Origin of the sequence: Microcystis sp. 49638_E5 (genome assembly GCF_021300285.1) — a bacterium.
Classification (GTDB): Bacteria; Cyanobacteriota; Cyanobacteriia; order Cyanobacteriales; family Microcystaceae; genus Microcystis; species Microcystis aeruginosa_C.
Window position 1 is genome coordinate 1 of sequence record NZ_JAJTDH010000010.1, and the last position, 223,722, is coordinate 223,722.

The 223,722-nt window shown below is 42.6% G+C and carries 223 protein-coding genes and 12 pseudogenes; 118 read left to right on the top strand and 117 right to left on the bottom strand.

The features are described 5' to 3' along the window. Positions 1 to 118 (top strand): annotated as a pseudogene (locus LW728_RS03625) (DUF2887 domain-containing protein); the annotation flags it as partial. Between the two features lie 58 nt (positions 119 to 176). On the opposite strand, the gene grrA reads toward LW728_RS03625, so the two are convergent. The 3 genes from grrA to LW728_RS03640 form a co-directional block, all read right to left on the bottom strand. Continuing rightward, positions 177 to 551, bottom strand: a complete 375-nt coding sequence (gene grrA, locus LW728_RS03630; protein WP_287668386.1) for a GrrA/OscA1 family cyclophane-containing rSAM-modified RiPP — start codon at positions 549 to 551, stop codon at positions 177 to 179. Positions 552 to 565: 14 nt separating this feature from the next. After that, complete coding sequence (gene grrP / locus LW728_RS03635) at positions 566 to 1,465, bottom strand: extracellular substrate binding-like orphan protein GrrP (RefSeq protein WP_002803813.1); 900 nt, start codon at positions 1,463 to 1,465, stop codon at positions 566 to 568. Between the two features lie 88 nt (positions 1,466 to 1,553). Then, positions 1,554 to 2,723, bottom strand: coding sequence for a PQQ-dependent sugar dehydrogenase (locus tag LW728_RS03640; protein WP_287765231.1), 1,170 nt, complete (start codon positions 2,721 to 2,723; stop codon positions 1,554 to 1,556). A 486-nt stretch (positions 2,724 to 3,209) separates the two neighbouring features. On the opposite strand from LW728_RS03640, the gene LW728_RS03645 reads away from it, so the two are divergent. Next, the gene (locus LW728_RS03645; RefSeq protein WP_287765233.1) at positions 3,210 to 3,950 is read left to right on the top strand and encodes a PEP-CTERM sorting domain-containing protein; all 741 of its coding nucleotides are present in this window, start codon (positions 3,210 to 3,212) and stop codon (positions 3,948 to 3,950) included. Between the two features lie 297 nt (positions 3,951 to 4,247). Here LW728_RS03645 and LW728_RS23335 read toward each other — a convergent pair. Together LW728_RS23335 and LW728_RS03655 are read right to left on the bottom strand one after the other, a co-directional pair. Next, positions 4,248 to 4,355: pseudogene (locus LW728_RS23335) on the bottom strand (DUF4277 domain-containing protein); the annotation flags it as partial. A 139-nt stretch (positions 4,356 to 4,494) separates the two neighbouring features. Further along, positions 4,495 to 4,687, bottom strand: a pseudogene (locus LW728_RS03655) (DUF4277 domain-containing protein); the annotation flags it as partial. Positions 4,688 to 4,849: 162 nt separating this feature from the next. Between LW728_RS03655 and LW728_RS03660 the strand changes: the two are divergent. Next, the gene (locus tag LW728_RS03660) at positions 4,850 to 5,659 is read left to right on the top strand and encodes a pentapeptide repeat-containing protein (RefSeq protein ID WP_002803802.1); all 810 of its coding nucleotides are present in this window, start codon (positions 4,850 to 4,852) and stop codon (positions 5,657 to 5,659) included. 19 nt (positions 5,660 to 5,678) lie between these two features. Continuing rightward, complete coding sequence (locus LW728_RS03665) at positions 5,679 to 5,804, top strand: hypothetical protein (RefSeq protein WP_256377587.1); 126 nt, start codon at positions 5,679 to 5,681, stop codon at positions 5,802 to 5,804. 1 nt (position 5,805) lies between these two features. Here LW728_RS03665 and LW728_RS03670 read toward each other — a convergent pair whose 3' ends face one another. The 5 genes from LW728_RS03670 to LW728_RS03690 all read right to left on the bottom strand — a co-directional run bounded on the left by LW728_RS03670 (position 5,806) and on the right by LW728_RS03690 (position 11,308). After that, complete coding sequence (locus LW728_RS03670) at positions 5,806 to 7,659, bottom strand: peptidoglycan D,D-transpeptidase FtsI family protein (protein WP_287765235.1); 1,854 nt, start codon at positions 7,657 to 7,659, stop codon at positions 5,806 to 5,808. 171 nt (positions 7,660 to 7,830) lie between these two features. Next, on the bottom strand, positions 7,831 to 8,352 hold the full coding sequence (locus LW728_RS03675; RefSeq protein ID WP_002803796.1) for a hypothetical protein: 522 nt from the start codon (positions 8,350 to 8,352) through the stop codon (positions 7,831 to 7,833). Between the two features lie 139 nt (positions 8,353 to 8,491). Then, positions 8,492 to 9,856 (bottom strand): GTP-binding protein, encoded by a 1,365-nt coding sequence (locus LW728_RS03680; RefSeq protein WP_287668374.1) that lies wholly within the window; start codon positions 9,854 to 9,856, stop codon positions 8,492 to 8,494. A 163-nt stretch (positions 9,857 to 10,019) separates the two neighbouring features. Next, positions 10,020 to 10,541 (bottom strand): 2-amino-4-hydroxy-6-hydroxymethyldihydropteridine diphosphokinase, encoded by a 522-nt coding sequence (gene folK / locus LW728_RS03685; protein WP_287765462.1) that lies wholly within the window; start codon positions 10,539 to 10,541, stop codon positions 10,020 to 10,022. Next, entirely contained in the window at positions 10,538 to 11,308 is a 771-nt protein-coding gene (locus LW728_RS03690; protein ID WP_502845969.1) for a sirohydrochlorin chelatase, read from the bottom strand. Before LW728_RS03690 ends, folK begins: the two co-directional genes overlap by 4 nt. A gap of 235 nt (positions 11,309 to 11,543) precedes the next feature. On the opposite strand from LW728_RS03690, the gene LW728_RS03695 reads away from it, so the two are divergent. The 3 genes from LW728_RS03695 (at position 11,544) to LW728_RS03705 (ending at position 12,630) form a co-directional block, all read left to right on the top strand. After that, complete coding sequence (locus tag LW728_RS03695; protein ID WP_287765237.1) at positions 11,544 to 11,843, top strand: type II toxin-antitoxin system HigB family toxin; 300 nt, start codon at positions 11,544 to 11,546, stop codon at positions 11,841 to 11,843. Beyond that, positions 11,830 to 12,225 (top strand): helix-turn-helix domain-containing protein, encoded by a 396-nt coding sequence (locus LW728_RS03700; RefSeq protein ID WP_353845701.1) that lies wholly within the window; start codon positions 11,830 to 11,832, stop codon positions 12,223 to 12,225. The genes LW728_RS03695 and LW728_RS03700 overlap by 14 nt, the downstream gene beginning before the upstream one ends. A gap of 138 nt (positions 12,226 to 12,363) precedes the next feature. After that, positions 12,364 to 12,630 (top strand): hypothetical protein, encoded by a 267-nt coding sequence (locus LW728_RS03705; RefSeq protein ID WP_002763196.1) that lies wholly within the window; start codon positions 12,364 to 12,366, stop codon positions 12,628 to 12,630. Here the strand turns inward: LW728_RS03705 and LW728_RS03710 are convergent. Further along, on the bottom strand, positions 12,627 to 14,291 hold the full coding sequence (locus tag LW728_RS03710) for a transglutaminase domain-containing protein (RefSeq protein WP_002803780.1): 1,665 nt from the start codon (positions 14,289 to 14,291) through the stop codon (positions 12,627 to 12,629). The two genes, LW728_RS03705 and LW728_RS03710, sit on opposite strands and share 4 nt — an antisense overlap. A 112-nt stretch (positions 14,292 to 14,403) precedes the next feature. Here LW728_RS03710 and cofG point away from each other — a divergent pair, with 112 nt between their 5' ends. Together cofG and LW728_RS03720 are read left to right on the top strand one after the other, a co-directional pair. Next, complete coding sequence (cofG, locus tag LW728_RS03715) at positions 14,404 to 15,291, top strand: 7,8-didemethyl-8-hydroxy-5-deazariboflavin synthase subunit CofG (RefSeq protein WP_287765243.1); 888 nt, start codon at positions 14,404 to 14,406, stop codon at positions 15,289 to 15,291. 384 nt (positions 15,292 to 15,675) lie between these two features. Beyond that, positions 15,676 to 16,989: a cytosine deaminase gene (locus tag LW728_RS03720; RefSeq protein WP_287765245.1), complete on the top strand. Its 1,314-nt coding sequence runs from the start codon at positions 15,676 to 15,678 to the stop codon at positions 16,987 to 16,989. On the opposite strand, the gene LW728_RS03725 is transcribed toward LW728_RS03720, so the two are convergent. Then, on the bottom strand, positions 16,966 to 17,307 hold the full coding sequence (locus LW728_RS03725; protein ID WP_287765247.1) for a DUF952 domain-containing protein: 342 nt from the start codon (positions 17,305 to 17,307) through the stop codon (positions 16,966 to 16,968). The two genes, LW728_RS03720 and LW728_RS03725, sit on opposite strands and share 24 nt — an antisense overlap. 235 nt (positions 17,308 to 17,542) lie before the next feature. On the opposite strand from LW728_RS03725, the gene LW728_RS03730 reads away from it, so the two are divergent. Continuing rightward, positions 17,543 to 18,538, top strand: coding sequence for an L-lactate dehydrogenase (locus LW728_RS03730; RefSeq protein ID WP_002773766.1), 996 nt, complete (start codon positions 17,543 to 17,545; stop codon positions 18,536 to 18,538). Between the two features lie 496 nt (positions 18,539 to 19,034). Further along, positions 19,035 to 19,817 (top strand): pentapeptide repeat-containing protein, encoded by a 783-nt coding sequence (locus LW728_RS03735; protein WP_008197125.1) that lies wholly within the window; start codon positions 19,035 to 19,037, stop codon positions 19,815 to 19,817. Positions 19,818 to 20,034: 217 nt separating this feature from the next. Here LW728_RS03735 and LW728_RS03740 read toward each other — a convergent pair whose 3' ends face one another. From LW728_RS03740 to LW728_RS03755, 4 genes are all read right to left on the bottom strand, one after another. Next, positions 20,035 to 20,247, bottom strand: a complete 213-nt coding sequence (locus LW728_RS03740) for a type II toxin-antitoxin system RelE/ParE family toxin (RefSeq protein ID WP_253845438.1) — start codon at positions 20,245 to 20,247, stop codon at positions 20,035 to 20,037. A 64-nt stretch (positions 20,248 to 20,311) separates the two neighbouring features. After that, positions 20,312 to 20,566 (bottom strand): hypothetical protein, encoded by a 255-nt coding sequence (locus LW728_RS03745; RefSeq protein ID WP_002755102.1) that lies wholly within the window; start codon positions 20,564 to 20,566, stop codon positions 20,312 to 20,314. Between the two features lie 157 nt (positions 20,567 to 20,723). Continuing rightward, on the bottom strand, positions 20,724 to 21,137 hold the full coding sequence (locus LW728_RS03750; protein WP_287765251.1) for a pepsin/retropepsin-like aspartic protease family protein: 414 nt from the start codon (positions 21,135 to 21,137) through the stop codon (positions 20,724 to 20,726). Next, entirely contained in the window at positions 21,130 to 21,351 is a 222-nt protein-coding gene (locus LW728_RS03755; protein ID WP_002755098.1) for a hypothetical protein, read from the bottom strand. The genes LW728_RS03750 and LW728_RS03755 overlap by 8 nt, the downstream gene beginning before the upstream one ends. 377 nt (positions 21,352 to 21,728) lie before the next feature. Between LW728_RS03755 and LW728_RS03760 the strand changes: the two genes are divergently transcribed. Together LW728_RS03760 and LW728_RS03765 are read left to right on the top strand one after the other, a co-directional pair. Then, complete coding sequence (locus LW728_RS03760; protein WP_002794978.1) at positions 21,729 to 22,022, top strand: DUF433 domain-containing protein; 294 nt, start codon at positions 21,729 to 21,731, stop codon at positions 22,020 to 22,022. A 20-nt stretch (positions 22,023 to 22,042) separates the two neighbouring features. Beyond that, complete coding sequence (locus LW728_RS03765) at positions 22,043 to 22,363, top strand: DUF5615 family PIN-like protein (protein ID WP_287765253.1); 321 nt, start codon at positions 22,043 to 22,045, stop codon at positions 22,361 to 22,363. A 262-nt stretch (positions 22,364 to 22,625) separates the two neighbouring features. Here the strand turns inward: LW728_RS03765 and LW728_RS03770 are convergent, their stop codons facing one another. The 4 genes and pseudogenes from LW728_RS03770 to LW728_RS03785 all read right to left on the bottom strand — a co-directional run bounded on the left by LW728_RS03770 (position 22,626) and on the right by LW728_RS03785 (position 27,814). Then, complete coding sequence (locus LW728_RS03770; protein ID WP_287765256.1) at positions 22,626 to 23,894, bottom strand: glycosyltransferase; 1,269 nt, start codon at positions 23,892 to 23,894, stop codon at positions 22,626 to 22,628. Next, a complete protein-coding gene (locus LW728_RS03775; RefSeq protein ID WP_287765259.1) occupies positions 23,894 to 25,636 on the bottom strand; it encodes an ABC transporter substrate-binding protein in 1,743 nt (580 codons plus the stop codon). Before LW728_RS03775 ends, LW728_RS03770 begins: the two co-directional genes overlap by 1 nt. 198 nt (positions 25,637 to 25,834) lie before the next feature. After that, on the bottom strand, positions 25,835 to 26,974 hold the full coding sequence (locus LW728_RS03780) for a citrate synthase (protein WP_287668350.1): 1,140 nt from the start codon (positions 26,972 to 26,974) through the stop codon (positions 25,835 to 25,837). A 289-nt stretch (positions 26,975 to 27,263) separates the two neighbouring features. Then, a pseudogene (locus tag LW728_RS03785) lies at positions 27,264 to 27,814 on the bottom strand (Uma2 family endonuclease). Positions 27,815 to 28,217: 403 nt separating this feature from the next. On the opposite strand from LW728_RS03785, the gene LW728_RS03790 reads away from it, so the two are divergent. Beyond that, positions 28,218 to 28,478, top strand: coding sequence for a hypothetical protein (locus LW728_RS03790; RefSeq protein WP_287765261.1), 261 nt, complete (start codon positions 28,218 to 28,220; stop codon positions 28,476 to 28,478). 227 nt (positions 28,479 to 28,705) lie between these two features. Beyond that, entirely contained in the window at positions 28,706 to 28,957 is a 252-nt protein-coding gene (locus tag LW728_RS03795; RefSeq protein WP_287765264.1) for a PEP-CTERM sorting domain-containing protein, read from the top strand. Positions 28,958 to 29,002: 45 nt separating this feature from the next. Here the strand turns inward: LW728_RS03795 and LW728_RS03800 are convergent, their stop codons facing one another. The 3 genes and pseudogenes from LW728_RS03800 to LW728_RS03810 form a co-directional block, all read right to left on the bottom strand. Further along, complete coding sequence (locus tag LW728_RS03800; RefSeq protein ID WP_002771490.1) at positions 29,003 to 29,419, bottom strand: type II toxin-antitoxin system VapC family toxin; 417 nt, start codon at positions 29,417 to 29,419, stop codon at positions 29,003 to 29,005. Further along, on the bottom strand, positions 29,416 to 29,853 hold the full coding sequence (locus LW728_RS03805; RefSeq protein WP_002771492.1) for a hypothetical protein: 438 nt from the start codon (positions 29,851 to 29,853) through the stop codon (positions 29,416 to 29,418). The genes LW728_RS03800 and LW728_RS03805 overlap by 4 nt, the downstream gene beginning before the upstream one ends. A gap of 65 nt (positions 29,854 to 29,918) precedes the next feature. Further along, positions 29,919 to 30,207 (bottom strand): annotated as a pseudogene (locus tag LW728_RS03810) (Uma2 family endonuclease); the annotation flags it as partial. A gap of 382 nt (positions 30,208 to 30,589) precedes the next feature. On the opposite strand from LW728_RS03810, the gene LW728_RS03815 reads away from it, so the two are divergent. Continuing rightward, positions 30,590 to 31,813 carry a DHH family phosphoesterase gene (locus tag LW728_RS03815; RefSeq protein ID WP_287765266.1) on the top strand — a complete coding sequence of 408 codons (1,224 nt, stop codon included), beginning with the start codon at positions 30,590 to 30,592 and terminating at the stop codon, positions 31,811 to 31,813. 52 nt (positions 31,814 to 31,865) lie between these two features. Next, the gene (gene sixA, locus LW728_RS03820; RefSeq protein WP_287726690.1) at positions 31,866 to 32,360 is read left to right on the top strand and encodes a phosphohistidine phosphatase SixA; all 495 of its coding nucleotides are present in this window, start codon (positions 31,866 to 31,868) and stop codon (positions 32,358 to 32,360) included. A 5-nt stretch (positions 32,361 to 32,365) separates the two neighbouring features. On the opposite strand, the pseudogene LW728_RS03825 reads toward sixA, so the two are convergent. From LW728_RS03825 to LW728_RS03840, 4 genes and pseudogenes are all read right to left on the bottom strand, one after another. Further along, positions 32,366 to 32,452 (bottom strand): annotated as a pseudogene (locus LW728_RS03825) (IS5/IS1182 family transposase); the annotation flags it as partial. 190 nt (positions 32,453 to 32,642) lie between these two features. Beyond that, a complete protein-coding gene (locus LW728_RS03830; protein WP_287726691.1) occupies positions 32,643 to 33,098 on the bottom strand; it encodes an N-6 DNA methylase in 456 nt (151 codons plus the stop codon). 4 nt (positions 33,099 to 33,102) lie between these two features. After that, positions 33,103 to 33,525: a type I restriction enzyme HsdR N-terminal domain-containing protein gene (locus LW728_RS03835; RefSeq protein WP_002803752.1), complete on the bottom strand. Its 423-nt coding sequence runs from the start codon at positions 33,523 to 33,525 to the stop codon at positions 33,103 to 33,105. Positions 33,526 to 33,755: 230 nt separating this feature from the next. Next, entirely contained in the window at positions 33,756 to 36,308 is a 2,553-nt protein-coding gene (locus LW728_RS03840; protein WP_287765270.1) for a M1 family metallopeptidase, read from the bottom strand. Between the two features lie 88 nt (positions 36,309 to 36,396). Here LW728_RS03840 and LW728_RS03845 point away from each other — a divergent pair, with 88 nt between their 5' ends. Together LW728_RS03845 and LW728_RS03850 are read left to right on the top strand one after the other, a co-directional pair. Then, complete coding sequence (locus LW728_RS03845) at positions 36,397 to 36,834, top strand: DUF4079 domain-containing protein (protein ID WP_002803749.1); 438 nt, start codon at positions 36,397 to 36,399, stop codon at positions 36,832 to 36,834. Positions 36,835 to 36,936: 102 nt separating this feature from the next. Further along, positions 36,937 to 38,040: a CobW family GTP-binding protein gene (locus LW728_RS03850; RefSeq protein ID WP_287670105.1), complete on the top strand. Its 1,104-nt coding sequence runs from the start codon at positions 36,937 to 36,939 to the stop codon at positions 38,038 to 38,040. Positions 38,041 to 38,310: 270 nt separating this feature from the next. Here LW728_RS03850 and LW728_RS03855 read toward each other — a convergent pair whose 3' ends face one another. Further along, on the bottom strand, positions 38,311 to 39,231 hold the full coding sequence (locus LW728_RS03855; protein WP_002803747.1) for a metal ABC transporter solute-binding protein, Zn/Mn family: 921 nt from the start codon (positions 39,229 to 39,231) through the stop codon (positions 38,311 to 38,313). Between the two features lie 134 nt (positions 39,232 to 39,365). On the opposite strand from LW728_RS03855, the gene thrS (LW728_RS03860) reads away from it, so the two are divergent. Beyond that, positions 39,366 to 41,165 carry a threonine--tRNA ligase gene (thrS, locus tag LW728_RS03860; RefSeq protein WP_287765273.1) on the top strand — a complete coding sequence of 600 codons (1,800 nt, stop codon included), beginning with the start codon at positions 39,366 to 39,368 and terminating at the stop codon, positions 41,163 to 41,165. Positions 41,166 to 41,426: 261 nt separating this feature from the next. Here the strand turns inward: thrS (LW728_RS03860) and LW728_RS03865 are convergent, their stop codons facing one another. After that, on the bottom strand, positions 41,427 to 41,723 hold the full coding sequence (locus LW728_RS03865; protein WP_002743720.1) for a DUF7219 family protein: 297 nt from the start codon (positions 41,721 to 41,723) through the stop codon (positions 41,427 to 41,429). 337 nt (positions 41,724 to 42,060) lie between these two features. Here LW728_RS03865 and purC point away from each other — a divergent pair, with 337 nt between their 5' ends. Both purC and coaE read left to right on the top strand, forming a co-directional pair. Then, the gene (purC, locus tag LW728_RS03870) at positions 42,061 to 42,786 is read left to right on the top strand and encodes a phosphoribosylaminoimidazolesuccinocarboxamide synthase (protein ID WP_287670111.1); all 726 of its coding nucleotides are present in this window, start codon (positions 42,061 to 42,063) and stop codon (positions 42,784 to 42,786) included. A 61-nt stretch (positions 42,787 to 42,847) separates the two neighbouring features. Then, complete coding sequence (coaE, locus tag LW728_RS03875; RefSeq protein WP_287765275.1) at positions 42,848 to 43,450, top strand: dephospho-CoA kinase; 603 nt, start codon at positions 42,848 to 42,850, stop codon at positions 43,448 to 43,450. Positions 43,451 to 43,746: 296 nt separating this feature from the next. Here coaE and LW728_RS03880 read toward each other — a convergent pair whose 3' ends face one another. Both LW728_RS03880 and LW728_RS03885 read right to left on the bottom strand, forming a co-directional pair. Next, a complete protein-coding gene (locus tag LW728_RS03880; protein ID WP_002804638.1) occupies positions 43,747 to 44,577 on the bottom strand; it encodes an energy-coupling factor transporter transmembrane component T family protein in 831 nt (276 codons plus the stop codon). Positions 44,578 to 44,813: 236 nt separating this feature from the next. Next, the gene (locus LW728_RS03885; protein WP_287765277.1) at positions 44,814 to 46,982 is read right to left on the bottom strand and encodes a lytic transglycosylase domain-containing protein; all 2,169 of its coding nucleotides are present in this window, start codon (positions 46,980 to 46,982) and stop codon (positions 44,814 to 44,816) included. A 261-nt stretch (positions 46,983 to 47,243) separates the two neighbouring features. Between LW728_RS03885 and cysC the strand changes: the two genes are divergently transcribed. Next, the gene (gene cysC / locus LW728_RS03890; RefSeq protein ID WP_104395846.1) at positions 47,244 to 47,789 is read left to right on the top strand and encodes an adenylyl-sulfate kinase; all 546 of its coding nucleotides are present in this window, start codon (positions 47,244 to 47,246) and stop codon (positions 47,787 to 47,789) included. Positions 47,790 to 48,224: 435 nt separating this feature from the next. Then, complete coding sequence (locus LW728_RS03895; protein ID WP_002803615.1) at positions 48,225 to 49,952, top strand: ABC transporter ATP-binding protein; 1,728 nt, start codon at positions 48,225 to 48,227, stop codon at positions 49,950 to 49,952. A 538-nt stretch (positions 49,953 to 50,490) separates the two neighbouring features. Here the strand turns inward: LW728_RS03895 and LW728_RS03900 are convergent. The 5 genes from LW728_RS03900 to LW728_RS03920 all read right to left on the bottom strand — a co-directional run bounded on the left by LW728_RS03900 (position 50,491) and on the right by LW728_RS03920 (position 57,872). Further along, positions 50,491 to 51,438 carry an NAD-dependent epimerase/dehydratase family protein gene (locus tag LW728_RS03900; RefSeq protein ID WP_002803614.1) on the bottom strand — a complete coding sequence of 316 codons (948 nt, stop codon included), beginning with the start codon at positions 51,436 to 51,438 and terminating at the stop codon, positions 50,491 to 50,493. A gap of 419 nt (positions 51,439 to 51,857) precedes the next feature. Next, positions 51,858 to 52,922, bottom strand: a complete 1,065-nt coding sequence (hemE, locus tag LW728_RS03905) for a uroporphyrinogen decarboxylase (protein WP_002803734.1) — start codon at positions 52,920 to 52,922, stop codon at positions 51,858 to 51,860. A 90-nt stretch (positions 52,923 to 53,012) separates the two neighbouring features. Continuing rightward, positions 53,013 to 55,232, bottom strand: coding sequence for a heavy metal translocating P-type ATPase (locus LW728_RS03910; protein WP_287765280.1), 2,220 nt, complete (start codon positions 55,230 to 55,232; stop codon positions 53,013 to 53,015). Positions 55,233 to 55,415: 183 nt separating this feature from the next. After that, positions 55,416 to 56,618: an S-layer homology domain-containing protein gene (locus LW728_RS03915; protein WP_287669091.1), complete on the bottom strand. Its 1,203-nt coding sequence runs from the start codon at positions 56,616 to 56,618 to the stop codon at positions 55,416 to 55,418. A 30-nt stretch (positions 56,619 to 56,648) separates the two neighbouring features. After that, entirely contained in the window at positions 56,649 to 57,872 is a 1,224-nt protein-coding gene (locus LW728_RS03920; protein WP_287765282.1) for an NAD(P)/FAD-dependent oxidoreductase, read from the bottom strand. A gap of 373 nt (positions 57,873 to 58,245) precedes the next feature. Between LW728_RS03920 and LW728_RS03925 the strand changes: the two genes are divergently transcribed. Continuing rightward, on the top strand, positions 58,246 to 59,433 hold the full coding sequence (locus LW728_RS03925) for a glycosyltransferase (RefSeq protein ID WP_287765283.1): 1,188 nt from the start codon (positions 58,246 to 58,248) through the stop codon (positions 59,431 to 59,433). Between the two features lie 364 nt (positions 59,434 to 59,797). Continuing rightward, positions 59,798 to 60,037, top strand: coding sequence for a hypothetical protein (locus LW728_RS03930; protein ID WP_287765285.1), 240 nt, complete (start codon positions 59,798 to 59,800; stop codon positions 60,035 to 60,037). Between the two features lie 4 nt (positions 60,038 to 60,041). Here the strand turns inward: LW728_RS03930 and LW728_RS03935 are convergent, their stop codons facing one another. The 3 genes from LW728_RS03935 to LW728_RS03945 form a co-directional block, all read right to left on the bottom strand. Continuing rightward, the gene (locus LW728_RS03935) at positions 60,042 to 60,470 is read right to left on the bottom strand and encodes a type II toxin-antitoxin system VapC family toxin (RefSeq protein ID WP_002788601.1); all 429 of its coding nucleotides are present in this window, start codon (positions 60,468 to 60,470) and stop codon (positions 60,042 to 60,044) included. 9 nt (positions 60,471 to 60,479) lie between these two features. Next, a complete protein-coding gene (locus tag LW728_RS03940) occupies positions 60,480 to 60,719 on the bottom strand; it encodes an antitoxin (protein WP_002793069.1) in 240 nt (79 codons plus the stop codon). Positions 60,720 to 61,007: 288 nt separating this feature from the next. Next, the gene (locus LW728_RS03945; protein ID WP_002803728.1) at positions 61,008 to 61,889 is read right to left on the bottom strand and encodes a tetratricopeptide repeat protein; all 882 of its coding nucleotides are present in this window, start codon (positions 61,887 to 61,889) and stop codon (positions 61,008 to 61,010) included. Positions 61,890 to 62,010: 121 nt separating this feature from the next. Between LW728_RS03945 and LW728_RS03950 the strand changes: the two genes are divergently transcribed. Further along, entirely contained in the window at positions 62,011 to 63,495 is a 1,485-nt protein-coding gene (locus LW728_RS03950; RefSeq protein WP_002803726.1) for an efflux RND transporter periplasmic adaptor subunit, read from the top strand. 160 nt (positions 63,496 to 63,655) lie between these two features. After that, on the top strand, positions 63,656 to 64,873 hold the full coding sequence (locus LW728_RS03955; protein ID WP_287670600.1) for an ABC transporter permease: 1,218 nt from the start codon (positions 63,656 to 63,658) through the stop codon (positions 64,871 to 64,873). A 182-nt stretch (positions 64,874 to 65,055) separates the two neighbouring features. Here the strand turns inward: LW728_RS03955 and LW728_RS03960 are convergent, their stop codons facing one another. Continuing rightward, the gene (locus tag LW728_RS03960; RefSeq protein ID WP_287765289.1) at positions 65,056 to 65,451 is read right to left on the bottom strand and encodes an NUDIX domain-containing protein; all 396 of its coding nucleotides are present in this window, start codon (positions 65,449 to 65,451) and stop codon (positions 65,056 to 65,058) included. 259 nt (positions 65,452 to 65,710) lie between these two features. Between LW728_RS03960 and LW728_RS03965 the strand changes: the two genes are divergently transcribed. Next, positions 65,711 to 66,640, top strand: a complete 930-nt coding sequence (locus LW728_RS03965; RefSeq protein WP_287765290.1) for an NAD(P)H-dependent glycerol-3-phosphate dehydrogenase — start codon at positions 65,711 to 65,713, stop codon at positions 66,638 to 66,640. Between the two features lie 304 nt (positions 66,641 to 66,944). On the opposite strand, the gene LW728_RS03970 is transcribed toward LW728_RS03965, so the two are convergent. From LW728_RS03970 to sir, 3 genes are all read right to left on the bottom strand, one after another. Beyond that, positions 66,945 to 68,198, bottom strand: a complete 1,254-nt coding sequence (locus LW728_RS03970) for an ATP-binding protein (protein ID WP_194015254.1) — start codon at positions 68,196 to 68,198, stop codon at positions 66,945 to 66,947. Between the two features lie 3 nt (positions 68,199 to 68,201). Next, complete coding sequence (locus tag LW728_RS03975; RefSeq protein WP_287765291.1) at positions 68,202 to 69,950, bottom strand: tetratricopeptide repeat protein; 1,749 nt, start codon at positions 69,948 to 69,950, stop codon at positions 68,202 to 68,204. A gap of 105 nt (positions 69,951 to 70,055) precedes the next feature. Then, positions 70,056 to 71,993: a sulfite reductase, ferredoxin dependent gene (sir, locus tag LW728_RS03980; RefSeq protein ID WP_287765293.1), complete on the bottom strand. Its 1,938-nt coding sequence runs from the start codon at positions 71,991 to 71,993 to the stop codon at positions 70,056 to 70,058. A 196-nt stretch (positions 71,994 to 72,189) separates the two neighbouring features. Between sir and LW728_RS03985 the strand changes: the two genes are divergently transcribed. Then, on the top strand, positions 72,190 to 74,589 hold the full coding sequence (locus LW728_RS03985) for an FHA domain-containing protein (protein WP_287765296.1): 2,400 nt from the start codon (positions 72,190 to 72,192) through the stop codon (positions 74,587 to 74,589). Between the two features lie 169 nt (positions 74,590 to 74,758). On the opposite strand, the gene msrA is transcribed toward LW728_RS03985, so the two are convergent. From msrA to sat, 4 genes are all read right to left on the bottom strand, one after another. After that, positions 74,759 to 75,421 carry a peptide-methionine (S)-S-oxide reductase MsrA gene (msrA, locus tag LW728_RS03990; RefSeq protein WP_287765298.1) on the bottom strand — a complete coding sequence of 221 codons (663 nt, stop codon included), beginning with the start codon at positions 75,419 to 75,421 and terminating at the stop codon, positions 74,759 to 74,761. A 128-nt stretch (positions 75,422 to 75,549) separates the two neighbouring features. Beyond that, the gene (locus LW728_RS03995; protein ID WP_287765301.1) at positions 75,550 to 77,214 is read right to left on the bottom strand and encodes a DUF6930 domain-containing protein; all 1,665 of its coding nucleotides are present in this window, start codon (positions 77,212 to 77,214) and stop codon (positions 75,550 to 75,552) included. 75 nt (positions 77,215 to 77,289) lie between these two features. Next, entirely contained in the window at positions 77,290 to 79,362 is a 2,073-nt protein-coding gene (locus LW728_RS04000) for a caspase family protein (RefSeq protein ID WP_287765303.1), read from the bottom strand. After that, a complete protein-coding gene (sat, locus tag LW728_RS04005) occupies positions 79,359 to 80,528 on the bottom strand; it encodes a sulfate adenylyltransferase (RefSeq protein WP_287765305.1) in 1,170 nt (389 codons plus the stop codon). The genes LW728_RS04000 and sat overlap by 4 nt, the downstream gene beginning before the upstream one ends. 131 nt (positions 80,529 to 80,659) lie before the next feature. Here sat and LW728_RS04010 point away from each other — a divergent pair, with 131 nt between their 5' ends. Beyond that, the gene (locus LW728_RS04010; RefSeq protein ID WP_271992776.1) at positions 80,660 to 81,364 is read left to right on the top strand and encodes an SDR family oxidoreductase; all 705 of its coding nucleotides are present in this window, start codon (positions 80,660 to 80,662) and stop codon (positions 81,362 to 81,364) included. A gap of 120 nt (positions 81,365 to 81,484) precedes the next feature. After that, positions 81,485 to 82,570, top strand: coding sequence for a 4-hydroxyphenylpyruvate dioxygenase (gene hppD, locus LW728_RS04015; RefSeq protein ID WP_287765310.1), 1,086 nt, complete (start codon positions 81,485 to 81,487; stop codon positions 82,568 to 82,570). A gap of 182 nt (positions 82,571 to 82,752) precedes the next feature. Here the strand turns inward: hppD and LW728_RS04020 are convergent, their stop codons facing one another. Both LW728_RS04020 and LW728_RS04025 read right to left on the bottom strand, forming a co-directional pair. Further along, the gene (locus tag LW728_RS04020) at positions 82,753 to 83,313 is read right to left on the bottom strand and encodes a retropepsin-like aspartic protease family protein (RefSeq protein WP_287765314.1); all 561 of its coding nucleotides are present in this window, start codon (positions 83,311 to 83,313) and stop codon (positions 82,753 to 82,755) included. Positions 83,314 to 83,396: 83 nt separating this feature from the next. Next, entirely contained in the window at positions 83,397 to 83,738 is a 342-nt protein-coding gene (locus LW728_RS04025) for a histidine triad nucleotide-binding protein (protein ID WP_193977509.1), read from the bottom strand. A gap of 181 nt (positions 83,739 to 83,919) precedes the next feature. Between LW728_RS04025 and LW728_RS04030 the strand changes: the two genes are divergently transcribed. Further along, positions 83,920 to 85,446 carry a YifB family Mg chelatase-like AAA ATPase gene (locus tag LW728_RS04030; RefSeq protein WP_002785022.1) on the top strand — a complete coding sequence of 509 codons (1,527 nt, stop codon included), beginning with the start codon at positions 83,920 to 83,922 and terminating at the stop codon, positions 85,444 to 85,446. Positions 85,447 to 85,674: 228 nt separating this feature from the next. Here the strand turns inward: LW728_RS04030 and LW728_RS04035 are convergent, their stop codons facing one another. Continuing rightward, positions 85,675 to 86,976, bottom strand: a complete 1,302-nt coding sequence (locus LW728_RS04035; RefSeq protein WP_287765317.1) for a hypothetical protein — start codon at positions 86,974 to 86,976, stop codon at positions 85,675 to 85,677. Positions 86,977 to 87,174: 198 nt separating this feature from the next. Here LW728_RS04035 and LW728_RS04040 point away from each other — a divergent pair, with 198 nt between their 5' ends. Then, positions 87,175 to 87,603 carry a Tery_1686 family protein gene (locus LW728_RS04040; protein ID WP_002743840.1) on the top strand — a complete coding sequence of 143 codons (429 nt, stop codon included), beginning with the start codon at positions 87,175 to 87,177 and terminating at the stop codon, positions 87,601 to 87,603. Between the two features lie 74 nt (positions 87,604 to 87,677). Here the strand turns inward: LW728_RS04040 and LW728_RS04045 are convergent, their stop codons facing one another. The 4 genes from LW728_RS04045 to LW728_RS04060 form a co-directional block, all read right to left on the bottom strand. Next, positions 87,678 to 88,244 (bottom strand): hypothetical protein, encoded by a 567-nt coding sequence (locus LW728_RS04045; protein ID WP_287765319.1) that lies wholly within the window; start codon positions 88,242 to 88,244, stop codon positions 87,678 to 87,680. Continuing rightward, positions 88,244 to 89,632 carry an AAA family ATPase gene (locus LW728_RS04050; protein WP_287765322.1) on the bottom strand — a complete coding sequence of 463 codons (1,389 nt, stop codon included), beginning with the start codon at positions 89,630 to 89,632 and terminating at the stop codon, positions 88,244 to 88,246. Before LW728_RS04050 ends, LW728_RS04045 begins: the two co-directional genes overlap by 1 nt. 104 nt (positions 89,633 to 89,736) lie before the next feature. Beyond that, positions 89,737 to 90,321: a pseudouridine synthase gene (locus tag LW728_RS04055; protein WP_286825306.1), complete on the bottom strand. Its 585-nt coding sequence runs from the start codon at positions 90,319 to 90,321 to the stop codon at positions 89,737 to 89,739. A gap of 152 nt (positions 90,322 to 90,473) precedes the next feature. Next, the gene (locus tag LW728_RS04060) at positions 90,474 to 91,262 is read right to left on the bottom strand and encodes an ABC transporter permease (RefSeq protein ID WP_104395812.1); all 789 of its coding nucleotides are present in this window, start codon (positions 91,260 to 91,262) and stop codon (positions 90,474 to 90,476) included. A 496-nt stretch (positions 91,263 to 91,758) separates the two neighbouring features. On the opposite strand from LW728_RS04060, the gene LW728_RS04065 reads away from it, so the two are divergent. Beyond that, a complete protein-coding gene (locus tag LW728_RS04065) occupies positions 91,759 to 93,732 on the top strand; it encodes a protein kinase domain-containing protein (RefSeq protein WP_287765324.1) in 1,974 nt (657 codons plus the stop codon). 175 nt (positions 93,733 to 93,907) lie between these two features. On the opposite strand, the gene LW728_RS04070 is transcribed toward LW728_RS04065, so the two are convergent. From LW728_RS04070 to LW728_RS04095, 6 genes are all read right to left on the bottom strand, one after another. Next, positions 93,908 to 94,306 carry a helix-turn-helix domain-containing protein gene (locus tag LW728_RS04070; protein ID WP_002797362.1) on the bottom strand — a complete coding sequence of 133 codons (399 nt, stop codon included), beginning with the start codon at positions 94,304 to 94,306 and terminating at the stop codon, positions 93,908 to 93,910. Further along, positions 94,290 to 94,589 (bottom strand): type II toxin-antitoxin system HigB family toxin, encoded by a 300-nt coding sequence (locus LW728_RS04075; RefSeq protein WP_002797368.1) that lies wholly within the window; start codon positions 94,587 to 94,589, stop codon positions 94,290 to 94,292. The genes LW728_RS04070 and LW728_RS04075 overlap by 17 nt, the downstream gene beginning before the upstream one ends. Positions 94,590 to 94,713: 124 nt before the next feature. After that, positions 94,714 to 95,088: a type II toxin-antitoxin system VapC family toxin gene (locus tag LW728_RS04080; protein WP_287671216.1), complete on the bottom strand. Its 375-nt coding sequence runs from the start codon at positions 95,086 to 95,088 to the stop codon at positions 94,714 to 94,716. Position 95,089: 1 nt separating this feature from the next. Continuing rightward, entirely contained in the window at positions 95,090 to 95,302 is a 213-nt protein-coding gene (locus LW728_RS04085; protein WP_287671218.1) for a hypothetical protein, read from the bottom strand. 118 nt (positions 95,303 to 95,420) lie between these two features. Continuing rightward, positions 95,421 to 95,774 (bottom strand): DUF5615 family PIN-like protein, encoded by a 354-nt coding sequence (locus LW728_RS04090; protein ID WP_287765326.1) that lies wholly within the window; start codon positions 95,772 to 95,774, stop codon positions 95,421 to 95,423. Next, entirely contained in the window at positions 95,771 to 96,007 is a 237-nt protein-coding gene (locus LW728_RS04095; protein WP_002758607.1) for a DUF433 domain-containing protein, read from the bottom strand. The genes LW728_RS04090 and LW728_RS04095 overlap by 4 nt, the downstream gene beginning before the upstream one ends. Positions 96,008 to 96,235: 228 nt before the next feature. Here LW728_RS04095 and LW728_RS23100 point away from each other — a divergent pair, with 228 nt between their 5' ends. Next, positions 96,236 to 96,376: a DUF2191 domain-containing protein gene (locus LW728_RS23100; RefSeq protein WP_071846437.1), complete on the top strand. Its 141-nt coding sequence runs from the start codon at positions 96,236 to 96,238 to the stop codon at positions 96,374 to 96,376. Between the two features lie 69 nt (positions 96,377 to 96,445). Here the strand turns inward: LW728_RS23100 and dxs are convergent, their stop codons facing one another. From dxs to LW728_RS04120, 5 genes are all read right to left on the bottom strand, one after another. Next, positions 96,446 to 98,356: a 1-deoxy-D-xylulose-5-phosphate synthase gene (dxs, locus tag LW728_RS04100; protein ID WP_287703904.1), complete on the bottom strand. Its 1,911-nt coding sequence runs from the start codon at positions 98,354 to 98,356 to the stop codon at positions 96,446 to 96,448. Between the two features lie 407 nt (positions 98,357 to 98,763). Then, on the bottom strand, positions 98,764 to 99,534 hold the full coding sequence (gene larB, locus LW728_RS04105; protein ID WP_002803694.1) for a nickel pincer cofactor biosynthesis protein LarB: 771 nt from the start codon (positions 99,532 to 99,534) through the stop codon (positions 98,764 to 98,766). A gap of 220 nt (positions 99,535 to 99,754) precedes the next feature. After that, complete coding sequence (locus LW728_RS04110; RefSeq protein ID WP_287671221.1) at positions 99,755 to 101,503, bottom strand: ribonuclease J; 1,749 nt, start codon at positions 101,501 to 101,503, stop codon at positions 99,755 to 99,757. 242 nt (positions 101,504 to 101,745) lie between these two features. Further along, positions 101,746 to 102,639, bottom strand: a complete 894-nt coding sequence (gene dapA / locus LW728_RS04115) for a 4-hydroxy-tetrahydrodipicolinate synthase (protein WP_002803691.1) — start codon at positions 102,637 to 102,639, stop codon at positions 101,746 to 101,748. A gap of 366 nt (positions 102,640 to 103,005) precedes the next feature. Beyond that, positions 103,006 to 104,043 carry an aspartate-semialdehyde dehydrogenase gene (locus tag LW728_RS04120; protein WP_287765330.1) on the bottom strand — a complete coding sequence of 346 codons (1,038 nt, stop codon included), beginning with the start codon at positions 104,041 to 104,043 and terminating at the stop codon, positions 103,006 to 103,008. A gap of 324 nt (positions 104,044 to 104,367) precedes the next feature. Here LW728_RS04120 and tig point away from each other — a divergent pair, with 324 nt between their 5' ends. The 6 genes and pseudogenes from tig to LW728_RS04150 all read left to right on the top strand — a co-directional run bounded on the left by tig (position 104,368) and on the right by LW728_RS04150 (position 109,266). Beyond that, a complete protein-coding gene (tig, locus tag LW728_RS04125) occupies positions 104,368 to 105,759 on the top strand; it encodes a trigger factor (protein ID WP_002803688.1) in 1,392 nt (463 codons plus the stop codon). Between the two features lie 256 nt (positions 105,760 to 106,015). After that, the gene (gene clpP, locus LW728_RS04130; RefSeq protein ID WP_002736918.1) at positions 106,016 to 106,717 is read left to right on the top strand and encodes an ATP-dependent Clp endopeptidase proteolytic subunit ClpP; all 702 of its coding nucleotides are present in this window, start codon (positions 106,016 to 106,018) and stop codon (positions 106,715 to 106,717) included. A gap of 10 nt (positions 106,718 to 106,727) precedes the next feature. Then, on the top strand, positions 106,728 to 108,062 hold the full coding sequence (gene clpX / locus LW728_RS04135; RefSeq protein WP_287765333.1) for an ATP-dependent protease ATP-binding subunit ClpX: 1,335 nt from the start codon (positions 106,728 to 106,730) through the stop codon (positions 108,060 to 108,062). Between the two features lie 21 nt (positions 108,063 to 108,083). Beyond that, a complete protein-coding gene (locus LW728_RS04140; protein ID WP_287765336.1) occupies positions 108,084 to 108,293 on the top strand; it encodes a hypothetical protein in 210 nt (69 codons plus the stop codon). Continuing rightward, positions 108,271 to 108,942, top strand: a pseudogene (locus LW728_RS04145) (alpha/beta fold hydrolase); the annotation flags it as partial. The gene LW728_RS04140 and the pseudogene LW728_RS04145, both read left to right, overlap by 23 nt. An 18-nt stretch (positions 108,943 to 108,960) precedes the next feature. Further along, a complete protein-coding gene (locus LW728_RS04150) occupies positions 108,961 to 109,266 on the top strand; it encodes a peptidylprolyl isomerase (RefSeq protein ID WP_287765339.1) in 306 nt (101 codons plus the stop codon). Between the two features lie 668 nt (positions 109,267 to 109,934). Here the strand turns inward: LW728_RS04150 and LW728_RS04155 are convergent. Both LW728_RS04155 and LW728_RS04160 read right to left on the bottom strand, forming a co-directional pair. Further along, entirely contained in the window at positions 109,935 to 111,038 is a 1,104-nt protein-coding gene (locus LW728_RS04155; protein WP_002802367.1) for a T3SS effector HopA1 family protein, read from the bottom strand. Positions 111,039 to 111,062: 24 nt separating this feature from the next. Continuing rightward, positions 111,063 to 112,232 (bottom strand): phosphotransferase, encoded by a 1,170-nt coding sequence (locus LW728_RS04160; protein ID WP_002802369.1) that lies wholly within the window; start codon positions 112,230 to 112,232, stop codon positions 111,063 to 111,065. 218 nt (positions 112,233 to 112,450) lie between these two features. Between LW728_RS04160 and LW728_RS04165 the strand changes: the two are divergent. Then, positions 112,451 to 112,717 (top strand): annotated as a pseudogene (locus tag LW728_RS04165) (alpha/beta fold hydrolase); the annotation flags it as partial. A gap of 264 nt (positions 112,718 to 112,981) precedes the next feature. On the opposite strand, the gene LW728_RS04170 reads toward LW728_RS04165, so the two are convergent. Next, the gene (locus tag LW728_RS04170) at positions 112,982 to 113,932 is read right to left on the bottom strand and encodes an undecaprenyl-diphosphate phosphatase (protein ID WP_043998160.1); all 951 of its coding nucleotides are present in this window, start codon (positions 113,930 to 113,932) and stop codon (positions 112,982 to 112,984) included. Positions 113,933 to 114,310: 378 nt separating this feature from the next. Here LW728_RS04170 and LW728_RS04175 point away from each other — a divergent pair, with 378 nt between their 5' ends. The 5 genes from LW728_RS04175 (at position 114,311) to dps (ending at position 116,998) form a co-directional block, all read left to right on the top strand. Then, entirely contained in the window at positions 114,311 to 115,042 is a 732-nt protein-coding gene (locus LW728_RS04175; RefSeq protein WP_194018055.1) for a glutathione peroxidase, read from the top strand. Positions 115,043 to 115,343: 301 nt separating this feature from the next. After that, a complete protein-coding gene (locus tag LW728_RS04180) occupies positions 115,344 to 115,676 on the top strand; it encodes an HNH endonuclease (protein ID WP_170915401.1) in 333 nt (110 codons plus the stop codon). 93 nt (positions 115,677 to 115,769) lie between these two features. After that, positions 115,770 to 115,976 (top strand): type II toxin-antitoxin system HicB family antitoxin, encoded by a 207-nt coding sequence (locus LW728_RS04185; protein ID WP_002739432.1) that lies wholly within the window; start codon positions 115,770 to 115,772, stop codon positions 115,974 to 115,976. 2 nt (positions 115,977 to 115,978) lie between these two features. Further along, complete coding sequence (locus LW728_RS04190) at positions 115,979 to 116,206, top strand: type II toxin-antitoxin system HicA family toxin (RefSeq protein ID WP_002739431.1); 228 nt, start codon at positions 115,979 to 115,981, stop codon at positions 116,204 to 116,206. A 258-nt stretch (positions 116,207 to 116,464) separates the two neighbouring features. Further along, positions 116,465 to 116,998: a DNA starvation/stationary phase protection protein Dps gene (gene dps, locus LW728_RS04195; protein WP_002802486.1), complete on the top strand. Its 534-nt coding sequence runs from the start codon at positions 116,465 to 116,467 to the stop codon at positions 116,996 to 116,998. Between the two features lie 42 nt (positions 116,999 to 117,040). Here the strand turns inward: dps and LW728_RS04200 are convergent, their stop codons facing one another. The 7 genes from LW728_RS04200 to LW728_RS04230 all read right to left on the bottom strand — a co-directional run bounded on the left by LW728_RS04200 (position 117,041) and on the right by LW728_RS04230 (position 122,159). After that, positions 117,041 to 118,324, bottom strand: a complete 1,284-nt coding sequence (locus LW728_RS04200; RefSeq protein ID WP_287668817.1) for a protein kinase domain-containing protein — start codon at positions 118,322 to 118,324, stop codon at positions 117,041 to 117,043. 845 nt (positions 118,325 to 119,169) lie between these two features. Next, complete coding sequence (locus LW728_RS04205; protein ID WP_287668814.1) at positions 119,170 to 119,307, bottom strand: hypothetical protein; 138 nt, start codon at positions 119,305 to 119,307, stop codon at positions 119,170 to 119,172. Positions 119,308 to 119,728: 421 nt separating this feature from the next. Beyond that, positions 119,729 to 120,010: a hypothetical protein gene (locus LW728_RS04210; protein ID WP_002802492.1), complete on the bottom strand. Its 282-nt coding sequence runs from the start codon at positions 120,008 to 120,010 to the stop codon at positions 119,729 to 119,731. A 34-nt stretch (positions 120,011 to 120,044) separates the two neighbouring features. Beyond that, positions 120,045 to 120,254 (bottom strand): DUF2283 domain-containing protein, encoded by a 210-nt coding sequence (locus tag LW728_RS04215; RefSeq protein WP_002802494.1) that lies wholly within the window; start codon positions 120,252 to 120,254, stop codon positions 120,045 to 120,047. Beyond that, positions 120,251 to 120,622, bottom strand: a complete 372-nt coding sequence (locus tag LW728_RS04220) for a DUF4258 domain-containing protein (RefSeq protein ID WP_002802495.1) — start codon at positions 120,620 to 120,622, stop codon at positions 120,251 to 120,253. The genes LW728_RS04215 and LW728_RS04220 overlap by 4 nt, the downstream gene beginning before the upstream one ends. Before the next feature lie 101 nt (positions 120,623 to 120,723). Beyond that, a complete protein-coding gene (locus tag LW728_RS04225) occupies positions 120,724 to 121,497 on the bottom strand; it encodes an ATP-binding protein (protein ID WP_287765343.1) in 774 nt (257 codons plus the stop codon). A gap of 149 nt (positions 121,498 to 121,646) precedes the next feature. Beyond that, positions 121,647 to 122,159, bottom strand: coding sequence for a hypothetical protein (locus tag LW728_RS04230; protein WP_002802497.1), 513 nt, complete (start codon positions 122,157 to 122,159; stop codon positions 121,647 to 121,649). A 22-nt stretch (positions 122,160 to 122,181) separates the two neighbouring features. On the opposite strand from LW728_RS04230, the pseudogene LW728_RS04235 reads away from it, so the two are divergent. Both LW728_RS04235 and LW728_RS04240 read left to right on the top strand, forming a co-directional pair. Continuing rightward, positions 122,182 to 122,407: pseudogene (locus tag LW728_RS04235) on the top strand (IS630 family transposase); the annotation flags it as partial. Between the two features lie 54 nt (positions 122,408 to 122,461). Further along, positions 122,462 to 122,605 carry a hypothetical protein gene (locus tag LW728_RS04240; protein WP_157404786.1) on the top strand — a complete coding sequence of 48 codons (144 nt, stop codon included), beginning with the start codon at positions 122,462 to 122,464 and terminating at the stop codon, positions 122,603 to 122,605. Here the strand turns inward: LW728_RS04240 and LW728_RS04245 are convergent. Further along, a complete protein-coding gene (locus tag LW728_RS04245) occupies positions 122,602 to 122,787 on the bottom strand; it encodes a hypothetical protein (RefSeq protein ID WP_002731861.1) in 186 nt (61 codons plus the stop codon). The two genes, LW728_RS04240 and LW728_RS04245, sit on opposite strands and share 4 nt — an antisense overlap. A 672-nt stretch (positions 122,788 to 123,459) precedes the next feature. Between LW728_RS04245 and LW728_RS04250 the strand changes: the two genes are divergently transcribed. The 10 genes from LW728_RS04250 (at position 123,460) to LW728_RS04295 (ending at position 131,993) form a co-directional block, all read left to right on the top strand. Next, positions 123,460 to 123,990 carry a DUF4242 domain-containing protein gene (locus LW728_RS04250; protein WP_287765346.1) on the top strand — a complete coding sequence of 177 codons (531 nt, stop codon included), beginning with the start codon at positions 123,460 to 123,462 and terminating at the stop codon, positions 123,988 to 123,990. A 12-nt stretch (positions 123,991 to 124,002) separates the two neighbouring features. Continuing rightward, on the top strand, positions 124,003 to 125,118 hold the full coding sequence (locus tag LW728_RS04255) for an acyl-CoA dehydrogenase family protein (RefSeq protein ID WP_287709703.1): 1,116 nt from the start codon (positions 124,003 to 124,005) through the stop codon (positions 125,116 to 125,118). Continuing rightward, positions 125,115 to 125,897 carry an ABC transporter ATP-binding protein gene (locus LW728_RS04260; protein WP_287709702.1) on the top strand — a complete coding sequence of 261 codons (783 nt, stop codon included), beginning with the start codon at positions 125,115 to 125,117 and terminating at the stop codon, positions 125,895 to 125,897. The genes LW728_RS04255 and LW728_RS04260 overlap by 4 nt, the downstream gene beginning before the upstream one ends. Positions 125,898 to 125,901: 4 nt before the next feature. Continuing rightward, entirely contained in the window at positions 125,902 to 127,110 is a 1,209-nt protein-coding gene (locus tag LW728_RS04265) for an ABC transporter substrate-binding protein (protein WP_287765350.1), read from the top strand. Between the two features lie 12 nt (positions 127,111 to 127,122). Further along, positions 127,123 to 127,893 carry an ABC transporter permease gene (locus LW728_RS04270; RefSeq protein WP_002802509.1) on the top strand — a complete coding sequence of 257 codons (771 nt, stop codon included), beginning with the start codon at positions 127,123 to 127,125 and terminating at the stop codon, positions 127,891 to 127,893. Between the two features lie 721 nt (positions 127,894 to 128,614). Next, on the top strand, positions 128,615 to 130,213 hold the full coding sequence (gene gpmI / locus LW728_RS04275) for a 2,3-bisphosphoglycerate-independent phosphoglycerate mutase (protein WP_287765353.1): 1,599 nt from the start codon (positions 128,615 to 128,617) through the stop codon (positions 130,211 to 130,213). 29 nt (positions 130,214 to 130,242) lie between these two features. Beyond that, on the top strand, positions 130,243 to 130,500 hold the full coding sequence (locus LW728_RS04280) for a hypothetical protein (protein ID WP_002736285.1): 258 nt from the start codon (positions 130,243 to 130,245) through the stop codon (positions 130,498 to 130,500). Further along, on the top strand, positions 130,484 to 130,771 hold the full coding sequence (locus LW728_RS04285) for a type II toxin-antitoxin system RelE/ParE family toxin (protein WP_002737927.1): 288 nt from the start codon (positions 130,484 to 130,486) through the stop codon (positions 130,769 to 130,771). The genes LW728_RS04280 and LW728_RS04285 overlap by 17 nt, the downstream gene beginning before the upstream one ends. 271 nt (positions 130,772 to 131,042) lie before the next feature. After that, entirely contained in the window at positions 131,043 to 131,276 is a 234-nt protein-coding gene (gene secG, locus LW728_RS04290; RefSeq protein ID WP_002736485.1) for a preprotein translocase subunit SecG, read from the top strand. Next, positions 131,277 to 131,993: a peptidase gene (locus LW728_RS04295; RefSeq protein WP_287765356.1), complete on the top strand. Its 717-nt coding sequence runs from the start codon at positions 131,277 to 131,279 to the stop codon at positions 131,991 to 131,993. A 261-nt stretch (positions 131,994 to 132,254) separates the two neighbouring features. On the opposite strand, the gene LW728_RS04300 is transcribed toward LW728_RS04295, so the two are convergent. The 3 genes from LW728_RS04300 to LW728_RS04310 all read right to left on the bottom strand — a co-directional run bounded on the left by LW728_RS04300 (position 132,255) and on the right by LW728_RS04310 (position 136,258). Then, complete coding sequence (locus LW728_RS04300) at positions 132,255 to 132,464, bottom strand: hypothetical protein (RefSeq protein ID WP_002761322.1); 210 nt, start codon at positions 132,462 to 132,464, stop codon at positions 132,255 to 132,257. A 300-nt stretch (positions 132,465 to 132,764) separates the two neighbouring features. Next, a complete protein-coding gene (locus tag LW728_RS04305; RefSeq protein WP_287765359.1) occupies positions 132,765 to 135,257 on the bottom strand; it encodes a S8 family peptidase in 2,493 nt (830 codons plus the stop codon). Between the two features lie 14 nt (positions 135,258 to 135,271). Next, positions 135,272 to 136,258, bottom strand: a complete 987-nt coding sequence (locus LW728_RS04310; RefSeq protein WP_110545949.1) for an AAA family ATPase — start codon at positions 136,256 to 136,258, stop codon at positions 135,272 to 135,274. Between the two features lie 370 nt (positions 136,259 to 136,628). Between LW728_RS04310 and LW728_RS04315 the strand changes: the two genes are divergently transcribed. From LW728_RS04315 to LW728_RS04365, 10 genes are all read left to right on the top strand, one after another. Continuing rightward, positions 136,629 to 138,680 (top strand): NAD(P)H-quinone oxidoreductase subunit 5, encoded by a 2,052-nt coding sequence (locus LW728_RS04315; protein ID WP_104397469.1) that lies wholly within the window; start codon positions 136,629 to 136,631, stop codon positions 138,678 to 138,680. Between the two features lie 342 nt (positions 138,681 to 139,022). Continuing rightward, positions 139,023 to 139,175: a BrnT family toxin gene (locus LW728_RS04320; protein ID WP_287765363.1), complete on the top strand. Its 153-nt coding sequence runs from the start codon at positions 139,023 to 139,025 to the stop codon at positions 139,173 to 139,175. Between the two features lie 155 nt (positions 139,176 to 139,330). Further along, positions 139,331 to 139,567, top strand: coding sequence for a hypothetical protein (locus tag LW728_RS04325; protein ID WP_287765366.1), 237 nt, complete (start codon positions 139,331 to 139,333; stop codon positions 139,565 to 139,567). A gap of 367 nt (positions 139,568 to 139,934) precedes the next feature. Continuing rightward, on the top strand, positions 139,935 to 140,066 hold the full coding sequence (locus LW728_RS04330; RefSeq protein WP_287765368.1) for a hypothetical protein: 132 nt from the start codon (positions 139,935 to 139,937) through the stop codon (positions 140,064 to 140,066). Further along, the gene (locus LW728_RS04335) at positions 140,063 to 140,287 is read left to right on the top strand and encodes a hypothetical protein (protein ID WP_287765369.1); all 225 of its coding nucleotides are present in this window, start codon (positions 140,063 to 140,065) and stop codon (positions 140,285 to 140,287) included. The genes LW728_RS04330 and LW728_RS04335 overlap by 4 nt, the downstream gene beginning before the upstream one ends. 282 nt (positions 140,288 to 140,569) lie before the next feature. Continuing rightward, positions 140,570 to 140,755 carry an anacyclamide/piricyclamide family prenylated cyclic peptide gene (locus LW728_RS04345; protein WP_149977550.1) on the top strand — a complete coding sequence of 62 codons (186 nt, stop codon included), beginning with the start codon at positions 140,570 to 140,572 and terminating at the stop codon, positions 140,753 to 140,755. 291 nt (positions 140,756 to 141,046) lie between these two features. Then, positions 141,047 to 141,286 (top strand): type II toxin-antitoxin system ParD family antitoxin, encoded by a 240-nt coding sequence (locus LW728_RS04350; RefSeq protein ID WP_287765372.1) that lies wholly within the window; start codon positions 141,047 to 141,049, stop codon positions 141,284 to 141,286. Then, positions 141,286 to 141,582, top strand: coding sequence for a type II toxin-antitoxin system RelE/ParE family toxin (locus LW728_RS04355; RefSeq protein WP_149978883.1), 297 nt, complete (start codon positions 141,286 to 141,288; stop codon positions 141,580 to 141,582). Before LW728_RS04350 ends, LW728_RS04355 begins: the two co-directional genes overlap by 1 nt. A gap of 203 nt (positions 141,583 to 141,785) precedes the next feature. After that, positions 141,786 to 141,932, top strand: coding sequence for an anacyclamide/piricyclamide family prenylated cyclic peptide (locus LW728_RS04360; protein ID WP_002802533.1), 147 nt, complete (start codon positions 141,786 to 141,788; stop codon positions 141,930 to 141,932). A 478-nt stretch (positions 141,933 to 142,410) separates the two neighbouring features. Continuing rightward, a complete protein-coding gene (locus LW728_RS04365) occupies positions 142,411 to 142,569 on the top strand; it encodes an anacyclamide/piricyclamide family prenylated cyclic peptide (protein WP_287765375.1) in 159 nt (52 codons plus the stop codon). A gap of 225 nt (positions 142,570 to 142,794) precedes the next feature. Here LW728_RS04365 and LW728_RS04370 read toward each other — a convergent pair whose 3' ends face one another. Further along, positions 142,795 to 143,199 (bottom strand): hypothetical protein, encoded by a 405-nt coding sequence (locus LW728_RS04370; protein WP_287765376.1) that lies wholly within the window; start codon positions 143,197 to 143,199, stop codon positions 142,795 to 142,797. Positions 143,200 to 143,361: 162 nt separating this feature from the next. Then, positions 143,362 to 143,622 carry a transposase gene (locus tag LW728_RS04375; protein WP_287765378.1) on the bottom strand — a complete coding sequence of 87 codons (261 nt, stop codon included), beginning with the start codon at positions 143,620 to 143,622 and terminating at the stop codon, positions 143,362 to 143,364. Positions 143,623 to 143,692: 70 nt separating this feature from the next. Here LW728_RS04375 and LW728_RS04380 point away from each other — a divergent pair. From LW728_RS04380 to LW728_RS04410, 7 genes and pseudogenes are all read left to right on the top strand, one after another. Then, positions 143,693 to 143,934 (top strand): annotated as a pseudogene (locus LW728_RS04380) (DUF29 family protein); the annotation flags it as partial. A gap of 8 nt (positions 143,935 to 143,942) precedes the next feature. Next, positions 143,943 to 144,611, top strand: coding sequence for a Uma2 family endonuclease (locus tag LW728_RS04385; protein ID WP_287765380.1), 669 nt, complete (start codon positions 143,943 to 143,945; stop codon positions 144,609 to 144,611). Between the two features lie 42 nt (positions 144,612 to 144,653). Continuing rightward, a pseudogene (locus LW728_RS04390) lies at positions 144,654 to 145,030 on the top strand (DUF29 domain-containing protein). Positions 145,031 to 145,065: 35 nt separating this feature from the next. Beyond that, entirely contained in the window at positions 145,066 to 145,635 is a 570-nt protein-coding gene (locus LW728_RS04395; RefSeq protein WP_287765382.1) for a Uma2 family endonuclease, read from the top strand. A 31-nt stretch (positions 145,636 to 145,666) separates the two neighbouring features. Then, positions 145,667 to 147,610: a S8 family peptidase gene (locus LW728_RS04400; RefSeq protein WP_287765384.1), complete on the top strand. Its 1,944-nt coding sequence runs from the start codon at positions 145,667 to 145,669 to the stop codon at positions 147,608 to 147,610. A gap of 80 nt (positions 147,611 to 147,690) precedes the next feature. Continuing rightward, positions 147,691 to 147,948: a cyanobactin biosynthesis system PatB/AcyB/McaB family protein gene (locus LW728_RS04405; RefSeq protein WP_002753002.1), complete on the top strand. Its 258-nt coding sequence runs from the start codon at positions 147,691 to 147,693 to the stop codon at positions 147,946 to 147,948. A 46-nt stretch (positions 147,949 to 147,994) separates the two neighbouring features. After that, complete coding sequence (locus LW728_RS04410; RefSeq protein WP_052278192.1) at positions 147,995 to 148,222, top strand: cyanobactin biosynthesis PatC/TenC/TruC family protein; 228 nt, start codon at positions 147,995 to 147,997, stop codon at positions 148,220 to 148,222. Positions 148,223 to 148,232: 10 nt separating this feature from the next. On the opposite strand, the gene LW728_RS04415 is transcribed toward LW728_RS04410, so the two are convergent. After that, positions 148,233 to 149,024 (bottom strand): Uma2 family endonuclease, encoded by a 792-nt coding sequence (locus tag LW728_RS04415; RefSeq protein ID WP_287667703.1) that lies wholly within the window; start codon positions 149,022 to 149,024, stop codon positions 148,233 to 148,235. A 68-nt stretch (positions 149,025 to 149,092) separates the two neighbouring features. Here LW728_RS04415 and LW728_RS23105 point away from each other — a divergent pair, with 68 nt between their 5' ends. The 5 genes from LW728_RS23105 (at position 149,093) to LW728_RS04445 (ending at position 155,011) form a co-directional block, all read left to right on the top strand. Next, positions 149,093 to 151,963, top strand: coding sequence for a PatA/PatG family cyanobactin maturation protease (locus LW728_RS23105; protein WP_353845700.1), 2,871 nt, complete (start codon positions 149,093 to 149,095; stop codon positions 151,961 to 151,963). A gap of 337 nt (positions 151,964 to 152,300) precedes the next feature. Continuing rightward, the gene (locus LW728_RS04430) at positions 152,301 to 153,326 is read left to right on the top strand and encodes an aldo/keto reductase (RefSeq protein WP_002802558.1); all 1,026 of its coding nucleotides are present in this window, start codon (positions 152,301 to 152,303) and stop codon (positions 153,324 to 153,326) included. Next, positions 153,323 to 153,730, top strand: a complete 408-nt coding sequence (locus LW728_RS04435; protein WP_287765385.1) for a gamma-glutamylcyclotransferase family protein — start codon at positions 153,323 to 153,325, stop codon at positions 153,728 to 153,730. Before LW728_RS04430 ends, LW728_RS04435 begins: the two co-directional genes overlap by 4 nt. A 59-nt stretch (positions 153,731 to 153,789) precedes the next feature. Further along, the gene (psb35, locus tag LW728_RS04440) at positions 153,790 to 153,990 is read left to right on the top strand and encodes a photosystem II assembly protein Psb35 (protein WP_002802560.1); all 201 of its coding nucleotides are present in this window, start codon (positions 153,790 to 153,792) and stop codon (positions 153,988 to 153,990) included. A gap of 238 nt (positions 153,991 to 154,228) precedes the next feature. Then, entirely contained in the window at positions 154,229 to 155,011 is a 783-nt protein-coding gene (locus tag LW728_RS04445) for an endonuclease/exonuclease/phosphatase family protein (protein WP_002802561.1), read from the top strand. 323 nt (positions 155,012 to 155,334) lie between these two features. On the opposite strand, the gene pyrR is transcribed toward LW728_RS04445, so the two are convergent. Then, positions 155,335 to 155,868, bottom strand: a complete 534-nt coding sequence (pyrR, locus tag LW728_RS04450) for a bifunctional pyr operon transcriptional regulator/uracil phosphoribosyltransferase PyrR (protein ID WP_002736112.1) — start codon at positions 155,866 to 155,868, stop codon at positions 155,335 to 155,337. A gap of 144 nt (positions 155,869 to 156,012) precedes the next feature. On the opposite strand from pyrR, the gene LW728_RS04455 reads away from it, so the two are divergent. Then, positions 156,013 to 157,410 carry an amidase gene (locus LW728_RS04455; RefSeq protein ID WP_287765472.1) on the top strand — a complete coding sequence of 466 codons (1,398 nt, stop codon included), beginning with the start codon at positions 156,013 to 156,015 and terminating at the stop codon, positions 157,408 to 157,410. Positions 157,411 to 157,744: 334 nt separating this feature from the next. Here LW728_RS04455 and LW728_RS04460 read toward each other — a convergent pair whose 3' ends face one another. The 3 genes from LW728_RS04460 to LW728_RS04470 form a co-directional block, all read right to left on the bottom strand. Then, entirely contained in the window at positions 157,745 to 159,619 is a 1,875-nt protein-coding gene (locus LW728_RS04460; RefSeq protein ID WP_287765389.1) for an ABC transporter ATP-binding protein, read from the bottom strand. A gap of 184 nt (positions 159,620 to 159,803) precedes the next feature. Next, positions 159,804 to 161,333: an ApeA N-terminal domain 1-containing protein gene (locus LW728_RS04465; RefSeq protein ID WP_287765390.1), complete on the bottom strand. Its 1,530-nt coding sequence runs from the start codon at positions 161,331 to 161,333 to the stop codon at positions 159,804 to 159,806. Positions 161,334 to 161,388: 55 nt separating this feature from the next. Continuing rightward, entirely contained in the window at positions 161,389 to 161,541 is a 153-nt protein-coding gene (locus LW728_RS04470; protein ID WP_287765392.1) for a hypothetical protein, read from the bottom strand. A 167-nt stretch (positions 161,542 to 161,708) separates the two neighbouring features. On the opposite strand from LW728_RS04470, the gene LW728_RS04475 reads away from it, so the two are divergent. The 4 genes from LW728_RS04475 to LW728_RS04490 all read left to right on the top strand — a co-directional run bounded on the left by LW728_RS04475 (position 161,709) and on the right by LW728_RS04490 (position 166,361). Continuing rightward, on the top strand, positions 161,709 to 162,344 hold the full coding sequence (locus tag LW728_RS04475; RefSeq protein ID WP_287667713.1) for a FeoA family protein: 636 nt from the start codon (positions 161,709 to 161,711) through the stop codon (positions 162,342 to 162,344). 41 nt (positions 162,345 to 162,385) lie between these two features. Next, the gene (gene feoB, locus LW728_RS04480) at positions 162,386 to 164,710 is read left to right on the top strand and encodes a Fe(2+) transporter permease subunit FeoB (protein ID WP_287765395.1); all 2,325 of its coding nucleotides are present in this window, start codon (positions 162,386 to 162,388) and stop codon (positions 164,708 to 164,710) included. Positions 164,711 to 164,819: 109 nt separating this feature from the next. After that, positions 164,820 to 165,059, top strand: a complete 240-nt coding sequence (locus LW728_RS04485; protein ID WP_002792905.1) for a FeoC-like transcriptional regulator — start codon at positions 164,820 to 164,822, stop codon at positions 165,057 to 165,059. A gap of 318 nt (positions 165,060 to 165,377) precedes the next feature. Continuing rightward, positions 165,378 to 166,361, top strand: a complete 984-nt coding sequence (locus LW728_RS04490) for a methyltransferase domain-containing protein (protein WP_287765396.1) — start codon at positions 165,378 to 165,380, stop codon at positions 166,359 to 166,361. A 122-nt stretch (positions 166,362 to 166,483) separates the two neighbouring features. On the opposite strand, the gene LW728_RS04495 is transcribed toward LW728_RS04490, so the two are convergent. The 5 genes from LW728_RS04495 to thrS (LW728_RS04515) all read right to left on the bottom strand — a co-directional run bounded on the left by LW728_RS04495 (position 166,484) and on the right by thrS (LW728_RS04515) (position 172,291). Next, entirely contained in the window at positions 166,484 to 167,182 is a 699-nt protein-coding gene (locus LW728_RS04495; RefSeq protein WP_002802574.1) for a metallophosphoesterase family protein, read from the bottom strand. Positions 167,183 to 167,203: 21 nt separating this feature from the next. Beyond that, positions 167,204 to 168,013, bottom strand: coding sequence for a metallophosphoesterase family protein (locus LW728_RS04500; protein ID WP_185237955.1), 810 nt, complete (start codon positions 168,011 to 168,013; stop codon positions 167,204 to 167,206). Then, positions 168,013 to 168,792 (bottom strand): hypothetical protein, encoded by a 780-nt coding sequence (locus tag LW728_RS04505; protein WP_287667726.1) that lies wholly within the window; start codon positions 168,790 to 168,792, stop codon positions 168,013 to 168,015. The genes LW728_RS04500 and LW728_RS04505 overlap by 1 nt, the downstream gene beginning before the upstream one ends. A 502-nt stretch (positions 168,793 to 169,294) precedes the next feature. After that, positions 169,295 to 170,320 (bottom strand): CobW family GTP-binding protein, encoded by a 1,026-nt coding sequence (locus tag LW728_RS04510; protein WP_287765398.1) that lies wholly within the window; start codon positions 170,318 to 170,320, stop codon positions 169,295 to 169,297. A 114-nt stretch (positions 170,321 to 170,434) separates the two neighbouring features. Beyond that, positions 170,435 to 172,291: a threonine--tRNA ligase gene (gene thrS, locus LW728_RS04515; protein WP_287765401.1), complete on the bottom strand. Its 1,857-nt coding sequence runs from the start codon at positions 172,289 to 172,291 to the stop codon at positions 170,435 to 170,437. Positions 172,292 to 172,446: 155 nt separating this feature from the next. Here thrS (LW728_RS04515) and LW728_RS04520 point away from each other — a divergent pair, with 155 nt between their 5' ends. Then, positions 172,447 to 172,614, top strand: a complete 168-nt coding sequence (locus LW728_RS04520; protein WP_002742240.1) for a hypothetical protein — start codon at positions 172,447 to 172,449, stop codon at positions 172,612 to 172,614. Positions 172,615 to 172,643: 29 nt separating this feature from the next. Here LW728_RS04520 and LW728_RS04525 read toward each other — a convergent pair whose 3' ends face one another. Next, positions 172,644 to 173,885: a helix-turn-helix domain-containing protein gene (locus LW728_RS04525; protein WP_287765404.1), complete on the bottom strand. Its 1,242-nt coding sequence runs from the start codon at positions 173,883 to 173,885 to the stop codon at positions 172,644 to 172,646. 63 nt (positions 173,886 to 173,948) lie between these two features. Between LW728_RS04525 and LW728_RS04530 the strand changes: the two genes are divergently transcribed. The 5 genes from LW728_RS04530 to LW728_RS04550 all read left to right on the top strand — a co-directional run bounded on the left by LW728_RS04530 (position 173,949) and on the right by LW728_RS04550 (position 176,932). Further along, a complete protein-coding gene (locus tag LW728_RS04530) occupies positions 173,949 to 174,542 on the top strand; it encodes a hypothetical protein (RefSeq protein WP_287765407.1) in 594 nt (197 codons plus the stop codon). Positions 174,543 to 174,621: 79 nt separating this feature from the next. Then, positions 174,622 to 175,221: a hypothetical protein gene (locus LW728_RS04535; protein WP_287765410.1), complete on the top strand. Its 600-nt coding sequence runs from the start codon at positions 174,622 to 174,624 to the stop codon at positions 175,219 to 175,221. Positions 175,222 to 175,655: 434 nt separating this feature from the next. Then, positions 175,656 to 175,802: a hypothetical protein gene (locus LW728_RS04540; protein WP_287765413.1), complete on the top strand. Its 147-nt coding sequence runs from the start codon at positions 175,656 to 175,658 to the stop codon at positions 175,800 to 175,802. A gap of 399 nt (positions 175,803 to 176,201) precedes the next feature. Then, on the top strand, positions 176,202 to 176,555 hold the full coding sequence (locus LW728_RS04545) for a papain fold toxin domain-containing protein (RefSeq protein ID WP_002742244.1): 354 nt from the start codon (positions 176,202 to 176,204) through the stop codon (positions 176,553 to 176,555). 2 nt (positions 176,556 to 176,557) lie between these two features. Beyond that, entirely contained in the window at positions 176,558 to 176,932 is a 375-nt protein-coding gene (locus LW728_RS04550; protein WP_002742245.1) for a hypothetical protein, read from the top strand. A gap of 287 nt (positions 176,933 to 177,219) precedes the next feature. Here LW728_RS04550 and LW728_RS04555 read toward each other — a convergent pair whose 3' ends face one another. From LW728_RS04555 to LW728_RS04580, 6 genes are all read right to left on the bottom strand, one after another. Continuing rightward, complete coding sequence (locus tag LW728_RS04555; RefSeq protein ID WP_002742247.1) at positions 177,220 to 177,564, bottom strand: hypothetical protein; 345 nt, start codon at positions 177,562 to 177,564, stop codon at positions 177,220 to 177,222. 90 nt (positions 177,565 to 177,654) lie between these two features. Continuing rightward, positions 177,655 to 178,014 (bottom strand): hypothetical protein, encoded by a 360-nt coding sequence (locus LW728_RS04560; protein ID WP_002742249.1) that lies wholly within the window; start codon positions 178,012 to 178,014, stop codon positions 177,655 to 177,657. A 19-nt stretch (positions 178,015 to 178,033) separates the two neighbouring features. Then, on the bottom strand, positions 178,034 to 178,777 hold the full coding sequence (locus tag LW728_RS04565; protein WP_287765420.1) for an alpha/beta hydrolase: 744 nt from the start codon (positions 178,775 to 178,777) through the stop codon (positions 178,034 to 178,036). A 348-nt stretch (positions 178,778 to 179,125) separates the two neighbouring features. After that, a complete protein-coding gene (gene fldA / locus LW728_RS04570) occupies positions 179,126 to 179,638 on the bottom strand; it encodes a flavodoxin FldA (protein ID WP_002735314.1) in 513 nt (170 codons plus the stop codon). Positions 179,639 to 179,904: 266 nt separating this feature from the next. Then, a complete protein-coding gene (locus LW728_RS04575) occupies positions 179,905 to 180,933 on the bottom strand; it encodes a chlorophyll a/b binding light-harvesting protein (protein ID WP_002787228.1) in 1,029 nt (342 codons plus the stop codon). A gap of 595 nt (positions 180,934 to 181,528) precedes the next feature. Further along, the gene (locus LW728_RS04580; RefSeq protein ID WP_287692827.1) at positions 181,529 to 182,095 is read right to left on the bottom strand and encodes a hypothetical protein; all 567 of its coding nucleotides are present in this window, start codon (positions 182,093 to 182,095) and stop codon (positions 181,529 to 181,531) included. Between the two features lie 58 nt (positions 182,096 to 182,153). Here LW728_RS04580 and rnc point away from each other — a divergent pair, with 58 nt between their 5' ends. After that, entirely contained in the window at positions 182,154 to 182,831 is a 678-nt protein-coding gene (rnc, locus tag LW728_RS04585; RefSeq protein WP_052278499.1) for a ribonuclease III, read from the top strand. A 19-nt stretch (positions 182,832 to 182,850) separates the two neighbouring features. Here rnc and LW728_RS04590 read toward each other — a convergent pair whose 3' ends face one another. Then, positions 182,851 to 183,630, bottom strand: coding sequence for a Crp/Fnr family transcriptional regulator (locus tag LW728_RS04590; protein ID WP_002802585.1), 780 nt, complete (start codon positions 183,628 to 183,630; stop codon positions 182,851 to 182,853). Between the two features lie 170 nt (positions 183,631 to 183,800). On the opposite strand from LW728_RS04590, the gene LW728_RS04595 reads away from it, so the two are divergent. From LW728_RS04595 to hisH, 6 genes are all read left to right on the top strand, one after another. Further along, the gene (locus LW728_RS04595; protein WP_287667742.1) at positions 183,801 to 184,844 is read left to right on the top strand and encodes a sulfate ABC transporter substrate-binding protein; all 1,044 of its coding nucleotides are present in this window, start codon (positions 183,801 to 183,803) and stop codon (positions 184,842 to 184,844) included. Between the two features lie 11 nt (positions 184,845 to 184,855). Then, positions 184,856 to 185,197, top strand: a complete 342-nt coding sequence (locus LW728_RS04600) for an NIL domain-containing protein (protein ID WP_002802587.1) — start codon at positions 184,856 to 184,858, stop codon at positions 185,195 to 185,197. 19 nt (positions 185,198 to 185,216) lie between these two features. Further along, positions 185,217 to 186,059, top strand: coding sequence for a sulfate ABC transporter permease subunit CysT (gene cysT / locus LW728_RS04605; protein ID WP_002797970.1), 843 nt, complete (start codon positions 185,217 to 185,219; stop codon positions 186,057 to 186,059). A gap of 40 nt (positions 186,060 to 186,099) precedes the next feature. After that, entirely contained in the window at positions 186,100 to 186,942 is an 843-nt protein-coding gene (gene cysW / locus LW728_RS04610) for a sulfate ABC transporter permease subunit CysW (RefSeq protein ID WP_002802588.1), read from the top strand. 81 nt (positions 186,943 to 187,023) lie between these two features. Then, complete coding sequence (locus LW728_RS04615; protein ID WP_287765424.1) at positions 187,024 to 188,064, top strand: sulfate/molybdate ABC transporter ATP-binding protein; 1,041 nt, start codon at positions 187,024 to 187,026, stop codon at positions 188,062 to 188,064. 286 nt (positions 188,065 to 188,350) lie between these two features. Then, positions 188,351 to 188,989: an imidazole glycerol phosphate synthase subunit HisH gene (gene hisH, locus LW728_RS04620; RefSeq protein WP_002802596.1), complete on the top strand. Its 639-nt coding sequence runs from the start codon at positions 188,351 to 188,353 to the stop codon at positions 188,987 to 188,989. On the opposite strand, the gene LW728_RS04625 is transcribed toward hisH, so the two are convergent. Together LW728_RS04625 and LW728_RS04630 are read right to left on the bottom strand one after the other, a co-directional pair. Beyond that, the gene (locus tag LW728_RS04625; RefSeq protein ID WP_287667751.1) at positions 188,978 to 189,730 is read right to left on the bottom strand and encodes an ABC transporter ATP-binding protein; all 753 of its coding nucleotides are present in this window, start codon (positions 189,728 to 189,730) and stop codon (positions 188,978 to 188,980) included. The two genes, hisH and LW728_RS04625, sit on opposite strands and share 12 nt — an antisense overlap. A 97-nt stretch (positions 189,731 to 189,827) precedes the next feature. Continuing rightward, positions 189,828 to 190,943, bottom strand: coding sequence for a branched-chain amino acid ABC transporter permease (locus LW728_RS04630; protein WP_002802601.1), 1,116 nt, complete (start codon positions 190,941 to 190,943; stop codon positions 189,828 to 189,830). A 293-nt stretch (positions 190,944 to 191,236) separates the two neighbouring features. On the opposite strand from LW728_RS04630, the gene LW728_RS04635 reads away from it, so the two are divergent. Continuing rightward, positions 191,237 to 191,893 carry a response regulator transcription factor gene (locus LW728_RS04635; protein WP_002802605.1) on the top strand — a complete coding sequence of 219 codons (657 nt, stop codon included), beginning with the start codon at positions 191,237 to 191,239 and terminating at the stop codon, positions 191,891 to 191,893. Positions 191,894 to 191,907: 14 nt separating this feature from the next. Here LW728_RS04635 and LW728_RS04640 read toward each other — a convergent pair whose 3' ends face one another. The 4 genes from LW728_RS04640 to LW728_RS04655 all read right to left on the bottom strand — a co-directional run bounded on the left by LW728_RS04640 (position 191,908) and on the right by LW728_RS04655 (position 195,330). Beyond that, entirely contained in the window at positions 191,908 to 192,426 is a 519-nt protein-coding gene (locus LW728_RS04640; RefSeq protein WP_287765474.1) for a low molecular weight protein-tyrosine-phosphatase, read from the bottom strand. A 2-nt stretch (positions 192,427 to 192,428) separates the two neighbouring features. Further along, positions 192,429 to 192,722: a hypothetical protein gene (locus LW728_RS04645; protein ID WP_002733401.1), complete on the bottom strand. Its 294-nt coding sequence runs from the start codon at positions 192,720 to 192,722 to the stop codon at positions 192,429 to 192,431. A gap of 130 nt (positions 192,723 to 192,852) precedes the next feature. Continuing rightward, positions 192,853 to 193,491: a DUF2834 domain-containing protein gene (locus LW728_RS04650; protein ID WP_287765427.1), complete on the bottom strand. Its 639-nt coding sequence runs from the start codon at positions 193,489 to 193,491 to the stop codon at positions 192,853 to 192,855. A 246-nt stretch (positions 193,492 to 193,737) separates the two neighbouring features. Continuing rightward, positions 193,738 to 195,330, bottom strand: a complete 1,593-nt coding sequence (locus LW728_RS04655; RefSeq protein ID WP_287667759.1) for a DUF445 domain-containing protein — start codon at positions 195,328 to 195,330, stop codon at positions 193,738 to 193,740. A 268-nt stretch (positions 195,331 to 195,598) separates the two neighbouring features. Here LW728_RS04655 and LW728_RS04660 point away from each other — a divergent pair, with 268 nt between their 5' ends. From LW728_RS04660 to LW728_RS04670, 3 genes are all read left to right on the top strand, one after another. Next, positions 195,599 to 195,895: a BrnT family toxin gene (locus LW728_RS04660; protein ID WP_002784536.1), complete on the top strand. Its 297-nt coding sequence runs from the start codon at positions 195,599 to 195,601 to the stop codon at positions 195,893 to 195,895. After that, positions 195,885 to 196,169 carry a hypothetical protein gene (locus tag LW728_RS04665; RefSeq protein ID WP_024968654.1) on the top strand — a complete coding sequence of 95 codons (285 nt, stop codon included), beginning with the start codon at positions 195,885 to 195,887 and terminating at the stop codon, positions 196,167 to 196,169. The genes LW728_RS04660 and LW728_RS04665 overlap by 11 nt, the downstream gene beginning before the upstream one ends. Before the next feature lie 150 nt (positions 196,170 to 196,319). Next, positions 196,320 to 199,205 carry a pentapeptide repeat-containing protein gene (locus tag LW728_RS04670; protein ID WP_287765429.1) on the top strand — a complete coding sequence of 962 codons (2,886 nt, stop codon included), beginning with the start codon at positions 196,320 to 196,322 and terminating at the stop codon, positions 199,203 to 199,205. Positions 199,206 to 199,377: 172 nt separating this feature from the next. Here LW728_RS04670 and uvrC read toward each other — a convergent pair whose 3' ends face one another. The 6 genes from uvrC to rfbC all read right to left on the bottom strand — a co-directional run bounded on the left by uvrC (position 199,378) and on the right by rfbC (position 205,742). Then, positions 199,378 to 201,255, bottom strand: coding sequence for an excinuclease ABC subunit UvrC (gene uvrC, locus LW728_RS04675; protein WP_287765431.1), 1,878 nt, complete (start codon positions 201,253 to 201,255; stop codon positions 199,378 to 199,380). Between the two features lie 266 nt (positions 201,256 to 201,521). Continuing rightward, the gene (locus LW728_RS04680; RefSeq protein ID WP_002734814.1) at positions 201,522 to 201,782 is read right to left on the bottom strand and encodes a hypothetical protein; all 261 of its coding nucleotides are present in this window, start codon (positions 201,780 to 201,782) and stop codon (positions 201,522 to 201,524) included. A 79-nt stretch (positions 201,783 to 201,861) separates the two neighbouring features. Further along, positions 201,862 to 202,947, bottom strand: coding sequence for a 3-isopropylmalate dehydrogenase (leuB, locus tag LW728_RS04685; RefSeq protein ID WP_002802618.1), 1,086 nt, complete (start codon positions 202,945 to 202,947; stop codon positions 201,862 to 201,864). A gap of 290 nt (positions 202,948 to 203,237) precedes the next feature. Then, complete coding sequence (locus LW728_RS04690) at positions 203,238 to 204,311, bottom strand: glucose-1-phosphate thymidylyltransferase (protein WP_287765434.1); 1,074 nt, start codon at positions 204,309 to 204,311, stop codon at positions 203,238 to 203,240. A 4-nt stretch (positions 204,312 to 204,315) separates the two neighbouring features. Further along, positions 204,316 to 205,191, bottom strand: a complete 876-nt coding sequence (rfbD, locus tag LW728_RS04695; protein ID WP_287765436.1) for a dTDP-4-dehydrorhamnose reductase — start codon at positions 205,189 to 205,191, stop codon at positions 204,316 to 204,318. A gap of 5 nt (positions 205,192 to 205,196) precedes the next feature. Then, entirely contained in the window at positions 205,197 to 205,742 is a 546-nt protein-coding gene (gene rfbC / locus LW728_RS04700) for a dTDP-4-dehydrorhamnose 3,5-epimerase (RefSeq protein WP_287765438.1), read from the bottom strand. 133 nt (positions 205,743 to 205,875) lie between these two features. Between rfbC and bioB the strand changes: the two genes are divergently transcribed. Genes bioB through lspA form a run of 3 tightly spaced genes read left to right on the top strand, consistent with a single transcriptional unit; the run spans position 205,876 to position 208,071 of the window. Beyond that, on the top strand, positions 205,876 to 206,970 hold the full coding sequence (bioB, locus tag LW728_RS04705) for a biotin synthase BioB (protein WP_002802627.1): 1,095 nt from the start codon (positions 205,876 to 205,878) through the stop codon (positions 206,968 to 206,970). After that, positions 206,942 to 207,592, top strand: a complete 651-nt coding sequence (locus LW728_RS04710) for a biotin transporter BioY (RefSeq protein WP_287765441.1) — start codon at positions 206,942 to 206,944, stop codon at positions 207,590 to 207,592. The genes bioB and LW728_RS04710 overlap by 29 nt, the downstream gene beginning before the upstream one ends. An 11-nt stretch (positions 207,593 to 207,603) precedes the next feature. Then, entirely contained in the window at positions 207,604 to 208,071 is a 468-nt protein-coding gene (gene lspA, locus LW728_RS04715) for a signal peptidase II (protein WP_043998000.1), read from the top strand. Positions 208,072 to 208,404: 333 nt separating this feature from the next. On the opposite strand, the gene LW728_RS04720 is transcribed toward lspA, so the two are convergent. Continuing rightward, a complete protein-coding gene (locus LW728_RS04720; protein WP_287765444.1) occupies positions 208,405 to 210,198 on the bottom strand; it encodes a fatty acyl-AMP ligase in 1,794 nt (597 codons plus the stop codon). Positions 210,199 to 210,529: 331 nt separating this feature from the next. Here LW728_RS04720 and LW728_RS04725 point away from each other — a divergent pair. The 6 genes and pseudogenes from LW728_RS04725 (at position 210,530) to LW728_RS04750 (ending at position 215,170) form a co-directional block, all read left to right on the top strand. Continuing rightward, positions 210,530 to 211,252: pseudogene (locus tag LW728_RS04725) on the top strand (Uma2 family endonuclease). Positions 211,253 to 211,276: 24 nt separating this feature from the next. Next, positions 211,277 to 211,810, top strand: a complete 534-nt coding sequence (gene purE / locus LW728_RS04730) for a 5-(carboxyamino)imidazole ribonucleotide mutase (RefSeq protein ID WP_002802634.1) — start codon at positions 211,277 to 211,279, stop codon at positions 211,808 to 211,810. Between the two features lie 42 nt (positions 211,811 to 211,852). Beyond that, positions 211,853 to 212,653 carry a tetratricopeptide repeat protein gene (locus LW728_RS04735; protein ID WP_287765446.1) on the top strand — a complete coding sequence of 267 codons (801 nt, stop codon included), beginning with the start codon at positions 211,853 to 211,855 and terminating at the stop codon, positions 212,651 to 212,653. 468 nt (positions 212,654 to 213,121) lie between these two features. Further along, positions 213,122 to 213,943, top strand: coding sequence for a phosphoadenosine phosphosulfate reductase (cysH, locus tag LW728_RS04740; RefSeq protein ID WP_287765449.1), 822 nt, complete (start codon positions 213,122 to 213,124; stop codon positions 213,941 to 213,943). Positions 213,944 to 214,000: 57 nt separating this feature from the next. Then, positions 214,001 to 214,867: an alpha/beta fold hydrolase gene (locus tag LW728_RS04745; protein ID WP_287765451.1), complete on the top strand. Its 867-nt coding sequence runs from the start codon at positions 214,001 to 214,003 to the stop codon at positions 214,865 to 214,867. Between the two features lie 99 nt (positions 214,868 to 214,966). Next, on the top strand, positions 214,967 to 215,170 hold the full coding sequence (locus tag LW728_RS04750) for a hypothetical protein (protein WP_149987003.1): 204 nt from the start codon (positions 214,967 to 214,969) through the stop codon (positions 215,168 to 215,170). Positions 215,171 to 215,321: 151 nt separating this feature from the next. On the opposite strand, the gene LW728_RS04755 is transcribed toward LW728_RS04750, so the two are convergent. Further along, positions 215,322 to 215,519 (bottom strand): hypothetical protein, encoded by a 198-nt coding sequence (locus LW728_RS04755; protein WP_036400102.1) that lies wholly within the window; start codon positions 215,517 to 215,519, stop codon positions 215,322 to 215,324. Positions 215,520 to 216,094: 575 nt separating this feature from the next. Here LW728_RS04755 and LW728_RS04760 point away from each other — a divergent pair. The 5 genes from LW728_RS04760 to LW728_RS04780 all read left to right on the top strand — a co-directional run bounded on the left by LW728_RS04760 (position 216,095) and on the right by LW728_RS04780 (position 217,794). Next, on the top strand, positions 216,095 to 216,301 hold the full coding sequence (locus tag LW728_RS04760) for a hypothetical protein (protein ID WP_012264701.1): 207 nt from the start codon (positions 216,095 to 216,097) through the stop codon (positions 216,299 to 216,301). 2 nt (positions 216,302 to 216,303) lie between these two features. Then, positions 216,304 to 216,531 (top strand): hypothetical protein, encoded by a 228-nt coding sequence (locus LW728_RS04765; RefSeq protein WP_287765455.1) that lies wholly within the window; start codon positions 216,304 to 216,306, stop codon positions 216,529 to 216,531. Positions 216,532 to 216,595: 64 nt separating this feature from the next. Next, entirely contained in the window at positions 216,596 to 216,892 is a 297-nt protein-coding gene (locus tag LW728_RS04770; protein ID WP_043995702.1) for a BrnT family toxin, read from the top strand. Then, positions 216,843 to 217,049: a hypothetical protein gene (locus tag LW728_RS04775; RefSeq protein WP_043998001.1), complete on the top strand. Its 207-nt coding sequence runs from the start codon at positions 216,843 to 216,845 to the stop codon at positions 217,047 to 217,049. The genes LW728_RS04770 and LW728_RS04775 overlap by 50 nt, the downstream gene beginning before the upstream one ends. Before the next feature lie 70 nt (positions 217,050 to 217,119). Further along, positions 217,120 to 217,794 (top strand): hypothetical protein, encoded by a 675-nt coding sequence (locus LW728_RS04780; RefSeq protein WP_002802640.1) that lies wholly within the window; start codon positions 217,120 to 217,122, stop codon positions 217,792 to 217,794. Positions 217,795 to 217,983: 189 nt separating this feature from the next. Here LW728_RS04780 and LW728_RS04785 read toward each other — a convergent pair whose 3' ends face one another. The 4 genes from LW728_RS04785 to cpcD/petH all read right to left on the bottom strand — a co-directional run bounded on the left by LW728_RS04785 (position 217,984) and on the right by cpcD/petH (position 223,327). Further along, positions 217,984 to 219,855 carry a GTPase family protein gene (locus LW728_RS04785; RefSeq protein WP_002802642.1) on the bottom strand — a complete coding sequence of 624 codons (1,872 nt, stop codon included), beginning with the start codon at positions 219,853 to 219,855 and terminating at the stop codon, positions 217,984 to 217,986. Between the two features lie 212 nt (positions 219,856 to 220,067). Further along, on the bottom strand, positions 220,068 to 220,943 hold the full coding sequence (locus tag LW728_RS04790) for a 3'(2'),5'-bisphosphate nucleotidase CysQ family protein (protein WP_287765460.1): 876 nt from the start codon (positions 220,941 to 220,943) through the stop codon (positions 220,068 to 220,070). A gap of 92 nt (positions 220,944 to 221,035) precedes the next feature. Next, positions 221,036 to 221,878, bottom strand: coding sequence for a ChaN family lipoprotein (locus LW728_RS04795; RefSeq protein ID WP_287667805.1), 843 nt, complete (start codon positions 221,876 to 221,878; stop codon positions 221,036 to 221,038). Positions 221,879 to 222,127: 249 nt separating this feature from the next. Next, positions 222,128 to 223,327, bottom strand: coding sequence for a bifunctional rod-capping linker CpcD/ferredoxin--NADP reductase PetH (cpcD/petH, locus tag LW728_RS04800; RefSeq protein ID WP_287667807.1), 1,200 nt, complete (start codon positions 223,325 to 223,327; stop codon positions 222,128 to 222,130). Between the last annotated feature and the right edge of the window lie 395 nt (positions 223,328 to 223,722).

Consider the following 223,722-nt stretch of genomic DNA (forward strand, 5'->3'; position numbering starts at 1 on the left):
TGAATTAATTCAACTCCCTATCAGCGAAGCCAATAACTACCGCTTTGACTCAGTGGAAGTCAAACAACTTTCCTTTCGTCTCGATGGAGTCTTTCTGCCTCAAAATAATCACCCTAGATTTCATCGTAAAACCGGGGTTGGGACGGGGATAAAGTTATCCCCTCACCCAACCTTACTTACCAACGATTTAAGAAACCGCCACCATTACCCCAGCGCGGTCGGGAATTAAAGAAACCACCACCGTCAGACCAACCATTACGCCAGGGCCGCGCATTAACGAAACTACCACCGCGACCATCTACCCAACCACCGACACGACTATTCCCCCAACCGCGATTGCCACCATCTCCCCAGCCTAAAGCTTGTAAACTAGGATCGGCAGTACCTTCCGGCAGTTGGTTAACCCGTTCGCGTACAGCGCTAGATAGACGACTTAAACGCGCTTCAATGGGATTAGCCTCGTCTGAGGCGGCCTGAGCGGTGCTAGTCAGACCGAAGGCAGATAAAGCGAGAAGAAAGCCGACTAAACCAGTTTTATTGCTGATATTCACCTGAATTTATGCTCCTATTTGGCTTCTTGGGGATTAATTTGGGCGTGTTCGATAACTTTGAAGGCAAAAAACCCCTTTAATAATTCTGGGGGGATGGGAACCATGCCTTGACTACCGAACCAGCGATCGATTTGACTAACGGTGGCCGTATCATTGGTGATGTAATCCTGCATCATTTTAACAATGGCATAGTTGACATCATCCAAAAAAGTAGAGTTATTTTCGGGAACCATGCAAGCAATGCCAAAATTAGCTAGAGCTTCTTCGGGGACGATTTCGTAGATTTTAGGGTTATCTCTGAGGATTGTTCCCGCTAAAGAGATGCTATCCCCCGCTATTGCGTCAATTTTACCAGTTTTTAAAGCTTCGAGGGCTTCTTCTACGGTGCTGTAGGTGGTAACAATTGTCGCTTGCGGTTGTACTAATTTAATCACATCCACGGCCGCAGAAGTGGGAACCAAGGCGATGCGTTTACCGATTAGGGATTGAGGAGTGGAGAGATTGCTACCTTTTTTGGCTAAAATCCTAATCCCAGAAATGCTGTAACTGATGGAAAAATCGACAACTTTCGCCCTTTCCCAAGTAAAAGCCGTACTACAAGCGATATCGATGTCCCCGCTACGAATGAGATTAATTTTCTCTCCGGGTTGATTAGCTTCAATCATTTGCAGGGTGACGGGACGACCGAGACGAGTTTCCAATCGTTTTCTAATTCGTTCCAACACATCCATAGAATAGCCGACTAATTCCCCCTTATCATCAATGTAGGAGTAGGGAATCGCATCAAAACGGGTTCCTACGGTCAAAAATCCCGTGCGAGCCACTTTTTCCACCACTGTTTCCGCTAAACTTGCACTGGCGAGGAACATAGGTAATATGCAACCCAGTCCCACTAACTGTAAAATTTTCTTCATAAATCGAGTGCTTGCTCCCGTACAAACATAACTATACTAGAATTCGCTAAAAAATCTTCAGGGCTTCCATAATAATTTCTGTGAACTTTTACAAATTAGATGGCGGTTCAAGGCGAATTAATTGACCGTTACCTTCATCGGTGAGCAGGTATAAAAATCCTTCGGGACTTTGACGCACATCCCGCACCCTCTGACCGATGGGAATCGCTTCTTGATTGATAATTTCACCCGATTTATCCACTTCCAGACGGCGAATATCCCTAGAAACTAAACCACCGGCGAATAAATTTCCCTGCCAATTAGGAAAGCGATTACCAGTATAAAAGACCAATCCTGAAGGAGCGATTGCAGGTGTCCAAATTGTTTTCGGATCGATCAGACCTAGTCGAGATTTTTCGCTGGAAACTGGGGTATTAGTGCCGTACTCTTGACTGGCAGAAACCACTGGCCAACCATAATTTTTACCTTTTTCAATTAAATTTAATTCGTCCGCTCCTTTCGCTCCGTGTTCTGTTGCCCAGACTCTTTTAGTCATCGGATCAAAGCTGATTCCTTGAATATTCCGATGACCATAACTCCAAATTTTAGAACCCGCAAAAGGATTATCTTTAGGTAGAGAACCGTCGTCATTGATGCGAATAATTTTACCTAAATGACTTTGCCGATTTTGTGCCTGTTTTCTAATTAAATCCCCCGCTAATTGTAGGGGAGGATTGCCCCCGTCCCCAATCGCTACCAATAAAGTGCCATCCGGTAGCCATAATAACCGCGAACCGAAGTGTTGAGAGCCAGTTTTTGCCTGGGAAACTTCAAAAATAACCCGCACATCTCGCAAACTTGCACCATCATAAACCGCACGAGCGACGCGGGTACGATTAGCCTCCTGGTCTCCGTGGGCATAAGTTAGATAAATCCAGCGATTTTGGGCAAATTGGGGATGAATTGCCACATCGAGCAATCCTCCTTGTCCGACGGCAAAAACTTCGGGAACTCCAGCGATGGCTTTTGGTTCTAATTTGCCCTCTCTAACCACTCTTAAACGACCGGGACGCTCTGTGATGAGGATTTCCCGGTTAGGTAGCCAAACCATCGACCAGGGATGCTCTAAACCCTCGATTACGGTCACTTTTTGCCATTGATTTGTCTGGGAATTATTCGCCGAAGTTAATACATTTGCACCTTGACAACTGGAGATAATTATGGTAAGCAAAACGCTGGATACTATAGGCGAGAAAATGCGATTAAGAGAAGTAAGCATTAGTTGGTAACTCCCCATACAAATATTGGTCAATTTTCCCCGACTAATCAAGCTCACCCTATTTTAGAAACTGGGCAGTTTTAAGAAACATTTTAGGCGGTTTGACTTCATTGGGCAATGCGCTCTCAAAAAGAATCCTTACCCTCGTACCCACCGTTAGCTCTAAGGGAACATCGGGTTGAAGCACTGTCCGATCAAATATAGCTTCGAGTTCTTGGAACATTACTCTTGACAGGGTATGGCCTGTTTCTAGTATGATCGCTTCTGTGTGGAGCCTAAACGTTCAATCTATTAGTATTCTTAGTATTCCTATGGTCAATCAATAGACATCCCCAAAAACTTATAAGCGAGTCACAGCAAGACAGGCAGATTAGACCGAGAGTCAAAATTAGCTCTAAAAACGGATTGATCAGTGCTTGGTGTTGCTGAAATTTTGAAGTGTTGCTATGATTAATCTAGAATCTTTTCCTTTGGAGTATAGAGGCTATGACTCAAAAAGTATTAGCAAAATTAATGTCTTTTGCTATTAGCGATAAGCTAGGATTATTCAAAATAGCGATCGCATCTTCTTGTTTGATGATTGTTCCGCAGGGGCAAGTTAGGGCTGCATCTATTTTCATAGCGAATCATAGCTTTGAAGACCCGATCGCTCCCCAACAGCCGGATGGGTATTTTTATAGCATTAATGACATCACTAACTGGGTAATTGGTGGTCTGAGCGATCCCGGTTATACTGCTGGAGTTGATAAGCCAGTGAATCTCCCAAACACTTCAAACGTCTTTTTCACTGACCCGATTCCCGATGGATCTCAGGTAGGCTCCAGTAATGGGCGAACTATCAGCCAGACACTTTCCGCAACTTTGCAAGCGAACACGCAATATACTTTGGGTGCCTATGTCGGACGCAGATTAATTCTTCCCAATGTGCCGTCGGGCTACTACAATATCGAACTTTTAGCCGAAAGTACAGTTCTAGCCTCTAACAATAGTATTACTCCTCTTGCCGGCGAATTCGAACTTGTCACCGTTAACTATGCCAGTGGTGTCAGCGATCCGCTCATCGGGCAGGCATTAACAATTCGTCTGACATCGACATCACAGCCTCACCAAGTCAATTTCGATAATATAACCCTTGACGCTTCTCCCATTCCCGAACCTTCCGCGATATTAGGATTGCTAGGTTTCGGACTGTTGGGAATCGGTTCAACGTTAAAACAAAAACGATGAGTAGTCCTGCAAAATTAATTACCTAGTCGAGACGGGAGACGGCTTAGATATGTAATTAATTTTGCTTAGGTGCTTAATTTAACCGAATTAGGGGTATGAAGCTTTCCTGCCCGTGATTCCCGATCTAAATCTCCTGGAGAGCGATCCCTAACCCTCTCAAATTTCTTGAGATTGTTTTGACAATTCTCCCAAAGGAGTTTAGCATCATGATAATAGCAATTGTAAGTTAGATGTGACTGGAATGTGATATGACAGTCGCTTTTTTACTTTATGAAGCTATCATTCAACAATTCTGAATTCATCCATGACTCTCCCGATTATATCATCATTGATATAATCGGTTTTTATTTCTTCTCCCAATAATTCCTCGATTTCCTTATCTTTAAAAAATTGACTAAATAAGTATAAGTAGCTGGTTATAATTAAATTAAAAATGGATTTTAGGTTCGATCCCCCCTGCCCCCCTTGATAAGGGGGGTGCCGATCCCCCCTTAGTCCCCCCTTGATAAGGGGGGTGTCTGACAACTTTTAACGCCTACCTACTTAAACGTCTTGAAACAAATACTAATCCATTGATTATAATAGCTTTAACCACTGTTCCTGCTGGAAATTTTTTCTCGAGGGTCGATTCCTAATTTAGAGTTGATTATTTCAAGTATTCCTATTTCGTCAATTAGCCCGGCTACTATTCCTAAGTGATCTAGGTTTTTAATTTTTACCTCTGAGATAGGAGACAATTTTTGTACCTTTAATAGATTTTTGAGCTTTTTGTTCGTCTCACTTTTTTTGGACTAATTCTCTGAGTATTTTTGCTTATTTTTTCTTGAATGAGTTTATGCTACTTTATACTACATTTTGAAGTGCGGAGTGTCGGTTAAAGAGTATCGGTACGGCCTCCTATGAATCCCCTCATCGCTCGTCTGAATTTTGTTTCTCCTGGCCCCGATGATGTCCGCAAGGCCAGGGATGAAGGACAGAGTTTAAGCGCCGCTAATCTGGAAGGTATCGATTTAAGCCAAATGGACTTGAAAAACCCCGATTTTGCGGGGGCAATCCTCTTGGGGGCCGATTTAGCTGGGGCTAATCTCACCGGGGCGAATTTAGAGGCGGCGGATCTACGCCTGGCTAATCTGCGCGGCAGCGATCTCCGGGGTGCCAATTTACGAGACACTTTACTATATCGCGCGGTCCTCTGTGGGGCTGATTTGCAGGGTGCTGACTTAACTGGTGCGAAAATTTCCCTCTCTCTCTACGACGGGACAACCGACTGGCCGGAAGGCTATGATTATAAAAATTCGGGAGCAATCGGGCCAAAAGCCAATTTAACCGGTGCTTATCTCAATAACGCTAATCTTAGATTTGCCGACCTCAGTGGTGCTAATCTCCGGGGAGCTTATTTAAGCGAGGCCGACTTAACCGGTGCAAATCTGGCAGCAGCGGCCTTAAGTGGAGCTAACTTGCAAAGAGCGTCCTTAACCGGGGCTTTTTTGCGTGACGCTCGTTTAGTTGGGGTCGAGTTACAGTTTGCGGATCTGCGGGGTGCGGACTTAACCGGTGCAATTCTAGAACAGATACAGAATTTAGAAGGGGCCGATTTCAGTCAGGTGGAAGGATTGAGCGATTTAGAGCGCTCTTATCTCTGTGGTTGTTCCTCCCGGGAGTTAGGAACTTGGAACCCCTACACCCGCTCCAATACTGGCCAGAGTTGAGACTGTTTACCGCGTTAGAGTGGGCCTCTTTGACCGACCACCGACTCCCCAATCGGCCCTGAAATCGGCAATGCCCAAAATAGTTAAACCCCATGTAGAATCGGATTTACCAGACAATTTAGCGGCTTTTCTCCTCAACACTTAAATTAATCGTGCCGCGGGGGTTTATTGGTCGGAGAACCCGCCGGAACGACCTTGGATGTGGGGGGGATACCTTTGAGGGAAATGAGCGTATTCATCACCGTTTTTGCCACGGGAGCGGCAACAGTGGAGCCAAAAGTATTGGCACCCTTGGGTTCATCCACCACCACCAAAACCACATAACGGGGCGATTCGATCGGTAAAATCGCGACAAAACTGGTAATTTTGGCGTTAGGTAGATAACCCCCCGTCGGACTAGCTTTTTGTGCGGTTCCCGTTTTGCCTCCGATGCGATAACCAGGGATTTGGGCTGCTACCCCCGTCCCCTTGCTGACGACGGTTTCCATCATTTCCACCACTTGCCGGGCCACGGTGGGAGAAAAGACTTTTTTGCTGGGATAATCGGGCTGCCAGTGCAAACGGCCGCGGTCGTCGGCTAATCCTTTGATCACATGGGGAGTCACTAGGGTGCCACCATTGGCCAGCGCACCGTGCATTTGTACTAATTTTAAAGGCGTTAGGGATAAACCTTGACCAAAGGAAGCGGTGGCCGATTCAATGGCATTATCCAGAAATTCTGGTTCGGGTTTGAGATATCCTGCCACTTCTCCGGGTAAATCTACGCCAACCCTTTGATTTATTTCCAATCCTAATAAACTTTTATAGAAATCAACTCGCCCCATTTTTTGGGCAATTTGCACCATGGCCACGTTACTAGAGGTTTGCAGAACTCGGGCCATATCTAGCGCCCCATAACCCTGTTTAGAGGCATTTTTAATCGTCCAGGGACCGACAGTAATTGCCCCCGGATCATTGACTACTGTATTAGCTTTAATTGCCCCTGCTTCCATAGCCAGGGCGATAATAATTGGTTTAAAAGTTGACCCCGGTTCGTACTGATCGGCTACGGTCCAATTTTTAAATAGAGCCACATTGGCTTTATAGTATTCGTTGGGGTTAAAAGTTGGCTCACAAACTAGGGCTAAAAGAGAACCATCAAGGGAGTCCATGACGATGACAGCCCCTCGTTTGGCATTAAATTTTTTTAGCTGTTCTCGTAGGGCCGTCCTGGCGGCTCTTTGTAGTTTTAAATCGAGGGTTACTTCTAACTGTAATTCATCGAATTGAAAGATACCATCGGGAACAAAAGCTGGTAAAATTCGCCCGTCTCCCATGCGTCTTGTATTGACAGAAAAAGGGTCTCTTTCTAATAACTGACTGGAACCTCTTTCTAATCCTGCTTGGCCACGATGTTCTTTATCTACATAGCCAATCACGTCAGCTGCCACATCGTCTTGGGGATAATAACGAGCGTATTTTTCCTCTAATTCTACACCGTCAAGAGATAATTGTTTTAAGCCCCTAGCCACGGATTCGGTTAATTGATTGGCTAAACGAATTCCTGTTTCTTTTTCTTTAAATCTTTTAATTAGTTGATTAGTGGGAATATTTAATAAAGGAGCTAATTTATCAGCCACTTCTGCTGGGGGAATAGCAAACAGTTTTGGGTGTACATAAAGAGTATAAATCAAGCGATCGGTCGCCAAAACATTACCATTACTATCGACGATCGCCCGTCGGGGAATATAGGGTCTAATACTGGTAGTTTGCTGTTGTCTGGCTCTTTTTTGCAATTCCTGTGCTTGTACTATTTGTAATTGGTACAATCGCCAGGCTAACCCCAAAATACCCATGACTAAAATCAACCACACCGCCACCAATCGTCCGTTACTCAAAGGCAATTTTTTTAACTGTTGTTGCTGTTTTTTGGCGTTTAAATAGGACTTTCTGTCCCGGATCCTGCCAGAGGGCGATCGAGTTTCTTTACCTCTAAATTTGGGTCTTTTTGTGTCAGTCATGAGAAGTATCTTTCAGTGATCAGTGAGCAGTAACCAGTGAACAGTGAGCAGTGATCAGTAACCAGTAATCAGTGAAAAGACAGTAGGAAACTTCTATTTAATACTGCACACTTAAAAACTCACATCTGATAACTTTTAACTTACCCACTGATAACTGATAACTGATAACTGTTAATAGGCACTTCTGGGTCGAGAATTGACGGTAGATTGGGGTTGAGAAGCGGGGGCAGGTTTCAGGTTCGGGGCAGATTTACGCTGTAAAAAGATAGTTTGGAAGGGTTGGGGATGAGTCAATCCCGTTTCGGGTTTTTCTGCTTGTTGAGCTAGTTGATGTTTAAGGGTTTCATTGGTGGCCAAAAGATGGCGCTCGTGACGTTGCAGTGTTTCCAGTTTACCAAATTCTTTGTCCCAAACCTTGGGAATATATACCGTCCAAGCATATATTCCCAGAGTCGAACCCAACAGACAAAAAGTAATCACGGCCACTATTCTTTCTAGGAGGCAAAGGGAACGTAATTGACGCGAGGCTAATTGTTTTTGTGTCGGGGCCACGGGAACTCTCTCCACCGATTTAGTCGCCGGTTTAGCCGTTGGGGTCGCCTGATTTACTGGTGACTGGGGACGGCGTTGACTCGCTTGGCTTTTTTGGCGAGAAACGGGAACGGGAATATAGGACTTATGGGCAGCAGACATGATTTTCTCTCAATATTTCTAGCTAGTTGTCGTTGTCAAAAATTAAGTTTCTAAAATTAGGAGTCGGTCATCAGGAGGAAATATTTAATTGATAACTGTTGCCTTTTTTCCTTTTTCCTTTCTACTTTTTCCTTTAAAATCACTGCTCTAGTTCTAGACGTAAACGATATAAAATAGTTTGCGGATGAACTTGAGCGAGAATTTGATTAATCACCGTACTCGGTCCGGATGCCCCCCAACTGCAACCGCGTTCTAGATAGATTTTAGCGGCTTTTCCGATGATATAGGTTCCATAAGCAGCAATTGCCCCCTGTAGGAGAGCGGTGCTACCGTAGAGGGTTAAAGAGGTGGGATTTTCAAAAATACTGGCCGCCGCCGCCGCCGTTTTGCCCAAACCGATAATCACAGTGCTGAGGATTTCCCCCACCAGCAACCCCGCACTACTCAAAAGTAGAGTCCGCCAGAGTTGACCAGCTTGGTGACTGGTAATCGGCAAGCCGTACAAACGAGCTAAAGCCCGAACTAGAGTCAAATCGACGATTGAAGCCCCTAGGAGGTCTAAAATAGCGATCGGATTGGCCGCAATCGCTAAAGCCTTATATTTCGCGTATTGCCAGATAATTTCCTCCGCTTGACTGTCTCGAAGTTCCAGGGTTTTTCTAGCGATATTTTCTTCCGCTTCTTGCCCTTGCACTAAAGCATTTAAGGCCAGTAGCGATCGCCCTTCCCGATTTAAAATCGTTAAGAGTTTATCTTGCAGCTCCTCAATTTGGGGGGGAGGGGTTTCCCACTCAGTCACCACGCGCCCATCGGGGTATTCCACCCGGACGGGAATCGGTTGCGGTTCGGCGGCTACCATAACTATCTCATCGCTAGTTAACAAATCTTCTAACGTTTTTTCATCCCGATTGGTTCCTAATCTCTGTAACTGCTGAAAAATCTGACGGCGATCGGCTTCCGGATAGAGATCAATCTTATTAAACACCAAAATGATCGGTTTTTTAGCCCGGCGCAATTCTCCTAAGGCCTCGTATTCGGTGCGGGTAATATCCCCCGCAACGATAAATAAAATCAAATCGGCACTTTTAGCGACTTCTCTGGCCATATTCGCCCGTGCTTCCCCTTCAATCTCATCCAATCCGGGGGTATCGATTAATTCTATCTGAATTTTACCCGTGGCTGGTATCCAACGCACCGATCGCGGCCAGCGTGTCACCCCGTGCAGAGGGCCAGTTGTCAGGACTTTTTGACCGACTAAAGCGTTTACCACCGAGGATTTACCGCGACTGACTAACCCGAAGGCTGCCACCCGAATCACCGTTTCATCCAGTTTATCTAAGGCCGATTTGAGGGACTGCAAATCCTGTTTAACGGCGGCCTGAAGTTGGGGATCGGGGGGATAATTCCAATGGCGGCGAAAACTGGCATACCAAGTTAAGGCCTGTTGTAAACTAGCTTTAGCCTGATTGTAATGAGTTTCCTCGAGCGATGGGGTCTTGGTCACGGTTGATTTTTTTACTGTTTATTGATGCTGCTGCCTTTATTGTAGGGTTTCGGGGCGGTAACTGAGATGAGGTTATCTGGGGTTAGGGGAAGACTTTTCAGTGATCAGTGAACAGTAATCAGTAATCAGTGAAAAGAAACTAGGGAAGTTTTCCACTAAAACCCTAAGGGACTTGCGCTCTGATAATGTACCTTTTGGGCGAACGCAGTTCGCCCCTACATTGTGGACAAAATCCGTTACTGTAGGGGCGCAAAGCTTGCGCCCTCCGATCGATTGGGATATTATTCCCACGCACAATTTCCGCCAGGGGAAGCAGCACAAAGGCCCGTTCTCGGCAGCGGGGATGGGGTATCTGTAATTCGGGCGTTTCTAAGATCAGGTCTTCATAAAATATTAAGTCTAAATCGAGGGTACGCGGTCCCCATCTTTCCCGTCGGACTCTCCCGAATAACTGCTCGATTTCTAATAATTTATGCAGTAAATCTAAGGGCGATAAATCCACTTGCACAATGGCGCAACCGTTGAGATAATCGGGCTGAGGAGGGCCGACGGCCGCGGTTTGATACCATTGGGAATGAGCTTCTAGTTTAATTCCTTTGACTCGCTCTAATTCCCCTAAAGCTTGCCCTAAAATTGTCGCTGAATCTCCTAAATTACCGCCTAAAGCGATCGCTGCCCGCTTCATCCACATCCTTCCTCAACAATAATCTCGGCTAATTCCCCCGTCGCCCCTAAAGATTTACCTAAAAACATATTGACATTTGGATGCTTTTGTGCTAGTTCAAAAACTTGGGCTTCGATCGCGTCCGTAATTGCACCAGCAAAGAGGAAATAGGGCAGTATAGCGATTTTTTGGCTACCTTGAGCAATTAAACTCTCGATTTGTTGGGATAAACTCGGTTCTATCGACCAATAAGCTGTAATTGCTCCAGAAAACGCCGCTAGATTTTCCACTTCCCGATTACCGCCGGGGCGACGACTACCGTGGGACAGTAAAATGCGGTCTTGGTGGCTTAAATCGGCAAATTGTCGGGATAACAGCGATTTTATGCCCTGATAACTGCCTAAATGGGGCTTTAACTCTAGCTTAATTGGCGATCGCACTTTGTCCACGGCTGCGGGAATATCTTCTTTAACGTGAACCCCCGACAGGAGAAACAGGGGGATAATCTGCAACCGGTTACATCCTTGGCTTTGTGCTTGTTGGGCAAAAGCTTCTATTTGTTGATGGAGAGGTGTTATCGCTAATTCTAGGGCGGCAGTCCCTACTAATACCCGATTATCTGCTTCTAGAACCGCTATAGATGGGCTAAACTCCGATTTACTCGCCAATCTTTCGGCGGGTTGACTAATTTTTTCCTGAACTAAGGCTGCTAATTGTGTCACCGCCATGGCTGGACGCGGATCGCGACTACCGTGGAAAACCAATAAGTAGGCTGAGGAGGTCTTCAAAGAAATCTTGCCAAAATAGTTTAGTTTTTAGCCTAATACATTTTGTCTCCCTTTAGGCATCAATGCCCCTGATATTCTCGATTTAGCTGGTAAGCGGGAAAACCTCCCCACTAGCCCCAAGTGCTACCATTTTACGGGATGTAAAGTGTGAGCAAATCAGCCCGCCGGCTTGAGTTAGCCTAGGTATTGAGATATAATTGCTATTGACAGAAACTGCCAGAGGTATATTTGTATTATGCGGGTAATTAGCCGTCGAATACTTCGCGATTTCTGTATGACCAACGCTAATTCCTGCGAGTCTCTCTATGATTGGTATAGAGTCGCTAGTAAAGCAGCATGGCAAAATCTAATCGATGTGCAAGCCACTTATAAAAGTGCTGAATCTGTTGGTAATTTCACTGTTTTTAACATTAAAGGAAATCACTTTCGTCTAATTGTAGATCTAGTTTATAGCCGACAGACTATTTATATTAAATATATTCTTACCCATGCCGAGTACGATAAAGAAAATTGGAAAAATGATGCTTACTTTTAATTCTAAAACCTATGGAGAATTACTCGCTTACTATCAACCAAAAGCAATCACCACAGAGGTGGAAAACGAGCGAGTGATCGCAATTGCTCAAGAGTTGGAACATCGCTCGGAACTTAGTTTAGAGGAGGAGGCTTTACTGGAGTTATTGATTAGTTTGATCGAAAGGTTCGAGGCAGATAATTATCCAATTCCTGACATAAATCCTTTAGCAACTTTACGGCATCTTATAGAAGCTAACGAGATAGAATATCCAGAGCTAATTACTATTTTGGGTTCCCCTGATGCGGTGGAGCAAATAATTAATGGACAACGCAGCATCAATCAGTCAGAAGCTAGGTCTTTGGGAGCATATTTTCGGGTTGATGCCAGTTTATTTACTTGATAAGTAACTAAGGAAAATTAATTACACATCTCAAGGGAAATTAATTTGGCACGACTACTTAACGAATTATTGCGATCGCTTGCCAGGAACTAATTTTCAGCGATAATCTAAAGTCAGAGTCCATCGGGAGATAAGATCATGAACTTTCGTCTAGTTCTATTTTCAGGCCTTGTTACCGCTTTAGTCGGGGCAGGTATCGGTTATGGCATTAGCCGCATTGAACGCAATCCCAGCCAAGTCAACTATAAAAATCCCTATAACTATCAAATCATCTATGGACGTTATTTTGCCGGTGCCGGGGCAGCCTTGGGCTTCTGTGTGGGCGCGGGTTTGCAAATGGTCAAAGAACTCAAAGAAGAAAGAGATAGAGAAATGGGCATCCTAGATGATGGCTCAGAATTCTAGTCTTTTGGGGCTAATTCCTCAAGAATGACGAATTGAACGTGATTAATCGCTAAATCGCCGATGGGAACTTGGGTTTTTAACACCGGTTGTCCTTCACTGAGCATTCGTTCAAAGGGGATATCTTTGGCAATTTCCGTGTGATACCAAGCTAAACCCATAAAGAAACGATTGGGATAGGGACCGCCTTCAAAAATATCATCGGGATTGGACTCCATGGGAACCCAACCGATAGAGGGCAGATAAAATTCCATCCAGACGTGATTGTAATCCGGTTCGAGGGGTAAATTACGTTCGAGGGGATGGGGTGGGCATTTATAACGTCCTACTGTGCGACAGGCAATACCATTGAGACGACACAAAGCCAATAATAAACCCACATATTCGCCACAGGAACCCACTCCGCGCCGCAGGGCAATATCGGGGGTGTCGATGTTGGGTTTGATGCCGTAGGAAAGCTGATCATAGACGTAGTTACGAATACTATAAACTTTTCTGAGGAGATTGGTTTCCCGACCGATCGCTTCTTCGGCAGCATTGAGGATAATTTCTGTATTCATGGCCAGATCATCATTATCGATCAAATAGCGATCGGGAAAATCGGCGGGTAAGGGGGGTAAATCTTCGCAATCTTGGGGAGTAATTTGGTATTTAATTCCCCATACTTCTAAGACTACTTTCCACCCAAAAATATGACGTTGTTTGCCGGTTATTTGCTCGAACTTAAATACTGCCACCCGCTGCCCGTCTTGAATTTCTTCAATAAAAGGCAATCCCACCGCTTCGACGCTGCGAATTTTTTGCCGTGGTGTTTCTAAGGGTAAAGCGATGCGCCATTCCACATCTTTTAGTTCGATATTATATAGAGGTTCCAATTCCTCGACGTAGGATAATTCAATCAGATAACCGTTAGAAAGGGCGTATTTTTTAGCGGGATCGTAGTGAAAATATAGAGGATGGACAAAAGTACGCGGACGATAACTAAGTTCGTAAACCTGTTCGGAATTGGGATTATCGCGGATAAAGGGTTCCTGGAAAGCATAGGCCACATATAGGATATCCTTGCCACTGTTCGCATCGCGATAAAATGCTAATCCCGTCGGCGATTCAAAAGGAGTTATCATGCTAAAAAGCTGTTCTCCCGTGGCGCGATCAAGACAGTAAACCGTTTGTTCTAGGGTATCCGTTAACCAAAGTTCTTCCCCGCGAATGGTGATATTTTCGATGCCGATACCAGGCGCGTACAAACGAGTAATTTCCTGTCCCGATTGGCGATCAAATATAAAGATTTGTCCAGAACGTTGACAAGTGACATAAATTGTGTTACCAGTTACGGCGACTCCGTTAGCGGTGTAGGGAAGACGGGTAAAAAATTTCGGGGTAAAATCTTCGAGAGTGCAGCAGTAGAGATTTTCGCGGGTAGTAAACCAGAGGTGATTTTGATCATCGATTGCCAATCCCGTCGTCCCGACGAATTCTTGCCAGCGATGGGAATTAAGTACGCTTGTATGACCATTATCGAGGGCAATTTGGTATAAATAGCCGTTTTTTGCGTCGATAGCGATTAATTTGTTATCTTGAAATACAATTCCGTGCAGGGCTGTGGCGCTAATCGGGCGAATCGTTTGACGATGGGAGGGAAGACTGGCAGGATCGAAAATCATAGGAGGAAACGAAAAGGGAGGGTGTTTTTAAGTGAATAAAACAGCAATTCTCCCCACGATAGCAAATTTTCTCGCCCTTGAATGCTCGTAATGAACTGCAATCCCGAAAAAAATGTCAAGAATTGTCACCTATAGTCCCTCTCATACCCTTGTACCTACCTACGAGTGTTTCAATCGTTGCAGTTATTGTAATTTTCGCAGGGATTTAGGCACTGATGGCTGGTTAAGTTTAGACAAGGCAAAAGAGATTTTAACTGCTTTGCAGGGTTCGGAAATTACGGAAATTTTAATTCTTAGCGGGGAAGTTCATCCTTTAGCAGCCAATCGAGAGTTATGGTTTCGGCATATTTATAATTTAGCAGCATTGGCTTTAAATATGGGTTTTTATCCCCATACCAATGCAGGTATTTTAACTTTTGCCGAGATGGAAAAACTGAAAAATGTCAATCTATCTATGGGTATAATGTTAGAACAAATGACAGTGACTTTATTAAATACTGTCCATCGTCATGCCCCTAGTAAAGTGCCATCCCTGCGCTTAGAGCAGTTACAATGGGCGGGAGAATTAGGAATTCCTTTTACCACGGGGTTATTATTAGGAATTGGTGAAACAGAATGCGATCGCTTAGTAACCTTAGAAACTATTGCCGCTCTTCATCAACGTTGGGGACATATTCAAGAAGTGATCCTACAACCCTATAATCCGGGTAAAAGAGAACAGTGGCAAAATAATCCTTTTGATCTGCAAAAATTACCCGATCTGGTTAGACAAGCTAGGGAAATTTTGCCCCCAGATATTGTCATTCAAATTCCCCCGAATCTAGTACCCGATCCTCTTTTTCTCTTGGATTGTTTAGCGGCAGGAGCGCGGGATTTAGGCGGTATTGGCATTATCGATGAAGTTAATCCCGATTACCTCCATTTACACCCCGATAAATTAAAGGAATTTTTAGCAGTTTATGGCTGGGAATTAAAGCCACGCCTACCGGTTTATCAGTAAACATTAATCAGGGAAAAGATAGCACTGTTAATGCCATTGAACACTCCTTACTTAATACCCCTTAATTGATTATTATTCATTCTTAATTCTCCTAACGACCGACGACCGAGGCTGCATCTCATTTTTGTACATCTACCAATTGGGATTTTTACGGGGAAACTCTCGGCTAAGATTGGGCATTACTTCCGAATTTTATCACTCAATCCAAGCTTTTGGGGGGTTCTACCCCCCAAACCCCCCGTTGGGGGCGTGGCGCCGCCCCCAAACCCCCCGCGCATTAGTTTTTCGGTGGGATGCTTACACGCAGCTGCTGTGCAAATGTGAGATGCACCGACGACCGACTCCTAACCCTAACAACAATTTTTGATTTTTACCCGAGGTCTTATGATTCCCTCAAGCGAGCGCTACTGGCTCAAAAATGCTCATATTCCCGTTTCCCTGCTAGAAAATGAGAGTTTCTCTCCCCAAAACGCCGAGGGATTAACCTTAGTTAATCTGGAAATTAATGACGGTAACATTAATCGCATTACCTCAACAATCCCCCCCGAAGATAATATTCCCGTTATTGACCTCAAAAAAAAGATTGTTTTTCCTTGCTTTGTCGATATGCACACCCATCTCGATAAAGGTCATAGTTGGCATCGCTGTCCTAACCGTGATGGCACTTTTGACAGTGCCTTAAAAATGGCCCTAGAGGATTCCCGACGGGAGTGGCGCTTAGAGGATGTGTATCGTCGCATGGAATTCGGCGTTAAATGCAGTTATACCCACGGAACCGCCGCTATTCGCACCCATATCGACTCTTTTGGTCAACAGGCACAGATTAGCTTAACCGCTTTGGCAGAATTGCAACGACAATGGGCCGGTAAAATCACCCTGCAAGCGGTTTCTCTAGTTTCCCTTGACTACTATCAAACCTCCGAGGGAGCGGCCCTAGCCGATAAAATTGCCGAATTTGGGGGCATATTAGGGGGAGTAGCCTACACAAATCCAGATTTACAGGCACAAATTGATATTACCTTCAAATTAGCCCAAGAAAGGGGTTTAAATCTCGATTTTCATCTGGATGAAAACGGCGATTCCGATTCTACCTGTTTAGCAGCGATCGCGCGTACTGCTATCAAAGAGCAATTTGACGGACAAATCATCTGTGGTCACTGTTGCAGTTTAGCGGTACAATCGCCTGAAATAATCCAAGAAACCCTAAATTTAGTCAAAAATGCGGGCATTGCTATCGTTAGCTTGCCGATGTGCAATCTCTACCTACAGGATCGTCAAGAGGAAAAAACCCCTTTTTGGCGCGGGACAACTAAGATAAAAGAGATGAAAAAAGCGGGAATTCCGGTTGCTTTTGCCAGCGATAACTGTCGCGATCCCTTTTATGGTTTTGGGGATCACGATGGTTTAGAAGTCTTTACCCAAGCGGTGCGGATTGCCCATCTCGACACACCCTACGCTGACTGGGTAAATAGTGTCACCCTCACCCCAGCAAATCTGCTCGGATTGCCCCATTTAGGGCGCATTAAGACGGGTCTAGAGGCAAATTTGTTAATTTTCAAGGCTCGCTACTTTAGCGAGCTATTATCGCGACCACAGTGGGATCGCCTTGTGATTCGGCGCGGGTTGAGCATCGATACTACTCTCCCCGATTACCAAGAGTTAGATGATTTAGTTCTAGGAATTGAGCAACTCCTGTAAGGGTTTGACAAAAACCACCGATTCTAGGTTGATAGCACCGTAAATATGGGGAAAGGTCTCTTTTTCTAGCTCTGAAGTGGCATTTTCTGGGTTAGGATGTTGGGGCTGCTCCCATTTGACCGGGGACTGCAATTGTTCGAGAGAAATGGCTAAAACCAGCAAATCTGGCTGATTTTGATAAAAAGCGGCCACAACTTTCGGAATTTGTTCTAAGGTGGAGCAATGGATAAATCCCTCATTTTTTAGGGAATACGCCCGATATTCCCCCATTTCACGAGCTATTTGCCAACCTCTTTCTGTGGTGATGTGATAGATCATCGGTTCGCCTCCTACTGTCACTTTATCCCTAATTTTAGGATATAGCCTGAAGCTGTCAGCAGCCCTCAATTCTCTTAAACTAGAGGTCAGGGAATAAAGACAAGAAATTTGTCCGACCAATTACCAGAAAAAAATTGCCGATAACGGCCTCAAAATCTCTTGATAGTCTCTTTTTACCTGATATTAACCATTTCCCCTTAAAATGAGCTTACCGAGGCAATAACTGCAAAAATCTATGCTAGATAAAATATTTACTCCCAATCCCTACGCTGAAAAACCCGCTCCTCTGCGTCCTCGCAAGGGGGTGATTATCGGTGTTGGTCAGGTGGGGATGGCCTGCGCTTACTCGATGTTAATTCAAGACTGTTTTGATGAATTAATTCTGCAAGATATCGCCACGGATAAAGTCGAAGGGGAAGTGATGGATTTAAGGCACGGAATGCCTTTTATTGAACCCACAGACTTGAAAATGGGAACCGTGGCCGATGTGGGACAAAATGCCGATGTGGTGATTATTACTGCCGGGGCTGCCCAAAAAGAGGGAGAAACCAGATTACATCTCCTTGAGCGAAATGTGGCGATTTTTCGCCGTATTCTGGAGGATGTGGCTGTTTACTGCCCCAGTGCTTTGATTTTGGTGGTGAGTAATCCCGTCGATATCATGACCTATGTTACCCTTAAAATCACCCATTTTCCGCCTTCTAGGGTGATTGGTTCGGGTACGGTGCTAGATTCTGCCCGTTTACGCTCTCTTTTATCCACCCAACTCCATGTAGATGCGCGTAACGTCCACGCTTATATTATCGGTGAACACGGGGATAGTGAGCTTGCTGTGTGGAGTTCGGCCAATATCGGAGGAGCAAGGTTACTCGAAGGAGATTGGCAGGATTTAAGCGCAACCGACCAAGAAAGCTTAACAGAAATTTTTCTTCAGGTTAAAAACGCCGCCTATGAAATTATCAAACGCAAGGGTTATACTAGCTATGCGATCGGTTTAGCTACCACGGATATCGTTAAAGCGATTTTACGTTCCCAAGAAAGAATTCTCACTATTAGCACTCTCCTCGATGGTCAATACGGTCTCAAAGATGTGTGTTTAAGTATTCCCTCGGTGGTTAACGAGAAAGGAGTGATAAAAACTCTGAATCTTGCTCTCAGTCCCAGAGAAACGGAACAGTTACATAATTCGGCCAAAATCATGCGCGATTTAATCGATCAACTCAAAATTTAACTTAGGGTTGGCTGAATAAATCTAAAAACCTTGTTGGCTAAGATTTTTAGATTTTTTTGCCCTGAAAAAGTGCCGAACATAAGAGCGATCGAGGGGAAAATTTAGGCACTTTTTCCCCGAAAATTAGGTAATTGTGGGGTGGACTGAAGAATTAGTGCTAGACTTCCCGAAAAGTCTATTTTATTTCAGCTTGTTGTTAGGAATCTACTTAAAAGAGGTTGTTTAATCTGGCTAATACGCTTTTGGTTATGATACGCGGAAAAGTTCGCTGCGATGGTGCTAAAATGGGGTGATATGCTGAAAGTTTCCAATTATCTTTACTCTCAGGAGTGTTATGGAGAAAGTTTTTGTATAATCGATATTTGGCCTGCTCACCCTTTGGTGATGCCAGTTCAGTCCACTTCTGAATAGGTATTGGAATTGATTTGAATTAACTTTTGTAGCAGTCGAGGTTCTAAGCTTTCATGGGGCAATCTTCAAGCAATCGGGAGTTTTGATGGCTAAAGCGCAAATGATTGATCATCTTAAGAAGACGTGTCAGAAGACCTTGAAGCTGTTAGAACAGTTAGGACCAATATCAAATCTAGCTGTTTTAATTGCCGCTATTACTTATCTCACTTACGGGGAGCAAAAACAGCGTAACTCCGACGTTACTCAAGCGTGGACAGTTATTACTGCCGCTTACGAGCAAAAAGGTAGCGGAGGACGAATTCAAGCCCTTGAGTTATTAAATGCCTCTCCAGGCATTCCAGGACGGCACAGATTCCCTTGGTTCTGGTTGACATGGAACCCGGAGAGTTTACAAGGCTTAGAAGCTCCGAACGCTTTTTTGCAAAATATTCAATTGCCTAATGCAGATCTCTGGCAAGCAAATCTCAAAAATGCCAACTTACGAGGGGCAAATCTTCAAAACTCTAGTTTGGAGGGAGCGAATCTTCAAAAATCTATCCTAGCAGCAGCGCATCTTCAAGGTTCTAGGTTACGTATTGCTAATCTTGCAGGAGCTGATTTGTTTAGAGCAAACTTGAGAGGTGCAAACTTGAGGGGAGCAAACCTCCATAGTGCTGGCTTGGTTGAAGCCAATCTTCAATCTTCTGACTTAGCCGGAGCAAAACTTCAAATGGCAACACTATACAGAGCTAATCTGCAAGATGCGAAATACACTGATGCAAGCACTTCACCCAAGTTGTGTGAAAGCTTATCCTTGAGTTACCCTTGCTCCACTGGTTTTCCAGAAGGATTTAATCCTGAATCAAGAGGTATGGTTAAAATAAATTGAATTGCGATCGCCGCCCTGGTAGTTAATGAAATCTAACACACCTCTTTTTTCTCTAGTCAAACTATTTTTGACTAATCTCGAATGCTAAGTCTTATCTGTAAAAACAAACATCAAAGGCAAGAAAGAAGTTCATCTGTCCTAACGTTTGCAGAAAAGGGTTTTGACCTGTTAAAAGCCTTATTTTAAAAGGGTTTTACCATTATTCAGCAAACCCTATTTAGGTTCTAGTTCTTGCTTTTCCAAGTAATTTATCAATAACATTTTTCAGTTTGGTCATATCTTTTTCCCGTTTTTGCAGTCGTTTAATATCTTTCTTAAAGCGATTTTCAAAAATGGTTAATAACAGTAAATTCCTAGCTGCTGATATAGCTCTGGTAGGGTGCGTTAATGAAATGTAACGCACCTCTTTTTTCTCTAGCCGTAGTACCATGCTCATTCATTGAAGCAAGTGATTGTAAGCTAACGGGGTTTTTTGATTTTTGAAAAGGCGATCGTTAGTTACCGTCCTGACTTAAAAAATAGCCAACTGCACGCTGAAGCTGTTCCATCCCTTGTTGCAGTTGGTCAATACGAGCCTTAGATTCCTCCATTTGTTGAGCAGTAGCTTCCACAAACCGATCAATACGCCGATTCGTTGCCTCACTGATTGCTGCTAATCTGTCAATATTGCTTTCTATTCGCTCTATTCGCTGCTGACTTGCCTCTAGACTGGCTTCAATACGGTCTAACCGAGAACTTTGCCACCACATTTAGTTAACACCTTGAAAATAAGCGATTATTGTCCTCAGTTTAGCAAATCTTTAGACAAATTAATCTCTTTTCATAGGGCGATCGCTTGAGGTGAAACTGCGATCGCCGCTCTGGTTGTTAATGAAATCTAACACACCTCTTTTTTCTCCAGTCAAACTATTTTTGACTAATCTCGAATGCTAAGTCGTATCTGTAAAAACAGACATCAAAGGCAAGAAAGAAGTTCATCTGTCCTAGTATTAGCGGCGCATATTTATCTTGTGTCCAAGCAAAGGCTAAATCTACGGCGGGGAATTGCTCAACAGTAGCTTTAACAACCAATGCACGAGCTTCAAATCTAGCTAAATTACCTCCTAATGGCAGAGATAGCCTTTGGTTTTCCCAGACTGCACCTAAAGCTAAACCCATTTCATAGGGCAACACATTAACACTAGAGCCAGTATCCAAGAGACCCGAAACATTCAAGGATTGACTTTGATAAGTTAATGTCAATGGTAAATAAGGAAGCGCACTTAATGCACCAAGACTAGGATCTACCTCAGTGAAAGCAAATCTTACCTTATTAGCCATGAGTCAATTCTTGTTTCTCTTTTAATGCTTGAGCAAGAATGGCGGCAGCCTCAAAAGAGTCATGTAAACCTTGTCTAGGGAGATCATCTTCAATAGACATCGGTACAATACCAGAATCCTTGAGCAACTCGGCTACAAGAAAGTTAAGTAATAAGAGCTTATCGGAGTAAGACAATTGCTTTAGCAGGGGCGCAAATTGAGTAGTTGTCAGCATGGATTCAAGAAAGTTACGGATTTTGACTTTCTGCACTTTGTCTGAGTATAACACCACCTTTGCGCTAATCCCTGCCCCAAAAGCAGGCTAACTTTGCCGTTGGACAGAAATCCCAGAAATGTTCAATCTAATCTTTATGGTTCTTCGGTTTGTGTCAGTGCGATGCCGAAGGCACTGCGTAGCAGTACGCCGCTCTGGTAGTTAATGAAATGTAACGCACCTCTTTTTTCTCTAGTCAAACTATTAGAGCCAGTCTTAGGTTAAGTTGCCGAAAAAACATCTAGCCGACGATGCCTCTAGCGACTAGATGCCATGATCAAGTCATGTCTGTCCCTGACTAAAATAGAATTAGCGATTTCCCTAAGAGACCTAATTCCATGACGATTATCACTCTTTCACGTTATGTAACCAGAAACAATGAGATTTTAGGTGGAGAGCCAATTATTGAAGGCACTCGCACATCTATTCGCGCAATCGTAGGTCTGTGGCGATTAGGTGTGATGCCAGAGGAAATTCCAACTCATTTACCTCATTTGACCTTAGCACAAGTGTTCGATGCCTTGAGTTTTTATTTGGATCATCAAGCAGAAATTAACGAGTACATTGAACGTAACCAAGTCCCCGATGAGTTGGTGCATCCTTCTGTAAAGGCAGCTTTGGGTAAGCTATGAGCATATTTGCTTCGCTTTACATGGACGAAGATGTGTCGGCGTTAGTTGCAACACTTCTGCGTTCTCGTGGTTTAGATGTCACCACTGTTCCTGAGCAGTCAACTTTGGGCAAAACTGACAGCGAACAATTAGAATTTGCAGCTTCTTTAGGTAGATGTCTTGTCACCCACAACCGAGTTGATTTTGAACGATTGCATCTTCAATTCATAGAGGAAGGCAGAGAACATTGTGGAATTATTGTTGTCCCTCAGAAAACTGCCTACGAGGTCGTGCAACGGGTTGGTGTTTTAGTCAACACGTTGACTGTTGATAGTATTAATAATCAGTTACTATACGCATGATTTCTCCGCAAACTTACACTCTAAGCACAAGCCAGCTAACACGATGAAGCGGCGATGTTCTAGTTCATTCATCACCGCTGACCATTGCTGTTAGACAGAAATCCCAGAAATGTTCAATCTAATCTTTATGGTTCTTCGGTTTGTGTTAGGCCATGGACGGGTTATAAAGGGCGATTTTTGTCAATTGTTTTCGATAACGTTTTTAAAACCCGACACCCGACACCCTGTCCGCAGGAAAAACTTTTTTAGCAGACCCTGGTTATTATACCGATAGGACGGGTTGGCCAGTAGAAATGGCTTTTTCGACGATATCGGCGGCCATTTTCACTCCTCCAGTCTTCTGTAGTGCTTTTTGCATTCTCAGGGCATTTTCTCGGTAACTGGGGAAGGATAAGACCTTTTCAATCGCCTTTCGTAAACGGGGAGCTTCTAGACGGGAAATCGGAATCACTTCCCCTGTACCCGACCATTTTATCCGAGCAGATACCCCCGGTTGGTCGTTAGCGATGGGAATGGCCACCATCGGTACAGCTTGCGCTAGGGATTCTAGGGTAGTATTTAAGCCTGCGGGGGTGATAGTAAGAGAGGCTCTGGTTAAAAGCTCTAATTGGGGAGCGTAGGGAACAACTAGGGCGTTTTTGGTGGTTATTTGAATGTTAGAGTCGGTATTGCCCAAGGATAAAACTAATTGTACCGGCAAATCGGCACAGGCTTCGGCGATCGCATTAAAGGTCGATTGTAGGCGAGTTTGAATTGTACCGAGGGAAGCATAAATCAAGGGTTGTCCGGTTAATTTTTCGTAGGGAAAGGGAATCGTTTTTCTGGTGGAGGAATCGTGAAAGGGACCCGTAAAGTGAAAGTGAGCGGGTAAATTTGACCGAGGAAACTCGAATTCGGCAGGTTGTTGGCTAATTTGGGCGATGGGTGAATAGCGTTGATTGATGTTTTGATAGGGAATTAACCCCCATTCTTGACGTTGCCGGTTGATTAACTCATTCAGGGGACGAGTCAGAGAGTCAAGGAGTTTATAGCCAAGTTTATTGCGAATAACCCCGATAAATGAGGGATTATAGTCCCAACTGGTCATAAAGGGCGGAATAAGCGGATCGCGATTTAAAACCAATGCCGAACAAAAACTGATAAAGGGAATAGCCAATTTTTCTGCGATTGTACCCCCTGAGGCGGAGACTTGATCGACAATTAGGGCATCAATTCCCAAGCGACGCATCTCTTGGGGGATAGTTTCAAAGAGGGTCGCTGTAGAATCAGTTACTAATTCTACCGTGCGTCGGACGGCGGCTGTTCCCCGTAATTGACCAATTTCGGCTAAATTTTTGGCTGATGTGCCTTTCGGATATTTGTCGGGTGCAATTGCCTGAAAATCTAAGCCAGCTGCTTGCACCATTTCTTCACCATCAAGAGTTAGAAAACAGGTAACTTTATGACCGCGTTTTTGTAATTCTTTTCCTAAAGGTAGGAGAGAATAAATATGTCCAGAAGTTGTAGGACAGAGGAAACCAAAATGAGTCATTAAACACCTCCACAGGTTTTCTTTAATTCTTCTAGATTCCAGAATGCTCCACCCAAGGCGGAGAATTGTATTCCTTCAAAGCAGTTACGCACAGCCCCCAAAGCGAGGGGATTAACTAGATAAATAAACGGGACGTATTCCTGTTGAAGTTTTTGAATTTCATTATAGATAACTTTGCGCTTCTCAAAGTCTAATTCTTGGGAACCTTTGACGTATAAATCGGCGATTTTTTTCTCCCAATCCGCCGCTTGCCAGCCTTGAATCGGAGGGCTGCCGGGTTGAGGTTGTTGGTTAAAAGCGTGGAGATTTCCATCTACATACCAAATATTGGGGGCGTGGGGTTCATTATCGCCGGTAAAACCTAAAATATGTGCTTCCCAATCTAGACTATTACTTAGTTTATCAACTAAATTGCTAAAAGCGATCGCTTGAAAATCCACTTGAATTCCTATTGCGGCTAAATCATTTTTAATTTGTGCGCCAATTGCTTCCCGGATTTTGTTACCCGCGTTAGTAATTAGGTTAAATCTAACGGGATTATTATCAGCATCGACTAGCAGATTATCACTATTATACTTAAATCCCGCCTCTAATAATAATTCTTTGGCTTTTTCGGGATTGTAATCGTAACCTTTCAGGGTTTTATCGTAAAAAGGAGATTGGATAGAAAGAAAAGAATTTTGTTCTTGTCCTAACCCTCGATAGATATCATCAATCATTCTTTGACGATTAATGCCGTAGGCAATAGCTTGACGGAAATTTAAGTTATTAAACCACCTGGATTTAATTGGCTCTACTAGGGGTTTTCCGTCGCGTTTGCCTTGATTGAGATTAAAACCGATAAATTGGGTTCCGTAGGCAGGTCCCCCATTAAAAATAGTGAAATTTCCTCTTTCTTCTTCAGTTTTTAAGAGGGAGAAAAATTCGGGAGTTACCCCAATAGAATCTAAACTTCCCGAACGAAATTGTAGTAAAGTTGTATCCTGAGATTCAACAATTGCCCAAATTACTGAAGTTATATGAGGTAATTGTTGTCCCTGGGCATCTTTTTTCCAATAGTAAGAATTATTCTCAAAAATAATCCTTTGTCCCGTTATATATTCTTTTAGTTTATAAGCACCATTAAAAACAATTTTATCGGGAGGAGTATCTAACCCCCAAGTGGAGAGAAATTCTAACCTACCATCGGGGCTTTTTTTCTGAATAGTTTTTTCTAAAGCGTGTTTAGGTAAAATCGGTGAACTGACAGCATCTAAAAAAGGAGCAAAAGGTTCGGGGAGTTTAAATTCGATTCTGCGATTATCTAGTTTAGTGATAACTGGAAATTCTTTTTTTAATCCTATTCTTAAACTATCGCGGTAGTTGTTGGGAATATCAGGATTTAGATATAAATCTTTATAGGTAAAAACCACATCATCAACGGTTAAGGGTTGACCATCTGACCATTTTAAACCCTCTCTCATAGTAAAAATAATGTTCAAATTATCATCGGAAATTGTCCAAGATTCTGCTAAGACCGGTTCTTTTTTGCCAGTAATGGGATTTTCTGTTAATAGTCCTTCGTAGGTTAAACCAAAAATATTCGGGGATTCGGCCGATAAAACAGCATTAAAGGTTTTTGGGTCACTTAATACCGATATGACCACTTGATTGCGTCTAACTTGATTACCACAAGCAGTTAGGGAAATCAGCAATAAACAAGAAATTAAAAATACCGTTAATCCCCGCCAAAATTTCACCATAATCTTTAATATTTTTCTGTCCGACTATTTAGAAGTAAAGACCTTGTCTTGCTATATACACCGAAACTGACCAAGCTGAAAGCCGATGGACTGTTTCCTTGCCCCATCAATATAACAGGAAATGAGACAAAAAATCTCGCCTAGGTGAGATTGACAAAGGCGAGAAACCGTGTTTCCATTAAGAATGGGAGATAAAATCTAAGAACGTTGTTCGATCGGTGTATAGGGGACATCGTGTTGTCCGGTGTAGATTTGGGTAGGACGGAAAATGCGGTTAGCATTTAATTGTTCTTTCCAGTGGGCCAACCAACCGGCCACCCGGGAGATGGCAAAAATCGGGGTAAATAAATCATTAGGGATGCCTAATTTCCGATAGACCAATCCCGAATAGAAATCCACATTAGGATAGATACCTTTTTCGCCGTAGATATCCACCACTGCTTGTTCTAATTCTAGGGCGATATCGTAGTATTCATCGGAACCCAATTCTGCGAATAATTGTTCGGCAAGGTTTTGTAAAATCGTCGCTCGGGGATCCTTAACTTTATATACCCGGTGTCCAAAACCCATAACTTTTTGTTTATTGGCGATACATTTTTCCACATAGGGACGAACATTAGCCACCGAACCGATTTCCTCTAACATTAACAATACTTCCTCGTTTGCCCCACCGTGGAGGGGGCCAGCGAGAGTTCCCACTGCTGAAGCGATGACACCGTAGGGGTCGGTTAAAGTGGAAGCCGTCACCATGGCCGAAAAAGTCGAGGCATTCATGGTATGTTCGGCGTGGAGAGTCAAACAGACATCGAAAACTTTCGCCGCTAAATCCGTCGGTCGTCTTTCCGTCAACATATAGAGGAAATTGGCCGCATAATCAAGGCTATCATTGGGCTGAATGGGATGATTACCTTTGCGAATTAATTGAAACGCCGCCACCATGGTGGGGATTTTCGCTAATAGCCGCACTACTGCCTGACGGATATATTCGGGATTATCCAAAGCCCGACGGGCATAGTATAACCCCAAAGCCGCCGCCGAAGTTTGTAGCGCATCCATGGGATGGCCTTTTTCGGGGAAGCATTTCATCATGTCTTCGATACGGTACTTGATGCGTCGATGATAACGGATTTCATCGGCAAATTCTTCCAGTTCCGCCCCCGTGGGCAGAACACCCCAGATAAGGAGATAGGCGGTTTCGAGGAAGGTACTTTTTTCGGCGAGTTCCTCAATCCGAATGCCCCGATACTCTAAGATTCCCTTTTGCCCATCCACAAAGCTGATACTCGATTGGGCGGCGGGAATTCCTTCTAAACCTGGCCGATATTCACAAACTGTCATAGTTCTACCTTTCCGTGGCGAAGATTAAGCCCTAACGCTAACTTACTTGATCTTTCCACCCTTACCGAAAATTTTATAGAAAATTTTCGGTTCTGCCTCTCCCGTTCAGGATTGGGGAGAATTGGGCGGAAATTACCCCTATTTAGCGTTCGCTTCGTCGATTTAGTCAACCCTGCCCTAGCGCATTTTTTCTGGGCTTACCGTTCCGACTCTAGCTAGTGGACTTGATATTTATCTACTTTCATTGTATCGAGACTATCTCGATCGACTTCATCAATCGATAATTTTTTTAAATTTCTTCGGGATTAATATTTAATTCCCGCAGTTTTGCCGCTAACCTTTCGGCCCGTTGTCGTTCCGTTTCGGCCCGTTGTCGTTCCGTTTCGGCCCGTTGTCGTTCTTCGTTGTAACTGGTGAAAGGTTGACCATCGGGATAATACAAAACTAACTCTGGTTCGGCTAATTGAAAACGAATGCCCAAGCGAGGACTTACCCAATTATCGAGATTTTCCAGACTTTCGAGCCGATTTTCCCGACGAATACAGCCACCCAAATCATTTTTATCGGGATTATAAATGTAGTATTCTTCCACACCATAACGGTCATAAAACAGTAGTTTTCTGGTCATTTCACATCAGGCGCTTGTCGAGTCTTATTATCTCCCTCCACGGGATACCAGAGTAAATCACCAGCGACAAAAACATCGGCATTATTGGCAAATAACCAGTCTAAATTCGCTTTAATCGTCGTAATCCAGCGAAATTGTCTTGTATTGTCGGCCATGGGTTTACCATCGCTATCGGGATAGACTATCTGAGTTGGATTCGGTGATGTAACCATAGGTTCACCCCAGTTGTTTCTTTAAGGCTAACAGCAAAAACTATTCCCCGATCATTAACTATCCCGCTTTCGTCTTGACTACCCGATCACCTATCGCTAGAGCTTGCCAAAACCCTACTATCTTATCATAGTTCAGTTCGAGCGAGCAGATTTTTTAATTAGTTTTACTGATGATTAAAAAAAAAAAATAAACGGGACTTATAATTATTCGCCTCTACAATCTAAGCATCAGCCCTAACCAGTGCTAAATTTTCTGACATCCAAGCCTGATTAATGGTTTTGGTGTCTCTAGGTGTATTTTTCTCCAGTATTCACCTATTTATCAACTCTATCTAACTCGAACTAAGTTTCGGGCAGATATTCACTATCGACTCTGTACCATCATTTTCACACGAGGTAGATCATGGCTATCATCTATGTCAAAACGGGCGCGACAGGTAAGGGACTTGGGAATAGTGCTTTTGGCAGTTTAGCGGTCGCCATTACCACTATTTCGACTTTTTCCACCTTATTTAGTCCAATGATCGCTCAAGCTGCCAATATCACATTTAATTTTGAAGGAGTTGTTGATCTTTCCAATATTGGTGGTTTAAATAATACTCCGCTAAAAGGTATGTTATTCTTTGATTCTACTTTACCAATGGCTCTGGCAACGAAACTATAAGCATAGAACGTTCTAGTTATGGTCCCTTCTCCTTATCTTTCTCTGTAGGAGGAAATCCTTTTAGTATCACCACTACTTCAGCTGATGTTTACGGGATTACTATTGACAATAATCGCTTTGGAGTAGATAACTATATAGTCTTGGTTTTTGACAATTTAGGATTTGGAAATTTGTTGGGTCGCACTGTCCGAGATTTTCGATTTATCTTAACAGATGTTTCCGCCTCAATGTTTACCGATACCTCACTCCCTCTATTCACTAACTTTTTCAGTTCAGTTGATTCTAATTTTGGATCTTTAGGTTATACACCTATTTCAGGAGAACCTTCTTTGAGTTTGTTGAATATTACTTTGTTATCGACTAATACAGTGTCATCTCCCTCTGTTCCAGAACCTTCTACAATTCTAGGAATAGTAACACTCGGATTAGGTGCAGTGCTGTCTAAAAAGCGCAATCAAGACGACAATAATGATGATTAATGAGTTCTTGAAGGGACGTAAGTTATGAGGTTTACTTTCCCTGAATCAATAATGCCAATTTTCTACTTTAAGTCCCTGAAATTCTCTATAATCTGAGACATTATTAGTGACTAAAATAAGTTGATTAACACAGGCAACTGCCGCAATTTGACCATCAGCAAAAGGCGGTGTTTTGCCCAATTTAACAAGACGGGATCTTTCTTGTGCGTGCCAGGTGGAGGCGTTATGATCATAAGATAATAAAGGTAATATTAATTCAGTCTCTTGGAGATATTCCTCAATATTTCTTCGTTTTTTTGAGTCAGGAAGACGATAACATCCAAATAGAAGCTCATGCCAAACAACTGTCGCTGTAGCGATTTCTTGCTGATGTTCAAGTAATTTTTCCATAACCTTTGTATTCGGTTGAGGTCGTAAAGGCTCTGATAAGATATTACTATCGAGTAAAAAACGTAAACTCACCAAATTACCTCGCTTCCTGATGATAAATCACGCACTCCCTCTAAAAGTTCTTCTGATTCAATACCATCTTGTTCTAGATTATGTTCTTGGCGAAATTTTTGAATAAATTCTCCAAAACCCAACTGTGTTTGACCGATATTTGGATTATTATTAAGTCGCTCAATTTTTTTTACATTCTTAGCTAAATCTTCCTCTGTCTGCTCTAGATAAACTGGATAGCCTTGGTCACTTTCTTCAGATTCAGTAGCTAACTCAGGAGAACTTTTAAATAAACCTGTTAACGAATCATATTCATTTTTATCTTGATTATTTTTAGGAGTTTTGCTAAGTATAAAAACCTCAACAACTTCACCCACATTTAATTCAGGGGTGGCAATTTCAATTTTATTACCAGGTAAAACCTGAGTGCTTATATGTAAAGTATCTCGTGTCATTTTTTAACAACTAAATAAGGTAAGGGATTTGACTTCTAGTATAAACCGCCATCATGAAAACAATATTCGAGCCGATTTTCCCGACGAATACAGCCACCCAAATCATTTTTATCGGGATTATAAATGTAGTATTCTTCCACACCATAACGGTCATAAAACAGTAGTTTTCTGGTCATTTCACCAGAGTAAATCACCGGCGACAAAAACATCGGCATTATTGGCAAATAACCAGTCTAAATTCGCTTTAATCGTCGTAATCCAGCGAAATTGTCTTGTATTATCGGTCATCGGTTTCCCGTCGCTATCGGGATAGACGATTGCGGTTTTCGGGCTGTCGTCGAGTTGTCTAACCATTGCTTAACCCTAGAGTTTCGTCTTTGCTTCCTTAATAGTATAACTTTACTATAAAAAATCGGAGCAAATATTTAGGGACGGTGGTGATTCTAAATCCTGTTTAAAAAGTATGGGAGAGTGGGAAGTGGGGAAGTGGGGAAGTCCAGTTATATCATTTTTCTCAAGTAATGGCAGCGATGGTTAATTGCCCTCACTCCTAACCGCTCTCCCAGAACAAACAGGAGAGGTCTTTCGATAGACTAGAGTTATGGCCCCAGAGTAAGGAGCTAGGGGCGAGAAAAGCTTAATAATTGAGATGAACCGATCGAGCGAGAATATCGTCTAGAATTAATTAACTCAAAAAATCCTGACTGAATCTACCTTTAAGCGAACTTTTCTAAAAATGATGGCTGAATTACTGAGTCTAGTTCCTGCCAAGTCCCTCGAAACCGATGTAGTGGTAGGGGAAGCGTCGGCAGTATGTCCCCTTCCTCCAGTCACGGTTAGTAATGATACCCTACTTATTTCCCTGATCGATCGCCTGCGACGTACTTTGGAAAATCATCGTGGCGAAAATCAAATTGTGGTGATGCAGGATTTCCCGGATCCCGATGCTCTTTCTAGTGCCTGGGCCTATCAAATTATCGCCGAACAGTACGATATTCACTGCGATATAGTCTATGCGGGTACTCTCTCCCATCAGGAAAATGTCGCTTTGGTAAAACTAACGGGTTTACCGGCTAAACGTTGGGGAGTCCATACCCTCAAGGATAGAGATCTTTCGGTTTATCAGGGTTGTGTTTTTGTCGATGGTCAGGGAACCAATAGTCAGTTAACCACTCTGGTTAAACAGGCAAAAATTCCCATTATTGCCGTGATTGATCATCATACTCGCCAAGGGGAGCTAGAGGCGGAATTTGTCGATATTCGTCCCCAAATCCGGGCAACAGCGACGATATTAACCCAATATATCCAAAAAGGGTTACTGAATTTTAATAGTAGCGATACCGTCCATGTTAAGTGTGCCACAGCTTTGATGCACGGATTGCGATCGGATACGAATAATTTAATGCAAGCGCAAGAGTGTGAATTTATTGCTGCTGGTTATCTCAGTCGTTTCTACGATGCTCAATTATTAAACGCTGTCCTGCAATCGGCCAGATCCCGACGGGTGATGGATGTGATCGAACGGGCCTTAAAAAACCGTATTATTAAAAATAATTATTCGATCGCCGGGGTCGGTTATTTGCGTTATGATGACCGAGATGCGATTCCCCAGGCTGCCGATTTTTTGGTGACAGAAGAAAATGTTCACACGGCTTTAGTTTATGGTATCGTTCACGATGAAGATGAGGATATCGAGTTAGTCATCGGTTCTATGCGTACCAGTAAAATTACCCTAGATCCCGATGAATTTCTCAAGGAAGCTTTCGGACAGGATAACCAAGGTCGCTTTTTTGGTGGTGGTCGTTATATGGCCGGAGGTTTTGAAATTCCTATCGGTTTTCTCGGTGGTTTTAATAATAATGCCGAATACGCAAAACTTAAGTGGGAACTGTATGACACCCAAATTAAACAGAAACTTTCCCATCTAGTTAACCCTGATGAAAAGGTAATTCGCACCTAGCTATTAGATCTCAGCTATTTATTATCATCGCCAAGACCGACCCGACACTGATATGAAACTTTATTTTGTGCGTCATGGATTAGCAGGACAATCGGGGGATTATCTCAACGATAGGGAACGTCCTTTAACCGAGGAAGGTAGGGCCAAAACTGCTAAAGTTGCCCAAAGATTAGGACAGTTGGGGGTGAAATTTGACCTAATTCTGACTTCTCCCCTGGTGCGTGCGGTGCAAACCGCCGAAATTTTGCAAAAAGCGGGTTTAAGCCGTAAAATTGAGCAATTTAATCCCCTATCACCCAACGGCAATATTCAAGATTGGGTGCAATGGTGGCAAAAGTCGGACTATCAGCGAGAGGAAAACGCGCTCGCACTGGTGGGCCACGAACCGGATTTAGGCTATTGGACGGAAATGCTAGTTTGGGGCAAGTTTCAAGGAAAATTATCGGTCAAAAAAGCGGGAATAATTGGTCTAGAGGTTCCCAATCAACAAAATCCCCTAGGCAAGTGTGAGTTATTCTGGTTGACAGCCCCGAAATTACTCCTCTAGGAATTAAATAAACTAAAATCATGACCGCTGCCTTTCCCACAAAAGACACAGATAATTTCCCCGGTATTTTGAGCAGCTACTAATTGGGATTTTCAAGTATGATAAGTAGTCGTGCAAAATTAATTTCCTAGTGAAGATAGGCAAAAGGCAAAAGGCAGGAGGCAAGAGGTGGTTAGATATGTGTAATTAATTTTGCTTAGGTACTTACCATCAAAAAATTATGCAAGAGTTCTACTAAATTAGGTTATACTTCACCTTGAGGATAAGGGCTGTAAGTGACTTTCACCGCTCCCACTTTCTCAGCACTGATAGAGTTAGAGCAACTTCTTTACCTTTCTCCTCAATAAAATCTAGCAATTCCTTGGCGGTGCTTTTATCTTCATCTACTTTGGTGTTAAGATTGACAGCTTTGAGGTCAAAGTTTTTGGCTTCGATTTCTTCACGGGTGACTGTCCAACTTCTCTCACTATCTTCTCGGTTGGGTAATAGTTCTAGAAACTCCTGAAAGTGATTCATCATCAGGGGTTTGCGCTTGGTAACTTTGACATCGGACAGGTCATAATACCAGATTTTTTCAGTGGGTTTGCCTTTAGTAAAAAAGAGGATGTTAGCTTTAACACCCCCACCGGCAGCCACAAAAGTCCCTGCGGGCAAACTAACGATACACCAGAGGTTACAGTCGTTTAATAGTTTTCGTTTGCTCTGGACAAAGGCATTTTCATTGGTGCGAAATAACACCCCTTCATCTAGGACGATGCCGCAGCGTCCCCCTCAGTTCGGCCGGGGTAGGAAATTGGCTGAGGGGTTGAGGGGCTGAAGTTATATTCGTCGTGCGATCATATTCGACAAAAAGATGACCGTTACAGGAGTACACAAACGGTACATTTAACCCTTTGGCATAGCGTTTGACCTGTTCTAAGCCTTCAGTGGGGGGCGCATCTTCCTTTTTTGCTTCTATTAGGGCGACGGCTAAGGGTTGGCTGTCGCTACTGACGGCCACTCGCAGGGTATAATCGATCCTTCCCCTGGCGCGTTCGGCTTCCCCATCGATAATTTGAATTGCCCCCGGGGTTTCTTCTCGCTTGAGACAATCCTCTGTCCATCCTCTTTGATGCAGGACGGGGTCAATTAATTTGGCTCTGGTGTCTGTTTCTCCTAATCCCATGGTTCTCTCAAGACAGTAAACAGATAACTGATAAGTAGCTGGTTATAATTAAATTAAAAATGGATTTTAGGTTCGATCCCCCCTGCCCCCCTTGATAAGGGGGGTGCCGGTAGGCGGGGGGATCCCCCCTTAATCCCCCCTTTGATAAGGGGGTGTCTGATAATTTTTAACGCCTACCTACTTAACTGATAACTGATAACTGATAACTGATAACTGATAACTCAGGTTAACTAACCATTTTTCGCCTCTAATTTGGTCAAACGACTTTTAAGTTCCTGATTTTCCTGTTTCATTTTTTCTAATTCCTCGCGAATTTCCTGAATTGCTTTCTCGGAACCTAATTTTTTCTGGACTTTTTGTACTGCTTCCTCGGCTACACGACGCACGCGACCATCGGGAGTTCGATCGCTCAAAGCTTGTAAAATAACGATAGCTTTGGCATTTTCTATCTGTCCTAAAGCGTTACACAGTGCCACCTGCGTCAAGAAAAAAGTTTCCTCGGCAATGGTTTCTAAACGTTCCAAAATTACGGTTAATTTATCCGTGCTTTGTCCGGAAGAAATCGCTCCCAGGGCGCGGATAGCTCCTAATCTCAGGGGTTGAGGCGTGCCTAAAGCCGTGTAGGTCAAAATTGACTCCAAAGCCGCCGGCGAGGTTTTTAACTGGCTTAAACCGCCAATTGCGCCCGCTCTTACTACCTCATTCCACCCCTTTCTTGACTGTAAAATGTGATTGAGCAGGTCAATAATTTCCCCTTCTTTATTTTGCAATTGTCCCACGGCCATGCAGCCTAATCCTCGCGCTGTGGCGGCTTCCACATAATAACTAGCGTCTCCGGTTTCTAGTAGGGATTTAAGCGCGTTATAACTATCTAAGGTTTTAATTTCACTTAATCCCTCGACAACTGCCCGACGGACTTGTGCTTTTTCATCGTTTAAACCTTTAATTAAAGCAGTAACCGCCTGATCTAACCGAAGAGTTGCTAACTGTTTGGCCACCTCCACACGCACCCCCCAAAAAGGCTCATTTTCTAGGGATGTCCCTAAAGCTTCGATCGCTTCTAAACCGCCTTTTTTAGCAATGGCCGTCGCTGCATAGATACGGGAAATCGGATCGGGATCCTGTTGTAATTGCGCTTTTAATTCACCGATGGGATACTCAAGAGTGACGGTTTTGAGGAAATTATTACCCCGATCGAACTTGACAAAATCTGGCTTTTGTGCTAGGGGAAAATAGAAAGTTTGTTCTTTTTGGTGAATCCGCAGATTGTAGGTAAGATCTTCAGAGTTGAGATAGGCAAAAGCGACGGGAATTTTCAAGTCGAATAGTTCCTTTTCGTCCTGGGTTTGGGTGACAGTTAATTGGGCTAAATTATTCTGATTGTCCCAACTGTAGGCCACCTTATAATCGGGATGACCACCGCGATAAACGTACTGATCAAAGAGGAATAATAAATTGTACCCGGTCGCTTTTTCGATCGCCCGTAATAAGTCCACGGTTTCTACGGTTTTATGGGCATTATCCCGCACAAAAGTATGAATCGCTTTTCCGAATAAATCTTCCCCCAAAATAGAGCGGATCATGTGATAAACACAAGCAGCTTTTTCGTAGAGATGACAATCATAAAGTTCGATCGCTTCTCGATAAACATGAGTAACCATCGGACGACGATAGCGGGAAGCATCTTCTTCTAAATAACTTCTTGCTTCCCCTAATAAATAATAACTAGCATCAGCTTTTCCGTATTCCGATTCTGTCCATAAAACCTCAGAATAGGAAGCCATTCCCTCTTTAATCCAAGCGTGAGACCAGTGTTTAATTACCACTAAATCACCGAACCATTGATGAGCTAATTCATGGGCAACTAAGCTTTCTGTCCAAGTATGATCGATGCTGGCTCTTTGATCAATTAAACAGCGATCGGTTAAAATTGTGGTGGAAGTATTTTCCATCCCACCAAAAATAAAATCATCTACACAAACTTGTGCGTATTTAGGATAGGGATAGGGATAACCAAACTTTTGGCTAAAAAACTCGATCATGCGGGGAGTTTTACCCATACTTCTTTGGCCCTCTTCTTCCCGTCCTTTTTCCACATAATAAGTAACAGGAACACCATTCCATGAGTCCCGTAATTCGGCAAAATCTCCCACCGCAAGAGTCATTAAATAGGTAGGATGAATTTGCTTTTGTGACCAGTGATAAATTCTGTCTTCACCCACGGGTTCCACCGAGATTAATTCCCCGTTAGAAATAGCGATATAGGGTTGGGGAATTTTAACCCGAATTTCAGAAGTGACTAATTGGCCAGGGTAATCAAAACAGGGAAACCAAAAGCGAGAATCTTCCTCTTCTCCCTGGGTCCAAACTTGCATCGGTTTATCGGGATAGTATTCGTCGGGTCTGATAAAATATAATCCCCGTTGTGGTTGCTTAACCTCATAGTTAATCGTCAGGATAATCGGTTTATCGGTGGTGGGTTGTAGCAGATGAATAGTCAGGAGAGAACGATCATAGTCAAAGGGTTGACTGATACCTTCAATGAACACAGAATCAATATTTAGATCCACCGCATCGAGGGTTAAACTGCTAATTCCCTGACGAATGGGGGTGAGGGTAATCTGACAGCTGCCCTGAAAACTTTGTCGGGGAATATCAATAATTAAATCGAGAAAAATATGATTAACTTGTCCGGGTCGATCGGGGTTATAATGGGGTTTAGCCCCGGGCAATTCAAAGGGTTGACGCTGATTATTTTCCGTGTCGATAGTGAGATGAGACATATTAGCCCTAACTTGCTGATTTTTGTCCGGTAAACTTAAATTAACACGATCGGTCGTCCCTTTCCTTGCTAACAATAATCCCCCCCCTATGAATCTCCCTTCCTTTCTCTGGTTATGGAAAATTGCCGCTTGGTCGATGGGATTTGCCCTCTTTGCCTATTTTTTACTAGCGGTTTCGGGGGTAAACATGGGTTATCGACGACTCGCGGGCCAATCTCGACCGAAATGGTTAAGACCCTTTCATCTCCTCAGCGGCCTGATCATGGTTGCTTTGGTCTTAATTCTGCTGGGAATCGGATTAGTGGGAACAATCGGTCATTATGGCAGTTTAGGCCACTCTTCCCACCTGATAGCGGGTTTATCGGTGGTTTTTCTGGTTTTTGTTTCGGCAATTAGCGGCCTGAACATTACCACTCGTCCACCTCTAGCGCGGTCTCTCCACATCGGCACTAATCTTTTATTGTTTCTGGGTTTTCTTTTTGTTACCCTAACAGGATGGGATGTGGTCCAAAAATATCTACAATAAAAATAGTCGGCGATCGAGTGGAGACTGTTTGATCGAGAAAAACTAGCTATCTCATCCCGAAAAATCGCCTTTTAGTGACAGAATACTCACCCCCAAATCATTATGCAAACCGTCGAATCACAAGCTATTAACACGATGTCAGTGCCAAAAAAAGGGCTACCGGTAACAATTATTACTGGGTTTCTTGGTAGTGGTAAGACTACCCTCCTCAATCATATTCTCAGCAATCAACAGGGGTTAAAAACTGCTGTTCTTGTCAATGAATTCGGTGAAATCGGTATCGATAACGAACTGATTATCAGCAGTGATGACAGCATGGTAGAATTAAATAATGGCTGTATTTGCTGCACGATTAACGAGGATTTAATTCAAGCGGTTTATAAAGTTCTCGAACGTCCCGAAAAAATCGATTATTTAGTCGTAGAAACCACGGGATTAGCCGATCCTTTACCAGTAGCTTTAACCTTTTTAGGGACGGAATTACGGGAAATGACCCGTTTAGATTCCATTGTCACTATGGTGGATTGTGCCAATTTCAGTCTCGATTTATTCAACTCGCAAGCGGCCTTAAGTCAAATCACCTACGGTGATATTATTGTTCTCAATAAAACCGATCTAGTGGATGAAGGGGATGTGGATTCTTTAGAAATAAGAATCCGGGACATGAAGGAAGGAGCGAGAATTCTTCGTACTAGCAAAAGTCAGGTCCCTTTACCCTTAATTCTCAGCGTCGGACTATTTGAATCGGATAAATATTTCGACACAGAAGAAGAACACCACGACCATGATCACCACGACCACGATCACGACCATTGCGATCATGATCACGACCATGATCACCACCACGATCACGATCATGATCATCACGACCATTCCAATCATTTAGAGGTGGATGGATTTACTTCTATTTCCTTTGCTAGTGACCAACCTTTTTCGATTCGGAAGTTCCAATATTTCCTCGATAATCAGTTACCGGAAAGCGTTTTCCGCGCTAAGGGTATTCTCTGGTTTGATGAAAGTCCTAAACGTCATATTTTCCACCTCAGTGGTAAACGTTTCACTCTCGAAGATGACGAATGGAAAGGTAGTCCGAAAAATCAGCTAGTTCTTATCGGTCAAAATCTTGATCATGAAACCCTAAAAGAACAGATTAACAATTGTCTCAGTTTACCTGCTGTCAATCGCGGTAAAGGATTTGGGAAATAAACCCCGCTTTGTAAATCTACTAAGTTGGGATTTTTAAGGGGAAACTCTCTGCTAAAGTCGGGCGTTACTTTCGATTTTTTCCCTCAATCCAAGCTTTTGGGGGGTTCTACCCCCCAAACCCCCCGCGCATTAGCTTTTCGGTGGGATGCTTACAGGCAGCTGCTGATCTATTTGTCATCATCTAAAAGTCACTGATAATTGCTGATTGTCGGTATTTCTGCCTTCCTAACTCCTGACTCTAAGGACAATTTTTTGATTTTTACAAGAGGTCTATTGAGCTTCTGGGGGTACTTTTCCCCCTAAAGATTCCACGATCGATCGAGTATTTTCCCTGAGCATTTTTACATAACTATCCCCTCTAGTACCCACCGCGCCGATCGAATCAGAATATAATTGTTGTGGTGCTAATTTCACCCCCGCTTCTTCCGCTACCGTGGTAATTAAAGCGGGATTAATAGTGGTCTCGGCAAAGATAGCAGCAACCCGGAGATTTTTAATAGCATCGGCTAGATTTTTCACCGTTTGGGCGCTAGGTTGTTCTTCGGTGCTAATACCAATTAAAGTTCCTGCAACTTTTAAACCGTAGGCATGAGCATAATACTGAAAAGCGTCATGAGTGGTGACTAATTGCCTTTGGGAAGGGGGGATAGTTTCAATAGCCGCAGCAATCCAGCGATCAAGATTTTCTAATTCTGCGATTAATTGGGCGGCATTTTCAGTAAAAATCTCTTTATCTTCGGGACTTAATTCAATCAATTGATCTCGGATTTTTTCCACCATGATTATACCATTTTTAGCCGAACCCCAAACGTGGGGATCCGGGACTTTCTGCCCCTCTTTTTCCAGTTGTAAAGGTGTAATGGCTTCTCCCACAGCCACTTTTTTAGCTTTAACTGCCGTAGAATCGATCATTTTAATTAACCCCGGTTCGAGATTATAACCGTTATAGAGAATTAAATCGGCTTTTTCTAAAGCGACACTATCGGCAGGAACTGGTTCATAAACGTGGGGATCATCCCCCGGTTTTAAAATGTCTTGATGGTCAATTTCTTCACCGCCCACTCGTGCGGTTAAATCGGCGATAATTGTGCTAGTGGAGATTACCTTTGGTTTTTGGTTATCGGTGGTATTAACCGAGGCATGACAAGCAACCAATCCCAAAAATAAACAGGATAAAATTAGTTTTTTCATCGGGAAATAGAGATGAGGGTTTAGAGGTTAGAGATGGGGGGAAATGGCATTGATATCTATCTTGATTTTTTTCCTGACTAAAGACTCCTTTTACTATTAAAATAGAGAACAGAGAAGGTGTAAATTCAAAAGACATGGATAACCAAGCCCCGATTAAACTACCGAAAACCAGCGAATCCGACCACCTCAAGCGCATTCGTCACACCACCTCCCATGTGATGGCCATGGCGGTGCAGAAATTATTCCCGAAAGCCCAAGTTACTATCGGGCCTTGGACTGAAACCGGATTTTACTACGATTTTGATGTGCCGGAACCTTTTACCGATAAGGATCTCAAGGACATCAAAAAAGAGATGGTCAAAATTATCAATAAAAAACTGCCGGTGATTCGCGAGCAAGTTTCTCGGGAAGAGGCGGAAAAGCGCATTAAAGCGATTAATGAAGCCTATAAGCTGGAAATTCTGGCGGGAATTCAAGAACCCATCACCCTCTATCATCTTGGGGACGCTTGGTGGGATTTGTGCGCCGGTCCGCACCTAGATAATACAAGCGAACTAGACCCAAAAGCAATCGAATTAGAGACGGTAGCGGGTGCTTATTGGCGTGGGGATGAAAATAAAGCCCAATTGCAGCGCATTTACGGCACAGCTTGGGAAAATCCCCAACAATTAGCCGAATACAAGCGCCGTAAGGAAGAAGCACTGAAACGGGACCATCGCAAATTAGGCAAAGAATTAGGTTTATTTATTTTCTCTGATTCTGTCGGGCCGGGGTTGCCTTTATGGACCCCCAAAGGAACTTTAATTCGTTCTTTGTTAGAAGATTTTCTGAAAAAAGAACAGTTAAAACGCGGTTATCTACCCGTAGTTACTCCCCATATTGCTCGCGTCGATTTGTTTAAAATTTCGGGTCACTGGCAAAAGTACAAAGAAGATATGTTTCCCATGATGGCAGACGATGAGGAATCTGCTAGTAAGGAAATAGGATTTGTGCTTAAACCGATGAACTGTCCTTTTCATATTCAAATCTATAAAAGTGATTTGAGATCCTATCGGGAATTGCCGATGCGTTTGGCGGAATTCGGGACAGTTTATCGTTACGAACAATCGGGAGAATTGGGAGGGTTAACTAGAGTTCGCGGTTTTACCGTTGATGATTCCCATTTGTTTGTCACTCCCGAACAATTAGACAAGGAATTTTTAAGCGTTGTTGATTTAATTTTGACGGTGTTTAAGAGTTTACAATTAAAGAATTTTAAGGCGCGATTGAGTTTTCGTGACCCCGAATCGGATAAGTATATCGGTTCCGATGAAGCTTGGGAAAAGGCAGAATCAGCGATTAGAAAAGCGGTGCAAACTTTGGGGATGGATTATTTTGAAGCCCCCGGAGAAGCGGCTTTTTACGGTCCCAAATTAGACTTTATTTTCCAAGATGCCCTCGAAAGAGAATGGCAGTTAGGAACGGTACAGGTAGATTATAATTTACCCGAACGTTTTGAACTAGAATATGTTGCCGAAGATGGTAATCGTAAACGTCCGGTGATGATTCATCGCGCTCCCTTTGGTTCTTTGGAACGTTTAATCGGTATTTTAATCGAAGAATACGCAGGGGATTTTCCTCTTTGGTTAGCCCCTGTCCAGATACGATTATTACCGGTTAGTGATACTCAATTGGATTACGCTAAAGAGGTGACAGCGAAAATGCAGTTGTTAGGAATTCGCGCCGAAACCGATACCAGTGGCGAACGTTTGGGTAAAATGATTCGCAATGCTGAAACCGCAAAAATTCCCGTGATGGCAGTGGTGGGGGCAAAAGAAATGGAAAGTAATAGTTTAAGTATTCGCACCCGTGCCACGGGCGATTTAGGAGTAATTAGCGTCGAGGAAGTGGTGGCAAAATTAGAAAGTGCCATCCAAAATCACGGTAATTTTTAAGCGTTTGCTTATCTAATTCTATGGGGCAGAAAATATTTCTGTCCCAGTATTTTTTATCAACCCGGGAGATTTTTCGGGTGCATCTGATATTTGTGACTTTCTCTCACATATAGGTGAGCAGAAGCAGTTATTCAAAAAGGGCGAATGCAATTCGCCCCTACAATAATATTATTGCGCCAATAGTAGGGGCGCACCGCGTGCGCCCTGTAATATAGATATTTCTACAAAATTGAGATGCACCCGATTTTTCCTGATTATCCTTTAGGTATCATCATCTTTTTGAAAGGGATTTTCCCCAATGCCTAGGCCTTTTTTGCTCTGTTTTAAGTCTTTCCAGAGGGCTTTAATTTTTTGGTAGGCTTCTAGAGAACTGATTTTGCCCCCGGTTTCCAGATTACAAATAAAACTGACTTTTTGGGCAAATTCCTGTAAATTGGCGTTAAATAGCAAGTTTTCTGGCTTAAATTCCCCATAGTAGGGGGCGCGAGGATAGAGAAAATCCTCCTTGCGGCGATCGGGGAGATTTGGGTTATCATCGTTAGGAGGATTCTGGTTCATAGGGCGACGGCGGGTAATTTTGCGGAATTTCTTTAGATTTTTCGGTAATGGTAATGGGAGATAATATCAGTTGTTGGATATCATTGAGGATTTAAGTAGAAACTTGGCTGATTCGCCAAAAATTGACCACTTAAATCGGGACACTTTTTGGCTATGGGTTAAGGTTCGGTCGCAAAATGTTGACAGTTATCTTTAAGCAGCAATTATACATTATTTTTTTCAACAATCATCTACCTAATGATATAAATTTTTTGTCTAGGTTGATCGCCAAAATTTACTGCTGCCGCTATCTGATTAACCATCAATTTTTGTTTATCAATTGCCGAGGATGATAACTATGGAAAAACTCTATGAAGGTAAGGCCAAAATTCTCTATCAAACCGATGATCCCGATATTCTCCTCACTTATTACAAAGACGATGCCACGGCTTTTAATGCCCAAAAACGCGGGCAAATTGTCGGCAAAGGGGAAATTAACTGTACTGTCTCCACTGCCCTATTTCAATGGTTAGAATCCCTAGGAATACCTACCCATTATATTGATCGCCCTAGTTCTAGGGAAATGCGCGTCAAGGCGATTAAAATCATTCCCTTGGAGGTAGTAGTCAGAAATATCGCCGCCGGGAGTTTGTGCAAGCAAACGGGATTAAAGGAGGGGAAAGTTTTACCTTTTCCGCTTGTAGAATTTTACCTCAAGGATGACGCTTTGGGCGATCCTTTGTTAACGCCCGATCGCATAAAAGTGATCGATATTGCCAGCGAGGAGCAAGTCAATCAGTTACGAGATTTAGCCCTGCAAATCAATCAATATCTGCAAGAATTTTTCGATAAGTGCCAGATTATTCTCGTCGATTTCAAGTTAGAATTTGGAGTTGATAAAACGGGCAAAATTTATCTAGGTGATGAAATTAGCCCCGATACCTGTCGTCTCTGGGATAAAACCCAAGAGGATGCCCAAGCGCGCATTCTCGATAAGGATCGTTTTCGTCGCGATTTAGGAGATGTGGAAACTGCCTATCAAAAAGTACAAGCAAGAGTTTTACAACAGATAGAGAGTTTATAACTTTAGGGTGTGTTAGCGAGCGCGTAACGCACCTTAATTGAGATTAGCAATTTAATAATTTATGTCAAGAAGAATTATCGGGTTAACAGGGGGAATAGCCTGTGGTAAATCCACGGTTTCTAATTATTTAGAAAATATCTACAAAATTCCCGTCCTTGATGCGGATATTTATGCCCGGGAAGCAGTGGAAAAAGGTTCGGCAATTTTAGAGAGAATTTTTCAGCGTTATGGCAGAAAAGTTAAAACTGAGGATAATTCCCTTAATCGCCAACAGTTAGGAGAGATTATTTTTAATAATCCCGAGGAAAAAATCTGGTTAGAAAGTCAGATTCATCCCTACGTTAGAGAATGTTTTAATCGGCATTTAGAGCAGTTAGAAGCCCCGATAGTTGTTTTTTCTGTTCCTTTATTATTGGAAGCCAAACTAACCCATTTAGTCACAGAGATTTGGGTGATTTCTTGCAGTTTCGAGCAACAAATTGAACGCTTAATGACTAGGAATAACTTAAGCAGAGAACAAGCGATCGCTCGGATTAATAATCAAATGCCTTTAGCCGAAAAAATTGCCTTAGCTGATCTTGTTTTAGACAATTCCGGAGATTTAGAAGCTTTATATACCCAGATCGATCGAGCTATAAGTAGTCGTGCAAAATTAATTTCCTAGTGAAGATAGGCAAGAGGCAAGGGGCAAGAGGCAAGAGGTGGTTAGATATGTGTAATTAATTTTGCTTAGGTACTTAAGTAGCTGGTTAGAATTAAATTGAAGATATATCCCCCCTTCCCCCCTTAATCCCGCCTTGATAAGGGGGTGCCGATCCCCCCTGCCCCCCTTGATAAGGGGGGTGCCGATCCCCCCTGCCCCCCTTGATAAGGGGGGTGCCGATAGGCGGGGGGATCCCCCTTAATAAGGGGGGCATCTGATAGTTTTTAACACCTAACTACTTACAATAGGGATTAATTTTAAAATAGCCAGGCAAATTTTCCCACCCCGAATTTTACATAGAGAATAATTGCCAAAACCAATAAAAATAGAAAGCCAATAATTAATAAATAGTCTTTATTGGTTAAGATTGATTCCTGTAAAAATGTGCGATCGGGATCACCAGAGAAAGCTTTAGCCTGTAGAACTACCTCTAATTTTTGCGATTTAGCCATAGCGTTTAAAATTAAAGGTACAGCGATAGAAGCGTAAATTTTTCCTTTTTGTAACCAACCCATTTTTTCTATTGCTAATCCTCGTAATCTTTGAGCAGAAATAATCGAGCGAGATTCTTCTACTAGGAGAGGAAATAAGCGCAGGGTAGAGGAAAAAATAAAAACTATTTTGTAAGGAATTCTGGCTTTAGTTAAACTCACCATCATCTGATTTATATCAGTGGTAAAAATAGCGAGGGGAATAATTAAAACCATGGTGAGAGTTTTAAAGATCACATTTAAACCGTAGAGGGTTCCCTCGACAGTCATTTGAGCAGAACCGACAGTTAATAAGGGAGTTAATTCAGTTTTTCCCGTTAAAGTTTTTACCTGTTCCACATTAAAAAATCCCATGGTAATTAATAAGAATAGATAAAAGGGAGCCATGAATTTTAAAATAGTGAGGAGATAAGACCATTTTACCCCCGCCCAGAGACAAGCTAAAGCGACAATAAGAGTTAGAAAACCGCCAGCGAGAGGACTTTCCCAAGTAAAAGCGATGAGAGTAACCACGATCATCATGGTTAATTTGGTCCGAAAATCTAGGCGAGTAAAAGGAGAATCTCGATCGACGGTTTGCCAGTTAAATGATTGCATAATTAAGAAAAAAGTTAGTAAGTAGCTAGGTGTTAAAAACTGTCAGATGCCCCCCTTATTAAGGGGGATCCCCCCGCCTATCGGCACCCCCCTTATCAAGGGGGGCAGGGGGGATCGGCACCCCCCTTATCAAGGGGGGCAGGGGGGATCGGCACACCCCTTATTAAGGGGGGATCTATCTTCAATTTAATTATAACTTTAAGGAAATGAGTTAATTACCCATCCCCATCAATCCCCTAGGAAGGGTTAGTAATTCTCTTCATTTGCTCTTGAATTTCGGGGTTATAAATCTGGAGATAATTCCAATAATTACCAAACACCGATTCTATATAACCCTTAGTTTCTCTAAAGGGAATATTCTCGACAAATTGATCGGGATCGCTAAAATCAAAACGCTGTTTCCATTTGGAAACTGCCCCGGGTCCGGCGTTATAACTAGCCACGGCAAAAAGTGAATTTCCGGCGAATTTGCCATGGGTATAATCGAGATACCATGTCCCCATCATAATGTTATCTTCAGGATTAGTTAAAGAATAACTTTTATTGCCAGTATTACCCGCGATATATTTCCCCGTATCGGGCATAATTTGCATTAATCCCACTGCCCCCACAGGAGAACGAATTTCTTTTTCAAAGCGGGATTCTTGCCGGATTAAAGCTGTCACTAGCAGGGGATTTAATTGTCTATCTTTTGACCATTGCAGGATGCTATCGTAGTAGGGAAAGGGGAATAAAGCGTGCCAGTATTTATCATTTTGTCGCAGGACTTTCCAAGCTTTCTTTTCCTCCGGGGTATCTCTTTCTCGCAAGCGCCAAATCAGGTTAATTCCTTCTAAATTTTGATTGCGAGAGAGTTTATAGACACCGAGGTTAAATTGTTCGTCAACGGTTAAATTCCAAGGATCAACAATTTCTGCTTGGAAGAGATTCCAAGCGTCCGTATCTTCACCAATTCGATATAATTCCTTGAAAGCTTCCGAACCGGCGGGGGGAGCGTTACGGGTGGCGGGTTTGACGGTGGTAGGATTATAGGAGCGGACAGTGGTAAAATCCCCCACGTCCCAACCTAATAAAACCGCCGAGCGCCAAGCATAATAGGAATGGGGATGACGAGAAATAGTGTAGGTAAAAGCTTGTTTTGCTTCTTGGTTTTTGCCGAGTTTTTGCGCCCATTTTCCCACCCAAAAGGCCGCTTTCGGAGCAGTTTGACTATCGGGATTATTAACCGCAATTGGCTGCGCCCACTGCCACGCCTTGGCGTAATCACCGGATTTAGCGGCTCTTTGGGCCATTAACCAGCGATAATCGGCGGCTTCGTCGGATTTTGGGTATTTATTTAATAAAGTCTGCCATGTTTGACTAGCGGCCTGGGCATTAGTTGAGTTGAGTAATTTGGCCTTCGCTTCCAAAGCTTCCGGAGCGCGATCGGGAAATTGCTTGACAATGCGATCGAGATATGCTATGGCATCGCGGTTAGGAGAAATTTGGGCGAGTCGCAGTAATCCCAAACCGGTTTCTGGGGCCTGGGGATAGGTTTTAATTAATTTTTGGTAAGCGCTGCGAGCTTCTGGCAGTTTTTTGGCAATTTGTAGCCCACGGGCGTAACGATAGGCTTGTTCGGGGCTAGGAGTGGCTTTAGCGTAGGCTTTATAGGCTTTTTCGTACAATCCCGACTGCCAATAACCTGCCCCAATCATTGCCCAATCCGCTGGAGTTAACTGCTCGGCGTAGTCTTTCACCAAACGATCGCGGGCCTGATTGAGGGTAGGATCAAAAGGATTAGCCTTGGCTAACTGTAACCATAAGGGAAATTGATCGGGATTTTCTTGAAGACGTTGGCGAATTAAAGCCAAAGTGCGCGGGTGTCGGGGGTATTCCTTGAGCAATTTCTCATGATAACTGGGGTCGTATTTGCCCAAAGAGTAGTAAGCTTCTGCCACTACGGGCGATTGGGGATAGGTTTTAATTAATTTTTGCCAAATTTCTCGCGCTCTTTCACTATCATTGCTTAATTCCTGGGCGCGTCCCTGTTTGAGGAGAATCTGGGGAGCGAGGACAGGATATTGTTTTTCTAAGCCTTCTAATTGTTTTAAAGCCGGACCCCCTTCATATTTTCTCAATAAATCCATAGCCAGGAGATAGCGGGCGCGACTACGATCTAAAGAGGCTGCATTGGCATCGGCCACATCTTTTAACTTGACATCTCGCTCGGTTTGTGGTAGGGAAGCGCTATCAACTACGGCAGAGGGTTGGTTAGGATCTTGGCTAGGAACCGAAGCACTATTGCGATCGAGCCAAGCGAGAAGTTTTGGGTGAAAGAGAAAGAGACTGGTGAGAGTAAAAAGCGCAACCCCAGAACCTAGACCAAGAATGAGCGGGGTGTGAGGGGGGAATTTCTTAAACATTACCTTAATTCAAGACAGTAACTCAACCTACATTATCAGTGATCGTGGTGACAGGTTGTTTGTTTCAATCAGGTTGGGGAAGTGGGGTGTGGGGTGTGGGGTGTGGGGTGTGGGGAAGTGGGGAGAATAAATAAAATAATCTCCTATCTCCTATCTCCTGACTCCTATCTCCTGACTCCTGACTCCTATCTCCTGACTCCTGATCACTGATCACTGAGATATGGTACGCTAAACAGGATTTAAGTATTATTAATGATTACTATGAAACAGCGCGGCGTGACGGTTTGGTTAACGGGATTGAGCGGTGCGGGGAAAAGCACGATTACCGAGGCATTACAGGCAAAATTAATCGCTGAAGGTTATTCAATTGAGGTTCTCGATGGCGATATAGTACGGACGAACCTCACCAAAGGTTTAGGATTTAGTAAAGAGGATCGCGATGAAAATATCCGTCGCATTGGTTTTGTGTCTAATTTGCTTACCCGTCACGGTGTGATTGTCCTAGTTTCAGCTATTTCTCCCTATCGTGAGATTCGCGAGGAAGTACGGGGAAAAATCGGCAATTTTGTCGAAGTTTTCGTGAATGCTCCCTTAAGCGTCTGTGAGGAGCGCGATGTGAAAGGATTATATAAAAGAGCGCGTGCTGGCGAAATCAAGTCTTTTACGGGAATTGATGATCCCTATGAACCACCTTTTAACCCGGAAGTGGAATGCCGCACCGATTTAGAGACTTTAGAGGAAAGTGTCGCCAAAGTCTGGAACAAATTGACGGAATTAGGCTACATTCATCAAGCTGTGGCGGTTTAATCCCAGAATAACTTTGTATTATTGGAAAACATCGTAGGGACGTGGACTACAAACGTCTCTACCCCCCGATTAACCCCTTAAGCAAATTTGTTAGTTAATCTCCTTTTCTTCAGTACCTAAGCCAAGTTAATTATATCTCTGGCTAAAGTGCAAGACTGTCTAAACAGTGATCAGTAAACAGTAAACAGTAAACAGTAAACAGTAAACAGTAAACAGTAAACAGTAAACAGTAAACAGTAAACAGTAAACAGTAAACAGTAAACAGTAAACAGTAAACAGTAAACAAAGACAGTAGGAAACTTCTATTTAATACTGCTCACTTAAAACTTAAAACTTAAAACTTAAATCTGATAACTGATAACTGATAACTGATAACTGTCTCAACTAGCAAATTAATTTTGCAGGAATACTTATATTTAAAGGCGCTAAATTATTTTGAAATCTCGCTCTAGTTATTGGAACCTCATTCCCTATCTCCGTCCCCAAACCCAAACAATTATTTTGGCGTTTATCTGTACGATCGGATTTACGGTATTTTGGCCGATTTTAGCTTGGTTAGCTGGACAAATGGCCAGATATATCGGTGAGGGAAATGTGCAAGCATTGGCCACACTTTCGGGGGTGGGGGCAGTGGTTTTTTTACTGCGGGGAATGTCTCAGTATGGACAAGATTCCCTGATGGCGAAAGCTTCTTTAAAAATTGCTCTCGAATTAAGAAAAAAAGTTTATGCTCACCTGCAAACCCTCGGTTTAAATTACTTTGAAACGGCCAAAACTGGTGATTTATCCTATCGTTTAACGGAAGATATCGATCGCATTGGGGAAGTAATTAACAAATTTTTCCATGATTTTATCCCCTCAGCCTTACAGTTAATTGTCGTCTTTGCCTATATGTTTATTGTTAACTGGCAATTGACGATCGCTGTCATTATTATCGCTCCTTTGTTAGGAGTTTTGGTGGGATTTTTTGGTGAAAAATTATTACAATATGCTCGTCGCGCTCAGGCGAAAATATCTAATCTTTCTTCGTTATTAACCGAAGTTTTTGGCGGTATTCGTGTGGTGCAAGCTTTCGCAGCTGAAGATTATCAAACCGAGCTTTTTGCTCAAGAAGCGGAGGAAAATCGCCGCGCTCAATACCTATCAGAATCCACCAAAGCTTTACAATACGTCGTGGTGGGATTTTTGCAAGCGATGGGAGTTATCTTTTTATTCTTCCTTGCGGGTTGGCAAATTTCCCAAAAGAATTTAACTGGTGTTGACTTTGTTAGCTATGTGGCAGCGGTGGCAATGTTAATCGATCCCATCGCCCATATTACCAGTAATTATAATCAATTTAAACAGGGTCAAGCCTCCATGGATCGGATTTTTGAATTGTTAGCTATTTTGCCAACAATTACCGAAAAACCGAATGCGATCAATCTGCCACTCCATAGCAAAGAAGTTGAATATTGTCAAGTAAATTTTTCTTACAATGAGGACAGACAGGTTTTAAAAAATATTAATTTTACTGCACACGCTGGCGAAATGATTGCTTTAGTGGGAGCATCGGGAGCGGGAAAAACCACTTTAGTTAATCTTTTATTGCGTTTTTATGACCCCACTTCTGGCAAGATTTTAATCGATGGGGTGGATATTCGTGATGTGACTTTAAAAAGTCTCCGGCGACAAATTGGCGTAGTTTTACAGGAAAATATTCTCTTTTCTGGTACTATAGCCCAAAATATCGCTTTTGGCCAGGGAGATTTTAATCTGCAAGAGGTGGAAAAAGCGGCAAAAATTGCCAACGCTCATCAATTTATCGGTGAACTTTCCCAGGGTTACTATACCTATGTGGGAGAAAGGGGTGTTAATTTATCGGGTGGACAAAGACAAAGAATCGCCATCGCGCGAGCGGTTTTATCTAATCCGAGAATTTTAATCTTAGATGAAGCAACTTCAGCGCTCGATTCGGAATCGGAAGCTTTAGTGCAGGAAGCTTTAGAAAGAATTATGACGGAGCGCACGGTATTTGTTATTGCTCACCGATTAGCAACTGTCAGAAAAGCTAACCGTATTTTAGTTTTAGAAAAGGGTGAAATTATTGAGGTGGGTAATCACGAAGAGTTATTAAATCTTAATGGTCGTTACGCTCAATTTCATGCTAGACAATTTCAAGATTAGTCTATTTGGCATTAAGAGTTGGGCATTATTTCTGATTTTATCACTCAAGCCAAGCTTTTGGGGGGTAGAATCCCCCAAGCCCCTAGGGTTGATTCAAGGTAGGGTTGATTCAAGGTAGGGTTGATTCATGAATCAACCCTACCCAAACCCCCCGTTGGGGGTAGAATCCCCCGAACCCCGGAGCGCATTAGTTTTTCGGTGAGATGCTTACACGCAGTTGTTCATATATTTGTACTAATTTAAGAGTCACCGATAGAGCAGTTATCTTAATGGTGAGGTAGGAACTTTTCGTTTTGGGGAGTCAGTCGCGGAATTAGGTGGCTCTCTTATCTTTGTGTGATAACTTATATAGTAGTGATCGATCTTTGTGTCCTTTGTGTCTCTGTGGTTCGTTCCACTCACTCGCCGGCAACACTGTATCTTAGAATACATTTTACCCACCAAACCTAAGAGAGACATTAGGTTAGACTTCATCTTTAAGGAAACGCTGTAAGTATCCAGACAGAATTAATTATAGATATTTTTCTGTTCCCTCTACTTAGGGTTTTTTTCGGGGAATTCCTCGCAGGGTTAAAACATCATCGAGGGTGGAACAATAGTTTTTTAAACCAAAATCGTCAGGAGTATAGGTTTTAATGTGGGTGAAGTGGCGATAATTCATGGCAAAACGGTCCCATGCTTCCATCTGCAAGTTAAAAACTTTGATAAAAAAGTTAGCAATAGTTAAAGATAAAGGAATGCGAAAATAGATTTTTTTGTTTAAATAAGTACAGATTTCCTCCACTGCTTGGTTAGCTGTTGTGCGTTGATTGCCTAGAACAATTTTACTTTCTGGTGCGGGATTTTCGATTAAATAATTCACCACTTGAGCTATATCTTTGGCATGGATAAAATGAAAACTGCCATCAGCTTGAAACCAACGCACTAAACCGATATATTTCAACACATCCGGTAAACCGCCATAGATATGAGAATAGGGTTTATTTTCGTCACCACCTAAGACAAAAGTGGGGTATAAAGTGATAATTTTATCGGCGATTTCTAGGTCAGTAAATTTACTATAACAAATATATTTAGTGCGGATATAATTAGTTCCTATCTCCCCAGCTTCGGGTAAAGGTTGATTATTTTGATTGAGAATACTGGCAGTAGAAAAATAGAGGACTTTCTCGCAGATTTGAGCATCTAAATAACTAATTAATTCTAGGGTTTTTACCACATTAATCTGATAACTTTCCTCCTCTCCTCCCCAACTGGTAGCGATTAAAACCGCTATATTCATTGTTTTTAAAAGCTCGGCATATACCCCAATATTTTCCATATCGCCTAAAAGTATATGAACATTTGATCGCCCTTGGTAAGTAAATTTTAACTTCTCGGCATTACGCACTAAAAAATATAATTCATAGTCGGGATTTTCCAGTAAAATTTCGGCGATATAATGCCCAATACAGCCACTCACACCCGTTAGAAATATTTTTTTCATTATTTTAATTGATCCAGCAGAATTTAGGGGACAGTGTGAAAGTAAAAAGTGAGTCACGGGTTCGGATTTTGGAGAGCTGCATCTAAACTTTGCAGAAATATCAAAAATGATTAATGGTCAGTGACTCTTAAATTATTACAAATATATCAGCAGCTGCGTGTAAGCATCCCACAAAAAAACTAATGCGCGGGGGGTTCGGGGGAGGCGCTTCGTCCCCCGACGGGGGGTTTGGGGGGTAGAACCCCCCAAGAGTCTGGATTGGAAACAAACAACCTAGAAAGCACAGTTTTTTAACAGAAGTTATCAGAGAATCCCAACTTAGTAGATTTTAAATTATGGGATGCACTCTTAGGTGTTGGGTGTTACAGACGATTTCCTTACCTCCTAACCCCTATTCCCTAAACCTTGATCAGGACATCCTAGGCGTGAACTGCTAATAATTGATCCGCTTGTTTAGCAGTTTCAAAGAAGAAACGCACGTTATCTTCAGGAGTTCCCACCAAAACACCATGACCTAAATTAAGAATATGACCTTGATTACCCGCTTTACGAATAGTATCAATAATCCGCTCGCGAATAAAGGGCTGGGAACCGAATAAAACCCCCGGATCGATATTACCTTGAACCATCATCGATTTACCTAAACGCTGTCTCGCTTCCGCCATATCCACGGTCCAATCGACGCTAATAATATCAACCCCCGATTTACCCATTCTTTCCAAAACGCCGGCGCTGCCACTAATGTAGAGAATTAACGGTGTATCGGGATGGGTTTCTTTCACCAAACGAACTACTTTTTGTTGATAGGGTAAGGCAAAAACATCGTAATCTTGGGGAGTTAATTGACCCGCCCAAGAATCGAACATTTGTACTACTTGCGCCCCACAATCGATTTGATAACGGACATAGGTGGCGATCATATCCGCTAATTTATCTAAAAATTGGTGCAGTACCGAGGGTTCCGAAAAAGCCATCCCTTTAATCACAGAATAACTTTTAGAACCTTTCCCTTCCACTGCGTATGCTGCTAAAGTCCAAGGCGCACCGACAAAACCGAGGACAGTGGATTTATTTCCCACCTCTTGACGCAGGGTTTTTAAAATCGTTTTGATAAAAGGTAAAGACTGATCGGGATCGAGGGGATTAAGTTGGTCCACCTGCGCTTGAGTACGAATGGGAGAATCGATAATCGGCCCCTTACTTTCGATAATATCAAAGGGAATACCAATTCCCGCTAGGGGAGTGAGGATATCGGAGAACATGATCACCCCATCCGGTTGAAAAGCGCGCCAAGGTTGCAGGGAGATTTCGATCGCTAAATCGGCATTTTCCGATCTTTCCCGAAAACTGGGGTATTTATCCCGCAATTCTCGATAAATCTGCATATAACGTCCTGCTTGTCTCATCATCCACACGGGAGGACGGGGTAAGATTTCTCCTTTGGCAGCGCGTAATAAATAAGGTATTTCAGGGGAGTCAGTCATATCAGGATGATTATTCTATTGCCTTTTCTACGGTATCATCCCCCGTACAGCTAATTTTTCTGGTTTTTCCTTAAGAATTGTTAACGAAAATTATCCCTCCACCCTGGGGTGAATTCGACGCAATCGCAAGGCATTTGTCACCACGGAAAGGGAACTTAAAGCCATGGCAGCACCGGCAATAATCGGATTGAGCAGAAAAGGATAGAGGACTCCGGCAGCGATGGGAATGGCAATCAGGTTATAAATAAAAGCAAAAAAGAGATTTTCTTTGATATTTCGCATTGTTGCCCGACTTAACTCAATAGCACTCACAATTCCCTGTAAATCTCCCGAAATTAAGGTTATATCACTAGCGGCGATCGCTACATCGGTCCCTGTGCCAATGGCAATACCTAAGTCCGCTTGCGCCAATGCGATCGCATCATTGATGCCATCTCCAACCATGGCGACTATTTTCCCTTTTTTCTGCAAATATTCGATTTTTTCGGCTTTTTCTTGGGGACGGAGTGCGGCAAAAAAGCGCCGGATACCCAACTCGCTGGCGATCGCCTCTGCGGTTTCGAGGTTGTCCCCCGTCATCATCATCACCTCTAAGCCCATTTTTTTGAGCTTGGCGACCACTGAGGAAGAAAAAGGTTTTAAAACGTCGGAAATGGCGATAACCCCCTCTAAACCCCCGTTAACCGCTATCCAAGCCACGGTTTTTTTCTGCCATTCCCAATCGTGGGCGACTTTTTTAAGAACTTTTGTTTCAACTCCTTGACGTTCTAACCATTGTTGTGTACCGATTTGCACGAAATCCGACCCGACTTTTCCCTGCACTCCTGCCCCAGTTATTGAGTCAAATTCGGTTACTTCTAGGGTTTTAATCTGGTTTAACTGCCCATATCTAACTATTGCTTCTCCTAACGGGTGTTCAGAATGATTCTCCACCGACACGACTAACTGCAGCAGCGATAATTCCCGTCCATCCCTCACCCCTTCCCGAGTCAAGAAGTCCGTCACCGTTGGTTTCCCCTGGGTGAGAGTTCCCGTTTTATCTAGAACAATAGTAGTAATGCCCTGGGCTAATTCTAAACTTTCGGCGTTTTTAATTAAAATTCCCTGTTTTGCTCCCTGTCCTGTTCCCACCATAATCGAGGTGGGTGTAGCTAATCCTAGCGCGCAGGGACAAGCGATAATTAAGACTTCCACCATTGTAATCAAAGCGAGGGTGAGATTACCCGTGCGGAGAATCCAAAATAGGAAAGTTATTACCGCAATAATCATCACCACCGGCACAAAATAAGCGGTCACTCGATCGACTAATCTTTGTATAGGTGCTTTTGATGCTTGTGCGGTTTGTACTAATTGGACAATCTGAGCTAAAACCGTATCTTTTCCCACTCGTAACGCTTGCATTTGTAGGCTACCGGTTTTATTAATTGTCGCCCCGATTACCTGTTGATTGATATTTTTTCGCACGGGTAAACTTTCCCCCGTCACCATCGATTCATCAATGCTAGAACTGCCCTGGATAATTATGCCATCGACGGGAATTTTTTCTCCCGGACGCACTAAAATTATATCTCCTACCTTCACCTCTTCTATTGGTATATCTAGCGTCTGTTCTTCCCTAATTACCCTAGCAGTTTTTGCCTGTAATCCCATTAATTGTTTAATAGCGGCGGCCGTTTCTTTTCTGGCACGTTTTTCAAGGAAACGACCGAGTAAAATCAGAGTAATGACGATAGCTGATGCTTCGTAATAGACATGGGAATTAAACCCCTGTTTTTCGATAAAATCGCTCCCGAAGGTTAAAAACAGGGAATAAAAATAGGCGGCACTGGTTCCCAAAACTACTAAAGTGTCCATGGTGGCAGCGCGGTTTTTAAAGGCTTTCCAAGCATTTTTATAAAAACTTTGACCACACCAAAATTGGACGGGAGTAGCGAGAATTAATTGGAATAAGGGAGCGTGTAACCAGTGGGGAATAAAAGATAGAGATAAACCCGTCATCATCGGCAAAGAACCGATAAAAAGTATAATACTAATAACAATAGCGATCGATAGTTTAGTGAGAAGTTCTTTTTCTGGCCTGGATTCGAGATTAATTTCCGTTATCGGTGTAGCCTGGAAACCAGCATCCCTAACTTTTGCTTGAATAGTGTTAAGATCGGTACGCTTGGGATCATAGTCCACATCCACCTGTTCCATGCCAAAATTAACTTGACATCGAATCACTCCGGGGATAGATTTAATTATCCGTTCGATCGAATCAGCGCAACCAGCGCAACTCATCCCGGCGAGTTTGAGAGTTTGATGGGTCATAATTTTAATAGCAGCGGAAGTCAGCAACAAAATCCCCTGCAGCAGAGTTCTATCTTTAGGATAAAATATTCCCCTAGCTGCAGGGTCAAGAATCCTTTGTTAATTTTTCTGAATAGATATGAAGAAATGTCAAAAAGAGTGTCTGTATTTTCCTAACACACCCTTAATTTTTATGGACAAATTTCAATTAACCCCACTCTGTTGCGTGTCTTGACCCTGCAAAGCATCGGCAGCGGAAACACCATCACCCTGAAAACCAAAATACCATAAAGTAGCGGCAGCTTCAGCGCGAGTTACTGGTCTTTTTGGCTGAAATAGGGTAGTAAAACCAAAAACTCGCCGAATATTGGCTTGTTCGGCATTTTGAAAATCGGCATAAAGAGCGCGCACCAGCTGCGGGTTAATTTTATTAGTATCCTGAAAACCCCAAGTATTTTTAATCGTATCAAGATTGGCGCTCGGTAAAGCTTTTCTGATATCTAATGGCACTTTCCACGCGATTAAATCTTCCCGGGTTAAAGGAGCATTGGGACGGAATAAAAGAGTGCTACTATCTCCCGTTAAAGGAGAGGGAATTAACCCTGCTTCCGCTAATCCTTGAATATAAATATAATCGGGATCGTTATTTTTAACATCACTAAAAGCTGGGGAACTATTGGGAGTAGCTAAACGGATTTGTTTACCTGCTACATTGGCATAAATGGCATTATTAGCCTGTAACAACCAGCGCGCAAATTCTCGGCGCGTTATTGTATCATTAGGGTTAAACTGATTGTTATTACCTGTTAATACTCCTAATCTAGCTAAGTCTTGAATGTGGCTTTTTAAGGGATTAGGTAAGGATTCGAGATCGTTAAAACTGGTGGGATTAAGATTGGGTAAGGGGGAAGAAATGGGGGAGGGACTAGGGGAAGCAATCGGAGTTCCCGTTGGACGATAATCGAGGCTATATTCCGTATTGGGAGAAGTAGCAGTTATGGTGATAGTTAATTCTAAATTATCTCGACGGGCCGTTAGGGTACTATTGACTCCTTCCCCAGAAAAGGGAGTGATAATTTCCCAATTATTATTAACTAATTCCTGTTGATAAAAAGCCTCGATCGCATTGCTGGGATCGTTGGATTGCCACCGGGTTTGCCCACCGGTATTATCAGGATTTGTCTGCACGGATAATAATTCTGATTGACTATATCGAGGAATTTCTGCGGGAAAATTTGCGGGTAATTGCTGGTTATTAGGAGAGTTTTCTGGTATGGGATTTGTTTGTAGATTAGGATCGGCAGCCAGACGATTTTCTAGGGCAGGATTGCCACTACAGGCTCCTAAAATGCCCAGCAGGGTGATCATTGTACTGTAGCGAATAAACTTACTCACGGTCTTTACCAATATTGTTTCCTTAGCTTTATCCTAGCTTATTTATCTGGGGTTTTGACTAGGGAAAATTGTGCGCCACCATTGACGTAATTTCCCCAGCAGAAATCCTCCTAACCCTTTTGTGTATTTTTCAAATTTGTAGTAAAATAAAATGTCGATTATATCCTGTGTGGCAAGATACTTGAGATAGGATACTCCTTGATCTATACGCACATCACTATATTCTAAATAAACTTTGCGACTGAGGCGATCGGATAAATTCCATTTTGGTTGAAAATATTCTTGCATCCTCTGTTGATAAGGGGCAAAACTACTCGATTTTCCCTGTAAATATTCTTCCATGTATTGACAAGCAATTTCCGCTCCTTTCATAGCATAGCGAATACCTTCCCCTCCTAAAAAGTTAACCGTAGAAACAGCATCACCAATCGCTATAATATTCGGTTCTTGATAATAAATATCTTGCAGATTGAGCGAATATTCTAAAATAGACCCATGGATGTCGATTATATCATATTTAGAGAGATTTATGTAGGTTTGAATAATTTGTGTAATATAACTTTTTAAAGGCTTAACTTCAGGAATATAAGGATGTTCTCCCTCTAACCAAGCGGCTCCTATTTTTAATTGCTGATTATCCATAGGAAAAATCCAGCCATAACCTTTAGGACTCCATTTATGACCTAGAAAAAACACTAAATTATCTTGATATTTTTGATAATATACTTCTGGCACAGTAATTAAATATTCAATGCCCACTGCTTTTAAAAAATCAGGTTTTTCTCGTTTATGTTTATACATAACTGCTCTAGCGTATCCCGTGGCATCAACCAATAAACGAGTAGTAACTGTCTCGATTTCCTCGCCTTTTGATTTCAAGAAAACAGTTAGCTTATCCTCCATCTGTTGATATTTCAGATAACGACAACCTAAACGAACTTCTCCCCCCCAACGCAGCACTTCTGCGGCTAAAAACTCTCGCAATTTGGCAAAATCAAAAACTACCCCTAAAGGTTGCGGTGATGACCAAAAATGATGTATGCTGGTGGAGATGATTTCGATATTTTTCCAAAACCTAGCCACTACGGTTTCGGGGAGATTGAATTGTTCTAAAATTTCTAGGGGAGAAGCGGCACTAGAAAAATTATTATCTTGCCAACTAGAATGTTGTTCCACCAAAAGAACACGATAACCTTTTTCACTTAATAATCTACCACAGTGACCTCCCGCCGGTCCACCCCCAATAATTACGACATCATAATCCATGATTTACTCCCTCGCCTAATCTTGCTAACTTGCTTTTATTTTACCCTAATTTGCCCTCTGTTAAACCCCAAACTGGTTAAGCTGTTGTGCATCTAAACTTGATAAGTAGCTGATTATAATTAAATTAAAAATGGATTTTAGGTTCGATCCCCCCTGCCCCCCTTAATAAGGGGGGTGCCGATAGGCGGGGGGATCCCCCTTAATAAGGGGGGTGCCGATAGGCGGGGGGATCCCCCTTGATAAGGGGGGTGCCGATAGGCGGGGGGATCCCCCCTGCCCCCCTTGATAAGGGGGGTGTCTGACAACTTTTAACACCTACCTACTTACTCTTTTTAACCTGTTCCCTATTCTCTCATCGAAAGCTGACTATCTTATGACATTTTTCTTATTATTAGTTACTTCCCTATCGCTGATAATTTGGTTATATTTAATCTTAGCCAGGGGACAATTTTGGCTATCTAACCAAAAAATTAATCCTGTCACTTCTCCTTTAAAAAATTATCCAAAAGTCTCGGCAATTATCCCCGCACGAAACGAAGCCGACGTTTTACCTATCAGTTTAACCTCCCTTTTTAACCAAGATTATCAAGGAGAATTTTCTATTATTTTAATTGATGATCAAAGCAGTGATGGCACGGGAAAAGTTGCTCAAGAAATTGCTGATAAATATCATAAATCTGGACAAATAACTATTATTTCTGGACAACCTTTAGAGATAGGATGGACGGGTAAATTATGGGCAATGAAACAGGGAATAACAGAGGCTACCGAGAAATTCGCCCCCGATTATTTTCTGTTTACCGATGCCGATATTGCCCACGCACCGGATAATTTAACCCAATTAGTCACTAAAGCAGTACAGGAAAAACAAGCTTTAGTTTCCCTGATGGTGTTGCTACGCTGTGACAGTTTTTGGGAAAAATTTCTTATTCCTGCCTTTGTTTTTTTCTTCGAGAAACTCTATCCTTTTGCCCTAGTTAATAATCCTAATTCCCCGATAGCAGCCGCCGCTGGGGGTTGCATTTTAATTCGCCGAGATATTCTAGAAAAGATTGGCGGTATTGAGATTCTTAAACAAGCTTTAATTGATGATTGTTCTTTGGCAATTGCAGTTAAAAAATATCTGCAAAATCACCCCGAAAATAGCGAGAAATCCATCTGGTTAGGATTAACAAAAAGCACCTATAGTCTCCGTCCCTATCCCGATTTAGCCAGCATTTGGAATATGGTAGCCCGCACCGCCTTCACACAACTAAATTACTCAATACTTTGGTTAATCGGCACAATTTTCGGGATGTTTTTAACCTATTTAGCTGCCCCCTTGGGCTTAATCTGGGGATTGGTCTTAAAAGAAACATCAATTATTATAATTAGCACCGTCACCTTATTACTAATCGCCCTCTCCTATAGCCCGACTTTAAGGCTATATAAATTATCCCCCCTGCGGGCTTTAACTTTACCCCTAATTGCCCTCTTTTATAGTTTAATGACCGTCGATTCTGCCCTGCGTTATTGGCGCGGCCAAGGGGGAGGTTGGAAAGGGCGAGTTTATCCTAATTAGGGTCTGCTGAATAATAGTAAAACCCTTTTAAAATAGGTCTTTTGACCTGTTAAAATCTGATGTTAGTGCAAGAAAATAGTAACTGAAAAAGTCCAGTAGGGTGCGCCCTTCGATAGCGTAACGCACCAAATAAATTAATGATAGATAAGAACTCTTGCAAATTAATTATATGTCATAAAACATTTTACCATTTGGGGATGGGGGGGTGAGTGCGATTATCTGTAGTGCGATCATGGATTTTCAACTATAATCAAAGATAAGTAGGTGGGTGGAATTAAATATAAAATGAACGTAGGTTGGGTTGAAGCATGAAACCCAACGCCCGCATGGGTTACGCTACCGCTAACCCATCCTACAAATAATTGTGCCTAACTATCTAGCAGACATCATTTCTGAAGAGAATATTAGCTCAGAAGAACTTCTGAAAAAACTCATTTACGAACATTGGCAAAGCTTAAAACCGCGTAAAACTTTATCACAACGCCGGGGAGGTCATCCTCAGCATCTTTTAGAAAATGCTCCACCTGATTTGTCATTGCGAGAAAACCGCAAAAAAGTAGTTGCAGAATATATACAAAACCATCATCAGCAACATCATTTATGACAAATTATCCCCCAAAAATTATTACAGAATCAATCAACCAATTCTCTAACTTCAAAGCAGGCACACGCTCAAATTCACGAGTATTTGCGGTAACAAGAGTCAGATCAAGCGCTAGAGAATGAGCAGCAATCAGTAAATCATTTGGACCGATTGGGGTTCCTGCTTGCTCCAAATGTTTACGAATTAGGGCATAGTGCTTATCTACAGTTGATTCTAATGGCAAAACTGTCAAGAACTCCAGGATGCGTTCTAGTTGCTGCACCAGACGGGAGGAACCACTTTTAACCACTCCAAATCTTAATTCACACGCCACAATGATGCTCGTACAAACGCTTTCTTCGCCGACATCCACAATATGCTGGAAAACCTGACCTTGGGGATACCTGATCAAATGTGATAGGATGTTAGTATCAAGCAGATATTGATAGGTCATTGGGTGGTACTAAAATGTAATGTCATCAAGGGGAAGCAACCCTTCATCTATATCAGGAAAATTGTCTGTAATGTCTGGCAAAGTAGTCAGCAAAGAAATTAGAGAACCGGAAGAAATCGGCTCAATGATTAAGCGATGACCTTCTTTGCGTAACAAAACCTCTGTACTTGATAGGGCCAGTTCAGGAGGAATAGTTAATACTTGCTCTTGTCCACTTGTTAGTAAAGAAACCTGACGTAAATTTTGCATCTGTTGACCCCTTTGTTAATGATCGCCTTACTATTTTAACTTATTTATCTAGTTATCTCGTTCCCCGGTTTTACCTGGGAACCCTTGATTCAGGTTCTACCTGATAACTGTTTACTGATAACTGTTCACTGAAATTCCAGTTCTTCTTAAATACTACTTTAAGGTAGAGACTTAGATATTAAGTAGGTAGTTGTTAAAAATTGTCAGACACCCCCCTTATTAAGGGGAGCAGGGGGGATCGAAGACAAAATCTATCTTCAATTTAATTAGAACCACTTACTTATCAGCTTAATTTTCTTCCTGCACTTCTGGGGTTGGTTGTGGTAAACGAGCGATAAAATCTTTCATTTGGGGATGATTAAACATTTTCTCCGTATCTTGCAGAAGACGTTTACCCCAGAGATTTTCCCCTAAAAATTCCAGACTGACATAACGACTATCGCTAGTGAGAGCGGCCTGAGCTAATTTGATGCCCTCCTCAGTTTTCCCTTGACTATAAATAGCCACCGCAATAGCTAACTGAGGTTCCGGCTGTTTAGGATCGATTTTCAAAGCAGCCCGCCAATCTTTAAGAGCCGCTTCCTTATCACCCTGTTCGTATTTAACTAAACCAATATTATTAATAGCGGGCCAAAAATCTTTATCTTGACTAACAGCCTTTTCGTAAGCTGCAATCGCCGCAGGATATTGTTCTAACTTGAGATAGGAATTACCGAGATCAAAAAGAGCGGGGGAGATATCGGGTTTCATTTGCAAACCCGCTTCAATTTGGGCAATAGCAGACTTGTAATCTTGATTCTGAAAATAGGCGCTACCGAGGGAAAATTTAATATTAGCGTGGGCATCGGCGGGAGCAAGGGACAAAGATTGATTTAATGCCTCGATACCGAGTTGCACCTGATCGTCTTGCAGATATAAACTACCGAGAATAAACCAAGTTTGATAGAGATGGGGGGCTAACTGCACCGCTAACTTAGCCCGTCCGAGGGCCGCATCGGTACGGCGGAAACGAGCTAATTGGATGGCATCCTCAGCGATTTCAATTCCTGCTTGTTCCATCTGTTCTAACTCCGGTTCGATGGCGTAGGGGAGTAGTGCTTGGGAAAAAGCCAGCGGGCTGCCAGCGACGAAAAAAATGAGCAAAGAAATGATTAATCTAAGTTTTGGCACAGTTTACCCCCGCGATAGGCCTTTTTTAATCAGTCTATCTCGCTTGGGAGTTGTTGGCTAAAGAAACAACAAAGGCAACTCTAGAGACGTTAGTATATAACCAATTACTTTTGGCTGATCGATGGCAATAAGCGTGTTGGGAAAATCAAATCGCCCCCTATTTTGGATATTCGGACTCATGGCTAGTGGTTTTCTGGCGGTGGGAGTGGTTTCTTATCGCTTGCTGCAAACTCCTCCTCCTGCCCTAGAATTAGCGAAAATGACCGTTGCTGCTCAACGGGAAACCCTCACTGTGGAAATTAAAGCTAGTGGTAGGGTGGAACCAATCCAAAGTGTCAACATTAGCCCGAAAAACCCTGGCCGATTAGTGCGATTATTGGTGGATCAGGGCATGATTGTTAAAAAGGGACAAACCCTCGCGGTCATGGATAATTTAGAGGTGTATGCCAAGGGAATGCAGTCAGAAGCGCATCTGCGGGAAGCTCTAGCCAATCTGGAACAGGCTAAACGCAGCATTCCCGAAGATATCCGGCAATTACAAGCCCGATTTTATCAGGCCCAGGCCAGTTATAAGCAATTAGAAGCCCGTTTAGCTCAGGCCAAAGAAAGAATTCCTAAAGATTTAGACCAGCTGCAAGCTCAGGTACAAGCAGCCCAATCCCGTTTTCGACTAGCAGAAAATCGGGTTAAACGCAATGAAAATTTAGTCCAGGAAGGGGCGATCGCTCAAGACCAATTTGATGCCGTCCTCAATGAATATCTCAACGCTAAAGCCAATTTAGACGAATCGATCCGCCGTTTGGAACAAGCAGATAAAACCGCTTCCCCAGAAGTGGCCGGAATTGAGCAGGAAATGATAGGAGCGGCAGCATCGATCGCAGAAGCGAAATTTGCCCTCGAACAACGCCAAAAAACCCAAGAAACCGAGCTGGCTCGACTAGAATCATCTGTAGCGGCCGCCAGGGCCGATTTAGAGCAAATTAAGATTCAATACCGCGATACAGTCATTACTGCTCCCTTTGATGGCATCATCACCCAAAAATACGCCACCGAGGGTTCTTTTGTCACTCCCACCACTTCGGCCTCCAGTACCGCTTCCGCCACTTCCACCTCGATTATCGCCCTAGCATCGGGATTGGAAGTGATTGCTAAAGTGCCGGAAGTAGATGTGGGTTTATTGCAGCGCGGCCAACCCGTGCGCATTGTCGCCGATGCTTTTCCTGAAGAAGTCTTTGAAGGTCGAGTTATTCTCGTGGCTCCCGAAGCAATTATCGAGAATAATGTTACTTCTTTTGAGGTCAGAATCGGTTTGGTGACGGGACGGGACAAACTTAAATCGAAAATGAATGTGGATGTAACTTTTGTCGGCCAGCAGTTAGATAATGCCCTCGTCGTGCCGACTGTAGCCATTGTCACCCGGGAAGGCAAGTCAGGGGTTTTAGTTCCCGATGCCGAAAATAAACCCAGTTTTAAACCCGTTTCGATCGGTTTAGTCCTGGACGATAAAACCCAAATTTTATCAGGTTTGGAAGCCGGAGAAAAGGTCTTTATCGATCTCCCCGAAGGGGCCGAAGATACCTCGAAAACTAATCAAAAATCTCAATAATTTTTCTTAACAAATATCTCCCAATTGTCTTTTTTATGATCGGGCAGGATTCAGGAGAGAGGGGACAGGAGACTATTTTTATTTATTCTACCCACACCCCACACCCCACACCCCACTTCCCAATTCATAATTCATAATTCATAATTCATAATTCCCCTATATGTTTATCATCGAAAGTTTAAAAATGGCCGTCTCCACCCTAGCGGCCAATAAAGTGCGTAGCGGCCTGACCATGTTAGGAATTATCATCGGTAACGCTTCGGTGGTGGCCATGATTGGTATTGGCCAAGGGGCGCAAACCTTAGCCAATGAGCAGTTTGCTAACTTGGGTCCCAATACTCTTTTTGTGGTGCCGGGGTCGCGACAAGCACGCAATACCACCGTTAATTTACCGAAAACCTTGGTTTTAGCCGATGCTCAGGCGATCGCCGAACAAGTTCCCACCGTCGCTGAAGTCGCCCCGGAAATAAACGCTCGTTTCCTGATTTCCTATCGTAATCGCAACATGACGGCTCTAGTCACGGGAAGCACCCCAGAATACGCTTCTGTCCGCAATTTTACCCTAGAAAAAGGTCGTTTTATCAATAATATCGATCTAGCCCGCAACAAACGGGTAACGGTAATCGGCACTGAAGTGGCGGCGCAACTTTTCCCCACCCAAAATCCCCTCGGTCAACAGCTGCGGATCAAAAATCTCAGTTTTGAGGTGATCGGGATTTTAGAGGCGAAAGGCTCCTTTTTTGGCAATAATCAGGATGAAATGCTGATTATTCCCCTTAGCACCATGAACTCGCAACTGGTGGGCAAAACCGGACCCTACGGTGTTGAGTTGAGTTGGATTAGTCTCACCGCTCGATCAGGGGAGGAAATCCGCGCAGCTAAGTTCCAAATCCAGAATCTCCTGCGTTTACGCCATAAAATCGTCGCTGAGGATGATTTTCGCGTCGAAACTGCTAAACAGATGATCGAAATCTTCGGCACGATTACCCAGGGTCTAACCCTACTTTTGGCTCTAATCGCCGGTATTTCCCTAATTGTCGGGGGTATCGGGGTGATGAATATTATGCTCGTTTCGGTTTCGGAAAGAACCGGGGAAATCGGACTAAGAAAAGCGATCGGAGCCAGAGAACAGGATATTCTCTTACAATTCCTGATTGAATCAACTCTCGTTTCCATCGCCGGCGGTGCGCTTGGTATTCTCTTCGGTGCAGGAGCGATCGTTCTCGTCTCCAGTTTCTCTCCCCTGGCTGCCACTGTTTCCACCAGCGCCGTCGCCCTGTCTTTGAGCGTTTCCACGGGTATCGGTCTCTTTTTCGGCGTTTTTCCCGCCTATCGTGCCTCTAAATTGGAACCGATTGTCGCCCTCAGAAGTGTCTAATTTTTTAAGTTTTTTCGGGGACGTTTTTGGCAAGGATTGCCTTTATAGCTAAGTAGGTAGGCGTTAAAAGTTGTCAGACACCCCCCTTATCAAGGGGGGCAGGGGGGATCCCCCCGCCTATCGGCACCCCCCTTATCAAGGGGGGCAGGGGGGATCGAACCTAAAATCCATTTTTAATTTAATTATAACCAGTTGAGAATGCGATCGTGATCAAAGCATAAAGGTTGGGGGAATTCCCAGAGATGAAAAATCCCGACTTTTTTGGCATCATCGGCAGCGATCGGTTTTCCTTTTGCCGTGGCGATAAAAACGATACTAATGGTGTGTTGACGCGGATCGCGGTTAGGATCGGAATAGACGTGAAATTGCTCGATTAACTGCACCTGCAAGCTGATTTCCTCGTAAGCTTCCCGAATTGCCGCCGTTTCCACCGATTCGCCGTAGTCCACGAATCCCCCCGGAATTGCCCAGCCAAAGGGCGGATTTTTTCTCTCAATTAGTACGATCGGACGGTGGGGCGAGTCGATCAGTTCGATGATAATATCAACAGTAGGGGCAGGATTGCGATAGTTTGTCATTTTTTTCAGTTATCAGTGAACAGTTAAGTAAGTAGTTATAATTAAATTGAAGATAGATTTTGCCTCTGATCCCCCCTGCCCCCCTTGATAAGGGGGGTGCCGATAGGCGGGGGGATCCCCCCTGCCCCCCTTGATAATTTAACACCTACCTACTTATCAGTAATCGGTCAATAATTTCATTTAAGACTCATAACCTTACAATCGAATGCTTTCTAACCAGTCACTGATCAGGGATCACTAACAAGGAGGGGAATAAAAGTTGTTAGAAAATGCCAAGAAAATTACGGTTATAGGTGGGGGAATTTGGGGACAAACACTCGCTAATTTGGCTAGACGTAATCACTTAGCTGTTAGGGTTTGGTCGCGTCATACTGGGGAAGATTTAGGGGCTATTATAGCAGATACTGATGTAATTATTTCAGCAGTTTCGATTAAAGGAGTTGTTCCCACGATCGAACAATTACAGCAATTACAATTAAATTCTTCCACAATTATCGTCACCGCCACTAAAGGATTAGAGCCAATCACCACTCGTACCCCTTTTCATCTCTGGAATCAAGCTTTTCCTGCTAATCCCCTTGTGGTTCTTTCCGGTCCTAATTTAGCTAAAGAAATTAATCAAGGTTTACCCGCTGCGACGGTGGTAGCAAGTTATCAGCAAAAAGCAGCAATATTGTTACAAAAATTATTATCTGGGGAATCTTTTCGGGTTTATCTGAATAGCGATCCCTTGGGAACAGAGTTAGGTGGCACTCTTAAAAATGTCATGGCGATCGCTTCTGGGGTTTGTGATGGTTTACAGTTAGGTACTAATGCCAAATCTGCCCTATTAACTCGCGCTTTACCGGAAATAATTCGGGTGGGAACTTGTCTAGGAGGTTGTCAAGAAACTTTCTTCGGTTTATCGGGTTTAGGGGATTTATTAGCTACCTGTAATAGTCCTTTATCCCGCAATTATCAAGTGGGTTATCAATTAGCTTTAGGTTTATCTTTGCCAGAAATTTTAGCGAAATTAGAGGGAACTGCCGAAGGAATAAATACCACAGAAGTTTTGATGAGAATTGCCCAAGAAAAAAATTTATATGTACCGATTACCTGTCAAGTTGATCGTCTTTTGCGCGGGGAAATTTCTCCGCAAGTTGCCGTTTATGAATTAATGCGTCGCGATCTAAAAGCAGAATTTGATTAAGAGACAAGAGATTTTTTAGTAAACAGTAAAAAGTAATCCGTGAGTGGTTGGGGAGTGGGGACGAAGGTTTAACGCTTTGCTTTGTTGGTTATCTTAGTCATCAATAAAGTATCAAATAGCCCCAACGGGATTCTCCATTTTTTTAGATAAAGATAGTGAGTTAAGCAAATTATTGTTATTAACAAATATTTTACACACTTCATACAAGATAAGCACTATGGCTCACCACCACTACCCAATCATTACCCGGTTGCTTTTTTGCTCGATCGATTTTTATAACTCCCCTAATGGCTTCAATTATTATTTACTCAGACTGAGACTCAGGGAGTAACTTAGGTTGAAATAATTGGGAAGGAACAAAACGAAAACCGCTTTGATCTTCTTGACGAATTAATAATCCTTGTTCTTCCATCGATTTAAGTTGGGGCAAGAGAGCAACAAAGGTTATAGCATCAAGTTTAGCCAAAGTTTGATCAGAAATATTCTCACTAATGCCACCGGCTTGATGAGCAACGTATAATAAATGACGAAACTGAGGACTTAAATAATCAGTAAAGTCTTTTTGAAGGATTTGCCAAATTGAATAAAAAGCAGTTTCATCAATAATTTCATATCCTTCTGAAGCAGCTTGCCGTAATACTTTTTCACAGATAGTATTCAGTTCTCGAGGAATTCCTTGAGCGTAACCCGTAATTAAATTGATGACTTCCTCTGTGAAAGGATAGGGATCATTTCGCTGTTCGTTTCTGGCACTATTAAGATAATTAATAGCAATGTGACGTAAATCATCTTGACTCATGGGTTCAAGGGGAATATCTTCAGAAAAGATACCAAGGGCTTTTAAGGTTGCTTCTTGAAACTCGGTAAAGCCTCTTCCTGTCATAATAAATCCCCGATGTTTTCCCATCCGAAATAAATCTAAACTACTTTCTAAAATTGTCTGGACAACAATGGGGTCTTTTTTGTCAAAATCATCAATAGCAATAACAATACGAGAATAAATTTCTTCGGCTCTATTTAATAAACGAATGAGTAAAGGATAGGGATCAGCATTGGCAGTGGGAGTCAGTTGATTAGCAGGGGATTCTTCCTTTTTGCCAAAGGATAAAAAGCCTAATTTAACTTGTCCTTCAGTAGTGGTTTTATTGCGTTGAATAGAATACCCTAAAAGCGTATTAGCAATGTCTTCTGATTCTTGATCACTATCCGCTAAACTATCGGCTACAGCTAATAATAAAGCACGATAAAATTCCGTGGAACTTTCCCCAGGAATACTGCTAATATAAAGCAATAACATTTTTTCATTTAATTGGTTAACTTCCTGTTGTAACTGGTTAATTAAATTAAAAATTAAGGCAGTTTTACCAATACCCCAAGCCCCCCTAACTAAGATATTACGTCCTTCATAGAGGGTCGGAATAACTATATCTAAAACTTGATCTCGTCCATAAAAAATCTTTGCTAATTTTTTGCGATCATCGGGGGGAGTTGGTCGAAAAGGATTTTCTATCAGTCCCCATTTTTTGAGAGTTGATTGATAACGGCTGAGTCTTGACATTTTTTACGCAGATTGTAGAATTTTTAGTAGATAATTAATTTCCTCTAGTCGTTCTGAATTATTTTTTTCTTGATAATATGTTTGTGCCTCTTTTAAATGACTACAAGCTTGGGAAATCTTGCCAATTTGTATTTCTAGATTGCCCAGTGCAGTTGTCACAGAAGCCACATTATCTTGATCACCTAAACGACGGAATAGACGTAAAGAATCTTTAAAATAAAGTCTTGCCTGTTCGAGCCTACCAGTGCGATGATAGAGACGGGCAAGTTCCAATAAAATTGGAGCCAAACTACTAATATCCTTTTGTTTTTGATAAAGTTGCTGACAATTTTCTAAGTGTTCAATAGCTTCTGTATAATATCCGCCCTCAAATAAAGCTTTTCCTAATTGATAGGAATAGTTAAAATATAAGGTTTTGTCTTCGGTTTTTTCAATAATTTCTCCAGCTTGTTTATAAGAGTTAATTGCTTGTTGAATGTCTGTCACTTTACCAAGAAGTTTAAATCGTTCTCTGAGAGTATTGGCTAAATTATATTGTGTCTCTGCCCAATCTCCTGGAAAGGCTTGACGGGTATAAATTTTTAAGGCTTCTTGATAACAGACAATTGCATTTTCGATATTCTCGGCTTTATTGCCTCTAATTCGTTCACTATAAGCATTGCCTAAATTATTTTGAGTAGTTGCCCAGTCAAGAGGAAAGACATCAAAAGTACGAATTTTTAAGGCTTCTTGATAACAGAAAATTGCGGTTTCTATATTCTCTACTATGTCTCCTTTGATTCTGTTTATGTAAGCAGTCCCTAGATTATTTTGTGTTACTGCCCAATCTTCAGGAAAAGCATCACGGGTATAGACTTCTAATGACAGGTTATAAGCAACAATCGCTAACTCTAGATTATCTGCCTTTTCCCCAAGAATGCGCTTACTATAAGCATTACCCAGATTATTTTGTGTTACTGCCCATTCATAAGGAAAAGCATCACGGGTATAGTCTTCTAAAGACTGGTTACAAGCAACAATAGCTAACTCTAAATTTTCTGCCCTTTCCCCTCTGATGCGCTTACTATAAGCAGCACCCAGATTATTTCGTCTCCTTGCCCATTCATAAGGAAAAGCATCAGCATCACGGGTATAGACTTCTAAAGACTGGTTATAAGCAACAATAGCTAACTCTAGATTATCTGCTCTTTCCCCTCTGATGCGATTACTATAAGCAGTACCCAGATTATTTTGTGTGTTTGCCCATTCATAAGGAAAAGCATCACGGGTACAGACTTCTAAAGACTGGTTATAAGCAACAATAGCTAACTCTAAATTTTCTGCCCTTTCCCCTCTGATGCGCTTATTATAAGCATTCCCCAGATTATTTTGTATCCTTGCCCATTTTTCAGGAGAAGCTTGACGGGTATATACTTCTAAGAGGGTCTGATAGCCTGTAATAGCGATTTCTGGATTATTAGCCCAACTTCCCAAGGGAAAATTTTGAATATCAACACATAAATTCTGAATCACCCCGGCAATCCCTGCTACTTCTTCTGGTTTCCCTTGAGAAAACACATTTCTAGCCCATTGTTGCAACAGTTGGGCAAAGGTATCATCTAACAGATGTTGACCGCGTTGTAGGATAGGATAAACCACCGCAGGATCGCTATTACTCTCCCATTCTGCTTGTAAGACTTCTGATAAAAACTCCTGATATTCCTCTATACTTCCCGCTTGAAGGTTGAGAAACTGCCCCAATTGTTGCACCATATCGCGTAACCAAGATGATGTGATGGACGATGATTTTTTCGACAGACCGACCCTATGAATATACTAATTAAAAAAAGGTGGGTTAAGTCCCACCTTGATAACTGATTAGGATTTTTGGCTGAAATAGGCCTCTAGCGCCTCATTGATGATTTGATTCATCGGCCGTTTTTCCGTTTCCGAAGCTTCCTTGAGACGGACAAACATATCATCGGGGACGCTGACACGGTTTTGATTTTTACGCACGCGTTTGGGTTTTGATTCAGTGGTAGTAGTTTCGGTCATTTTAGGTGTGTAGGTGGCTGAAAATGCTTGTAAAGCAGGGAAATTGACTCGATGACAGAATTCTCCGAAGGTTTCGTTATTTTGTTGATCCTGTTGGAAGTAAACGAAAATCGGTTCTAAGACCTTTTCTAGATCATCGATCGCCATTTTATCCAAATAGGGGCGCGCTAGTCGAGTTTGATCGGCTGTTCCCCCTAACCAGAGTTGGTAGGAATTGGGAGCGCTACCCACAAATCCTAATTCTGCCATATAGGGACGCGCGCAGCCATTAGGACATCCTGTCATGCGGATGACAAATTCCTCTTTGCTTAATCCTAAGCGATTAAGCAGAGTGCGAATGCGTTCAATCACGCTGGGTAAAATTCTTTCTGACTCAGTAATCGCTAATCCACAGGTGGGCCAAGCGGGACAGGCCATGGCATAACGGGTTAAAGGGTCAATTTCGGCGGGATTGGTGATAATTCCGTGTTCTTTCAGGATCGCCTCGATCGCTTGCTGATCCTGGGGTTCAATTTCGTAGAGAATGATATTATGGTTAGCCGTCAAGCGCATGGGTAACTGAAAACGCTCGATAATCACTTTTAAGGCGGTTTTTAGCTGAAAACTGCCTTCATTTTTGACCCGGCCATTTTCCACAGAAAGACCAAAAAATAATTTTCCGTCTCCCTGTTCATTCCATCCCAAAAAGTCTTGATATTCCCAATCGGGGAGGGGTTGGTAGGGGGCAATTTTTTGGCCGAAATAACTCTCAACAGTGCTGCGGAATTTCTCTACTCCCCATTCTTCGAGGATATATTTCATTCTCGCATGACGACGATCTCCGCGATCGCCGTAATCCCTTTGGGTTGCTACGATCGCTTTTACCAGATCGTACACATCTTCTTTGTCCACATAACCGATCGGATCGGCCATTCTGGGGAAAGTTTCCTCCTTATTGTGGGTCCTTCCCAGTCCACCCCCCGCAAGGATGTTAAAACCCTGTAATTGACCGTTTGCGTCGGTAATCACCACCAAACCGAGGTCATTGGTGTAGATATCGATGGAGTTGTCTCCCGGCACGGTGACACCGATCTTGAACTTACGGGGCATATAATGTTGACCGTAGATCGGTTCGATGGGATCGTTTTTGTTAATGCCATTTGTATCTTTTTGTCTCGATGCCTTGACTTCTGGCGCTTCTTCTGAACTGATAACTTTTTCGCCATCGAGCCAAATTTCGTAGTAAGCTCCAGTTTGGGGACTGAGTAAATCGGCGATATTATTGGCATATTCCCAAGCGTAGCCGTATTCGGGGCGATTTTTGTAGGGGGCTGGCGGTGCGGTGATATTGCGGTTAACATCACCACAGGCCGCTAAAGTGGATCCCATACTGCGGATAATTTCCCCGAGGGTAGCTTTGAGATTTTTCTTTAAAATGCCGTGTAATTGGAAGCCTTGGCGAGTTGTCACGCGTAAAGTGCCGTTACCGTAGCGATCGGACAAACTATCAAGGGTAAGATATAGTTGCGCGGGAATAAAACCCCCCGGACTGCGGGTACGCAACATCATTTGATAGTCTTTTTCTTGACCTTTGGCTCTATTGTCGCGATTATCCTGTTGATAGGAACCGTGAAACTTGAGGATCTGCACCGCCGCATCGGTAAAATGGGTTGTATCTTCGAGGAGTTCACTGGCCAAAGGTTCTCGTAGATAATTACTGCGTTCTTTGATACCTTCGACTTTAGAAACCTTGGCGGTAGGAGAAATAGGAGTTGTAACCATCGTCTAACAGCACGATAACCTGTGGATAGGTCTTAGGAATAGGAATTTAGACAAGCTCGATCGATCCTAAGAAGTTTTACTAAGATGATCTCTAGAGTTCGTTCCAGACTCTGAGGTTAACAGTAGCGATCGAGACATCAATTCTATCTTAGCTTCTTACCGTCCCCCGCGAACGCCACCCACCGATCAACTTTTTATGACCAATTCTCCCAACATTAAAACGGTTATTAGTCAAGAACCCTACATTATTCTTAACAATCAGGGAGAAATTCTCCCTTCTATTAATCTGAGTCGTCCTAATTATAAATTGGGGCGAGATGGTCAACAGGTGGATTTAGTTGTTCCCCAACACTGGACGGTGGTGAGTCGAGTACAAGCTTGTTTTCGTCGTCAGGGAGATGATTACTATATCTACGATGGAGACGGGACTAATCCTAGTTCCAATAAACTTTTTATCAATAATCGCGTCATTACTCCCAAAGAGGGCTATCTTTTACGAAATGGAGATGAGATTAATATCGGTCAAGATGTCAAAAATTCGGTCAAGATCACCTATTATCATCCTAACCAACCAGTAAAAAGCCCACCTTTAGCTTTTAAATCGGTTTCCCTAAGCAATCGCAGTGTAGTTTTAGGACGAGATAATGCTGCGACTGTGGTTTTAGACGCTCCGACAATTTCCCGACAACACGCGATTATCGACATCGATAACCAAAATCGTTATATTCTCTACGACAAAAGCACCAATGGAGTCTTTATCGACGGAGAAAAAGTATCGGGTAGTGCCATTCTAACCAACGGTTGTACAGTGAGAATCGGCCCCTATAGTTTTAGGTTGCAGGGAGATGACTTAGTTTTATTAGATACGGGGGATAATATCCGTCTAGATGCCGAAAATATCGTCAGGATGGTGCGGGATAAAAAGAAACAACCTTTGATAATTCTCAATCATATCTCCTTACCGATCGAACCAAGTCAATTAGTGGCGATTGTTGGGGGAAGTGGTGCGGGAAAATCGACTTTCTTAAAGACTTTATTGGGAATTGAACCCACCACATCGGGAACTGTTTATCTGAATGGGGAAGAGCTGCGCCAGAATTTTAATATCTATCGCACCCAAATCGGTTATGTTCCCCAATACGATATCGTCCACAGGGATTTAACCGTGGGAGAAGTGTTATATTATGCTTCTAAATTAAGGCTACCTCCGGATCTTAATTGCCAAGAAGTGATCGAGAAAACCCTGCAGCAGGTGGAATTGTTAGAAAGAAGAAATACTTTAGTCAGAGACTTAAGCGGTGGTCAGTTAAAAAGGGTGAGTATTGCGGTAGAATTATTAGCCAATCCCAAATTATTCTTTCTAGATGAACCCACCTCGGGATTAGACCCCGGTTTAGATAAAAAGATGATGGAATTGCTGGCAAAATTGGCCAAAGAAGGCAGAACAATTCTCCTAGTTACCCATGCTACTAATAATATCAATCTCTGCGATCGATTAGTTTTTCTTGGTCAAGGGGGCAATTTATGTTATTTTGGTTCTCCGGGGGAGGCCTTAAATTTTTTCTCTTTACCTCAGGGGGATTTTGCCGATATTTATATTCATCTGGAAACTAGCGAAAAAGTTGAGCAAGAATGCCAACGTTTCCAACAATCCGACTACTACAAAAATAATATTGAAGCAAGAATCGGTAAAGTATTTCAGCAAAATAATAGTAAACCGCAACAGGTTCAACAATCTTTTTGGCTACAACTACAGGTTTTATGTCAACGCTATAGCCAATTAATTATCCGCGATCAGGTTAGTTTAATTTTATACCTATTAACCGCCCCGATTGGAATTTTCTTAATGGCCATGGTTTTAGGGGACGAAAATCCTTTATTTTTGGGGGATAATCCCAGTTTTGAGCAGGCTATCCAATCCGCACCTTTAGCCTTAAAAACTCTCTTTGTTTTTACCTGCGCGGAATTGTGGGTAGGTTTTGCCTGTTCCCTACAGGAAATTGTCAAAGAATCGCCAATTTATCAGCGAGAAAGATTAGTTAATCTGGGATTATTACCCTATTTATTCTCAAAAATTCTGGTTTTAGCAGCCGTAGCTTTTCTGCAAACAATTGTAATTACCTGCGTGATATTTTGGGGATTTACTGACCCGCAACCGGAATTAATGACCTGGTTAATTGGCTGTTTTATCACCACATTTTTAACTATATTTGCGGCGATTAATCTCGGTTTATTAATTTCTGCTGGCGTTAGTAATATCACCCAAGCAAATAGTGCCTTACCTTTAATTTTAATCCCTCAGATTATCTTTGCTGGCGTATTATTTAGCTTAGAAGGTCTGTGGAAATATCTATCATGGTTGATGATTAGTCGCTGGTCAATTGCTGCCTACGGTGTATTAGTAGAGGTGGAAACTATGATTGCAGAAGCGAAAGAACAAAATAGTTTTAATTTCCCTTTACCCTTTGAGGATGCCAATCAAGTTTATCAATTATCTATCAATAATTTGTTATTGAATTGGGGAGTTTTAATTCTTCATTCTCTTATTTATTTCCTCCTTACCTATTGGTTGCAAAAAAGAAAAGATATTTTGTGATCTAAATTATGAATTATGAATTATGAATTATGAATTATGAATGATAAGTAGGTAGGCGTTAAAAATTATCAGACACCCCCGTTATCAAGGGTAGGGTTGATTCATGAATCAACCCTACCTTATCAAGGGGGGATCAAGGGGGGATTAAAGGCAAAATCCCTAACCCTACTTAATTTAACTTCAGATCAAGAGCGATCGGACATTCCACTTTCGTTCCCCCTAAACCACAGTAACCGCCGGGGTTTTTAGCTAAATACTGCTGATGATAAACTTCAGCATAATAAAATTCAGGTGCGTCGAGAATTTCCGTGGTAATTTGACCATGGCCCGCTTTATGGAGAGCTTCTTGGTAGATTGATCGAGATTTTTCCGCTAATTGCTTTTGCAGGGGACTATAGGTATAGATACCCGATCGATACTGAGTTCCCGTATCATTACCCTGACGCATTCCTTGGGTGGGATTATGGCTTTCCCAGAAAACCTTTAACAGTTGTTCGTAGGAAATCACCCTGGGATCATAGACCACTAAGACCACTTCATTATGTCCGGTCATGCCGCTACACACTTCCTGATAGGTGGGATTGGGGGTGATACCAGCCGCATAACCTACGGCCGTGGTGTAAACACCTTCTAATTGCCAAAATTTCCGCTCTGCTCCCCAAAAACAGCCTAAACCAAACATTGCGGTTTCCATACCGGCGGGAAAGGGGGGCTGCAAAGGATGACCGTTAACGTAGTGGCCGCTAGGTACGGGCATTTTTTCCGATCGCCCGGGTAGTGCTTCCCTTGCTGTGGGCAAAGTTACTTTTTTTCCGAATCCGAATAACACCATAATTAAGAATTTGTCCAGAAAATTTTACCTTACTTTACATTGTCGCTTAATTTTGGGGATTTCAGTGATCAGATTTGAGTTTTCTGATTACTGTTCACTGAAAAAAGCTCCGTCGCTGCCGGTTCAAATTAACCGAAGTGAGGCATAAGAGTCAAAACTCCCAAGTCTAAATCTTTACTATCGATCGATTTTGCCTCGTAGAGGGCTAACATATCGTTTAATTGGGGATTACCGCAGGAGGAACCGGTTACGCCCATGGCAATAATCAAACCACAATAACCCTCGGTATTTTTGATGCGTTTTTGCCAATTGCGGCGAGCATTACGGTGGTCGGGATCATCTTGCTCGAATTCTCCAAACAGATAGAGATCACCGTTAGCCATTTTCAGAATCCCCAGATCATAACGGGTATCTTCTAAGGGATCTTCGCCGGGGTTAAAACCAATAGCCTCCAAACCGCCAGCTTGTTCGATTTTTTCGATCAGTTCCTTGGCTTTCGGTCGGGAGGTCTGGATCATGACCACGGGGAAACCCTCTCCTTTTGTCGGTACGGACTGGGGTTGATAATGGACTTTTGGACGACTGCGAATTTTATCTAATAATTGCCAGGGAACCATTCCCAGACTGAGATGTGCATTATCAGGGACTAGATTCTCCTTGAGTACGGATTCTTCCTCATCATCCTCATCATCCTCATCATCCTCATCATCGTCGTCGTCGTCGTCGTCCTCTAAGAGTTGCATAAATTCCGCACATAGATCGGGCATCGTGGCTACCGTCACCGCCACGGTTTCCCCTTTTGCTTGTTCGGGATCGATGGGAATGCGAAAACGACGCTGTAATTCTCCGATCGGTTCTTCGGATAAAGCGGATTGATTGCCTTTAAAAAAGCGCAACAGAGCTATTAAAGCTAAATATACCGTGATTGCTTCTTCTTCATCCAAGTAGGGGCGAATACCTTCGTAGGGATGCACGCTGCCGAAAACTGGATGGATTTGGGAGGGGGCAGCCGAGGCTAGATCGTAGTCATCCTCATCATCATCCTCATCATCATCGGCCAATTCGTAGCTTAAAAACCAGCAATCTTGGGAAAGAAAGGCCTTTTCTAATCTTTCCATCGATTTTTCTTCTAAAGCGGACTGCCGGAATTGTTTGAGGGATTCTAGGGAACGATAGAGAATGACTCCGTATTCCCGACCGAGCATTCCCATGACACAGGCGTAAAGATTCGGGAAATCGGAGCGATCGAGCTTAATTTGCAAAATATCGTAATCAGCTAAACAGGACCAGGGTTCAGCTTTCCAAATTTCGTGAGCGGTTTTCACTAAAGCGGACTGCCAAGCGGGGGGAATTGCCGGGGGGCGGTTATTTTGGAATTCCTCGAATCCGCGAAAGAGATCATCGATCAGGGGCAAACTGGGGACATAATCGATGGTGATATCGAGATCTTGCAGTACCCCGCGCAGAAAAAACTGTGTTTCTCGATCGCGGACGATAATTTTTTTCGGTCTGGCTGGCCGGGCGGGACTTTGCGGTGTTTCGATGGCGCGGATTAAGGTTCTGACCATGGCCTCTGGCCCGGTTTCGGGGGAAACTACTTCCATAGAGCGTACACAGCCCTCGCTACCATCCACCCAGATCACGCACTCGCCGCCGCTTTCTTGATTTGGTTCTAAGGTGGCCCGGGGCATTCTCTCGGATAAGGATAAAGCACGACGATCTCCTTCCCAAACACTGGGAATTTGGGGAATTTTTTTGAGGCGGCTTTGGGTTGTCCGGGGCAGAAGATTCATCGGGAAATTTAGGGGTAGCTGTGTTAGGATTTTAACCTTTTCTTTTCAAGGATTCCATAGAATTATTCTATCGATTTAGTCGATAACTTGATAAATAAACCGGAAACCTGACCAAGTTCCTAGATCAAAGGCGTATTCATCAATTACACTGCCAGAACTATCCATTTTCAAGCCTAAATCTAATTTTAGATCGCTCCAGAAAGCTCTGGCTATTTCTAGGGGGTTAGTCAGGGTGAGCAGTTGGGTGGCTTCTCCTTTGAGGCTTTGAGTGGCATTGAGAAGGGTCAAGGTTTTCGGGAAAGGATGGCGACTGAGGATCAGTATATTCTCTCTGATGCCCTTGGGTTGACTAATTTTCCAATGCCCTTGGCGGTCATTGGGGATGGTGGCCTTGGTTTTGGCCGCCACGACAAAGGGGGCTAATGGGCTAGAATTGCTGAAATTATCGGGGTTTTCTGAATGGGAACAGTATAAAAGCGGTTGGCGATCGCTGTTGAGGACAAGGATCAGCGCGTAGAGGGGTTGTTCTTCTTGATTCTCAATTTGATAGCGAATTTCCGTACCGACGGGCAGAATTAAGTCATTTTTAGCGGTATTAGTCCCCCTGCTACCCGCAATTTTTTGGGTTGGCACTGTGGAGATATAGGTTTGATCGAGGCTTTCCAGGGTGACAATAACGGCTAAACCGGAGGATTCTTGATTGATCAACAAGTGCCACAATTTGCAGGCCAGCAGGGTTTCTAGTTGGGATTGCAGTCGTTTAATCCCCGATTTAATTGCTTCGTTGGCCGCCCCTAAACTACCGATAATTAGGGAGCCATTGGGAGATAATAACTGATAATTGCCAGTTTCTTCGCCACCAACTCGACTTAAGAGACAATCTACCGTTTGTTCGCCAATATTAACCACGGCGGCCACATCGGGCAAACTGGCAAAGGTACTGGTGGCATCTACCCGTTCAATCCGGGTTAAGTTACTATCCAAACCGACGATTAAGCCGATTTGACTGGGAAAAACCCGCAATTTTTCCTCTAGAATCTGTCCTATTTCTAGGGAGGCGGTTGCTGATAATAACTGGGCTTTGGCTTTTAAACCCTGACGGGAGAGAATTTTTAGGCTGATTTCCTGCCCAGTCGCCTCAATAAAGCTCAAACAGGAGTTAATCCCGTAATTTTCTAGGATTTCTAAGGGCAGGCCGACCAGATTGACTTCTAGGGTGCGTTCATCAATAAGATTTGTAACAATTGCCGCTCCACCCCTTGACTTTTCTGGCTGTATATGATATGGCGGCGCAGAATTATTTTGATTACCGGTCAGGATTGCCGGTTGCTGTTGTTGACTGCTGTGACTAGCGACGAGATGACGGAGATGGGGAAAAGCGATCGCAATTGTCGGACTGGGGGAAACTTGCCAGAGATACTGAGTGAGATCATAGGTGAATAAGCCGGCATTGGGGCTATTACCGCTCAATTCCAGGGCGATTTGCTCTGGTTTAGCGGCAGCGAGAATAACGCCGTTACTAGGCTTATTTTTGAGGTTAAAACGGGTTTTAATATCGGCAGCGAAAGTTAATTCGGCGGGGTTAGGATCAGTAATGGTTCTAGAATAGGAACGAATGCGGAGATTACCGAGATAGGGCTGAGGTTGGGGGAGATGACTACTATCAAAAATCAAGCTAAACTTATCCGTAGCTAGACAGCGAGCCATCAGCAGGATATTTTCCTTAAGTAAAGCATTTTCTGCCCCATCAGCAGTAATAAAAACTTCTTTTCTGTCCCCAAGACTGCCATAACCACTAAAGTGAAAAATGACCACATCCCCCAACCTGGCTTGGGCGATCAGGTGTTCTAAAAAAGCCGATTTGATCGCTTCTCCACTGGCTTGTTGTCCCGTTAAAGTCACTATATCAGCATCCTGAAAGCCAAAACGATAACGGAGAAGGTCTTTTTGTAACTCCACATCGGTAAGACAGCCATGCAGCGGCGGAATATTCGCCCCATACTGGTCAATACCGACTAAAAGAGCCAATTTTCGGGGATTAGGGGCGGCGAGAGCGGCCAAATGACGGTTAAGGGTTCCTTGACTAATCGCCAAAGTCAGCAACCCCCAACCTGTCTGCTGGACAAATTCTCGCCTAGTTATCTTCATAACTCTCGCATGGCCCGGATTAATTCGGCAGCTACTTCTGGACGGGAGAATTCTGGAGGTGGTAATTCTCCTTTACGCAGCAGTTCCCGGACTTTCGTTCCCGAAAGGTGGATTCTTTCTTCCGGTAAACTGGGGCTAGTTTTGGTGGTTGCCATTCCCGAAGTGCGGGTACAGTAGAAAGCGTGTTCAAACTTCATCGGCACGATTCCCAATTCCCCCGGCTCGAACTCATCAAAGATATACTGAGCATCGTAGGTTCCGTAGTAGTCCCCGACTCCGGCATGGTCACGACCGACGATAAAATGGGTACAACCGTAGTTTTTACGGATAATAGCGTGGAAAATTGCTTCCCGGGGGCCAGCATAACGCATAGCTGAGGGGTTGATAGCTAGAATAACGCGATCTTGGGGAAAGTATTTATCCATCATGATCTCATAGCAACGCATCCGCACATCGGCTGGCACATCATCGCTTTTGGTAGCGCCGACAAGGGGATGCAAGAATAAACCATCTACCACTTCTAGGGCGCATTTTTGAATGTATTCGTGGGCCCGGTGGATGGGATTACGGGTTTGGAAACCGACAATCGTTTTCCAAGCTTTTTCGTGGAACATTTTGCGCGATTGCAGAGGATCGATCTGATATTTGGGAAACTGAGGATGAGGATCGCGCTGAAGTAACCATATTGGACCTGCGAGGTTAATTTCTCCCTGTTCGTAGAGGACTTTTACCCCGGGGTGTTTCTGGTCGTCGGTACGATAGACGTTAACTGCTTCGTGGGCCTTATTGTAACGGTATTTTTGGGTTAGTTCTAGGACTCCGACAAAGTTGCCTTCGCTGTCATCTAAACGAATCCAGTTGCCTTCTTTGAGGGGATCCGCCACTTCTTCGCTAACGGAAAGAGTCACGGGAATTGCCCAGGGTAAACCATTGATTAGACGCATATCATCGACGACTTTTTCGTAGTCGTCCTGTTCCATAAAGCCTTTGAGGGGACTGAAACCACCAATAGCAATCATAACTAAATCCGAGAGCGCTCGTTCATCTAAGGAAACTCGCGGTAGTTTTTCAGCTAGGGCCAGAAATTCGGCTTTTTCGGCAGCGGTAGCAATACGATTAATTAATTGCCCACCGTGGGGCGCGATTCCTTCGGTCAGTACAGTCATAAAAATTTCTTTACATTGTCACGGTTTATCCTATCAGAAGTTGGCTAACCCTTAATCAAGGGGTTGGGACTAGCGATGATTTTCCAGTCGGAACAGTTTACAATAAGATTTGTAAAGAATTATCAATAATTATGAGCGAAAAAGTTGTCCTGATTGTCGGTGCTACGGGGGGGATCGGTGCCACTTTAGCGCGTAAACTAGCTGTTAATGGTCATAAACTCGTATTAGTGGCCAGAAATGCCGATAATTTATCTAATTTAGCTGGTGAGTTGTCTTGTCCCTCGTTAATTGTACCGACGGATATCACTAATCCAACCCAGGTAGAAACTTTGATGGCAAAAATTGTCTCCCATTACGGCCGGTTGGATGTGTTGGTTAATGCGGCCGGAGCCGGTGTGATGAAACAATATAATAAAATCACGCCGGAAGATTTAGATAAAATGCTCGACCTCAATCTGAAGGGGAGTTTTTATACCTGTCAGGCTGCCGCTAATGTGATGAAGGAAAATAAGGCCGGTCATATCTGTAATGTGGTGGGAATTTTAGGTAAGCATTCTATGGCTATGGCTGCCGCTTATTGTGCTTCTAAATACGGGGTGGTCGGTTTTAGTAAATGTTTGGCCGATGAGTTAAAACGCTATGGTATTAAAATGACTTTATTCTATTTTGGTGGTGTCGATACTCCTTTTTGGGATCAGGTGAGCTTAAAAGTTGATCGCAATAAAATGTTAACCGCTCAAACTGCCGCCGATGCTATCTATTTTGCCATGAATGCTGAACCCCAAGCTGTCCCCATGGAAATTAATATTCAACCCGATAGTCATCTCTTTTTTTAGTCATCAGCTTTTTCAGTTATCAGTTATCAGTTATCAGTGAATAGCATTAAGTGGCAAGTTCGGAGTTTTATTTTCACTGTTTACTGCTCACTGAAAAACACCCTTTTTTTGACTTTATCTATGTTTGTTGATCATATTCATTTTTATGTAGAATCGGCCAAAAAATGGCGGGATTGGTTTGTGGGGGTGATGGATTTTCAGGCGATCGCAAGTTTAGTTAATCTCCACACACACACGGAAATAGTCGGCAATGGCATCCAAAAAGATAAAACTAAACAGATTATTTTTATCTTATCTTCTCCCTTAAATTCCCTTAGTCCCGTGGCGGAATTTTTAAGTAAATATCCTGAAGGGGTGGCGGACGTAGCTTTTCAAGTGGAGGATTTAGACAGTTTAGCTAGGAAAATTAAACAGGACATTTTTATTGAGGAAACTGTTTTAGCTAGGGGTAAGATAAAAAGCTGTCAAATCTCTAGCATTGCTGATCTCAAACATACGTTAATTGAAAGACAGGGAATCACGCCAATTTTAGCCGATCCTAATCTGATTCAATACGATAGTAGGGAACAATATAATCAGGATATTCTGGCAATTGATCATTTAGTTTTAAATGTTTTTCAAGGGAATTTAGAGTTAACAGCCAATTGGTATGAGGAAAATTTAGGCTTTAAAAAAAGGCAAGCTTTTACTATTAAAACGGACCGTTCTGGTCTTTATTCTCAGGTGCTTGTTTACCCCGAAACTGAATTAAAATTACCGATTAATGAACCAGATAGTAACAGTTCTCAAATTCAAGAATTTTTAGATATTAATCAAAAATCTGGCATTCAACACATTGCTTTAAAAACAGAAAACATTGTAAACTTAACTCAAAAATTAAAAGAAAAAAAGGTAGAGTTTTTATCAGTTCCAGACAGTTATTATCAACAAATTAACTATCAAAAAAAAGATTTTAATATTGCTGATTGGGAATGGTCAGAAATAAAAAAAAGGGAAATTCTCATCGATTTTGAACAAAATAGTTATTCCCTCCCGGAAAAGCCGACTTTACTGCAAATTTTCACTAAACCAATTTTTTCCCAGCCGACTTTCTTTTTTGAATTAATCGAGCGCCGTCATGCCGCTAGAGGTTTTGGAGAAGGCAACTTCCAGGCCCTATTTGAAGCGATCGAACGGGAGCAAATACAGCGAGGAACTTTAGATTAAAGTCAGGAAAGCGAGCATTTTTCCCATGAGACTAAGTAGGTAGGTGTTAAAAGTTTTCAGGCACCCCCCTTATCAAGGGGGGCAGGGGGGATCCCCCCGCCTATCGGTACCCCCCTTATCAAGGGGGGCAGGGGGGATCGAACCTAAAATCCATTTTTAATTTAATTATAACCAGCTACTTATCAACGATAACGTAATTCAATCACATCTTTTTTGATCGTGACATCATAGGAACCAAAAAAGGTTTGTCCCAAGAGTCCTAACCCTTTCATTTGGGGAGAAATATTAACAATCTGATTATATAAAGTCATCTCGCCAGCTTTAACAAAATTAATGCGACCAAGATAACCAGTAACGACACCGCCGGCGGTATTATTGATTACTTTCCTTTCCCGTTTGACTTTCATCGCTTTCGCCATGGCATCGGTGAGGACGATGCCACTAGCACCTGTATCAAAAAGCATTTCATAGGAGTGACGGTGATTAAAAACTACCATCACCGTGGGAATGCCTTTAACCCGGCGTTGAATCGGTAGCTGATAAACTTGCGGGGAATTTTTCCTATTTCTAGATGAACTGCCACAGAGACGACTAAGATCTATGTGTTGTCCATCTGCTCTTTGGAGAAAGCATAGTAGAAAACATTCTGGTAGAAAGCATTGCGATTGAGCGAGAGTCGTGGGGGTGAAGGGAAATAACAGCAGGGTGCTGGACAAAGCGATCGCAGAAAGAGACCTATTCATGGGTTTAACATCGAGAAGACCGACTCAGGAAAAAAACGCTTCTAGCTCTATAATTCCCCAAAAATGCGGGAAAATAAGAGGGTTTAACCCGGAGGCCAGTCCATTGGGCGATCGCCCAAAAGATGGACATGAAGATGATCGACGGTTTGACCTCCATGTTCCCCATTATTGATCACTACTCGATAACCTTGACTTAATTTAGCTTCGGCGGCCACCTTTTTAACAGTTAGTAACAAATGTCCCAATAAATCTTGATCGCTGTCGCTGGCTTCCTCTAGTTTCGGAATCGGTTTTTTGGGGATAATGAGGATATGGGTGGGTGCTTGGGGATTAACATCTCGAAAAGCGAGAACCAGATCATCTTCATAGACGATCGAGGCGGGAATTTCTTTCCGGATAATTTTGCTAAAAATAGTCTCGCTCATAGACAAATTGCTTTTTTTTTCAACTATACCATTAAGCTCTCAGCTTTTCTGGCTAGTTTATACCGAGAAATAGGCTGATTTTCAGGGTAAATTCCCAGATAAAATCATTTTTATGCGGAAAACTAGCCTAACATCCTGTTTCATTTTCCTAAGAACTCACTTTATTTTTACTTGAGCCAAAATGTTAGCAAGGGTTTGGAGTGCGGCAATTATCGGCATCGATGCCATTAAAATCGGGGTAGAGGTGGATGTATCGGGAGGATTACCCGGAATTGCCGTGGTGGGTTTACCCGATACCGCCGTGCAGGAGTCGAAAGAAAGGGTAAAAGCTTCCCTAAAAAATGCCGGATTTGCTTTTCCCATCCGCAAAATTGTCATCAATTTAAGTCCTGCCGATATCCGCAAAGAGGGTCCAATTTATGATTTACCGATTAGTATCGGCATTTTAGGAGCCTCCGAACAGGTAGAAGCCGATTTATTGGGGGATTTTCTCTTTTTAGGTGAATTATCCCTCGATGGTAGTTTGCGTCCCGTGGCGGGGGTTTTACCCATTGCTGCCGCTGCCGAAAAAATGGGGATTAAGGGTTTAGTGGTTCCCGCCGATAATGCCAAAGAAGCGGCCGTGGTCAAAGGCGTACAAGTGTATGGGTTTCGTCATCTATCGGAAGTGGTAAATTTCTTAAATGAACCCGATCGCTATTCACCGATGACTTTTAACGCTGCCGAGGAATTTGGGCGATCGCGAGTAAATCTCCCCGATCTCAAGGATGTCAAAGGCCAAGCAATTGGCCGGCGGGCCCTGGAAATTGCCGCAGCTGGAGGTCATAACCTAATTTTTGTCGGGCCACCGGGCAGCGGTAAAACCATGTTAGCGCGACGTTTACCCGGTATTCTGCCCCAGCTTACCTTTGCCGAATCCCTAGAAGTCTCCCAGATTCATTCCGTCGCTGGATTACTGAAAGATCGAGGTTCTCTGGTGCGCGAGCGTCCTTTTCGCAGTCCCCATCACTCCGCTTCTGGAGCGGCGCTGGTGGGAGGTGGCACTTATCCCCGACCGGGAGAAATCTCCCTTTCTCACCGTGGTATTTTATTTTTGGACGAATTAACGGAATTTAAGCGCAGTGTCTTGGAATATCTCCGACAACCCCTAGAGGATGGTTATGTGAGCATTTCTCGCACTCGTCTTTCCGTCGCTTTTCCGGCCCGTTTTACCCTGGTGGCGAGTACCAATCCCTGTCCCTGTGGTTATTACGGCGATTCAGTGCAACCCTGCAGCTGTTCCCCGCGACAACGGGAACAATATTGGGCGAAATTATCGGGGCCGCTTTTAGACCGTATTGACCTACAAGTGACGGTAAATCGCCTGAAACCGGAAGAAATGACCCAAGAGAGTCGGGGAGAAGCTTCTGAGCAGGTGCGGCAACGGGTAGAAGGGGCCCGACAAAAGGCCAGCGATCGCTTTCAAAATACGGGGATTCGCTCTAATGCGGAGATGAATTCCGAGCATTTGCGGCGTTTTTGCGCTCTGGATGATAGCAGTCGCCATATTTTAGAAGGGGCAATCCGAAAATTGGGTTTATCGGCCCGAGCAATGGATCGCATTCTCAAAGTTGCCCGCACCATTGCCGATTTAGGAGATAGTGAAATGCTGAAAAGTTCCCACGTTGCCGAAGCAATTCAGTATCGCACTCTCGATCGTTTAAGTTAGGGTTTGCGGCAAAAAGTTTGTTGCTGGGGTTAGGAGTCGGTCGTCAGGATTCAGGAGGCAGGAGACAGCTTTTTTCTTCCCACTTCCCACTTCCCACTTCCCACTTTCAAGTCAGAATAACAGAATGACCTCCCACACAGCAAAAGCGATTAAGTAGGTAGGCGTTAAAAATTATCAGACACCCCCGTTATCAAGGGTAGGGTTGATTCATGAATCAACCCTACCTTATCAAGGGGGGATCAAGGGGGGATTAAAGGCAAAATCATCGATTTTATCCGATCGCTCGATCTCTTGTTCGAGATAGTCTTGATCGGTAGAATAACTAATATCAGCATCTGTAATCACTTTTTGGTCAGCGAATTGACGAGAGTAGGCCAGTTTTTGCTCTAATTCAGGATTATTTTGGGCTAATAGATCTGCTCTTTTTTCTCGCTGTTGATTGCGTTGATTAACCCGCTCATTTCTCCACTGTAAAAAGAAATAACGACCGAGAGGAATCCCCAAAAAAGCAGCGGCATAACTCAGGAGAAACCCGTAGATTCCTGTGACTATCGACCCCAGAGAACCGCTCAAATCGACACTATCACTCTTGAGCAAATATCCTAAAACTAAAGCGAGGATAAAGTTAACCACCCCTAAACCTAAAGCTAAGATAATTTGACCGCTATCTGCTTCGCTAAACTTCCAGCGTTTTTCCCTTAGATAGGGTGACAATGCTTGTACTTTTCTCTCTTTGGTTGTCACCTGTAGATCGGGAAAATAATAGATAATATCGCCTCGATCGGACACTTGCGGCAACCCATTAAAACGAGTTAAAACTGGGAGTATATAATCTTCTGTCTCCTCCTGACTGGGGTTAATACTATCGAGATAGGGGGCAATTTGTGGAGCGATAATCGAGCCACGATTATTTTGAATTACTTTACCGATAGTTTGCCAGCGTCTCTCCTCTAAATTAAAATTAGGATCGCCATCGCCAAAAAGAAAAGAAAAAACTGACTCGAGAAAATTCATCTTACTAGGGGGTTTTTCTGCCTTAACTTCCCTATCTCTTTTTTCGTAGTAGTTATTACCAAAATCGGGATAAAAAATCCAGAAAAAGTCCGTGGGAAAGAAGTTAATATTAATGTTGTTATTTCCCGAATTGTTATCCGAGTCACTATCTTTAAACATTAAGCCGATCAGGATTGCCAGAATAGCCAGCAAGAGGATTAAAATCGAAATAATTAAAACAATGCCAAAGGAAATGCGAATAACATAAAAAACTACTTTCCAGATTTTACTGGCGAAAGCTTTTAACTGCAATTGCCAATATTTATTCAGAAGAATTGAGCGAAAATTTTCAGGGAAAAGATAGATAATCTCCCCCGTATCTGCTACCTGTAAATGTCCCCCCGCTTCCGCAGCTAAAGCTAATAATCCCTGTTGTGCAGCGTTAATCTCTAAACCCGATTTTGCCGCCACATCACCCACCGTAACCCGATAGCCTAATTTTTCGATCGATTGTAATAGAGACTCTTGGGGATTCATAGAAAATACTGTTCCTGTCGATTATCCTATTTTCTAGTGTAGTTTTGATTTTGTCTTTTTGGCAGCGGATATCTTGATTGACGGGTGCGGCATTTTGGACTCGATCGAGAAAATATCGTTATAATTGTTCCAATAGTCGCAAAAAGCAGGGCTAAACTGTATAAATAGTTACTTTATAAGCAATTATCAGAGGTGAGCATGAATGCGTCGGAACAGGCAAAAGGATTAGAATTAACGGCGAAGATCGCCACACTCGTCAACCTGTTTAAACAACAATTCCCCGATGCAAAGGCAGATCTGAAACCTTGGCGCAACGATCCCCACACAAGGGAGTTAACGGATCCCGACTCGATCGATATCGCTTTCCATTTTCCAGGCTGGAGTCCCAGAATTCAAGGGCGCAGTATTCTGGTACAAATTCGTTTTCATCTCGATAGCGAGGATCAGCATCAGCGTTTGATTGGCTTAGAAATGCAGGCTTTTAACCATCAAGGAACCGCTTGGCGACTATCTACGGTGGAAAATTGGCAATTAGTCGGCAATTATCAACCTTCTCCTAAGGTAGCTGATAAGTTAAAATATTTCAGCCGGCAGGTGTTTGAAGTTTTTAAAAATGAGCATCGATAAGGCTCTTTCGGCACTCTCGGCAAAAGATCGTTATTCGATCAAGATTAAATCGGTCATAATGAGAAGCTATAGGACTAAATTAATTCTTGAAAGTCCTTCGCTTGAGCGGAAATTTTTAACATTTTTTCTGGTTGATCGTGAATCTCACTTTTTTGAGAAGGTTTACGGCTGCTCGTGGTTGTTTTAGAGATACTGATATTTTTAATACTAACAAAGCGATATTGATAGTCCTGAAGAAAATCGGGTTGATTCCAAAATAAGCGTCCGATTTCACGACAATAGGAGACAAAGCATTTGGCTCCTTTTAATTGTTTAATTATCGATGAATTATCATCTCTGCTTTTCTTCATTTCCAGACAAAGGATAACTTTTTCAGAAGTGGTATTAGCGATAATTATAAAATCTGCACGCTTACACTCACCTTTATTACCAGTAAAAATTTTGCGGACATCAAAAAACTCATCTAGATTGATCACAATAACCTCATCGGGTTTCGGCATTCCATTAACCACAAACGAATAGTTATCTTGAGTTTCTGTCAGTTTCAGTAAATAAATATCTCGTTTGTACTCTTTTTGATATTCCAAATCTACTATCGCACAATCCTTAATCATTTCTTTGAGCATAGCAATATCAGACATTACTCCTCACCCCAAATAATAGCCGCTTGAATGCGATTCATCTTTTCGATAGTAGTATCAAAACTACGCGCTTCGATACCCATTTCTGGATCAATTTTAGCGGGAGTTAAAGTGTTAAATTTGGTCTTTCTTTTTTTTCCTTTTAACATCTCTAAAGCTTGTTCAGCAATATAGACTTTAACTTGATCGGCCGATAATAATTCCTCTTGTCTATAGCCTTCTTCTGCGGCAATTTGTTTCAGGTGTGGTTGATCATGGTTGAGCATAATTAATGTGTTTATTTCTTTGATAATATAATCACTGTGAGTAGTGATAAAAACTTTAATACCAATGTTAATCAGTCGAGCGAAAAGTTTAGCGATACGGCGTTGATTTTCTGGATGGAGATGTAATTCAGGTTCATCTACCATTAACAAATCTCCGATGCGAGCTTCGTGTCTTAAATAAAAGCCAATGTCTAAAAGAGAACGTACAGCACTAGAACTTTCATCCATCGATAGTCTAAGTTTTTTTCCTTTAGGAATGTAATAAAGTTCATCATTGCTAGTAATCATATATTGACCACCAATAATATCGGCAAAATCTTCTAAAATACTGGGATGATTTTCGGCAATAAAGCTAGTTTTTTTGACAATTGTTTCTATTTGTCTAGTAAAATCTACATTTTTTTTGACTGGTAGCGCATAATCCTGAGAAACATTAAATAACAGTTCTCTAGGATTAAAATTGCTATTTTTACTAATTTCTTCCAGTAAACGATTACGAGCAAAATTTAACTCTTTGCGAAAAATTGCCGCTCCTGTTCTTTCTGCACTGGCAATAAATGGCCTGGGAAAAAACTGAGAGAAAATTATATCTTGGATGCTGTCGTAAATGATATCCTCAAGAAAATGCACTGGCAGATTTATTTTTTCTGTTTCTGTTAATAATGTGATGGATAAATAAGGGTCATTTTCAGGTTTGCTAATCGAGATAATTTCCCATGTTGCTGTACTAATTTTCCTTTCATACTTATTTTGAAATTGAATATTGTCAAAATTTAATTCTATCTGAAAATTAACATTTTTAAACCTCTCCTCGTTGGCAGCAAAAACTTCAGGTATTTGTTGAACATATCTTTGACAACCTGTAGTAAGAATACTTTCACACTGTTGAACATACTCCTGTAGATCGAGACTAATTACACCATCAGAAAGTAGTTGATTAATTTTTTCTTTGAGTCCAAATGTTGGCCAAGTTAATAGTCTTCGCCAAGTGTATAAAAAACCGAATAAAGCGTAGGTAGCATAAGTTTTACCTGTATTATTACCACCACAGATAATTGTGAAGTCGCCTAGACTGAATTCTGCCTGTTTTAAAATGCCAAGATTTTTAATTTTAACTTTCATGTTTGTCTTTCGGTTTAATATTCACGATTATAGATAATTGTGGGTAATTTGATCAAGTCCCAAACTATACATTCAACTTTGGTTATCAAGGTTACTTACAAAAATTATAACCTTTCTAAGGCTTTTCTCTCTTTTTCAGTCACTTCTCGCCATTGACCGGGTTGTAATCCTGTTAAGCATAATTTATTGTTTTTGTCAATAGTAATGGCTGTTCTAATTAATCTTAAAGTGGGATAACCAACGGCAGCCGTCATCCTTCTTACCTGACGATTTCTTCCCTCAGTTAAGGTAATTTCTAACCAAGCGGTGGGAACAGATTTTCGATAACGAATCGGTGGCTCTCTGGGGGGTAAATCTGGTTCAAAATCTAGTAAATTAACTATTGCTGGTCGAGTGCGATAATCCTGAATAGGAAGACCTTGACGCAATTTTTCTAAAGCGTTTAGGTCTGGAATTCTTTCGACTTGTACCCAATAGGTGCGCGGATGAGCAAATTGACGATGACCTAAACGATGCTGTAATTGACCGTTATCTGTGAGTAATAATAATCCCTCGCTGTCCCTATCTAAACGACCGACTGAATAGATATTGGGGATAGGAATATAATCTTTTAGAGTCGAACGCCCATTTTCATCAGTAAACTGACATAATACCTCGTAGGGTTTATAAAAAAGGATATATTTATTCAAAGTAAAAAGTAGTCAGGAGATAGGAGTCAGGAGATAGGAGTCAGGATTACAGTAAACAGTGAAAAGAAAGCTCGGAACTTGCCACTTAATACTGTTCACCGAAAACTAAAATCTGATTACTGATTACTGATAACTGATTACTGATTACTGATTTAATCCCGTTGATGGGAGAATTGATAAGCACCGACAATCGAGAGAAGAATAGCGACGATTAATAAAATGGGGATAGCGAACCAAGGAAATTGATTTATATCGTAGGCTGCGGATCTTAATCCCAGACTAGCATAGGTGAGGGGCAAGGAATAAACAATAATTTTTAATGGCCAGGGTAAGGTTTGGGGATCGAAAAAAGTTGCTCCTAAAAAAGACATCGGCACGATTAAAAAGTTATTATACAGACCGACACTTTCGAGGGATGTAACTCGCAATCCGACAATTGCCCCTAAACCGGCAAAGACGGCACAATTTAAGATTAAAACTAATAAAAAGAGGGGATTGAGAAAACTGACAAATTTTCCTGTAAATAAGATAGCAACGAGAATCACTGATGCAGAAGTCATTACACCGCGCAAAATTCCCGCGAAAACTTTGCCTAAAAATAATGAGAGGGGATGGACGGGAAGTAATAATAATTCCTCGAAGGTTTTACTAAATAAGCGATCGCCACATATCGAAAAGGTGGTTCCCCCGAAACTGATCGCCATTGAGGACAGGGCCACCATTCCGGGTAAAATAAATTCTAGATAAGAATCGCCGAGCGAGGGTTTCATCGAGCGATCGAGGGCGCTTCCCAACCCCAACCCGAAACCGATAATATAGATTAGGGGAGAAACTAAACCTGTGGCGGCGATCTGAAGGACTCTCGCGCGTAAATCTAGCCATTCTCCCCAAAATACGGTTAAAGTGTCTGTTAATATCGTCTGAGCTTGAGCTAGTTTCACTGGTATTTTGGTTAATTAGTAAATACACTTTTAATAATAATTAATAATTGTCCCCTTTTTCAAGGGCGAGCTTTTCGCACCAGAAAAATAATCATCGTCTAAGGATAGGCAAGAGGCAAGAGTAAAGGGATTGGGGGAGATTCAGCTAATCTAAGGATCGGCAAGAGACAAGAGGCAAGAGTAAAGGGATTGGGAGAGATTCAGCTAATTTAAGGATAGGCGGTTAAAATCCGTTTTAGCTTACTTAAGTAGCTGGTTATAATTAAATTAAAAATCGATTTTAGGTTCGATCCCCCCTGCCCCCCTTGATAAGGGGGGTGCCGATAGGCGGGGGGATCCCCCTTGATAAGGGGGGTGCCGATAGGCGGGGGGATCCCCCTTAATAAGGGGGGCATCTGATAATTTTTAACGCCTACTTACTTATGATAAAATGCCTTCAAAGACAGGTAAGGGAAAACTTGTAATTATTCACTCAATAAAATAACTGATAGCCGAGATGAAACCCTGTTACTGCATTAATCCCGATTGTTCTCAACCAGACCATCCGAGTAATAATAACTCGAATACTCGTTACTGTCAAAGTTGCGGCTCTGAGTTGTTGTTAAATGGTAAATATAGGGTAAGTCGGTTATTGAGTGATACGACCGGTTTTGGCGTTGTTTATGAGGCTTTTGAAGGTTTTACAGCCAAAATCCTCAAGGTATTACAAGAAAAATGGAATAATGAACCGAAGGCAGTGGAATTATTTAAACGGGAATATGACGTTTTATTAGAGTTGAGTCGTCAAAATGTCACCGGTGTTCCTCGCGCAGATGCCTATTTTCAATATTCCACAAGGGAGGGGAAAATATTACACTGTTTAGTTATGGAAAAAGTGGAGGGGATTAATTTAGAACAGTGGCTAAAGCAGTATGATAAGTTAAGTCAAAAACGAGCCTTAAAATGGCTGAGAGAAATTACTTTAATTCTCGATAAAATTCATCAACAGAATTGGCTGCATCGAGATATTAAACCCCCTAATATCATGCTGCGGAATAGTGGCGAGTTGGTGTTAATTGATTTTGGCACAGCAAGGGAAGAAACCCAAACCTATCATCAAAAGGTAAAAGGTCAACAGGTGACAGGTATTACCTCAGCCGGATATACACCCAATGAACAACAACATGGCCAAGCAGTGATTCAATCAGATTTTCATGCTTTAGGACGAACTTTTGTGCATTTATTAACCGGAAAACATCCCTTAGAAATTTATGATGCGGTTAATGATGTTTTATCTTGGCGAGAAGAAACGGAAAATATTCACCCGTTATTGTTGGATTTTATTGATGAGTTGATGGGAAGATTACCCAAGAATAGACCGGCTAATACTAGGGTTATTTTACAGCGTTTGGATGAGATTGAACGGCAATTAAAGTTACCTCCTATAAATCCTAATAGGCCATCTCCACCAGCAGCAAATCCGCAGCCTGTTGTAACTCAAAAACAACCGCCAGTTATTCCTAAGATTAATCCTTCTCCGCCAGTTTCACCTGTAGCTGTACCAAAAAAAACACCAGCACAACTGGTTAAAAATAATAATCTGAGAAATGGATTAATAGCTCTTGGTGGAGTTTTGTTATTAGGAGTAGGAATAACGCAAGGTTATGGTTATTTTAAATATTTAGAGTTTCCTGCTAGTCCTCAATTATTAATATCTGATTTATCTAGTCTTCGCTTCTTAGATAAAAGCCTTACTGGTCATTCTAGCTGGGTTGATTCAGTAATATATAGTCCCGATGGTCGCTATTTAGCTAGTGGTAGTTGGGACAAAACTATCAAAGTTTGGGATGTAGTAACGGGAACAGAATTGCGTACCCTTACTGGTCATTCTGACAGGGTTAGGTCAGTAGTATATAGTCCCGATGGCCGCTATTTAGCTAGTGGTAGTTGGGACAAAACTATCAAAGTTTGGGATGTAGTAACGGGAACAGAATTGCGTACTCTTGCTGGTTATTCTGGCTGGGTTTGGTCAGTAGCATATAGTCCCGATGGCCGCTATTTAGCTAGTGGGAATGGTGACAAAACTATCAAAATTTGGGAGGTAGCAACGGGAAAAGAACTGCCTACCTTTACTGGTCATTCTAGTGTGGTTTTGTCAGTGGTATATAGTCCCGATGGCCGCTATTTAGCTAGTGGTAGTTCTGACAAAACTATCAAAATTTGGGAGGTAGCAACGGGAAAAGAATTGCCTACCCTTACTGGTCATTCTCGCGAGGTTATGTCAGTAGTATATAGTCCCGATGGCCGCTATTTAGCTAGTGGGAGTCAGGACAAAACTATCAAAATTTGGGAGGTAGCAACGGGAAACGAATTGCGTACCCTTACCGGTCATTCTGAGACAGTTTTCTCAGTAGCATATAGTCCCGATGGCCGCTATTTAGCTAGTGGGAGTGGTGACAAAACTATCAAAATTTGGCGGGTGGGACAGTAAACTTGTGTTTGGGGTGACAGCAATAACTTTTGTCTATCAAAAATGAGCGACGCTTGCGGGAAACTGCACCGATGTCTTTAAAAATATTGGGTTTTGGCTCAAATTATTGAATCGAGCAGTTTTCTCCTAAATATTAAAGCGCTCAACTCAACCAAAAAGCTAGAGGGGATCGTATCTACATCAACAAACTATAATCTACATTAAAGAAATGTCCTAATAATTTCGCCTGTTCTTGGGTAATTGACCCTTTTCCTTCAATTAAACTAGAGGCAATTTTGTCAGAGCCAAGGATTCTGGCTATGTCTTTCTTATTAACGCCTTGCTGTTCCATCAAAAACAATAACATAGAATGAGGTGTGGTTGATTCCTGTAGATAAAAGCTTTTTTCAAAATTCCCAATTAAAAAAATTAGAAGCTCATAAAGTTCATCTTCTTCGGGAGTTCGCTGCTGACGGTGCATTAATTCTTCCACAATAGCCAAAGCTTTTTCATTTTCTGCCTCTGTTTTAATAACTTTAGGTAAATGGCGAGCTAGTAATTCTTTGTATTTTTCTGGATTAAAAGTAAGGGTCATTTTTCCATTGCTCCTTATCGTATTCAGCGTGAGTTAAAACATACTTGATATAAATTAGCCGCTTCTGATAATCGATACTGGTTATGAGACGATAACTATTCCCTTTAATGTTAAAAACAGTAAAGTTACCAACTGCTTCTGCTTTAGGAAATACTGTTTGAACCTCAACTAAATTATACCAAATCGCTTGACTGGCAATTTTGTACCAATTCTCTAAAGCTATTCGGGAATCAGCGTGTTTATTCGTAAATTCTCGTAGTCTTCGATAGCTGATGACGTGCATTTATAAAAACAAACATAAATTATCTCTGGGGGTGATTCGCTGCCAAAGTTGTTTTTCCATCGGTAATTCAGTTGCCTGTAATCGTCCAATCTTCTGCTCTTACACCGGCAATTTGCCCAAAATCTTAGAGATTTCTCGTCAGCAGGATAGCCGGATTAACCATTGAGATAGCAGCAATCTTCAAATCCATCGAACCCAAACGAGGGTAAGTTACCCGAAGTTCTTGAAAAACTTGACCTGCCTTTTCATCAAAGCCGACAATGGGAATCGTGCGATAATTAGCGAGGTGCTTTTCTAGCCTTCGATAGGCAACAACTTGGGTTTCAATCGAACTGGTCTTGGCTATGTAACTGAGCCATCCCCGCATTTGTTCTTCGTAGGTGATAATTGTGGTGGCAACTTCGCTGCTCGTAATAGCAGCCAGTTTTTTCAGCAATTGTTGTGCCGGTTGTCCCCCGCGATCGAGAATAGTAATATGATCGGTGTCAAGGAGATACATTTCAGGGTTCGGATGCTTCCTCGGCTAAAGGTTTTAGAGACTGGCGGTACTCTTGACCAAACTGCATTGCCTCTTCGTAAGCTGGATCATCAGCAAAAGTGCCGACAATTTTTTCCCACCAGGGAGTTTCGCTGACAGTAGGTAGCAAACGCTTAAGCAGTGCTACTTCAGCTTCTAAAGCTGCTAGTCTTATCTCTAGATCAGTGCTTAACATGGTTGACATATCCTCCTATTCTGCTCTTGCTCAAAGGTTAGCTTTAAAACAAAATTTGTTTCAACGCCAGAAGCCATACGATGAACTGATGAAACCATACACAGCACTCCGGGTAAAATTATTGATGAACGATGATTGAGTTGCGACTCATTTCTATTAGGGAATGTTGAGTAAAAAGTGCTTTTATTTGAGGTAAATTATTCTGAAATAATGCTTCTAATTCAACATTCGTAATATTACCCGTAGTCACTAGCAGAAGCTTATAAGGTTCTTGACTAATCAAAAATGAATCGAGAAAATCTGTGTCTTTGGTAATAACAATACGATTTTGTTGAATTGAAAGAGCGTTAATTTCTGCATCTGTCGTGGCATTTTGTTGGGGTAAATCTTTAGTATGAATTGTACCATGACCAGCAGCTTGCAAAAAACGGGCTAAACGAACTGGCAATTGGGCATCGACTAAAAAGTTCATGGTGCAATTTGGTAGATGCTTTTTACCTGAGTTAATCGAGTGGCAAACAATAACGCCGCTAGAATATCCTCCCGTTCCAAATCATCGTAGTCGGCTAAAATATCTTCGATACTCATGCCAGAACTAAGTAATTCTAGGATAAATTCAACAGGATAACGCAATCCTCGAAGGCAAGGTTTGCCATGACAGATATTTAAATCGAGGGTGATTCGCTGCCAAAGTTGGTTTTCCATAGGTAATTCAGTTGCTTGTAATCGTCCAATCTTCTCTCCGCCTACTTCTACTATGCACAATTCTGTCTTTAAGTCAAGTTACTTTACAAAACTTTAAGCAATTTCTTGACAAAATTTAACCTTTTTTCTCATTTTTGAACCCTCGCAAATTAATTATGCAAGAGGTTTAATCTACTATACACAACTAGGGATACTACGAGAACTAACACTGTCATTGATGACCAACTCATGGCTGATGCTCTTAAAGCTACTGGACTCTCCTATTCTTTGTGTGATAAATTTAACTTCTATAGTAGTGATCGATCTTTGTGTCCTTTGTGTCTCTGTGGTTCGTTCCCCTCACTATTTATTGCCGGCAGTCTTCATTAACTATCTAGACCAAAAAAAACCAGTCTTCCCTAATTTTTCGGGAAAACTGGACAAGCTAATCTTGAGATTTTAACCGACGTTAGCGGTTTGTTTTTGGCTAAAAAATGCCGCTAAAACCTGTTGGGCAATCTGGGGACTGGTTAAACCCAAATCAGCGAAGGATTCCTCTGGTTTTGCGTGGTCCACTAATTTATCGGGAACCCCGAAACGCTTGACCGGAACTAGAATATTAGCATCCTGTAAAGCTTCCAAAACCGCAGAACCAAAACCACCCATCAAACAACCTTCTTCCAAAGTCACCACTTTACCAAGACGTTGGGCAAGGGGAAAGATAAGTTCTGTATCAAGGGGCTTGACAAAACGAGCATTAACCACTGTGGCTTCGATGCCGTGTTCGCTGAGGATTTCGGCCACCTGTAGGGAAGTGTTGACCATAGTGCCGTATCCTAACAGGAGAATATCATCGCCACTGCGGAGAATTTCGCCCTTACCGATGGGTAAAGCTTCCCAACCCTCTTCCATCAGGGGAACCCCTAAACCGTTGCCCCGGGGATAACGCATGGCAATGGGGCCGCTGGTATGATTAATCCCCGTTACCACCATTCTTTGCAGTTCCGCCTCATCTTTGGGGGCCATAATGGTCATATTGGGGATACAACGCAGGTAGGCGATATCGTACATCCCTTGGTGAGTCGGTCCATCGGCCCCGACAATACCGGCCCGGTCCATGCAGAAGAAAACCGGTAGATTTTGAATGCAGATATCATGAATAATCTGATCAAAAGCCCGCTGCAGGAAAGTAGAGTAAATAGTGACAACCGGGCGCATTCCTTCGCAAGCAAGACCACCAGCGAGAGTAACAGCGTGTTGTTCGGCAATTCCCACATCGATGTACTGTTTCGGTAGTTTTGCCTGAAATTTATCTAATCCCGTCCCGGTGGCCATAGCGGCGGTGATACCGATAATGCGCGGGTCATTTTCCGCCAATTTAGTGAGAGTATGCCCGAAAACTTTAGAATAAGCCGGAGGTTTCGGTTTACTGGAGGGAATCGGTTTACCCGTGGCTAAATTAAAGGGATTTTGGGCATGATAACCCACTTGATCTTTTTCGGCCCATTCGTAGCCTTTGCCTTTCACGGTGGCAACGTGGACGAAAACCGGTCCGTGGACCTTATGGGCCTGTTTAAAAGTGGCGATTAATTCGGGAATATTATGACCATCAATCGGGCCAAAATATTTAAAGCCCAATTCTTCGATGACTGCGCCAACTTTGGGAACTGCTAACCGTTTCATTCCTTCTTTGACTCGTTCCATTTCCGGAGTGAGGGAGTCACCGAAGAAGGGTAGATTTTTAAATTGTTCTTCGAGATTATCGGCGATAAACTGGACGGGTTCGCTCAGACGAACTTTATTGAGATAGCGGGAAATTGCCCCGACGTTGGGGGAAATGGACATCTCGTTATCGTTGAGGATAACCATGATGTTGGTGTTCGGTAAATGTCCAGCATGGTTAATCGCTTCTAGGGCCATACCCCCGGTTAAAGCGCCGTCCCCGATGATCGATACTACCTTGAAATCTTCCCCCTTGGCATCCCGGGCTAAAGCCATTCCTAACCCCGCAGAAATGCTCGTAGAGGCGTGTCCAGCCCCAAAATGGTCAAATTTGCTCTCGCAACGTTTTAGATAGCCCGCAACGCCGTTTTTTTGGCGCAGGGTGTGAAAATCGTTATAGCGACCGGTGAGGAGTTTGTGCGGATAAGCTTGGTGTCCCACGTCCCAAAGGACTTTATCTCGATCGAGATCGAGGGTTTGGTAAAGGGCGATCGTTAGTTCTACGACTCCTAACCCCGGTCCCAAATGTCCACCGGTAGCGGCGATCGTCTGGAGGTGTTTTTCGCGAATCTGACGGGCAATATCTTCTAATTGACGGAGTGATAAACCATGTAACTGGTTGGGATGAGTAATTTCACTTAGGTGCATATCGGCTTCTTTTTCAAAGTAGTTTATCCCTATACCAACTGTATAGGATTTTCAGCCTGAGATGAGGGAAAATCTAGGCTAGGGTCTGCTGAAAAAGTTTCTCGTGGGGGCAGGGTGTGGGGTGTGGGGTGTGGGGTGTAGGGTTTTACCGATTTTCAGGACGTTCGGCGAAGACTTCGGCGTGAGCTTTTGTCGAACGCTCAGTCGAACGCTCAGTCGAGTGGACGGTAAGGCTTCGACGGTGAGATCAGCCGAACCGCTTGTCGAACCGCCAAGGTCAATTACCTAATTTTCAGGGAAAAAGTCCCAGAATTTTCCCCCCGATCACTCCCATATCCGGTACTTTTTGATTTCCAAAAGGTCTAAAAGTTTTACCCAACAAGGTTTTCAGATTTATTCAGCCAACCCTAGGCTAGTCTGGCCGCCGTGCGTAAAATTTGGCCGGCTAACATGGCAGCCCCAAAACCATTATCGATATTAACCACACCCACACCGACCGCGCAGGAATTGAGCATAGTTAACAAAGGAGCAATACCGCCGAAACTGGTTCCGTAACCGATACTGGTGGGAACGGCGATCACCGGGCGATCGACTAATCCCGCTACCACACTTGGTAAGGCTCCTTCCATTCCCGCAACAACAATTAACACATCGGCGGCATCCAATAGATGGCGATGATTCAAGAGGCGATGAATTCCCGCTACTCCCACATCCCAAAGACGCTGCACGGAAAAACCGCATAATTGAGCAGTAACCGCCGCCTCCTCCGCTACGGGAATATCGGCAGTTCCCGCCGTTAGGATGGAAATTATCCCTTTTGGGGGATTTTCTGGGGCAGCTGCGGCAATGGCACAGATGCGGGCTAAGGGATAATAAACTAAGTCCGTTACCTGTTCCTGTAGCTGGGCTGCTATCTCTGCTTCAATGCGGGTGGCCATAACCACGGGACTATTTTGACGCAAAACATCGATAATTTGGGCGATTTGAGCCGTAGTTTTACCCGGCCCCCAGATAACCTCCGGAAATCCCGTTCTTAATTGACGATGATGGTCAATCTTAGCGAAGTCTTCCACCGGTTCAAAGGCCAGATGTTTAAGTTTATCTAAGGCTGTCTCCGGGTTAATTTCTCCCCTGGCAACGGCGGTCAGCAGCGATCGCAAATCGGCAGCATGGAACATGGTCAGTTATCAATGGGAAGTGGGGTGCGGGAATTATGAATTATGAATTATGAATTATGAATTATGAAGTAGGGAGGTGGGGGAGTGGGAATTATGAATTATGAATTATGAATTATGAAGTGGGGAGGTGGGGAGGATAAATAAAAATAATCTCCTGTCTCCTGTCTCGGAGTCTCCTGTCTCGGAGTCTCCTGTCTGGGAGTCTCCTGTCCCACTGATATTAGGAGGCCATGGTGGCTGCCGGACGGCGGCGGCGATAAGTACGATTGTTCGCTGGTTCCGTTGCCGCCGCTTGCAAGAGGAAAATCACTAGAGGTTGACTCTTTAACTCCCGTTTGATTAAACGTTGCAAAGTCGTCTCGATTTCGGCCCGCAAACCGGCCCAATCCGGGGACCCCGTGGCGGTTTTAAATTCACCGATGCGATCGCTTAAACAGCGTTCGATCGCCCGAATAATTAACTGATTCAGCAGCGGGATTTCCACTTTTGTCACCACACCGCGCAAATTAATCTCTGGAGGTGCGCTTAATTGTCCCTCCCCGTTAACGAAGGCCGCGATCGTAATCACACCATCTTCGGCTAATTGTTGTCTTTCCTGCATAATGTGTTCGTGGACCACACCCGCTTGATCAACTAACTCGATTCCCGAAGGCACTGGTGTGCCAAGTCCAATGCGATCGCCAGTTAACTCGATCGTGTCACCATTTTTGACAATTACCATATTTTCGGCGGGAATACCCATACTTTGGGCCATCTGAGCGTGTTTGACCAGCATTCGGTGTTCTCCATGCACTGGCACAAAAAACTTCGGCCGGGTCAAAGATAGCATCAATTTATGGTCTTCTTGGGAACCATGGCCGGAAACGTGAATTCCCTTATCGCGTCCGTAAACTACGTTAGCACCCTGCATCATCAGGCGATCAATTGTATTGACCACAGCGATGGTATTACCCGGAATCGGATTAGCGGAAAAGACAATCGTATCTCCCTGACGCACGCGAATATGAGGATGTTCACCCTTAGAAATCCGCGTCATGGCCGCTAAAGTTTCCCCCTGGGAGCCTGTGGTTAAAATAACGATTTTTTCATCGGCTAAATTGCGGGTCGCTTTCAAGGGTTCAAATAGATCGTCGGGACATTTTATATACCCCAAATTACGCGCATGAGCGATGACATTTAACATCGATCGACCCACTACCACCACTTTCCGGTTAAATTTCTGGGCCAATTTCAACACCAGATTAATCCGATGCACCGAGGAAGCAAAGGTAGTGATCATAATCCGTCCCGTTGCTTGGTTAAAAACCCGCTCTAAACCGGGATAAACGGAAGCTTCCGAGGGAGTATAACCGGGTACTTCCGCGTTAGTGGAATCACTCAATAAACATAGCACCCCTTTTTCGCCATGTTCGGCAATTTTTTGCAGATCAAAGAATTCGCCATCCACGGGAGTATGGTCAATTTTAAAATCTCCCGTGTGAATAACTACCCCTAAAGGAGTGTGAATTGCTACACAAAAACTATCGGCGATCGAGTGGGTATTGCGGATATATTCCACCATGAAAGATTTACCTAAACGCACCATTTGCCGGGGAGCAACGGTTTCTAATTTAGTACGATTTGCCAATCCTGCTTCTTCCAATTTATCCCGCAATAAAGCCATCGCTAGACGCGGACCGTAGATAATTGGCACATCAAATTGTTTGAGATGGTAGGGAATGCCACCGATATGATCTTCGTGACCGTGGGTGACGATCATACCCTTAATTTTATGGCGATTTTCTCTTAGATAAGTCATATCGGGAAGCACTACATTGACCCCGTGCATATCATCGGAAGGAAAAGCTAAACCTGCATCCAAGAGAATAATCTCATCATCGTATTCAAAAACACAGGTGTTTTTGCCGATTTCGTGTAATCCTCCTAGGGGAATGATCTTTAGTTTTGCTTGGGTTTTATCTTGACTCATTAGGTATCCTTTGATGGTAAGTTATGTTGATTTTTCAGGTGGGTTTTCTAGACAGGAAATCTCAAAAAATGAATAGTCAGAATAAGTATGACTAGGGGAATAACACCTAGCTAAATTCACTTATATCAATACTTTCTCGCCGTTCTAAACTATATTTCTTTTCTTCTAGTTAAGCTATTAATATTATAACCTACTTTCTCGAAAAAATCCTAGTTTAGTTAGCCAAATTTTCTAGTATTTTTCTAGATTAAAGCCAATTCTTGCATAATTTTTGCTAATCCTTCTTCTAGTTCGGGACTTAAGGAACATAAAGGAGATCGCAATCCCCCCACCTCCCAACCGACTAGATTTAAGGCCGCTTTAATTGGAATTGGATTAGTGGCACAGAATAAACCTTTAAACAGGGGAAATAATTTCAAGTTAATCTCGATCGCTTTGGCCGCATCTCCGGTTAATAAAGCTTGAATCATCCCTTGGATTTCTTCTCCCACTAGATGACTAGCAACACTGACCACCCCCACCGCACCACAGGTCATCAGGGGTAAGGTGAGAAAATCATCGCCGGAATAAATAGCGAAATTTTCAGGGGTATGACAGTAAATCTTACAGGTTTGTTCTAAATTACCACTAGCTTCTTTTACCGCCACAATATTATCAACTGCTGCCAGTTTAATAATCGTTTCCGGGGTCATATTTTGACCCGTCCGACCAGGGATATTATAAAGCATCACCGGCAGATCGGGACAAGCTTTGGCAATGGTCAGAAAATGCTCGTATAAACCCTCTTGGGGTGGTTTATTGTAGTAGGGAACCACTTGTAAAGAACCATCTAAACCCAGTTTAGCAGCCTGTTGGGTCGCTTCGATCGCTTCGGAAGTGGAATTAGAACCCGTCCCCGCGATCACTTTTCCCCGACCATTAACCGCTTTTTTGACAATACTAAATAGTTCGTATTCTTCCTGCCAACTTAGGGTGGGTGATTCTCCCGTCGTCCCACAGACCACTATACCATCGCTACCGTGAGTAACTAGATAATCGGCCAATTTTTCCACCAGGGCATAATTAACTTGACCCTCGACGGTGAAGGGAGTCACCATCGCCGTAATTACTCGTCCAAAATAGGTTGTTTCACTCATTGATCAGTTATCAATTATCAGTTATCAGTTATCAGTTATCAGTTATCAGTTATCAGTTATCAGTTATCAGTTATCAGTTATCAGTTATCAGTTATCAGTTATCAGTTATCAGTTATCAGTTATCAGTTAGTTATCAGCTTCTGAAGGCAAGAGGCAAAAGAAAGAATCTGACAATCCTCCTAAGTAGGGAGGCACAATTAATTATTTGTAGGATGGGTTAGGGTAGGACTATTTAATTGATTATTATTCATTCTTAATCCTCCTGACTACTGACTACTGGCTCCTAACCCCAACAACAATTTTTGATTTTTACCAGAGGTCTAGTTATCATCGCCTTGGTCTAGCTGATGGCCGATAGCTTAGTTATCAAACTGTTGCTAATCTTGAACCGACGAGATTTTTCTTGACTAAAAGTTCGGCAATTTGTACGGCATTTAAAGCCGCACCCTTGCGAATTTGATCGCCGCATAGCCACAATTCTAGACCGTTAGGATGGGAGATATCTTGACGAATGCGTCCCACTAATACTTCATCGCGACCGGTAGCATCAATTGGCATGGGAAAATAATTAGCGTCCCAATCTTCCACTAATTTTACCCCAGGAGCAGACTCAAGAATTTCTCTGGCCTTCACCACAGAAAAAGGCCGACTAAATTCCAGGTTAACCGATTCCGAATGGGCCCGCAGCACGGGAACCCTCACACAGGTGGCGCTAACCCGCAGCTCTGGACAAGCAAAAATCTTGCGGGTTTCGTTGACCATTTTCATTTCTTCCTCGCAGTACCCCTGACCATTAATCGGGGTATTGTGGGGAAAAAGATTAAAAGCGAGGGGATAGGGGAAGGAATTAGTGGGAGGTTGCCGATTATCAAGAATTGCTTGCGCTTGCTGTTTTACCTCCTCCATGGCTCGCGCTCCAGCACCACTAGCAGACTGATAAGTAGAAACTACTACTCGCTCGATCGCCTGTACTTGGTGGAGAGGCCAGATCGCCACTCCTAAAAGAATTGTCGTACAGTTGGGATTAGCGATAATGCCCCGGTGATTGTCCACACTGTCGGGATTGATTTCTGGGACAACCAGAGGCACTTCGGGATTCATGCGAAAAGCACTGGAGTTATCGATAATCGTCGCACCCGACTCGACAATAGTTTTCGCCCAAGCTTTCGAGGTGGCCCCCCCCGCAGAAGCGAGAACGATATCCACGTCCTGAAAAGAGCGCTCGTTTACCGCTTCGATTAGGAGACTTTCGCCCCGAAAATTGAGGGTTTTTCCAGCAGAACGCTCGGAAGCCAGTAATTTTAGACTAGCGAGAGGGAATTGACGACTAGCTAATAACTCTAGTAATTCCGTTCCCACGGCCCCGGTGGCCCCTAAAATAGCGACCCGTACTTTTTGACTCAAATTGTGTAACCTCCTGACGAGTTGGGTGATGATAATGATCCGAAGAAATCGTTACAGTAAAAAATCTTTTTTGTCCACCGAGTTATTCTAAAACTTGGATTGATCGGCTTTTGATCAGCAAAATTTTCTGATTGGGCTTAACTGCCCCAAGGACGTAATAAATTAAATATACCCCATTGACCGCTAAAATAAAAAGATTGTGAGAGCTTGGGGAACAACTGCAGCTATTCCCCTAGAATATCATGAGCGGGACGGATTCACCGCAGGCGTAAACACCGCTCACCCTATTATAAACGTTCCTTGTCGTAAGAGCTAGAAAAATCAATGAAAGTTATTCAGGAAAAGCTTCCTGCCAGTCAGATAGGTTTAGAAATTGAAATTCCCGCCGAAACCACGAAAAACACCCACGAGCAAGTGGTCAAGAATTTAGCGAAGTCGGCCAATATACCCGGTTTTCGCCCCGGTAAGGTTCCCCGTCAGATTCTTCTGCAAAGATTGGGAACTAAAGCGGTAAAAGCGGCGGTAATTGAGGAATTAATTGAAAATTGCCTCGAATCTGCCCTAAAACAGGAGGGGATCGAGTCCCTGGGCAATCCCCAGCTATTGTCTAAGTTTGAGGATTTGATCGCTGCCTATGAACCGGGTAAAGCTTTGACTTTTTCAGTTTCCGTGGATGTGGCCCCGACAATTGTTCTCGGAGATTACGAAAATCTGAGCGTTACTGCCGAAGAAACCGTTTATGATCCCGAATCCGTGGAAAATTGGTTTAAAGAGCGTCAAGAACAGTTAGCGACATTGGTTCCTGTGGAAGATCGCGGGGCGCAGCTGGGAGATGTGGCGATCGTTGATTATCGGGGAAAATCCGCCGAAACTGGCGAAGATATCCCAGATATTGACGGCGAAGATCTGCGGGTGGATATGGAACCAGGACGCTTTATCGAGGGGATGGTGGAAGGAATTATCGGCATGAAACCGGAAGAAGTCAAAGAGATGACTTTAACTTTCCCAGAAGATTATCCCAAAGAAGATGTGGCAGCAAAAGCGGTAATCTTTACCATTACGATGAAAGAGTTAAAAGCGAAGGAATTACCAGAGCTTGACGACGATTTTGCCCAAGAAGTCAGCGATCAGGAAACAATCGCCGAATTAAGAGCAAGTTTAGAGAAACGCTTCCAAGAACAAGCGGAGAAGGAAACCAAAGACAGCATTTATGAGGCTTTAACCAAGGAATTAGTCAAGGGTGCGACTTTAGATTTACCGGAGACGCTGATCGAGAAGGAAGTGACGCATATTTTGACCCAAAGCTTCATGCAGTTCCAACAAATGGGGCTAGATGTCAACCAGTTGTTTACAAAAGATAATATTCCCAAAATGCGGGAAAGAGCCCGTCCCGATGCGCTCGAAAGTCTGAAACAGACTCTGGTGGTGCAGGAATTGGCTAAAGTCGCGGGCATTGAAGTCAGTCCCGAAGCAGTAGCCGAAAAAATCGCTAAAATCATGGCGCAATTGTCCGATCGCGACCTAGATATGCAGCGTCTGGAACAGGTGATCACCGAAGAAATCCTGGCGGAAAACACCCTGGAATGGCTGAAAGAAAAAGCTACTATCACCCTCGTCCCCAAAGGTTCCCTAGAGGAAGAAACAAGCGAGGAGGAGGAAACGGAAGAAACCTTCCCATTCACCGAAGTGGAAGTATTGGCAGCCGAGGAAGAATAACCCTTGGCTATCTTGAAGTCGTCAGCCTTTTAGCCGTCAGTTATCAGCCATCAGCTTTTTTCTCCCGATATCCCTGTTCACTGATGGCTGATAACTGATCACTGATCACTGATAACTGATAACTGATTGCTGCCAACCGGGGGAAACTTAGGGCATAATAGATGGACAGAAGTGCTAAAGATGCTTAACATTTGCCAGTAAAAGCTCCACAGCCAAGCAAAACCCCTAAGATTGTGATAGCGGAACCGAAAAAATTATGCTCGAATCGAGATCACCTGACTACCCAATTACCAGTAACTGTCGCCCTGCTATCTACGCCAACACGGGGAGAAACTCCTTAGCTAACGTTTTACCCGTGGTAATCGAACAGTCTGGCATGGGTGAACGGGCTTTTGATATCTATTCTCGACTCTTGCGCGAGAGAATTGTCTTTCTGGGAACCCCCGTCGATGATCAGGTCGCTGATTCGATCGTCGCCCAACTCCTCTACTTGGAGGCAGAGGATCCCGAAAAGGATATCCAACTTTATATCAACTCCCCCGGTGGTTCCGTTTATGCCGGACTAGCTATCTACGACACCATGCAACAAATTCGCCCCGACGTGGCGACAATTTGTTTCGGTTTAGCCGCTAGTATGGGAGCATTCCTGCTTTGTGGTGGCGCGGCAGGTAAACGGATGTCCCTACCCAGTAGCCGGATCATGATTCACCAACCCCTCGGCGGCGCCCAAGGTCAGGCCAGCGATATCGCCATCCAGGCCAAAGAGATCCTCTATATTAAACAGAGACTCAATACCATGCTGGCTCATCACACCGGTCAACCCTACGATCGCATCGCCAACGACACCGAACGGGACTTTTTCATGTCGGCCGTCGAAGCTAAAGAATATGGGTTAATCGATCTGGTGATTTCCCGTCCCGAACTGCCCGATCCTACCGTTCCCGTTACTTCCCTGTAAATAATAAACTATGTCTAAATACGACTCCCACCTCAAGTGTTCATTTTGCGGCAAATCCCAGGAACAAGTGCGAAAATTAATCGCCGGGCCGGGGGTCTATATTTGTGACGAGTGTGTGGAACTGTGTAACGAAATTCTCGATGAGGAATTGATGGAACCGCCTAGTCCGGTCGCCCCAGTGGAGGAACGTCCCAACAAACGGCGATCGGGCCAAAACAAAACTACTTGGGAACAAATTCCCAAACCAAGAGAGATTAAAAAATACCTCGATGACTACGTTATTGGTCAAAATGAGGCGAAAAAAGTGCTTTCTGTGGCCGTTTATAACCATTACAAACGCCTCAAAGATATCCAAACCCAAAAAGCCAGTGGCGGTAGTCCAGAAGATAGCATCGAACTGCAAAAATCCAATATTCTGTTAATCGGTCCCACAGGATCGGGAAAAACCCTTCTAGCTCAAACTCTGGCCAAAATCCTCGATGTACCTTTTGCCGTCGCCGATGCCACCACGTTAACCGAGGCCGGTTATGTGGGGGAAGATGTGGAAAATATTCTCTTGCGTCTGTTACAAGTGGCAGATTTAGACGTGGAAGAAGCGCAGCGAGGCATTATCTACATCGATGAAATCGATAAAATTGCCCGCAAGAGCGAAAATACCTCGATTACCCGGGATGTGTCCGGAGAAGGGGTACAGCAAGCTTTACTGAAAATGTTAGAGGGAACGATCGCCAATGTTCCCCCCCAAGGCGGCCGCAAACACCCCTATCAGGATTGTATTCAGATTGACACCAGCAATATCCTGTTTATCTGCGGTGGGGCGTTTGTCGGTTTAGATAAGGTGATCGATCAGCGTCTCGGTAAAAAATCCATGGGCTTTATTCAACCGGGAGATGGCCAAGCTAGTAAGGATAAGGTAGCGGCAGGGTTATTAAAACAAATGACTCCCGATGATTTAGTCAAATTTGGCATGATTCCAGAGTTTGTCGGTCGGATTCCCGTCCTAGCGGCGCTTTCACCCCTGGATGAGGAAGCTTTAATCGCTATCCTGACGCAACCCCGCAACGCTTTGGTGAAACAGTATCAAAAACTGTTGAAGATGGACAATGTACAGTTAGAGTTTAAATCTGATGCCGTCCTAGCGATCGCCCAAGAGGCCTATCGTCGCAAAACCGGGGCCCGGGCCCTACGGGGTATTGTCGAGGAATTAATGCTCGATGTCATGTACGAATTGCCCTCGCGCAAAGACGTGAAACGCTGTTTAATCACCCGCGAAATGGTGGAAAAACGTTCCACGGCAGAGCTATTGGTTCATCCTTCCTCTATACCCAGTCAAGAATCCGCTTAAGGGGAAAAATCGAGGTTAACCATGCTGAACACCGTTCCCGCGATCATCAAAGAAGGCAAGATCGAACTCCTCGAATCCGTGCCGATTCCAGAGGGTACTAGGGTTTTAGTCACCCTCATCCCGGAGGAGACAAACTCGGATTTCTGGCAAAAAGTCAGCGAAACTGCACTGGCTAAGATTTGGGATAATCTGGAAGACGACATCTATCATGAAAACTCAAATAATCGATAAAACAATCACTGTTCGCGGTGTTCCTCACTATTACGAGTGGATTCGACAGTCGGAATCTGCCCAAAAAAAGCCGGTGATGGTGTTTATTCATGGTTGGGGAGGATCGGGACGCTATTGGCGATCAACGGCTGCGGCAATTTGCGATCGCTTTGATTGTTTATTGTACGATATGCGGGGTTTTGGTCGGTCTAAATTGCCGGAAAAATCCCCCGATCTTTCCTACGATTTAGAAGAATATGCCCTTGATTTGGCCTTGTTTTTAGATAGTTTGGAAATTGAAAAAGTCTATCTCAATAGTCACTCTATGGGGGCATCGGTGGCGACTTTTTTTATTACTATGTACCCCGAAAGAGTGGTGAAAGCAGTTTTAACCTGTAATGGCATTTTTGAGTATAATAAAGCGGCTTTTGCTGCCTTCCATAAATTCGGTAAGTATGTGGTACAGTTTCGTTATGATTGGTTTTTAAAAGTACCTTTTGCCGATCAATTATTTATGGCGAGATTTTTGCATCGATCGATCCCAAAATCAGAAAGAATTGCTTTTTTAGAAGATTTTTTAGCGGCAGATTATGAGGCAGCCCTAGGCACAATTTATACATCTGTGAGTAAAAAAGCAGTGGAAATTATGCCTGGTAAATTTGCTGAGATTTAGGGTTTGCTAGGGGAAATGAGTTTCTATGATGTGACTGACAAGTATATTCAGGATAAAGAGTTACGCCGTCAGGATGGATATTTGGGGGTACAGCGTCGCCAGGATTTAAAACCAGAAATATCTGCTGCTGTGTTTGCTACGAAACCTCCTCAGTTGCTTAAACCTATTGTGAAAGCTAAAGGGATAAGCTTGATTTTAGTGGAGGAAATTATACAGCCAGAGTTAAATGATCAGTTACGCTATCAAATTTGGTCAGAGTTGTTTGGCGAGTGGGTTATCAATCAAATTGAGTCAGTCTCAGGTGTCACCAGTTTGAGATGAATAGCACTAACACGAATATCATCCAGTCAGGTCAACCTAACTGGATGATAGAGAGATTTTAGTAAAAACTGGGCTAGTTTCTTAACAAGAACCTGGAGTTTTTCTAATTCCAGCAAATACTGACAGAGCGAATTCTGGTTCTTCTGTTTTCCCAACAAATACTGATAGAACCACCGCCACCTAATGTACCAAGCGTTTCCGACCCGGTCAAGTCAGTAAGGTAACTCTCAGAATCGGAGAACAAGTCTGCACCAGCAGGGCGTAACTCAGAAATAGTAATATTAGCCATTTTGTTTCCTCTTGGAATAAGTTCTACTTTGAGGTAATCAGATTTATGTTTTTCCTTTCCCTATGACTGTTATTATTGCCTAACTCTCCAACAATGACAATAGGTTAAGCAACTTTAAAATTAATATAAATGACACAATTATGTCTCAATTTTACCGACTAAACACCGTAACTTCATCTAGATTATGACCGCAAACGCCCAGAATCTCGTATCAACGAGGTTGGTTTTTCAAGACATAAATAACCCAATTATGTCTTTTTTATATCTCTCTGCCCAGGGTTCGGGTGGTGGCAGAGCAAAAAAATAGCCCCATGACCTAATGAGGCTAAAATCTACCGACGGGCCAATCACTCTTTGATTCCCAGATAGGCGACTAATATCAGCCTGCCAACTCTAATCCCTGATAAACATCCTCAGAATCAGCATTCAAATAAGGACGCTGCCAATCAATCCCCAACCCAGAAAACTGCTCAGAAATAGCAGTAATCCGACCCGCCGCAGAATTGTCCTCCTGTTGCCAAGCCATCAACAACCCATTGGCTATAATCTGACAGCGATTCATCCCAAAACTCTCCTCACTGCCAAACTTTTTGTCTGGTTCTTCCGCCAACCCCAAACCCGGTGCTAACTCCAGAGTAAACAAAGGTATTTCTGGCTTAAAAACAGACTGATTTTCTTGATAAACATGAGCCACCACCTGCCTGACCAACTCATAATCTGTTTTGCCAAAATAAAGCACCCCAGCATCATATCGTTGATAATCAACTGGATTATATAAAGCCTTAAAACTAAAAGGAATCCCCCTCTGATTTAACCTTTCAGTCAACCCAGTCATCACAGCCACCGCGCCTTCAGGAGTAACATTAAAATAGAGCCGCACCATAGCTTCCTCTCTCTGTAAACCGGCATTACCCACCGCCATATAAAAGCCATTTTGTACAAAATTCTTAGGCATCAAAATTGACACAACAGCACCCACTGCCGCCGCTTGCTCAGACTCTTGAAGATGCTTTTCCCGTTGGATATGCAGTCGCAAACCGCCCTTAGTCACAGCCAAACTGCCATCGGTTTCCTCTCTCAAAATTGACCAACCCGAATCAAAATATCCCTCCCCCTTGTTCGCTTCTTCCAACTGTAAATAAAAGTCCATAGCTACGCCAGCAAAACTATTATTCTCCAAATCTAATTGCTGACCCTTATTCTCAGAACCTAATGCTTGCGATGCTTGCATCGACCCATTATAATAAATACCATAAAGAAAACTCCTCAACTGTAAACTCATATATTTATCCTGTATTTCCTTCGGTAAAGCCTGAATCCGAGACAACATCTCAGCAGGCATTTCCCAGGGTTGATAGTTAGGATGACGAATCGAAAAATCAGCGGAAATTTCGAGATTTTCAACAATATCTAACAAAGCTTCCTTTAACCGACCTCTAACCTCAGGGGCTAAATGATGGAATTGAGAATTAAGTAATGACATAATTTTTCAAGATACTCAACGATATTAAACTTGGCCAACAACAGAAGAATTTATCTGATTTAAGTGAGTAGCAGTAGCCCCAAAAATCGTAGGCATTGATGATTCAGGACGACATAACAAAGCCTTGGCTACCTGAAGCATAGCAATTCCGGTATTATTAAAGATTTTTTGATACTGAACCATTGCCAAAATTGCAATAATTAAAGAAAAACCGGCCAACTGGACTACTTGCTTTAAGAAATCAGGACGATATTCTAAGATTTCTGGGAAAGTTTCTAAATAAGCTAAAGTTAACCCACCGATAGATGGCTGCAGCAATTCTAGGGGAGTAGTGGCTAGTCGCAGAGACTCTTCAATACTGAGAGAATTACTAATCACCAAGCTACCCAACCAAATTTGTAGATAACTAGCGATTGCCATTCCCAAATCAAATGCTGGATCTCCCCAATCAGACCTTTCCCAATCAATCAACCGGATCGCATTTCCATTAATATCTTCCCAGTTTCGATTCAGAAGAATATTATTCAGCTTGATGTCATTGTGAGTCAGACAAATAGGAGAAATAGTTTCACTGGCTCGATGAACTGCTTCTCCTAAGCTATCATATCGTTGATAAAGTGCAAAAAATTTCAATCCATCCATCGGAGCCATACCAAAAATTTCAGGACCGATCCTTTCCAAACTCTCTAATAATAGCGGAGATACTTTCGGTTTTCCAGCAAACTCTTCTTTGACAAAAAATTCCCGATAAATACTCTGATTCCAGGTATCACGGTGAATTGTCGCCAAACAACTGCCGATTTGAGTAGCAACCTGAGCCGGAAAGAGATTCTCTTTAGAATAAAACTCTGCCAAATCCTGATAATTATCCAGATAAGTAGAAACTAAAATTGAGTTATCAGCATCGTGGAGCAGTAATTCTGGCAGAAAACTACGCCAATAGTCAATTTCAGGAAAGTTCTCTAGAAATTTGGGGATTCGCCATTCCCCAAAAAACTCGCCCACCGTTTCCTTTTCTAAATTAATAAATTGTTCTTGTTTAACCAGTAACTTTCGACCCTCTGGTAAAGTCACTAATAAGTTAAAATTTTTAGCCTGAATCTGCTCTACTCCCGGATTTTCTAGGCAGCGATCACAGATTTTTTGGTCGATTAAATAGTCATAAACATTTTGAGAACTTAACACAAATTTCATAATTACAATTATTCTCAAATATCGCTGATTTGTTTTTATTGATTTTAATTATAATTGATGATAGCCTTATTGCCAAGCTATTCATCTGCATTAAAAAAACATAATTAACACAATTATGTCTAAACTTCAACTAATCGCGCCAGTCAACCTACCTGTTAGATTGGTTTAGGGCTAATTGCGATCGCTCCATAGACAAAGAAACCGGGTTTCTCCACAGGGACAAGGCGGCTTTTGCTGCCTTCCATCAATTCGGTAAGTATGTGGTACGGTTTCGTTATGATTGATTTTTAAAAGTACCTTTTGCCGATCGATTATTTATGGCGAGATTTTTGCATCGATCGATCCCAAAATCAGAAAAAATTGCTTTTTTAGAAGATTTTTTAGCGGCAGATTATGAGGCAGCCCTAGGCACAATTTATACATCTGTGAGTAAAAAAGCAGTGGAAATTATGCCTGGTAAATTTGCTGAGATCTACTTATCTACAAAAATTGCAAGATTTTTTAGAAATTAATTAGGGCTGGCTGAATAAAGCTAAAAACCTTGTTGGGTAAGACTTTTAGACTTTTTGTCAATCAAAAAGTACCATATCTGGGAGTGATCGGGGGGAAAATTCAGGGACTTTTTCCCTAAAAATTAGGTAATTGACCAGATGAAAATCTGTAAAAACCTACACCCCACACCCCACACCCCACACCCTGTCCCCACCAACAAACTTTTTGCCGCAAACCCTAATTAGAATGCCAAAAGGTCAGGAAAAACGCCCCCAGGCCACACCAATCAGGATAGTAACCCCGAAAAAGAGACGATACCAGACAAAAACCCAGGTACTCTGTTTTTTGAGATAATCTAATAACCAGGCGATCGAAAGATAGGAAAATATCGCCGAGGAAATTACCCCAATAGCCAGGGGAATTAATTCACTGGTGTTAATCTGGTCGAGAACTCCTTTAAATTCCACTAAACCGGCTAAAGTTATCGCCGGAATGCCTAACAGAAAGGAAAATCGCGCCGCTACGGCCCTTTCTAAACCCATGAATAACCCGGCAGTTAAGGTGGACCCAGAACGAGATACCCCCGGTATTAGGGCTAAAGCTTGGGCTAATCCCATTAAAACCCCGTCTTTTTGTCGCAAAGTCTCAAAACTGCGTTTATGTTTCCCGATTTTTTCGGCCGTACCTAAGAGTAAAGCCATGACTATGGAGGCACAGGCGATCGCTGTCATGCTTCTCAGGGGGGAGTTATCTAAATCGGGAATGAAAAGTTTCATTAACAAACCGAAGAAAACGATCGGAATTGTGCCTAGGATAATCCCCACGGCTAAACGAAAATCCTGGGAACGATAATCGGAACTAGCCACCGCTTTCACCATTCCCGTGGATATTTGCCTTAAATCCTGCCAAAAATAGGACAATACCGCCGCAATACTGCCCAATTGAATCACTGCTGTATAGGTGACACCAGGATCTCCCCAACCCAAAAAGACGGGAATCGCTTTTAAATGAGCGGTACTGCTAATCGGCAAAAATTCCGTCACTCCCTGCACAAATCCCAAAAAAATCGCCTGTAACCAGTTAATTTTTGCCAGAGGTATGGTGCTAGTGGTTGATTGGGCAATGACGGCGGGTGTAATCGCCAAAATCACCGTTATTATCGCTAGTCCTAGCCATTTATAGCTTTTTTTCAGGAAGGAAAACATCATTTTTCAGTAAAAAAAGGGGTTGGGTGTGGGGAGAAGTGGGAATTATGAATTATGAATTATGAATTGGGAGGTGGGGAAGTGGGGAGAAGGGAGACAGGAGACAGTATACAGGAGACAGAAGTAACTGATAACAACGGACGAATCTAAAACCTTATTTGTTCAGCTAAAAGCTTTGATGTACTTAGTTTCTAATCTTCTTTTTAGGTGGGAGAATTGCCAGATTCCTTCTTGGAGACTCTTGCCTGTTGCCTGTTGCCTCCTGTCTCCTATCTCCTGATTTAAGCATAAATACTTGTTGACAACTCGTAGTCGTTATGATTACACTTAATTTATACAAACTCGAAATGAGTACGACTTAGCAATTAGGAGTTGACGATTATGCTACCAAACCGAGAAGGGCAGAGAGTTCCCGATGTCACCTTTCCCGTGCGTCAAAATAATCAATGGGTGAACATCACCAGCGAGGAATTATTCAAAGGAAAAACCGTTGTTCTTTTTGCCTTACCCGGGGCATTCACTCCCACCTGTTCCACCTCCCATTTACCCGGATATAACGAATTAGCCCCAGTTTTTCGGGAAAATGGCGTAGATAGTATTGTTTGCTTGTCGGTGAATGATACCTTTGTCATGAACGAGTGGGCAAAAGACCAAGAATGTGATAATATCCTTTTAATTCCCGACGGTAACGGCGAATTTAGCGCAGGAATGGGGATGTTAGTCGATAAAGCTGACTTAGGTTTCGGTAAACGTTCTTGGCGCTATTCGATGCTAGTCAAAGATGGTGTTATCGAGAAAATGTTCATCGAACCGGAAGAACCGGGAGATCCTTTCAAAGTCTCCGATGCGGAAACGATGTTAAACTACATCAACCCAGAAGCCAAAAAACCGCCTTTAGTCTCTCTTTTCTCGAAAGTGGGCTGTCCCTACTGCCTCCGGGCTAAGAAAATGTTAGAAGAAAAAGGGCTACAATACGAAGAAATTATCCTCGGACGGGATGCCACCAGTCGTTCTCTGCGGGCCATGAGTGGCAATACCACCACCCCGCAAGTCTTCATTAACGGGCAATTAATTGGCGGTTCGGAAGAATTAGCGGCTTATTTGGGAGCATAATCAATCAGTTAGACCTCAAGTTATCTTTCCATTGCAACTGGAGAGATATCTGTGAGAGGTTTTGCCCGGGCAAGTTAGAGCTTTTTTGTTGGGTGTGATTGTAGTCTGATGTATTTCGTTAATCATTTATAGCGTTTCTCAGTCTTATAAAGTACACCATCTGTTGCCTGTTCCCTAACTAGGGCTTGCTGAATAAATCTAAAAACCTTGTTGGATAAGGCTTTTAGACTTTTTTGACCTCAAAAAGTGCCGACCATTGGAGGGATCGGGGGTAAAATTCAGGTACTGAATTGCTGATTTTGTGAAAGCCCGTGACTTCATAAAGCCAAATGAAAAGGTAGTCGTTATCTTTACAGAGGGAAAACACTTTGTTCTCCACGATGACAACACTGGTTCAACGGGTCAGTGGAAGATCGATCCCAATCGTGAAGTTGACCGTATTATTCTTTATCATCGTGATGATGAGAATAATGCGAATAATTTGTACATAGCGAACCATGCTGGTGCAGAGCCAGCAGACAGGGAAGGTCGATACGACATTCGATTAACTCATGTTCAGTACATAGGGGCAACATCCGTAAATTGGGTTGAGTTTGCTGAAGGTGGGCAAAACCCAATTCGGTATCTTCCTTGATGTAGCTTTGATTCCTGAAGGTTCTTGTCATCCACTAATAGGTAGGTGAGAACACGAGGTAAACTATAAGCGGGGAGATTGTGGTGAAAACTTATGAAGTTGACTGTAACACTTGACCGTGACGAAGATGGAGTTTGGGTTGTAGAATGCCCCAGCATTCCGGGTTGTGTCAGCCAAGGTAAAACGAGAGCAGAAGCTCTTGAAAATATCAGAGATGCAATTATCGCCTGCCTTCAAGTTCGTGCAGAACGTGGGCTACCGCTAACGATTGAAACTCACCAAGTAGAGGTAATGGCATAATCATGTCCTCTGCTCTTCCTGTTCTCAGCGGACGTGAGGTAGTCCGAGTATTTGAAACCTTCGGCTGGCAAGTTGCGCGTCAAAGTGCAAGCCATATTATCATGGTTAAGGAGGGCGAACAGGTAACACTCTCTGTTCCTGATCATCGTGAAGTGGCAAAGGGTACGCTTCGTAGTCTTATTCGTACTGCTGGAATTACGGTACAAGAATTTGTTTCTGGCATGAGATGAGCGATAAGAGAGGTCTGACAATTCGAGTGCAGCGGACGGACGAAGGCTGCTGATGCTCAGTTCAAGGTTGTCTGATGCCGCTGATTCGAGCCGTTACTTGTACTGAGCGCATTGGAAGTATCAGTTATCAGCTACTTGTTTTCCGAATTAATTGGCCGTTTTTCAGTTTATTATCAACGTCCAATAGGATCAAAATCAGTCCCTTATGCACCCACAAAAATTATCGAGTATTCTGTTAACTGATCAAGGAGAAAGATTATGGTAGCCACTCCAGTCAAAACCAAAACCACGGGACAATACTACGCCACCCGCATCGATTTAGCATTAGATATCCGCAAAGCTATTGTTGAAATCTTAAGCCAAACCCTTGCCGCTAGTTTAGACCTAAAAACTCAGGTTAAACAAGCCCACTGGAATGTAAAAGGTTTAAATTTCTACCAATTGCACAGCCTCTTTGACGAAATGGCCACGGAATTAGAAGGCTATGGGGACATGGTAGCAGAACGGATTACCGCTTTAGGTGGAACCGCTTTGGGAACAGCACGCATCGCCGCCGCTAACTCGATTCTGCCAGAATATCCGGCTGATATCGTCGATGGTAGTGAACATATCGTTGCTTTAGCCGAACGTTATGCCTTATACGCTTCCCATCTTCGTTCTGCTATTGATAGCACTGGCAATCAAGGGGATGCCGACACAGCAGATCTCTATACGGAAATCTCCCGGGACATCGATAAACGTCTCTGGTTCCTAGAAGCGCATCTGATTAAATCGGAAGATGTTATCGGTTAATTATAGATAAATTTGGGGTGTGTTAACGTAGCTTAATACACCTTAAATTCTCGTAATCGGTAAACGTAGCCAATCACTTAACTGCTGTGCCAACCAATCTAATTCGGCTTCGCTAACATCTTCACTGGCAGTGATAATATATTCTCGATGGTTGGCAACGAGAACCAGAGAAGGAGGAATAATATTAACATTTTCTCCCTGCATAGTGACGGTGACATTGCGACGGAGGAGACTATAAATTTCCCAATTAGCGGCATCGGCAGTTGGTTTAAATTTCAGCCCCCAGAGTTTTTGGTAAAGAGAAACTTTTTTGGGGGTAATTTTTAACTCTAGTTCCCCCTGCCAAAAAGATTTCCATAACTGCCAAGATAAACTAGAGGAAATTAAATTGAGCAGAAAAATTAGGATAATCGGGATTAAAAAAGCGACCAGTTTGAGATCGTAAATAGCGACTATAGTTAAGAGAATGATCGTAAAGAATAGGGATGGTAAAAACTGTCTTAACTGGGTTTTGAGATTGTTGAAAAACTTTTGTTTGGTTTTACTAGCGATTTTTATTTGCAGGAGATTATCTGTTTTATAAACAGTAACTTCGCTGCCGTAGGGTTTGGTCAGATTGCCAATAGATACTAAGATCAATTGACAACTATATAAGCTGGCTAAAGCTTCTGTCACCGAACGAAAATGAGAGTCTGGAGGGGAGTTTGATAATCTTTTTAACCAATAGATGAAAAAAGCACTTAGATTAGTTTTTTGCTCAAAGTTTTCGGGTATGTAACGATGCTTAATCCCCGTGGCTAAACTGATTAAAGTTTTACCTAGATCCTGTAAGTCGGTGGTGGGAGAATCGGAATCAAAGGCAAAATCAACTAGATAAAAACGATGAGACTGGGTATCAAAGAGGATATTACTAAGTTTAATATTGCCGTGGTTAATGGGGAGATCCTGCTGATGGATATAGGAGAGAATCTCCAAAAGATATTTGGCAATTTGTTTGAGGTCTTGTTCTGCTAACAAATAACCGGAGTTAAGATAGTTTTCTAAAGGCTGCGCTGATAAATAAGGCCGGACAATAGCGATGATTTGTTCTTGGGATGAATCTATCTCAAAAATATCGAGGTATTTGGGGAGAGATGGGTGGGAGAGTTGTCGCAATAGGGCAATTTTACCGGTTATTTCTCCGATAAACTGACTCCCTTGCCCCCTAGGAACAGGAATAAGTTTAATGATAACTAACTGGGTGGTGTGTCTGTCCCTAGCTAAGATAGTTTTTTTCCCCAGCACCTGTTGGACTTGATAACGACTATGGAGAACTCGATCGAGCATGGGCGAGGATGGAGTAAGTAGTATCTCTAGGATAGCTCACTCTGGAAACTCTAGCCGCTATCTTTAGCATCCTTTTAATATTTTAACCCATATTCCCCACTTCAGTTTGAAGCATAAAAAACTACAGGTATTTTCAAAGAAAAAAAATCAGAATAAGCAAAAAAAATACTCAACCAATCAGATATTGAGAAGAAATCATCAAATACCAAATATTTTTGGCTCTTCGGGAATTGTTATGCAAATAATTAACTTAAAATAAAATTCGATGAGAGCGCCTACGCTCAAAAGTCAGTCCAGTAGGGTGCGTTAGACGGCGACAATCTTGGCTTTTACTTAGGAATAACAATCCGTCGTAACGCACCACCCACGAGAGCTATTAAAAATAGAATAATACCTAATTATAGATAAAAATCGGGCTAAAGCCTCGACAACGAACCTGATTTTATGACAAGGTTTGTAGTTGCGCTTCAGCACTAAACTCTGGATGTTTGAATAAGAAATTAAGGTTATGAATTACCTCCTAACGAGTCTAAATATCGCTGATAGGCTTGTTGTTGTTCTTCCTCTGAGAAAAACTGTAAAGCCGGATTTTCGGTTAACCACTCGTCAAAAGAGAGGATATTAACGCCTTTAGATTTTAGGTATCTTTGATAAGCTTCTCGTTGATCTTGCTCTGAAAAATGCTGTAAGGCAGGATTTTGATTAACCCACTCATTAAAGCTTAATACTTGTGATGGGTTATAAGTAGGATTTGGTTTAGGGGTTGGAGTTTGAGGAGTTGGATCGGAAAATAATAGGTTATTGCGATGATCTTCCTCTGTGTAAGAAAACCAATAAGCGACTTTTTACCCTTCAGTTAAGGGGATTTTATGCCAATCAAGCCACATATCTTCTTCTTGAATCCTAGCTCTGATTCTTCCCATTGCGTCACTTTTTTCGGTATAGTTTAAACCGCTCCATTCTTGACTCAAATCCTGTGCCATATAAATCGCTTCTTTTAAATTAGTTTGATTCGGAAAACCTCTAACGTCATCATCTGTTTGATTAATATCTATAATATCCCTATCAGCAGGTTTTAAGGGACTACGCTGATTACCCTATTTTCTCGACGGTGGAAAATCTAAGTCGAATCTATCTAATTCCTCAAGAACATTTTGCAAAATATAAACCATACCTTCAGGATATTCGGTTGTTAGTGCTTCTTTTATGCTTCTAGGATATCCGTAGGCTATCTTTTTTTTCGCGTCTGGTTTAGAATCCCCCTTATCAGAATCTTCAATTTTAGAACCTGGCGATGGTGAAAAATCTCCTGGTAAACCACCTCTATCAGTACCTCCTTTTTTAGTGCTTTTATCTTTATCTCCTTTTTCCTTTCCTTTATCTTTGTCTCCGTCTTCCTTCTCCTCATCGTTCTGATTCCCATTGTGCTAAAGCCTCCTCATCTGTTGCTTGATTTTCAGAAGTCTCAGATTGTTCTGATTCTAATTGTGCCAAAGCTTCCTCATCAGTTTGCTCTGTTTCTGCTGAATTTTTTAGGTTTTCTGAAGACTCTTGACCATCACTTTGGGATTCTTTTTGTTCCAATTGCGCCAAAGCTTCCTCATCAGTTTGCTCTGTTTCTGCTGAATTTTCTAAACTTTCAGAAGACTCTTGACTTTCTGTTGTCGAGCTGCTTTCGATATTCATAGGATTTTTAAATTTTGGTTAATAAATTAATAATTTAGGAAGGTTTAGATAATTGGATAACGTAACTGATAGCTTGAGGATTATCAACTCGTTGAGAGGCATCAAGAATTTCAATACCCACTATTTTACCCTCATCATTATAGTCAAAAATCATGCCGTTTTCGTCTTCATTACTTTCTGCGATTGTAGTTTCACAAAAGATAATGTTCATGATATCTACTTCTGGATCATAAATAATTTTCATGGCTTTCCCCAATACTTATCAATTTTACTGGTTCGGTAGGCTGTAATCACTTCTATTGGTTCTCGATTGCTCTCAACAATAAGTCGTAAGAGGTATTCTTTACCATCTCCAAAGTCTAGGCGAGATTGATAAACCTTTCGATTATTATAACCCGATACTATCTGTTCTGGATTGTTGAGTACCGATTTTACTAATTCTGGGGGAATATCCCGTTTTTCCATTTCTTGTAAAACATGGTCTTTCAATATATATTCGGTTTCTTCTAATTGTTCTTCTTGCCATTGTGCTAAAGCTTCATCATCATTTTGTTGTATTTCCGTTAAGTCTTCTGGATTTTCCGAAGAATCTTGACTTTCTATAATGCTCATAGGCTGTTACTTCCTAGTAAATCAAATATCTCCGATATGCTTGTTATTGTTCTTCTTCTGATAAAAACTGTAAGGCAGAATTTTGATTAATTTATGCTTCTCTATTCTTTACAAATTACCTCTTTAAAAGACTTGATAAAACTATTTTTATGACTTTGATTAAGAGCATTGATTCGACATCGGTATGCTACTTCTTGGGTATAACACCAAGCCATATATAAACTTTTTTCCTCCTCAATATTAGTTACCTTTAAAATAAGTCTGGCAAGATTTTTCATCGATTCAGTCTTATTTTTAGCTTTTTTAAAGCTTTTCCAAGCCTCGTTAAACTCGTCCTTACTTTCCTCAGCCAACCTCAGAATATCATCCCGATACTCACAGGGATCTGTACATAGAAAACAATTTATCATTTTACCCTTCACCACCCCAAAGCGACTCATATAAACCCGCACCTCTTCATCAGACTGCTGCCGACTGAAATTTTCGTCAAATCCTCGATAACAATTCTCTATCGAAGACTTACCCTCATAAGTCGGTGGTGCAGGATCTTTATACACTGGGACATCAATGAAAGTCGCTTTCTGTAGTCCAGTGTAAAATATTGCTGCCCTCCCTGTCTCGCATTTTCCTAAAAAATCCCGCTGCTCCTCACTCATAATCATGGCGTTGGCGATCGCCTCTCGATCATGAGTATCCCGCAACTGGTGAGCAATATAAGCCCTGACCTCTGCTAACATATTACAAAATGACTGAACTGCTTTGGCTTTGACATCCGATGTTCCTCCCTCTTCACTCCCCTTAGAAGCCACATTTTTTAAGACATTGTGTGCTTCTTCTACTAAGGTGATATGAGTTAATTCTTTACTTGGATTCAATTCTCGATATTCGGCTCTCCCAGGTTTGGTGGGTAAAATGTACTCTAAGATACATTCCTCAAGAGCGAGGGAGTGGAAGGAACCACTCCAGACACAGAGGACACAAAGATCGATCGATCATAGAGTAAGTTAAACTGATCACACAGAACCTAGAAGAGCCGATATTCTCGTAACATAGTTAAAAAGAACATCACCAATAAAGACTTATCTTGCTCATTGAGATCATTCATTTCTAAAATAACTGGATGACTAAATAACTCCTCAGCATTTGGCTGAGAAATAGGACGACTAAACATTAACCCCTTACTTCCCATTAGTAATGGTTTAATTCTTCCCTTAATCGCTGCTTCTAGATTACTTTTAACCTCTCCCTGATCCCCCCTTTCTTTTAACACCTTCTCTACCGCAACATAAAAATCATCCATCGTCGGAAATTGACGAGATTCTATCTCAGAATTTCTTCCCTTATCGGTTAATTGCCAACCCTTTTGCTGATAGATAACCTCTAATCCTTCCGCAATGACAGAAGGTAAAAGTCCCACATGGGGTAACGCTCCCTCAAAACAGGTTTGTAATTTAGCGATATGTGCTTCTACGAAAATGTCTTGACTATCGTACCCCGAATGAGGTATTCTATGAAGGTAGATCGGACAGTGATGCAATTTAGACTTGAATCGGCCGTTTCTCTATTTCCCGCCTTATTCGCTTAATCTTAATTTAATTGAAAGGCTGTGTAAATTCGTTAAAAATAAATGCTTATATGCAAAATATTATGAAAACTTTTATTAGTTTTCTTCTGCTATTCATGGATGTCTGAATGATGCCTATTTGAAACATAAAAATGAACTGGATTCCTTGCTAACTCCTAGGATTTCAGAAGTTTAATAAATCTCAGATTATGACCATCTAAAGTATAGACAACCAAAAAACTGGTGGTCTTATCTTTGCTGTCACGAGAAGGTAAATGCCTACTGATGGACAGGAGACAATTCTTGCTCTTGCAGAAGCGGAGGTCATCGAGATTAGCGACAGCCGCCGCAGTGACAATTCTGGCACCTGTATTGCCTGTCCTGTGGCTCAAGTGACTATGCTAAAATCGGTCAACTAGAAATGACGAGAAACGATTTTTTCAATAGTCGCCTGGGTATCCTGCAGCAGTTTCTCGCGACTATCTCTAGTATTAGTCAGACTAGGCACGAGATTACGAGCTTGTAAAGCCATGTGAAGTTGTAGTTGAGCCACATACTCGCGGATATCTTCGCGGGTTTCCGATTGGTTAGGATGAAACATAGAGAAACTGGAAGGGGCTGTCTAGCTGATGGGGATCTTTTCGATAACTCCTATACAAGTTATCACGACAGCTTAGGTTCCAGTCAAGGGTCGGCTCCAACTCTACACATTTCTCAACACAACTTATCTCTCTTCTGTCATTCTAGGCAGAAGAGAGTCATACTAAATTCGGTTATTAAAAACTGATTATTTAGAGCTTGCTGAATAAATCTAAAAACCTTGTTGGATAAGGCTTTTAGACTTTTTTGACCTCAAAAAGTGGCGACCATTGGAGGGATCGGGGGTAAAATTCAGGTACTTTTTCCCTGAAAATTAGGTAATTGACTACCTCAAAATCGGTAAAACCCCACACCTCACACCCCACACCCTGCCCCCACCAACAAACTTTTTGCCGCAAACCCTATTTATTCCCCCTATTGCCTCTTGCCTCTCCTCATAAGTAGCCTATACTCAACGGATTTAGTATCAGTCGCAGTTTACACCACTGTGAGTCTCAGCTGCCTGAGAAGGTGACGCATATCACCCAAGGCAAGGGTTCTGGCCACGACTTGAGCGAAACGGTCTTGAACCATCCACTCCCGCGTCACCTCGTTTTGAGGCTCTTGAAAATATTGCTTTTTTTTCTCAAAGACATTAAACTCAAATGTATTGTAAATGTATTTCAGATGAATTATGACTCTATATCTAGTAGAGGATGATCGACAAGAAAGGACAAAAGAAGAGGTGAGCGAGATATTGGAGCGCATTACCACACTCGCATCAAAATCCCAGGGAGAGTTAATCGAAGCCCTAATTGGCGGAACAGAGGGGCGGTTATTCCTGATTATCAAAGCGATCGATCGCGCCTCCCTCGAACAAGTACTAGAAAACGCTGGGCTAGGTTGGCAACTAATCAAGGAAATGCGCTTGATTGGGCAGGACTTAGCCACTGTGCGAGAGCGCAAAGACAAAGCCAACTATCTAGTACAGTGGAATTTACCCCCGGGGCTAACCATGGAAACTTACCTGCAAAGAAAAGCGGAGAAAACCCCCCTTTATGCTCAAGTGCCGGAAGTCAGTTTCGAGCGGACCTATGTTTGCGAAGACTTGAGTAAATGTCTCTGTTTCTACGATAGTCCCGATGAAGCGGCGGTAAAAAGAGCCAGAGAAGTGGTCGGCGCACCTATAGATAGTTTGACCTCGATTGAAAATATTCACCCCTAGGAGAGAACAATTATGCTCGATCGAGGCTCCGAAATTCTTTCTTTTCTGGAAGAAAGAGCCACTGACCTCAACAACGGTACAGCTAATCTCAACGTCGGTTCGGCCCTAACCAAGCTAGGAGAATCGGGCTGGTTCGGCTATGCTATACCTGAAAGCTTAGGAGGCCGGGGTGGCTCCTTACTACAGGCAGTAGAGGCGATCTCTGCTGTGTCCCAATGCTGCCTGACCACCGGTTTTGTTTTCTGGTGTCAGCGCGTCTTCATTCAATATCTGGCCGCCAGTAATAACACTTACCTACAAAACAAAATTCTACCTGCTGTTCTCAAGGGAGAGATAGCCGGAGCCACAGGACTCTCCAACGCCATGAAGTACCTCGGCGGGATCGAGGAGCTGCGTTTACAGGCAAAGATCGAAGGAGAAAACGTCACTGTTAATGGCTTCCTGCCCTGGGCCTCTAACCTCGACTCTAACGGAGAATTCATAGTAGCCGTTGCCGCTCAAACCACATCGGGAGAAACTCTTATCCTCGCCCTTCCCTCCTTCGCAGAGGGGTTAAAACGGGGTGAAGACCTACAATTATTGGGTTTACAAGCTTCCCGCACCAGTACCCTTGAATTCGATCGAGTTCAGTTATCTCACGACTGGATTATCAGCTTGGAAGCAGCAAAATTTTTACCCTCAGTCCGCCCCTGTTTCTTGCTGTTACAATGCGGACTGGCCCTTGGCATTACGCGTAAATCCCTTGGGGAGACAGAGAAAAGTTTAGGGGGAAAGGCAGCGGTAGCCAGCGATCGTTATTTCTTCGCCCGGGAGCGTCTGACTCGTCTAGAAAAGACAATCGAGCAATTCAGCACCCTAGAAAGCTTCGATCTCGGACGAACACGCCAACTATTCACCCTCAGAGTGGACATTACCCGGTTAGCGGTGGAATCCGTAGGGTTAGAAGCGGAAATTAAGGGAGGAAAAGGCTATTTCCGTAATAGCGACACGGCCCGACGGCTGCGCGAAGTCGCCTTTTTACCTGTGTTAACTCCGAGCCTGATTCAACTGGAAAAAGAATTACAACGTCAGTCCTCTACCGATAAAATTCTCCCTGGCGAACTCGAGCGAGCGGGGGTGAGGGAATGAGTATCGCCACGGATTACCCCGTCCTCAATCTAAAAAATCTCCATAAACGCTATAAAACCCGCCATGGCTACCGTACCGTTTTTGAGGATATTAACCTACAGGTGCGCTCCGGTGAGGTGGTTTGTTTGCTTGGGGCCAGTGGTTGCGGTAAATCTACCCTCCTTGCCACCGCCGCTGGTTTGCAGAGTGCCGATGGCGGAGAAATACAATTGCACTCACGACCCCTACAAGCCCCAGACATCCGCAGCTCGATCGTCTTTCAATCCCCCGCCCTTTTACCTTGGTTAACCGTTTGGCAAAACGTGGCTTTTGGTTTGAAATTAAAGCGGATGCCCCGCCTCGATCATCAGCAATTGCGCGAAAGGGTTCACACCGCCGTTAAAAGCGTCAAACTAGAGGGCTTCGAGCGTGCCTATCCTCATCAACTATCGGGCGGTATGGCTCAGAGAGTTTCTCTAGCCCGCGTCCTCGCCCGCCGCCCCTCTCTCCTCCTCCTGGATGAGCCGTTTAGCGCCCTCGACGCGATCACCCGTTTCGAGATGCAAAAACTCCTCCTAGAAGTCATAGCTCTCTATAACAGCACGGTTCTCCTCGTTACCCACGACATCGACGAGGCCCTATTAGTAGCCGATCGAGTTCTTCTCATGGGCCGTCATCCGGTGGGCATCCGCCGAGAATGGACGATCACGATGCCGAAACCCCGTTTCGAGTCAGCCAAGCTTTTGAGTGATCTACGCCGGTCAATTTTTCAAGAATTAGCCCTTGTGATGACACTGTAAATCTATGAACCTACACGATAATTGTGCTTGTTGCGGCATGAGCCGTCGAGATTTCCTGAAACTTTCGGCACTGTTTACCAGTTCCTTCGGAGCAGCGATCGCCGCCGATAATTGGAATCTCCCCGTTAACGCCAATGCCAACGATCAGCCTGTGAAAATCGGTTATCTACCGATTACGGATGCCGCCCCCCTATTGGTGGCCCACTCCCGAAAACTTTATCAAGCGGAAGGTTTAACTGCCGAACAACCGCGCCTATTCCGTTCTTGGGCGCAGATTGTTGAAGCCTTTCTCGCTCGGCAGGTGAACGTTATTCATGTTCTTTTTCCCACCTCGATCTGGATTCGTTACGGGCGCAATTTCCCCGCTAAAATCGTCGCTTGGAACCATACCAACGGTTCAGCCCTCACCGTCCTTCCCGATATTGAAAATCCCAGGGAATTGGGAGGTAAAACGATCGCGGTTCCTTTCTGGTATTCCATTCATAATTTGGTCTTGCAACAACTCTTACAACGTAACGGGCTGAAAATAGTTCGCAAAGCCAAGGACGCGCCGATCGCTTCTAACGAGGTTAATCTAGTGGTTCTCCCGCCCCCGGATATGGTATCAGCCCTCGCCAATAAGAGCATCGGCGGTTATATCGTTGCTGAACCTTTCAACGCAGCGGCGGAAAATCTCAAAACCGGTAGGGTTCTCCGTTTCACCGGCGATGTCTGGAAGAATCACGCCTGTTGCGTCGTCTTTGTTCACGAGGAGGATATTAGGCAACGGAAACAATGGACGCAGAAGGTGGTAAACGCCCTCGTTAAAGCCCAACTCTGGTCCCGGGGCAATCGCTCGGAAGTGGCCCGGATTCTCTCTAAAGATGGTGGAAAATATACGCCTCACCCGCTGCCAGTATTGCAACGGGCGCTTACTTACTACGATCGCAATTTCTATAAAAAAGACGGAGCGATCGAGAATCCAGACTGGCAAGTCAACCGGATCGATTTCCAGCCCTATCCTTTCCCTTCCTATACCGAGGAACTGGTACGCTTGCTCAAAATCACTCAGGTAGAAGGAAATACGGATTTTCTCCAAAAACTGCAACCCCGACAGGTGGCCCGGGATCTCGTGGATGACTCTTTTGTCCGTAATGCCTTGCAACAGGTGGGCGGACCGAAAGCTTTCGGCTTACCGAATAATCTCTCCCGCATCGAGACGATCAAATTTTAAAGGTCTGAACCCATGAAGTCACAATCTTTGACCTCCCCGCCAAGAGCTTTACTACCCTTATGGGGTATCGGTTTTGGATTATTGCTCTGGTGGCTATTTACCAGTCCTCTATGGCACTCAAACCCGATTTTAAATGATTTTTCCCCTGAGCGATCTTTTGTCGCTTTATTACGTCTTTTTGTTGGGGGGGAGATTATGCCCCATATCCTCACCAGTTGCCGCCGGGTTATTGTGGGCTTGGTTCTCGCTAGTGCCATCGGTGTGCCGTTGGGGGTATTAATCGGGTTGTATCGCTCCCTTGAATCGGCTTTGTCGGCCCTATTTCAATTTCTACGCATGATCTCGCCCCTTTCTTGGATGCCTTTAGCGGTGATGGTTTTGGGCATTGGTGATCTACCCGTGTATTTTTTGCTGACGGTGGCGGCTATCTGGCCGATCCTTCTCAATACGGCTGCTGGGGTTAATGCGGTTGATCGCTCTTGGTTGACTTTAGCCCGCAGTCTCTGTGCTACCCGAGGGGAAACGGTTTTCCAGATTATTCTGCCTGCGATCCTCTCCCATCTCCTAACTGGTTTCCGTTTGGCTATAGGTATTATCTGGATCGTTCTTGTCCCGGCGGAAATGCTGGGGGTTAGTGCGGGTTTGGGTTATTATATTCTCGATACACGCGATCGACTCGCCTATTCAGAGTTGATGGCAGTGATTCTCGTTATTGGCGCGATTGGTTATCTGCTCGATTGGGGTTTGCGTCTGGCTCATCGCTCTTGGACGCATCAAGATTAGCCTATTGGTTCGACTATTTTAATCCCACATTCCGCACCCTAAGTGTCACAAGGTCTCAAAAGAGGGAGGGGCGTGAGTCAAAATACTTATCTAGAGGAGTGATTTGGCGGCAAGCTGCCACCAACTAAGCCGAAATTTTCAGGGTTCCTCCGCTCATTCTCAATAAATAGGGTCTGCTAAAAAAGTTTGTTGGTGGGGGCAGGTTGTGGGGTGTGGGGTTTTACCGATTTTGAGGTAGTCAGTTACCTAATTTTCAGGGAAAAAATCCCTAAATTTTACCCCCGATCACTCCAATGGTAGGCACTTTTTCAGGGAAAAAAAGTCTAAAAGTCTTATCCAGCAAGGTTTTTAGATTTATTCAGCAGACCCTAAGTAGTCGTGCAAAATTAATTTCTTGGTTAGGATAGGCAAAAGGCAAAAGGCAAAGGCTTTATCGAAATGTGTAATTAATTTTGCTTAGGTACTTAACTCTCAAGTTATGAATTGTTTCTCCCCACACCCCACTTCCCTATCACCCCACTTCCTCAATGGAATTACACGGCAAAGCCACAGTTGTTCTAGATTTGCAACTTATTAAATCCTCATTCCTAACTGAAATTCTCACTACCCCATCATTTGCTGACATTAGGGGGTTGATCGCCTCGACACCGGTGATCAATGGAAGTTTCGATGATATTATCTTAGTGCATGGAAATCCACTCTTGATTTAGGACTGTATATCATGACCCACGCACCTATATCCCCAGTCGTGCTGGTTATCCTTGATGGTTGGGGTTATCGCCCGCAAAGGTCGGATAATGCGATCGCAATGGCGAAAACCCCGATTATGGATAGTCTCTGGGAAGTGTATCCCCACACCTTAATCCGCACCTCCGCTAAGGATGTGGGACTACCAGAAGGACAGATGGGCAACTCGGAAGTTGGCCACCTGAATATCGGAGCGGGGCGAGTTGTCCCACAAGAATTAGTACGAATTTCCGATGCGATCGAAGATGGTTCGATTCAACAAAATCGGGCTTTATTAAAACTCTGCGCCGAGATTCGCCCCAAAAAAAGCAAATTACACCTAATTGGTTTATGTTCTGAGGGAGGAGTCCATTCCCATCTCGATCACTTACTGGGATTATTAGACTTAGCGAAAGTGCAAGGGATTAGCGATGTCTGCATTCATGTCATCACCGATGGTCGCGATACTAATGTTACCGACGGGATGCTCGCTATTAAACGGATTCAAGAACATATTAATAAAATCAGTCTCGGTCGCATGGTGACTCTCAGTGGCCGTTATTATGCCATGGATCGGGATCGCCGTTGGGATCGGGTGGAAAAAGCCTATAACGTGATGACCAGTGATCAAGGTATCGACGGGCGATCGATCACGGAAGTATTACAGGCATTTTATGATCAAAATATTACCGATGAATTTATTCCCCCCACCAGAATTGCCCCGGGGGCGATCGAAGCGGGCGATGGGGTGATATTCTATAATTTCCGTCCCGATCGAGCTAGACAGTTATGTTATGCCCTGACTATGCCCGATTTTGAAGATTTCGATCGAGATTTAATTTCTCCGCTTAGTTTTGTCACTTTCACCCAATACGATCCGAAATTACCGGTAGATGTGGCCTTTGCCCCCCAGAATTTAAATAATATTTTAGGACAGGTGATCGCTCAACAGGGATTAAAACAGTTTCGTTGTGCGGAAACCGAAAAATATCCCCACGTCACCTACTTTTTTAATGGGGGGTTAGAAAAACCCTTTGAGGGAGAAGTGCGCGAATTAATTCCTAGTCCAAAAGTCGCCACCTATGATCAAGCTCCGGCCATGTCGGCAGCCGCGGTGACAGAAGCGGTCTGTGGGGCGATCGAACAGGGGATCTATAGTCTGGTGGTAGTCAATTACGCTAACCCCGATATGGTGGGTCATACGGGCATTTTAGACGCGGCCATGAAAGCAGTGGAAACGGTGGATCTATGCTTGGCTAAGTTGTTAAGTAGCGTCAATAAATTGGGGGGAACAGTGTTAATCACTGCCGACCACGGTAACGCGGAAACGATGGTGGATGAGTCGGGTAATCCTTGGACGGCCCATACGACTAATCCCGTTCCTTTAATTTTAATTGAAGGGGAAGGGAGAAAAATCCCCGGCCACGGTGGCGATGTGCAGCTGCGGGATGATGGTCGTTTAGCCGATATTGCCCCCACTATCCTGGAAATTCTCTCTATTCCTGTCCCAGTGGAAATGACCGGGCGATCGCTGATTAAACCGGCCGAAGTGGAAATTAAAGCCAGTCGCACTCCCGTCCGCATCTCGCTTTAACGAGTAAAAAGTCAAGAAAGGGGAATTTTATGCTGAAAACCATCGAAGGTGTTTATCGAGATGGACAAATACACCTAACCGAGTTACCCAATGATATTAGCGATCGCTCACAAGTGCTGGTGACTTTTCTCGATCAAATCGATCCTAGTAAGCTCAGACAACTGATGGAGTATTTAGAGAGCATTGAGGGGATTCAGCAAGGTTTTGAGGAGATAAACTCCGGTAAAACCCGTCCTCTTGCCGATTTTGCCCAAGAAATGGCCGAAAAATATGGTATTTCAGGTTGAAATTACCCCAACTGCCACGGCACAGATCGAAAAAGCCTATCGCTGGTATCGAGGTTATAATGCCGAGTTTGCTGACCGTTGGTTTCGAGGATTAATGAATGCTATTGCGACTCTGCAAGAGAAACCAACTCGTTGTGCTTTAGCGCTCGAACAGACGATTTTTCTACCCAAAGAAGTCCGACAACTTTTTTATGGGAAAGGTAAAAATGTCTATCGAGTGCTTTTTACAATTAGAGATAGTACGGTTTATGTGTTAAGTAGCTGGTTATAATTAAATTAAAAATGGATTTTAGGTTCGATCCCCCCTGCCCCCCTTGATAAGGGGGGTGCCGATCCCCCCTTAGTCCCCCCTTAATCCCCCCTTGATAAGGGGGGTGTCTGACAACTTTTAACGCCTACCTACTTATATGTTCGCCATAGCGCCCAAGCACCACTAACACTTGAGGATATAGACGATGAAGAGGACTCCAGTTGATAACTAATTCAAAGCTGACGGCTTGATAACTGCTATACTTTGTAATGGAAAATAGAGAGTAATAATCATGACAGTGGTGCTGGTAGTACAGATTATTTGGGCGCTGGCGGCGGCCTTTCTGGCGATTTTGGTGTTATTACACAGTCCCAAAGGGGATGGTATTGGCGGTATTGGCGGTCAATCACAGATTTTTACCAGCGCAAAAACGGCGGAAAAAACCTTAAATCAGGTGACTTGGGCGTTGGGGACGGTATTTATCACCCTAACTATTGTACTGAGCGCCGGCTGGTTAAATCGCTAAATGCTAAGAGGTCGGTTCTCTTTTCTAGGACTCGCAGCCTTGGCGAGTCTTTTGCTGTTTTCCTATTCTTTGATTGCCGACAGTCGATCGCTACCAGAGTTAAAAACCCATCCTTTACCCGCTAATTTAGCCCAATGGCAAGAGCAAAACCAGTCCGGGGATTATTTTGATGCTGTGGAAATCAGTCCCGTGGGGGCGTTGATTTGGTCGCAATTTCCCGTGAAGATTTATGTTCACAGCGATCGCAGTTCTTGGCTGAGTTTGGTACAACAGGCGATCGCTGAATGGGGGCAGTATTTGCCGATGGAGTTGGTAAATCGGGCAGAATTGGCCGATATCCTCATTAAACGGGAGTTACCGCCCTCGGGAGTCCGTTTTAATCCCGAAACTGGTAAGTTAGAACTGCCCCGGGTGCGTTCTGCCGTAACACAATACGAGATTTTTGTCAAGGAAAATCGCCTAACTCATCGGATGAGTATCCAGATTAGTCCTAATTTAGCCGATCGGTCGGCCTTAGCGGCAGCGCGGCACGAATTAGGTCACGCTTTGGGAATTTGGGGTCATAGTCCCCTAGAGACGGATGTAATGTATTTCGCTCAAACTAGAGATATTGCCCCGATTTCTAGCCGGGATATTAACACTTTAAAAAAGGTTTATCAGCAGCCAACTAAGTTAGGTTGGCAGATGGATCAGCTAGGGTATCTAATACCTGAATAGGTAAATATTGCTCTTCAGTCGGTTCTGCTATTAAAAAGTATAAGTTATGGATATACTTAGTATAACTGACTAAGATCCAGAAGATTAACCATCGCTTAAACCTCTATTTCCTCTAGCCATGTTTTAATCGCACTGATTAACTTGGGTTGCTGGGGAGGGGTGTTGCTGACTCAAGCTATGAATGCCAACTGTGCATCCTATCCAAAAGTTAGTTTAGCTCTAGGTTTTAAAAACCCCACACAAGAAGATTCCTATTGCAAATCAGCAACCCCAATCTTTGCCACCCTCGACAACTAAGCCAATACTAGAAACATATTGTACGGGTTTGCCTAACATTAAGGGATCTATTTCTCCCCAATCGTAAGGTTCATAATCTTCTAAACGAGATAGTTCGCTATCTAACCAATCATCTCTAGGGGCTGTTTTTTCCGAGGGATTGGGCTGTTTCAGGGAGTCTAAGGGTTTAGTCATGGGGAAAAAATGAGTTGGGAATTTATGGGACGTAACGCGCCATGGAAGTGGGAATGATTTGCCATCGGGCGGCAAATCCGCGGGTTTCAAAATGTCCTATATACAAACATTTTACCCATTATTGACTAACTCTTTAGTTCATCTAAACCTCTATTTCCTCTAGCCATGTCTAAATCGCGCTGATTAAGTTGGGTTGTTGGGGAGCGAAGGTGAAAAAGTTAGTAGGGAAACTTACAGAGAATTGTTACCAATTTTCTCAATTCCTGAGATATATTTAATGAATGAAGTTCGATGTAAAGATTAAATCTCTGTTTCTATTGGTATGTTAGTGGGTGTATCTTGACTGATTAAAATTAAATTAGATACAGGGGTGTAAATATCACACTCAATTTCTGGTACTCGAATCGTTACAATTAATGTATAGCGAACAGGTTGATCATGGCGTTCCTCTTGTATTTGTTCTTTCCACCATCCACCAACAGGATAAACGCCTATCATTCCTCTACTTGCTAAATCGACGGCCGTTCCTGTCCATATATCAGAATGAAGTGAACCTTGACTCCTTAAATGAGGACCCAAAAACCAGTTATCTTCCTCTTTAATGCCAGAAATATTTTTTTCTTCTTCTCTGGTAGCTTTATTAATTCTATGTTGAAATTGTTGATTGGTCTCTAAAGGTTTTTTTACTTGAAATCTGAGTCCATAAGAGGCATAATGGTGTTTTCTTTTATAACCTCGCTCCCCTGGATTAGGTTCTATAAAATACGATAAAGTTACTCTCAGTTCTACCTTGGCTTCTCCTAATTGTTCTAGCTTTTCTTTTGGCCAAGGTAAGCTATGAAGATTCATTTTGTCTGTTTTAATGTCACTACCATCTTTTTTAAAAGGTGTCAATTGATCTTCAATAACCATTGTTAAGTCACTATTTGAACTTTTTAAAGCTCTGTCTAAATCAGGAACACCATATCCATAGCGACGAATCAAATTTTTTTTATCTTGCTGCTTCAATTTCTTTGGAAAATTAGCTCTCATCCTAACAGTCCATTCGGCTGAATGAACAATTAAAGCGCGTATTGTTTCTGGCCAATATTTGGGATTTTCTGAAAGAATTCGAGCAGCCATATAACTAGCGAGTGCAGTTGCACAACTGGTATCACACATATAAGTAAACAATTTATAGTTATGACTATGAGCAGTTGTTAATAAGCATAAATCGTCAATCATTTGTGCAGAATTTTCCCCATCTGAGGCATAATTTCCTCCTTCACAAACAATATCCGGACGAATTGGCCATTGATTTTCCCAAGAAACAGAAGTACAACTTTTAGGAGATAAATCACCCCAAGGAGCTACAGGTTGCCAACCTTGAAAGTCGGGATGACTGATATTAACTTTTTCAGTGTAAGCTCCCACAACAAGAGCATTCCAAGCTTGTGCTGGGTTTTCAATTGTTGCCACATCATTGCGGGTTAAATAATCAGATAAAGATATTTCTTCTCTGATATTTCCTGCTGAAATAATGATTAATCGCTTAAAATTATCTTCACCAAAAGATAGTTGATCTATTGCTGCTGACCATGAGGAGGGAGTTCCATAATTTGGTGATGGCTGCTCGCTAGTTACAGCCATACAGAAAATACGTTTTCGCTTGGGATTTTGTATTTCTGGACGAGAGACTGCTTGCTCTGTAATTGCGCCATAAAGTTCAGGATCATTTTGTCCGACAGGAGGGAGAATTTTAACTGATTCTAAACGGTGAATAAGCGTTATATATCCTTGTGTTTGTAAAGCATTAAATAAATCATCATAAAGAATTAAACCCGCCATTTCTGTACCATGTGTATTATGAGGATCATGAGTTCCCCAATTAGGATCACAAGTATATAAATCACTACTATCAAGACCTTTTTCAATCAGTTTATGTCGTCTATTAACTCCATAATCAAGAAGACAGACAGCAACAGCATTATCTCTAGGAGGTAAAGTTCGATTACATAAATCCTCGACCCATTCCTCCTTTTCAATTAATTTCATATCAAGAAAAAAGGAAGGCGTATCTTTAGCAATTCTTAATTCTGCAACCGTATCAGAATTTTGAAGAACTTGCTGTATTTTTTCTACATTAGCCATAGCTAAAGTAACAGTTCTTTCGGGAAAATGTATATGAAATTTAGTCATAATATCGAGTCTTTGAGCAATGGTTTGGAAGTCTTCAAGTTGTCCACGACGTAACCATACTTCCCACCATATTGATTGTCCATTCTGAGGAAATAAAGCAGGATCATCAGTAAATAATGATTGAACTGTACCAATTTCAACGTTTTCTAGTCGTGTTATTAGGGCTGCATTTTTTGGGTTTCCTTTTGTTGTTTCTTCATCACGATATTCTTCTACTTTGTTCTCAAAAAATTCTGTCGCTGACTCTGGTACAAAAACAGTAGCCTTAACTATATTTTCTTGTTCAGGAGAAGGCTTAACAGCAACTAATTCAATTTTTTTGCGTTTATCTCCTAAATTTTCAAAAGCATTCGCTTGATCTTTTGTTACCTGAAATTCTAAATAGAATCCGGGTTGTCCGACGGCAATTGCCGATAAACGGGATTCTAATTGTTGACGAGCTTTCGTAATCGCTTCACCAATAGCAAGTTCTAATTTTGCAGCGTGTTCTATTCTGTTCCGATCGGGTGGTGGTGGATTAGGAACTGAGCGCGGTGAAGTATAATTGACGCTTTCACGAAATTTATCGTTATTCCGTAGATACAAGTGAGGAAGACGGCGAGAACGTTGCGACATTATGGGATTAGGTTTTATTCATTGAAGTTCAGATCCTTACGTTCCATAATAGCTGAAATCAGAGAATCTTCGCTTACCTTCTGACTATTTGACAAAACAGCTTGCTTGGCTGCGTCATCTGTCGCTCTGACAATTTCAGCTTGAGCGAGTCCATTGGCTTGATTAAGAATGTTTGACCAATCTTTCCAGTCAATTTCAAAAGAAATAAGACGAGATTCAATCAATTCACGAATAATTGCGGCATCGGGAAGCTGATATTCAATTACATCATCAAAACGCCTAAAAAGAGCTTTGTCTAGTAACTGAGGATGATTAGTTGCTGCCAAAATCAAACTATCCCCTTGCTCTTGTTCTAAAAACATCAAAAAAGAATTGAGAATGCGACGAATTTCTCCCACGTCGTTAGAATTGTGACGTTGAGTCCCAATCGCATCAAATTCATCAAAAAAATAGACCCCTTTTGTTATTGTCATCGCCTCAAAAATCACTTTTAAACGACTAGCCGTTTCTCCCATATACTTGCCCATTAGACTATCGTATAAAGTCGTAAACAAAGGTAATTTAAGCTCTCCTGCTAAAGCTTCAGCCGTCATTGTTTTACCAGAACCGGGTGGACCTACTAACAACAGCTTTCGACGAGGCGTAAGATTATGTTCTCTGAGTCTTTTTCCTTGTCTTTGTTCAGTTAATACTCGTTTAAGTCTAAATTCAAGGTCAGAGGTTAAAATCATATCCGATAATCGAGTATCAGGATATCTGACCGAAACCAGATTGGCTAAATCTCCTTTTGGTTGTACTAAAGGAATTGGATCAGATTTTTTTTCAATAACCGATTTACTAGCCTTTGCTTGGTCAATTAATTCGCGAATTTCTTGGGCTAACTTACCATGTCCTTGTCTTGCTTCGTGTGCAGCCATCTGTAGGGCAGCAGAATAAAATTGCTGCTCTTCTCCTTCTACATGACTTTTTAGAAGTGCTAGGATATGGCGAGCGGTGGACATGATACCTCGTTAAGTTAAACTCCCCATCATACTCAATGATTTTAACTGTGACAGGCACTATATAAAGAATGATTTCCCTTTTAGACTAATTTTGATCGGTATAGTTAAATTGTACTAAATAAATTGTCCTATTGGCTAGGGGAAACCCGTATTTGGTCTTTCTCTTGCTTTCGTGGTTATTCGATAATTTTGCTGCTTCTCCCTAAAAATTACCGTCCCGCTCGCTAAACTGCCAAATCGATAAGATCCTTTGACCTTTCGCCGCCCTGTTGAGCAAAACTAGGTATAAACACTTTCTTAAGAATTAACCTATGTCACAATAGATGAGGATAAACCAAATAGTGTGAAATTGTAAACTAGGTATTACTGAATGGAACCGCTTTATCAGTACGCGTGGCTAGTTCCCGTCCTACCCTTGGTAGGCGCTACCCTAGTCGGTGCGGGCTTAATTTCCTTTAATGAAGTCACCAATCGTCTGCGACAGGTGAATGCTGTATTGATCATTTCTACCCTCGGCGCGTCGATGGTGCTGTCTTTTGCGCTGCTGTGGAGTCAAATCAATGGACACGCTCCCTACAACCAAATGATCGATTGGGCATCGGCGGGTAACTTTCACCTGAAAATGGGTTATACGATCGATCATCTCAGCGCTTTAATGTCGGTTATCGTCACCACCGTAGCCTTTTTGGTGATGATTTATACCGATGGTTACATGGCCCACGACCCCGGTTATGTGCGTTTTTACGCCTATCTGAGCATTTTTAGCAGTTCTATGCTCGGTTTGGTCATCAGTCCCAACCTCGTCCAGATCTACGTTTTCTGGGAATTGGTGGGGATGTGTTCCTATCTGCTAGTAGGTTTCTGGTTCACTCGTCCGGCGGCTGCCGAGGCCTGTCAAAAAGCCTTCGTTACCAACCGCGTCGGCGATTTTGGCTTATTACTGGGAATGCTGGGGCTTTTCTGGGCTACCGGCAGCTTCGAGTTTGATATCATGGGTGAACGTCTAGAGGAATTAGTCTCTTCTGGAGCCATTGCCGGCAGTTTAGCGGCATTATTCGCCGTTTTAGTCTTCCTGGGACCGGTGGCCAAATCAGCCCAATTTCCCCTTCATGTCTGGCTACCGGATGCCATGGAAGGTCCGACCCCGATTTCGGCCCTGATTCACGCCGCCACGATGGTGGCCGCCGGAGTTTTCCTGATTGCTCGGATGTATCCCGTTTTTGAGCCAATTCCCACGGCGATGACGGTAATTGCTTGGACGGGGGCCTTTACTGCCTTCCTAGGGGCAAGTATCGCCCTCACCCAGAATGATATCAAAAAGGGTTTAGCCTATTCCACCATCTCCCAATTGGGTTATATGGTTATGGCTATGGGTATCGGCGCTTATAGTGCGGGGTTATTCCACCTGATGACCCACGCTTATTTTAAAGCGATGTTGTTCCTCGGTTCTGGTTCGGTCATCCACGGTATGGAGGATGTGGTCGGTCATGAGCCGGTTTTAGCGCAAGATATGCGGATGATGGGCGGTTTACGCAAGTATATGCCCATTACTGCCCTAACTTTCCTGGTGGGAACTCTGGCCATCTGTGGGATTCCTCCCTTCGCTGGTTTCTGGTCGAAGGATGAAATTCTCGGTTTAGCTTTTGAGGCGAACCCAGCTTTATGGTTAATCGGTTGGGGGACTGCGGGTTTAACAGCTTTTTATATGTTCCGGATGTACTTTAACACTTTTGAAGGGGAGTTTAGAGGGACTAATAAGGAGATTAAACGCCGACTGTTAGCCAATGCGGGTGCGATTCCCGCTTTTGGACCGGGGGCGATGAATGTTAAGCAATTAGACTCGGAAGCACAGGAAGAAGACAACCACGGCCATCATGCCCATGAACCCCACGAATCGCCAATTACTATGACTTTACCTCTCATGATTTTGGCGGTTCCTTCTTTGTTAATCGGTTTGGTGGGTAAACCTTGGCAGAATTTCTTCGAGGGTTTTATTCATGTTCCTAACGAAGTGGTGGAAGAAGTTCATGCTTTTGATTGGACAGAGTTTCTGATTATGGCGGGTAATTCGGTGGGGATTGCTTTAATCGGGATTACTGTCGCTTCTTTGATGTATCTCCAGAAGAAAATTGACCCCGCAACTATTGCCGAAAAATTCCCCGTTTTGTATCGTTTTTCCCTGAACAAGTGGTACATTGATAATCTCTATGATCGAGTTTTTGTCCAGGGTTGTCGTCGTCTCGCACGGCAAATTATGGAAGTGGATTATCGCGTTATCGATGGGGCAGTGAATTTAACCGGTTTAGCTACTCTTGTCAGTGGTGAAGGTCTCAAATACCTCGAAAATGGTCGCGCCCAATTCTACGCTTTAATTGTCTTTGCCGCAGTTTTGGGCTTAGTAATTGTCTATAGTCTGGTGTAGATTTTTAAGCCGTTGACTAAAGATTTTTGGGGGCGCAAAGCCCCTTTTTTCAGCTTTAAATACCCCTTTTTAAGGGGTATTTAGCAGGGTGGTTTCATAAAAGTAATACCAATTCTCCAAAGTCTGACTACAGAAGTTTAATCCCCCTAAATCCCCCTTAAAAAGGGTGACTTAAATTCGATGTGTAGTTTTCATTTAGAGAAATGGTATAAGGCAAAAATTGTGTCAACTTGCTTGGCCCATAAACGCCGAGCTTGGGGAAGCGTCCGAAACCCTCCACTCACGGGTGCTAGAAGACTTAGATTCGGATAGATGAACCCCTATCCTATCTTTAACTTGCCAATGGTTGTTGAATTGGATGAGCGAGAGAATTATGGAGAAGCTCGCTTTGTGGCTATTGGTTTACTAGATGGACGAGTCGTTGTTATTGTCTATACTGAACCTGACAATCAAACAATTCACATTATATCCTTAAGAAAAGCATTAAGTACCTAAGCAAAATTAATTACACATATCTAACCACCTCTTGCCTCTTGCCCCTTGCCTCTTGCCTATCTTCACTAGGAAATTAATTTTGCACGACTACTTATCTTACGAAGGAAAACATTATGAGCAATATCTCAAAAACAGATTGAAGTAGAATTGATGCAATGAAAGATGAGGATATTGATACTTCTGATATTCCTCCCCTATCAGAAGATTTTTGGGTTAAAGCACAATTGCGACTACCTGAAGATATTGTTACTGTAAAAGTCGAAATAGATCCAGAAACTTTTGCTTGGTTTCAATCCCAGGGAGAAACTACACCAGAACAAATGTCTGTAGCGTTAAAAATTTATGCTCAAGCAAATAAAGCTTTTTCTTCATCTATAACAAAAGCAGGATAGGGAAGCACCGGGAGCAGGGGAGTACGTACTGGTTGTTGCTCTTCTTAAGTCCCCCTTTTCCTTAGCTTAAGAGTTCTAGAAGACTTAGACTCAGGGAGATGAACCCGTCTATCTCGCATTCTGTCCAAAATCTGTTAAAACTATAAGATGCTAAAAAGTCTGCGCTATAATACTGGATTAAGATGATAGCACGGTAATTAGGAGAAGCGATGAACACTATCCAACTGACACCGGAAATAGAAGATTTGATTGCTCACGGGAATTCATGATTGGGGTGCAAGAGTTGAAACGTGGGGAAAGTTTTGATGGTAGAGAATTCATCAACAGATTAAAAGCAAACAATCTTCAGAATTGTGGATATTAAATTATGACCGTTATTTTAATATCTTCAAGAGCAAAGAAAGATTTAGAAAGCATCAATAATCGGATTGCTTATTCTAATATTCAAGATGCCAATCAGTTAAACTTATTACTTAAATCAAAAGAGGATCAATTATGATGACATTAGAACAAGCTCTTATAACAGTTAATCAACTACCGATTGAACAGAGAGAAATGTTAATAGAAATCATCAAAAATCAAATGATAGAATCCTATCGAGAAGAAATAGCCCAAAATGCTAAAGAAGCAAGGGAGGCTTTTCAAAGAGGAGAATTAAAACCTCAACCCTTAGAAGATATTATTAATGAATTAAAAGCCAAATTAACAGAAGATGAATGAGAAAGATTATTGCAACAGAGAAGTTTAAACGATCATTTCGTAAATTTGTCAAGCGTAATGCTCAACTTGAACAAAAAATGGCTCTCTTGGATTTGGTGGGTAAAGTGTATTCTAAGATACATTCCTCCTAGCGAGGGGGTGGAACGAACCACAAAGACACAAAGGACACAAAGATTGATCGATCCGATGTAAGACTTCACAAAAACTTCACGGAAAACTATTGACGAGAAGATGTCAAGGCCGCTTAATTAAATTAATTAACATCATTGGAGGATTTACCCCATGAAAACCAAAAAACTGACACCCCGCAATGCTGCTCCTGTGCAACGGAAAAATACCGCTACCGTCTCTCGCGATGGTAATGCGATCATTCAACTTGATTGGGGAACTTTTTGTGTGCAAGAGGATCGGGAGGGAAATTGTAAAGAGTGGTACGAACTGCCGTTTGCGGGAGACGACGCAGAGTAATCTGCCCGATTCTAGCGCGAACCTCAAATCAGGTCAAAAGTCTTTTTCTCCTTGCCAAGGCGCACGGTTGCTTCCTTGTAATTGACGGTGGAGAAGCAAGGGGTCAGGGGAGAGAGGGAGCAGGGGAGCAGAGGTTGTTTCTCTTCTCGGTTCCCCTTTTCCTTGACTCACGGGTGCTAGAAGACTTAGATTCAGGGAGATAAACCCGAAAATCTGTTAAAAATATAAGATGCTAAAAAGTCTGCGCTATAATACTGGATTAAGATGATAGCACGGTAATTAGGAGAAGCGATGAACACTATCCAACTGACACCGGAAATAGAAGATTTGATTGCTCAAGAGGGATTGCGTTTATTGGCAGAAAGAGACAGAATTTACCGAGGAAGATTTGAAGAATTGAAACGGGAAGTTATGATTGGCGTTGAGGAATTAAGACGACAGGAAGGAATTAATGCCGAAGAGGTTTTTTCAGAATTAGAAGAGGATTTACAACAAATAGAGGCTAAGGGTTTCCCGATGAGTCAGAAATAATATCAAAGATTATTTTCTCACCCTCAGCTAGATTGGATTTAAAGCAAGTTAATAGTTACTTGGCTGGGAAAAATCCGCAAGCTGCTAGAATTTTAAAAGAAAAAATCCAACAGGCTTGTAAAAAATTAGCTAAATTCCCCAATCTGGGACGTAGGCGCGATGAGTTAATCCCTAGTTTACGAAGTTTTCCTGTAGAAGATTATCTAATCTTTTATTTCCCTCTTGAAAACGGAATTGAAATCGCAAGAGTAGTTAGTGGATATAGAGATTTAGATGCTATGTTTGATCTTGATTAAGAAAGCGATCGCATCAAGCTAAGGGTGTCATTCTTCCCTGCTTCCCAGTAGCATCGGCTGGGGGTTTCTTCGGGAAATTTAAGCTGATCTAAACTTAACAAAAACTCAACAAAAACTTCACAAAAACTTCACAAAAAACTATTGACAAGAAGACGTCAAGGCCGGTTAATTAAATTAATTAACATCATTGGAGAATTTACCCCATGAAAACCAAAAAACTGACACCCCGCAATGCTGCTCCTGTCCAACGGGAAAATACCGCTACCGTCTCTCGTGATGGCAATGCGATCGCTCCCCACTTTGAATTTTTGGGATTAAGGTTGCCTTTTGCGGGAGACGACGCAGAGTAGTCCCCTTGATTCTAGCACGAACCTCAAATCAGGTCAAAAGTCTTTTTCTCCTTGCCAAGGCGCACGGTTAGCCTCAAGGAATTGACGTACAATCCTAGTTAATTCGCGGGTTCTGTGGTACGGAGAAGTAACAAAACTTTACCGAAAAACTCTTGACTCGGGGAAAAAGAACTGGTACACAATAAAATTAAGTAAAAATTATGGAGGATTCGCTCCCCAAACCATAGGGTACTGGAAAGACCCTTTTGCGGGAGACGACGCAGAGTAATCCCCCCGATTCTAGCAGGAACCTCAAATCAGGTCAAAAGTCTTTTTCTCCTTGCCAAGGCGCACGGTTGCTCCCTTGGAATTGACGTACAACCGTAGTTAATTCGCGGGTTCTGTGGTACGGAGAAGTAACAAAACTTCACCGAAAAACTCTTGACTCGGAGAAAAAGAACTGGTATAACTTGACTTAAAATTATGGAGGATATACCCCATGAAAACCAAAAAACTGACCCCTCGTAACGCTGCTCCTGTCCAACGGGAAAATACCGCTACCGTCTCTCGTGAAGGCAATGCGATGATGATCGCTCCCCATCAGTCATTGTGGGCGTGGAACGGGTCGGACCCTTTTGCGGGAGACGACGCAGAGTAGTCCCCTTGATTCTAGCACGAACCTCAAATCAGGTCAAAAGTCTTTTTCTCCTTGCCAAGGCGCACGGTTAGCTTCAAGGAATTGACGTACAACCGTAGTTAATTCGCGGGTTCTGTGGTACGGAGAAGTAACAAAACTTTACCGAAAAACTCTTGACTCGGGGAAAAAGAACTGGTACACAATAAAATTAAGTAAAAATTATGGAGGATCGAACCTCAAAAAATGTCAAAAGTCTTTTTCTCCTTGCCAGGGCGCACGGTTTGCCTCAATGAATTGACGTATAACCCTAGTTAATTCAGGGCTTTCGGATACCGGGCATCGGAGGAGAAACAAGGGGAGTACAGGTTTTTGCTCTTCTGCTGTCTCCCTTTTCCTTGGCTCAAGAGTGCTAGAAAATTTAGATTCAGGGAGATGAACCCCTGCCAATAGCTTACTACCCCAGTGTGATCGGGTTGGGGTCTTCTTCTCCTTTGGCTTGTACTTCTGGCAAAAGCCTTTGTACTTTCTGGCGCATTCTTCTAAGCTGTCACCAAGTTTAAGAAAAGCAGGATGCCATTGAGTTAAGCCATCATCAGTTAAGCGTTCATAACTACCGTAGTTACTGAAATCATAGAAAAAAGTCGAACGCATTTTGGCAGCTTTCGGGTTTCCGTGAATGTAACGTAAGGTATTTAATGCCCTTTCTTTGTCTGAAGGAGGGAAGCCATCGGAAAAATACCGTCTTTCCCAGAAATGTCCTGTGCGATCCCCCCTAGCCCCCCTTGATAAGGGGGGAAGCCGAAGGCGGGGGGATCACATCGCCGTGTACCAGTTGAGAAAGTGCATAATTTTGGGTAAATCTTCTGGTTGGGCAGGTTCGATCAGATAATGGACATGATTAGACATGATACAGAGAGCATAAAGCTTAAACTGGTGTTTGTCTAAAGCCTTCTTGATGGCATAAAGAAATATCTCCCGGCATTCCCGCTTGGATAGTTTGAACTCTCGGTTATTGCAGCGTGTGGTGACGTGGTAGGAATAACCAGCTTGAAGATTTCGAGGTTTTCTTGGCATATTCTTAAGCGAAATTTGAAATTTATGATAGTCGCTAAAACTACAAAACTGCTAATGGAGACCATCAATAATGCAAAGTATTCACGCATTAAAACAACTCTATGAGCTTGATGACTCTCAATGGCTAGGAGAAACCATTAGCTTGCTTAGAAATCATCAATTTCAACAGCTAGACTTAGAACATTTAATCGAGGAATTAGAGGATTTGGGCAAAGAAAATATAATACAATTAATTGGCAGGAAGAAATTTATAACTTCCGTACTCAATTAAAGCGAGAGATGACGACCAATCTCCGCAACTATTTAGAGGAAATCCCTAGATGATAGCAACTACAACAATTTCTCCTCAATTAACCATTCCACGCCTAGAAAATGGGGATAAGCTTACTCGTCGTGAATTTGAGCGTAGATATAAGGCTATGCCAAATCTGAAAAAGGCAGAACTGATTGAAGGAATTGTTTATATTATGGCTTCTCCTCTCAGAATTAAGAACCATGGTGAACCCCATGCTGATATTATAGGTTGGCTAAGTGTCTATAAAGCCTTTACTCCCAATCTGCAATTAGGCGATAATTGTACGGTACGTCTTGATACTGACAATGAACCTCAACCCGATGCACTATTAAGAATTAAAAATGGTGGACAATCAACGATTAGTGAGGATGGTTATGTCGAAGGTGCGCCAGAGTTAATCGTCGAAATTGCAGCGAGTACCGTCTCCCTTGACTTACATCAAAAACTTAATGTTTATCGCCGTAACCAAGTGCAAGAATATCTAGTCTGGCGAGTTGAAGATGGAGAATTTGATTGGTTTAGATTAACAAATGAAGAATATATTAAACTTGAACCGAACTCAGAAGGGATAATTTGTTCCCAGATCTTCCCTGGATTATGGTTAGATAGGGATGCTTTATTAGCTGGTGACTTAGCCAAGGTTTTAGAGGTTTTGCAATTAGGAATAGCTACGCTCAAACATCAATCTAGTTAGGGTAATCTAAATTCAACAAAATCAAGACGGAGATAATCAATTATGCTAGGTGTTCATCAATTAAAACAACTCTACGAGCTTGATGACTCTCAATGGCTAGGAGAAACCATTAGCTTGCTTAGAAATCATCAATTTCAACAGCTAGACTTAGAACATTTAATCGAGGAATTAGAGGATTTGGGCAAAGAAAAGAAACAGAATATAATACAATTAATTGGCAGGAAGAAATCTATAATTTTCGGACTCAATTAAGGCGAAAAATGACGGCTAATCTCCGTAATTATTTAGAAGAAGAATTAAACTATATTTATGAAGATGCGTTAGGTTTCGTCAAAATCAAAACAGCGAATACTGTGATTTTTCCCTCTCAATGTCCTTACTCACTAGAACAATTACTGGATCGCGATTGGTTGCCATAAAAATTAATTAAACAACAAAAAGAGATGAAGAAATTATGTTAATCACAAAACCCCGCTTTCAAACCTTTGCCGAATATCTACAATATGAGGATAATTCAGAGGAATCTTATGAATTATTTAACGGAGAATTGGTAGAAATGCCACCAGAATCAGGACTTAACTTTCAAATTGCTAATCGTCTTTTTCTAGTCTTTGCTTTGATGCTAGGAACAGATAGAGTCAGAGGACATGGTTTAGAATTAGAAGTGAGAGGCGAACCGAAAAACCGTTATCCTGACCTAACCATTATTCGAGAAGAACATATTCAATTACTCTCCCAGAGAAATACGATTCTTCTTTCCATGGCACCCCCCTTATTAGTCATTGAAGTGGTTAGTCCGGGGGAAATCCAAAGAGAGAGAGATTACATCGCCAAAAGAAGCCAATATCAAGCTTGTGGGATTCCTGAATACTGGATAGTTGATCCTCAAACTCAAACTATTTTAGTCTTAGAATTAAGAGAAAATGCTTACACACAGGTTGGTAATTTTAGCAATGATGACCTAGTAAAATCTCCCAGATTCAAAGAATTAAACTTAAAGGTTTGTGATGTATTTAATTATTAATTTTATCGGTTAACCCAAGAATTAAAAAAAGATGAACGTCTTAACTATTCCGGGATTAAAAGAACTACAAAAACAAACCAAAGGCGCAGCAGAAATAACCGTCGCCATTCTCGACGGTGTAGTTGATACCGACCATCCCTGCTTCAACGGGGCAGACCTAACCCGTTTACCCACCCTCGTCCAGCATCAAGCCACCGCGGGGCAAATGTCCACCCACGGAACCCATATTGCCAGCCTCATCTTTGCACAACCCAACAGCGACATCCAAGGTATTGCCCCCCAGTGTCGAGGCCTACTCGTCCCCGTCTTCGCCGAGGATAACCGTAAACTTTCCCAACTCGATTTAGCGAGGGCGATTGAACAAGCCGCCGAAAATGGGGCAAAAGTGATTAATATTAGCGGCGGGGCCCTCACTGATATGGGAGAAGCCGAAGACTGGCTAATTCGTGCCGTCGAGATGTGTAACGAGAGAAATATTCTTCTCGTTGCCGCTGCCGGCAATGATGGCTGTGAATGCCTCCAAGTTCCAGCGGCCCTTCCCGCCGTCCTAGCGGTGGGTGCTGTTGATGCTAGAGGGCATCCCCTCGACTTTAGTAATTGGGGGGAAACCTACCAAAGCCAAGGCATCCTTGCTCCTGGAGAAAACATCTTAGGGGCAAAACCAGGGGGCGGGACTGTGCAACTGAGTGGGACCAGCTTCGCCGCGCCCATTGTGGCCGGAGTAGCCGCCTTATTACTCAGCTTGCAGGTGCAGCGGGGAGAAACCCCCAATCCTCACGCAGTCCGGGAGGCAATACTAAAAAGCGCCCTCCCCTGCCAATATGCAGACAGTGAAAATGAACCGAAATGTTTAGCCGGATTGTTGAACATTTCTGGGGCAATTAAACAACTAACAGGAGAAACCATGTCCGAATCTGTGGAAACCCAAGCAACAGTAGAAGCATCAGGCTGTGGCTGCGGTGGTACGCCCGAAACCCCTGAGGCTGAACGCCAAAAACTCGAACTGAGTGCCGCAACCAGCGCACCGGTAATTCCCGTCGCCCAAATTCCCAATCCTGTCATCACCTCTCAAGGAGTATCCATGCCCGAAACTACCAATAAACCCGTCACCCCTAGCCAAGCTGCTGAACCTGCTGGTGGCATCGTCTATGCCATTGGCACCTTGGGCTATGACTTCGGCTCCGAAGCCCGTCGGGACACATTTAAACAACTGATGCCGACAGCGGTAATTGGTGGTATTGAAGTTCCCTCTAATCCCTACGATGCCCGTCAGATGGTGGATTACCTGGCTGACAACCTCTCGGAAGCTAAATCCTTAATTTGGACCCTGAACCTGGAACTTACGCCAATTTACGCCATTGAACCCCTTGGCTCTTTTTCCCGCGAAGTTTATGCCGCTTTACAGGAACTTCTTTCGGGACAAGTACAAGCAGAAGACAGCCCCGAATATATCGAGCGTGTCAGTATTCCGGGACGGATTACTGGGCGGACAGTACGCCTGTTCTCAGGACAAGTTGTTCCCGTCATTGAACCGGATAGCCCCCGGGGAATTTATGGTTGGCACATCAATACTTTAGTCAGTGCGGCAATCGAAGCCGTTGGTGCAGAACAAACAGAAGCCCAAGAAAGCCAAATGCGCCGCACTTTGAGTAGTTTCCTCAACCGCATCTACTACGATTTACGCAATTTAGGGCAAACTTCCCAAGACCGCGCCCTCAATTTTGCTGCGACTAACGCTTTCCAAGCAGCGCAAACTTTTTCTGAGGCTGTGGGTGCGGGGATGGAACTCGATAGTATTAACGTTTCTAAGAGTCCTTTCTGTCGGCTGGATAGCGATTGTTGGGATGTACAGTTAAAATTCTTCGACCCGGAAAATAGCCGCCGCGCTCGTAAAATCTTCCGGTTTACAATAGATGTGAGTGACTTAATTCCCGTCACCTTGGGCGAAGTTCGTTCCTGGTCTTCTCCTAATTAGTCCTCTCCCCTGCGCTGACTTCTGACTTCAAGTACAGGCGAAGCATTCGGATAGGAAATCTAAGGTTTCAGCGATAGGTTATGCCCGAATGCTTCGCCCCTACCCCCATTATTTACCCCAAAACAACCGTGAGACTTCCCAAACAATCTGCTCCCGTCAAACGACCCCATTTTATTCATCCCCATGAATGCGTCGATATTGTTCATGGAGATGGCGAAGACTTGGTATCTATCTTAGTTAAGTTAGTTCATGGAGCTAACTACAATGATCCGGCTCAGTTTCAATACCCTCACTATGGCTATCTGAAAATGTCCTCTTTTGGCGGTTTTCGTTATTAGTATCGACTTCTAAAACCTAGTAAAAAACACTGGAGGAAATCAAACAATGGCTAGTAAACCTAAAGGTGCGCCAGAATCAACACCCGCTGCTGCGAATGTTGACCAACCAACCACGGAAAAACCCAAGATTGAGCAACCAGAAACAACTCAACCTAAAGCTAAATACGTTCCCGCCACTGGTTTAGAAGATTACGGACGCTGGAAAACCATGTTCAAAGATCGCAAGGCGAATCCCAATGATCCGCCGTTTCGTCGGGGTCGAATTTGGTGTTAAACACTTTCCATTAATCTTCAGGTTCTATCCCCAAGGCCCTTAACTGTTCCGCTAGGCGATCGGCTCGTTGTCGTTCCTGTTCGGCTCGTTGTCGTTCCTGTTGAGTAGATTCCTGGGAAGTTAACAACAAGTTACCTTCCCCATCCCACCAGCGAAGCCAGGGAAAGGATTGATTTTGGTATTCCCCCTGCCAAATTCCTAACTCTACCTTTAAAGGAACAATGGGATAATGACCGCGCTGATTAGGAGTCATTTTTTGGTAACGACCATTAACTAACTGGTACATCTCGATCTGGGCCTTGTTAACTTCATAAATTCCATAAAAAGGAATTTGAATCGCTCGCTCATAGATCCAAAATTTACCCTTAACAGGCGTTTTATCCCGTTCTTCTTCACCATTACCTGAGACAAATTCTAAGGCAATGACCGGTTCAATGGTTTCTTTCCACATCACAAAAGAACGCCGGACTTGACCATCAATAGTCGTGGGGACATGGGGAACATAAAACCAATCGGGAGCAACAGCACCTTTTTCTAGGGATTCTGGATGCTCTGGCAATCGCCAATAAATCCCACAATCTCGACCCAGACAGTAATTACCGTCAGGATGTAATTGCTCCAAAAGGGGTGTAATAGTATCCGTTAAAAGGTCTGCTTGGGGAGGCTCTTGATAGTTTTTCACAAAACTTCCATCTTTATCGGGGAGTTGGGTGTGGTCGGGTAAAGGGGAAGAGCAATACACCGTTGCAGAAGTTTCCTGAATTGTGGTTGAGGATTGTACCGTTGGGGTCATTGAACTCATCTTTAATTCCCCTATTTATTGTTATCTAGCTTTTATTCTATAACTGTTCTTGAAAACCTGCAAAAACTATGCCTGATCTCAATGCTATCCCCGGAATCACCGCTCTTCGCTCCCATACCCAAGGCGATCCACGCATTAAAATCGCCGTTCTTGATGGACCGATTGACTTAGATCGCGCCTGTTTTCAAGGAGCAAATATTACCCGCCTTGATCCCTATTGGTCGGAAGAATCTCCCATCGATCCGCAATACTTACAAGCCTTTTTAGATGTAGAAAAAAGTGGCAAAAGTGAAGAAGAAAAAGAGGATTTGTTCAAAGAAGCTATCCCCGATGAAAACATCCGCGAAAGTTTGCATTTGCGCTTCCATGCTAACCATATTATCAGCACCATTTGCGGCCAGCCAGATTCACCTGTAGAAGGGATTGCTCCTAACGCTACTGTAATTAATATTCCCATCGCCTATAGCAACGAAGATTTTATTAACCCTCTCAATCTTTCCCGAGCAATTAGTACCGCTATTGAACAGGGAGTTAATATTATCCATTGTGCCGCTTGTCACCCAACTCAAAGCGGATTAGCTCACGAATTTATTGATAAAGCAATTCGTCAGGCTCAAGCTAATAATATCCTAGTGATTGCCCCCGGAGGTAATGATAAAGGAGAGTGTTGGTGCGTTCCTGCGGTATTGGAAAATGTCCTGACAGTAGGAGCAATGAAAGATACAGGCGAGCCATTTAAATTTAGTAATTTTGGTGGTAAATATGCAACTCAAGGGATTCTCGCTCCAGGAGAGAATATTTTAGGCGCTCAACCCGGAACCGATGACCCCATCCGCAAAAAAGGGACTAGCTGCGCGGCTCCCATTGTGACAGGAACAGCCGCTTTATTGATGAGTTTACAATTAGAACAGGGTTTATCTCCCGATGCAGAAGCAGTAAGAGCCGCCTTGATTAATAGTGCCATCCCCTGCGATCCTAATGAAGTAGAAGAACCAGAACGCTGTTTATTAGGAAAAATCAATATTGCGGGTGCTTACGAATTAATTACCGGACAAAAATTATCAAGCTTACCCAGTTCAATAACAGAAAACGCCATCACCTCACCTATACTCAGTGGCAAATACATTTTAGATCCACAACCTATAGCAACGGGAAGTTTTAAAATCTATAAAGCTGTTGATGCAACTAACCCCGGCGTAAATCTTGCTATTAAGGTATATCAACTAAATCTGGAGGAACAACTAGCAACTGGTAATAAAACTTTTTTCAAATCCTTGAGTAAGGAGATGGCAAATGAAGCCTTAAAGAGAGAAATACAAGCTCTCACAGAGTTAAAACATCCTAGAATTATCAAACTGCTTGATTATGGTGTTGATGAACATACAGATAATGAGTTTTTGGTGCTTGAATGGATGGACTGGAATTTAGAAGATTATCTTCAAGTTTATCCCTATAAAGATTGGCATGACTTTTATATAAATATTGCCTTACCGATTCTTGAAGGTCTGGAATTTTGTCACCGTCATCACTATATCCACAGAGACATTCATCCGACAAATATTCTTATTGACAATCAAAGTAATGTCAAGCTTGCTGATTTTAACGTTTCCACGAAAATTGACAATAACGATAATAGTAATATTACCTTAGTCTCTCTGTTGAAACCTGGGCGAGGTATTTATGTTCCTCCTGAACCGGGTAATGGGCTAAACAGCTATGATAGAGATGTGTTTGCCTTTGGCATTTTAGTGTTAGATTGTTTAACTGATGTTGAATTGTCTAATTATGAAGATGTTTTAGCTGCACTACAAAAACTTGATGCACCACTACCCATTAAAAATTTAATTGCAGCGACAATTGCCCTTGATCCCGAAAAAAGACCGGCTACAGCCAAAGTTCTTTTAAGAGAATTACAAGCAATTGAAAACCTAGAACAGCTTAAAAAGCCCTTAGTCAAGGAATCTGAAATAAAACTCAATTCCCATCTGGTTAGTGGAAACACAAATCTTAATCAAGTATCATCAAATATCGCTGTCACAACTCCTGTTTCTGCAAACTTGATCAATGCTAGTCAAGCAAGCATTACTCCTAGTCAACGGTCAAACCTCGTTTATGTGTTAGGAACTTTAGGTTATGATTTCGGCACAGAAGCGCGTCGGGACACCTTTAAACAGTTAATGCCAACCATCACGATCGATAATCTTGAATTACCTCCCAATCCCTACGATGCGCGGCAAATGGTAGATTATTTAGAAAGTAATTTATCAGAAACTAAGTCTTTAATTTGGACAGTCAATTTAGAACTAACTCCCATCTATGCAATTAAACCCGTGGGAGCTTTTGCCGCCGATGTTTATCAAGTCATGCAATATATGTTGGCGGGTCAAATATTACCAGAATCCGACGAAGATTATGTCGAAAGGGTGAGTATTCCCGGTATCCTGACTGAGGAAACAGTCAAACTGTTTTCTGGTCAAATTGTTCCCGTCATCAAGGTTAATAGTCCGCGAGGAATGTATGGCTGGAAAATTAATACTTTGATTGAATCAGCGATAGAAACTGTTAGTACAGAACATGAAATCGCCGATGAAGCGAGGATGCGGCGTTCTCTAACCAGTTTCTTAAATCGCATTTATTATGACTTACGCAACGTCGGACAAATCGCCCGGGATCGCGCTTTAAATTTTGCGGCTACTAACGCTTTTCAAGCCGTACAAACCTTCTCCCAAGCAGTAGCAATGGGAATGGAATTACACAGTATTGAAGTGGAAAAAAGCCCTTTTTGTCGCTATGGTAGTGAATGTTGGGATGTGAAATTAAAATTCTTTGATCCCGAAAATGGTCTGCGGGCCAAACGAGTTTTTCGCTTTACGATTGATGTCAGCGATCGCACACCTGTAACTTTAGGTAAAGTGCGTTCTTGGGCTGTTTCTAAATAGCCTGAGTCTGCTAAGTAAGTAGTTATAATTAAATTGAAGATAGATTTTGCCTCTGATCCCCCCTGCCCCCCTTAATAAGGGGGGTGCCGATAGGCGGGGGGATCCCCCCTGCTCCCCTTAATAAGGGGGGTGCCGATAGGCGGGGGGATCCCCCCTGCCCTACTTGATAAGGGGGGGATCTGACAACTTTTAACACCTACCTACTTAAGTACCTAAGCAAAGAATGATTAATCAATAAGGCCAGGGTTAACTTGTCAAAATTCTACCAAATGTACTTAGCAAAAATGTCGATCAAATTCAATTATAATTAACTTCTTATTCAAAATTTTAGTTAATTATGCGTTACAAACTTTTAGGTAATAGTGGTCTGCGAGTTTCGGAACTATGTCTAGGAACGATGACATTCGGGGAAGATTGGGGTTGGGGGTCGGATAAAGAGGAAAGTCGGGCGGTTTTTCAGGCTTTTGCGGAAGCGGGCGGCAATTTTCTCGATACGGCCAATATCTACACAAACGGAACCAGTGAAACATTAGTGGGGGAATTTGTCAAGGGCGATCGAGAAAAATGGGTAATCGCCACGAAATATTCTCTCAACACCCGCCCCGGCGATGTCAATGCTTGCGGAAATCATCGAAAAAACCTCTTTCAAGCGGTAGAAGCTAGTTTAAAGCGTTTAGGTACTGATTACATCGATTTACTCTGGCTTCATATTTGGGACTCTCTCACTCCTATCGAGGAAGTGATGCGTGCTTTCGATGATTTGGTCAGGATGGGAAAAGTGCTTTATATCGGCATTTCTGACAGTCCTGCTTGGATTGTCTCCCAAGCAAACACCCTGGCCACCCTACGGGGATGGACACCCTTTATCGGACTACAAATAGAATATTCTCTCAAGGAACGCACCCCCGAACGGGAATTATTGCCTATGGCCAAAGCATTAAACATCGGGGTGACAGCTTGGAGTCCCCTGGGAGGAGGAGTTTTAACGGGAAAATATAATCAACCCCACCCCGTCGATGGTCGTTTAAGCATGACCGACCAACCTTTTCAAATTTTTGATCGCGATCTGAAAATTGCCGAGACTGTCCTGGAGATTGCCAGAGAAATCGGGAAATCACCGGCACAAGTGGCGTTAAATTGGCTCAGAAATCGCCCTAACCCCATAATTCCTATCATTGGCGCTCGAAAATTGTCCCAATTGCAGGATAATCTCGCCTGTGTGGACTTTAACCTGACTGGGGAACAGCTGCAACGACTCGATAATATCAGTGCCATTTCCCTCGGTTTTCCCCACGAACTTTTAGCCAGTCAATTTGTTCGCGATATCCTATTAGGAGGAGTAGCTGCACAATTGGATCGATGATGGAAGTTTTTGTTTATGGAACCCTGAAACCCAGGGAGAGTAACTATGCTGCCTACTGTGCAGGAAAAGTGATCAACTCTAGAACCGTCTACACAAGGGGGCATTTATACCATCTTACCGCCCTCGGTTATCCCGGACTGACCGAGGGGGAGGGCTGGGTGAAGGGAATTTTATTGACTTTTAACGCAGGTTATGATATTGGGCTTTTGGATGGTTTGGAAGATTATCAACCCGGCAGAGCTGCAGAAGAAAACGAGTATCAGCGTCGCAGAATCCCTATTTATAATCTAGAGCGAGAATTGATCGGCGAAGCCTGGGGATATGTGATGACACCAGCAAAAATAGCTTTTCATGGCGGTGTTTGGCTGCCTTCCGGTTGGTGGACCAGTAGCGATCGAGAATAGGGATGAGGGGGCCGATTCTGTTAAGATATACAAATTAAAAGCTTAATCGTGAAAAAATTATGTATCTACTCCTAGAAGTGGCCAGTGGCAAATTCCCCGTTTATTTCGTGGCAGTTTATGTGGTCGGTTTTCTGGCTGCTGTCACCATCGGTTCGATCGCTTGGTATAATTCTAAACGTCCGGTTGGTTGGGAAGATGCCCAAAGACCGGATATTATCCCCGAAGTGAAGACAGATGTAGATTCTGATTCTCGATCCTAGAAAAAGGCAGTTATCAGTTATCAGCTTCTGAAGGCAAGAGGCAAAAGACAGAATCTGGCAATTCTCCTACCTAAAAAGAAGGTTAGAAACTAAGCACATCAAAGCTTTTAGCTTAACGAATTAGGTTTTAGATTCGGACTTTGTTATCAGATGTGGGTTTTCAGTTCACTGATTACTGATTACTATTTACTGACAGAAATCCCCATTCCCTTCCATCTTCCCTATTCTCGATTTTGCTATGAAACTAACAGCGATGTCCTTTAATATTCGCTACGATAAACCCGATCCCGATGAGCGTAATTGGCGAGTAAGAAGGGAAGCAGTCGCGGCCTTAATTGCTCACTATTCTCCCGATATAATTGGTACTCAGGAAGCTCGCGCTAATCAACTATTGGATCTACACCGTTTATTGCCAAAATACCAAAGTTTAGGCAGCGATCGCAGGGGAACAGGATTAGATGAACATTGTGCGATTTTGTATCAACCAAGTCGGTTAAAATGTTTGGAAATTTACGAATTTTGGTTATCAGAAACTCCCGATGTTATTGGCAGTATTACCGAAGCTTGGGGTAATCCTTATCCCCGCATGGTAACGGGGGCTAAATTTGGCACTCTTGAGGGGCAAACTTTGCAGTTTTATAACACCCATCTCGATTACTATAGCGACAAAGCTAAGGACTTAGGTGCGAAGTGCATACAGGAGCGTTTTTGTCAACTAGATTTAACAAAAGATTACCTGTTTTTAACGGGGGATTTTAATGTTAATTCTCAGCAATTACCCCGTCAGATTTTAACTCAACCTCTCCAGTCAGAAATTAAATTAAAGGACGCTTTAGCCGATTTAGAATTAGCGGAACAAATGAGCTTTAATAATTACACCGATACCCCTTATTTAGCCATCGATACCATTTATTATGATAACCGTTTGCAGTTAGATTGGGCAAAAGTCGATCCTTCCCGTTGGTTGAATCTTATTCCTTCCGATCATTATCCTGTAATTGCTGCTTTTACCTTGCCCTAAAAATAGATTATTTTTGTATTTAGCAAATATATAGAGGGTAAAAGCTTCAGCAGACTTTGGTGATTCGATGGTTAAATTTGTTCGGTGTTTTCAACAGGAAAAAACTTAACAAGTGCTATTTTTGTGGCTATTAAGTAGCTGGTTATAATTAAATTAAAAATGGATTTTAGGTTCGATCCCCCCTGCCCCCCCTGATAAGGTAGGGTTGATTCATGAATCAACCCTACCCTTGATAAGGGGGGTGTCTGATAATTTTTAACGCCTACCTACTTATCGGAGCAATTCTGTTTATTTTCCTCTGGGGATAGTTACCAATCCTCTGTTTATTTGATTAATTCCACCCCATCTTTGCCGTCAATCTCCTGTAGATAAACTCTTACCTGTTCCTCGGCTGCGGTGGGGAGTTTTTTGCCGGTAAAATCTGGGTGAATTGGTAATTCCCGATGACCACGATCAACGAGGACTAATAAGCGGATTTTTTGCGGTCTGCCATACTCAATAATAGCATTAAAAGCGGAGCGGATTGTGCGACCTTTGTAGATAACATCATCGACTAAAATCACGGTTTTTCCCGTGACATCTAGGGGCATTTTGGTTTTAGCAGGAGTGCGGGTTTTAATGCGATCAAGATCGTCGCGATAGAAGGTAATATCGATCGCTCCCACGGGAACTTTTACCCCTTCTAAGCTCTCAATTTGACTAGCAATTAAATTAGCTAAAGGCACTCCTCGCGTGTAGATACCGATCAAAATCAAGTTATTTAAATCGCCACTTTTTTCGATAACTTCGGAAGCTAAACGGGTAATGGTGCGACGAATTTCGTCAGCCGAGAGAATTTCAATTAACTGTGGGGTCATAATTTTCTAAGAAAAGAGGGGATAGGGGATAGGGAAATTTTTACAGCAATGGTCTTTTTTTACTTTTTCCTTTTTTCTTTTAAAACCATCTCTATCATTAAAGAATATAATTATTTTCACTTACCTATTTTAACTCGATCGCTCATGAGTGATGAATTATTGCAAAAATCTGCCCTAGAATTAGCCCAACTGATTCGCACTAAACAAATCTCCCCCCTAGAATTAACCCATTTATACCTCGACAGAATCGAGAAATTTGACTGTCAAATCGGTAGTTTTGTCCATGTCGCTGGGGAAAGCGCCCTAGCAACCGCCAGCATCCAAACGGAACAATTAAGTCAAATCGCCGCTACTGCCGAATTACCGCCTTTTTTTGGAGTTCCCACCGCCATTAAAGACTTAAATGCCGTCGCTGGAATGCCCGTTAGTTACGGAGTCGCCGCTTTACAGGGAAATATCGCCCAATACGACGAAGGAATCGTCACCAGAATGAAAATGGCGGGTTTTATCCTTCTGGGCAAAACTGCCACTTCCCAGTTAGGTTCCTTTCCCTACACCGAAAATCCGGGTTTTTTGCCGACTCGTAACCCCTTCAACCGCGATTATACCGCAGGAGGTTCCAGTGGCGGTGCGGCGGCGGCGGTAGCGGCGGGTTTCTGCCCGATTGCCCAGGGTTCCGACGGTGGCGGTTCCATTCGTACTCCGGCGGGTTGTTGCGGTTTGGTGGGGATAAAACCCAGTCGCGGGCGCGTTTCCTATGCCCCGGTGGGGGAATTTCAAAGCGGTATCGCCACTAACGGCACTCTTTCTAAGACGGTGGCAGATGGGGCGGCGCTGCTTACCGTGATTTCGGGCTATACGACGGGCGATCCCTACTGGCTACCCGATCCGCCCTTTTCTTTCCTAGAAGCCACTCAGAGAGGCGTAAAACCCCTAAGAATCGCTTTTTCTACTTCCATATCCCCCTTCGGCGAAGCGGCTGCCGTCTATAAAAATGCTGTGATCGAGACGGCTAAAATTTTAGAGGGTATGGGGCATCATTTAACGGAGTATTCTCCCGATTTACAGGCTTTAATCGCTCCTTTTCGGCGTATTTGGCAAGCGGGGACGGCGGCGACGGGAATTCCCAAGGAGTTATTAAGTCCCCTTAACCAATGGTTATTAGACAATTCTGGCAGCGCGGGGGAATACCTGCAAGCGGTGCAGCAGATGCACGTTATTTCGCGGCAAATTGTGGCGATGTTTGATAATTTTGATGTCTTACTTTTGCCCATTTTCCTACATCAACCCCCCGGAATTGGTGAGTGGGAAAATTTACCACCGGAAGCAGCGGTTGATAAGATGATTGCTTGGATTGCCCCTTCCCCGATTGCTAATGCGAGTGGTTTGCCCGCAATTGCTTTACCAACGGGAGTTGATAGTCAGGGTTTACCTGTGGGAATCCAGTTAGTGGGTAAACCTGCTGATGAAATCACTTTGTTAGGTTTATCGGCACAATTAGAGGCAGCTAATCCTTTCGATTTGATGGCTAATTTTAAGTAGGTAGGTGTTAAAAGTTGTCAGACACCCCCCTTATCAAGGGGGATCCCCCCGCCTATCGGCACCCCCCTTATCAAGGGGGATCCCCCCGCCTATCGGCACCCCCCTTATCAAGGGGGGCAGGGGGGATCGAAGCTAAAATCTATTTTTAATTCAATTATAACCAGCTACTTAACTAGCAAGACTTTCGGTAAATTGGGGAGTAGGTAGGTGTTAAAAGTTGTCAGGCACCCCCCTTATCAAGGGGGATCCCCCCGCCTATCGGCACCCCCCTTATCAAGGGGGGCAGGGGGGATCGAAGCTAAAATCCATTTTTAATTCAATTATAACCAGCTACTTAACTAGCAAGACTTTCGGTAAATTGGGGAATAGAAGCGATAAGTTTACGCGTGTAATCACTTTGGGGAGAGTTAATAATTTGGTTAGCTGTACCCATTTCCTCAATTTTACCTTTATTCATCACCATAATCCGATCGCTCATAAATCTGACGACACTTAAATCGTGGGAAATAAAGATATAAGTGAGATTAAATTCCTGCTGTAATTCTTTGAGTAAATTTAAGACTCCCGCTTGTACGGAAACATCTAAAGCAGAGACAGATTCATCACAGATAATAAACTGAGGATTTAAGGCTAAAGCGCGAGCAATACACACCCTTTGTCGTTGTCCTCCCGATAATTGATGGGGATAGCGATCGAACCAAGTAGGATCGAGTTTAACTCGTTCTAATAAATATTCTACTCGTTGCCGTCGCTTTTGGGAATTGCCGCCGGTATGATGAATAACCATCGGTTCTAAAATTGCTTTACCGATGGATAAACGGGGATTCAGGGAGTTGTAGGGATTCTGAAAAACTATCTGTAATTCCCGTCTCAGTAGTCTTAATTTTGGATCGCTGGGGTTTAACTTAGCGAGATTTTCTCCTCGGAAATAGATATTTCCAGAAGTGGCAGGAATTAAGCGCAGAATTGTCCTTGCTAAGGTAGATTTTCCGCAGCCAGACTCACCGACTAAACCGAGGGTTTCCCCCTGTTTAACGGCAAAACTGACCTGATCTACGGCATTAAAAAAGGTCTTTACTTGCCCGAAAACTCCCTTAACTGGAAATCTAACCGATAAATTTTCTACTGATAAAATATTCTCGTGATTCTGTAAACCTGCGATTCTGCTTTCTTCCTCCTGGAGAGTAATAAACTTAACTGCCGGTGGAGTAATTTCCTGTAAGTCAATAATCTTACCTTGAGAGTCTTTTTTCACTTGTAAAAAATCGCTGACAGTGGGTAATTTTTCGGGACGAGAGTTTAAGCGAGGACGACAGGCAAGTAAACCTTTTGTGTAGGGATGTTGGGGATAATTTAATACTTCTTCTTTTGTTCCCTGTTCGACAATTTCTCCTTGATACATCACGACAATTTGATCGGCAATTTCGTTAATAACTCCTAAATCGTGGGAGATAAAAACCATTGACATTTCTCGATCACTTTTACACAAATCGCGTAATAATCTTAATATTTCTGCTTGGACAGTCACATCTAAAGCGGTGGTTGGTTCGTCAGCAATTAATAGGGTAGGATTACAAGAAATCGCCATGGCAATCATTACCCTTTGTAATTGTCCCCCCGATAATTCGTGAGGATAACGCTTTAGAATTGCTTCTTTTTGTTCTTGAATATAAGTTCTAATTTTTTCTCTGACATGACCCTTATTTTCTAAGGGAAAAGTTTCTATATACTTCTCCTCTAACTGTTCATCACTGGGTAATAAGCGCACTTCTTGCAGTAGAGAGATGGCTTGATTTTTTGCCTGTTCAGTGCTGACTTTTTGATGCAGTAAAATTGCTTCGGTGAGTTGAAACTCGATGTTATAGACTGGATTAAGAGAACTCATTGGTTCTTGGAAAATCATCGCCATTTCTCCCCCGCGATAATAACGCAATTCTTCCGGGGGAATAGATAATAAATCTACTGCTTGCATTGACTGACCTTTTGCTGGACGAAAGCAAATTTCTCCCCGGGTAATTTTTCCCGGAGAGGGAACCAATCCCATAAGTGCGAGGGAGGTGACGGATTTTCCTGAACCCGACTCCCCCACACAACCGAGAACTTGACCTTTCTGCAAGCTAAAACTAATGTTATTAACGGCGACTGTTGTTCTTTTCTGATTGGAAAATTCAACGGTGAGATGGTGAACGTCGAGAATTTTGTTATCCATAGGTCTTTAACTGGTGAAACCTAGCATCATCTTAACCTAAGTTGTCAATTTTAACTATATAGCAGTTATCTTATTGGTGAGGTGGGAAGTTTTACTTACCCAATCAGGTTACATTTTCTCTTGATGAGAAAAGCTATATTCACCTTCACTCATCAACAAATAAGAGGTGAGCTATTTTCTTAGCTTAATCATACTCACCGTGCCATTGATATTGCATCTTACTTCTATTTTTAATGATAGCTTTAATGGTGTCGGTTGAAACTTCGAGTTCTATCAGTAAACAAGTTTGTAATATTAAAGTTACGGTACACAAAAGATCACAGAGTTCTTGATTTTTTATTTTGATTTCCTTGTCTGGGTGAACTATTAAGTTATTTCTAATATAAACTACTCGCTTAATAAATTTATCTTTTAAATCTTGATCTTTGGTTATCCTAGAGAATAAACTATCATCTTGTGAGTTGAAAGTATCAGCAAAGCTTTGTTTAGTGTCGTCATTGTTTTCAACGAACAAATAGGAAATCTTATCTATAATATCTCTCAGTCTATGCTTTAGATTCTTCTCAACTTTAAACAAGTATTTAACTTTCTCATCTAAAAACCTTTTGAAATCTTCTTCCATAGGATAATTTTGAATAACTTCGCGAAGTTTTTGATAAATGCCATTTTGATAACTATCTTGAGACATATATTCGATTTTATGTTTTCCTTTTTGAGTTTGTTTATGATATATCTCCAACGCTTGCACAATATTCAGAAATTTATATTCCAGATACAATTCTGGATTATAAATATTTATTAATAGTTCCTGAAAGACAATTTTAAATTTCTCTCGCTTATCTATCCAGTTTTGAAAAATTTTTTCCAAATCATCTTTAACATTATCATAAGTTAACAGCATTTTTGACCGATGATGGACATAATCGGAATTTTTTGACAGTTTTCTTTCATTCCATATAATTTCAATCGGAGTCCTTTTATCTGGGTATTGGCTATCATTTTTATCATGTCTAGCGTGAACTGAAACAATTTGATTAGAAGAATAAGTAGCAAAGCTAAGAAAATCACGAAATTGGATAACTAAGTTTTTACAATCTTCTAAACTGCTTGAGTTTTTATTGACAATCTCAAGACCAATTATATATTTAATATCAGCACTTTCAGTGGAGCTAAGATTAAAAATCGGGACAAAATAGATACTCAGTTCCAGTTCTTTGATTACTCCTAGCTTAATATTTGGCAATTGTTCGTAAGTAACCTTGACTTGCTTAACTTCTCCAGTGGATGAAATTTCACTTTTCATATCTAAAGGACTAATTTTTACCCATTCATTTAAAGAAGAAAAATCAACTCTTAATTTTTGAAATTTGTTCAAGTCTTCCTTATTTAAAAAATCATTGTTCTGAAAATATATATTATAGAAAAGCATTTCGGGATTTACTTGCAAATTCACCAGATTTTCTCCTATTTTTGTTTTCTGGATATCACAGTTAAAAAGGCCGACAACTTTTCCATCGATAAGTCCATAAATCAGGGTTGCTTGTGATTTTAATCCATAAGGAAACCAGGACAATAGCGGGGCTAAAGTGTTGAAAGTATCATCAATATTTAAAACTAAACGTTGATTAAGTTTATGGGAAAGTTTCCCAATTACTCGTTTTTCTGGGTGTTCAGGGAGCCACCAGTAACCTTCTCTTTCAAATTCGTCAATCATATTAGCTGATCATTAAGTTTGTAGTATAAATATACCTTTTCGCATTATAGCGAATTTAGTACAAGATAACTAACAAATTTTCGGCATTAAGAAGATTTTCGTCTCTGAGCGATCGCCATTTACCGCAGACTGGCGACTTTTTTAAAGAAAAAATTTTCTTTTCTGTCTCCCCTTTGGGATTACACTGGCAATTGAGAATAATTAGCATTTATTTTTTAGCGATCGCAAGTCTTAGACAGTTTCAAAACCGTTGACTGAGGCTGACAGTAGTGCAGTTCTCACCCTTTGGCTACTTCAGTAAACTCGATGAGCTATTAAGGAATTATTGTCACTCTTGAATGAAAGACCTTCATTACCTTTGGAGATAAGAAAAGCATGGACGATAAAATTAGACCGAATCAACCAGAAAAACCAGAAAAATCGCCAAATAAAGCCCAATTTTTCCGTTGGGGTGGTAAAAAGACAGAATTAGATAATGTCACTCCCACGGGTAATGACTTTGCTGCCACTTATCCTTTAGCACAAGTGGAAATGGGAAAAACCGTCTGGTTAGTGGGATTTCAGGGGACAGGAGGGATCAATCGACTCCTAGGTATGGGATTAAACCCCGGCATTCAATTACAGGTAATTAGCTCCCAACCGAGGGGATCAGTTTTAATTGGCATTCAAGACAATCGTATCGGTATCGGGGCGGAAATGGCCGAAAAAATCCTCGTTAGTGACATTCAACCGAAAAAACTGGAACCCAAAAAAGACCTAACTGAAGTAAGAACATTTCTGCGGGAGATACCCATAGGAAAAGCGGGTAAAGTCATCGGTTATGACCGAGCATTGCGCGGATACAAAGGAAAATTGTTATCAATGGGATTAACTCCGGGGACAGAGTTTACCGTTATTCGCGTCGCACCTTTGGGGGATCCCGTCGAGATTCGAGTGCGGGGATTTCATCTCAGTCTGCGTAAACAGGAGGCAGACACTTTAATCGTCGAAGAAATAGACCCAAAAAGCTAAATTTAATCATCTAAGCCTATTAATTACTCAATATCCTAATTATGGTCAAACCCATTATCGCCTTAATCGGCAATCCTAACTGTGGCAAAACTACCCTTTTTAATGCTCTCACAGGATCCAATCAACGGACCGGCAACTGGCCGGGAGTAACAGTCGATCGCAAGGAGGGAAGATTTCAAGTTAACGGGGAAGATATCACCCTTGTGGATTTACCCGGAGTCTATTCCCTCGATGTAGAAGAAGGGGAGACAGGAATGGATGAATTAGTCGCTAGGGACTATCTGCTGTCAGGAGAAGCGGATTTAGTGATTAATATCGTCGATGCTGCCAATTTAGAGCGTAATCTCTACCTGACTACCCAAATCATGGAGATGCGTTTACCGATGTTGATTGCCCTGAATATGATGGATGTGGCCAAAACTAGGGGTATTGTGGTTAATCCGCAACTCTTAAGCGTTCGCATGGATGCAATTGTCGTCCCGATTAGTGCGGTTAAAGGGGAGGGAATCGGAGAATTAAAGCAAAAAATTGGGGAATTAGTCGATGATATTAACCATACTGCTGCTTATGTGGCTTATCCTGCGGTAATTGAGGAAGCTCTTAACGAGATTATTGCCTACATTAACGACCATAGCAGTAAAAGGATCGTTGAGCCAAGATGGACCGCTTTAAATTTACTGCAATACGAGGATCGCATCGTCCCAGAATTGCGCTCCCAGGAACTATTAAGCATTATCGTCAAGCATAGACGACAAATACACCAAGTTTTAGGGGAAGACCTTGATATTTTAATTGCTGATACTCGTTATGGCTTTATTCAACAAGTTACTCAGGGAGCCACTCAACGGACTGGACAGATAAATGATACCATGTCCGATAGCCTCGATCGGATTGTTCTCGATCGCTGGTTAGGAATTCCGATATTTTTGGGCGTAATGTACCTAATGTTCTTGTTTACAATCAATGTTAGTGCTGCCTTTATCGATTTCTTCGATTTAACTGCCCAGACTATCTTTGTCGATGGTTTGTCCCAAGTTTTACAAAAAATCCATACCCCCGGTTGGCTAATTGCTCTGCTCGCTGATGGAGCGGGGGGAGGTGTGCAAACCGTCGCCACTTTTATCCCCGTAATTGGCTTTATGTTCCTCTTTTTGTCAATTTTAGAGGATTCCGGCTATATGGCCCGGGCAGCCTTCGTCATGGACCGATTGATGCGTTTGGTGGGATTGCCGGGTAAATCCTTTGTCCCCATGCTAGTGGGATTTGGTTGCAGTGTGCCGGCAATTATGGCCACCAGGACCCTAGAAAATTCCCGTGATCGTTTAATGACGATTATGATGAATCCTTTTATGTCCTGTGGGGCCAGATTACCTGTTTATGCCCTATTTGCGGCGGCTTTTTTCCCCATAGGTGGTCAAAATATCGTTTTTGGTCTTTATATCTTAGGAATTCTCGCCGCTATTTTGACGGGATTGGTGATGAAAAAAACCCTACTCAAGGGAGAAGTCAGTCACTTTATTATGGAATTGCCTCCCTATCATCTACCGCGTCTGAAAGGGGTTTTAATTCGCACTTGGGAACGTCTGCAAGCGTTTTTATGGAAAGCTGGACGAGTTATCGTTTTAATGGTGATGATTTTGGGACTACTCAACTCCCTCAGTTTTGATGGTTCTTTTGGTAATCAAGACAGCGAGCGATCGGTTTTAAGTGCTACCAGTAAAGCTGTAACTCCTATTTTCTCACCCATGGGACTAGAACCGGAAAATTGGCCGGCAACGGTGGGAATTTTTACGGGAGTTTTTGCCAAAGAAGCGATGGTAGGGACATTAAACTCGATTTACAGCCAACTAGCAGGGGAAGATAACCCGAATAAGGGGGCAGCGGCGGAAAAATTCGACTTTTGGGGGCAAATTCAGGAAGCTATTGCCACTATTCCCGCCAATTTAGCGCAATTACCCAATCAATTACTTGATCCCTTGGGTTTAAATATTGGTGATTTGCAAGATCAAAAAACGGCTGCCGAGAAGCAAGAGGTAGATTTAGGAATCTTTGGCGCAATGGTGAAAAGATTTGATGGTCAAGCGGGTGCTTTTGCCTATCTATTGTTTGTTCTGCTCTATTTTCCCTGTGTTTCGGCCACATCGGCAGTATATCGCGAAACTAATGCCGGTTGGACTGCTTTTATTGCCTTCTGGACCACAGGAATGGCCTATATTGTTGCCACTTCCTTCTATCAAATCGCCACTTTTTCTCGACATCCGGGATTTTCTCTCTTTTGGATAGTCTTGATGGGTTTAACCGTAGTCGGGGTTTTATTCACCTTAAAAAATCTCCGTCCCCGAAAAATCAATCGTCCGGCAATTTAAAAGTAGGGTGGGTTAGGCGACAAAAAGCTAGGCAACTAACAAATTATTTAGATTCGCCGTAACCCACCGCAATCAAGCAACTTTTCTCGATTTTTTTCGCTTATAAACCATGATTTTAACCGATATACAGGCTTATCTTGCCAAAAATCAGAAAGCATCTCTGTCTGACTTATCTACACACTTTCGGATGTCAGCGGATGCCTTAAGTCCCATGCTCGATCGCTTGCTGAAAAAAGGGCGAATTCGCCTGATTTCCCTAGAAAAATGCGGAGGATGCAGCCGTTGTTCTCCGGAATCTATGGCTTTTTACGAATGGATTGAGGGCAATTCCACAGGGACAAACAGATAAAAGTTTAGTACTACAGAAGTGATCTAAGTAGGTAGGCGTTAAAAGTTGTCAGATGCCCCCCTTATCAAGGGGGGATTAAAGGGGGGACTAAGGGGGGATCGGCACCCCCCTTATCAAGGGGGATCCCCCCGCCTATCGGCACCCCCCTTATCAAGGGGGGCAGGGGGGATCGAACCTAAAATCCATTTTTAATTTAATTATAACCAGCTACTTAATTAATTTCTGGCGAAGAACCAAAGTCACTCAACCGCAGAACCTCAAGGTTGTATAATCTTTAAGAGTTATTAAGCTTTGTATCAGTTTGCCCGGCATCATTTAATGAATATACTTTTGCTGACATCATCTTTAGGTTTACTCCTAGCGATCGCTATCGTCGTCTATTTTGTTTCCTCTCGCAAGTACCAATCGTCGGACTCGGTGGCCAATTCCTACGACCAATGGACCCAGGACGGGATTTTAGAATATTATTGGGGCGAACACATCCATTTAGGTCACTACGGTTCCCCACCAGAAAAAAAAGACTTTCTAGCGGCAAAAGCCGACTTTGTGGCGGAAATGGTCTCTTGGGGAGGTTTGGATAAACTACCCACCGGTGCAACTCTCCTCGATGTCGGTTGTGGTATTGGTGGCAGCAGTCGCATTCTGGCCCGCGACTACGGATTTACCGTTACCGGTGTCACCATTAGTCCCAAACAAGTGGCACGGGCCAAAGAACTAACACCCCCAGATGTAAATGCTCGCTTTTTGGTCGATGATGCCATGGCCCTTTCTTTTCCCGACGAGAGTTTTGATGTGGTCTGGTCAATTGAAGCCGGTCCCCATATGCCGGACAAAGCCGTTTTTGCTCAGGAATTACTGCGAGTTCTTAAGCCGGGGGGAGTCCTAGTGGTAGCGGACTGGAATCAGCGAGATGACCGTCAAAAACCGCTCAATTTCTGGGAAAGTCCTGTAATGCGCCAACTTTTGGATCAGTGGTCTCACCCCGCTTTTGCCAGCATCGAAGGTTTTGCCGAACAGTTAGCGGCCACGGGATTGGTAGATGGGGAAGTGGTGACTGCTGACTGGACAAAAGCCACTCTACCCTCTTGGATTGATACCATTTGGCAGGGGGTGATTCGTCCCCAAGGTTGGTGGCAATTTGGTCTAACTGGGTTGGTTAAATCCGTCCGAGAAGTGCCGACAATTCTGCTGATGCGTTTGGCCTTTGGTACGGGTTTATGTCGTTTTGGGATGTTCCGCGCTGTTCGCGCTCAATCCCATCTGCAAGCAAGTCAGCAAGAGTCTCTCACCTCAGTTATCTAGCTGGTTATAATTAAATTGAAGATAAATCCCCCCTTGATCCCCCTTGATAAGGGGGGTGTCTGATAATTTTTAACGCCTACCTACTTAAATTAATCTTGAATATTTAATTAATCTCTGAAAGATTAATAAGGTACGGTTCTAAACTCCACGCAATTATTACTAGGATTATAGAGAGTGTAAACTGCTTTATTTAATTCTTTACCAACGCTACCAACCCCAATTAAACGCTTATCTTGAATCGTCAAAGTTTGACTTGGTTGCCGTTTATCTAAAGTAGTAACAGTGCTGGTTAAATTAGCGGACTGTAAAGAATAATCAAAAACTTGTCCTGCACGACCACAAAATAGATTATTAACTCCCACCCGTTGCAGTCGATCTAAAATTTGCCATGGGGGAGTATCGGGGGTTAATTCTTCACTAACACTGACACTACTGCCATGAATTAATAAACAATCCAACTCGACAAAACCAAAATCGAGATTTCGTAACCATTGCACCGTTTCTAAAGAAACTGCATCCCAGAGTTGTTTAGTGCTATCAATTCCATGTTTATGGATTAATTCCGTCGGTTCTCCTGTGGCTCCTAAACTGTGTAAAATTAAACATTGTTCTTCCCACCATCCCCGACAAACCTGCGGATATAAGTTATTTTTAGTGGGATAACGTATTTGTTCTACTAGCATTTCACTATCGGGATTAACACCGATAAAATCTCCTAAAATATATAAATTTTCTACAGTAACTGACCGTTGCTGAATATCTTCCAAGACCGCTTGATAGGCTGGTAAATTGCCTTGAATACCGCTTAAAATTGCCCACATAATTTCTTGATTTATCACAAATTAACGTTCGCAAACATGAGTCGGATCATCGGCTTTTTCCGCATATTCTAGACCCTTAGCCAATCGCCAAGCGAAAATAGGAGGTAAACCCGATGCTAAAATAGCCTGACAGGTTTCCTGATAGTTATAGGCCACTTCTCGCAGCTGTACCGCTGCCGTTTCTCGATCGTAAATCACATAGGTGGCATTTGGACGACCGTGACGCGGTTCTCCCACCGATCCCACGTTGATGATACGTTTAACCGGTGTGGTAAATTGCCGCGACTGTTCCCCATCGGGTTGATACACTTTTATTTGCAAGCTTCCCTCGTCGAGAGTGCGAATATAGGGGATGTGGGTATGTCCACAGAATAAAACCTCTGTATCTACCGATAAAACCCGTTCTAAAGCCGTAAAAGCGTCCATTTCGGCTAAAAGGTACTCATGGTTACTTTGGGGACTACCATGGACAAAACAGAGGTGATCTAGCTTAAAAATTTCGGGCAGTTTTGACAAATAATTACGGTTTTCTGGGGTGATTATTTGATTTGTCCACTCATGAGCTAATCTACCGCGTTTTTCTGCTAAAAGCGACGGATAACTGCACTCACAGGCATTTAATCCCTCAACGATATCCTCATCCCAACACCCTTGTACCGTGGTAATCCCCAGTTGACGGATTTTTTCCACCACTTGGTTAGGATGGGGTCCATACCCAACCAAATCCCCTAAACAGTAGATTTCTTGACAACCCTGTTGGTCTAAATCTTGCAAAACAGCATTAAAAGCGGGCATATTGCCATGAATACAGGATAAAACGGCTATTTTCATCAGATTAACTCCATTTCTGGCTCTAAAGATTCTTGAAATTGTTGTTGATAATAAAAAAGTGCCTCATCGGACAGACAACAATCACTCAGGGTATCGGCAATTGTCGGTTTATCGAGATTGCGACCGACGATTTCAATCCCACTAAAGCGATTCGGTCTCCCATCGAGATTTAAGGGGAAATTTAAGCTTTGAAAGTCTTTTTCTGGCCATTCATCCATAAATTCCCCATAAATACACTGACCATCGATGATATCGAAGATACTTTTAACCCGCAGCACTTCCCCATAGGCCCCTTGGGTTAATTCTGTCCAAAAGGTGGTTAAACTGGAAAAATCGAGGATTTCTCCCGTTAAAACGGCTCTATAAATCTGTATTTCCCGTTTTTTTGACCATTGATCACCTTTTATTGTTGTTTTGACGGGACTGATGACTATTTCATCGACGGGAACCTGTCCTTCGGGGATTTCTTCGTCTGGAGACGTAATCGCTACCCGATGACAATTGAGGGGTTTTAGAAAGCTTTCGAGGGATTGCGTGTCTAAATGCCATGGTACTTCCATATAGACCCTGTTTTCCATGGATAAACTGCTCAAAAGGTCTTCTTCTTCCCTAGAAATAGAGGACAACTGGGGAAAGTCACTCTGTAAAGTGAGATGATCAATGGGAAAAGTTTCCGTCTGGGGACTAAAATATAGACTTGGCTGCTTGCTTTGGGCGATTTGTTGGCGAATCCAATGGGTTTTTCCCGCAGCTATACCCCCCGTCACCACGATAATCATTTTGCTCCTTCTTTATTGTGGTAATGATAATCATTCTAGCATAAGTGAGATTGGGGCAAGTAATCTTCCTTAACCAATCCTCTCGACTTAGCAAGGTTATTTTGGGAAAAATTGGCGGTCTCTTGGGATATTAATCATGGTTATGGCTCTTTTCTCTAGGATACCATTGGCTTTGTCCATCGGGTAAATCAACTAAGGTAATTCCCCTCGTTTTTAATTGTGATCGCCGCTTCCGTAAAGTGCAAGGGTTTGCGATAATGAACTTGGAGAACAAAGAGATGTAAAACCATGGGATCGAGGGTTCGTTAAATTTTAAAGTTTTTATCCATAAATCATTAGAGTTCTTGCATAATTAATTTTTGAGAGTTCAAAAACGGCAAAAAATGGCATAAAATGTGTAAATAGACCATTTAATTGATTATTATTCATTCTTAATTCTCCTGACTACTGGCTCCTGACTCCTAACCCTAACAACGATTTTTGATTTCTGCAAGAGGTCTATTCATAGTTTGTGCTTTTTAATTTTTTGAGAACTAGCCAAGCATTCGTTTAGTTGTGTCAAGATTTCCTCTTTATTTAAATTTCTGCCGATAAAAACTAACTGATTCTGAGGAGATGTATCCCATTCTACCGCTTGCAGATCGTAACGAGGGCCGCTCAATTGAAAAATATGTTTTAAATCGCTTTGTTGAAACCAGAGAATCCCTTTTGCTCGAAAAACATTTATCGGCATTTTTTGCGTGAGAAAAGGCTCAAATTTATCTAGATTAAATGGTTTATCGCTAACAAAGGAGACAAAATTAAAGTCTTCAGGAGATTGATTGTTACTGAAGCTTGGGCGATTTTTTTGAAAGTCTCTCAACTGGACTTTATACAATTCTTCTTTAGTTAAACCTATATCTAACAATAAACCCAAAGGAACCTGACCATAACTACTTTTTAGGAGTCTTATACCCTCTTTTTCCCGACAAATAAACTTTTCTAAATCATCTAATTTTTTGCCACTTACTCGATCTATTTTATTGAGAATTACCACGTCACCATAACGAATTTGACTAAGGGCAATATTACTATCAAAATGATCGGCAGTAAAGGTTTCAGAATCCACGAGGGTAATAATAGAATCTAAGCGAGTCAGATATTTTAATTCCGTGGCTAGGAAAGTGAGGATAATTGGCAAAGGATCGGCTAATCCTGTGGTTTCAATGATTAGATAGTCTACGGGTATTTCTTTTTCTAAGACCTGATAGACTGTCTCAATTAAACTATCATTAATCGTACAACAAATACAGCCATTACTCAATTCTACCATATCTTCATCGATGGAAACAAGCAATTGAGAATCAATATTAATATCCCCAAACTCATTGACTAATACTGCAACTTTTAACCCTTCTTTATTGTCAAGAATATGATTTAGTAAGGTGGTTTTTCCACTGCCTAAAAAACCAGTAATAATCGTCACAGGCATTCCCGATTTAGGCAAGCAAGGGAGAGAATCGGAGAGAGGAATTATCAAAGAACTCATGGCAGCTAACCCACTTGTAAGTTAATTAATTGACAGAAAATAGGCTTTTCTCAACCCTGTTAAATTCGCCCTAAAGGGATCGATCTCCACTATTTGCTGGTTTATACAAAAGTTTCAGAGATTAGTTTTAGATAGGATCGCCGTTTGCATTTTTCCTAATAAATCTACCAGCGTCATCGAACCTAAATCTCCCCCTTGTCGAGTGCGAACACTTAGAGTTTTACTGCTAACTTCTCGTTTTCCAATCACAGCTAAGACAGGGATTTTTTCTAGTTCTCCTGTACGAATTTGTTTACCTAAACGCTCACCACTTTTATCGATTTCCACTCGATAACCAGCTTGTTTTAACTGCATTGCTACCTCTAAAGCATAATGCTGCTGTTCATCACTAACGGGTAATAAACGGACTTGAATAGGTGCTAACCAGAGAGGAAAATCTCCCGCATAATTCTCGATTAAAATACCAAAAAATCTTTCCAAAGAGCCAAAAATAGCTCGATGAATCATAATCGGTCTTTCGCGACTACCATCCCTAGCTACATATTGCATATCAAAGCGTTCTGGCAAGTTAAAATCGACCTGAATCGTGGAACATTGCCACATTCTACCGATCGCATCTTGAATTTTTATATCAATTTTCGGACCATAAAAAGCCCCACCTCCCTGATCCTCAATATAATCCCACTTTTTAGCATTTAAGGCCTCAATTAAAGCTGCGGTTGCCAATTCCCAAACACTATCACTACCCACGGATTTACTGGGACGAGTCGATAAATTTATCTGATAATTAGTAAAGCCAAAATCGGAGAGAATTTTCTCGGTTAAGTTCAAAACTCCTAGAATCTCTGCGGCAATTTGTTCTGGCAAACAGAAAATATGAGCATCATCTTGGGTAAAACCTCGCACCCGCATTAATCCGTGTAAAACCCCCGAGCGCTCGTAACGATAAACTGTGCCTAATTCTGCCCATCTGAGGGGAAATTCTCGATAGGAATGCAGGTCATTTTGATAGGTTAAAACATGAAAAGGACAATTCATCGGCTTAATTTGATAGCTTTGCTGTTCTAACTCGATCGCCTCAAACATATTGTCGCGATAAAAGTCCCAATGTCCAGAAGTTTTCCACAGATCTAAATTAGCTAGATGGGGAGTATAAAGAAATTGATAACCCGCTTCTAAATGAGCTTGGCGCCAATAATCTTCGATTAAATAACGCATTGTTGCACCCCGGGGATGCCAAAAAACTAAACCGCCACCGGCATCTTCTTGGATGCTAAATAATTTTAATTGTTGTCCCAATTTGCGATGATCTCGTCGCTGCGCTTCTTCTTTTTGTTGGAGATAATTTTGTAATTCTGCGGGGGTTTGCCAAGCTGTGCCGTAAATTCGCTGTAATTGCGGCTGTTTTTCATCTCCTTGCCAATAAGCACCCGCTACACTCTCCAATGCGAAAGCATCTGGGTTAATTTCCCCCGTCGAGTTGAGATGGGGTCCCGCGCACAGATCCCACCAAAATTCTTCCGGGGGAGAAACAGCGCCATCAATTAACGAGGGTTCTCGATCGCTCCGTCCTGCGTCTGGACTACCGATAAAATAACGGGTAATGGTTTCATCTGGGGGAATTCTCTCTAAAATTAACTTTTTGTAGGGTTGATTAAGGCGCTCGATTTCTGCGGTAATTTCGCTTCTTTCCAGCACTTCTAGGATAATTGGCAGGTTTTTCTCGATAATTCGCCCCATTTCTGCCGCTATTTTCTCCAAATCTTCGGGGGTAAAGGGTGTTGGGCGATCGAAATCGTAGTAGAATCCCGTTTCTGTCCAGGGACCAATAGCGACTTTGGTTTCAGGAAAGAGAGTTTGTACAGCCATCGCTAAGATATGGGCGCAAGTATGGCGTATTTTTAAGAGTTTTTGCGAATCGTCTTCGATAACGGGGCTTTCTGTTAGAGGATGCCTAATTTGATTGACCATTGCCAGTTAAAACGATAATCATTATCATCTTAGCAGAGGAGGGCGAACTTCTGAGAGAAAAATGCGATCAAGTCCCATAGCGGTAAGCTCAATGCTGAGGTGTTTATCCCAGTCGTTCTATGGTAGAACACGATTGAAGCGCAGAACAATCTCTAGTGGAAGCTTTGCGACGACAGGCTGCCCAAGATGATTTTCTGACACGGCAATGGTATTACACTAGGCTACGGGATGCTTATCGGCAGTTACGAATTGCCTATCCTGATCAAGAGGGATATGCAAGTATTTTAACCAATTTAGACATCGGGTTAGTGCAAAGTTCTTGAGGTAAAAAATGATGATAACCACCGCTTATCTAGATACCTGTATCTTTGATATATTTTTTAAACACAGGAGATAGATTAAACAAGATTTCTGACTCTTGAATTTTAGTTAATAAATATCTTTTTTGTAAAGATTGTAATCCTTTAATAAAGTCATCCCCTGACAAATCTAAACTTGATTTTAATTCATTTCTTGAACAATCTTTTTCTAGGTTGCTTAAGGCTTGAATAATTTGTTTTTCAATCGGCGATAATCTCTTAATTATCGTAGCTAAACTTTCCTTTATTTTTGCCGTAATAGCAATATTTTCATCTTGTAAAAACTCACTGACACAACCATGATAAACATCTTTAATTAAAACAGCAATATCTTTTAAATAAGATAAGTTTCTTTCGTATAACTGAGCTAATTTTAACCAACTTTCTTCATCTTCTAAACCTAAATTATTGAGGATTGCTCGATTATTTAAACCTTGTAATTCAAGCAAATCTAATTTTTCATCTGAATAATACATCTCTGAACATCGCTCTTGACTAATTAAAATTAAACTACTTTGATGTTCGATTTCGTTAGTAATTATTGAGAAAAATTTTTGATACTCCTTATGTTTAGTTTGATATTGCCCTGCTAATTCACCCTCGCTAAATAATTCCTGTACGTTGTCAAAAATAATTAAACACTTTTTCTGTTGCAATAATTTTAAAAATAAAGTCAATTCATCGTGATTATTTAAGATAAAATCCGTATTGATTTTAGTGAAAATATCAGTAATAATTGTGTCTAAACAATTGGATATTTTTAGATTTTGCCAAATAACTACTTCAAAGTTTTCTAAGTTTAATTCCACAAAATGCCTAACTAAGGTAGTTTTCCCAATTCCACTCAATCCTAATACGGAAATTAAAGGCTTTTTTTCGATTAATATTCTCTGTGTTAAGATTTCTAATTCTGAAATGCGATCACAGAAATTAGGGTTTATCTTTGGAGCTAAACTTAAATCATGAAATAATGTTTCTGAGGGAAACTTTTCTTTATTTTCAATCGGTCTAATGGTATCAGTTTGAGTAGAATTTATACAATAATTAATATTTTTATTTAGTATTGTAAAAAGTTGGGAATTAACTGCTTTTTCGATAGTCCAACGAAAATTAGATTTATTAAGCTCTTTTTCTTCTAATCCTAATTGCTTAGATAAAACCTTAAATATTTTATTTCTACTCACATCGCCAATATGTTTCTCATCATAACCATAACTATCTGCAATTTCTAACAATACCAAAAACAACTACAAATTTAAAGTAGAAGTTTTTTGTTAGCTCAATGGGAGCCAAAAAACATGACCAGAACAACTTTATCTATGGCATCAAAACCTACTCTGACAACCAAGGTAGATAAATTGATTAACCCTAAAACCCAATTGAGAGAAGCAAAAGTTGTTCTATTAACTTTTCTGTCAAGTCTTATTCTACTTGGATGCGGGACACAAAGCTATAGCAATTATGAACCTTATGCTCCTCCCTCACCCGTAGTTACTGAACCTGAACCTTCTTATAAGACAAATCCAGTAGGAGTTAGTGAACCTGAATCTGATCACTCACAATTATCTAATGACTCGAATTATGCACAGTTCGCACTGACACCAGAAGAAATAGAAGCTCTTCAAAAGCTTTCAACACTCACGGATGAAGAAATACTCTCTATACTTCCTGAACTCACGTCAGAACAAATGCAATATATTCGCTCATTTTTACAAACACCATCTCTTCCCCCGCAGACAGCAATTATGCCGAGCAATCCCAGTGATGATTTGACACGCTCTAATCACCACTTAGTAATGGAAATGAAAAGATTAAATCATCAGATTGAATTGCAAAGATTACGAGAAAATGCTCAAACGGGTAGTCCATTTTACTATTATAACAATCCCTAATTATATTCTTAATGATATTGACATATAAGCTCTGATATTTATGCTTCAAACAAAATAATATTTGTAAACATTGTAACTTATGGTCAGATTTTTAATCTTATCGTTTTTTAGTTTATGGTTGGTTTCTTGTACAATAAACTACAATACAGAATCTCAATCTTCTAAATCTTCAGAAAAATCAACAGGTAGTAATAATTTCCCAAATCAGACAAAAACACCACCATCGACATCAACAGGTAGTAATAATTTTCCAAATCAGACAAAAACACCACCATCGACATCTTCAGTAAATTATTTTGAAAAACTAAAAGATTATCTGCCTCCTGAAGGAGAAGCTGACCTTTATCAAACTGCTAAAGAAAAGACAGATGGAGGAATCGATGTTCAATTTTATGTATACATTGATAGAGCTTTATTTCCACACATTGTTTCGGTAAGAATTTTGTCACATCGGACAGATACTGATGTATGTGAAGAACAGGCTTCTTTAGTCATTCCTGAAGCATCTGGACAAGTTTCTTCTCTTGTGCATAAGGAAGCTACACCAGAACAATTGTCAGACCTTGCTGAACTTGTATATAAGTCCTTAAATGAAGAAGGGATTTTTATAGTTAATCCAAGTACGTTACCTTGTAAGGTTTTTCCAAATTATATATGGAATATATACAACGATAATTGAAAATGATATTGGATCTTCTCGACTTTGTGTAATAATCAGTGCTTATCATTCGCAAGAGTCTTGCTAGGCAAAGCTTTGAAGACTATATTTATGGAAAATTATCCCTATTCTTCTTCTCCCCACACAGAAACGAGAAAACGAGAAGATCCTAATATTGTTCAAGATGTGGCTAAACAAGGAATACAATATATTGTAAGTTCGTTACCTATTCCAATTGGCGGATATTCTAGAGTAGTTATGATATATTAGCAAAAAATAATCCGTGCAATCGATTATAAATAAGAACTACAGGTATTCAAAAAAAGCAATTTTATGAAAAAGACTTTTTATTTTGTTTGATTACCTGTTTTTTAAAAGGTTAGGCACCTTTAAACTACTCATTTGCTATAACCAGTCTAGGAGAGCCATTATTATAACTATTATTATAATAGCCTATGGAATTTATGTCTTATGCTTATCCAAATAAAGTGATCGCTCTTTTTTTTGTAGTAATGGCTTTAGCCATAATCAGTCCTAAAGGGCTTACTATGAATGGGGCGGTCATTTTTTTATTAGGTGCGATCGCCCTTAACTTAGATTAAAGTTTGTTAGACATCTCCAAGAGCGATAACCTAGTTACAGCCTATCTTTTCATCTTGTACTAATCAAATAGTTCGATAACTGAAATGTACATCTATCGTTGCTAATTCAATTTAACTGAAAAAATATGGGGCAATTAAAATCATTTTTATTTGGTTAAAATTCTTAACTAGAAAAACTTTTAGTCTTTAGATAATATTAGGTCGATGTCTAATTTACATACTCTGTTAATAGCGATTTGAAACCAAATTACAAACTACCCCCGTACTGTATTTTACGCTACAATTTAATATAGTCTTTAGATTTCTTTTCCTAACTATCCCTTGCCTTCATCCCTAAACCGATTAAGCTCCAACTGGCTGATAAACTAGGGATACCAGCTTTCATTTTGGAGTGAGAGAGTGGTTAAGTTAACAGATTCCCAAATTTATCAAGAAATTGGCAAGATTGTCAGTAAATTTGAGCTTTATCAATGTTATGAATGTGCTAGGGCAGTAATGCAGTGGCTAACAGACAACGAAATTGAGGGGAAAGTGATCGAACTGAAAACGCGCTATCATGATGAAGATTATATCATAAGCGATCGCCTAGGAAATGATGAATCAATTACGATTAATGGAAAACACTATGGGGTAGAAGTGAGAGGAAGAGTGTTTGATAATCTTTCTCCTAAAGGGATGATACGAGAGGATTGGCTGAAAGATTTTCATTGTCAAAGTGAAGAATTTATAATTACTGAAAGGAGAGAATGGTAAACATGGAAGTGAAAGGCGGATTGTTTGAGATTTTAGCCAAGATTAAAGCTAGACCTGGACTGTATATTGGTCGTCCTTCCGTGTCGGATTTGTTTATGTTTTTAGCAGGTTATAAAACTGCTAGGCGGGAGCTAGGAATTGAACCGACGGTAGAAGAGATGAGATTTTATCAAGAGTTTCATCAGTTTGTTGAAAAGAAATACAATCTCCATACATCTAATGCTTGGGCTAAAATTATCCTGCTCTATTGCCCAGATGAAAAGCAAGGATTTGAGCGTTTTTTTCAGTTACTAGGGGAGTTTCAACAACTGGGCAGTCAGGAAATTCATGCCGATGGGATTGAGGATAAAGAGGTTATTATGAGTCGTGTTAGCTAGTGCGATCACATAACCCAAAACCAATTGCGACTTGAAATCGTATTTACACTTCTCTCCGCACTGTATTCTACGCTACAATTTAATAAATATTTACATTTTTCTCCCTAACTAGCGATACACAGGGGAAGATTGCCTCGCATCAACCAGATGATAGACTGGGGGATAGGAGCTTTTATCAAGGCATCGGCATGACCACCAACGCAGCAAAAACTCAATAGGCAGTATTTAGAGAAGCGTGCTGATTCTTGACGACAGCAACTTTACCTTAAGGGACTACTCAAAAGATTTCAGTAGAGATGCCGAGAACCTCCACAATGACCGTTTCCTCTCCTGTGTCCTCTCTCGCACTCTGTTTCTTGAGCGAGTAGTGCTTCTATTTCTGCTAACAGTTGACGCACTGGTTGCCATTCTGCGCTATTGTTCTCCTGACATTTAACTTCCCACTCGGCGAGAATTTCCTCTAGCAATAGCCGCAAGTCTCTGGGAAAAAATGTCTGTCCTTGGTCTAATTGCTGACTAAGGTTGAGTATTTGGTCTTTAAGGGCAATGGGAACCCGAATAGTCTGAGTTTCTCCATTTTGCCATGCTCTCTTACGTCCTGCGCCGCCGCGCCATCCACCTCTTCCTGACATAATTCACGCTCCATTTCTGGACAATTTACCTGACTCCTTTAGCCTAGCATCCTTTTTTGATTTTGTGTCAATATCTATAAGCCATGTATATTAAGGATTGAGTTCGTAATCATCCCCCCTATTTTTTAGACTAACTATACTCTGCTTAGATATACTCCATAGCCAGTAAAAAGTTACCGTCAGCAAGGGCAGCGAATTAACGGGATTTTCCTGAGTTTCTGGCTCAAAATCCCGACAATCGATCGCCTCTTCCGAAAAGGCACGCATTGGATGCACCGCACATTTCAAGCGATAATCTCCGGTACAAAAAACACAGCGACTACAGGGAATTCGATGCAGCTTTTGCAACTGCCGGCGCCCTTGGGCAACAGCAAGAAAAAGGGCAGTAAAAAAGAACAGCAGCGTTATCCAGATTGCGATCGGACAAAAGAGCGGTATTAGCCTTAACATAAATCTCGATTTTTGTCAATTAAGGAATAATTACAGTTTGCTCAGAAAGAAATTCCTGTGGAACTAGAGATCGCCAGAAACTAAAAATCTCTTGACTGACGCTGTAGGGGTGGGAATAGTGGAAAAAATAACGCCCTTTGTGACAACTCCAAATGCGATCGCCTGACTTTAACCAGGGTTGCCATCCCTGCAATAAATGCCGATCAATTACCGTATCGATATCTCCCCCACAGACTAACAGGGGTACGGGAACTGTCCCCGGGGGGAAATGGGCATTCTGATAGAGATTATGGGGAGAAAGGGACAATAATAAATCCTCTTCCAAGAGATAGCGATATTCTTGGGTTAAAGCGCAGGATTGATGACCAAAAAGATTGTGAACCGATTGATTGAGCAGAGTTTGACGAGAACAAGGCAGTAATTTTGATAGCACATAATAATGAGCTTGCCAATCGATCGCCGGATAGACTCCCACAGAGAGCAAAGTTAAGGATTTTACCCTTTCTGGATAACGACGCGCATACAGTAATCCTACTAATCCCCCCGTGCCGTGGCCGACTAAATGCAGCGGTCGATCGCATTGTTTCAGGTAATCTTGTATTAATACTAAGGCAATATCAAGAGAAGCTGGCTGATCAAGAGATTGACAGTATTGCCAATCAGCGATCGCAATTTCCCTGGCTAAACAATCCAACACCGGGCGATCAAAACGGCGAAAACTGGGGTTAACATTAATCCAAACTGCATCAGGTAATCGAGACATAATAATCAAGGATATAGGGGATTTTTTAGCGATCAGTAAACAGTAAGGCTCTTCGGTTTGTGTTATGCAATGGACGGGGGTTATAAGGGATGGAACCCATATATAGAAAGGCATTTAGCGATTTTTGTCAATTATTTTCGATCTAGAGCGAACTAATCAATTAAATCCCTTGCCAGATAAGGATTTAGTCGATTTATGCCCCCCTATCGAACCATATCAAGTAACGAAGATCCATCAGTAGTCGGTGAAAAGAAAGCTGCGAACTAGCCACTTAATACTATTCACTGGTAACTGATAACTGATAACTGGTAACTGATAACTGATAACTGATAACTGATTGATAGCTAACTAAACGCCAAATTCGCCCTTAAGTCCCGCGACCCAAGTTTTGATCCGTTGTTCAGTTAAATCGGATTGGTTGTCTTCATCGAGGGCTAAACCGACAAATTTGCCATTTTTTAGGGCTTTCGACTCGTTAAAATCGTAACCTTCTGTCGGCCAGTAACCGACAGTTTTACCCCCCAGGGAGGCGATTTTTTCTTCCAGTATCCCCAGAGCATCTTGAAAGTTATCCGCATAACCGATTTGATCCCCCATCCCGAAATAAGCGACCTTTTTGGAGACGAAATCAATGTCATCCAATTCATCGTAAAAACCCGCCCAATCGCTTTGTAATTCGCCGATATTCCAGGTGGGACAACCGATAATCAGGGCATCGTAGGGGGCAAAATCCTCGGTAGAAGCGGAGGAGATATCGTGTAATTCTACAATTGCCTCACCTCCAAATTCTTTCTGAATCATTTCCGCCACCGTTTCGGTTTTGCCGGTTTGCGTGCCAAAAAATAAGCCAATTTTTGCCATAAAATTTGTCCTTGTTGCGAAATAAGTGAGTTTAACTCTTAATTCTCCTTGATAGGGAATAAAGCCCCTGATTACAGTTTTCTCTCTCTGAAACTGGCATTTCCTGCCGGCAAGAACTACAGTACCAATAAGAGCGAGAGCGTCCAATGTGATGCAGCAATTTGGTGTTACAACAGGTACAGTAAGGCATAAGGGACAGTTAGAAAGATTGATCAGCGGGGAAAATTAGGAAAATCGATAGTTTATCCTAATCTTCCTTGAAAAAACTAGGCTTCTATCGCATTTAAGGCTTTTTCTACTCGTTTAAAGTCAAAACCCATCGCGCGTAAAGCGTGCCAGAGATGACCTTGTAAAAAGAAGAAAGCGAGGAAAAAGTGGGCATTAGCCAACCAACAGCGCGCCGTATGTACTCCAAAGGGCAATTTCACCGTGTCGGCAAAGTAGGGAGCAATTCCTAACTTCACTTCTAAAATTGGCCCGTAAAATTCGACTGGATAAGCGAGGGTATTTACCCCACAGAAATAGGCGGCCACGAAACCAGCTAGGGCAATTCCGCCCAAAGAATAGGATAAAATGGCTTCTCCAGAGAAAATCAGCACATTTCTCGCCCATTTGAGCGGGGGAACGATAATATGCCAGATACCGCCCCCAATTAACATTAAACCGACGTAGATATGACCACCGACTAAATCTTCGAGATTGTCCACAGTAGCAAAGTGGGTTTGATAGCCATAGATAACCCAAGGATCGAGGGTTGGTTCACTAACGACTCGGACAGCGCCGATAGTTGCGTCGTATAATCCCCCCCAGTACATAGCTTTGGCCACTAATAATAATGCAGCTATACCTAAAAAGAGCAGATGATGACCGAGAATAACTCCTAATTGTCGGGGTTCACTCCAATCGAAATGGAATTTTTTCCCCGGACCGGAGGAATCTTTCAGGGTTTCTGGGACTCTTAACAGGTGAAATAAGGCTCCTGCTCCCAAAACTGCCGAAGAAATCAGATGAATTGAGCCAATCACGAAAAAGGGATAGATATCGATGATTTGCCCCTTTTCTCCGACTCCAAAGCCTAAAGTGGCCAGGTGCGGCAGTAAAATTAAGCCCTGTTCTGCCATGGCTATATCGGGGCGATACTGGGAAATTTCAAATAAGGTGAAGGCTCCTGCCCAAAAAGCGATTAAAGCAGCTTGGGCAACGTGGGCAACGATAAATAAGCCTGATTTATCGGCAAAACGGGCATTTCCTGCCCACCAGTCGTATTCGATCTGAGGATTATCGTAGGTCTGCATGGCATCTTTTAACAAAAATAGAACCAAGCTTATTGATAATTATATGCAATAAGCTTTAAGTCTTAGTCTAGAATAATTCTCAATAAAGTCAAGTTAAGAATTGTTACAGTTGCTCGGCATACTTTAATACATCAGTATTTTTAGCCTGATCAGCCTTTGAAAATCAAGGCTTTTCAGCATGAATCTTGGATCGCAGCTAGAGTAATCACCTCAAATAATTGAGAATAATTATTAATTAATTTTTAACAAAGACTAGAGGATAATTAGCTTGTCATCACTTAAACAAGCGCATAATTGGGCATTAAAGAGCATAAATAAGCTTAAATATGCTCTTTATTTAATTTTTAACCTGAAATCTCTTTTTTATTCGATAAAATACCCGCCGGCGCTATTCGCCTCCCCGTCGGTTGTGGTAAGGGACTTGCGCTTTGATAATGTACCTTTTGGGCGAACGCAGTTCGCCCCTACATTGTCGACAAAATCCGTTACTGTAGGGGCGCAAAGCTTGCGCCCTCCGATCGATTGGGATATGATTCTCACGCAAGTCCCTAAGCTGTACTGAATTTAAACTGCGTCAGAGTCTCTGAGCGCCCATTTATAGGGATTGCAGCCTCTGGATTTTCCTTTCTCTCCCCTCCCCAGTTCTGAAAAGATACTTAATAGAGCCGTAGATTAACAACATTGTCGTTAAAGTCATGGCCATAATTAGGGGGGCAATTTTGGCTAACCAGAAAGCCACGAAGATTATGCCGATTCCGTCAGCGAGTAAGATGGGTAAACGTGGCCCTATGCCATGGTCAATAATTTTTTCCGTGCTTGGCTGCAGTTGAATTTTGGCTAAACATTGAAACCAAATTTGACTGACTAAAACTATTAAAGCTCCCCATCCTATCCAGAGGGCAGCCACATAAAAGCCCGACAATTCTAAAACAATTGTACTAATTGTAACCATAAAAAAGCGATCAAGGCGAGGATCGCTGGTTTTTTGCTGAAATTGGGCAATTTCTGCCAAGTCCACCGCTGCCATGCGTGCCTGTTCTATACACATCACCAGGGTACCTAGGGCAAGAATAGCAGCGGATAGGTTTTCCGGTGAGAATATTTGGGAGATTATGCCTAAACTAGCTGGAAAAAACAGTAAAAAAAGGATCGTTCGTCTCATCTATTCGGGGTGGGGTCGGATTAAGATAAGAAATGCTCTTGACTTGATCATTTCTGTAATGTCTTGTTTGCCTCCTTTTCAAAATGCTCTCCTTCTCACCCAAGCTTTAACCCATCGTTCCTATGTTAATGAACAGTCCCAATTGACGGAAAATAACGAGCGCCTAGAATTTTTGGGCGATGCGATTTTGGCTTTTTTGGTGGGCGAACTTTTGTATCAAAAATATCCCGCCATGAACGAGGCAGAATTAACCCGTTTGCGGTCAAATTTGGTCAAAGAAGAACAATTAGCGCAATTAGGCATCGAAATCGGCCTGGGGGAGTTAATGCGTTTGGGTAAGGGGGCAATTAAAGATCGGGGGCGATCGAATCCTACCCTATTAGCGGACACTTTTGAAGCGATAATTGGGGCTTATTATCTAGATTCGGGGTTAAATGCGGTTAAAAACTATCTGCACGGGCTTTTTATCCCTGTAGCCTCTCATTTAGTCTCTCAACAATCGGAATCGCCATCTTTTATCGATGCCAAAAATCTCTTTCAACAGTGGGCGCTGGCCAATTTCGCCTCTAATCCAGAATATGCGATCATCGATGTGACAGGACCCCCCCACGCTAGGGAATTTACTGCCGAAGTGCGGGTTAATAACCTTCTCTACGGTACAGGTAAAGGTAAACGGAAACAGGATGCCACCAAAGCGGCTGCCGAAGATGCTTTAAAGCGCTGTCAATGGCAATAATAAATAAGGCCAAACCTACTTATCTGAGGGGCCACCAATTAACTTTATCCCTGGTGGCACTGTACACTTCTTTTAAACCCTCGGCATCCAGTACCCGAATTAAATCCCCCGTCGATTCTGAGGCAATTAATCCCACGTTTTGCAATCCTTTTAATACCTGTTCGACGGTGCGTTGATTGAGTTGACAAGCGCGAGCAATCATATCGACGGATAGATCAAAAGTATAGATATTTTCGGCACTCGGTTGACTGCCTAATTCTCTTTCTTGATAGATTAAAGCTCTGAGTAAAGTGGCTACAGCTTGGGGTGGATAGCTACTGCAATTAAGCAAATGATACTCGAATTTTTGCTGTAATTCAAATAAAAAACAGTACCGTTGACGAAAACTTTCGTTATCGTTGTAAATCTTTTCTAGCGCCGATAAGGGAATTTTCAGGACGTGGGTAGTTTTATAGGATTCCACCAAACAGGGAAAGGCGCGACTGGCTAAACCATAACTAAAGGGTAAACTCCTCATGCCAAAACAGCCGCCGGGGTAGGTAATGGCAATAATCCGGTCGAGGGGGGTGCTGCGGACGACGATTACACCCTCATTCAAAATCACATACAAAACATCTAGAAATTCATCGGGGAGAAAAGCCGTATAGACTGGACGATTGGAAAATAGCGTCTCTAACTTGAGATTGTCAGCATCCAGATACTGACTTAACCAAGCCTCCTCTAGTCCGCGAAAGAGAAAACTCTGGTTAATCAGTTGTTGTAGGAGGGTTGTTTTTTTGGTTTTGACGCTCTTGCCCATAGTCTCAAACCTAGATGTAGCACTGATTCCATCTTCTCACAGTTTCCCTTGTTATCACCTTATTTCCAATTTGTTTTATAAATGTATTGAAATTTTGTTTTCCATGCTGTAGGATTAAACTACACCTGAAAACAGATACAACCTCAGAGTAAAGCTTAGGAGCGCCGCCGATGCAGTCATCCCAGTCTTGTTTATCCCTACTCATGGCAACTGTCCTGACGGGAGGAATGCTGGCATCTTGCACCCCATCCCCCACCAATAGCGGCAATGACAGCCAAAAACCCGTGACTGTGACACTTGTTTCCTATGCTGTCACCCAAAGTGCCTACGAAAAAATCATTCCCAAATTTGTCGAGGAATGGCAACAAAAAACGGGGCAAAAAGTAACTTTTGAACAGAGTTATGGTGGTTCCGGTTCCCAAACTCGTGCCGTTATCGATGGTTTAGAAGCGGATGTGGTAGCGTTGGCTTTAGCTTTGGATACCAAGAAAATTGAGCAAGCGGGATTAATTCAACCCGGTTGGGAAAAAGAAGCTCCCAATGACTCTATTGTTCATAAATCTGTAGTGGCTTTTGTTCCTCGTGATGCCAATATTAAAATTAATAAATGGTCAGATCTAGCCAAGGATAATATTAAAGTTATTACCGCTAATCCCAAGACTTCTGGCGGAGCGCGCTGGAATTTTCTCGCTCTTTGGGGTTCGGTGACGCAAGCGGAAGGCAGTGAACAAGCGGCGCAAACTTTTGTCGAAAAAGTGTTTAAAAATGCGCCAGTTTTACCTAGAGATGCTCGTGAATCTAGTGATGTATTTTTTAAACAAGGCCAGGGAAATGTGCTAATTAATTACGAAAACGAGATGATTCTCGCTAACCAAAAAGGTGAGAATTTAGCCTATACTGTTCCCACTGATTATAATATTTCTATTGATAATCCCGTGGCGGTTGTTGATGCCAATGTGGATAAAAAAGGTACGAGAAAAGTGGCGGAAGCTTTTGTGCAGTTTTTATTTACCCCAGAGGCACAAAGAGAATTTGCTAAGGTGGGGTTTCGTCCCGTTGAACCGACGATAGTTAAAGAGTTTGAGAGTAAATTTCCTCAGATAAAAAATCTCTTTACCGTGCAGGATTTAGGCGGTTGGGATAAGGTACAAAAACAATTCTTTGAAGATGGAGCCTTGTTCGATAAAATTCTGACTAAAGCTGGTAAATCTTAAGGAGAAAAACCATGGATAATCAACCTCAATGGCAAACTATTAATCATCCCCAAAGTGATTTACATCTCGATCAATCGGGACTTGATCGCCCCACGTCCCGACGAATAAAAATTCGGGTTCCTAAACAATATATTAACGAGCCAATTATAGCACGTTTAGGGTCTTTTCCAGGTCTAAAAGTGAATATATTTTCCGCTTTGTTAGCTGCCAATAATAATCAAGATGGCTGGTTTGATCTACAACTACAAGGCAACTCTCAAGGTATAGAAAATGCCCTTTCCTATCTGGCAGATTTAGATGTAGAAGTTTGGTATGATTCAGCACAAGTTCTTGAAGAAGCGGACAATTGGTAATCTCTAGCAATAATAAACAATGGCTAACCCACAATTATCTTTATCTCCCAGTCAACCCCTGAAAAAAGTTTCTATTCCTTGGGTAATTACCATTAGTTATCTAGTGGTTTTGTTGGTTTTACCGGCAGCGGCACTATTTGCTAAATCCCTAACTCTTGGTTTTGCCGAATTTTGGCGTGTTGCCACTTTACCGATTTCTTTATCCGCTTACCAAGTCACTTTTTTTACTTCCTTAATTGCCGGACTGATAGACGGAGTTTTTGGCACTATTATCGCTTGGGTATTAGTGCGTTATCGATTCCCGGGTAAAAAAATTGTCGATGCTTGTGTGGATTTGCCCTTTGCTTTACCCACTTCTGTTGCTGGTTTAGTCCTAGCCACAGTTTACAGTGATAACGGTTGGCTCGGTCAATTTTTTGCCCCCTTTGGCATTAAGATATCCTTTACCATTTTAGGGGTTTTTGTGGCGATGTTATTTATCGCTTTACCCTTTATTGTCCGCACCTTACAGCCGGTTTTACAGGAAATGGAAAAAGAGGTAGAAGAAGCGGCTTTATCCCTCGGTGCTTCCTCTTGGCAAATCTTCTGGCGAGTTATTTTTCCCACAATACTACCCGCTATTTTAACAGGAGTTGCCCTCGGTTTTGCCAGAGCGATCGGTGAATATGGTTCTGTAGTTATTATCTCCTCTAATATCCCCTTTAAGGATTTAATTGCCCCAGTTTTAATCTTTCAAAGACTAGAGGAATATGATTACACAGGGGCGACAGTAATCGGCATGGTTTTATTACTGGTTTCTTTGTTCATGTTAGTAGTAATTAATTTCCTGCAGCAATGGGGGCAAAAATACAGGGTTAAGTAAAGGGTAAAAAACATTAGAGTATAACCGGAGACAGATCAAAATGCTGAGTCTAAAAAAATCAACCAAACCGAAAGAGCGGGATTACAAACCCCTACTAATTATCATCGCTCTTGTCTATCTGGCACTATTATTATTTATTCCCGCAGCGGCAGTATTTTACTATGCTTTTCGCAATGGATTCCAAGCTTTTTTAGAAGCGGCGGGAACTTCTGACTTTATCGAAGCGGTAAGATTAACAGTAATTATTGCCCTAATTACTGTACCTTTAAACACAATTTTTGGACTTTGTGCCGCTTGGGTAATTGCTCGCAATCAATTTCGTGGTAAAACTTTATTAATTAGTTTAATTGACTTACCTTTTGCCGTTTCTCCCGTGGTAGCGGGTTTAATGATTGTACTGCTCTATGGGCGCAATGGTTGGTTAGGTTCTTTTTTAGAACTTTTCAGTATAAAAATACTTTTTGCTTTACCCGGAATGGTATTAGCAACTATATTTGTTACTATGCCTTTTGTCGCTAGAGAAGTTATCCCAGTCTTAGAAGAAATTGGCTTAGAACAAGAGGAAGCGGGGCGCACTTTAGGGGCAAATGATTGGCAGATTTTCTGGCGCGTAACTTTACCCAATATTCGTTGGGGGTTGATGTACGGAGTGCTGTTAACTAATGCCCGGGCGATGGGGGAATTTGGGGCGGTTTCTGTGGTTTCTGGCAGTATTTTAGGTAGAACTGCCACCCTGCCAATTTTCGTAGAACAGGCTTATAAAAATTATCTCACTCCTGCTGCTTTTAGTGCGGCGGCTATTCTCGCCTTACTAGCGGGAGTTACTTTAATTATCAAAGAAATTCTCGAACGTAAAACCGCCCACAAAATTCATACTACTTAACTACAATTAACCTAAAAATATGAGCGGGCGTTGGGTTTCATGCTTCAACCCAACCTACGTTCTACAAAAAACCTAAAAATTATGAGTATTACTATCCACCAAGTTTATAAACGTTTCGGCAATTTTCAAGCCTTAGATAATATCAGTTTAACCATTCCTGAAGGCAAATTAGTCGCCCTCCTCGGACCATCGGGATCGGGAAAATCCACCTTATTACGTTCAATTGCGGGATTAGAAAGTCCCGATAGTGGCGCGATTATCATTAACGGACAAGATACCACCCATCTGGATCCTAGACGGAGAAATATCGGCTTTGTTTTCCAACATTATGCCCTATTTAAACATTTAACTGTTCGTCAAAATATTGCTTTTGGCCTAGAAATTCGCCAGCAAAAATCGCCAGTAATTAAGAAAAAAGTTGAGGAACTATTAGAATTAATTCAATTACAAGGATTAGGCGATCGCTATCCCGCCCAATTATCGGGAGGACAACGGCAAAGAGTAGCTTTAGCCCGCGCTTTAGCCATTCAACCGAATGTATTATTATTGGATGAACCCTTTGGAGCTTTAGATGCAAAAGTTAGAAAAGAATTAAGGGTATGGCTGAGAAATTTACACGAAGAAGTTCACGTTACCAGTGTTTTTGTTACCCACGATCAAGAGGAAGCAATGGAAGTGGCCGATACGATTGTTGTGATGAATCATGGTAAAATTGAACAGGTGGGTTCTCCCGCCGAAATTTACGATCATCCAGCCACACCTTTTGTGATGCAGTTTATTGGGGAAGTGAATATCTTACCCAGTTTAGCAGGATTAGGAAATGGACATCATCCGGGGGATAATTCCACCGTTTTTATCCGTCCCCACGACCTCGAAATTATGCCCAATCAAGATGGGTTGAATAGTTGGGCAGTGGTAAAAAGAGTTATTCATTTAGGCTGGGAAATACAGGTAGAATTAATGTTAGCTGATGGGGAAATGGTGGTAGCTTACCTCAATCGTGAGGAATACAAGCAATTACAGTTACAACCAGAACAAACGGTACATTTAAAACCGAGAAAAGCGACCCTACTCACTGATTTTGACAATAAAAGTGAGAAAGTTATCGATTATTCAATTTAAAAACTTTAGTTGTGTTACAGCTTTTCTGATCAAGATGAAGTTTAACCAGATGTTCATCGACTAGGGAAGACAATCTCTCGGCTGGCTGTAATTCTGGCGAAAGCGGTTGTCAAGGATTGAGATGGCCCTGTGTTTGTTGTGGGAAAAGGGTTTTATCAATTATGCAGGGCTGATTTGTAAGTAGCCGGTTGCGGGTTCAAATCCCATTTAACAACTTTTGATTCAAGGGCTAATTTAGTAGTGTGATTGCTCTAAAATAAGGTCATCGCCCAATCAGTATATAGCAATGACCTTAATCGCTGTCATCGATTACGACATGGGAAATCTGCACTCTGCCTGTAAAGGACTGGAAACCGTGGGTGCAGTGCCGAAAATTACCGATTCTCCCCTAGATCTCGAAAAAGCTGACGCTATTGTCTTACCCGGAGTCGGTTCTTTTGATCCTGCCGTCCGGCAAATTCGCGCTCGTCATCTCGAAAAACCGATCAAAGCGGCGATCGCTAATGGTAAACCCTTTCTCGGTATCTGTCTCGGTTTACAAATTCTCTTTGACTCATCAGAGGAAGGTCAAGAGGCGGGTTTAGGGATTATTCCGGGGACAGTGCGCCGTTTTCGCTCGGAACCTGGCATTACTATTCCCCACATGGGTTGGAATCAGTTAGACTTCACCCAGCCGGATCATGCTCTTTGGCAGGGATTACCCCCGCATCCTCACGTCTATTTTGTCCATTCCTATTATGTTGATCCCCTTGATAGTCATCTGACTGCCGCCACCGTCAGCCACGGCAGTCAAACGGTGACAGCAGCGATCGCTCGTGATCGTTTGGTGGCGGTGCAGTTTCACCCGGAAAAATCCTCGACTAATGGCTTAAAAATTCTGGCTAACTTTGTTGAACAGGTGCAAAAATTAGCTTTAGTCTCCTAAATAAGCCTTTAAAACCCGCTCGTTTTTTTGGATTTCGCTGGGAATGCCATCGGCTAAATTTGTCCCTTCTGCTAATACCCAAACGTAGTGACAAAGGGACATAATCACATCCATATTATGCTCGATAATTAAAAAGGTAATTCCCTGACGATTCCATTCGATAATATGGTCGCTGATTTGACCGATTAAAGTGGGATTAACTCCGGCGGCTGGTTCATCTAATAAAATTAATTTTGGCTCGGTCATTAGCACTCGGCCAATCTCTAATAATTTACGCTGTCCTCCCGATAAAGCCCCCGCATAATCGTGCGCTTTTTCCCCCAGACCGATCGAATCTAATATGTCCAAAGCTTTGTCACGATTTTCCTGTTCCTGTTGGCGAATTTTTGCCCCCTGAAACCAGACTTTGAGAAAATTTTCGCCCGTTTGTCCAGGACTAGCTAAGAGCATATTTTCTAACACCGTTAATCGGGATAATACCCTGGCGACTTGAAAAGTTCTTACACATCCTTTTAGGGCAATTTGATAGGGAGGCAGCTGATGAATGGGCTGACCATCAAGAAAAACTTCCCCTTTATCCGGGCGAATAAAATTAGATAAAAGGTTAAAAAGTGTAGTTTTGCCGGCTCCATTTGGTCCGATTAACCCGGTGATGCTGCCCTGCGGCACATCCAAATAAGCATTATTGACGGCGCGAATGCCTCCAAAACTTTTCGATAATCCTTTGGCAGAAAGTAACATATATAAATTATGAATTATGAATTATGAAGTGGGAAGTGTTTTCAGTGAAGAGTAATCGATGAACTGATAACTGATAACTGATAACTGATAACTGAAATTATTTTCCCAAAGTTAACTCCTCTTTTTTGCCGAGGATACCCTGGGGGCGCCAGATCATTAAAACCATGAGCAGCAGACCGATAATCATAATCCGTAAAGCCCCTAATTGGCTATCATTAAAAATATCTAATTGGGGCAGAATAAAGCGAGTCAGGGAATCGTAAGCCCAGAAAATTACTGCTCCTAGTAAGGTGCCGGCATTGCTACCAGAGCCACCGAGAATGATAATAATCCAAGCGTTAAAAGTCAATAACGGCTCAAAATTAGTCGGGTAAATAGTGGTTAATTGCCATGCTAAAAAAGCCCCGGCTAAACCAGCGATCGCACCGCCTAACATCAAAGATTGTAACTTATACCAAAAGACATTTTTTCCCAAAGCCCGGGGAATTTCTTCATCTTCCCGAATCGCTTTGAGGATGCGTCCCCAAGGCGATCGCAAAAGTAATTCTAAACCAGTATAAACGAGAGCGAGGAGTATTAAAACTACCACCATCAGCCCCGCTTTGTAATTATAATCATTCAAGGCAATTACACCGTTTATATACAGAAAAAGCAGTATTATCGCCCCTAACAACCCCCAAAAGATTAAAGCTCTCTTTTGCGTCGGTTGATAGCTTTTACCGCTAATTTGCCCCGCTTCGCGCCATTGTCGTTGCAGATTGCGCCCCAATTGCCAGAGAGCAAAGATAGCAAGCAGGGTAAACAGGGCAATAATTAATAATTTGACGGGAAAACTGGGATTTATATCCAAAGGTAGGGGATAACGTTGTAGTCCGAAACTACCCTTCGTTAACCAATCCTCGTTAAGCACCAGCAAACGAATTAACTCAGACACCCCGATGGTGACAATCGCTAGATAATCGGCTCTTAATCTCAGGGTGGAAAAACCGATGGCTAATCCCAACAATGCCCCTAGGATCGCCCCGACAATAGCGGCAAAAATCATCGGTACACCCTGTAAAGTTAATAAAACCGTTGCATAAGCCCCTAAAGTGGCAAAAGCAACGTGACCAAAGTTAATTAAGCCAGTAAATCCCCATTGTAGATTTAAACCGAGGGCAAAAATCGCGTAAATACCCGCCCAAATTGTCAGGGAAACTAAATAATCTGTCATCTTAAGTAAAAAGTAAACAAGGGGTTGGGGGAGTGGGAATTATCAATTATGAATTATCAATTATCAATTATGAAGTGGGCAGTGGGGGAGATGGGGGAGATGGGGGAGTGGGGAGATGGGGGAGTGGGGAGATGGGGAGAAAAAAAGCTGATGGCTGACGACTGATCACTGAAAAAGCTGGTTACTGCTAGTATAATATCAGTTAAAACGGCCTCTGTAGCTTGATGGACAATTGTGACGAGCGGAGGGTGCTAGGCTATCAATACTGAAAAAACCTTGTCCTGTTAATTTCTATGCCTCTTTTGATTCTAATTGCCGATGATGACCCCGGTATCCGCCTAGCGGTCAAAGATTATTTAGAATTAGCAGGTTATAGTGTGGTGGCGGCGAGTAATGGTTTGGAAGCTTTGAATTTATTGGATACCTATCATCCCCATCTTTTGGTATCGGATATCAAAATGCCCCGTTTGGACGGTTATTCTTTGGTGACTAAGGTGCGGCAACAGCCAGAATTTAGGTTATTACCGGTAATCTTTTTAACCGAAAGAGGGTCAACGGAGGAAAGAATTCGCGGTTATCAAGTGGGTTGTGATATCTATCTTCCTAAACCTTTTGAGATGGAGGAATTAAAAGCGGTTATTCGCAATCTTTTAGAGCGAGCGCAAATGGTGCAAAGCGAACGTCAATATCAGAAATTAAAACCAGAAGAAAGCCCCAAAACTAGGGATGTTTTAACTTCTTCTTTACAGGACGATTTTAAGTTAACTAATCGCGAGCGGGAAGTGTTAGAACATTTAGCCCGGGGACTTTCTAACAGTGAAATTGGGCAAAAACTGCATCTTAGTTCTCGCACGATCGAGAAATATGTTAGCAGTTTACTCAGAAAAACCAATACTAACAATCGGGCTGAATTGGTTCGTTTTTCCCTCGAACATAGATTAATCGATTAGCTGAAAGAAAAAACTTAAATTTTGTTTTTTACTTCCTCCAAAAGACTGCCACAGGAGTCTAAAAGTAGCTCGATTACGCGGTCAAAACCTTCACGACCACCGTAGTAGGGATCGGGAACTTCTTTTTCTGGGTGATAACGAGCATAGTCACACATTAACTTGACCTTTTCTTGATATTTTCCTGTCCGATCTAGGGATAAAATATCTTGATAATTGGCTTTATCCATGGCTAAGATTAGATCAAAATTCTCGAAATCTTCGCGGGTAAATTGTCTGGCTGTCCCTTGCAGAGGAATACCGCGTTTTTTGGCCGCCGTATTCATGCGAGAATCGGGAGGAGAACCGATATGATAACCGGCAGTCCCCGCAGAATCACAGAGGATTTTATTACCTAATCCTTCTTGTTCAATCAGATAAGTCATGATATTCTCGGCAGCGGGAGAACGACAGATATTTCCTAAACAGACGAAGAGTAGTTTATAGGGCATAAATTCACTGGTAGAATCATCACTAAATTGCCAATTATAGGGCATTTCTAACATCCCGATAAAGATTTATCCTCAAAAAACTCCTCGCTGTCCATTAACCTAATTTTGGCTAATCCCAAGCTTTCTAAATAATCTTGCCACCCTTGGGGGGTATCTTCGATCGCTAATAATCCTAATACCCTAGCTACGTCTGCTACCCAGGGTAGGGTATGAATTCTATAACCCTGCCAGTTTACTTCTAAGGATAACCAAGCGGGAATCTCTTGGGGGTTAAATTGTTGGGAGGCAAGATAATCAGCTTGAAAGCAGTAAATCCGAGGTGGTTTTTGACTCTCTAACAAGGTTAAACACTCCTTCTAATCTGGACATTAATCTCTTGACTCGTATTTTAGGGGAACCTCAGCATAATTTTTGTTAAATATGAACTTCTCTTGTCAAGAAATAGTTAAGTTTGCTCAAGACAATTTACCCTTAATTCTCCCCTAAGCGAGGACGAATAATTAAATAAATTGCCGGACCGATTAGAGGCAATAGGGAAATTACCGGCAACAGGAAAGGATTTTTTAACCCCCGTCGGGTTAGATCATCTTGCAGCAAAATTGGACATAATACGGTTAAAAGACAGAAATCTAAACTCATAACATGAATAAAACGGCTAGTTTGCCACTGATGCCAAAAATCAGACCAATTGCCGTTAATTAATCCGTAAGCGATTAAAATTGCCGCAGTAATTAGGGCAATTACTCCCAACCAAGGTGAGTCTAAAAGTTTAATGACCAGATTTTTTTTACCGGTAAAATTGCTGTTGGGTTGACGGAGAGTTAGATAGGGTAAAATAGCGAAAGCACCCACGGCAAAGGAGGCAAAAGTAAAGGGCCACGCGATGATTTTTTGGTCACGACCATCGATAATTAAAAGGCTAGTGTAGATAAGTGGCCAAACTCCCATCAGGTTAAAAAGAGCGATAATTAACGGGTTGATATCTTGCCATTTCCCAGTGGAAAGATCGATAATTAAATTCACTGTATCTGGTTGATCAGGGGGTGCTAGTAAAAAAGCGTATAATCCGAAGCCTAACCAAAGTAACCCGAGAATAATTTTTGTTAACATGGGAGTAGATAATTAGGTTAATTGAGTAATCGGGTCTTCAGCATATATATTACTAGAAAAGTGATCAAAAAATCAAGCAATATTACCTAATCAATGATCATTAAGTAGGTAGGCGTTAAAAATTATCAGATGCCCCCTTATTAAGGGGAGATCCCCCCGCCTATCGGCACCCCCCTTATCAAGGGGGGCAGGGGGGATCGAACCTAAAATCCATTTTTAATTTAATTATAACCAGCTACTTAATTTTTAGGGAAGACGACGAGGATTCATGGTTTCTCCTGGGGTAATTTCTGCACTTTGAGAGTGGAGTAAGCGAGTTTGTTCGAGGATAGTTTCTAAGTCTTCATCCGAGAATTCTTCTACATAGTTTAATTTCACTTCTTCTAGGAAGATAATTAATAACATCTCGATTCTTTCTAGACTGTGACGGGATTGTAATTCCCCAGCGAGAGATTGCCCGAAACGCTGGACTAATTGCTGCAATAAACGTTCAAAAACTTCGTCTTCCTGGGTAATCTTGTCAGCTATATTAACAAAAGATTGATACAATTGACTAGATAGACGATTGCTCAAGTCAGTTTTTAACCCTTTCATACCGGGTAATCGCAATAAGCTCTGATACGCAGGAGTTTGACTGAGAATTTTCTCGATATTGTATTTAATTAAAGCTTCTGCTTCCGGTTTAACTTGCGGTAAAACCTTGTCAACGGTGCTATTAACTACTAACCGAAAAATTTCGATAACTTCATTAGTATCATTGAGATTATTATAGCCGCCATTGAGGGATCGATCGAGAAATTTCTCCACTTGTCCCCGTCGGATATATTCCTGTATTTGATTAATAATTCTCAGGACAATTATCTCAGTAATATCTTTAGAAATTAGCGCAACTAAACCTTTAACTGCCTGTTCTTTAATCAACTTTAAGTTAATAATTTTAACTTGGTCTAGGCGAATAACGGTAGGAATAAATCGCAACCATCTCCAGATAGGAACAAACAGAAAAATATCATACCATCGCCATAACATAGCCTCGCGCCAACGCAGGCCTTTATGAGTGCGAGCAATCCACCAAGTTCTCAGCATAAATTCCCAGAAAAAGATGGTACCAAATAAAAAATCGATCGCCTCAAAGTTATCTATCGGTCTCCCATCTTCTCCCAGGGGACGAAAATAATTAGTTTCTATTAAAGGTTGAATTTCTTGATTAAAAAATTTCAACTCTTTTTCCCAGCCATTTTGACTGAGATAATCCCAAGTCCAAAACTTCTGAAAGGCTGCTTTTGCGGAAACATTTTCTGTTTTAAAAACCCGCAAGCGCATTTTATTTTTAATCTTTTCTAAAGTCCCAGTTTTCTCCGCCGAGGCAAAGGGATTATTATCGACCATATTGACACTATTCTGGCGCAAATTTTCTAAAATTTTCTCAATCTCTTGGCGATATTCTCCCAGATTAAACTCTGGGTTAAAGAGTTTTTGATTAATTATTTGATTAAGTTTATTAACCGTATCTAAATATTCACTGGTACTGCGATAGGGTTTAATCCCTTTCACCACATCATACTTAGCGATTCCTTTAACAAAGGGAATTTCTAGGGGTTTATCGGGAGGTATTTGTAATTCTTGAAAGGAAATCGTCCCGAATTTTATTGGTTCATTAAATCTTAATAAAGTTATTTGCAAGCGTCCCTGTAACCAAAAATCTCGCAGGGGAATATAGGTTAAATCGAAAATAACCAGAATATAATTACATAACACCAATAGGGCCATGCAAGTCTCAAAGAGATTGCGCGGGGAAAAACGACGGTTTCTGCTCACGGGGTTTTTAGTCAAAGTCATTAGCCTAGAAAGCACACTTTGACTATGGTAAACCGAAAACGCCTAATTTTTTGGACCAAAAGCGATAGAAGTAGTGAAAAAAGGAGCGGTTAAACTTAGTTCTGCCTCAGCAATTAATAGATGTGGTCTTCTATTCTGTGATAGCATCCTAGCAGATTCAGTTATATCCCAAGTTACGGCGTTTTTCCTAAAGATGAAGCCTCGTAGCCTCCTAGGGTGTGTTAATAAAGTATTGACAATGTAAATACATCCTGCCTATACTACAAGTATGGATGTCTATTTTGTCCTCAGTGGCATTACTTTTGTTTGGAATGACGAGAAATCTAGGATTAACCCGATCAACCATGACGGTATTACGTTTCAGCAAGCAGCAGAAGTCTTCTTCGATCCACTGCTGGTTGTTGTTGATGCAAGTCGCAATGATGAGGCACGAGATGCGATCATTGGGTTAGATAGACGGTGGAATCTCCTGTACGTCGTTTATATTGAGCGTGAAAACGACATCATTCGGATCATTTCGGCTCGCAAAGCCACACGCAAGGAACGTGAGTATTATGAAAGTTGAGGCATTAAAAAAACGACTGGAGAAAAATCGCCCTATGACTACAATCACGATTCGTATTCCCGAAGATGTGATTGAAGATTTAAAGCGGGTTGCACCGTTACTTGGTTTCTCAGGTTATCAACCTTTGATCCGTGCTTACATTGGACAAGGGCTGCGTGCGGATTTGGAGCGTCTAGAGGGAGATACAATTTCTGCTCTCGTTGCTAGTTTGAAGCGTCATGGTGTAAGTGATGAAGTGCTGCAAGAAGCGTTGAGTGAAATTACTCCGCGTTAGTCTAGGTTTTCGGCCTCCTAGGTTGAGTTGAGCGAAACAATACGGGGTCGAAAATGGCTCAATTCGATTGAAAAAGCGAAACCCAACCACCTCAACGGTTGTTATTACTTATATAATAGACTACATAAGCTTTATTGATCGCTTTGTTCTATGTCCGAATCAGCTGCTGGAATTTCTGTTTCCAAACCCCAAAATATCTGGAAACGACAAGTTAAAGTCAATCTGAGAAGTCTCTTTAGTACCCTGGGAAAAGCCGCTCTTAACGGGGCATTTTTGCAGTGGGATGATCTGGCCGAAAATGGAGTAGAAGTTTTAGATGATCTTGGTTTAAGTCGGACTCCGGGGGAATTAGCGGGTTTATTAATAAGTCAATCGCTAATGAAAGCGATGAAAGGATTACTTAAAAGTAATGCTGATTTACTGCCCCAAGAAGTTGAAAAGCTGCCTTTAAAAGAACTTTACCGTCAGATTACCGACTTTTTAGAAGAGCCGGAATTAATTCTCGATCAAGATTTTTTTGAGCATCCCGAAAGATTACCTATAGTCGCACCAATCCAAGCAGCTTTTTTACGGTGGTTAACAACAAATAATTTAATCAGTAATTCTCAGGAAGCGAAGAGCCTAAGTAACCGTTTACCAGCTTATTTTGTCTTAGCATTGCAGGAGCAATGGAAAGATAAACGAGATGAATACAGTCTGCTTTTAGATGAAATCGACACTCCTTTTAACAATGCTTGGAAACGAGAAAGAGGCTGGTTACATTATCGAGCTTGGTTGCAAAAACAGATCGATGAACCTATTTTTTGGGAAACCTTTAGTTTAAAGCAAATTTATGTACCTCTACGGGGATTTTATGAAGAAAAAGAAATAAAAGCCACCCCAGACACAGATTACCATCGAGAGCCATCATTTAAACGCATTGTTATCAAACTCCAAGAGCAGTTAGAAACATGGTTAGAAGCGGCAAAATCCGATGATGCTATCCGTTTATTGACCGGTGGGCCGGGTAGTGGAAAATCCTCCTTTTGTAAGGTATTTGCTGCCCAACAAGCTCGCTTAGAAAAACAAGTTTTATATATTCCCTTGCATCGCTTGAGTTTCTCCACCGATTTAGTAACAGCAGTTCAAACTTTTGTTCAACATGACGGTTTTTTACCAGAAAATCCCCTAGAACCGAGGGATCAAGATTTAAAATTACTAATTATCTTTGATGGCTTAGATGAGCTATCTATGCAGGGAAAAATCGCCCAAGAAGTCGCCCACAATTTTATTAATGAAGTACGAGAAAAAGTCCATCATTTTAATCAAAATAAAACCCGTTTACAAGTGTTGATTAGTGGGCGTGATGTGGTGGTACAATCCAATAAAAATAATTTTAAAAAACCTCAGCAAATTATCACTATTTTACCCTATTGGGTTGATAAAAGCGATGATTTTAGCGATGTCGATAACTTATTAAAAGTCGATCAACGTGATCAATGGTGGCAACAGTATGGGCAAGCTAAAGGGAAAAACTATGCACAATTACCGCCGGAATTATCGGGGAAAAATTTACAAGAAATTACCGCTCAACCGCTATTAAATTATCTTATTGCTCTCACTTTTGAACGAGGCGAGGTTCAATTTTCCCAAGAAACTAACCTCAATAATATTTATGACAATTTGCTCAAGGCAGTCTATGAGCGAGGTTATGAAAAAAATAGTCCAGGCCACCGGGCTATAGAAGGGATTACAGAAAAAGATTTTGTGCTAATTTTAATGGAAATTGCCCTTTCCTGTTGGCATGGTAATGGTAGAACCACCACCGTTATAGAGATTGAAGAACATTGTGAAAATAATGGCTTAAAAAATCTCCTAAAAAATTTCCAAGATAGTTTTCAAAGCGATTCCCAAGGGAGTATTACCCGTCTTTTAACAGCCTTTTATTTTCGAGAAAGTGGCGATTTACGAGGCAGCGAAAAAACCTTTGAATTTACCCATAAAAGTTTTGGTGAATATTTAACTGCCCGCAGAATTGTTGACCGAGTTAAGCAAATTCATAGGAAATTACAAGACAGTGAAAATGATTATGACAATGACTATGATCCCAGACAAGCTTTAATCGCCTGGGCGACTTTATGCGGACCGACGGCAATAGATGAATATCTTTTTAGTTTTATTGTCAATCAAATGCAATTACAGTCCCCAGATGAAGTGAAACAGTGGCAGAAAACTCTGGGTCATTTAATTGAATATCTTTTGGTCAAAGGAATGCCGATGGAGGGTTTAAAAAACCGCCCCAATTTTCAGGAGGAAATGCAACAGGCACGCAATGCCGAGGAAGCTTTATTAGCGCTATTTAATGCCTGTGGGCGAGTCACCGAAGAAATTTTTCCCATTCAATGGCCTTCTCGTGAAGCTTTCGGCAATTGGTTGGCCCGTCTTCAGGGACAAAGAATAGATTTTGAGCCTATGTTGGTGTTAGATTGCCTCAGTTTTCTTGATTTACAAAACTGTCTGTTGATACATCGAGATCTTGGCGGGGCAAATCTTCAAAGGGCAAATTTTGCAGAGGCAAATCTTAGAGGGGCAAATCTTCAAAGGGCAAATCTTGAAGGGGCAAATCTTCAAAGGGCAAATCTGGTCGGGGCAAATCTTAGAGGGGCAAATCTTAGAGGGGCAAATCTTAGAGGGGCAAATCTTAGAGGGGCAAATCTTGAAGCGGCAAATCTTGCAGGGGCAAATCTTGCAGGGGCAAATCTTGCACGGGCAAATCTTAAAGGGGCAAATCTTGAATGGGCAAATCTTAAAGGGGCAAATCTTGAATGGGCAAATCTTAAAGGGGCAAATCTTGAATGGGCAAATCTTGAATGGGCAAATCTGGTCGGGGCAAATCTTAGAGGGGCAAATCTTAGAGGGGCAAATCTTGAAGAGGCAAATCTTGAAGGGGCAAATCTTGAATGGGCAAATCTGGTCGGGGCAAATCTTGAAGGGGTTAATTTTAAAGATGCTAACGTCAAAGGGACGATTCTCGATACGGAAGTTAAAACCGAGTGACTCTTCTAGGTTCTGTGTGATAAGTTTAACTTACAATATGATCGATCAGTCTTTGTGTCCTTTGTGTCTTTGTGGTTCGTTCCACCCCCTCGCTAGGAAGAATGTATCTTAGAATACATTTTACCCACCAAACCCAAGAGAGCCGCCTTAGATATTCTTCAACAGCTTATCCCTACCTAGGATGAAAATAATTATAAATTTCCTTAGCTAATTGTTCCCCAATTCCTGTCACCTGTTGCAATTGTTCTAGGGAAGCTTCGCGAATATAATCCAGAGAATGAAAATGAGCTAATAACTCTTTTTGTCGCTTAAAACCTAAACCCGGTATCTCATCCAGACGGGAACGGCGACTTTTTTGCATCCTTTGTTGTCGGTGAAAGCTAACAGCAAAGCGGTGCGCTTCATCCCTGACTCGACGCAATAATTGCACTCCGGGTTGTTCCTTATCCGTCTCTAAAGGAGAGGATTCCCCTGGTAAAAAAATCTCCTCTCTCTGTTTAGCTAAACTAACAACTTTTACCTGTTCTAATAAATTCATCTCCCCTAAAACTGTCACCACTGCCGATAATTGTCCTTTTCCCCCATCAATCATGACCAAATCGGGAAAATCATCACTTTCGGCAATATTATCGGGATTTTCGGCATAACGACGGAAACGCCGGCGAATTACTTCTGCTAAACTGGCAAAATCATCGGAATGGCCGATTTTAACCTCGGGATTTTTGATTTTATAATGACGATAATGTTGATTAGCGGCCACCCCATCGATAAACACCACTCCCGACGCGACTGCATTAGAACCCTGAATATGAGAAATATCATAACCCTCGATGCGGTGGGGTAGTGCCGGTAAATCGAGAATTACCGCTAAATCCTGCAAAGACTGTAAATCTCGGTCGGCGCTTCTTTTCGTCTTTTCTAACTCATAAAGAGCGTTTTTCTCCACCATAGCTAATAAATCCGCTTTACTTTGCCGTTGGGGGACAGTTAACTCGACTTTGCGACCCTTTTTTTCCCTTAACCACCCCGCTAACACCTCACCTTCCGGTAATTCGCAGGGTAACAGGATTTCGCTAGGAATTTCCACCCCTTCCACCGATAAATAATGTTCTTCTAGGACTTTTTGCAGGATTTCTCCCTCGTTTGCTGACTGACTATCGGCAAAAAATCCCAAACGTCCCACCAAACGACCAGAACGCACTTGGAATAATTGTATGCAACAATGCTGCTCGTCCTTAGCTAAAGCGATCGCGTCCCGGGATACGGTATCATCAGGTAAAGAGACTTTTTGATCGGTATTAAGGGCCTGTAATCCGCGAATTTGATCCCTAATCGTGGCCGCTTGTTCAAAATCTAGGTTTTCCGACGCTTCTAGCATCTTTGTCGCTAATTTCTCTAATAATTCTCCCGTTCTTCCCTGAAAAATCATCGCCACTTTCTGCAAGGTTTCCCGATAATCTTGGGGACTAATTAATTTTTGACAAACCCCCGGACAACGACCGATATCATAATTTAAACAGGGACGGTCTTTAAAAAGAGGTTGGGGACGTTGACGCAGGGGAAAAGTGCGTTTAATTAGGTGTAAAGTGTGGCGCAGCAGCCTAGTATCGACGTAGGGACCATAATAACGGTCTTTTTGGTTATTTATGCTACGTTTGCGGGTGATAAAAATGCGCGGGTAGGTTTCCGACCAAGTAATACAAATGTATGGATATTTTTTATCGTCCTTGAGGAGAGTATTAAAATGGGGCTGATGTTGTTTAATTAGATTAGCTTCCAGGGCCAAGGATTCTGCTTCCGTGTCGGTGACGATAAATTCAATTTCTGTCACCTGTCGCACCATCAAAGCAATGCGGGGACTGAGGGGTTGACTGGGACGAAAATAGGAACGGACTCTAGACCGGAGTTTTTTGGATTTACCGATGTAGAGAATTTCGCCATTTTGGTCGCGCAGGAAGTACACCCCCGGTTCGAGGGGAATTTCCCGAAGACGATTTTCTAGGCGATCGAGGTCTTGGATTAGGGTAGAGTTAAGATTATTCCCGAACATCTTTTTATATTAGGGTTTGCGGCAAAAAGTTTGTCTTGGGTGTGGGGTGTGGGGTGTAGGGTTTTACCGATTTTCAGGGAAAAAGTCCAGGAATTTTCCCCCCCATTACTCCAATGGCCGGTACTTTTGGATTTCAAAAAGGTCTAAAAGTCTTATCGAACAATGTTTTTAGATTTATTCAGCAAACCCTATGTTAGAAAAAAAAATTACGTCAGTGGGTATTAGCTGACGTTTGGCAAGATATTCGGGGCAAATCTTCACAAAAATTAATAGGCTTCTGATTCGATTTGCTTAATCGGGACGAAACATTCCCCGGGGAGAAGAATCGGTTTATTGTTAAAAATCAATTGGCCGCGATGATTGTCGCGGTTAATAGCGACACCGAAAGGACGTTTACTAACTCTGCTATTGAGGGTACAGTAGATGCGATAAATGCGTCTGGCTGCCCGTAAGACAGTAGGATCTAACAAAATTGGGATTTCCATATCGACACGCTGTTGTTCTGTTTTCTCGGATAGGGCCACCATCTCACTCGTCTCCCCACGATTAAATTGACGTATTTATTAAATCAATGGTATATGACGATTTCGGAATTTGTCACTTTTGTTAGAATTCTAAAACTTTCAGGATGGCCTGGCCCATAGCTTGGCATCCCACTAAGGTCATACCTTCTGAGAAAATATCTCCAGTACGATAACCGAGGTCTAAGACTTTTTCTACGGCTTTTTCCAGCGATGCTGCCGCTAAAGGCTGATTTAGCCCATATTTTAACATCATAGCAGCACTGAGAATCTGGGCGATCGGATTGGCTTTATCTTGGCCGGCGATATCCGGGGCCGAACCGTGGACGGGTTCAAAAACTCCCACCCCAGCAGTCCCTAAACTAGCGGAGGGTAACATTCCGATACTACCGGTTAACATGGCCGCTTCATCGGAGAGAATATCACCGAATAAATTGCCCGTGACGATAGTATCAAATTGTTTGGGGGCCCGGACTAACTGCATGGCTGCGTTATCGACGTAGAGATGAGACAGTTCCACATCGGGATAATTAGCGGCCATTTTCGTCACCCGGTCGCGCCAGAGTTGGGAAACATCAAGAACATTAGCTTTATCGACGGAACAGAGTTTCTTGCCGCGTTTTTGGGCAATTTCAAAGGCTACCTTAGCGATGCGGTCCACCTCCGATTCCAAGTAAACCATGGTATTTACACCGCATTTTTCTCCCGTTTCTGTCTCAAAAATCCCCTTCGGTTGACCGAAATAGACACCCCCGGTCAATTCCCGGACGACCATGATATCCACTCCCTCGATAATCTCCCGTTTGAGACTAGAAGCGTCGATTAATTGCGGAAAAATGGTGGCAGGACGCAAATTAGCAAAAAGACCTAAACCAGATCTTAAGCCTAATAATCCCGTTTCTGGCCTTTGCTGCCGGGGTAAATTATCCCATTTATAACCCCCGATAGCGGCCAGGAGAACAGCATCACTATTTTTACAGGCGCTCAGGGTTGCTTCGGGGAGGGGACTGCCGGTTTCATCAATGGCTGCCCCTCCAATTAAAGCGGTTTGGAAGTCCAACTGGAGGTCAAATTTTTTAGCGATGACTTTCAGTATCTCTACGGTGACAGCGAGGATTTCCGGCCCGATGCCATCGCCGGGTAGTAGGGTAATGCGATACTGTTGCGTCATAGTTCTAGAACGGTAAAATAGGTCAGACTCTTGATTATAACATAGTTAGGGTTGGCTGAATAAATCTAAAAACCTTGTTGGATAAGGCTTTTAGACTTTTTTCCCATCAAAAAGTGCCAGCGATTGCAGTGATTGGGAGGAAAATTCAGATACTTTTTCCCTGAAAATTAGGTCATTGAACCCCTGAAAATCGGTAAAACCCTACACCCTACACCCTACACCCCACACCCGGCCTCCAGGAAAAACTTTTTCAGCAGACCCTAATTAAACAAGCAGTTAATCCCCGATAACTAAACTAATTCCACATGGGAATCATCCCCAATCATAAAGCGTAAAGCTTTTGGACGTTGGGGTGCGATTTCTAATTTTGCCCGTCGTCCAATCACACTATCAACTATGCGCTGATGAATGCCAATAATCGTGGCATCTTTGAGAATTACACTGTGTTCTATGTCGGCATCGATTAATTTTACTCCATTAGCCACACTGCTATAGGGACCGATAAAACAATTCTCGATGTGACAATTTTCTCCAATAATGACAGGACCGCGAATGGTACTATTAATAATTTTACTACCCTGACCAATTTGTACCCGTCCGATCACCTGACTATTAGGATCAATTTCTCCTAGTAAAGCGATTTCTAGAGAGGTATCGAGGATAATCCGATTTGCTTCTAATAAATCATCTTTTTTACCGGTATCTAACCACCAACCCAGTAGTTTATTGGCTTCTACGGCTTTATTTTGATTGATTAATTCTTGGATAGCGTCGGTAATTTCTAACTCACCCCGGCCCGAAGGTTGAATAGATGCGATCGCTTGGTGAATGGTGGGGGCAAAAAAATAAATCCCCACCAAAGCTAAATTTGAGGGGGGTTCTTTGGGTTTTTCGACTAAGTATAAAACTTTGCCGGTTTCATCTACTTTTGCCACCCCAAAAGCACTGGGATTAGACACTTTTCGCAGGAGAATTAAAGCATCAAGGGACTGTTTTTGGAAAGAGTCTAAAAAGGGCGATAAATCATCCTCAATTAGGTTATCACCCAAGTACATAATAAAGGGGGAATCTCCTAGGAAAGATTGGGCAGTTTTGACCGCGTGAGCTAATCCGGCTGGTTGATCTTGGCGAATATAAGTTATCTTAGCCCCAAACTGTTCACCACTGCCCGTGGTCTGACGAATTTCTTCCCCAGTTTCGGGACTGATAATAATGCCAATATCGGTAATTCCTGCGGCGACAATTGACTCGATTCCATACCATAAAATCGGTTTATTGGCCACGGGAACTAACTGTTTTGCCCCAGTATAAGTTAGGGGACGTAACCTCGTACCTTTACCACCAGATAAAATTAGCGCTTTCATAGTTTTAAAGATTAAATAGTTGGTTGAGCATAGCTTTGAGAGAATCCCGCCAATAGGGAGGAATATAACCCAATTGTTGCGAGATTTTTTGACCGGAAAGAACCGAATAGGCCGGACGCACTGCCGGGGTAGGATATTCAGCAGAAGTAATCGGAATTACTCTCTGAATTTTTAGGGGAATACCGCTTATTTTTGCCTCCTCAAAAATCGCTTTAGTTAAATCAAACCAACTGGCGACACCGCTATTAGTAAAATTATAGATTCCTGGGGGATTATCGGCATTAATTAAAAGCTGAGTAATGGCCGTGGCGATATCTTTGGCCCAAGTGGGACTTCCCACCTGATCAACAACTACTTTTAACTCCTCTCTTTCCTTACCTAATCTCAGCATAGTTTTGACAAAATTACTTTTGCCATAACTACCGTAAACCCAAGCAGTCCGCAGGATAATTGCCTGAGAATTAACAGTCTTAATCTCCTCTTCTCCCCTTAACTTTGATTGTCCATAAACCCCTAAAGGATTAGTTAGATCGGTTTCTAGATAGGGAGTATTTTTTCGACCATCAAACACATAATCGGTGGAAATATGGAGAAATTTAGCTTTAATTTTCTCGGCAGATTCCGCCATAATTTTCGGGGCTGTAGCATTGATAGAATAGGCTAAATCTGGCTCGGTTTCGGCTTTATCCACTGCCGTATAAGCGGAGGCATTAATGAGATAATTGGGGTGAATTTCCCTAATTAACTGGCCGATTTTTTCCGAGTTGGTTAAATCTAGTTCTTCTCGACCGATACTAATAACTTCACCTAACTGGGGTAAAGTTACTTGTAACTCTTGTCCCACTTGACCTTTAGCACCAATTAATAAAACTTTTTTCATCGTCTTTAGGGGAAAACTTCCACGGATTTAAAGGGTTGTCCAGCTTGGTCTTTAGGGGAGAGAATCGGGGGGACTTCTAGGGGCCAATCAATCCCTAAATCGGCATCATTCCAGGCGATGGTTTTTTCGTATTGGGGATAATAATAATTAGTGGTTTTGTAGAGAAATTCTGCTCGGTCGGAGAGGACTAGAAAACCATGGGCAAAACCTTCGGGAACCCAGAAAATACGTTTATTTTCCGCACTTAAAACACAGCCTACCCATTGCCCAAAAGTGGGGGAACTTTGACGCGCATCCACTGCCACATCAAAAACACTACCGTTCACTACTCGCACCAGTTTACCCTGGGGATTGGGGATTTGATAATGCAATCCTCGCAGGACATTTTTTAAGGACATAGAGTGATTATCCTGGACAAAAGTGGTATTAACCCCAGTTTTTTCTCGAAAATCTTTCTGATTAAAACTCTCCAAGAAAAAACCTCGATCGTCTCCGTAAACTTGCGGTTCAATAATTAAAACATCAGGAATTTCCGTCGGAATAACTTTCATAAAATCGGAGACAATATAACTTTTGCGGGTAGTTTAGCACAAAAGAGTATTTTTTTCTAAAGTTTTTTATTAATCTTTCCTCGGTAACTGAATAATGATAAGATGAGCCTAACTTAGTCAGAGCATAAACGACGTGGTACAAGTCTCTACACACACCGCTACTCAATCTATCCCCGTGGAGGGAGAAGCCTTAAAAAACTGGTTACAGACTAGGGCTAATCAGATTATCGCTGGCGATCGACTCAGTAAGCAAGAGGCCCTGGCTTTAACTGCGATCGAAGGTCAGGAAAATATTTTCAGCTTATGTGAAGCTGCCGATCGCATTCGTCAGGCCTGTTGTGGTAATACGGTGGATTTATGTAGCATTATCAACATAAAATCGGGAAGTTGTTCGGAAAATTGTAGTTTTTGTTCCCAATCCGTCCACCATCCCGGACAAGATTCGCCTATCTACGGTTTAAAAAGTCGCGAGGAAATCGTCAGCCATGCGAAAGCGGCAGCCGACGCGGGGGCCAAACGCTTCTGTTTAGTTAGTCAAGGTCGGGGATTAAAGTATAATAGCCCCAAATCCAAGGAATTCGAGGAAATACTGGCCACAGTTCAAGAAATCATCGAAACCGCCAAGATTAAACCCTGTTGCGCCCTAGGAGAGTTAACCCTTGCCCAAGCGCAAGCCTTAAAAGAAGCCGGAGTTACCCGTTATAATCACAATCTGGAGGCTTCCGAGAATTTTTATCCTAACGTCGTCTCCACCCACAGTTGGCAGGATCGGGTAGAAACGGTAAAAAACCTGAAAGCGGCAGGAATTCAGGCTTGTACCGGCGGAATTATCGGTATGGGGGAAAGTTGGACTGATCGCATTGATTTAGCTTTTTCTCTGGCGGAATTAGAAGTGGAATCAGTGCCGATTAACCTATTAAACCCCAGAAGTGGCACCCCTCTAGGTCATTTACCCAAACTGGATCCCTTTACTGCCCTAAAAGCGATCGCTATTTTCCGGTTTATCTTACCCCAACAAATCCTCCGTTATGCTGGGGGACGAGAGGCGGTGATGGGAGAATTGCAAAATCTGGGGCTAAAATCGGGAATTAATGCTATGCTGATTGGGCATTATTTGACCACTCTAGGACAACCCCCCCAACAGGATCAGGCGATGTTGGCTGATCTTAGTTTAATAGGAGGAGAAGCCCCCATCCCCGGTGAATACCAACCCCAACAGGCAACCTAAATCACGTCGAGGACGAGAATCTCCGCCGCGGCGCGCTTCCGCATCGGTTCCCAATGAGTTAATCTGGGCCTTGATTGGTTTGCTGCTGACAATTTTTAGTACATTTGTTCCAGTGAGCCTAGCTAGTTGGTCGGCTGCGGGTCTATCTTCGCAAAAACTAGGCATAACTTACCAAATTGGGGCAGTATTATTAACGGCCTGTCTGGGGGGCAAAAATGCTGGGCTTCTCGCCCAGGTGGCCTATATTTTTCTCGGTTTAACTTGGTTGCCGGTGTTTGCCCAGGGTGGGGGAATGGGTTATCTGAAAGAACCCAGTTTTGGCTATATTTTAGGCTTTATGCCGGGGGCATGGCTGTGTGGTTGGCTGGCTTTTCGCTGGCGGGCTAAGATAGAAACTCTGGCTTTAAGTGCCTTTGCTGGTTTGTTAGTGATTCATCTGTGCGGTTTATTATATATGCTGGGATTGTCGATTTTTCAGCCCCAAGCCGGTCAAATCACCTTTCCCGATAGTTTGCCCACCCTATTTATGAATTATTCAGTCTGGCCATTTTTAGGGCAGTTAGTAGTAATTTGTGTGGTGGTAATTATTGCCTTTTTCTTCCGTAAATTATTATTTTATTGATGCCACAGCCAATGTTTAAAAAAAATCGCTGGTTTTGGATAGTGGCGGTGATTGGTCTAATTTTAGACCAAGTAACTAAGTATATAACCGTGCAGAGTTTTGAGCAAATTGGTGATACTTTCCCGATTATTCCGGGGGTTTTTCATTTTACATTTGTGATTAATACCGGGGCGGCTTTTAGTGCTTTTCGGGGCGGTGTTGGTTGGCTCAAATGGCTATCCTTATTAGTTAGTTTGGGATTAATGGCTTTTGCTTACTTTGGACCGCATTTAAATCGTTGGGAACAATTAGCCTACGGTTTTATTTTAGCAGGGGCTTTCGGCAATGGTATCGATCGCTTTTTGTTTGGTTATGTGGTGGATTTTCTCGATTTTAGATTGATTAATTTTCCTGTTTTTAATCTGGCTGATGTCTTTATTAACATCGGGATTATTTGCCTCTTAATTTCTACCTTTCCCCACAAGTCAAGGGTCCCGTAGGGGCGAAGCATTCGAGCGATAACCTATCGCTGAAACCGTAGATTTCCTATCCGAATGCTTCGCCCTTACTTTTTCTGTTCAAATGCAAGTGGAGTGACTCTTAAATTATTACAGATATATCAGCAGCCGTCTGTAAGCATCCCACCGAAAAACTAATGCGCTCCGGGGTTTGGGGCGGCGCCACGCCCCCAACGGGTAGGGTTGATTCATGAATCAACCCTACTATGAATCAACCCTACTATGAATCAACCCTACTATGAATCAACCCTACCCCTGCCTCCTGCCCCCTGCCTCTGTTATGCTCGATCGGGTGAGCGATGCCCACCCAAAAAACTATGCTTCTGTTTCAGAAATAGAGCGATCGAATTTACTAACTAACTGAGGATTTTCTGACCAAGCATCGATAATACTCATATTACCATTGAGAAAATTCTGTTTAATAGCGCGGCGTTGAATTTTGCCACTGGCAGTTTTGAGAATTGTTCCCGATTTAGCCAAAACAATCGCATGGGTCATAATTTCGTGTTCTTCGGCGATTTCCTGACGAATATCAGCAATTAATTTAGCCGTATCTAATTCGCCGCTGCGACGTTCCAATTCCTGGACAATAACTAACTGTTCCTCGCCATTATCTTCAATAGAAAAAGCGGCACCATAATCGGGACGAAAAACCTCATTAAGATGCTGTACTGACCATTCTAAATCCTGGGGATAATGATTACTACCACGGACAATAATTAAATCCTTAATCCGTCCCGTGATATGTAATTCCCCATCGAGAAGAAAACCTAAATCTCCCGTGCGTAAAAACGGTCCTTCTCCTGTATCGGCAAGATAAGCTTGAAAAGTCTCTTTGGTTGCGTCTTCCCGTTGCCAATATCCAGCGGCCATACTGGGGTCACTGGCCCAAATTTCGCCCACTTCATCGGCTGCACAAAGGGTGAAAGTATCGGGATTAACGATAGCTATACGGGTATCACAGACGCGACGACCACAACTGGGGACGTATCTAACTCCCGTAGTTCGATCAGAGCCTACAGGGACAATTTTACCGCGTTCGTAGGCGGTGGCATCCAAAGCGGTGATAATTGGGGTGGTTCCCTTGGGTTTATTGGAAATCAAGAGGGTATATTCAGCTAATCCGTAGGCAGGGGCGAAAGTTTGCCAAGAAAAGCCATAATCTGCAAAAGTATCGACAAATTTGGCCATGACCTTTGGGTTAATCGGTTCGGCGGCATTTCCCGCGGCCTGCCAACTGCTCAGGTCTAATTCCGCTAAATCGGCAGCTTTAATCCTGCGAGTACAAAGATCATAGGCGAAGTTGGGGGCCTGACTATGAGTAACTTTGTACTTAGTAATATTTTTTAACCACTGCATCGGACGCTTAATAAAAGCAAAGGGAGACATGAGATAGCAGGGTGTACCGTTGTAGAGGGGGACGGTGATACCCTCGACTAACCCGTAATCGTGAAAATAGGGCATCCAAGTTAGGGTAACGCTATCCGGTTCGTAACCACAAGCTTTTTGCAAGTAACCGCAATGGTGCATCAGGTTAAAATGACTTAGCATCACCCCTTTGGGGATATTAGTCGAACCGGAGGTATATTGCAGATAAGCAAGCGCCGATTTATCCACCTGGGGATCTTGCCATTGGTCCGCTAGGGAAATATCAATACTTTCGGTAGTAATCCATTTCATTTGGTCGAATTCTGGGAATTCTTCCTTAACACCTTCAATAAGAGTCAGAATACTTTCGGTAACTAGGGCAAAGGTGGCATTAGCATCCTTGACAATTGCGCGTAAACGGGGCAAAGTGCGCTTAAGTCGTCCCGATTCCGGTGGGGGGACGGGAATGGCAATCACTCCCGCGTAGAGACAACCACAAAAAGCGGCCACTACTTCTAAACTTTGAGGATAGAGTAATAGGGCGCGTTCCCCTTGGGCCTGGTATTTTTGCAAATAGGCGGCGATTGCTCTTGCTTGGCGATCGAGTTCACTGTAGGTTAAAGGTGGGGTTTCTTTTTTACCATCGATAAGAAAAGTGTAGGCATGGCCCTCTGGTTGTGCCGTGGCGCGGTAACGTAAGAGTTCTACTAGGGTTGCAGGTTGAATTAGGGTTTCAGTCATCGTTGTTATCGGGCTTATTGGGGGCCATTGTATAGAAGTTTTAAGATATTTGCCCATGGCGCTAGGATAAAGTGCGGAAGGCGATCGGTCAAGGTATAGGATTAAGTTATTGGTTATAATTAAATTAAAAATGGATTTTAGGTTCGATCCCCCCTGCCCTCCTTGATAAGGTAGGGTTGATTCATGAATCAACCCTACCCTTGATAAGGGGGGTGTCTGATGATTTTTAACGCCTACCTACTTAAGTTATTGGTTAAAATCCCCCCGCCTTATCTCTGCAATTGTGAGAAAAAGCTATAATTAATCAATCCTAAAATACCTGGAAAAAGTCATGACAGCCCTAGACATGATCCCAGAAGTTACCTGTCCCCCCACAGATTTATGGAGTGATGAACCACCCGTGGAAAGTGATCTAAACCTGCAACAGATCATCATTCTCCTTAGTTGTCTAGAATTATTATGGCGCGAGAGGAGTGATTACTACGCTTCGGGAAATCTAACCATCTAATACAACGAGGAACAACTAAAAAAGCGCGATTTCTGGGGTCCTGATTTTTTTGTGGTTTTAGATACCGAAAAGCGTCCCCGCAAAAGTTGGGTGGTTTGGAGAGAACAGGGTAAATATCCCGATGTAATTGTCGAGATTCTCTCCGATTCTACGGCCAATATTGACCGCAATAACAAGAAAATTCTCTATCAGAATACCTTTCGCACTCCTAATTATTTTTGGTTCGATCCTAATAGTTTAGAATTGCAGGGATTTAGACTAATTGAGGGACAATATCAAGCCATTTCTCCCAATGACCAAGGTTATTTATGGAGTGAACAGTTAGGATTATATTTAGGTATATTTGACCGTAAACTGCGTTATTTTACCGCCAATGGTCAATTAGTCCCCACTCCTCAAGAAGCTGAGTTACAGCAACGACAGGCAAAAGAACAGGCTATTTTAGAAAAAGAGCAGGCTCTTTTAGAGAAAGAAAGGGAACGTCAGGCTAAGGAAAAATTAGCCCAAAAATTGCGAGAATTAGGCATCGATCCCGATACAATTTAGGGGAAATATTATTTTCTAGTAGCTATGGTGACAGCAGCGCCCCTAGTGGGTGTAATTATGGGCAGTGATTCCGACTTACCCACCATGAAAGAAGCGATCGCAGTTTTAGAGGTTTTTCAGATTAGCCACGAAGTCGCCATCGTCTCAGCCCATCGTACCCCCGAAAAAATGTTTGAATACGGCAAAAACGCTCATTTAAGGGGAATAAAAGTGATTATCGCTGGAGCCGGCGGCGCTGCCCATTTACCCGGGATGGTGGCATCTTTAACCCCCTTACCCGTGATTGGAGTTCCCGTAGTCACGCGCACTTTACAAGGGTTAGACTCTCTCTATTCAATTGTACAGATGCCCGCAGGCATTCCCGTGGCCACGGTGGCGATCGGTAATGCCAAAAATGCCGGACTTTTAGCGGTTCAAATTCTCGCCACTGGTAATGCTGATCTTTTAGAGCAAGTTATCGCCTATCGTCAATCCCTCACCGATTCCGTCCTCGAAAAACAAAGCAATCTTCAACGACTAGGCTATCAAGACTATCTAGGGCAGAGTTCACCTAAGTAGGGTAGATTGAGAAAAGATTAAGTAACAAATTATGAAGTAATTATGCGTTGGATCACCGCTTGTGTATTGAGTCTATTGCTCTTTTTTGCCCTACCCATAGCGGCTTATGCCGATAGCCCGACTATTAGCGAAGAACAGATTAGAGAAGGGGAAGTTATCGCCGAAAAAGCCCTAGAAGCCACAGAAAAAGGCGATTACGCCCAGGCCGAAAACTATTGGACCGAATTAGTCGCCAAATTCCCCACTAACCCCGCCGTCTGGAGTAATCGCGGCAATGCCAGAGTCAGCCTCAATAAATTAGAGGATGCGATCGCTGATTTTAACCAAGCGATCGCCATTGCCCCCGATGCCCCCGATCCCTACCTCAATCGCGGCACCGCTTTAGAGGGAGAAGGCAGATATCAAGAAGCGATCGCCGATTATAATAAAGTTTTAGAACTAGATCCCAATGATGCCTTTGCCTATAACAATCGCGGCAACGCCGAAGGCGGTTTAGGGGACTGGGAAGCCGCCGTCAAAGACTATCGCCAAGCCACTCAACTAGCCCCGAATTTTGCCTGGGCGCAAGCTAATCTGGCTCTGGCCCTGTACGAATTGGGCAGATATCCCGAAGCAGTCCAAAAAATGCGGAATATTGCCCGCAAATACCCCATGTTCCCCGATGTCAGAGCCGCCTTAAGCGCCGTTTTATGGACCCAAGGACAACAGGGAGAAGCGGAAAGCAATTGGGTAGCCGCCGTCGGCATGGATACCCGCTATCAAGACCTCGACTGGGTAAAAAGCGTGCGCCGTTGGCCGCCGAATATGGTTCTAGCCTTAGATAAGTTTCTTAACTTAAAGTAAAGAATTACTAAATATGGTTTGCTGAATAAATCTAAAAACCTTGTTGGCTAAGACTTTTAGACTTTTTGTCAATCAAAAAGTAGCAAATATGGGAGTGATCGGGGGGAAAATTCAGGGACTTTTTCCCTGAAAATTAGGTAATTGACCCCCTCAAAATCGGTAAAACCCTACACCCTACACCCCATACCCCACACCCCACACCCTGTCCCCACGAAAAACTTTTTCAGCAGACCCTAAATAGTAACTTTTCTAGCAGTAGCGGGGCTGAGGGTCTAATTATCCTGAAATCAGCGACTAAGATACAATTGAGGTCTGATAGTTCCATTATCCTCGATCGAATAACCCGGCTCTGGAAAGGAAAAGGAATAGCTAGAACGGGCCAATGGCTCAATGCTATAATCCAATCACAGGGATAGATTGGACTCTATCAGTATCCGCCGCTACTGTACACCTTAAATCTTAGCCAGAATGCCAGATTTACACTTGCTTAATTCTCATCCACAGGCCCTAGAAACCGCCTTCATCGCCACTGCCGACCGGTCTTCTTCCTCCCTTCTATCCCTCGACCTCGCCAGAATTAATCAACGTTTTGACTCCGCTAACGCCGCAGAAATCGTCGCTTGGAGCGCGGCCACCTTTGGGGAAGGTTTAGTGATGAGTACCAGTTTCGGCATTCAAGCGGCGGTGATGTTGCACCTCGTCACCGCAATTATCCCCGATATTCCCATCATTTGGATCGATACCGGCTATCTTCCTCCGGAAACCTATCAATTTGCCGAAGAATTAAGCCAACGCCTCCATTTAAACCTGAAAGTTTATCAATCTCCCCTCAGTCCCGCCCGCATGGAAGCAATCCACGGTAAATTGTGGTCAAATAACGATCTCGACTCCCTCAATCTCTACGACAAAATCCGCAAGGTGGAGCCGATGCAACGGGCCCTGAAGGAATTAAAGGCCACCGCTTGGTTAGCCGGTTTACGTCGCGACCAAACCGACCACCGCAAAACTCTCCAATGGGTCAATCAACAGGGCGAACGTTACAAAATATTACCGATCCTTGACTGGAATGCCAAAACCATATACCAGTATCTGACTAAATACGATCTCCCCTACCATCCCTATTTTGATCTGGGTTATGTCTCCGTCGGCGATTGGCACTCCAGTCGGCCTTTAACCGCCGATGATAGCAACGAACGAGACACCCGTTTCAAGGGTTTAAAACAAGAATGCGGTCTTCATTTGCCCTTAACCCCCGGAGAAGCACAAAGTCTCGACGCAAGCTCCCTATAACTGCCGGGGTGGAAAATTTGCCGGTGCGATCGGTTCCTAGACGTTAGACAATGGTTAATGATTATTAATCCCCCATTAACCATGGCTATTTTAGAAAGCTTTCTCGAAGTCGGCTCTCTCAAGTGGTTTTATCGACAGGTTAACCCCGCTCAACAACCGGACACAACCCCCGTGATCCTACTCCATGGTTTACCCGCCCATGGCTATATTTGGCGGGAATTATTGACCAGTTTAGAAGAATATAACATTAATGCCATTGCCCCCGATTGGATCGGTTCCGGTTTATCCGCTAAACCCGATGCCAGAGATTTCGCCTACACACCTAGCGCTTTTTGTCAAGCCTTGGCCGATTTTATTCAAGCTCTCCAATTGCCGAAAATCTCCCTGATTGTCCAGGGTTTTTTAGCCTCCGTCGGTTTACAATACGCCCTAGAAAATCCCGATAAAATTGAGCGCTTGATCGTTTTAAATACTCCCCTCTCCAGTGATGTTAAATTACCCTGGATAATGAAACAATGGGGGCTACCTTTCCTCGGAGATATGGCGACTCAAGACCCCTTATTAGTCGATCGTACTTTAGAAACTGGTAGCGGTTTTGTGATTAGTGATGCAGATCTGGCTATTTTCCGTCAACCTTATCTAAAAACTTCGGCAGTGGGTCGCGCTTTACTGGCCACGATTCGCAATTTAAACCTATCGAAAACTATGGCAGAAATTGAGACAGGTTTAGAGAACTTTGAAAAACCTATCCTTTTTGTCTGGGGAATGGCGGATCCTTGGTTATCTTCTGTCACCGTTGAAAAATTAGCTACTAAATCAGGAGTGGAATTAATCCCCCTCGCGGAAGCGAAACACTATCCCCAAGAACATTGGTCAAAAGAAATTAGTCCCCAGATTATTAATTTTCTCGGACGCAAAACCTAAACCTCGATACTTTCTGGGAATTGATAGCAAAATCTCCCTAGAAAGTATTGATCAAGTTATCCTTAGTATATCACTGTAGTTCTGCACTGGCCACCCCCTATGGAAATACCAGCTTTAGGAAGGATAAATATAACAAATAATCCCCCAGATATTAATAATTTAACCGATTGGGAGCGAGTTAAATCGATGGGTGATCTAGAAATCGAGGCTAATGCTTTGTCAGATCCCGATGCGCTCCCTTTTGATGATGATTGGGAAAATGCGGCGATTATTTCTGCTTACAATAAATTAACATCTCAATAATTGCTAAAACTGATAATTGTCTCAGGGTTACTTGTTATGAAAGTTTAATAAAATGTTGATCAAGAAAATAGTGATAAAATTTTTTGTTAGCTCAAAACAATAAGCAGGGAATCATTTGATAGTAATCATTCCACATTACCCTCAAATCGAATTACTTAATATTGATTATTTGAACCATATTTTCAAGTCTATGTATATAGGCTTGATGATGTCTCCATGCTTCTAAAATACTTTGTAATAATTCATCTTTTGAAAAACAACCAGAATCAGCTACATCTTCAATTTGTCTGATTAGATCATCTTCTAACTCCAATTCTAGCATACTCACTTGTTTAGTTGTGTCTGCCATACTTTTATCTATCTAAAAGTTGATGGAACTATCATACCATAGGAACTCAGCACTGTGGTATCTATTAAACCCCACAATATACCCATTGCTAGGTCTTGCATATATGTATATATAATACCACCTACTAAATACCCTATTATACCCCCTGTTGTACCTAATGATGAATAAAACCTAAGATTATTTTGGTTAAAATTTGTGAAAAATAGCCTTTTAATAGTAAATAAGTCGATAAGTCGATGGTATTTGACCTATTGCACCCATTAAGTACCGTCAGGACTCGTTTATGTTGATTTGACATATCTGGTGCGATTGCTTGACATATCTGGTGTAATTGCTTGACATATCTGGTGTAATTAGGGTAAGATAGGATACTGTAGTTAGGATGCTAAGTTTCTAAAGGCAGACTATTATGGACATCTATAAGAAAGGACGATGACAACCCTTAAATCAGACTGTAGGGTCAATTCATGAATTGACCCTACTATAGCCCTCAATGGTAAAAATGGCTCTTCTCGACCTTAGTGATCAGTTATCAGTGAATCGATACAATCCATTCACTAAATTAACAAAAAAAAATGGCTACCAGACAATTTCGAGTAAATCTTAGTCAAAAGGACTCTGAATATCTTAAAGAAATAGCTAAGGAGCTAGGCTTAACAGAGTCTGAAGTCATTCGTAAAGGATTAAAACTAATGGCTTTATATGCTAAAACTGAGACGGAAGAAGATACTCAATTAATACTTCAAAAAGGTAATGAACAGAGACCACTACTAATTGTTTAGTTATGACCAGTGATTCAAAAAATGAGACAGGGGAAGTTAACAAGCCAAAAGACCTCAGCGCTTCTTTGGCTCTTCCAACTCAAGGGAACTCTGTGCATCATCTTCTAAAGAAGAATCCGGATGCTTATCGTTTAGACAATGAAGTATCTGCATTTGGTAAACCAGCTACAGCTATATCACCCTCAGATCAACGACATATAGTCATTTCAGATAAGTCTGATACACTCTAGACCGGTTAAACCCTTATGAACTCTGGCATTGATATTCTCAATCTTAATTGAAATGACTATATTTATGCAATTTAGAGAATTTGACTGGGATCAGTCTAAAAGATATTCTAATATAGAGAAGCATGGGATAGATTTTGCGGCTGTTCCTCCTATTTTCGATGGTCACTGTCTAATCAGAGAAGATAATCGCCAAGATTACCAAGAAATAAGGATGTGTTTGCTGGGACAATTAAACGGGATAATCTGTTATGTTGTCTATACTATAAGAGGGGAAACTTGCCGATTGATTAGTGCTAGGAGAGCAAACGAACGTGAGCGAAGAAAGTATCAAGAGAGTATCCCCCAAGATGGGGATTGTTAACACAAAAGAGGAAAGCCAAGATTTAACCGATTGGGAGCGAGTTAAATCGATGAGCGATGCAGAAATCGAGGCTAATGCTTTGTCAGATCCCGATGCACTTCCTTTTGATGATGATTGGGAAAACGCGGCGATTATTTCTCCCAAAATATGGGAATAATATAATCGGCTAGTCAAATATATTATTTTTTGCAGCTAGTTAAAGATTCTCGATCGTAGTGGTTTTAATCATGGATAAGAAACTATTATTAATGGTCTTATATTTAGTAGGGTTAAATTGTCTGTTTTTGAGTGACCCTCCTACCGTATATGCTTCTGATTCTGCCTTCATATATTCCTGTAGTTTTATCAAAAAAAAGGAAGTAATAAAACCGTCTGGCATTTGTCTAGTGCATATTTCCATGTCTCAAGGCGTTTATAGCGGATCAATTTTATGGGAAGATAATACAGTGACGACTTATGAAGGGGATTTTAATATATCTGCAATTGATGTAATGGTCAATAACCGACCGGCTGTTCGCTCAGATAATCCTCAAGGAAAAGAATATTGTTTTACTCTTCTCGATAATGAAAGTCAGTTATGCTTGTATGAAACAGAGCAAAAATCTTATTTCCCTTTTTTGGCAAGCTGCAGTTTTTACCAACAAGGAAAATTAGTTAGACAGGCCCCTTTCTGTGCAGGATTAATGAAAGTCAGTCAAGGAATAATGTTTGCTAAAATTCTTTGGGATAGTGATTATGTTAGTATTGTTAATATGAATGTTAATGAAATTTCAGCTAACGCTACTATTGACAATCGAAGAGCGGTTCATTCAGTTATCGGTAAAGAATCCTGTTTTACTTTTTTGGATGATAGAAGTCGTATTTGTATAGAGTTTAGAGAGGATTTTAATCCTTTTGAATAAGTTGGAAATGGTGGCAGTTAATGGGGAGGTTATTGTGGAAATTGTCTCCAGAATAGAGATAGTCTCGATCATTACCAAATAAGCGTCGGAAAAATTAGGCTTTGCCGTGGGAAAATAAGTCTATGGGGTGGGTTAAATCCTCTGATGTGATGATTGCTGTGGAATAAAGTTTTAGCTTAATTAATCTGGTTAGAGGCCTGTTTTTATCGTCTCTAAATACCCCTGATAACTTGACCGGAACTGTTCGATCGATAGGTTCTTTGTCCAATATTCTACCAGAGCATGACCCCAGGCCCAAGCTTCCTTGTCGGCAGTGCTATAATTTTCTAATAGTATTGGCCAAAGTGCCAATAAATCAAAACTTTTATTCTCTGGATTTAAGAGAGAAGAAAGCTCATAGGCCATCTGTAATTTACCGATCGCTACTGGTAATTGTTCCACAGGAATTTGTTCAGCTAAAAGATAGGCTAAAGTCGGTCTTCCCGTGGCTAAAGTGGAGATAAAACCTAGAATAGGACTTTTTAATAGGGCCGTTAAACCTTGCCCCGTGGCCATCTGTAAAGTATAGCGATCGATTATTTTCGCCGCTGCCAGGGTTCGAGTTTCCAAATCCGCTAAAAAACGGGCTAAACGCAACTGTTTTGCGGGTGAAATTGCCCCCAGTAAAGCGATTGATAACTCCTCATCCCCCCAAGCTTCTCTATCCGGCTGTTGACTGACCATCGGCAAAATGCGATCGCAGAGATCCTCGAATAATTCCGCCCGATACTGCAAGCATTCGCGGATATTGACTTCTTTGGGACTTTCTCCCGTCAGCCAATTATAGGGAGGTTGCCACTCTCGCACCGGACGCAGGCGATCAACTTGAGAAACACAGACTATAACTGGTAAATTGTCAATAGTTTGTTGCAAATCTTTAAGAAAAGCCTCATCCATGGCCAGGGCGGGATCGAGGGCGGGGGTGACAAGAATCAATAAATCGGCGTTTTTGGCATAATTAAGAACCTTTTGCCGATCATCAGCCCGATTTGCCTGTTCGTAGCCCGGGGTATCCCAGAGGATTAACTCGTCCCCTTCTGGGGTTTGCCAATGGTAGGATTGGATGGCATCGGTACTGGGCAATAGATCCACTTGGGCTAAATCGGCCCGAAAGAGAGTATTGATTAAACTGCTTTTGCCGGCCCCGGTGCGTCCAACCAGCAGAATGTTAACCGGTTGGCGATCGATTTCCGTGATCGGTTCAGCTTGGGCGAGAATTTCCTTGAGAGTAGTGGTGGCGATTTTGGTCTTGGTGGGGAGAGTTGGGGCGAGATTGCCGCCACTGTAGAGTAACACCGCTTGGCGAGAGAGGTTTCTTAGGGCATTTTCCCGCAAAACTTGCCCTAAATTGACTAATAATTGCTGATCCGCTCGATCGCTGTACTTTTGACTGGCAACTTTAGCCACAGCCGCAGCGGGATTGATTACCCATTGCGCCCAATTCCAGACCTGCCAAAGTTTCTGGGCCGAGGGTTGCAATTTTTGATAAACTTCGTAGGCTTGATAGGCTTGGCCGATGGTGATTTGATTCAGGGCCGGGGAAAGATTCTGCATCCAGCGATCGCTATCATCCACGGTTCCCCGAATTAAACCGTAGGCCTGGGGAATGTAAATATTTAATAAGGGGTACTTGACATCGGGGTAATATATATGGGCGATGGCACTGACCAAATCCTGACAGCGTTGCCAAAAAGTCGCCCAATCTTCCCAAACCGGGCGATCATTGCGGGCCTCGACGATAATCCTCTCGATAATTTCCTCGACATTGCCCCCGGAATCACCCTCAGGAGGGGTTAATTCTGCCTTAATTTCCCCGATGGCGGCTTCAATTTCCCCGACTGCTGGGCGCGTCCATTTGACCAACAGGAAGCGCCAAGCCACAAAAATCAGGGTAAAAACTGCCCAAATCCAATTCAAACCCCATTGATTGATCTGGACACTGGCGGCCACGATCAGAAAGATGACCACGGCGGCGATCGGAACTGCTAAAATCAACCCTTGCCAAGTTTTTAACCGTAACATTGCTCGATCTGGTTTTTTTCCATTCTACCGATCTCTGATTCTCGGTTAGGGGGGCAGAAATTAAGCTCTCTTGGGTTTGGTGGGTAAAATGTATTCTAAGATACAGTACCGCCGGCGAAGGACTAGAACGAACCACAAAGACACAAAGGACACAAAGATTGATCGCTCCTATATAAGTTAAACCGATCACACAAAGAATAAGAGAGCAGAAATTAGACAGTGGCATCAATTTGGGCGAGGATTGCCGTGGACAACTGACAAAGTTGTTGATGACAAGGACCATTACTGGCCATGATCCCCCCCCATTGCCGCACATCGCCGCGATTATAGCGCACGGGTTGACCGTCAAAATAGGAGAATTTGCCGCCTGCTTCCGTTAAAATCAACTCCGGGGCGGCAAAATCCCAGTCTTTAGCCGCCGATTTCCCCGATAGGGAGATATAAACATCGGATTTTTGTTCGAGGATCGTGGCAATTTTACAGCCCACACTACCCACATAATTTTTACCTAAGAAGGGTATTTGACTTAATAAATTATCAAAACGTTGGTCACGATGGGTACGACTAACTACCAGATAGAGATCGGTAATTTTATCTTTATTGGCAACTTTTACCTGTGTAATATTTCCGTCGCTAGTTTCTAGAAAAGTACCTTTTCCTTTTTGGGCAAAATAGAGTTTTTCTTGATCCGGTAGGGCAACCACGGCGATGATCGGTCTTCCCTGATAACATAAAGCGATATGTAGGGCATATTCTCCCGTTTTGTTGATAAAATCGCGGGTTCCGTCCAAAGGATCGATAATCCATACCCAATCTTTCGGGATAGCTTCATTGCCTTGATGGGTTTCCTCGCTCAGATAACCAAAGTCGATATCAGAAAAATTTGTTTGTAATTCCCCTAAAATATAGTTATTTGCCGCTAAATCCGCCGCCGTCACCGGTCCGCCTTTTTTCTTCTTGTTAACGGCTAAATCCTGTTCACCCCGGTGGTAGGATTGGAGAATTTTAGCACCACCCCAACCGACGGCACGAGTAACAGCTAAAATGCGATCGAGTGTTTCGGTATCTTGACAGGTTAAATTAATCATAAAATAGCCTCAGTTTTTCAGACTTATTATCTACTAAATTTAAAGACTGGCTTCTTAGCTTATCATCCCTTGCTTCCTAGCTCCTGACTGGCTTAATTTTGCCCTTGCCAAAAATAATCGGCGGGTTTTTTGGTTTCTTCCGGTGATGATTGGGGAGCGTCTCCCAAGAAAACCGAACGCTGGCTGACGCGATCGCCTAATCTTCTTTGGACTCGACTGGGAATGCCGTAACCGTAGGCAATATGACCTTTTCCTGCTAGGACGATGATCTGATATTCGGGATGAGCTTGCCAGAATTTAGCGATCGCATCGGCCATGGTTTCATCCCAGAGAACCTGTGCCAGAAAAAAGCGATCGAATCCCTGACTTTTGCCCCCCGTGTGTTGCTGATAAACGGCTAGGATCTGTTGACGATACTCCTCGTTATCCTGGTTTATTTCGCTTTTAGGGGGAATGTAGGTCATTTCTGAGGTGGAGAGGCTTTCTAAGCCCTCCTGTGCCACTTTTCTAGTGATTTCCGTGGGTGTATTGAGGGCGATCAATGGTAGTTTTTTCGCCTTGGCCAAGCGCAGGATCGGGGCGTAAAATTCCCAATCAAATCCCCAACGTTGGTCGTATTCACTTTTTTCTCTTAACTGATTTTCGCTAATTTTGCCGGCTAAATACTGATCCAAATAGATTTGGTAAGGACGTTGAAACATCTCGAAAGCGATGGCTATTTGGGGATTATTAGCCTGTAAATACTTGATAATAGCTAATTGGGCCTGATGATCGGCTTGACTATCGTGTCTTTCTCCCAGATAAATAATCTCGGCTGTTTTTAAATCTGCCAGAATTTGTTTTTGGCTATTAGTAAAACTCCAGGCCCGGGGCAGCAAAATAAACAGTAAGCAGAGGGCAAGGAAAACGGGAAAAAAGCGTCGAGAGAATTTCATCTTTTTAAAGGTCTTTTAAAAAACCTAAGTAGATAGGTATTAAAAACTTTCAGATGCCCCCCTTATTAAGGGGGGATTAAGGGGGGATCCCCCCAGCTATCGGCACCCCCCTTATTAAGGGGGGTAGGGGGGATCGAACCTAAAATCCATTTTTAATTTAATTATAACCAGCTACTTATCTTAACCGAAACCAAGACAAAAAAGGTGGGCATTGCCCACCCGAAAAAATTTTCAGAGAACCTTTTTGGTTTAGTAGGTTTCTACGTGCCAGCGATGTTCTTTTTTCAGTTGTTTCTGATAGACAGACCAATCGGTGCCATTTTTAGCGGCAGCACCACTGATAGCATCGTCGATACCATCTTCCATCCCTTTCAGTCCGCACATATAAGCGTGGGTTTTGGGACTTTGGAGTAGATTCCAGATTTCGTCAGCGTGTTCGGCTACCCGGTGTTGAATATACATTCTGCCGCCCTGGGGATTTTGCTGTTCCCGGCTGATGGCATAGGTGAGACGGAAGTTATCGGGGAATTCCGCCGCGATTTTCTCTAATTCTTCTTGGTAGAGAATATTGGCCGTTTTGGGAACTCCGAAAATCAACCAAGCTAGACCTTTGAATTTATAATCTTCGTGTTGTTCCTTGAACATCCGCCAGAGGAAAGCCCGGAAAGGAGCGATTCCCGTCCCGGTGGCCATCATAATGATAGTGGCATCTTCATCACTGGGTAGCAGCATTTCCTTACCCACGGGGCCGGTAATAGCCACATCAGCGCCCACCTCTACATTACAGAGATGGGTGGAACAAACTCCATAAACCGTTTCCTTGGTTTCTGGGTGTTGGTATTCCAACTGACGCACGCAGAGGGATACGGTTTTATCGTCTAATTTATCACCATGACGGGTGGAGGCGATCGAATAGAGTCTCAATTTATGAGGTTTGCCATTAGCATCGGTACCCGGGGGGATAATACCGATACTTTGCCCTTCTAAATAGCGTAAATCGCTCCCAGAAAGGTCAAAGGTGACGTGTTGTACGATACCGATACCCCCCTCATCAACGAGAGCATAATTCTCGATACATTTGCCGATAAAGGGTTGATTCGGACGGTAGATATTGACGGGGATATCTGTTTTTTCTTTCGCTTGAGTCATGGCCTTTTTCTTGGTCTGTTCGGTGACGGGCGATGATTGAGCGATTGGCTGTGGTGTGGAGGCACTAGAAAAAGTTGCTACGGGGGCAATCCCATTTAAGGGTTTGATGCTGACGATACGACCACCTAAACGGGTAATCCGACGCATTTCTTGATTCATGCGACTGTAGGGAACCGTGAAGAACACGCTTCCACTCTGACGGATTGAATAATCCAAGCTGTCAGTATTGTCGTTTTGATTGAGACCCGCCACTTCGTAAACAAATAAACGGTTTCCCGCTAGTGTACTCGGACTGTACATTAAATATAACTCCCAACTCAAGTCACGATAATCGTTCCATAGTTTAGCCTACCATCGGTACACTACACCTAGGCCTAATTGAGAGTTATCTTAAAAAAACCACAGACATCGCTTTTATCTTTTCCTTAAGGATAGGTCAACTCTCTGGTTAAAATCTGTTACATTTGCAGCATTTTTACTTTTTATTAAGATTTCTGCTACTTTTCCCTATTTGTGCTAAAAATCCCCCTAGTTTGCCTGATCAGGACAAGAGCGGGGGACAGATATTAGCAATAATTATTTTTTGACATCCTCGCCGCCCTAAAAGTGCGGCGATTCCTAAACCTCACGATTTAAGTTTCTGCTTCCACCACCGTCGCATACCACAGTTAAAAAACCATGTACTGTCTTACACA

Bases quoted from the DNA above. Each gene is read 5' to 3' on its own strand.
- LW728_RS04465 (WP_287765390.1), bottom strand. From the start codon at position 161,333: ATGATTGACGAATTTGAAAGAGAAGGTTACTGGTGGCTCCCTGAACAC.
- tig (WP_002803688.1), top strand. From the start codon at position 104,368: ATGAAAGTTATTCAGGAAAAGCTTCCTGCCAGTCAGATAGGTTTAGAA.
- LW728_RS04505 (WP_287667726.1), bottom strand. From the start codon at position 168,792: ATGATTATCGTGGTGACGGGGGGTATAGCTGCGGGAAAAACCCATTGG.
- LW728_RS03660 (WP_002803802.1), top strand. From the start codon at position 4,850: ATGAATCCCCTCATCGCTCGTCTGAATTTTGTTTCTCCTGGCCCCGAT.
- larB (WP_002803694.1), bottom strand. From the start codon at position 99,534: ATGTTCCATGCTGCCGATTTGCGATCGCTGCTGACCGCCGTTGCCAGG.
- dapA (WP_002803691.1), bottom strand. From the start codon at position 102,639: ATGAGTGAAACAACCTATTTTGGACGAGTAATTACGGCGATGGTGACT.
- LW728_RS04270 (WP_002802509.1), top strand. From the start codon at position 127,123: ATGAAGTCACAATCTTTGACCTCCCCGCCAAGAGCTTTACTACCCTTA.
- LW728_RS04360 (WP_002802533.1), top strand. From the start codon at position 141,786: ATGAAAACCAAAAAACTGACACCCCGCAATGCTGCTCCTGTCCAACGG.
- clpX (WP_287765333.1), top strand. From the start codon at position 106,728: ATGTCTAAATACGACTCCCACCTCAAGTGTTCATTTTGCGGCAAATCC.
- dps (WP_002802486.1), top strand. From the start codon at position 116,465: ATGGTAGCCACTCCAGTCAAAACCAAAACCACGGGACAATACTACGCC.
- LW728_RS04020 (WP_287765314.1), bottom strand. From the start codon at position 83,313: ATGAATAGGTCTCTTTCTGCGATCGCTTTGTCCAGCACCCTGCTGTTA.
- LW728_RS04395 (WP_287765382.1), top strand. From the start codon at position 145,066: ATGTTAATCACAAAACCCCGCTTTCAAACCTTTGCCGAATATCTACAA.
- LW728_RS04245 (WP_002731861.1), bottom strand. From the start codon at position 122,787: ATGTTTCATCCTAACCAATCGGAAACCCGCGAAGATATCCGCGAGTAT.
- LW728_RS04170 (WP_043998160.1), bottom strand. From the start codon at position 113,932: ATGATGTTTTCCTTCCTGAAAAAAAGCTATAAATGGCTAGGACTAGCG.
- pyrR (WP_002736112.1), bottom strand. From the start codon at position 155,868: ATGACCCCACAGTTAATTGAAATTCTCTCGGCTGACGAAATTCGTCGC.
- LW728_RS03920 (WP_287765282.1), bottom strand. From the start codon at position 57,872: ATGGATTATGATGTCGTAATTATTGGGGGTGGACCGGCGGGAGGTCAC.
- LW728_RS04540 (WP_287765413.1), top strand. From the start codon at position 175,656: ATGGAATTTATGTCTTATGCTTATCCAAATAAAGTGATCGCTCTTTTT.
- LW728_RS03805 (WP_002771492.1), bottom strand. From the start codon at position 29,853: ATGACACGAGATACTTTACATATAAGCACTCAGGTTTTACCTGGTAAT.
- LW728_RS04155 (WP_002802367.1), bottom strand. From the start codon at position 111,038: ATGTCATTACTTAATTCTCAATTCCATCATTTAGCCCCTGAGGTTAGA.
- LW728_RS04625 (WP_287667751.1), bottom strand. From the start codon at position 189,730: ATGTTACTTTCTGCCAAAGGATTATCGAAAAGTTTTGGAGGCATTCGC.
- LW728_RS04325 (WP_287765366.1), top strand. From the start codon at position 139,331: ATGAAAGATGAGGATATTGATACTTCTGATATTCCTCCCCTATCAGAA.
- LW728_RS04785 (WP_002802642.1), bottom strand. From the start codon at position 219,855: ATGTTACGGTTAAAAACTTGGCAAGGGTTGATTTTAGCAGTTCCGATC.
- cpcD/petH (WP_287667807.1), bottom strand. From the start codon at position 223,327: ATGTACAGTCCGAGTACACTAGCGGGAAACCGTTTATTTGTTTACGAA.
- LW728_RS03880 (WP_002804638.1), bottom strand. From the start codon at position 44,577: ATGCAATCATTTAACTGGCAAACCGTCGATCGAGATTCTCCTTTTACT.
- LW728_RS04310 (WP_110545949.1), bottom strand. From the start codon at position 136,258: ATGTCCACCGCTCGCCATATCCTAGCACTTCTAAAAAGTCATGTAGAA.
- LW728_RS04690 (WP_287765434.1), bottom strand. From the start codon at position 204,311: ATGAAAGCGCTAATTTTATCTGGTGGTAAAGGTACGAGGTTACGTCCC.
- LW728_RS03640 (WP_287765231.1), bottom strand. From the start codon at position 2,723: ATGCTTACTTCTCTTAATCGCATTTTCTCGCCTATAGTATCCAGCGTT.
- LW728_RS23100 (WP_071846437.1), top strand. From the start codon at position 96,236: ATGGCTGATGCTCTTAAAGCTACTGGACTCTCCTATTCTTTGTGTGAT.
- LW728_RS03760 (WP_002794978.1), top strand. From the start codon at position 21,729: ATGACGATTATCACTCTTTCACGTTATGTAACCAGAAACAATGAGATT.
- grrP (WP_002803813.1), bottom strand. From the start codon at position 1,465: ATGAAGAAAATTTTACAGTTAGTGGGACTGGGTTGCATATTACCTATG.
- LW728_RS03770 (WP_287765256.1), bottom strand. From the start codon at position 23,894: ATGACTCATTTTGGTTTCCTCTGTCCTACAACTTCTGGACATATTTAT.
- LW728_RS04370 (WP_287765376.1), bottom strand. From the start codon at position 143,199: ATGCGTTCGACTTTTTTCTATGATTTCAGTAACTACGGTAGTTATGAA.
- LW728_RS03850 (WP_287670105.1), top strand. From the start codon at position 36,937: ATGCAAACCGTCGAATCACAAGCTATTAACACGATGTCAGTGCCAAAA.
- LW728_RS03705 (WP_002763196.1), top strand. From the start codon at position 12,364: ATGAACTTTCGTCTAGTTCTATTTTCAGGCCTTGTTACCGCTTTAGTC.
- LW728_RS03950 (WP_002803726.1), top strand. From the start codon at position 62,011: ATGGCAATAAGCGTGTTGGGAAAATCAAATCGCCCCCTATTTTGGATA.
- LW728_RS04065 (WP_287765324.1), top strand. From the start codon at position 91,759: ATGAAACCCTGTTACTGCATTAATCCCGATTGTTCTCAACCAGACCAT.
- LW728_RS04085 (WP_287671218.1), bottom strand. From the start codon at position 95,302: ATGTTAAGCACTGATCTAGAGATAAGACTAGCAGCTTTAGAAGCTGAA.
- LW728_RS04490 (WP_287765396.1), top strand. From the start codon at position 165,378: ATGAATATACTTTTGCTGACATCATCTTTAGGTTTACTCCTAGCGATC.
- LW728_RS03725 (WP_287765247.1), bottom strand. From the start codon at position 17,307: ATGATCTATCACATCACCACAGAAAGAGGTTGGCAAATAGCTCGTGAA.
- LW728_RS03745 (WP_002755102.1), bottom strand. From the start codon at position 20,566: ATGTGGTGGCAAAGTTCTCGGTTAGACCGTATTGAAGCCAGTCTAGAG.
- hppD (WP_287765310.1), top strand. From the start codon at position 81,485: ATGTTTGTTGATCATATTCATTTTTATGTAGAATCGGCCAAAAAATGG.
- LW728_RS03695 (WP_287765237.1), top strand. From the start codon at position 11,544: ATGCGGGTAATTAGCCGTCGAATACTTCGCGATTTCTGTATGACCAAC.
- LW728_RS04600 (WP_002802587.1), top strand. From the start codon at position 184,856: ATGGATAATCAACCTCAATGGCAAACTATTAATCATCCCCAAAGTGAT.
- LW728_RS04075 (WP_002797368.1), bottom strand. From the start codon at position 94,589: ATGCACGTCATCAGCTATCGAAGACTACGAGAATTTACGAATAAACAC.
- cysW (WP_002802588.1), top strand. From the start codon at position 186,100: ATGCTGAGTCTAAAAAAATCAACCAAACCGAAAGAGCGGGATTACAAA.
- LW728_RS04565 (WP_287765420.1), bottom strand. From the start codon at position 178,777: ATGTCTCGATTACCTGATGCAGTTTGGATTAATGTTAACCCCAGTTTT.
- LW728_RS04095 (WP_002758607.1), bottom strand. From the start codon at position 96,007: ATGGAAAACCAACTTTGGCAGCGAATCACCCTCGATTTAAATATCTGT.
- LW728_RS04470 (WP_287765392.1), bottom strand. From the start codon at position 161,541: ATGCTAATTATTCTCAATTGCCAGTGTAATCCCAAAGGGGAGACAGAA.
- rfbC (WP_287765438.1), bottom strand. From the start codon at position 205,742: ATGAAAGTTATTCCGACGGAAATTCCTGATGTTTTAATTATTGAACCG.
- LW728_RS03775 (WP_287765259.1), bottom strand. From the start codon at position 25,636: ATGGTGAAATTTTGGCGGGGATTAACGGTATTTTTAATTTCTTGTTTA.
- LW728_RS04630 (WP_002802601.1), bottom strand. From the start codon at position 190,943: ATGACAGATTATTTAGTTTCCCTGACAATTTGGGCGGGTATTTACGCG.
- LW728_RS04640 (WP_287765474.1), bottom strand. From the start codon at position 192,426: ATGCCCTATAATTGGCAATTTAGTGATGATTCTACCAGTGAATTTATG.
- LW728_RS04405 (WP_002753002.1), top strand. From the start codon at position 147,691: ATGCCCGAATGCTTCGCCCCTACCCCCATTATTTACCCCAAAACAACC.
- LW728_RS04755 (WP_036400102.1), bottom strand. From the start codon at position 215,519: ATGGCAGACACAACTAAACAAGTGAGTATGCTAGAATTGGAGTTAGAA.
- secG (WP_002736485.1), top strand. From the start codon at position 131,043: ATGACAGTGGTGCTGGTAGTACAGATTATTTGGGCGCTGGCGGCGGCC.
- LW728_RS04215 (WP_002802494.1), bottom strand. From the start codon at position 120,254: ATGAAAATTATTTATGATCCAGAAGTAGATATCATGAACATTATCTTT.
- thrS (WP_287765273.1), top strand. From the start codon at position 39,366: ATGGATAACCAAGCCCCGATTAAACTACCGAAAACCAGCGAATCCGAC.
- LW728_RS04315 (WP_104397469.1), top strand. From the start codon at position 136,629: ATGGAACCGCTTTATCAGTACGCGTGGCTAGTTCCCGTCCTACCCTTG.
- LW728_RS04535 (WP_287765410.1), top strand. From the start codon at position 174,622: ATGGTCAGATTTTTAATCTTATCGTTTTTTAGTTTATGGTTGGTTTCT.
- LW728_RS04320 (WP_287765363.1), top strand. From the start codon at position 139,023: ATGGTTGTTGAATTGGATGAGCGAGAGAATTATGGAGAAGCTCGCTTT.
- feoB (WP_287765395.1), top strand. From the start codon at position 162,386: ATGGTCAAACCCATTATCGCCTTAATCGGCAATCCTAACTGTGGCAAA.
- LW728_RS04720 (WP_287765444.1), bottom strand. From the start codon at position 210,198: ATGACTGAAACCCTAATTCAACCTGCAACCCTAGTAGAACTCTTACGT.
- LW728_RS04735 (WP_287765446.1), top strand. From the start codon at position 211,853: ATGCGTTGGATCACCGCTTGTGTATTGAGTCTATTGCTCTTTTTTGCC.
- LW728_RS04595 (WP_287667742.1), top strand. From the start codon at position 183,801: ATGCAGTCATCCCAGTCTTGTTTATCCCTACTCATGGCAACTGTCCTG.
- LW728_RS04485 (WP_002792905.1), top strand. From the start codon at position 164,820: ATGATTTTAACCGATATACAGGCTTATCTTGCCAAAAATCAGAAAGCA.
- LW728_RS03970 (WP_194015254.1), bottom strand. From the start codon at position 68,198: ATGTCAAGACTCAGCCGTTATCAATCAACTCTCAAAAAATGGGGACTG.
- LW728_RS04590 (WP_002802585.1), bottom strand. From the start codon at position 183,630: ATGGGCAAGAGCGTCAAAACCAAAAAAACAACCCTCCTACAACAACTG.
- sixA (WP_287726690.1), top strand. From the start codon at position 31,866: ATGAAACTTTATTTTGTGCGTCATGGATTAGCAGGACAATCGGGGGAT.
- LW728_RS04510 (WP_287765398.1), bottom strand. From the start codon at position 170,320: ATGAGTTCTTTGATAATTCCTCTCTCCGATTCTCTCCCTTGCTTGCCT.
- LW728_RS03885 (WP_287765277.1), bottom strand. From the start codon at position 46,982: ATGTTTAAGAAATTCCCCCCTCACACCCCGCTCATTCTTGGTCTAGGT.
- LW728_RS04495 (WP_002802574.1), bottom strand. From the start codon at position 167,182: ATGTGGGCAATTTTAAGCGGTATTCAAGGCAATTTACCAGCCTATCAA.
- lspA (WP_043998000.1), top strand. From the start codon at position 207,604: ATGTTTAAAAAAAATCGCTGGTTTTGGATAGTGGCGGTGATTGGTCTA.
- LW728_RS04070 (WP_002797362.1), bottom strand. From the start codon at position 94,306: ATGACCCTTACTTTTAATCCAGAAAAATACAAAGAATTACTAGCTCGC.
- LW728_RS03780 (WP_287668350.1), bottom strand. From the start codon at position 26,974: ATGACAGTTTGTGAATATCGGCCAGGTTTAGAAGGAATTCCCGCCGCC.
- LW728_RS03840 (WP_287765270.1), bottom strand. From the start codon at position 36,308: ATGTCTCATCTCACTATCGACACGGAAAATAATCAGCGTCAACCCTTT.
- LW728_RS03955 (WP_287670600.1), top strand. From the start codon at position 63,656: ATGTTTATCATCGAAAGTTTAAAAATGGCCGTCTCCACCCTAGCGGCC.
- LW728_RS04265 (WP_287765350.1), top strand. From the start codon at position 125,902: ATGAACCTACACGATAATTGTGCTTGTTGCGGCATGAGCCGTCGAGAT.
- LW728_RS04410 (WP_052278192.1), top strand. From the start codon at position 147,995: ATGGCTAGTAAACCTAAAGGTGCGCCAGAATCAACACCCGCTGCTGCG.
- LW728_RS03795 (WP_287765264.1), top strand. From the start codon at position 28,706: ATGTTTACCGATACCTCACTCCCTCTATTCACTAACTTTTTCAGTTCA.
- cysC (WP_104395846.1), top strand. From the start codon at position 47,244: ATGAAACAGCGCGGCGTGACGGTTTGGTTAACGGGATTGAGCGGTGCG.
- gpmI (WP_287765353.1), top strand. From the start codon at position 128,615: ATGACCCACGCACCTATATCCCCAGTCGTGCTGGTTATCCTTGATGGT.
- LW728_RS04305 (WP_287765359.1), bottom strand. From the start codon at position 135,257: ATGTCGCAACGTTCTCGCCGTCTTCCTCACTTGTATCTACGGAATAAC.
- LW728_RS04090 (WP_287765326.1), bottom strand. From the start codon at position 95,774: ATGAACTTTTTAGTCGATGCCCAATTGCCAGTTCGTTTAGCCCGTTTT.
- LW728_RS04260 (WP_287709702.1), top strand. From the start codon at position 125,115: ATGAGTATCGCCACGGATTACCCCGTCCTCAATCTAAAAAATCTCCAT.
- LW728_RS04475 (WP_287667713.1), top strand. From the start codon at position 161,709: ATGGACGATAAAATTAGACCGAATCAACCAGAAAAACCAGAAAAATCG.
- LW728_RS04255 (WP_287709703.1), top strand. From the start codon at position 124,003: ATGCTCGATCGAGGCTCCGAAATTCTTTCTTTTCTGGAAGAAAGAGCC.
- LW728_RS04455 (WP_287765472.1), top strand. From the start codon at position 156,013: ATGAGTGATGAATTATTGCAAAAATCTGCCCTAGAATTAGCCCAACTG.
- LW728_RS03855 (WP_002803747.1), bottom strand. From the start codon at position 39,231: ATGAAAAAACTAATTTTATCCTGTTTATTTTTGGGATTGGTTGCTTGT.
- LW728_RS04760 (WP_012264701.1), top strand. From the start codon at position 216,095: ATGGCTACCAGACAATTTCGAGTAAATCTTAGTCAAAAGGACTCTGAA.
- LW728_RS04250 (WP_287765346.1), top strand. From the start codon at position 123,460: ATGACTCTATATCTAGTAGAGGATGATCGACAAGAAAGGACAAAAGAA.
- LW728_RS04460 (WP_287765389.1), bottom strand. From the start codon at position 159,619: ATGGATAACAAAATTCTCGACGTTCACCATCTCACCGTTGAATTTTCC.
- LW728_RS04200 (WP_287668817.1), bottom strand. From the start codon at position 118,324: ATGCTCGATCGAGTTCTCCATAGTCGTTATCAAGTCCAACAGGTGCTG.
- LW728_RS04615 (WP_287765424.1), top strand. From the start codon at position 187,024: ATGAGTATTACTATCCACCAAGTTTATAAACGTTTCGGCAATTTTCAA.
- LW728_RS04335 (WP_287765369.1), top strand. From the start codon at position 140,063: ATGATGACATTAGAACAAGCTCTTATAACAGTTAATCAACTACCGATT.
- purC (WP_287670111.1), top strand. From the start codon at position 42,061: ATGGAAAAACTCTATGAAGGTAAGGCCAAAATTCTCTATCAAACCGAT.
- LW728_RS04780 (WP_002802640.1), top strand. From the start codon at position 217,120: ATGGATAAGAAACTATTATTAATGGTCTTATATTTAGTAGGGTTAAAT.
- LW728_RS04550 (WP_002742245.1), top strand. From the start codon at position 176,558: ATGGAAGTGAAAGGCGGATTGTTTGAGATTTTAGCCAAGATTAAAGCT.
- LW728_RS04680 (WP_002734814.1), bottom strand. From the start codon at position 201,782: ATGGTGGCCCTATCCGAGAAAACAGAACAACAGCGTGTCGATATGGAA.
- LW728_RS04140 (WP_287765336.1), top strand. From the start codon at position 108,084: ATGCTGAACACCGTTCCCGCGATCATCAAAGAAGGCAAGATCGAACTC.
- LW728_RS04295 (WP_287765356.1), top strand. From the start codon at position 131,277: ATGCTAAGAGGTCGGTTCTCTTTTCTAGGACTCGCAGCCTTGGCGAGT.
- LW728_RS03910 (WP_287765280.1), bottom strand. From the start codon at position 55,232: ATGACCCATCAAACTCTCAAACTCGCCGGGATGAGTTGCGCTGGTTGC.
- LW728_RS04190 (WP_002739431.1), top strand. From the start codon at position 115,979: ATGTCCTCTGCTCTTCCTGTTCTCAGCGGACGTGAGGTAGTCCGAGTA.
- LW728_RS03735 (WP_008197125.1), top strand. From the start codon at position 19,035: ATGGCTAAAGCGCAAATGATTGATCATCTTAAGAAGACGTGTCAGAAG.
- sat (WP_287765305.1), bottom strand. From the start codon at position 80,528: ATGACTGTACTGACCGAAGGAATCGCGCCCCACGGTGGGCAATTAATT.
- fldA (WP_002735314.1), bottom strand. From the start codon at position 179,638: ATGGCAAAAATTGGCTTATTTTTTGGCACGCAAACCGGCAAAACCGAA.
- LW728_RS04530 (WP_287765407.1), top strand. From the start codon at position 173,949: ATGACCAGAACAACTTTATCTATGGCATCAAAACCTACTCTGACAACC.
- LW728_RS03995 (WP_287765301.1), bottom strand. From the start codon at position 77,214: ATGAATCTTCTGCCCCGGACAACCCAAAGCCGCCTCAAAAAAATTCCC.
- LW728_RS23105 (WP_353845700.1), top strand. From the start codon at position 149,093: ATGCCTGATCTCAATGCTATCCCCGGAATCACCGCTCTTCGCTCCCAT.
- LW728_RS03730 (WP_002773766.1), top strand. From the start codon at position 17,543: ATGCTAGATAAAATATTTACTCCCAATCCCTACGCTGAAAAACCCGCT.
- cofG (WP_287765243.1), top strand. From the start codon at position 14,404: ATGTCAAGAATTGTCACCTATAGTCCCTCTCATACCCTTGTACCTACC.
- LW728_RS04345 (WP_149977550.1), top strand. From the start codon at position 140,570: ATGAAAACCAAAAAACTGACACCCCGCAATGCTGCTCCTGTGCAACGG.
- LW728_RS03700 (WP_353845701.1), top strand. From the start codon at position 11,830: ATGCTTACTTTTAATTCTAAAACCTATGGAGAATTACTCGCTTACTAT.
- dxs (WP_287703904.1), bottom strand. From the start codon at position 98,356: ATGCACCTAAGTGAAATTACTCATCCCAACCAGTTACATGGTTTATCA.
- purE (WP_002802634.1), top strand. From the start codon at position 211,277: ATGGTGACAGCAGCGCCCCTAGTGGGTGTAATTATGGGCAGTGATTCC.
- LW728_RS03985 (WP_287765296.1), top strand. From the start codon at position 72,190: ATGACCAATTCTCCCAACATTAAAACGGTTATTAGTCAAGAACCCTAC.
- LW728_RS04045 (WP_287765319.1), bottom strand. From the start codon at position 88,244: ATGTCTGATATTGCTATGCTCAAAGAAATGATTAAGGATTGTGCGATA.
- LW728_RS04400 (WP_287765384.1), top strand. From the start codon at position 145,667: ATGAACGTCTTAACTATTCCGGGATTAAAAGAACTACAAAAACAAACC.
- LW728_RS04035 (WP_287765317.1), bottom strand. From the start codon at position 86,976: ATGAATCCCCAAGAGTCTCTATTACAATCGATCGAAAAATTAGGCTAT.
- LW728_RS04770 (WP_043995702.1), top strand. From the start codon at position 216,596: ATGCAATTTAGAGAATTTGACTGGGATCAGTCTAAAAGATATTCTAAT.
- LW728_RS03670 (WP_287765235.1), bottom strand. From the start codon at position 7,659: ATGACTGACACAAAAAGACCCAAATTTAGAGGTAAAGAAACTCGATCG.
- LW728_RS04750 (WP_149987003.1), top strand. From the start codon at position 214,967: ATGGAAATACCAGCTTTAGGAAGGATAAATATAACAAATAATCCCCCA.
- sir (WP_287765293.1), bottom strand. From the start codon at position 71,993: ATGGTTACAACTCCTATTTCTCCTACCGCCAAGGTTTCTAAAGTCGAA.
- LW728_RS04670 (WP_287765429.1), top strand. From the start codon at position 196,320: ATGTCCGAATCAGCTGCTGGAATTTCTGTTTCCAAACCCCAAAATATC.
- LW728_RS03710 (WP_002803780.1), bottom strand. From the start codon at position 14,291: ATGATTTTCGATCCTGCCAGTCTTCCCTCCCATCGTCAAACGATTCGC.
- folK (WP_287765462.1), bottom strand. From the start codon at position 10,541: ATGAAGCGGGCAGCGATCGCTTTAGGCGGTAATTTAGGAGATTCAGCG.
- hemE (WP_002803734.1), bottom strand. From the start codon at position 52,922: ATGACTGACTCCCCTGAAATACCTTATTTATTACGCGCTGCCAAAGGA.
- LW728_RS04445 (WP_002802561.1), top strand. From the start codon at position 154,229: ATGAAACTAACAGCGATGTCCTTTAATATTCGCTACGATAAACCCGAT.
- LW728_RS04280 (WP_002736285.1), top strand. From the start codon at position 130,243: ATGCTGAAAACCATCGAAGGTGTTTATCGAGATGGACAAATACACCTA.
- leuB (WP_002802618.1), bottom strand. From the start codon at position 202,947: ATGACGCAACAGTATCGCATTACCCTACTACCCGGCGATGGCATCGGG.
- LW728_RS04010 (WP_271992776.1), top strand. From the start codon at position 80,660: ATGAGCGAAAAAGTTGTCCTGATTGTCGGTGCTACGGGGGGGATCGGT.
- LW728_RS04435 (WP_287765385.1), top strand. From the start codon at position 153,323: ATGATGGAAGTTTTTGTTTATGGAACCCTGAAACCCAGGGAGAGTAAC.
- LW728_RS04040 (WP_002743840.1), top strand. From the start codon at position 87,175: ATGAATGCGTCGGAACAGGCAAAAGGATTAGAATTAACGGCGAAGATC.
- hisH (WP_002802596.1), top strand. From the start codon at position 188,351: ATGACCTTAATCGCTGTCATCGATTACGACATGGGAAATCTGCACTCT.
- LW728_RS04665 (WP_024968654.1), top strand. From the start codon at position 195,885: ATGAAAGTTGAGGCATTAAAAAAACGACTGGAGAAAAATCGCCCTATG.
- LW728_RS04050 (WP_287765322.1), bottom strand. From the start codon at position 89,632: ATGAAAGTTAAAATTAAAAATCTTGGCATTTTAAAACAGGCAGAATTC.
- LW728_RS03815 (WP_287765266.1), top strand. From the start codon at position 30,590: ATGATGGCTGAATTACTGAGTCTAGTTCCTGCCAAGTCCCTCGAAACC.
- LW728_RS04160 (WP_002802369.1), bottom strand. From the start codon at position 112,232: ATGAAATTTGTGTTAAGTTCTCAAAATGTTTATGACTATTTAATCGAC.
- LW728_RS04110 (WP_287671221.1), bottom strand. From the start codon at position 101,503: ATGAGTCAAGATAAAACCCAAGCAAAACTAAAGATCATTCCCCTAGGA.
- LW728_RS04650 (WP_287765427.1), bottom strand. From the start codon at position 193,491: ATGTTAACAAAAATTATTCTCGGGTTACTTTGGTTAGGCTTCGGATTA.
- LW728_RS04795 (WP_287667805.1), bottom strand. From the start codon at position 221,878: ATGAAATTCTCTCGACGCTTTTTTCCCGTTTTCCTTGCCCTCTGCTTA.
- LW728_RS04790 (WP_287765460.1), bottom strand. From the start codon at position 220,943: ATGATTAATTTAACCTGTCAAGATACCGAAACACTCGATCGCATTTTA.
- LW728_RS04560 (WP_002742249.1), bottom strand. From the start codon at position 178,014: ATGTTAAGGCTAATACCGCTCTTTTGTCCGATCGCAATCTGGATAACG.
- LW728_RS04660 (WP_002784536.1), top strand. From the start codon at position 195,599: ATGGATGTCTATTTTGTCCTCAGTGGCATTACTTTTGTTTGGAATGAC.
- LW728_RS03645 (WP_287765233.1), top strand. From the start codon at position 3,210: ATGACTCAAAAAGTATTAGCAAAATTAATGTCTTTTGCTATTAGCGAT.
- LW728_RS04580 (WP_287692827.1), bottom strand. From the start codon at position 182,095: ATGAGACGAACGATCCTTTTTTTACTGTTTTTTCCAGCTAGTTTAGGC.
- LW728_RS04765 (WP_287765455.1), top strand. From the start codon at position 216,304: ATGACCAGTGATTCAAAAAATGAGACAGGGGAAGTTAACAAGCCAAAA.
- coaE (WP_287765275.1), top strand. From the start codon at position 42,848: ATGTCAAGAAGAATTATCGGGTTAACAGGGGGAATAGCCTGTGGTAAA.
- LW728_RS03675 (WP_002803796.1), bottom strand. From the start codon at position 8,352: ATGTCTGCTGCCCATAAGTCCTATATTCCCGTTCCCGTTTCTCGCCAA.
- LW728_RS04365 (WP_287765375.1), top strand. From the start codon at position 142,411: ATGAAAACCAAAAAACTGACCCCTCGTAACGCTGCTCCTGTCCAACGG.
- LW728_RS03765 (WP_287765253.1), top strand. From the start codon at position 22,043: ATGGACGAAGATGTGTCGGCGTTAGTTGCAACACTTCTGCGTTCTCGT.
- LW728_RS04185 (WP_002739432.1), top strand. From the start codon at position 115,770: ATGAAGTTGACTGTAACACTTGACCGTGACGAAGATGGAGTTTGGGTT.
- LW728_RS04000 (WP_287765303.1), bottom strand. From the start codon at position 79,362: ATGAAGATAACTAGGCGAGAATTTGTCCAGCAGACAGGTTGGGGGTTG.
- LW728_RS04385 (WP_287765380.1), top strand. From the start codon at position 143,943: ATGATAGCAACTACAACAATTTCTCCTCAATTAACCATTCCACGCCTA.
- LW728_RS03940 (WP_002793069.1), bottom strand. From the start codon at position 60,719: ATGCAAAATTTACGTCAGGTTTCTTTACTAACAAGTGGACAAGAGCAA.
- LW728_RS04635 (WP_002802605.1), top strand. From the start codon at position 191,237: ATGCCTCTTTTGATTCTAATTGCCGATGATGACCCCGGTATCCGCCTA.
- LW728_RS03935 (WP_002788601.1), bottom strand. From the start codon at position 60,470: ATGACCTATCAATATCTGCTTGATACTAACATCCTATCACATTTGATC.
- LW728_RS04330 (WP_287765368.1), top strand. From the start codon at position 139,935: ATGACCGTTATTTTAATATCTTCAAGAGCAAAGAAAGATTTAGAAAGC.
- LW728_RS04575 (WP_002787228.1), bottom strand. From the start codon at position 180,933: ATGCAGACCTACGATAATCCTCAGATCGAATACGACTGGTGGGCAGGA.
- thrS (WP_287765401.1), bottom strand. From the start codon at position 172,291: ATGGTCAATCAAATTAGGCATCCTCTAACAGAAAGCCCCGTTATCGAA.
- LW728_RS03960 (WP_287765289.1), bottom strand. From the start codon at position 65,451: ATGACAAACTATCGCAATCCTGCCCCTACTGTTGATATTATCATCGAA.
- rfbD (WP_287765436.1), bottom strand. From the start codon at position 205,191: ATGAAAAAAGTTTTATTAATTGGTGCTAAAGGTCAAGTGGGACAAGAG.
- LW728_RS04150 (WP_287765339.1), top strand. From the start codon at position 108,961: ATGAGTTTCTATGATGTGACTGACAAGTATATTCAGGATAAAGAGTTA.
- psb35 (WP_002802560.1), top strand. From the start codon at position 153,790: ATGTATCTACTCCTAGAAGTGGCCAGTGGCAAATTCCCCGTTTATTTC.
- LW728_RS04030 (WP_002785022.1), top strand. From the start codon at position 83,920: ATGTTAGCAAGGGTTTGGAGTGCGGCAATTATCGGCATCGATGCCATT.
- LW728_RS03790 (WP_287765261.1), top strand. From the start codon at position 28,218: ATGGCTATCATCTATGTCAAAACGGGCGCGACAGGTAAGGGACTTGGG.
- LW728_RS03755 (WP_002755098.1), bottom strand. From the start codon at position 21,351: ATGCTGACAACTACTCAATTTGCGCCCCTGCTAAAGCAATTGTCTTAC.
- LW728_RS04300 (WP_002761322.1), bottom strand. From the start codon at position 132,464: ATGACTAAACCCTTAGACTCCCTGAAACAGCCCAATCCCTCGGAAAAA.
- LW728_RS04240 (WP_157404786.1), top strand. From the start codon at position 122,462: ATGCCTACTGATGGACAGGAGACAATTCTTGCTCTTGCAGAAGCGGAG.
- LW728_RS03865 (WP_002743720.1), bottom strand. From the start codon at position 41,723: ATGAACCAGAATCCTCCTAACGATGATAACCCAAATCTCCCCGATCGC.
- LW728_RS04175 (WP_194018055.1), top strand. From the start codon at position 114,311: ATGCTACCAAACCGAGAAGGGCAGAGAGTTCCCGATGTCACCTTTCCC.
- LW728_RS04350 (WP_287765372.1), top strand. From the start codon at position 141,047: ATGAACACTATCCAACTGACACCGGAAATAGAAGATTTGATTGCTCAA.
- LW728_RS04210 (WP_002802492.1), bottom strand. From the start codon at position 120,010: ATGAATATCGAAAGCAGCTCGACAACAGAAAGTCAAGAGTCTTCTGAA.
- LW728_RS03845 (WP_002803749.1), top strand. From the start codon at position 36,397: ATGAATCTCCCTTCCTTTCTCTGGTTATGGAAAATTGCCGCTTGGTCG.
- LW728_RS04430 (WP_002802558.1), top strand. From the start codon at position 152,301: ATGCGTTACAAACTTTTAGGTAATAGTGGTCTGCGAGTTTCGGAACTA.
- LW728_RS03975 (WP_287765291.1), bottom strand. From the start codon at position 69,950: ATGGTGCAACAATTGGGGCAGTTTCTCAACCTTCAAGCGGGAAGTATA.
- LW728_RS04285 (WP_002737927.1), top strand. From the start codon at position 130,484: ATGGTATTTCAGGTTGAAATTACCCCAACTGCCACGGCACAGATCGAA.
- LW728_RS04745 (WP_287765451.1), top strand. From the start codon at position 214,001: ATGATTATTAATCCCCCATTAACCATGGCTATTTTAGAAAGCTTTCTC.
- uvrC (WP_287765431.1), bottom strand. From the start codon at position 201,255: ATGTTCGGGAATAATCTTAACTCTACCCTAATCCAAGACCTCGATCGC.
- LW728_RS03835 (WP_002803752.1), bottom strand. From the start codon at position 33,525: ATGGGATTAGGAGAAACAGACACCAGAGCCAAATTAATTGACCCCGTC.
- LW728_RS04025 (WP_193977509.1), bottom strand. From the start codon at position 83,738: ATGAGCGAGACTATTTTTAGCAAAATTATCCGGAAAGAAATTCCCGCC.
- rnc (WP_052278499.1), top strand. From the start codon at position 182,154: ATGTCTTGTTTGCCTCCTTTTCAAAATGCTCTCCTTCTCACCCAAGCT.
- LW728_RS03720 (WP_287765245.1), top strand. From the start codon at position 15,676: ATGATTCCCTCAAGCGAGCGCTACTGGCTCAAAAATGCTCATATTCCC.
- LW728_RS04220 (WP_002802495.1), bottom strand. From the start codon at position 120,622: ATGAGCATTATAGAAAGTCAAGATTCTTCGGAAAATCCAGAAGACTTA.
- LW728_RS04375 (WP_287765378.1), bottom strand. From the start codon at position 143,622: ATGCCAAGAAAACCTCGAAATCTTCAAGCTGGTTATTCCTACCACGTC.
- cysH (WP_287765449.1), top strand. From the start codon at position 213,122: ATGCCAGATTTACACTTGCTTAATTCTCATCCACAGGCCCTAGAAACC.
- LW728_RS03750 (WP_287765251.1), bottom strand. From the start codon at position 21,137: ATGGCTAATAAGGTAAGATTTGCTTTCACTGAGGTAGATCCTAGTCTT.
- LW728_RS03740 (WP_253845438.1), bottom strand. From the start codon at position 20,247: ATGGTACTACGGCTAGAGAAAAAAGAGGTGCGTTACATTTCATTAACG.
- LW728_RS04205 (WP_287668814.1), bottom strand. From the start codon at position 119,307: ATGGCACAGGATTTGAGTCAAGAATGGAGCGGTTTAAACTATACCGAA.
- LW728_RS04500 (WP_185237955.1), bottom strand. From the start codon at position 168,013: ATGAAAATAGCCGTTTTATCCTGTATTCATGGCAATATGCCCGCTTTT.
- msrA (WP_287765298.1), bottom strand. From the start codon at position 75,421: ATGGTGTTATTCGGATTCGGAAAAAAAGTAACTTTGCCCACAGCAAGG.
- clpP (WP_002736918.1), top strand. From the start codon at position 106,016: ATGCTCGAATCGAGATCACCTGACTACCCAATTACCAGTAACTGTCGC.
- LW728_RS04080 (WP_287671216.1), bottom strand. From the start codon at position 95,088: ATGTATCTCCTTGACACCGATCATATTACTATTCTCGATCGCGGGGGA.
- LW728_RS04655 (WP_287667759.1), bottom strand. From the start codon at position 195,330: ATGACTTTGACTAAAAACCCCGTGAGCAGAAACCGTCGTTTTTCCCCG.
- cysT (WP_002797970.1), top strand. From the start codon at position 185,217: ATGGCTAACCCACAATTATCTTTATCTCCCAGTCAACCCCTGAAAAAA.
- LW728_RS04555 (WP_002742247.1), bottom strand. From the start codon at position 177,564: ATGTCAGGAAGAGGTGGATGGCGCGGCGGCGCAGGACGTAAGAGAGCA.
- LW728_RS03925 (WP_287765283.1), top strand. From the start codon at position 58,246: ATGACATTTTTCTTATTATTAGTTACTTCCCTATCGCTGATAATTTGG.
- LW728_RS04415 (WP_287667703.1), bottom strand. From the start codon at position 149,024: ATGAGTTCAATGACCCCAACGGTACAATCCTCAACCACAATTCAGGAA.
- LW728_RS03900 (WP_002803614.1), bottom strand. From the start codon at position 51,438: ATGAAAAAAATATTTCTAACGGGTGTGAGTGGCTGTATTGGGCATTAT.